177 protein-coding genes and 1 tRNA gene (2 of these 178 cut by a window edge) are annotated in these 230,686 nt (G+C 53.9%); 114 read left to right on the top strand and 64 right to left on the bottom strand.

Annotated elements, in window-relative coordinates; all coding sequences use genetic code 11:
- The 8 genes from HOV93_RS07080 to HOV93_RS07045 form a co-directional block, all read left to right on the top strand.
- Positions 1–652, top strand: the 3' portion of a protein-coding gene (locus tag HOV93_RS07080) for an ABC transporter permease (protein ID WP_207395770.1). Its footprint begins 782 nt before the window's first position; only the last 652 of its 1,434 coding nucleotides appear in the window; its start codon lies off the left edge, out of view; its stop codon occupies positions 650–652.
- 108 nt (positions 653–760) lie between these two features.
- Positions 761–2,272 (top strand): hypothetical protein, encoded by a 1,512-nt coding sequence (locus tag HOV93_RS07075; RefSeq protein WP_207395769.1) that lies wholly within the window; start codon positions 761–763, stop codon positions 2,270–2,272.
- A 53-nt stretch (positions 2,273–2,325) separates the two neighbouring features.
- On the top strand, positions 2,326–3,015 hold the full coding sequence (locus HOV93_RS07070) for a DUF4190 domain-containing protein (protein ID WP_207395768.1): 690 nt from the start codon (positions 2,326–2,328) through the stop codon (positions 3,013–3,015).
- Between the two features lie 86 nt (positions 3,016–3,101).
- A complete protein-coding gene (locus HOV93_RS07065) occupies positions 3,102–3,695 on the top strand; it encodes a DUF3299 domain-containing protein (protein WP_235989918.1) in 594 nt (197 codons plus the stop codon).
- A gap of 31 nt (positions 3,696–3,726) precedes the next feature.
- Positions 3,727–4,989, top strand: a complete 1,263-nt coding sequence (locus HOV93_RS07060; RefSeq protein WP_207395767.1) for an MFS transporter — start codon at positions 3,727–3,729, stop codon at positions 4,987–4,989.
- Between the two features lie 37 nt (positions 4,990–5,026).
- Positions 5,027–6,205, top strand: coding sequence for a metabolite traffic protein EboE (gene eboE, locus HOV93_RS07055; RefSeq protein WP_207395766.1), 1,179 nt, complete (start codon positions 5,027–5,029; stop codon positions 6,203–6,205).
- A gap of 11 nt (positions 6,206–6,216) precedes the next feature.
- A complete protein-coding gene (locus tag HOV93_RS07050) occupies positions 6,217–6,909 on the top strand; it encodes a carboxylesterase family protein (protein ID WP_207395765.1) in 693 nt (230 codons plus the stop codon).
- Complete coding sequence (locus HOV93_RS07045; RefSeq protein ID WP_207395764.1) at positions 6,909–7,691, top strand: DUF4013 domain-containing protein; 783 nt, start codon at positions 6,909–6,911, stop codon at positions 7,689–7,691. Before HOV93_RS07050 ends, HOV93_RS07045 begins: the two co-directional genes overlap by 1 nt.
- 12 nt (positions 7,692–7,703) lie before the next feature.
- On the opposite strand, the gene HOV93_RS07040 is transcribed toward HOV93_RS07045, so the two are convergent.
- Entirely contained in the window at positions 7,704–8,318 is a 615-nt protein-coding gene (locus tag HOV93_RS07040; RefSeq protein WP_207395763.1) for a hypothetical protein, read from the bottom strand.
- 182 nt (positions 8,319–8,500) lie between these two features.
- On the opposite strand from HOV93_RS07040, the gene HOV93_RS07035 reads away from it, so the two are divergent.
- Positions 8,501–9,790 carry a glucuronate isomerase gene (locus HOV93_RS07035; RefSeq protein ID WP_207395762.1) on the top strand — a complete coding sequence of 430 codons (1,290 nt, stop codon included), beginning with the start codon at positions 8,501–8,503 and terminating at the stop codon, positions 9,788–9,790.
- Between the two features lie 933 nt (positions 9,791–10,723).
- Positions 10,724–11,305 carry an RNA polymerase sigma factor gene (locus HOV93_RS07030; protein ID WP_235989916.1) on the top strand — a complete coding sequence of 194 codons (582 nt, stop codon included), beginning with the start codon at positions 10,724–10,726 and terminating at the stop codon, positions 11,303–11,305.
- A 103-nt stretch (positions 11,306–11,408) separates the two neighbouring features.
- On the opposite strand, the gene HOV93_RS07025 is transcribed toward HOV93_RS07030, so the two are convergent.
- Together HOV93_RS07025 and HOV93_RS07020 are read right to left on the bottom strand one after the other, a co-directional pair.
- A complete protein-coding gene (locus tag HOV93_RS07025) occupies positions 11,409–11,969 on the bottom strand; it encodes a hypothetical protein (protein ID WP_207395761.1) in 561 nt (186 codons plus the stop codon).
- A 4-nt stretch (positions 11,970–11,973) separates the two neighbouring features.
- Positions 11,974–12,672, bottom strand: coding sequence for a hypothetical protein (locus HOV93_RS07020; protein WP_207395760.1), 699 nt, complete (start codon positions 12,670–12,672; stop codon positions 11,974–11,976).
- 384 nt (positions 12,673–13,056) lie between these two features.
- Here HOV93_RS07020 and HOV93_RS07015 point away from each other — a divergent pair, with 384 nt between their 5' ends.
- The 4 genes from HOV93_RS07015 (at position 13,057) to rimI (ending at position 24,806) form a co-directional block, all read left to right on the top strand.
- Positions 13,057–13,836 carry an inositol monophosphatase family protein gene (locus tag HOV93_RS07015; protein ID WP_207395759.1) on the top strand — a complete coding sequence of 260 codons (780 nt, stop codon included), beginning with the start codon at positions 13,057–13,059 and terminating at the stop codon, positions 13,834–13,836.
- A gap of 169 nt (positions 13,837–14,005) precedes the next feature.
- Positions 14,006–17,581, top strand: a complete 3,576-nt coding sequence (locus HOV93_RS07010) for a hypothetical protein (protein WP_207395758.1) — start codon at positions 14,006–14,008, stop codon at positions 17,579–17,581.
- The gene (locus tag HOV93_RS07005) at positions 17,578–24,042 is read left to right on the top strand and encodes a hypothetical protein (RefSeq protein ID WP_207395757.1); all 6,465 of its coding nucleotides are present in this window, start codon (positions 17,578–17,580) and stop codon (positions 24,040–24,042) included. The genes HOV93_RS07010 and HOV93_RS07005 overlap by 4 nt, the downstream gene beginning before the upstream one ends.
- A 248-nt stretch (positions 24,043–24,290) precedes the next feature.
- Entirely contained in the window at positions 24,291–24,806 is a 516-nt protein-coding gene (gene rimI, locus HOV93_RS07000; protein WP_235989914.1) for a ribosomal protein S18-alanine N-acetyltransferase, read from the top strand.
- On the opposite strand, the gene HOV93_RS06995 is transcribed toward rimI, so the two are convergent.
- On the bottom strand, positions 24,803–25,285 hold the full coding sequence (locus HOV93_RS06995; RefSeq protein WP_207395756.1) for a YfcE family phosphodiesterase: 483 nt from the start codon (positions 25,283–25,285) through the stop codon (positions 24,803–24,805). The two genes, rimI and HOV93_RS06995, sit on opposite strands and share 4 nt — an antisense overlap.
- Here HOV93_RS06995 and HOV93_RS06990 point away from each other — a divergent pair.
- On the top strand, positions 25,250–26,080 hold the full coding sequence (locus tag HOV93_RS06990) for a lysophospholipid acyltransferase family protein (protein ID WP_315853363.1): 831 nt from the start codon (positions 25,250–25,252) through the stop codon (positions 26,078–26,080). The two genes, HOV93_RS06995 and HOV93_RS06990, sit on opposite strands and share 36 nt — an antisense overlap.
- On the opposite strand, the gene HOV93_RS06985 is transcribed toward HOV93_RS06990, so the two are convergent.
- Positions 26,077–27,225 carry an ATP-grasp domain-containing protein gene (locus HOV93_RS06985; RefSeq protein ID WP_207395754.1) on the bottom strand — a complete coding sequence of 383 codons (1,149 nt, stop codon included), beginning with the start codon at positions 27,223–27,225 and terminating at the stop codon, positions 26,077–26,079. The genes HOV93_RS06990 and HOV93_RS06985 overlap by 4 nt on opposite strands.
- Positions 27,226–27,530: 305 nt before the next feature.
- Here HOV93_RS06985 and HOV93_RS06980 point away from each other — a divergent pair, with 305 nt between their 5' ends.
- The 6 genes from HOV93_RS06980 to HOV93_RS06955 all read left to right on the top strand — a co-directional run bounded on the left by HOV93_RS06980 (position 27,531) and on the right by HOV93_RS06955 (position 32,832).
- On the top strand, positions 27,531–29,261 hold the full coding sequence (locus HOV93_RS06980) for a vWA domain-containing protein (RefSeq protein ID WP_207395753.1): 1,731 nt from the start codon (positions 27,531–27,533) through the stop codon (positions 29,259–29,261).
- A 445-nt stretch (positions 29,262–29,706) separates the two neighbouring features.
- The gene (fae, locus tag HOV93_RS06975; protein ID WP_207395752.1) at positions 29,707–30,204 is read left to right on the top strand and encodes a formaldehyde-activating enzyme; all 498 of its coding nucleotides are present in this window, start codon (positions 29,707–29,709) and stop codon (positions 30,202–30,204) included.
- Positions 30,205–30,518: 314 nt separating this feature from the next.
- Entirely contained in the window at positions 30,519–31,127 is a 609-nt protein-coding gene (locus HOV93_RS06970; RefSeq protein WP_207395751.1) for an HXXEE domain-containing protein, read from the top strand.
- Between the two features lie 28 nt (positions 31,128–31,155).
- Positions 31,156–32,019: a methylene-tetrahydromethanopterin dehydrogenase N-terminal domain-containing protein gene (locus HOV93_RS06965; protein ID WP_207395750.1), complete on the top strand. Its 864-nt coding sequence runs from the start codon at positions 31,156–31,158 to the stop codon at positions 32,017–32,019.
- 36 nt (positions 32,020–32,055) lie between these two features.
- Entirely contained in the window at positions 32,056–32,499 is a 444-nt protein-coding gene (locus tag HOV93_RS06960; RefSeq protein WP_207395749.1) for a hypothetical protein, read from the top strand.
- A gap of 93 nt (positions 32,500–32,592) precedes the next feature.
- Entirely contained in the window at positions 32,593–32,832 is a 240-nt protein-coding gene (locus HOV93_RS06955; RefSeq protein ID WP_207395748.1) for a hypothetical protein, read from the top strand.
- Between the two features lie 4 nt (positions 32,833–32,836).
- Here HOV93_RS06955 and HOV93_RS25685 read toward each other — a convergent pair whose 3' ends face one another.
- The 11 genes from HOV93_RS25685 to HOV93_RS06900 all read right to left on the bottom strand — a co-directional run bounded on the left by HOV93_RS25685 (position 32,837) and on the right by HOV93_RS06900 (position 45,295).
- The gene (locus tag HOV93_RS25685) at positions 32,837–34,462 is read right to left on the bottom strand and encodes a BamA/OMP85 family outer membrane protein (protein ID WP_207395747.1); all 1,626 of its coding nucleotides are present in this window, start codon (positions 34,460–34,462) and stop codon (positions 32,837–32,839) included.
- A gap of 58 nt (positions 34,463–34,520) precedes the next feature.
- Positions 34,521–36,110: a BamA/OMP85 family outer membrane protein gene (locus HOV93_RS06945; RefSeq protein WP_207395746.1), complete on the bottom strand. Its 1,590-nt coding sequence runs from the start codon at positions 36,108–36,110 to the stop codon at positions 34,521–34,523.
- An 872-nt stretch (positions 36,111–36,982) separates the two neighbouring features.
- Positions 36,983–39,052, bottom strand: a complete 2,070-nt coding sequence (locus tag HOV93_RS06940; RefSeq protein WP_207395745.1) for an FAD-dependent oxidoreductase — start codon at positions 39,050–39,052, stop codon at positions 36,983–36,985.
- Positions 39,053–39,170: 118 nt separating this feature from the next.
- Complete coding sequence (locus HOV93_RS06935) at positions 39,171–39,902, bottom strand: hypothetical protein (RefSeq protein WP_207395744.1); 732 nt, start codon at positions 39,900–39,902, stop codon at positions 39,171–39,173.
- Positions 39,903–39,946: 44 nt separating this feature from the next.
- Entirely contained in the window at positions 39,947–40,654 is a 708-nt protein-coding gene (locus HOV93_RS06930) for an arginyltransferase (protein ID WP_207395743.1), read from the bottom strand.
- A gap of 160 nt (positions 40,655–40,814) precedes the next feature.
- Positions 40,815–42,257, bottom strand: coding sequence for a replicative DNA helicase (dnaB, locus tag HOV93_RS06925; RefSeq protein WP_207395742.1), 1,443 nt, complete (start codon positions 42,255–42,257; stop codon positions 40,815–40,817).
- Between the two features lie 423 nt (positions 42,258–42,680).
- Complete coding sequence (gene rplI / locus HOV93_RS06920; RefSeq protein WP_207395741.1) at positions 42,681–43,205, bottom strand: 50S ribosomal protein L9; 525 nt, start codon at positions 43,203–43,205, stop codon at positions 42,681–42,683.
- Positions 43,206–43,292: 87 nt separating this feature from the next.
- The gene (gene ssb / locus HOV93_RS06915; RefSeq protein ID WP_207395740.1) at positions 43,293–43,799 is read right to left on the bottom strand and encodes a single-stranded DNA-binding protein; all 507 of its coding nucleotides are present in this window, start codon (positions 43,797–43,799) and stop codon (positions 43,293–43,295) included.
- Positions 43,800–43,864: 65 nt separating this feature from the next.
- Positions 43,865–44,392, bottom strand: a complete 528-nt coding sequence (gene rpsF, locus HOV93_RS06910; RefSeq protein ID WP_315853362.1) for a 30S ribosomal protein S6 — start codon at positions 44,390–44,392, stop codon at positions 43,865–43,867.
- Between the two features lie 16 nt (positions 44,393–44,408).
- On the bottom strand, positions 44,409–44,969 hold the full coding sequence (pth, locus tag HOV93_RS06905; RefSeq protein ID WP_207395739.1) for an aminoacyl-tRNA hydrolase: 561 nt from the start codon (positions 44,967–44,969) through the stop codon (positions 44,409–44,411).
- Positions 44,970–45,013: 44 nt separating this feature from the next.
- Positions 45,014–45,295, bottom strand: coding sequence for a hypothetical protein (locus tag HOV93_RS06900; protein ID WP_207395738.1), 282 nt, complete (start codon positions 45,293–45,295; stop codon positions 45,014–45,016).
- Positions 45,296–45,769: 474 nt separating this feature from the next.
- On the opposite strand from HOV93_RS06900, the gene HOV93_RS06895 reads away from it, so the two are divergent.
- Positions 45,770–46,111 (top strand): co-chaperone GroES, encoded by a 342-nt coding sequence (locus tag HOV93_RS06895; RefSeq protein WP_207395737.1) that lies wholly within the window; start codon positions 45,770–45,772, stop codon positions 46,109–46,111.
- A gap of 16 nt (positions 46,112–46,127) precedes the next feature.
- On the opposite strand, the gene HOV93_RS06890 is transcribed toward HOV93_RS06895, so the two are convergent.
- Complete coding sequence (locus HOV93_RS06890; RefSeq protein ID WP_207395736.1) at positions 46,128–47,084, bottom strand: ribose-phosphate diphosphokinase; 957 nt, start codon at positions 47,082–47,084, stop codon at positions 46,128–46,130.
- A gap of 86 nt (positions 47,085–47,170) precedes the next feature.
- The gene (locus HOV93_RS06885) at positions 47,171–47,923 is read right to left on the bottom strand and encodes a sugar phosphate nucleotidyltransferase (RefSeq protein ID WP_207395735.1); all 753 of its coding nucleotides are present in this window, start codon (positions 47,921–47,923) and stop codon (positions 47,171–47,173) included.
- Between the two features lie 384 nt (positions 47,924–48,307).
- On the opposite strand from HOV93_RS06885, the gene HOV93_RS06880 reads away from it, so the two are divergent.
- Entirely contained in the window at positions 48,308–49,852 is a 1,545-nt protein-coding gene (locus tag HOV93_RS06880) for a protein kinase domain-containing protein (RefSeq protein ID WP_207395734.1), read from the top strand.
- Positions 49,853–49,866: 14 nt separating this feature from the next.
- On the opposite strand, the gene HOV93_RS06875 is transcribed toward HOV93_RS06880, so the two are convergent.
- Positions 49,867–50,721 (bottom strand): uracil-DNA glycosylase, encoded by an 855-nt coding sequence (locus tag HOV93_RS06875; RefSeq protein ID WP_207395733.1) that lies wholly within the window; start codon positions 50,719–50,721, stop codon positions 49,867–49,869.
- Positions 50,722–50,905: 184 nt separating this feature from the next.
- On the opposite strand from HOV93_RS06875, the gene der reads away from it, so the two are divergent.
- The 3 genes from der to mtnA all read left to right on the top strand — a co-directional run bounded on the left by der (position 50,906) and on the right by mtnA (position 54,727).
- Entirely contained in the window at positions 50,906–52,363 is a 1,458-nt protein-coding gene (der, locus tag HOV93_RS06870) for a ribosome biogenesis GTPase Der (protein WP_207395732.1), read from the top strand.
- A 175-nt stretch (positions 52,364–52,538) separates the two neighbouring features.
- Positions 52,539–53,645 carry an alanine dehydrogenase gene (gene ald, locus HOV93_RS06865; protein ID WP_207395731.1) on the top strand — a complete coding sequence of 369 codons (1,107 nt, stop codon included), beginning with the start codon at positions 52,539–52,541 and terminating at the stop codon, positions 53,643–53,645.
- A 2-nt stretch (positions 53,646–53,647) separates the two neighbouring features.
- Complete coding sequence (gene mtnA / locus HOV93_RS06860) at positions 53,648–54,727, top strand: S-methyl-5-thioribose-1-phosphate isomerase (RefSeq protein ID WP_207395730.1); 1,080 nt, start codon at positions 53,648–53,650, stop codon at positions 54,725–54,727.
- Between the two features lie 117 nt (positions 54,728–54,844).
- Here the strand turns inward: mtnA and glnA are convergent, their stop codons facing one another.
- The 4 genes from glnA to HOV93_RS06840 form a co-directional block, all read right to left on the bottom strand.
- Positions 54,845–56,257, bottom strand: a complete 1,413-nt coding sequence (glnA, locus tag HOV93_RS06855) for a type I glutamate--ammonia ligase (protein WP_207395729.1) — start codon at positions 56,255–56,257, stop codon at positions 54,845–54,847.
- Between the two features lie 163 nt (positions 56,258–56,420).
- Entirely contained in the window at positions 56,421–59,063 is a 2,643-nt protein-coding gene (locus tag HOV93_RS06850) for an MMPL family transporter (RefSeq protein ID WP_207395728.1), read from the bottom strand.
- 152 nt (positions 59,064–59,215) lie between these two features.
- Positions 59,216–60,898, bottom strand: coding sequence for a S41 family peptidase (locus HOV93_RS06845; protein WP_207395727.1), 1,683 nt, complete (start codon positions 60,896–60,898; stop codon positions 59,216–59,218).
- A gap of 458 nt (positions 60,899–61,356) precedes the next feature.
- The gene (locus HOV93_RS06840) at positions 61,357–63,192 is read right to left on the bottom strand and encodes a GntP family permease (protein WP_235989912.1); all 1,836 of its coding nucleotides are present in this window, start codon (positions 63,190–63,192) and stop codon (positions 61,357–61,359) included.
- Positions 63,193–63,362: 170 nt separating this feature from the next.
- On the opposite strand from HOV93_RS06840, the gene HOV93_RS06835 reads away from it, so the two are divergent.
- Both HOV93_RS06835 and HOV93_RS06830 read left to right on the top strand, forming a co-directional pair.
- Positions 63,363–64,109, top strand: a complete 747-nt coding sequence (locus HOV93_RS06835) for an SIR2 family NAD-dependent protein deacylase (RefSeq protein WP_207395726.1) — start codon at positions 63,363–63,365, stop codon at positions 64,107–64,109.
- 395 nt (positions 64,110–64,504) lie between these two features.
- The gene (locus HOV93_RS06830) at positions 64,505–65,368 is read left to right on the top strand and encodes a hypothetical protein (RefSeq protein WP_207395725.1); all 864 of its coding nucleotides are present in this window, start codon (positions 64,505–64,507) and stop codon (positions 65,366–65,368) included.
- Positions 65,369–65,798: 430 nt separating this feature from the next.
- Here the strand turns inward: HOV93_RS06830 and HOV93_RS06825 are convergent, their stop codons facing one another.
- Complete coding sequence (locus HOV93_RS06825; RefSeq protein WP_315853361.1) at positions 65,799–66,548, bottom strand: sugar phosphate isomerase/epimerase family protein; 750 nt, start codon at positions 66,546–66,548, stop codon at positions 65,799–65,801.
- 285 nt (positions 66,549–66,833) lie between these two features.
- Here HOV93_RS06825 and sppA point away from each other — a divergent pair, with 285 nt between their 5' ends.
- A complete protein-coding gene (gene sppA, locus HOV93_RS06820; protein WP_207395724.1) occupies positions 66,834–67,880 on the top strand; it encodes a signal peptide peptidase SppA in 1,047 nt (348 codons plus the stop codon).
- Between the two features lie 61 nt (positions 67,881–67,941).
- Here the strand turns inward: sppA and HOV93_RS06815 are convergent, their stop codons facing one another.
- The 7 genes from HOV93_RS06815 to tkt all read right to left on the bottom strand — a co-directional run bounded on the left by HOV93_RS06815 (position 67,942) and on the right by tkt (position 78,658).
- Positions 67,942–69,447, bottom strand: coding sequence for an SLC13 family permease (locus HOV93_RS06815; RefSeq protein ID WP_207395723.1), 1,506 nt, complete (start codon positions 69,445–69,447; stop codon positions 67,942–67,944).
- A gap of 19 nt (positions 69,448–69,466) precedes the next feature.
- Positions 69,467–70,117 carry a tetratricopeptide repeat protein gene (locus HOV93_RS06810; RefSeq protein WP_207395722.1) on the bottom strand — a complete coding sequence of 217 codons (651 nt, stop codon included), beginning with the start codon at positions 70,115–70,117 and terminating at the stop codon, positions 69,467–69,469.
- 106 nt (positions 70,118–70,223) lie between these two features.
- Positions 70,224–72,134: a TrkH family potassium uptake protein gene (locus HOV93_RS06805; protein WP_235989910.1), complete on the bottom strand. Its 1,911-nt coding sequence runs from the start codon at positions 72,132–72,134 to the stop codon at positions 70,224–70,226.
- Positions 72,135–72,189: 55 nt separating this feature from the next.
- Positions 72,190–73,533, bottom strand: coding sequence for a Trk system potassium transporter TrkA (trkA, locus tag HOV93_RS06800; protein WP_207395721.1), 1,344 nt, complete (start codon positions 73,531–73,533; stop codon positions 72,190–72,192).
- A gap of 12 nt (positions 73,534–73,545) precedes the next feature.
- Positions 73,546–73,926 carry a (2Fe-2S) ferredoxin domain-containing protein gene (locus tag HOV93_RS06795; RefSeq protein WP_207395720.1) on the bottom strand — a complete coding sequence of 127 codons (381 nt, stop codon included), beginning with the start codon at positions 73,924–73,926 and terminating at the stop codon, positions 73,546–73,548.
- A 143-nt stretch (positions 73,927–74,069) separates the two neighbouring features.
- Positions 74,070–76,298, bottom strand: a complete 2,229-nt coding sequence (locus HOV93_RS06790; RefSeq protein ID WP_207395719.1) for a hypothetical protein — start codon at positions 76,296–76,298, stop codon at positions 74,070–74,072.
- Between the two features lie 329 nt (positions 76,299–76,627).
- A complete protein-coding gene (gene tkt, locus HOV93_RS06785) occupies positions 76,628–78,658 on the bottom strand; it encodes a transketolase (protein WP_207395718.1) in 2,031 nt (676 codons plus the stop codon).
- A gap of 341 nt (positions 78,659–78,999) precedes the next feature.
- On the opposite strand from tkt, the gene HOV93_RS06780 reads away from it, so the two are divergent.
- Entirely contained in the window at positions 79,000–79,221 is a 222-nt protein-coding gene (locus HOV93_RS06780; RefSeq protein ID WP_207395717.1) for a SlyX family protein, read from the top strand.
- Positions 79,222–79,270: 49 nt separating this feature from the next.
- Here HOV93_RS06780 and HOV93_RS06775 read toward each other — a convergent pair whose 3' ends face one another.
- Positions 79,271–80,512: a hypothetical protein gene (locus tag HOV93_RS06775; RefSeq protein WP_207395716.1), complete on the bottom strand. Its 1,242-nt coding sequence runs from the start codon at positions 80,510–80,512 to the stop codon at positions 79,271–79,273.
- A 522-nt stretch (positions 80,513–81,034) separates the two neighbouring features.
- On the opposite strand from HOV93_RS06775, the gene bcp reads away from it, so the two are divergent.
- Positions 81,035–81,511 carry a thioredoxin-dependent thiol peroxidase gene (gene bcp / locus HOV93_RS06770; RefSeq protein ID WP_207395715.1) on the top strand — a complete coding sequence of 159 codons (477 nt, stop codon included), beginning with the start codon at positions 81,035–81,037 and terminating at the stop codon, positions 81,509–81,511.
- 65 nt (positions 81,512–81,576) lie between these two features.
- Here bcp and HOV93_RS06765 read toward each other — a convergent pair.
- Positions 81,577–81,650, bottom strand: a tRNA-Val gene (locus HOV93_RS06765).
- Between the two features lie 453 nt (positions 81,651–82,103).
- Between HOV93_RS06765 and thrS the strand changes: the two genes are divergently transcribed.
- From thrS to HOV93_RS06750, 3 genes are all read left to right on the top strand, one after another.
- On the top strand, positions 82,104–84,113 hold the full coding sequence (gene thrS / locus HOV93_RS06760; protein WP_207395714.1) for a threonine--tRNA ligase: 2,010 nt from the start codon (positions 82,104–82,106) through the stop codon (positions 84,111–84,113).
- A gap of 282 nt (positions 84,114–84,395) precedes the next feature.
- A complete protein-coding gene (gene infC / locus HOV93_RS06755) occupies positions 84,396–84,947 on the top strand; it encodes a translation initiation factor IF-3 (protein WP_207395885.1) in 552 nt (183 codons plus the stop codon).
- A 186-nt stretch (positions 84,948–85,133) separates the two neighbouring features.
- On the top strand, positions 85,134–85,979 hold the full coding sequence (locus HOV93_RS06750) for a glycosyltransferase (RefSeq protein WP_207395713.1): 846 nt from the start codon (positions 85,134–85,136) through the stop codon (positions 85,977–85,979).
- A gap of 36 nt (positions 85,980–86,015) precedes the next feature.
- On the opposite strand, the gene HOV93_RS06745 is transcribed toward HOV93_RS06750, so the two are convergent.
- The gene (locus tag HOV93_RS06745) at positions 86,016–87,356 is read right to left on the bottom strand and encodes a glycosyltransferase family 4 protein (RefSeq protein ID WP_207395712.1); all 1,341 of its coding nucleotides are present in this window, start codon (positions 87,354–87,356) and stop codon (positions 86,016–86,018) included.
- Positions 87,357–87,366: 10 nt separating this feature from the next.
- On the bottom strand, positions 87,367–87,897 hold the full coding sequence (locus tag HOV93_RS06740) for a hypothetical protein (RefSeq protein ID WP_207395711.1): 531 nt from the start codon (positions 87,895–87,897) through the stop codon (positions 87,367–87,369).
- Positions 87,898–88,187: 290 nt separating this feature from the next.
- Between HOV93_RS06740 and rpmI the strand changes: the two genes are divergently transcribed.
- The 5 genes from rpmI to HOV93_RS06715 all read left to right on the top strand — a co-directional run bounded on the left by rpmI (position 88,188) and on the right by HOV93_RS06715 (position 93,695).
- Complete coding sequence (gene rpmI / locus HOV93_RS06735) at positions 88,188–88,394, top strand: 50S ribosomal protein L35 (protein ID WP_315853371.1); 207 nt, start codon at positions 88,188–88,190, stop codon at positions 88,392–88,394.
- A 135-nt stretch (positions 88,395–88,529) separates the two neighbouring features.
- Positions 88,530–88,886, top strand: coding sequence for a 50S ribosomal protein L20 (gene rplT, locus HOV93_RS06730; RefSeq protein ID WP_207395709.1), 357 nt, complete (start codon positions 88,530–88,532; stop codon positions 88,884–88,886).
- 107 nt (positions 88,887–88,993) lie between these two features.
- Positions 88,994–90,025, top strand: coding sequence for a phenylalanine--tRNA ligase subunit alpha (gene pheS, locus HOV93_RS06725; protein WP_207395884.1), 1,032 nt, complete (start codon positions 88,994–88,996; stop codon positions 90,023–90,025).
- Positions 90,026–90,100: 75 nt separating this feature from the next.
- Positions 90,101–92,116: a phenylalanine--tRNA ligase subunit beta gene (gene pheT / locus HOV93_RS06720; protein ID WP_207395708.1), complete on the top strand. Its 2,016-nt coding sequence runs from the start codon at positions 90,101–90,103 to the stop codon at positions 92,114–92,116.
- 58 nt (positions 92,117–92,174) lie between these two features.
- Positions 92,175–93,695 carry a carboxypeptidase M32 gene (locus HOV93_RS06715; RefSeq protein WP_207395707.1) on the top strand — a complete coding sequence of 507 codons (1,521 nt, stop codon included), beginning with the start codon at positions 92,175–92,177 and terminating at the stop codon, positions 93,693–93,695.
- Between the two features lie 25 nt (positions 93,696–93,720).
- Here HOV93_RS06715 and HOV93_RS06710 read toward each other — a convergent pair whose 3' ends face one another.
- On the bottom strand, positions 93,721–93,987 hold the full coding sequence (locus tag HOV93_RS06710; protein WP_207395706.1) for a hypothetical protein: 267 nt from the start codon (positions 93,985–93,987) through the stop codon (positions 93,721–93,723).
- A gap of 66 nt (positions 93,988–94,053) precedes the next feature.
- Between HOV93_RS06710 and bshB1 the strand changes: the two genes are divergently transcribed.
- From bshB1 to xerC, 4 genes are all read left to right on the top strand, one after another.
- Positions 94,054–94,773, top strand: coding sequence for a bacillithiol biosynthesis deacetylase BshB1 (bshB1, locus tag HOV93_RS06705; protein ID WP_207395705.1), 720 nt, complete (start codon positions 94,054–94,056; stop codon positions 94,771–94,773).
- Between the two features lie 342 nt (positions 94,774–95,115).
- Positions 95,116–96,036, top strand: a complete 921-nt coding sequence (locus tag HOV93_RS06700) for a hypothetical protein (RefSeq protein ID WP_315853360.1) — start codon at positions 95,116–95,118, stop codon at positions 96,034–96,036.
- Positions 96,037–96,085: 49 nt separating this feature from the next.
- Positions 96,086–96,391: a hypothetical protein gene (locus HOV93_RS06695; protein WP_207395704.1), complete on the top strand. Its 306-nt coding sequence runs from the start codon at positions 96,086–96,088 to the stop codon at positions 96,389–96,391.
- A 51-nt stretch (positions 96,392–96,442) separates the two neighbouring features.
- Complete coding sequence (gene xerC / locus HOV93_RS06690) at positions 96,443–97,345, top strand: tyrosine recombinase XerC (RefSeq protein WP_207395703.1); 903 nt, start codon at positions 96,443–96,445, stop codon at positions 97,343–97,345.
- Here the strand turns inward: xerC and HOV93_RS26345 are convergent.
- Positions 97,342–98,130, bottom strand: a complete 789-nt coding sequence (locus tag HOV93_RS26345; RefSeq protein WP_207395702.1) for a DUF4261 domain-containing protein — start codon at positions 98,128–98,130, stop codon at positions 97,342–97,344. The two genes, xerC and HOV93_RS26345, sit on opposite strands and share 4 nt — an antisense overlap.
- Positions 98,131–98,402: 272 nt before the next feature.
- Between HOV93_RS26345 and HOV93_RS06680 the strand changes: the two genes are divergently transcribed.
- The 4 genes from HOV93_RS06680 (at position 98,403) to HOV93_RS06665 (ending at position 104,460) form a co-directional block, all read left to right on the top strand.
- Entirely contained in the window at positions 98,403–99,377 is a 975-nt protein-coding gene (locus HOV93_RS06680) for an NAD(P)/FAD-dependent oxidoreductase (RefSeq protein WP_207395701.1), read from the top strand.
- Between the two features lie 103 nt (positions 99,378–99,480).
- Positions 99,481–101,706: a glycoside hydrolase family 5 protein gene (locus tag HOV93_RS06675; RefSeq protein ID WP_207395700.1), complete on the top strand. Its 2,226-nt coding sequence runs from the start codon at positions 99,481–99,483 to the stop codon at positions 101,704–101,706.
- Between the two features lie 93 nt (positions 101,707–101,799).
- Positions 101,800–103,287 (top strand): potassium/proton antiporter, encoded by a 1,488-nt coding sequence (locus HOV93_RS06670; RefSeq protein ID WP_207395699.1) that lies wholly within the window; start codon positions 101,800–101,802, stop codon positions 103,285–103,287.
- 285 nt (positions 103,288–103,572) lie between these two features.
- On the top strand, positions 103,573–104,460 hold the full coding sequence (locus tag HOV93_RS06665; protein ID WP_207395698.1) for an aldo/keto reductase: 888 nt from the start codon (positions 103,573–103,575) through the stop codon (positions 104,458–104,460).
- Here HOV93_RS06665 and HOV93_RS26340 read toward each other — a convergent pair.
- From HOV93_RS26340 to HOV93_RS06650, 3 genes are all read right to left on the bottom strand, one after another.
- A complete protein-coding gene (locus HOV93_RS26340; RefSeq protein WP_207395697.1) occupies positions 104,455–104,781 on the bottom strand; it encodes a cupin domain-containing protein in 327 nt (108 codons plus the stop codon). The genes HOV93_RS06665 and HOV93_RS26340 overlap by 6 nt on opposite strands.
- Complete coding sequence (locus HOV93_RS06655; protein WP_207395696.1) at positions 104,772–105,665, bottom strand: metallophosphoesterase family protein; 894 nt, start codon at positions 105,663–105,665, stop codon at positions 104,772–104,774. The genes HOV93_RS26340 and HOV93_RS06655 overlap by 10 nt, the downstream gene beginning before the upstream one ends.
- 180 nt (positions 105,666–105,845) lie before the next feature.
- On the bottom strand, positions 105,846–106,283 hold the full coding sequence (locus HOV93_RS06650) for a hypothetical protein (protein WP_207395695.1): 438 nt from the start codon (positions 106,281–106,283) through the stop codon (positions 105,846–105,848).
- Between the two features lie 280 nt (positions 106,284–106,563).
- On the opposite strand from HOV93_RS06650, the gene HOV93_RS06645 reads away from it, so the two are divergent.
- From HOV93_RS06645 to HOV93_RS06625, 5 genes are all read left to right on the top strand, one after another.
- Positions 106,564–107,040, top strand: a complete 477-nt coding sequence (locus HOV93_RS06645) for a hypothetical protein (RefSeq protein ID WP_235989907.1) — start codon at positions 106,564–106,566, stop codon at positions 107,038–107,040.
- Between the two features lie 161 nt (positions 107,041–107,201).
- A complete protein-coding gene (locus tag HOV93_RS06640) occupies positions 107,202–108,719 on the top strand; it encodes a hypothetical protein (RefSeq protein WP_207395693.1) in 1,518 nt (505 codons plus the stop codon).
- 30 nt (positions 108,720–108,749) lie between these two features.
- The gene (locus HOV93_RS06635) at positions 108,750–110,024 is read left to right on the top strand and encodes an efflux RND transporter periplasmic adaptor subunit (RefSeq protein ID WP_207395692.1); all 1,275 of its coding nucleotides are present in this window, start codon (positions 108,750–108,752) and stop codon (positions 110,022–110,024) included.
- A gap of 29 nt (positions 110,025–110,053) precedes the next feature.
- Positions 110,054–113,380, top strand: coding sequence for an efflux RND transporter permease subunit (locus HOV93_RS06630; protein ID WP_207395691.1), 3,327 nt, complete (start codon positions 110,054–110,056; stop codon positions 113,378–113,380).
- A 74-nt stretch (positions 113,381–113,454) separates the two neighbouring features.
- Positions 113,455–114,165: a potassium channel family protein gene (locus HOV93_RS06625; RefSeq protein ID WP_235989943.1), complete on the top strand. Its 711-nt coding sequence runs from the start codon at positions 113,455–113,457 to the stop codon at positions 114,163–114,165.
- On the opposite strand, the gene HOV93_RS06620 is transcribed toward HOV93_RS06625, so the two are convergent.
- A complete protein-coding gene (locus HOV93_RS06620) occupies positions 114,136–114,915 on the bottom strand; it encodes a class I SAM-dependent methyltransferase (protein ID WP_207395689.1) in 780 nt (259 codons plus the stop codon). The genes HOV93_RS06625 and HOV93_RS06620 overlap by 30 nt on opposite strands.
- A gap of 171 nt (positions 114,916–115,086) precedes the next feature.
- On the opposite strand from HOV93_RS06620, the gene HOV93_RS06615 reads away from it, so the two are divergent.
- Positions 115,087–116,535: a sulfatase family protein gene (locus HOV93_RS06615; protein ID WP_207395688.1), complete on the top strand. Its 1,449-nt coding sequence runs from the start codon at positions 115,087–115,089 to the stop codon at positions 116,533–116,535.
- 84 nt (positions 116,536–116,619) lie between these two features.
- On the opposite strand, the gene HOV93_RS06610 is transcribed toward HOV93_RS06615, so the two are convergent.
- On the bottom strand, positions 116,620–117,630 hold the full coding sequence (locus HOV93_RS06610; RefSeq protein WP_207395687.1) for a hypothetical protein: 1,011 nt from the start codon (positions 117,628–117,630) through the stop codon (positions 116,620–116,622).
- A 229-nt stretch (positions 117,631–117,859) separates the two neighbouring features.
- Here HOV93_RS06610 and HOV93_RS06605 point away from each other — a divergent pair, with 229 nt between their 5' ends.
- On the top strand, positions 117,860–118,234 hold the full coding sequence (locus tag HOV93_RS06605; protein ID WP_207395686.1) for a hypothetical protein: 375 nt from the start codon (positions 117,860–117,862) through the stop codon (positions 118,232–118,234).
- A gap of 105 nt (positions 118,235–118,339) precedes the next feature.
- Here the strand turns inward: HOV93_RS06605 and HOV93_RS06600 are convergent, their stop codons facing one another.
- The gene (locus HOV93_RS06600) at positions 118,340–119,350 is read right to left on the bottom strand and encodes a YybH family protein (protein WP_207395685.1); all 1,011 of its coding nucleotides are present in this window, start codon (positions 119,348–119,350) and stop codon (positions 118,340–118,342) included.
- Positions 119,351–119,629: 279 nt separating this feature from the next.
- Between HOV93_RS06600 and HOV93_RS06595 the strand changes: the two genes are divergently transcribed.
- The 7 genes from HOV93_RS06595 to HOV93_RS06565 all read left to right on the top strand — a co-directional run bounded on the left by HOV93_RS06595 (position 119,630) and on the right by HOV93_RS06565 (position 129,194).
- On the top strand, positions 119,630–120,181 hold the full coding sequence (locus HOV93_RS06595; protein WP_207395684.1) for a sigma-70 family RNA polymerase sigma factor: 552 nt from the start codon (positions 119,630–119,632) through the stop codon (positions 120,179–120,181).
- Positions 120,178–121,515 carry a FecR domain-containing protein gene (locus HOV93_RS06590; RefSeq protein WP_207395683.1) on the top strand — a complete coding sequence of 446 codons (1,338 nt, stop codon included), beginning with the start codon at positions 120,178–120,180 and terminating at the stop codon, positions 121,513–121,515. The genes HOV93_RS06595 and HOV93_RS06590 overlap by 4 nt, the downstream gene beginning before the upstream one ends.
- A gap of 111 nt (positions 121,516–121,626) precedes the next feature.
- Positions 121,627–122,964 (top strand): sulfatase-like hydrolase/transferase, encoded by a 1,338-nt coding sequence (locus HOV93_RS06585; RefSeq protein WP_207395682.1) that lies wholly within the window; start codon positions 121,627–121,629, stop codon positions 122,962–122,964.
- Positions 122,965–123,202: 238 nt separating this feature from the next.
- Entirely contained in the window at positions 123,203–123,739 is a 537-nt protein-coding gene (locus HOV93_RS06580; protein ID WP_261358575.1) for a sigma-70 family RNA polymerase sigma factor, read from the top strand.
- Positions 123,740–123,754: 15 nt separating this feature from the next.
- Complete coding sequence (locus HOV93_RS06575; protein WP_207395680.1) at positions 123,755–125,371, top strand: LamG domain-containing protein; 1,617 nt, start codon at positions 123,755–123,757, stop codon at positions 125,369–125,371.
- 28 nt (positions 125,372–125,399) lie between these two features.
- Complete coding sequence (locus tag HOV93_RS06570; RefSeq protein ID WP_207395679.1) at positions 125,400–127,742, top strand: PSD1 and planctomycete cytochrome C domain-containing protein; 2,343 nt, start codon at positions 125,400–125,402, stop codon at positions 127,740–127,742.
- Between the two features lie 15 nt (positions 127,743–127,757).
- Positions 127,758–129,194: a DUF1501 domain-containing protein gene (locus HOV93_RS06565; RefSeq protein WP_207395678.1), complete on the top strand. Its 1,437-nt coding sequence runs from the start codon at positions 127,758–127,760 to the stop codon at positions 129,192–129,194.
- 45 nt (positions 129,195–129,239) lie between these two features.
- Here the strand turns inward: HOV93_RS06565 and HOV93_RS06560 are convergent, their stop codons facing one another.
- On the bottom strand, positions 129,240–135,185 hold the full coding sequence (locus tag HOV93_RS06560; protein WP_207395677.1) for an ATP-binding protein: 5,946 nt from the start codon (positions 135,183–135,185) through the stop codon (positions 129,240–129,242).
- A 406-nt stretch (positions 135,186–135,591) separates the two neighbouring features.
- Here HOV93_RS06560 and HOV93_RS06555 point away from each other — a divergent pair, with 406 nt between their 5' ends.
- Positions 135,592–136,707 carry a class I SAM-dependent methyltransferase gene (locus HOV93_RS06555; protein ID WP_207395676.1) on the top strand — a complete coding sequence of 372 codons (1,116 nt, stop codon included), beginning with the start codon at positions 135,592–135,594 and terminating at the stop codon, positions 136,705–136,707.
- Here the strand turns inward: HOV93_RS06555 and HOV93_RS06550 are convergent.
- From HOV93_RS06550 to HOV93_RS06540, 3 genes are all read right to left on the bottom strand, one after another.
- Entirely contained in the window at positions 136,704–137,807 is a 1,104-nt protein-coding gene (locus HOV93_RS06550; RefSeq protein ID WP_207395675.1) for an HD domain-containing phosphohydrolase, read from the bottom strand. The two genes, HOV93_RS06555 and HOV93_RS06550, sit on opposite strands and share 4 nt — an antisense overlap.
- A complete protein-coding gene (locus tag HOV93_RS06545; RefSeq protein WP_207395674.1) occupies positions 137,804–138,181 on the bottom strand; it encodes an Hpt domain-containing protein in 378 nt (125 codons plus the stop codon). The genes HOV93_RS06550 and HOV93_RS06545 overlap by 4 nt, the downstream gene beginning before the upstream one ends.
- A 213-nt stretch (positions 138,182–138,394) precedes the next feature.
- The gene (locus HOV93_RS06540) at positions 138,395–139,525 is read right to left on the bottom strand and encodes an OmpP1/FadL family transporter (protein ID WP_207395673.1); all 1,131 of its coding nucleotides are present in this window, start codon (positions 139,523–139,525) and stop codon (positions 138,395–138,397) included.
- A gap of 482 nt (positions 139,526–140,007) precedes the next feature.
- Between HOV93_RS06540 and HOV93_RS06535 the strand changes: the two genes are divergently transcribed.
- The 3 genes from HOV93_RS06535 to HOV93_RS06525 all read left to right on the top strand — a co-directional run bounded on the left by HOV93_RS06535 (position 140,008) and on the right by HOV93_RS06525 (position 143,681).
- Entirely contained in the window at positions 140,008–140,985 is a 978-nt protein-coding gene (locus tag HOV93_RS06535) for a Gfo/Idh/MocA family protein (RefSeq protein WP_315853359.1), read from the top strand.
- A gap of 61 nt (positions 140,986–141,046) precedes the next feature.
- A complete protein-coding gene (locus tag HOV93_RS06530; protein WP_207395672.1) occupies positions 141,047–142,495 on the top strand; it encodes a Gfo/Idh/MocA family protein in 1,449 nt (482 codons plus the stop codon).
- Positions 142,496–142,643: 148 nt separating this feature from the next.
- Entirely contained in the window at positions 142,644–143,681 is a 1,038-nt protein-coding gene (locus tag HOV93_RS06525) for a LacI family DNA-binding transcriptional regulator (RefSeq protein WP_207395671.1), read from the top strand.
- 5 nt (positions 143,682–143,686) lie between these two features.
- Here the strand turns inward: HOV93_RS06525 and HOV93_RS06520 are convergent, their stop codons facing one another.
- The gene (locus HOV93_RS06520; protein WP_235989905.1) at positions 143,687–144,673 is read right to left on the bottom strand and encodes an N-acetylglucosamine-6-phosphate deacetylase; all 987 of its coding nucleotides are present in this window, start codon (positions 144,671–144,673) and stop codon (positions 143,687–143,689) included.
- Between the two features lie 15 nt (positions 144,674–144,688).
- The gene (locus HOV93_RS06515; RefSeq protein ID WP_207395670.1) at positions 144,689–145,441 is read right to left on the bottom strand and encodes a glucosamine-6-phosphate deaminase; all 753 of its coding nucleotides are present in this window, start codon (positions 145,439–145,441) and stop codon (positions 144,689–144,691) included.
- 649 nt (positions 145,442–146,090) lie between these two features.
- Between HOV93_RS06515 and HOV93_RS06510 the strand changes: the two genes are divergently transcribed.
- The 6 genes from HOV93_RS06510 to HOV93_RS06485 all read left to right on the top strand — a co-directional run bounded on the left by HOV93_RS06510 (position 146,091) and on the right by HOV93_RS06485 (position 154,905).
- Positions 146,091–146,999, top strand: coding sequence for a DUF1559 domain-containing protein (locus HOV93_RS06510; protein ID WP_207395669.1), 909 nt, complete (start codon positions 146,091–146,093; stop codon positions 146,997–146,999).
- Positions 147,000–147,094: 95 nt separating this feature from the next.
- Positions 147,095–147,493 (top strand): hypothetical protein, encoded by a 399-nt coding sequence (locus HOV93_RS06505; RefSeq protein ID WP_235989902.1) that lies wholly within the window; start codon positions 147,095–147,097, stop codon positions 147,491–147,493.
- Positions 147,494–147,604: 111 nt separating this feature from the next.
- The gene (locus HOV93_RS06500; protein WP_207395668.1) at positions 147,605–148,885 is read left to right on the top strand and encodes an NRAMP family divalent metal transporter; all 1,281 of its coding nucleotides are present in this window, start codon (positions 147,605–147,607) and stop codon (positions 148,883–148,885) included.
- 259 nt (positions 148,886–149,144) lie between these two features.
- The gene (locus HOV93_RS06495) at positions 149,145–150,488 is read left to right on the top strand and encodes a glycosyltransferase family 4 protein (RefSeq protein WP_207395667.1); all 1,344 of its coding nucleotides are present in this window, start codon (positions 149,145–149,147) and stop codon (positions 150,486–150,488) included.
- Between the two features lie 109 nt (positions 150,489–150,597).
- Positions 150,598–151,599: a GDP-mannose 4,6-dehydratase gene (gene gmd, locus HOV93_RS06490; protein WP_207395666.1), complete on the top strand. Its 1,002-nt coding sequence runs from the start codon at positions 150,598–150,600 to the stop codon at positions 151,597–151,599.
- A 171-nt stretch (positions 151,600–151,770) separates the two neighbouring features.
- Positions 151,771–154,905 carry a DUF6797 domain-containing protein gene (locus HOV93_RS06485; protein WP_207395665.1) on the top strand — a complete coding sequence of 1,045 codons (3,135 nt, stop codon included), beginning with the start codon at positions 151,771–151,773 and terminating at the stop codon, positions 154,903–154,905.
- Positions 154,906–154,907: 2 nt separating this feature from the next.
- On the opposite strand, the gene HOV93_RS06480 is transcribed toward HOV93_RS06485, so the two are convergent.
- The 4 genes from HOV93_RS06480 to HOV93_RS06465 form a co-directional block, all read right to left on the bottom strand.
- Entirely contained in the window at positions 154,908–155,492 is a 585-nt protein-coding gene (locus tag HOV93_RS06480; protein WP_315853358.1) for a DJ-1/PfpI family protein, read from the bottom strand.
- A gap of 1 nt (position 155,493) precedes the next feature.
- Entirely contained in the window at positions 155,494–156,435 is a 942-nt protein-coding gene (locus HOV93_RS06475; RefSeq protein WP_235989900.1) for a sugar phosphate isomerase/epimerase family protein, read from the bottom strand.
- Between the two features lie 34 nt (positions 156,436–156,469).
- Entirely contained in the window at positions 156,470–157,765 is a 1,296-nt protein-coding gene (locus HOV93_RS06470) for a Gfo/Idh/MocA family protein (protein WP_207395663.1), read from the bottom strand.
- A gap of 166 nt (positions 157,766–157,931) precedes the next feature.
- The gene (locus HOV93_RS06465; protein ID WP_207395662.1) at positions 157,932–159,101 is read right to left on the bottom strand and encodes a XylR family transcriptional regulator; all 1,170 of its coding nucleotides are present in this window, start codon (positions 159,099–159,101) and stop codon (positions 157,932–157,934) included.
- A gap of 327 nt (positions 159,102–159,428) precedes the next feature.
- Between HOV93_RS06465 and HOV93_RS06460 the strand changes: the two genes are divergently transcribed.
- The 6 genes from HOV93_RS06460 (at position 159,429) to HOV93_RS06435 (ending at position 165,143) form a co-directional block, all read left to right on the top strand.
- Positions 159,429–159,836 carry a hypothetical protein gene (locus HOV93_RS06460; protein WP_207395661.1) on the top strand — a complete coding sequence of 136 codons (408 nt, stop codon included), beginning with the start codon at positions 159,429–159,431 and terminating at the stop codon, positions 159,834–159,836.
- A 114-nt stretch (positions 159,837–159,950) separates the two neighbouring features.
- Entirely contained in the window at positions 159,951–161,117 is a 1,167-nt protein-coding gene (locus HOV93_RS06455; protein ID WP_235989898.1) for an ABC transporter permease, read from the top strand.
- Between the two features lie 30 nt (positions 161,118–161,147).
- Positions 161,148–161,681 (top strand): hypothetical protein, encoded by a 534-nt coding sequence (locus HOV93_RS06450; RefSeq protein WP_235989897.1) that lies wholly within the window; start codon positions 161,148–161,150, stop codon positions 161,679–161,681.
- Between the two features lie 3 nt (positions 161,682–161,684).
- Positions 161,685–163,307 carry an efflux RND transporter periplasmic adaptor subunit gene (locus tag HOV93_RS06445; RefSeq protein ID WP_207395660.1) on the top strand — a complete coding sequence of 541 codons (1,623 nt, stop codon included), beginning with the start codon at positions 161,685–161,687 and terminating at the stop codon, positions 163,305–163,307.
- Positions 163,308–163,309: 2 nt separating this feature from the next.
- Complete coding sequence (locus tag HOV93_RS06440) at positions 163,310–164,008, top strand: ABC transporter ATP-binding protein (RefSeq protein ID WP_207395659.1); 699 nt, start codon at positions 163,310–163,312, stop codon at positions 164,006–164,008.
- Positions 164,001–165,143, top strand: coding sequence for an ABC transporter permease (locus HOV93_RS06435; protein WP_207395658.1), 1,143 nt, complete (start codon positions 164,001–164,003; stop codon positions 165,141–165,143). Before HOV93_RS06440 ends, HOV93_RS06435 begins: the two co-directional genes overlap by 8 nt.
- On the opposite strand, the gene HOV93_RS06430 is transcribed toward HOV93_RS06435, so the two are convergent.
- Complete coding sequence (locus HOV93_RS06430; protein WP_207395657.1) at positions 165,140–167,158, bottom strand: FAD-dependent oxidoreductase; 2,019 nt, start codon at positions 167,156–167,158, stop codon at positions 165,140–165,142. The two genes, HOV93_RS06435 and HOV93_RS06430, sit on opposite strands and share 4 nt — an antisense overlap.
- Before the next feature lie 398 nt (positions 167,159–167,556).
- On the opposite strand from HOV93_RS06430, the gene HOV93_RS06425 reads away from it, so the two are divergent.
- The 7 genes from HOV93_RS06425 to HOV93_RS06395 all read left to right on the top strand — a co-directional run bounded on the left by HOV93_RS06425 (position 167,557) and on the right by HOV93_RS06395 (position 175,482).
- Entirely contained in the window at positions 167,557–168,180 is a 624-nt protein-coding gene (locus HOV93_RS06425; RefSeq protein WP_207395656.1) for a hypothetical protein, read from the top strand.
- A gap of 203 nt (positions 168,181–168,383) precedes the next feature.
- Positions 168,384–169,316: a TVP38/TMEM64 family protein gene (locus HOV93_RS06420; protein ID WP_207395655.1), complete on the top strand. Its 933-nt coding sequence runs from the start codon at positions 168,384–168,386 to the stop codon at positions 169,314–169,316.
- A gap of 13 nt (positions 169,317–169,329) precedes the next feature.
- Entirely contained in the window at positions 169,330–170,886 is a 1,557-nt protein-coding gene (locus tag HOV93_RS06415; protein ID WP_207395654.1) for a mercuric reductase, read from the top strand.
- A 117-nt stretch (positions 170,887–171,003) separates the two neighbouring features.
- Positions 171,004–172,164 carry a methyltransferase domain-containing protein gene (locus tag HOV93_RS06410; protein ID WP_207395653.1) on the top strand — a complete coding sequence of 387 codons (1,161 nt, stop codon included), beginning with the start codon at positions 171,004–171,006 and terminating at the stop codon, positions 172,162–172,164.
- A gap of 69 nt (positions 172,165–172,233) precedes the next feature.
- Positions 172,234–173,277 carry an arsenosugar biosynthesis radical SAM (seleno)protein ArsS gene (gene arsS, locus HOV93_RS06405; RefSeq protein WP_207395652.1) on the top strand — a complete coding sequence of 348 codons (1,044 nt, stop codon included), beginning with the start codon at positions 172,234–172,236 and terminating at the stop codon, positions 173,275–173,277.
- The gene (locus HOV93_RS06400; protein WP_207395651.1) at positions 173,274–174,614 is read left to right on the top strand and encodes a TIGR04283 family arsenosugar biosynthesis glycosyltransferase; all 1,341 of its coding nucleotides are present in this window, start codon (positions 173,274–173,276) and stop codon (positions 174,612–174,614) included. Before arsS ends, HOV93_RS06400 begins: the two co-directional genes overlap by 4 nt.
- A 16-nt stretch (positions 174,615–174,630) precedes the next feature.
- Positions 174,631–175,482 carry a sterol desaturase family protein gene (locus HOV93_RS06395; RefSeq protein ID WP_235989896.1) on the top strand — a complete coding sequence of 284 codons (852 nt, stop codon included), beginning with the start codon at positions 174,631–174,633 and terminating at the stop codon, positions 175,480–175,482.
- 742 nt (positions 175,483–176,224) lie between these two features.
- Here the strand turns inward: HOV93_RS06395 and HOV93_RS06390 are convergent.
- Entirely contained in the window at positions 176,225–176,644 is a 420-nt protein-coding gene (locus HOV93_RS06390) for an RrF2 family transcriptional regulator (RefSeq protein WP_207395650.1), read from the bottom strand.
- Between the two features lie 143 nt (positions 176,645–176,787).
- On the opposite strand from HOV93_RS06390, the gene hmpA reads away from it, so the two are divergent.
- The 9 genes from hmpA (at position 176,788) to HOV93_RS06345 (ending at position 187,745) form a co-directional block, all read left to right on the top strand.
- The gene (gene hmpA / locus HOV93_RS06385; RefSeq protein WP_207395649.1) at positions 176,788–178,044 is read left to right on the top strand and encodes an NO-inducible flavohemoprotein; all 1,257 of its coding nucleotides are present in this window, start codon (positions 176,788–176,790) and stop codon (positions 178,042–178,044) included.
- A 35-nt stretch (positions 178,045–178,079) separates the two neighbouring features.
- On the top strand, positions 178,080–178,400 hold the full coding sequence (locus HOV93_RS06380) for a cupin domain-containing protein (RefSeq protein ID WP_207395648.1): 321 nt from the start codon (positions 178,080–178,082) through the stop codon (positions 178,398–178,400).
- A 105-nt stretch (positions 178,401–178,505) separates the two neighbouring features.
- Positions 178,506–179,063 carry a c-type heme family protein gene (locus HOV93_RS06375; protein ID WP_207395647.1) on the top strand — a complete coding sequence of 186 codons (558 nt, stop codon included), beginning with the start codon at positions 178,506–178,508 and terminating at the stop codon, positions 179,061–179,063.
- A gap of 236 nt (positions 179,064–179,299) precedes the next feature.
- Positions 179,300–179,935, top strand: a complete 636-nt coding sequence (locus tag HOV93_RS06370; RefSeq protein WP_207395646.1) for a sigma-70 family RNA polymerase sigma factor — start codon at positions 179,300–179,302, stop codon at positions 179,933–179,935.
- Entirely contained in the window at positions 179,932–181,665 is a 1,734-nt protein-coding gene (locus tag HOV93_RS06365; protein ID WP_207395645.1) for a FecR domain-containing protein, read from the top strand. Before HOV93_RS06370 ends, HOV93_RS06365 begins: the two co-directional genes overlap by 4 nt.
- Positions 181,666–181,709: 44 nt before the next feature.
- Positions 181,710–184,763, top strand: coding sequence for a PSD1 and planctomycete cytochrome C domain-containing protein (locus HOV93_RS06360; RefSeq protein ID WP_207395644.1), 3,054 nt, complete (start codon positions 181,710–181,712; stop codon positions 184,761–184,763).
- Between the two features lie 38 nt (positions 184,764–184,801).
- Positions 184,802–186,211 carry a DUF1501 domain-containing protein gene (locus HOV93_RS06355; RefSeq protein ID WP_235989895.1) on the top strand — a complete coding sequence of 470 codons (1,410 nt, stop codon included), beginning with the start codon at positions 184,802–184,804 and terminating at the stop codon, positions 186,209–186,211.
- Between the two features lie 78 nt (positions 186,212–186,289).
- Positions 186,290–187,270 (top strand): DUF1559 domain-containing protein, encoded by a 981-nt coding sequence (locus tag HOV93_RS06350; RefSeq protein WP_207395642.1) that lies wholly within the window; start codon positions 186,290–186,292, stop codon positions 187,268–187,270.
- A 64-nt stretch (positions 187,271–187,334) separates the two neighbouring features.
- The gene (locus HOV93_RS06345) at positions 187,335–187,745 is read left to right on the top strand and encodes a hypothetical protein (RefSeq protein WP_207395641.1); all 411 of its coding nucleotides are present in this window, start codon (positions 187,335–187,337) and stop codon (positions 187,743–187,745) included.
- Positions 187,746–187,871: 126 nt separating this feature from the next.
- On the opposite strand, the gene HOV93_RS06340 is transcribed toward HOV93_RS06345, so the two are convergent.
- The 6 genes from HOV93_RS06340 to HOV93_RS06315 all read right to left on the bottom strand — a co-directional run bounded on the left by HOV93_RS06340 (position 187,872) and on the right by HOV93_RS06315 (position 195,260).
- A complete protein-coding gene (locus tag HOV93_RS06340; protein ID WP_207395640.1) occupies positions 187,872–188,351 on the bottom strand; it encodes a carboxypeptidase-like regulatory domain-containing protein in 480 nt (159 codons plus the stop codon).
- Positions 188,352–188,507: 156 nt separating this feature from the next.
- Positions 188,508–189,521: a DUF1559 domain-containing protein gene (locus HOV93_RS06335; protein WP_207395639.1), complete on the bottom strand. Its 1,014-nt coding sequence runs from the start codon at positions 189,519–189,521 to the stop codon at positions 188,508–188,510.
- Positions 189,522–189,691: 170 nt separating this feature from the next.
- Positions 189,692–190,990: a DUF1552 domain-containing protein gene (locus tag HOV93_RS06330; RefSeq protein ID WP_207395638.1), complete on the bottom strand. Its 1,299-nt coding sequence runs from the start codon at positions 190,988–190,990 to the stop codon at positions 189,692–189,694.
- An 11-nt stretch (positions 190,991–191,001) separates the two neighbouring features.
- Entirely contained in the window at positions 191,002–193,710 is a 2,709-nt protein-coding gene (locus HOV93_RS06325; RefSeq protein WP_207395637.1) for a DUF1592 domain-containing protein, read from the bottom strand.
- A 45-nt stretch (positions 193,711–193,755) separates the two neighbouring features.
- On the bottom strand, positions 193,756–194,748 hold the full coding sequence (locus HOV93_RS06320; protein ID WP_207395636.1) for a hypothetical protein: 993 nt from the start codon (positions 194,746–194,748) through the stop codon (positions 193,756–193,758).
- Positions 194,745–195,260 (bottom strand): sigma-70 family RNA polymerase sigma factor, encoded by a 516-nt coding sequence (locus HOV93_RS06315; RefSeq protein WP_207395635.1) that lies wholly within the window; start codon positions 195,258–195,260, stop codon positions 194,745–194,747. Before HOV93_RS06315 ends, HOV93_RS06320 begins: the two co-directional genes overlap by 4 nt.
- Before the next feature lie 960 nt (positions 195,261–196,220).
- Between HOV93_RS06315 and HOV93_RS06310 the strand changes: the two genes are divergently transcribed.
- The 21 genes from HOV93_RS06310 (at position 196,221) to HOV93_RS06210 (ending at position 226,227) form a co-directional block, all read left to right on the top strand.
- Positions 196,221–199,310, top strand: coding sequence for a response regulator (locus HOV93_RS06310; protein WP_207395634.1), 3,090 nt, complete (start codon positions 196,221–196,223; stop codon positions 199,308–199,310).
- Positions 199,311–199,319: 9 nt separating this feature from the next.
- The gene (locus HOV93_RS06305) at positions 199,320–200,153 is read left to right on the top strand and encodes a CheR family methyltransferase (protein ID WP_235989894.1); all 834 of its coding nucleotides are present in this window, start codon (positions 199,320–199,322) and stop codon (positions 200,151–200,153) included.
- A complete protein-coding gene (locus HOV93_RS06300; protein ID WP_207395633.1) occupies positions 200,150–200,728 on the top strand; it encodes a chemotaxis protein CheB in 579 nt (192 codons plus the stop codon). Before HOV93_RS06305 ends, HOV93_RS06300 begins: the two co-directional genes overlap by 4 nt.
- The gene (locus HOV93_RS06295; RefSeq protein WP_207395632.1) at positions 200,721–202,334 is read left to right on the top strand and encodes a response regulator; all 1,614 of its coding nucleotides are present in this window, start codon (positions 200,721–200,723) and stop codon (positions 202,332–202,334) included. Before HOV93_RS06300 ends, HOV93_RS06295 begins: the two co-directional genes overlap by 8 nt.
- 164 nt (positions 202,335–202,498) lie before the next feature.
- On the top strand, positions 202,499–203,680 hold the full coding sequence (locus HOV93_RS06290; protein WP_207395631.1) for a Gfo/Idh/MocA family protein: 1,182 nt from the start codon (positions 202,499–202,501) through the stop codon (positions 203,678–203,680).
- Between the two features lie 139 nt (positions 203,681–203,819).
- On the top strand, positions 203,820–204,431 hold the full coding sequence (locus tag HOV93_RS06285; RefSeq protein WP_207395630.1) for a hypothetical protein: 612 nt from the start codon (positions 203,820–203,822) through the stop codon (positions 204,429–204,431).
- A 48-nt stretch (positions 204,432–204,479) separates the two neighbouring features.
- On the top strand, positions 204,480–207,290 hold the full coding sequence (locus HOV93_RS06280; RefSeq protein ID WP_207395629.1) for a c-type cytochrome: 2,811 nt from the start codon (positions 204,480–204,482) through the stop codon (positions 207,288–207,290).
- A 7-nt stretch (positions 207,291–207,297) separates the two neighbouring features.
- The gene (locus HOV93_RS06275) at positions 207,298–208,050 is read left to right on the top strand and encodes a 3-keto-disaccharide hydrolase (RefSeq protein WP_207395628.1); all 753 of its coding nucleotides are present in this window, start codon (positions 207,298–207,300) and stop codon (positions 208,048–208,050) included.
- Between the two features lie 265 nt (positions 208,051–208,315).
- On the top strand, positions 208,316–208,732 hold the full coding sequence (locus HOV93_RS06270; RefSeq protein WP_207395627.1) for a hypothetical protein: 417 nt from the start codon (positions 208,316–208,318) through the stop codon (positions 208,730–208,732).
- A 92-nt stretch (positions 208,733–208,824) separates the two neighbouring features.
- Positions 208,825–209,778 carry a DUF1559 domain-containing protein gene (locus HOV93_RS06265; protein WP_207395875.1) on the top strand — a complete coding sequence of 318 codons (954 nt, stop codon included), beginning with the start codon at positions 208,825–208,827 and terminating at the stop codon, positions 209,776–209,778.
- Between the two features lie 364 nt (positions 209,779–210,142).
- Positions 210,143–212,527: a c-type cytochrome gene (locus tag HOV93_RS06260; protein WP_207395626.1), complete on the top strand. Its 2,385-nt coding sequence runs from the start codon at positions 210,143–210,145 to the stop codon at positions 212,525–212,527.
- The gene (locus HOV93_RS06255) at positions 212,521–214,080 is read left to right on the top strand and encodes a DUF7133 domain-containing protein (protein WP_207395625.1); all 1,560 of its coding nucleotides are present in this window, start codon (positions 212,521–212,523) and stop codon (positions 214,078–214,080) included. The genes HOV93_RS06260 and HOV93_RS06255 overlap by 7 nt, the downstream gene beginning before the upstream one ends.
- A gap of 553 nt (positions 214,081–214,633) precedes the next feature.
- Positions 214,634–215,161 (top strand): sigma-70 family RNA polymerase sigma factor, encoded by a 528-nt coding sequence (locus tag HOV93_RS06250; RefSeq protein ID WP_207395624.1) that lies wholly within the window; start codon positions 214,634–214,636, stop codon positions 215,159–215,161.
- A complete protein-coding gene (locus HOV93_RS06245; RefSeq protein ID WP_207395623.1) occupies positions 215,158–216,858 on the top strand; it encodes a FecR domain-containing protein in 1,701 nt (566 codons plus the stop codon). The genes HOV93_RS06250 and HOV93_RS06245 overlap by 4 nt, the downstream gene beginning before the upstream one ends.
- An 88-nt stretch (positions 216,859–216,946) precedes the next feature.
- Complete coding sequence (locus tag HOV93_RS06240) at positions 216,947–217,867, top strand: DUF1559 domain-containing protein (RefSeq protein ID WP_207395622.1); 921 nt, start codon at positions 216,947–216,949, stop codon at positions 217,865–217,867.
- A gap of 122 nt (positions 217,868–217,989) precedes the next feature.
- A complete protein-coding gene (locus HOV93_RS06235; RefSeq protein ID WP_235989891.1) occupies positions 217,990–218,421 on the top strand; it encodes a DUF4198 domain-containing protein in 432 nt (143 codons plus the stop codon).
- A gap of 69 nt (positions 218,422–218,490) precedes the next feature.
- A complete protein-coding gene (locus HOV93_RS06230; protein ID WP_207395621.1) occupies positions 218,491–222,225 on the top strand; it encodes a DUF1553 domain-containing protein in 3,735 nt (1,244 codons plus the stop codon).
- A 56-nt stretch (positions 222,226–222,281) separates the two neighbouring features.
- Complete coding sequence (locus HOV93_RS06225; protein WP_207395620.1) at positions 222,282–223,583, top strand: DUF1501 domain-containing protein; 1,302 nt, start codon at positions 222,282–222,284, stop codon at positions 223,581–223,583.
- 60 nt (positions 223,584–223,643) lie between these two features.
- Positions 223,644–224,585, top strand: coding sequence for a dihydrodipicolinate synthase family protein (locus HOV93_RS06220; protein WP_207395619.1), 942 nt, complete (start codon positions 223,644–223,646; stop codon positions 224,583–224,585).
- A gap of 144 nt (positions 224,586–224,729) precedes the next feature.
- Complete coding sequence (locus HOV93_RS06215) at positions 224,730–225,698, top strand: DUF1559 domain-containing protein (RefSeq protein WP_207395618.1); 969 nt, start codon at positions 224,730–224,732, stop codon at positions 225,696–225,698.
- Between the two features lie 115 nt (positions 225,699–225,813).
- Positions 225,814–226,227, top strand: a complete 414-nt coding sequence (locus HOV93_RS06210) for a hypothetical protein (RefSeq protein WP_235989889.1) — start codon at positions 225,814–225,816, stop codon at positions 226,225–226,227.
- Between the two features lie 91 nt (positions 226,228–226,318).
- Here the strand turns inward: HOV93_RS06210 and HOV93_RS06205 are convergent, their stop codons facing one another.
- The 3 genes in view from HOV93_RS06205 to HOV93_RS06195 are tightly spaced (at most 45 nt apart) and all read right to left on the bottom strand, a layout consistent with a single transcriptional unit that may run on beyond the window.
- Positions 226,319–227,893 (bottom strand): FAD-dependent oxidoreductase, encoded by a 1,575-nt coding sequence (locus HOV93_RS06205; protein ID WP_235989935.1) that lies wholly within the window; start codon positions 227,891–227,893, stop codon positions 226,319–226,321.
- Between the two features lie 20 nt (positions 227,894–227,913).
- The gene (locus HOV93_RS06200; RefSeq protein WP_207395616.1) at positions 227,914–229,479 is read right to left on the bottom strand and encodes a sodium:solute symporter family transporter; all 1,566 of its coding nucleotides are present in this window, start codon (positions 229,477–229,479) and stop codon (positions 227,914–227,916) included.
- Positions 229,480–229,524: 45 nt separating this feature from the next.
- Positions 229,525–230,686: the 3' portion of an exo-alpha-sialidase gene (locus HOV93_RS06195; RefSeq protein WP_207395615.1), read on the bottom strand. The gene runs 452 nt beyond the window's last position; 1,162 of the gene's 1,614 nt are visible here — the last part of the coding sequence; its start codon lies beyond the right edge, outside the window — the gene reads right to left on this strand; its stop codon occupies positions 229,525–229,527.

The following is a 230,686-nucleotide window of genomic DNA, read 5'->3' as shown; positions in this document are numbered from 1 at the left end:
CTCGCGGCGGCAGCCGCTGCCCATTAAACAGCGGGAAGTAACTGCCGTGCTCATAAGAACATCCGATCCTTTTTCCCCCATCATCATTAAAAATCGCGTCAACGAAGGGAATATCGCCCAAATCGTAATGCCGGTGATGGAGATCACCAGTTTGTTCGAGCTGATTGTCAAGCCAATCCAGACGTTGCTACTGGTCATTACGGTGCTCATTTGTATTGTTTCAGGAATCTCAATCCTGGTCAGCATTTACAACTCGATGAACGATCGAAAGCGAGAAATCGCCGTCATGCGAGCTCTGGGAGCCCGACGCCGAACCGTGATGGGCATTGTTTTGTCCGAGTCGATCATCCTATCCGTCGGAGGGGGTGTTCTGGGCTGGTTGGGCGCACATTTCCTATTGTTTGGGGCCAGCCCGATGATCGAGGCACAGACTGGCGTCCAAATTAGGCTGTTCGACCTTGCTCCACTGCCCAGGAAGCTTGAAGTTCTGATACCTTCGGCGATAATAGAGAACGATTGGATCGGCCCCTTATTCAGTTTGGAGTTGGTGATTGTCCCGGCTCTCATTCTGTTGGCAGTACTTGTTGGTTTTTTGCCGGCCTATACGGCCTATCGTACCGACGTGGCAGAAACACTCAGTTCGTCTCCCTAAGAGCGAATCAAGCGGGCCATTCATCCCAAATGACGATCCCTCCCGGCATACACGTTATCTGTATGCCGATCTCGCTTTTTTCGCCTCGAACCTAAGAGATTAGTTCTTATGCTCACGCGGCTCATGATTCTTTGCGGAGCGTTAGTTTCTACGGCAGCTCTGCTGACCAATGCTTTTGCGTGCCCATTCTGCGCGGCCGTATCGCAAACATTCTCGCAAGAGATTGATTCGATGGATGCAGCAGTAATTGCCAAGTTGGTTGAAGCTCCGGAGGTGACCGCCGAAGGCGCCGGTGTGGAAGCGACATTCGAAATCACTCAGATCCTTAAAGGCAAAGAACATCTCGGCGACACCAAAACCATCAAGTCGCTCTACTATGGAGAAGGGCGACAGGGACGGGAATTTCTGATCTTAGGGACAGAGCCTGAGAACATGATGTGGTCGACTCCGACCTTGCTGACCGATCGCGGCGTGAAATACATCAACGAAGTAATCAAATTGCCGGAAACGGGTAACGATCGTTACGCCTTCTTCCAAGAGCACCTGGAAGACAAAGACGAAATGCTTGCACGCGATGCTTATGATGAATTCGCGAATGCCCCCTACAGTGCCTTGCACGACTTGAAGCCAAAAATGAAGCACGACCAATTGGTCGAATGGATCGAAAATCCTGACATCGCCGCCAACCGCCGCCGCTTGTACTTCACGATGTTGGGCGTTTGCGGCACGAAGGCCGATCTACCTTTGCTAGAAAAGATGCTCAACAGCGACGAGCGAGTTAGCAAGTCAGGTCTGGATGCCATGATTGGCTGCTATTTGACGTTGGCCGGAGCAGATGGACTGCCGCTCATTGAAAAGCGGTTTCTTGCTAACCAAGAGGCCGAGTATGCGGATACTTATGCCGCGATCATGGCACTGCGTTTCCATGGAACCGAAACGGATATTATCGAGAAAGACAAGTTGCTGAAATCGTTGCACCTGATGCTCGACCGCCCAGCTCTCGCCGACTTGGTGATTGCCGACTTTGCCCGTTGGGAAGACTGGTCGGTAATCGACAAATTGGTCACGCTGTTCAAGGAAGCGGACGAGGAAACAAGCTGGGTGCGAGTGCCGGTCATTCGCTATCTAATGTCTTGCCCGAAGCCAGAAGCAAAAGACCACCTGGTCGAACTCGAGAAGATTGATCCAGACGCGATGAAGCGGGCACAAACGTTCTTCCCATTCCAATCCCAAGCGGTCCCTACGCGAGCCGATGGGGAAAAGATGCAGGAAGAGAATCTGTTGGCGATGGCGGAAGTCGATGACAACATGCTGCCTCCTGAGCAGGAAGACGACGAGATTCAGCAACCAGAAACCTCGGCTCCCTCCGGTACACCGAAGACCGGAGAACAGACCGCAATGGCCAAGTCTCACATTACACGTGACGAGCTTTCCACCGACGGCGATCGAGCTCTGGCTGCGGCAATTACGGGAACCAATGCACCGAACATCGAGGAAACGTCCACCGTAGGACTATTTCAGCGGATCTTTTCGACGTCGATTCCCATTGTTGTGACTTTTGTGTTAATGCTCGCAATCTCGGGCATCCTTTGGAACCCTGGTAGCAAAACGTCGCTATAAAAGCGGGATAAGATTTATCCCGACACTCCTCCAGTTGCGAATCCGAACAAGTAATGAGCACCTCCACCGAACCCCAACCTGCATTCACTGGCGATGTTGATCCGGCGATGTACGAGCAGTACCGCTCGATTAGTTCGTTGGCGGTGACTTCGCTTCTCATTGGCTTTATCAGCTTGGTCACCATCTTAGCGATCGTGATGGCTCCGATTGCGGTCGTTGGTATTGCTTTGGGGATTTGGGCAGTCATCACGGTACGCAAGAACACGGCTACCCAAACAGGCTTGCCGTTGGCCTACGCAGGGCTCGTTCTTTCTACGATTGCCCTCGTAGCAGGCGGCAGCCGCTACGTTTACGAAGAATACATTAACCTGCCGGAAGGGTATGAAGTCATCGCGTTTGGACTTCTTCAGGAACAACCTGGCCAGCCCCTCGGTCAGCCTGTGCCAGACTCGGCATTAGAGTTAAACGGCAAGCAGGTACTGATTCGCGGCTACGTTTATCCGCACGCCGAGAAATCGGGCCTGACCCGCTTTGTGATGGTTCCCGATTTTGATACCTGCTGTTTCGGGGGCCAACCCAAACTGACCGACATGGTGGAAGTCCGCCTTGTCGACCCCCTTTCGGTTGATTTTTCCTTCAACCGACGCAAGATCGGGGGAACGCTTCGGGTTCATACCGATCTGAAAAAGATCGAAGACCTGACTGGCGTCTTTTATGAATTGGAAGCTGACTACGTCGATTGATGCATCCCACCTGTAAACCGCTCTACCATATCTGCTGTCTGATTTCGTGCCTTGTTGTCGTCTTTGGGTGCCGGCCTACGGAACCTTTGCGGCCAACCAACACGACTCACGATCCGGCTTCGTCGAATCTCACCGTTCAGCCAAACGATGAAGCCGCCAATGCTGCATCGATGGACGAAGAGGAGTCCTCTCCTGAAACGGAAGAGAAAGCCGACGCAGCAGACACGCAGCCTACCTCAGCCGAAAAAGAACCTTCACCGGGCACCGAGGTATTCACTCGGACGCGTCCCATCCCCAAGCCACAGCCAGGCAAGACGCTCGACCTAACCTTCGATGATATCAAGTTTGATATTGAGCCCGACGCCCCCTTCGAGCGCGAGATGCTTCCTCAAGGGATCGAAGACCTGAATGGGCAGAAGATTCGGATCGGCGGTTATATGCTCCCCAGCTTCCAGCAAAGGGACATTAAGCAATTCGTTCTCGTACGAGACAACATGGAGTGTTGCTTTGGGCCTGGGGCTGCGCTATATGATTGTATTCTGATTGAAATGGATGGACGAGGCACCGATTTCACCGTGCGTCCAGTGGTGGTCGAAGGGACCATCACCATCAAAGAATACAAGTCTGCCGACGGGAAGCACTTGGCGATCTATCATATGCAAGGCACCGGCGTTCGCTAGCCAGATTGCCTGATCCGCGGAGACTCGCGACGTGAATCCATCTTCCGCGGAACATGAGCGCACCTCACGCGGAGCGAACGAGAACGCTGGAATTTGGGCGCTCGGTAATGGGCTCGTCTCAACCACGCTTATCTCATTCTTCGCTCAAAGCCTCGGAGCCCAGTCAGGGGCAATCTCTTGGATTATCGCTGCCCCTAAGTTGGTTGGCGTTCTTCGCTGGTTCGCTCCGAGCCTTTTGAAATTTGGTGGAGGCTATCGCATAACCAGCGTCGGGCCATTCCTTTTGTCGACAGTCTTCCTGCTGCTGTTGCCTCTGAGTTCGGTGCCTGGTATCTGGCCATCGCCAAGCGTTGCCATTGCGGCGATCGTTGTTTGCTGGTGCATGTATCATCTGGCCGAATACTGCGGCTACGTGGTCTTCATTGCCTGGCTGATGCAGTTAGTAACACCCGAGATTCGCGGTCGTTTTTTCGGGCTCCGCGAGAGATGGCTGACTGCCGGCAACCTGGCTGGATTCCTATTTGCAGGCATCTTAGGAGCAGCCCTTCGTAACGGCTTCGAGGTCGATCTACGCTGGATCGCCTATCCTCTGCTGGCCATCTTTGGGGCTTTCGCGATCGGTTTCTCGGTCTTGCCGCTGCGACGAATTCCCGAACCAGAAAACGACATTCCGCCCAATCTTTCACTTATCGAAGACTGGAAATATTGGAGTAGACCTCGTGCGCGATGGTTTCTCCTCTATGGAACTTGGTTCTCAGCAGCAAACGGGCTCTTCTCGACCTTACTTTATATTTATCCTTACCGTGCACTCGATTTGTCCCTCTTTCTGCCTCTGACTATGGCTGCGTCGATGCGGCTTGGGCAATCGATAATTAGTCGGCCGGTGGGCGTGACCATCGATCGATTTGGTTGGCGTTCAGTTATGATCTGCGGACAGGTGCTGATCGCCTTGGGGCCGTTTCTTTTTAGTTTTGGTACCGTAGGTTACGTTGCAGGTAATTTGATCTGGATTGCTTACGCGTTGATCAATGTGGCACTTCCTATCGCAATCGTCGATGGCCGTCACGATCGAAGTGCTGCACCACCACTTGCACTCTATTTTGCTTGGACTGGGTTGGTCTACGGACTCACGGCGCTCGCCGGTCAACTGGTTGCCGACTTCTTTGTTTCGACGCAGTATCGCCAAGACTCTGCGTCCTACGACACTTACTTTATTGTGGCAACGTTAGCCCGGCTTTCCGCCGTATTGCCGCTTGTTCTCCTCCCCGCTGATCGCAAACGGCACACCTGTTAGACTTGAGGGAACACCTCTCTCCCTCCAAGGAACGAACATGGCGATCCAATCCTGGACCGGTTACTGCACCAATGTCCATGCCGGGGCCAATCTCGAGCAGACCCAGCAGAACCTCATTACCCACGCTTCGCGCGTCCAGCAAAACCTTGGAAGCGAGAAGCCTCTGGGCGTGGGACTATGGCTCTCGAATTCTACGGCTCAGTCCCTGGTCGAACCGGGCACACTTGACGACTTCGCCAAACTGCTCGATGACAATCAGTGGATACCATACACGTTCAATGGCTTCCCCTTCGGCGATTTCCACAAATCAATCGTGAAGCATGATGTCTATTTACCGACTTGGTGGCAGCCAGAGCGTTTGGCTTATACCAAGAACTTGGTGACAATCCTCGACCGACTGCTTGCTCCGGGGGAAGAAGGAAGTATCTCCACGATGCCCATCGCTTGGGGTACCCCTGAGCCCAGCGATCAGCAGTGGTCGTTCGCCGTTGAGCACATGCTAGATCTTGTACAGCATCTATACGAACTAGAACAATCGACTGGGCGGCTTATCTATGTTTGCATCGAGCCAGAGCCTGGCTGCCTTCTCGACACGACGGAAGATGTCGTCAATTTCTTCCAACAACGACTCTTTCCGGCAGGCGATGCCGAACGAATTCGCCGTTATCTACGCGTCTGTCACGATGTTTGTCACGCAGCGGTCATGTTTGAAGACCAGTTGAGTGTGCTCGCCAAGTACTCTCAGGCCGGTATTCTGATCGGCAAGGTTCAGATCTCATCCGCCATTGAAATTCGCTTTTCCGAGTTGAACGAGCAAGAACGTCACACGGTTCTTGCTGAGGTCGCCGAATTCGCCGAAGACCGATACTTACACCAGACTACCTCTCGCAGTGCTGATGGTTCGCTACGTTACTTCGACGACCTGCCGTTTGCTTTGCAGGAAGCATCGCAAAAGACTCCCCAAGATGAAACGTGGCGGATTCACTTCCATATGCCTATCTATCTTGACCAGTTTGGCTTACTCCGAACGACTCAGTCGCATATCCATGACTTCCTCTCCGAAATAAGAAATCATCCGGAGATTCGCCACTTCGAGGTCGAAACGTATGCCTGGGGCGTACTCCCTCAGGAATTGCAACATAACGAGTTGGCCGAAGGCATCGCCCAAGAGATCCATTGGCTTCGCCAACAACTCACCCACAGTAAGCAAGCCTAAAGGGATCGTTCATGCAAACCGTTTCCAAGCGCCAGGAATCTCACGAGTTCTTTTGGTTCGATAGCCAAGGCAGGAAGCGGGCTTTTCCGTTTCTTTGCTATCAACCGCATGAATTTCAAGCAGAAACCAAGCTTCCACTGCTCATCTTTTTGCACGGGGCAGGGGAGCGGGGAACGGACTTGGAATTGGTCAAGAAGCACGGCCCACCTAAGCTGATCGACCAAGGCGAGGATCTTCCTTTTGTGGTTATTAGTCCGCAGTGTCCCCTGGATCAATGGTGGGCCATGCAGGAGAACGTCGATGGACTGGCTCAGCTAACTCAGTACATTCAAAGCGAATACTCGACCGATGCCGACCGAACTTACCTTACCGGCATGAGCATGGGCGGCTACGGAAGCTGGGCAACTGCCGCCGCTTATCCCAATCTTTTTGCAGCAATTATCCCGGTGTGTGGCGGTGCCGATCTGGCGATCGCCGCCGATCTTAAGCCAACCGCCGCTTGGGCATTTCATGGCCGTGACGACGAAATCGTTCCCGTGATTCGCAGCAAAGAAATTGTTAACGAGGTTTCCAAGATTGGTGGTGACGCGCGGCTGACCATTTATGACAATGTGCAGCACGACAGTTGGTCGGTTACCTATGCCAATCGAGAGATTTACGATTGGCTTCTTTCGCACGAGCTTCGCAACCAGAGGAATGCCTGATGTCGACATCTGGAGACAACCCTTACGCCTCGCCCGAAGGGACTAACTACGAGCCTCAGCAGCCAACAGGCAGTGAGGCAGTCGTCCCGCGTACCTCTGTCGACTATATGGAGACGTTGGGAGATGTCTTCAATAATCCCAATTGGTTCGTCAACATCTTATTAGCTGGTATCGCGATTATCATCCCGATCATCGGCGGCATGGTCGCCCTGGGATATGTGGCGGAAATCATCGGTGCTCGGGCATACGGTCGGATAAAAACCTACCCGGACTTCGATTTCAATCGCTTCGTTGAGTATCTCACACGTGGCTTTTGGATGTTTTTGGTCACATTTCTCACGTCATTGTGCCTGGCTCCACTGGGCATGGTTGCCGGAGGTATCATGGGAGCACTCTCAGCAACAGAAAATGAAGTACTGGTGCTGATTGGCTTTGTCATTTACTTTTTCTCGATCTTTGCGATCAATCTACTCAGCTTTTTTCTGATGTGCCCTTTGGTGATTCGAGCGGGCATGCTGAATGATTTTGCCGGAGCGTTCGACTTTGGGTGGATCATGGACTTCATCAAGAAGATGTGGGTTGAGCAACTCATAGGCGGCATTCTTCTTTACATCTTCGCCATGTTTATCATGCTGGTAGGCTGCATGGCGTTATGCGTCGGATACATCCCTGCCGCAGGCGTTGTGGTGATCATGTCGTCCCTTTTCATCACGCAGCTTTATCAAGTCTATATTCACCGCGGGGGCCAGGGACTGCCGTTCAAAGAAGCGAAGAAGCTTTAATCGGGCAACTGCCTAAGCAAGGTGGCCGTCTTCTGCTAAGACGGTCGCCGGAACTGCCTGGGCAACTGCGTAGCTCTCTGCAAACTGTAGAAATGCGGGACTCGCCCCGCGTACGTGAAACTCTCCCCTTTTGTAGGCTTTGATGGCGAGTGGGCCGTTACCTCGAATGGCAAAAGCGAGCATGGCGACGAACGAAATCAATACGCCAACTAAGAACCAGGGGTTCTCAAAATTGATTAACAACGCAATCATTCCGATGAAAGTCGCCAAGGCTCCCACGCAGTAAACCGTATTCATTCGCTGCTTTGCATTGCAAGCTCGACAGAAAGAATACTCGACGTGGCACTTCTTACGCGTGGCAAGATAGACAATCAGGAAGATCAACAACTGGATCACCAACACAAAGATGGCGGGGTGAACCCAATACAGATCTTTCTTGCGACGAGTGGAGGTATCTTGCTCCGCTTGTTTCTCACCACACTTCACACATGCGTGAGGAAGCACGATTTTGCCGGTTCCCAAAATTCGCTCCCCTTGGATATCGAAGGCGCCGGGAACAACCTTGACGGCCTCTTCGGTCGTCGGAGGCGAAGCAAACGGATTCGTCGCATTTTGGTCACTTGCCATTAGATCCAAAACCACATTGAAGGGGGACACATTGCTACCTATGGGCCAGTTTAGTGACTTTCTAAGCGAGAATCGAAGCCCAATCTCTTTCCCACCGATGAATTTTCAATCGGGATCTGCTATACCAGATGAATTCGACACTCAAAAACTCTGATTCCCTTTCCCCCTAGTGCACCTCCACCATGTCAATCGATCTACGAAATCGCCTCTTTGAACAGCTCGACCAACTCGTCCTGATTGACCCCCATACCCACATCAATGCCCTCGATCCCTCCTCGCACACGCTGGCAGACATCCTGGGATATCACTACTACACCGAGTTGGCCCACTCGGCCGGCATGCCAAAAGGCCAGATTGAAGAAGAGGGGATCTCGCCGAAAGAAAAGGTGGGGCGTCTGATCGAGAACCTCGGTCCGATTTCCAACACGATCCAATACAGTTGGTTCATCGAAATGGCCCAGAAACTGCTGGATTTCGAGGGAGATACCATCGATGCCAGCAATTGGGAAGCGTTCTACGATTCGGCCGCAGAAAAGATGTCGGCCGATAGTTGGACAGACACGGTATTCAATAAAAGTCGGCTGGAAAGTGTCTTCCTGACCAATGATTTCGACGATCCGCTCGAAGGCTTCGACTCAACCAAGTATATCCCCTGCTTAAGAACGGATGACCTGGTTTTTCATCTCACCAACGCGCGAACCAAGATGCGGTTGTATGAAGCGACTAACGTCGAAATCAGCAACGTGGCGTCGGCACGAGAGGCTATCGGCAAGCTATTTGACCACTTTGTCAGCCGCAACGCCAAGGCCTGTGCGATTTCACTTCCGCCTACGTTCGCCCCGACAAAAGTCTCCGATGCCCGAGCAGAGACCGCTTTGTCGCACGTATTCTCTCACGGTCCCAGTGCGGATGAGGACGATCAACGAGCCGTCAGCAACTTCATTTTCTGGACGCTCGCCGAGAATTGCCAGCAGCACAAACTTCCGTTCGACCTGATGATAGGCGTTAATCGCAAAGTCTTTCCCGAAGGCGTCTACCAAGGCCAAGACCTGTACGACAGTCGCGTTTCGCTGATTCAGTACAAAGATCTACTCAACGCGTTCCCCGACGTGACGTTCCCCATTTCGGTCCTCGCTAGCGTGACAAACCAGGAGTTGGTCAGCTATTCGTGGATTTTCCCGAATGTCGTGGCTAATGGGCACTGGTGGTACAGCAACACGCCCACGTTTATTCAGCACGATTGTGCGGCACGCCTCGAAGCCATCCCACGCACTAAGCAAATTGGCTACTACAGCGATATGTACAAAATGGAATTCGCGTTGCCAAAGTTCGCTATGTACAAGCGAATCCTAGCAAAGGTCCTCGCCGAGAACTTCGTCATCGACCGCAGTTGGACGGAAGAATCCGCTGTCGAGTTGGGTACCCAACTCCTGCGAGGCAACGTCGAGTCTATTTTCAACGTCGGAAGCTAAGCCTCACAGAAAAAAATTTCAACCAAAGCCCACGGCAATTCCGTCGTGGGCTTTTTCTATTGGTAATAGCAAAACAGAAAAACTTTCCGACAAGCCCAAACCACACGCAAACACTTCCACTGAAAAGACTTACGGCGATACCCAAGAACTTTTCTCGTTTGATCCAGACTGGTTCTGGACATTTTTTCGACGGTGCAGCGAACCTTTTTCAGCCGGCAGGCATCTACCCGGTATCTCTGCTGACGGCATTTTTGTCGCACGCTGGGAGAATCTTTGTTGTTGCCGAGCTTGATTCGGCGATTTAAGATTCAAGATCCTTGCACCTGGAAGGTGCCGGGATTCCAAACTTCCACTTCATAGTTCTCTCACTGCGCGTAGACGCGTAGGAGGATGAAACAATGCGTATCAACATCATCAACATTAGCGCCAATTTTGCCGCCGTCGTCGCCCGCGTTTTCGTGGTCGCCGTTGATGTTATTCGCACTGCATCCGCCACCTGTCTGCGCCTCTATGGCCATACATGGCAACAGTACGGACCGAATACGTGGGGCAAACAGAGCCCCCCCAAACCGTCCGAATGTGATGTGCCGTGTGATGCTCTGCGATGTCTTGGCGGCAGCCTACTACTAGGCAGTAGCCCGTCAATGTCGCTCTCGATGCGATTGCAAATGGAGCAATCGCTGGGCCTGATACCCAGAAGCTAAAGGACCGAAAAACCCGAGCAACGTTGCAAGGGTTGGTCCCGCAAAATTCGCGAAGCTTCTGAGACGCTAGGCCCCGAGAGCTCGAGTTGTCCTGCTGTGATGCGCTTTATGCCATCCGTTTTCAGGCCATCTCGCCGCTGGGTTCCTTTGTGCCGTGTGCATAGCCGTCGTTTGCCGCCGCATGCACTGATTTCGCCAGAACTGCCCTGAATATATACGTCTGGAAACTATGATGAACGGAAACTTGTACAACGATGAACGGGATCGGATCGTCGATTTGGTCCTTGAAGCTCAGAAGGGTGATCGAGATGCTTTCGGTCAATTGGTCGAGATCTTCCAGCCGGTCGTCTTCGCGATCGCTTTGAAGCGTTTGCGTCACTACTGGGAAGCCCAGGAGTTGGCTCAGGACGTATTCATCCAGGCGATGCAGAAGCTCGACCAGTTGCGTGAACCGGCTGCATTCCCAGGCTGGTTGCGTTCGATCGCGGCCCGGATGGCCATTAACCGGGCCGTTCGTCGGCCGCACGATTTCGCCACCGAACCAGAAGCGTTGGCTGCAGTCTGCGTTGAATACCAGACCCCGCTGCATGCCATTTTGGAAGTCGAACGGCGGGATAACCTGGCCGTCGGCATCAGCCGCCTTCGCGCAATGGACCGGGATACGCTTCAGGCCTTTTACGTCGAAGGACAGTCGTTGCGTGAAATGAGCGATGAATTCGAAGCTCCGATCGGAACGATCAAGCGTCGTCTGCACGTCGCTCGTAAGCGACTGGCCAAGGAGATGGAAGAGTTGGAAGCGGTCGCCGTTTAGGCGACCAACACCAAGCTTTGATCACCCAACAAGATTGAGTTGACCGCGTCCTTGGGTTCACGTGAGCCCAGGGGCGTTTTTATTGCGTTGCGAGGATAACGTATTAAGACTCATTCTTAGATGGCGAGCCTAACTCGGCCGCCATCGAGTCCGAATAAAACCGCAAGGTTTCCCTCAATGGCCCCCATTTTCGCGATCCCATCAAGCTTAAGTCTGCGACAAACTCTTTGCCGTTAACAGCAGAAACCACCATTCGATTCCGTGGCGCAAAGGTGACTTTCGTGATTTCATTCCAAGTGAAATAAAGGCCCGTCCATTTGCTCCCGTCTTCAAACTTCGCACGGATTCCTTCATCGTTGAGTTGCAGTGGAAATCGCTCCCATGCCCGTTTGGCACGGAACGCGTGGTTGATGACTGTCGCGATACAGCTGAATGTCATGAAGGCCAACACGCCATGACCGATTAAGATGCCCGGCATGAAAAAGCCGGCCTGGATGATGAGATTGATCCACATGCCTGCGAATAAGAGGACGAGACCACCAGCGAAAACGGCTTGATACTGTTCCCGCGAAGCGACTTCTCGATCCCAGACGTGAAACTCACGATACTCTTTTGACGATACGCCGGCAGGCGAAGCGAACGGGTTTTCGGGGACCTCGCTCACAGCACTAGGTCGTTAGCGGGATTTCAGAATTGCAGAACGCACGGTACTTAGCGGCCAATTGATCCATGGCGTCTTTGCCTTCGGCACGAACAAACTGAATCCGTGACCTTCGAATGACTCCCTTTTCCAAATGGAGCGAGAAAAGGGGAATCGTCACTTCGACGGTTTCCTCATTGCGACGCTCGGCCTGAATCGACGCGCAGTCGCCTGGATAAGTAAAGACGGCATATTGCACCGCATCGAGACACCCAATGGCCACAATCTGGGGATCGCTTAGATTAGCTTGATTCTCATGCCCCAACCCAGGCGCATTCCATTGGCCGGCCTCGTTCATCGTGATAACGGAGTTCGCATCATCAAAGCGGAACTTGAGTGCCATCTGAGCATCTGAGTCGAGCGTGGATGTCTGTCGAGAGAGAATCAGTTCGACGCCATCTAACTCAGGGAGAATCCGGGAATAGACCTCCGTCGAAAGCTTGTTTTCGTCGGACGTATAACGCTCGACAAGGTCATTCCCGCGAACGTAAAACTCTTCACGCTTGCCGATGCCTTCCAGGTTCCACTCGGCTACCTGCCAGTTTTTTGGCTGCGAGATGAATTTGCCATTCATCTTGTTAGGATAAGCTGCCACGGAAAGCTGGAACGTTTCCGTCTTGCAGCGGTGAATGATTTCGTAGTCGGAGATCCAAATCGAGTTAGTCATGAGCTCGATTTTGTTCGATGCGGCCAGCCGTCGGAAGCCCACCAGCAAGAAATAAAAAACCCCGTCGCTCACAAAAGTAAGTCGACGGGGCCGGAACAGAGAAGAGGCCGAATTTTAGCTTCGTGAAATCTCCCTTCACAAAGCGGGTATGGGCGGTATTTAACCGCTGTCCCGGGAATGATGTAGTTGATGATACCAAAAATCGGATAGGTGTCCACAATAATTTGCAAAGATTCTTACGAAACCCGCAAACGACGCCCGGTTTCGTATTTCCACCCGCAAGACGAGGATCTGGCCAAGTACCCAAATTTCAAAATAAGTGTTAAAACGCAGTTCTCATCTTGGATTTCCCGACCATTCGCACAGCACTAACAGAGGAACGTAATGTCTTCCTATTTAACAAGTTGCGAAAAGGCCGCACGAGCAGCGGGCGATGTGCTGAACCAATGGCGAGGCAAGTTCTCCGTTCGAGAAAAAGGGCGGTTCGACCTCGTTACCGACGCCGACGATGCGGCCCAGAAGGTCATTGAAGAGATTCTTACTGCCGACTTTCCTGATTTCGAGTTTTTGGGAGAAGAAGGGCCATCCGGATTGTCGCGAGAGACCGGTAGTCCCTATTGCTGGATTGTCGATCCGCTGGATGGCACGATGAACTATGTCCATGGGTTACCTAACTATGCGGTTTCCATTGGCCTTACTAACGCCGGAAAGGTAATCGCAGGCGTGATTTACGATCCGGTTTTCGATCGTTGTTTCAAAGCAGAGAAGGGCCAGGGGGCCTATCTGAATGACGAGAAACTCGAGGTAAGCACTGCCCAATCTCTGGAAGAATCCCTGATTGCATTCAGCTTTCCCACGACGGTTGAGAAGGACTCGCCGGTCATCCAAGACTTCATGAATGTCCTTGTAAAGTCGCAGGGAATTCGAAGATTTGGATCCGCTGCATTGAACTTGGCCTATGTGGCAGCCGGACAATTGGATGCCTACTGGGCTGGGTTCAATAAGCCTTGGGATGTGGCGGCTGGCGTGATCTTGGTTGAGGAAGCCGGAGGCGTTGTGCAAGGATTTGCGCATCAACCATTCAACATCGACCAGCCCAAAATCGTGGCGACGGCTACCCCCCAGTTACAGGCAGAGCTTCAAGCCCAAGTTTCAACTTTGTAGAGTTTCGAGCGTCTGCCACCCATCGGGCGGCTCTCTTGATAGTTGCGGGTGGTATAATTGGTGCGACTGGAATTTTTTTCGCAGTTTTCCCAGGCCATTGGCGTTAACCTTTCAGTAAGTACAGTCATGGCTAAATAGACTTAGATAACAACGCCAAGCAGTGGAAATCGTGAATCAGCGGTTATTAGGATCGATCTCCCCTGGCAAGTTCGGGACACGTTCTCCGGGTCAACTTGCTCGTGCTTGGCGATCCCCCAATCAAACGTTGGGGCACCTTATCCGACTCCTCATACCACAGATTTCTCCCGACGCTATGAACACCGCGTGCCGTGAACTTGGTTCCGCACTGCCGGGGCTCAGCTTTTGCTGCTGGTCGCGTGGGATCGGTCTCGCGCTTTTCGCATGTCTCTTGGCGACTTCGAGTGGCTTCGGCTCTCTCCTTTATGCCCAAGCAGGCAGTTCAGGAACAAAAATTGAAGAGCGCGAACCGGAAAACATTTATCTACCAATCAAGGATGGTGCGATCGCCGAAGGGGGGCCGCTCGAGCTCGTCCTCGACTTTCCAGCCGAATCGTTCCGTGCTTGGTACAAAGATGTCTACCTGAATCGAAACCCCAAAGACCTCCCGAAGTACTCCCTTGAGGGAGTCGTAGCTGACATCCACATCCAGGGCCCAAATGCGGTCATCGATGTGACCTACGAAGTCATCCCTTACGCTACCGGATGGATTCGAATTCCGATTGGTTTGCAAAACGCTATTATTCGATCGAGCGTGGAAGTATCACCTGAAATGCCCGTTCGACCGGATCGCCCTAAAAGCGGTACGTCTAGTGATGGATATGCATTGTGGTGCGAAGTCCCTGAATCAGAGAACATTCTCCTTTCTCCGAAGCTGAGTGAACCGATTACGTTTCGTGTGACAGCACTTCTTGCGCTTTCCACTCGGGGAGACGAAACTTCGCTAGAAACCAACTTACCAGTCGATACCAAATGCTTGGTCAAGCTGAATGTGCCTAAGCCTGGTGCAAACATCTCTCACAAAGGCAGCATGGTAGAAAAAGAACCAGCTGATTTGCCGTCTTCCAACCACAGTGTTCAACACCTGGAATACGCTGGTGGAAGTCTCGGATTGAGTTGGCGTTTCGATGATCAGACCATGGAGGAACAGCCGGTCAACCTCAAAGTGAAAGGGGAGCTGGCCGTTTCGGTTGATTTAGACGACACCGTCATGACGATGGCCAAACTGCAGGTCGAGAGCACAACCATTGCTTTTGATTCGTTCATTGTTGAAATTGATGATGATGCGGAATTTATTCCACCGGCCACTCCTTCGGCATTGTACGAGATCCTTCCGCTTGAGCGGCAAGGCCAAGCTTTTGGCAATCGCTTGCTGGTAGAACTGAGCGAAGCGACCAAGGACCCCATTTCTGTAGTCATTAACACCAAACAAACCGACCCGGTCCCAGGTGAAAGAGGCAAGCGTCGTTTTACGGTGGGACAATTCAACGTCTTAGGATGTGATATTCAAGATGGTCGTTTGAGCCTGACCGCAGCCGGAAATGTTCACGTGACCTGGGATACCCCACGTGTTCTGCGCGAGCAATCGTCGCGCGGAAGCGATGGCATGAACTATCGTGCAACGTTTTCCTACGATCAACAGCCTGCTGCGTTGGTCCTGCACACATTGCCTATCCAATCGACCGCTCGAGTCAAAACAGACTACGAACTACACGTAGGCAAGCTCAACTCTCAACTGGTGGGAAAGCTTTCTTATCGCTTGCCGCGGACCTACAACGATGACCTGATCATCGACCTTAATGGTTGGAACATCGACTCCGTTAATACATACGGTGCAGCCCAATGGCAAGTGGATGCAGATCAACTCATTATCCCTCTGGCCGACGAGACAGGGGGCGAAGCCATGACGGTCGCTCCTTATCGCACAATTAAAGTCGACATCAAGGCCCAGCGAGATCATCAGGACGAAGACCCTACCGAGGTCAGCCTGCCGTGGCCAATCCCGCGAGCTGAACCGCTAGGTACAGCAACGGTTACCGCCATTCCCGATAACGACATCGAGATTCGTTTTCAGTCCGAAAAGAGTGAAGGCTTTCAACTCGACCGAAGCCGCAGCCAAGAAGTGGAACTTTCCGGCGAGCGGGGCACGATCGTCTTACGCGCGGCACCTTCCCAAGACTCGCTCTTGCTAGGACTTCGTTTGACCCCGGTGGTCCCTCGCTTGATCGTTGGATCCAATGCCACGGCTCAACTTTCCGAAGGAAAAGATCACGCGACGATAACCCATGAATTCACCCTGGAACCTTTCCACAGTTCGCCTGAACAAGCTGTTTTCAAACTTCCTGAAAGTATCTATTTCTTTGAAGTAACGACCGCGGAAATCAACACCGAAGATGTTGCCGGACAACGTGTTGGTCTGGGGGAAAACCAGACGATGGTGTATTCCCTCTCGAATATTGCCCCACCTTATCGAATTAAGCTGAAGTACAATTCGCCGCTCGAAGAGAGCTCCCCTGGTAGCGGCAATTATCTCCTCCACTTGATGACGCTCGAATCCGGCGGGCTGACAGAACAGGGCATTGACGTCGACTTCAAACCTCTGGAATTGACCTTTGACTCGACCCAAGAAGTAGAAGTCCTCTCTCAAACGGAAGACTGGCGATCATTCACTATGAGCCAGCAGGAGCAAACGGTTCAATTACCTGGCGACCAGTATGCTCAAGTACAGTTTTCTGCACCGTTCCTGGCACCCAATATCGATGATCGTGTGGTGGTTGACTTCCACTGGCTTCAAGTCGCATTAACTTCGGACGAGCGTCGCGATCGTTCAGTTTTCACGCTACGAACCATGGCACCGCAGTTGACCATTCAACTTCCAGAGGGCGCGCGGGAAACCGAAGTGTACTGGAACGGCGTCGAGCAGCCCTTTTCCCTGGATGAAGATCAAATCCAAATGGACATTCCGGAACACCGGAAGACAGGACGAGATCGGTTAGAAATTTGGTATAAGTTTCCGACCGGAGACGGGATGAAGTCGGCTCTTACAATCAATTCTCCTACCATCAAAAACTCTGTCTTAGGTACCAGCCAACCAGGGCGTGAAGGTGGCTATACGTACCTGCAAATCGTTTCGCCAGGAAACTGGCTCGTCCTATCCGCCTCGGGCATGTCCGATGAAATGGATTGGTCCTGGAGTGATGGGCGGAATCGTCGAACGGCTCGCTTGACGCAAAAGCAGTTAGAGACACTAGCGAAGACCAACATTTCGACGGTCTACCCTGAAGGTATGCATCGTTCGCTATACAGTACGATTGGACCGGTCGAGAACGTGCGGGTTTCTGCGGCAAAGACAAGCTCGCTGATGCTCTTGTTTTCGGGGGTCGCCTTGGCAGCACTATTAACGCTTTTCTATCTGCCACAGTCTCGTCACGTCCTGGTATTTGGAGTGGCCGCAATTTTGGCGGTTGGTGTCGCGGTTACCTATCCCGATTTCGCCGTACTGGTAGGAGAAATGTCCACCCTGGGTATCATGCTGGGAATCTTTGGGATCGTCCTTTATCGACTCGCATCGTATCGTGCCCCTGTGAAGTCGGCCGTTCGCGCGAGATCTTCCAGCGACAGTCAAGCCTCGGTTCCTGCGGCCTCTCAGTCCGCTGCGGTTGGAAATTCGGGGATTTCTACGACATCCATGCCTGCCGCGGTTCAATCCAGCGGACAACCTCGATGATCGATTGGTTTTGCAAAACGCTCGGCATATTCCTGGCGGCACTTGTTTTAGCAAGTGCTTTGCCAGTTTACTGCGCAGCGCAAGACACCTCTTCCAGCCAAGTGATCGAGTTTCAACGTGTCTATGTCCCTGAAAATCGTTCGCAAGAGTGGCCGCGGTCAGGCTTCGAGTTCGCTCCTCAGATGAAGTTAGAAGACTTTGAGAAACTGATCTCTCAGTATTCACGAAGTCAAAACGAACTTACCGAGGACCTCTCAATACGCAGCCTCACTTATCATGCCACGCTCGACGGTCGCACGCTTCAGGGAGAGGCCGAATTCGCCGTCGAGATTCCGCAAGCCGAAGCGTCCGGTTTTGTCTCTCTCAAAGGTTCCAACCTTTTTTACTTCGATCAGCATCAACGTTTATCGGCGATGCCCACGCTATGGGTTGGGGGAAATGGTCCGCGAACAGGTGTCTTCTTACAACAGGCCCAACCTACCTTTACCCTCGATTGGAATTATCAAGCGACCGCTCGCAACAGTGACGAGTTGACGTTCGACCTGAGTTTGGCTTTCGCTCCTAAGGTCGATTTCTACTTGGAATTGCCTTCCCAATGGCAAATCGTCATCCAGGAAGGCCTATTGCTTGATGGGCCTGACAGTTCCGAGGCAAGCGGAGAAGAAACCAACCTTTGGCACTTGAGCCCGCAGTGGCAAGGAAAACTCCAGTTTTCGATACTAGCCAACGATCGGCTTTTTCAATCCGAAGCAGCCATTGCCACGCAGTCGACCCGTTATCATGTCCAAGATAACGTCTGCGAGGTCAACACTCAGGTATCACTTCAGTCTCCGCCGCAAGGCACGTTAGATCTTTCGATACCCAAAGATCTCGTCGTAACACGTGCTTCGGTGAACGGTCAGATCATCGACAACCTCGACCTGCGCGAGACCCCAGAAGGTCACCAATCGTTGATCATCCCCCACGCTGTTTTTACGCCGGGAGAAACGGCGGCCATTTCCGTTCAAGGGTTATCGCCTATTACGCTTGGGGATTATTCTCGCATCGACCTGCCGATCATCAGCATCACATCGCAGTCGCCCGAATCACATGTCGTCGCCGTGCAACTGGACGAGGGAATCAATCTTTCGTTCTGCACACTTAAAAACGCTCAACAGGTCGAGTTCGTCCCTCATAATTCCCTAGGCCGATCCAATCTGAAGTTTCGACTCTTTGACGAATCTGCTCAGATCGGCTTGCAACTGTTTCGCCAGCAAAGCAAGCTTCGCACGTCGATGGGGCATAAAGCGACGGTCAACGATTTGATGATTCAATCGGACAGCGTCATTCACCTGCTCGAACGGGATGATCCAACGGATCACCTCGAGCTACCATTATCGCCAGGCTGGCAGATCGAATCGGTCGAGCGTTTTCCCGAAAGCACAGCCGTTCGATGGGGAGAAACGACTCGCGACCGACAGCGACTCCTTCGCATTGAAGACGTCACCGAGATAGGCGATTTCCGAGTCACGCTGCGTCGGACTCGTGAAAATGACTTTGGGAATTTGAAAATCGCGGACTTCCGCCCCTTTGATTTTGCCCCCGGAATTGGACACGTCGAATGGCTCTCGGTGAAGCCTGCTCCAGGATTTGATCTTCAACTTGAACCGGAAGGCCTGGTTGCCCGTCGGTTGATTTCTGAAGCTCCGGTTGATATTCAGCGGATGTTTGGCACCAATTGGCAAATACCCGCGTTTGAGATTCTAGGAAGATCTGATCTACAACACCTGACTCGTGTTACGCGGAAACGAGCGACCTACGATGCTGAAATCGACGTGCAAGTCCGAGCCAGCGAAACGACCACGCGTCGCCAGGCAGCAATCCGATTGAGCGGCACCGGCCTATTGCCCGAGACCATTTTTGTCTGGTCGACGCACGCTTGGTCCCAGGATGTCGCCTGGACAACCCCCGATCTCGCCCCGATTCGCTGGACAGCCATCACGACTTCCGCCGGCGACAGCCCAAATCAGCGCGAGCCATATTACATTTATGAATTACGGCCTCCGTCAGACAGTTCGTTCCCTTTGATACTGCGTGGGAACTTCCCTGAACAAGCCCAACCGTTTACCGATCCGCTCTTGCTTGCCGTTCCTTCCGCCGAAGCTCAGGCCGGCGTGCTTACGCTGACTACACCAGCAACGTGCCGATTGACGGTCGACCCGGTCCTGATGCGAAAGATTTACCTCGATTCCGATATTGATGCGTCGTCAGAAGTGACGCGACTTGAATACCGTCCAGATGAAATCCGGAGACTCGCAGAAAACATCTCGCAACTGGTCTCGTGCCAGTGGCATGGAGTCGAGCCGCTACCAGATGTATTTTCGACAAAAGCAAACCATTGCATCAGCATCGAAAACAATGGTCGGCAACGAATGAATTCGGTCTGGACGATCGTCAGTCAGAGTTATTCCGCAGCCGTATTTACACTGCCTGAGGGCGCCCAAGTCGATCTCATTCAATGGAACGGAGAGCCATGGACTCTCTGGAAGCAAAACGGGCAAACGGTCGAGGTGGAATTACCAGAGACGGTTTCTTCTACCGATCTCGAAATGCACTACCAAATTAACCCAGGCCCAATTTCACTGATTCACTCGGTCTCAGCAAAGTTCGCCGTTTCCGAGTTCCCTACCTCGACCGAAGAACAAACGTTCGCACTGGGTAGCCTGGTCCAGCAAGTTCAATACCCAAGCCCACGCTGGTCTACATTCGGAGATCGAATTCGTCATGGGCTTTGGTCTGGCCTTTTTCAGGCAGATCTGATCTCGAATAAGCAATCCGTTCGAGGCGTCGATGCTGACACGTTGCCCATACCCCCAAGACCGATTTGGGTTGTCCATCGCGTTTCATTGCTGATGGCTAGTCTCGCCTTGTTCATGGTCGCCTTGTTTGTGGGTGCCTATGGATTGCTACGAACACCTCGAGGGTTCGGCGTAACTCTATTGGCAATTATCGTACTGGTACCTTGGCTGCCAGACGTGGCGGCTCCACTAACGTCGGCTTGTTTTTTAGGCCTGATTTTGGGTGGCATAGGATCCTATCTATCCATTCTTCCGGCAACAGCAGACGCGAAGTACTCGGCCGGGTCGACAGTCACCGTGACCAGCTTAGTCTTGGCAATCGCCATGGGGTGGCTTAGCCAAGGGCCGACCCCCACGATGGCGCAAGACCCGATGTCCGATTCCGCAAAACAACCGACCGTCTATCCCGTTCTGATTCCGATGGACGCAAATCGCAAGCCGGTCGGGCAAGCTTACCTTCCACTGCCGCTCTACGAACGACTAAGTGATTTGTCCGACCAACCAGACGACATCATTCCGAGTTGGATCGTGGAGGAAATGCGTTTCGAGTTCTCGCTGGTTGATTCGCTCGAGTTAACTCCTGAGATGACCGTGACGACCAATATCGAACTATTCACAACAAAGACCAATCAGACCATTCGACTCCCTTTTGATTCGCAGTTGGGAACAGGATTGGATACGGCAGTCGACCAGCTCGGAACAAGAGCCGATACCGGTAGTATTCTGCCCAATCCATTTGATGCAACGGAGAACGAACTGGTCCTCCCGCTTAAGGAAATGGGACATCACACAATCGTGATAAAAAGCAGTGTCCCCATGCAGAAGAGCGATAACGGACCTCTCAAGCTGCACGTGGATACGCCTTCTGTCGCCAATACTGCTGTGACCATTGCCGACTCGATGCAGTTTGGTTCGCCTCTGATTCGCTTCAACGGAAGAGAGATTGCAGTAGAAGCTTCGAGTATCCGGCAAACCATTCCTCTGGGGACCGTGCCTGGCTTCGACTTGGAATGGAAGTCGACCGAACTCCAGTCAGCCTTTGAATTTCGCGAATTGGACTTACTTGAGTTCACCGACGAGGATGTTCAGCTTCGCGTTCGGCTCGAACTGACGAGTCGCCCAATGCAGATGGGGCCAATCCTGTTGACCGTTGATTCGCGTCTAACTTTGGATATGCAGCAATCCCTTGGTTGGACGGCGGAAGTCAAATCGACCAGCCTATCCGCTTCAACACGAACGTATGCAATTCATGTGCTAGACGGCGACTCGCTCGTTGAGCAAGTCGACTTACAGTTCTCACTCGAAGGTGCTCAACAGGTTGGCCAACTTCGTTTTCCCAATGTCGAAGTTATCAATGGATCGCTCCAGCGTCGGTGGGTTGCAGTCGCCGCGACAAGTCAATTGCAAGTTCAAAGCCATGCCCAATCACGAGTCAGCATCCTGTCTCAGGAAGAGTTCCTAAGGCAGTGGAACGAGGACGAACCGCAATTTCGCTTTGCCGTAGCCGTGGGCACCCAGGAGCCGTTGGATTGGCTCATTTCGACCCGACCGATCGCAACACGCGGCAACGCGGACCTGCGATATCGATTGAAGTTCGATGAGGATGGCTATGATTTCGAGATCAAAGCACAGATCGAGACCTACTCCGGCAAGCCCAAGCAATACGTCATTGAAATGACGCCTGGCTGCGAAGTGGAATCTGTTCAGTATCTGGTCGATGGCCTCCTTCGCCCGATCCAGTGGCACTACGATCCCAACAGTGGGGAACTAGGAGTATTACTGTTATCGGATGTCAGCGGACTCCAGGAGCTCTCTATCAATGGACGAAACTGGCTTTCGCCGGAACTCCATGACGTGGAGATGGATCCTATCAAGATTCGCGAAGTCCATACCCAGTCGGTCCGTTTACAGATTGCCCGGGATCATTCGGTACTAGTCCGCACTCCTAGCACCATGAACCTGATCCCCGTCCAGGAAGAGATTTCTGAGCCTAACAACGACCAAATCGTTGTCGTCGGTATTTGGCAAATTGTCGATCCGGCACTTCCATTCCAGTGGCAGGTTCATCCCAACAACGAAGTGATATCGAGCGATCTTTTGACGGTCGTCAACCGAGTTGATGGCCTGTGGCGACTTAATTGGATTGGCAAGCTTGACATTCGCAGTGGAAGTGTTGGCTACCTCCAGTGGTTGGTGCCTAAGGAAATCGAACTCGATGTCGCTTCGATCGAAGGATTTAATGTCACTTCGCGACTACTTCCGGACGAGTCTGCTTATGTCTATACCCTCGTCCCACGATCGACGCTGCCAAACTCATTCTCATTTGATTGGACCGGTACTTTAAAAACCACGCCGGGAAAGCGAGTTTCCTTTTCGCCGATTCGATTGATTGGCCAACATCGTGTTAGCCAGTGGGTGGCCGTGCCACGTGAAGTAGACGAGCAGGAGGTCCTTTGGTTATCGCAGGCCTTGCGTCCAACACCGGTTTCTGATCGTTGGCTGATCGCGAACACGCCAGAATCGCATCAGTTGCTCAATGCAACGCGGCCTGACTACTTGTGCCAGATGATGCAGAGAGCCAACCCCACCGGCAATCCAGCGATTAGCAGTCTGGAAACGACTATTCAGATCGATTCTGCAGGACGTGCAATCGGATTGTCACGGATTGCAGTTCTTCCACAAGGCAACAATGCGGTCGAATTTGTCATCCCTCCGATGGTCGAAGTCCTGGGCATCTCCATTGATTTTGAACGCCAACGCCAATTCGAACAACAAGCCGAACGCATCTTTCGAGTTCCCTTGAAATCTAACAGCCTTCCTCAAGTGGTCGAAATCGCTTTCTCGTCGCATTTAGTTCCAAGCCAAGACCACCTTCATCAACTCGAGCGTCCCTCACTGAACTTTCCACTCAAAGTCGAAGAGATGCTGCGGGTTTCCCTGCCTGCTAAATGGATACTCGAAAACGCGCCCCATCTCGACCGGATTGCATGGATTCGTGATCAGGTCACATCAGCGTTTCAGTTGAAAGATGCATCGCGAGATACGCAGTCCGGAGTATCAACGGCAGAGATCAAACGCTGGGATAGACTGCGAATGGAACAGGCCTTTGCGGCTGTCTCTCAATTCCAAGAGATACTCCGCAAACGGGGTGAGACTCCTGACAATACACGAGACATCATCACAACCATGCTGGGAGACAATGCGACCGAAGTAGAGTCCTGGGCTGTGACCTCAGGCAGCGAGAAGCAGCTAACCACCGATACGCTATACACGGCTACGGAAGGGACCGGCGACCGTTTCCTCTACTATCGACTATCGTCTCCTTCCAGCCCGCTTGTAATCCGCGAATCCTCTCGCCGGTCGTATTCCTACTGGCCGCCGGTTGTCACGAGCTTGCTTGCCTTGCTGGGGATAGGACTTTTCATGGCAACTCCCCCGCTTCTGGTCCGTCAGGTTCATCATGCACGAGATTGGATGAGTCGCAATCCACAGATATGTGGCGTTTTAGCCGGCGTTTTCTGGTGGCTTTTTCTTCCGCCCCACTTTATTGGGCTACTACTAATCGGGATAGTCGTTTGGGCTTCGCTTCCCTTCCGAGCTAATACCATGCTGGGACGAAACTAGCGAAACAAAAGGACTATTCTACGTGGTTTAACAGCTAGCGTCCTTGGCCTCAATTCATCGCGCAAAGCGGACCGCTTTCGACTTGGCACGTTTCTTCAATTCTGATAGGTTACCGCTTCCTCAGACAGACAATCCGAGCCGATCGTGAGGAGGATGCTTTTCCAATATTGATGCGAAAGGCAACCAAACGATTGGCATTAAACGCTCTCGGCTAAATACAGCTTTGGCTATTTCGGAAGGAGTCCGGCATGAGTCAAATTAGTCAACGAACTTTGCCTGTTCATATCCGTTGGATGATTCGACGCGATATGCAAGAGGTTCTCGATATTGAAAGCCTCAGCTTCGAATACGCCTGGAGTGAAGAAGACTTCGTCAAATGCCTTCGCGAACGCAACTGCATCGGTATGGTTGCGGAACACGAAGACCGCATCGCCGGTTACATGATCTACGAGATTCTCAATACTCGTTTGCATCTGTTGAATTTGGCCGTCGCTCCGTCCATGCGTCGTTCTGGTGTTGGTCGCCAGATGATCGGCAAATTGGTATCCAAGTTGACCCATCGTCGTCGACGTCAGATCCTTCTAGAAGTTCGGGAAACGAACCTCGAAGCTCAGAAGTTTTTCCGCAATCTCGATTTCAAAGCGATTTCGCTACTGCGTGACTTCTACGAAGACACCACCGAAGACGCCTACCTGATGCAGTACAAACAGCTTGAGTCAGGCGGCTATACTCCGGTCAATCGAATCGCACGTTTGGCCAGCTAAACTTCGACGATCTCGTGATGCATTGTCGTGAGATCGACGATAGCGATCGTGTGGCGGACGGCGCGAAAGAGTGCTCCGGGATTCAGAGCGAGTGTATGCCCGACCTGACGAACATTGACTTGATGGGTATGACCAGAACAAACCAGATCATACTTGTCGCTACGGACCATTCGCATCAATAGTGCCGGGTCGTCTCCGTGGGTCATTCCGATTCGCCGACTGCCAAGGTCAATCTCGGCAACTTGTCCATAGTATTTTCCGCCGCTCGCTTCAATCTCTTCCTGCAGGACACTCCGGCTGTCGTCCGTGTTTCCATAGACGTAATGAGCCGGCCACTTCGAGAAAATCTTGACAACACCCGTACTTCCGATATCGCCACAATGCAAAACTTGCTCTACTGAGAACGTTTCCAGCATATATGCGGCCGACTGGGCGAAGACGCTGTGTCCGTGCGTGTCGCTGACAATTCCAATTTGCACTCTGTACCTCCTAGTCCCGATCAAGAATTGAACGTTTTATTGGTACTCGGCCTGATAGCATCCAGCTTACTGGTCACAATCACCGTGCTTTGGTTGCTCACTCGGCGTACAGAGTACACCATAGTCCAATTTCTTTTAGATCGCACAGCTTTTATCTTACTGCGATTTCTTTGGCGAACTAAGGCCCCCTGCGGACTTCCGCTCTCGCCAGATCAAGGCGCAGTCATCGTGGCAAACCATCGAAGCAGCGTCGACCCCTTCTTTATCCATTTAGCTGCAAAACGGCGAGTCCGCTGGTTCGTTGCCCGCGAGTTCTTCGGTAATATGCTCTTCGGTTGGTTTCTTCACGAGACGGGTGCCATCCCCACCCGCCGCGGCGGAATCGATAATGTCTCGGTTCGCGAGGCAATGAGACTCCTTCACGAGGGAAAATGGGTCGGAGTACTGCCAGAAGGACGAATCAATACTTCCGACCAGTTCATGATGCCCGTTCGCCCCGGTGCCGCTCTTTTGGCTCGCAAAGCAGATGTACCGATCCTTCCGGTTTACATCCAAGGTGCCCCATTCAATGGGACGGTGACCGGCCCGTTTTTCATGCGAGCCAATGTTGTTATCACGGTTGGCGAGTTGATTTATCCGAACGAATTTGCCTCGGATAAAGCGATGATTGTTGCCGCTGTCAAAGCAATTGCTCAATTAGCCGGCCATCCCGACTACGAGCCGACCCTCGCCGGTAAGAATTGGAAGCCTATACCAGAAGAACTGGCTCAAGATAAGCACCGGCGCGAAGGCTAGTTCCTAGCGTAAATGATCGTCTCGAGCAGTCGTTGTTTTTTTTGCAGTTCTGCTTCGGCAGCCTCTTCGCTCTTGCTGTCGACATACAAAGTACAAACTGGGCTTCCGATTTCGATAGTCGTTCTCGGCATAGGAATATCACCTACCATTGGATTAGACAAGTAGCTCGCTTCGGTCAACGAGAATGCGTCTTGAATGTTGCGAAACATCTGATGGGTGAATTCTATTCGCTGCGAGGCATAGACGATCCTCGCTCCACTGGACCAGAGAGCGAACGGATCTCTGAGTTCGAATTCGGATTGAAGACAAGCCTGCACATGGCACGGCATCAATGCGTTCTCGCGCATCCGCTCATGTAATGCCATGGTAGCCGTCCACCGCGGATTGACTTCGAGAAGCGTGGGGTGATCTGATTGTAGAAAATCGATTCCCCAAAGTCCTATCATTCCGGCCTCTTCATCAATGGCACGGACGATGGGCTCTAGTGAGCTTTTCGAGGGTTCACAAAGGGAAACGGCTCCTGCATAGAGATAGGGCAACGGGGCACCGAATTCGGTGCCTACGTGAAGCCGACTGACTCCGACAATTTGGCATCCTTGCGTAGTCGATAACACCACGACCGACATGGGCACCCCAGGCAACTTGCGTTGAAGATAGAAGCGGTGAGCCAACGTGGGCAAGGTGCTCACCCTCTCAATATTTAAGCCACCGGCCGATCGATACGGCTTAAGCAGCCACTGATCGCTGGGCTGGGGATTAATCGGATCGTAGGCAGGATCATGAATGCGATGCGATTCTGGAAATCCAAAACCATGTCGCTTTGCCAAGTCCGCGAGCCAGAACGGATCGCGAACCATTCGTAGCGTCGTTGGCGAGTTCCCCAGCAATCGCTTCTCAGAGGCCAAGTGTTCGATAAACCGGGGGTAGTTCTCCAAGCCTCCGGTATAGCACCAGGCATCGACATTGGTCTTACGAAGCCATCGTCGAGCTGACCAGGGATAGCTACGCAATGATTTGACTTCGCCGATTTGCCCCAGGTCATAGTCGGCAAACATGTCGGCTGCCGAGACAGTAAACCCGCCACGCACCAAAGATGCAGCCATCGCCCGGCAACTAGCCCCGATCAATCCGATTCGCTTTAGCATGCTCTATCTACGCAAGTGTCCACATTCCGCGCAATTTAAAAAATTTCCCCAGCCTCTGGATGAGAAGTAACCTACGTTTTCAATTAGCAAGGACACTCGTCATCTCTCTCCTTCAGAGAGGTTTGCCGCAGAAAGCTGATCACATCCTGTGATGCTAAAAAGCATCACCGATCAGATGGAAGCGAACTCCCTAAATCTCGTTTCAAACCCTTTTGAATAGTTGGGTTGCCCCGAGCACGCCAGCACGAATTCCCATCGGCTCGCCGCGACCAAACAAACTTCTTTCAATTCCCAGGAGAGAGTTTATGCTTCGCCGATCTGCTTCCCCGGACGAGGACATGTCTTACGTAGGTTCACACCGAAAACGCGGAATCATCGTTGTACTGTCCGCAGTACTCATGATTGTCATGCTGGCCATGCTCGCGTTTAGCATCGATGTCGGCTACATGTACACCATGCAATCTCAACTGCAACGTAGCGTCGATGCGGCCACCCTGGCCGGAGCTGGCTCGCTCATCGATGGCGAAGACGTCGCAACCGACGCCGTTCATGAATACCTTGTCCGCAATCCAGTTGGCACTCAGTGGAAAGAATACGATAACCAGGACGTTGGTGATAGTGTCACCCACTTCATGGATAACTACTCTCAAGGGCTGACGATCGATTACGGTGAATGGGACGACACCACCAAAGAAGTCGTCCCCTCGGGGCGACCTGCTTCGACCGTCAAGGTTAGCATGCAATACGACAACATGCCCTTCTTCTTCGGCCACTTGCTCGGTCGTGAAACGTTCAGCATCCGAGCCCAAAGTGCTGCCGCCTATCAGCCACGCGACATCATGGTTGTGCTCGATTTGTCTGGCTCTATGAATGATGACAGCGAATTCAGTGCATTCAACTCTCTGGGTGTCGACCATGTCACCGCAAATCAGTTTCAAATGTACGAGGAACTAGGTTCGCCAATCTACGGAAACCTCGAGTTTGAACCCAAGTGGGCTGTCGCCAGGGGACCTGCACCTCAAACGGATGACCAAGCTCAAGTTACTGTGGAATATCAGTACGATACCGTCGTCGTCAATTCGACTAAGTCTTACGACCGGATTCGTGTTCGTCGCTCCAATAACAACATTGTGACGTACTATCCCAGCGGAACTACAGGCACGTATACGCCAGGTGGTCAGGTTCGCGAAGTCTGGGCATATAGTGGTAAAAATGCAGACGGGTCAGATCAAGTCCATTACTTTAACTTCACCGACCGTGACACATTTATCGATGCCCTCGGACTCGACACGGTTAACTATCCCTACAGTGGCAACTGGGACGGTTATATCAACTACTGCACCTCCAGTGGCGGTCAGAACAAGAACGCCGGGTTCCGCTACAAATTCGGTTACCAGAACTTAATTGTTTACTGGCTGGAACAACGATCGCTTCACAATCAGTCCCCCGATATGTGGAAAGCGAGTGCTCAACCGATCACGGCTTTGAAATCGTCGGTGGCTATGTTCGTCAACTTTATCGAACAGGCCGACTCCGACGACAAAATGGGACTATCGATGTACAACGGTCCCGGCGGTAACGGGATTCTTGAATCGATTCTCTCCGATGACTTCGGCTACATCGTCGCTCAGGCCAATCAACGTCAGGCCGGTTACTACCACAACTACACCAATATCGCCGGTGGCATGACAGTAGCTCGTGAAGAGCTGAACACCAGGGCTCGTGCCGGGGCTTTCAAGATGATCATCCTGATGACTGATGGTGTTGCCAACTGGCACAACGGCGGTGTGAATAACTCGGGGGCTCGCAATGCGGTTCTCAACGAAGCTCATCTGGCTGCCGAACGAGGCTACGTGATCGTTACTATCAGCATGGGAGCCGGTGCGGATACAAACCTCATGCAACAAGTGGCCGACATCACCAACGGCTCTCACTTCAATATTCCCGGTGGTAAAACTGGCGATGAGTATGCGGAAGAACTGACTGAAGTCTTCCAGCAGATCGCCGGATATCGCCCACTGCGACTGGTTCAATAAGACCATCGCAGGGAAATGACTCTTCCCGCCAGAGGCCGTCGTGCACCGCTGCCCGCGCGACGGCCTCTTCTCCTTTCGAAGACGTCATGAAGTTCGGCCTCGAACCGAGCCTTCTTATTTAGTGGCCAGTGAGGTCAAGCATATAGTGCAGACTCGCTCGTAACCGAGAACGCCAACCTTCAACCAGCAGCCGATGAAAGATCTCATCGCACTGATACCAGAAGCCGGCGTGGCCCCACTACTTGCAATTCGGGCATAGTCTGCTATCGTCTTTGCTGTCAGCTGGCTCAAAGTCTTTTCGTACCTCGGCTTGCCCGGGCTTTCGATGGGCCTTCGGCCTCGTTAAATTGGACAAAACCAGAAAGCCTGCGCACTGACATCTGTGAATGAAAGTCAACGTGGGCATCACCCCGTATCTTCTTAGTTCACGCACGGAGAATCCCGGATGTCGATGTATATCGGAGAAGCCCTCGCTGGCGATGGCAACGAAGTCGCGCATATCGATTTGATGATCGGTTCCAAAGATGGCCCTGTTGGCCATGCGTTCGCTTCGGCCCTGGTCAATCAAACCGCCGGTCACTCCAACCTGCTGGCCGTTCTAACCCCAAATCTGGCCGTTAAGCCGGCTACCGTGACCATCACCAAGGTCACCATCAAGAACTCGAAGCAAGCCGTCCAAATGTTCGGCCCAGCCCAAGCCGCTGTCGCCAAGGCCGTCGCTGACGCTGTCGAGCAAGGCGTTATCCCGAAGGATCAGTGCGAAGACCTCGTGATCGTTTGTGGTGTCTTCATTCACTGGGAAGCCCAGGATGACAAGAAGATCTACGAATACAACTACGAAGCGACCTTAGAGTCGATCAAAAGCGCCATGGCTGGCAAGCCGACCATCGACGAAGTCATCGCCGGCAAAGAACAGGCAGCCCACCCGTTCCGCGGCTTCTAATTAAGTGTCTAGTTTCGGCACAACAATTTAAGTCCCGCGCGGCCAATTAAAGACCACGCGGGGCTTTTTTTGTAGCCTGCTTGCCTCAGCAGTACCTGTGTTGGAGCGACCATGGCAGGAACAATAGATCCGATCGTATCGATTGCGCCGTCTAATCGCTTCCACACGCTTTTAGGCGTTTCTTTTCTTGTCTATGAGGTATGGTGGCATATCGAATGGGATTCATAGCACTTGAATTACGCGATGGTCCCGGGTTTTTCGACCACCCGATGCATTCTTGGAATGCACCGCATTTTTCATGGGGACAACTGGCTATGTGGAATTGGCTTGTTCGTGATTGGCAGTGGCCCGCCGCTGCGTTGTTCACTGCTGTATTCCTTCTCGTTTTAACACCGCTAGTGTTTCAAGTAGCGGGACTAGGCTTAACGCTGTTGTTTGTTCAGTTGCCAATCTACATGATTCATCAATGGGAAGAGCACCGCCAGGACCGCTTCCGGCTCTACATCAACCGAACCATTGGTGGCGGTAAAGAGGCTTTGACACCGTCAGCGACCTTCTGGATCAACTCTTTGGGCGTTTGGTGCGTGGATATCGTTGCTCTTTATCTTGCCTGGGCAATTGCGCCTTGGGCAGGACTTGCCGCAGGTTACCTGGCCGTCGTTAACGCGATCCCTCATATCGCGATGTCGATCCGATCGCGTGAGTATAACCCCGGCGTCATCACGGCAGCCCTGCTATTCTTGCCAATAGGTGGTTGGTGCATTGCCGAAATTGGCGTCCAAGCGAGTTGGGAAGCAAACGCTGTGGCTCTGTTGGTCGCCACCGGCGTGCATGTGGCGATTGTCATTCACGTGGCTCGTCGCCTCGCTCGTCTACAACGCAGTGCGGCCCTGACCCCGAACTTAGATTCCATTCACGGTTAGTATCACAAAGAATGAGGAAGGCTCTCACATGAAAAATATCCTCCTGCAACTTGATACCGATACGCAGCCAAGCACCTTCGATTCCGTCGTCGCCGTCGATTCTGGGGCCGAAGTTATGTTCCGTCACGGTGGTGTGACCACCAATCAAGTCGCGGGTCTGGTTCATGGACTCATTTTCACAAGATCCCCCAGCAAGCTGAATCATTCCGCAATCTACGTCGGCGGATCGAATGTTGACCAGGCAGAACAACTACTCAAAGCCGTTACCAAAAGCTTTTTTGGGCCCATGCGTGTCTCGGTCATGATGGATGGCAATGGTGCCAACACAACCGCTGCTGCTGCGGTTATCTGCGGTGCCCGCCATCTCGAACTGGAAGGAACTCAGGCCCTGGTCTTGGGGGGCACCGGTCCCGTTGGCCAGCGTGCCACCCGACTCTTGATTCGGGCAGGTGCGAATGTTCGTCTCGCGTCGCGTTCCATAGAAAAAGCACAAGCGGCCGCCCAACAAATTGCCGACGACGTCCAAATTGGTTCCCCTCAACCGGTCGCCGTAAGCGATGCCACGTCCACCGCTGCGGCACTCGATGGTGTGCAACTGCTGATCTCCGCCGGTGCTGCAGGAGTGACTTTGGTCTCGCATGCCGATCGCGAGAAAGCCAAGGACCTGAAAGTCGCGATCGACCTGAACGCGGTTCCCCCGGTCGGGATCGAAGGGATCGACTCTCAAGACAAAGCCGCAGAAGACCACGGTCAGATCTGCTATGGAGCCATCGGCGTGGGTGGCACAAAAATGGCGATTCACAAAGCGGCCATCGAACGGCTGTTTAGCCGTAACGATTTGGTTTTGAACGCAGAAGAGATCTTCGCACTAGGGCGGGAAATCGAAGGCTAGTCCCCCGCTAATCAAACACGAAATCAAGCAACTGAAATGCTTAGGGATAGAACTCTCCGCAAACTTTCCAAATCGCTGTTCGGGTGGAACTATGTTGTTCACCTTCGACTCTACCGGCCCCCATACATCTCCGAGGCTGATGTCAATCAGTACGTTGCGACTACCTTGGGATCAGAAGCGATCGTCGGCGGCTCACAGCAAGTGACCGCCGATGAAATGATGGACGATATAGAAACGTCGATTCGGCATAGGGGAGATGCGTCCTACGGTCCCAAACAGGGTGCTCTTGAATCGAGAGCATTTAAAGAACTTCTGGACGCCGTGCTATCACATTTCAAAGAAGTCTCAACCAACGCAGACCGCATCGAACTTTTTTGGCTCGAAGAAGGCCATCTCGATTATCCCGTTTTCTGGGACTTCGCATACTTGATCGCCTCGCCATCAGGCTGCGAGATCTTCATCGGATCGAGTAGTGACTAACAGGGAAATGAATTTTTCCTGCGTGCTATCACCCGGATTAGGTCGACACTAAGAAAGTCGATACTATAGATTTTCGTTTCGGGGAGTAATCGCATGCGCTACGCGATGCTGGCACTAACGCTACTAATTGGCTTCGCTGCCGAATCATCCGCCCAGGCAGCTGGGCCCGCTCAATACTGGATTGTCGCTCCCGAATCGACGGCTTCGCCCATTCTGACGCCACGGCCGAAAACTCGCTATTCCTATGGCTGGTTCGGCGTGAGCCAGCCTTATCGAACAGCAGGCTTTCATCACGGTTACCAGAACACATACGTCGATTGGACGTTCCGCTAAACGCTTAGCGAGCCGCACCCACGAAGAAGCTGAAGACCTGCGTCTGGTCGGTATCGGCATGGTTGATTGGGAAAGCGAAGTCCAACGCGATCGGAGCCTGACCCAATGCTGGCACCGAGATGCGAAGACCAAACCCTGGAGCCACGTCGAAGTCGTCCCAAACGATCTTGGTGGATTCCTCAACCGCACCTACGTCGGTGAAGAGCACACCTTTGACCATGTCGTCGGCAGTGATTGGGAACGTATATTCCACCGATCCCAACAAGCGGAACGGACCACCGACAAACACGTCGCCCGATTTCGGACCGACACGTCGGAAGTCGAAACCGCGTAGCGTCGAGAAACCACCTGCGTAAAAGTTCTCGAAGATCGGCGTATCGCTTCCGGAGAAACCAGCTCGTGACGAGAAGCCCAGCGTATGCCGCCCGGAACCGTCGGGACGTTCACCGAGCAGGAAGTACTGCCGGAAATCGACTTCTGCCCGAGAGTAGTTGTAATCGCCGAACGCTTGTTCCAGATTGACTTCAAACAAGTGACCTTCGGTCGGGGCGAATGCCAGGTCACGCGTATCATGCGTAACGCTCCAACTGCCGGTGTAAAGTCCCTGATTACCGAGAACTGCGTCGAGTTCCGGAACGCCTGGGACACGCGGATCACTAATTTCGACGTCTTCCATACGCAAGCTAACCGCAGTCGAAAGGTCAGGCGTCAAACGATAGCCCAGACCCACACGGCCACCCACGCGCTGTTCGTCCCAGTCGCGATAAATACGGTTAAAGAAGTAACCACTCAAGTTCAGGCTAACCCTTGTATTGAGCAGGTAAGGTTCGCTGAAACTGACCATGTAGCGTTGAACTTGGGTACCCGGCATGGCTTCGATACGAAACCCCTGCCCTGCCCCACGCCATGCGCGACCGTTCCAAATATCATCAACGCTGGACGGATATCTCCGCCAGTCGAAGTTCCGTTCGTCGATCACGATATTACCCGTGACACCCGCATCGGAGTTGATACCGACACCAAACTGGAATCGCCCGGTCTGAGCTTCTTCCGCACGAACCGTCAGGTCGGCCGTACGGCCAGGATCGTAGTACGGGTTCGGCGAAATGATGGCATCTGGGCCCAGCGGTGGATCATAGATCCGAGCACCACCCAGTGGTCGACCTGTATGCTGTGGATAACCGTAAGCATTCGGAGGCCCCGTAACCGGTGCCGGAATCGGCGGACTGCCATAGGGATACCCTGAAGGATCCTGGCTATACATACCGGTCTCCGGATTCGATGGCGATGGGTACCCCTGTTGGTACTGAACCGGTTGAACCGGTTGCTGATACTGTTGATAGGGATCGTGGGCGCCTATCGGAGCACCCGAGGCAGGCATTCCATTTCGGTATTGGTTCGGATTGCCGGGCGAAGATTCGTACGCTGTGCGATCGTACGCATCCCAGTTCTGTGCGCTTCCTGGATAACCTTGGTTGTCGCGTCCCTGCACATTCCAGTTGGGAGCCGCTTGTTGCCCGTAGCTTCCGCCAGTCCATTCCTGAGCCGAAACCGAGTTCCATCCGGCACATGTACCAGCGACGAGACTCAGAGCGAGGGTTATCTTCAGCAGTTGTCCGCTTCTGTCCACCTAGGGGTCCTCATTCAGCGTTGGTGCTCGGGGGGGAAATCGAGCTGAACCAGGCTTCTTAGTTGCTGGGCACGGATGAATAAACGGAAGTAGGATATTGCTGCGGCGGTGTGGGCACGGCAGCTTCCCGGTAAATTGGCTGTGAATAGCGACTGACCTGCGGCACGGCCTGTTGCGGAGGCAATTGCTGCGGTGGAGCCTGTTGATAGCCGCCAGGTTGTCCTGCGTATTGATTCGGAGGATAGTACCGCGGCTCGGGGTCCGGGGTGGGGCTCTGACCGCGATAGGTCTGACTTCCACCTCGTTCGGCGACCTGAGTTTCAACATCACTCAATTCAGGCGGAGCGACGGTGATCGAAGGGGCTACGCCACGATGTGGTTCGTTGACGAACAACTGCGATGCTTTGATGCGACGCTCGTCGTCACGGATCTTTGTGATGTCGATGATATCGCCAGGTTGCAGCGACATACGATTCAAGATCACCGCATGCTTGGTGTGCGGAAAGTCGCCGGAGATCTCGATGTTGACGTTGCCAACTCGATACTGGTCCCCTTCCCGGATATCGTAAACCAGGTCCAAAGTACCAGGCGTCTCCAGGAAGCGTGGCTCTGCTTTCACATCGGCGTGGATGTAACCTTGCGAACCGTAAAGATCAGAAATCGAGCGAACATCGGCGGACATCTTCTTTTGGTCGAAGTATTCGCCGCGTTCCATTTTAATCTGCGTGAAAAGCTGTTCGGTATCGAAGCGAGATTGCCCCACGAACGAGATGTTCCTCACTTCGTAACGCGGGCCTTCGTCGACCACAAAGGTAACATAAGCCCACTTACCACTATCGCTGTATTCGATGATGCGATTGATTTGAGCTTTGAAGAAGCCAAGACTTCGATAGTAAGCCGTTAGGCCGTCGACGTCTTGTTCGACCTGAGTCTTATCGAGTTCACCATTAAGGATATAAAACCAGCCAGGCTTGCTTTTGATTTGTGTCTTCAGACGGGCATCGGAAGCAATCGAATTGCCTACGAAGGTCGTGGTGCCAATGCGTGCCAGCGGGCCCTCGTGGATCATAAACGCGACGCCTCGGTCTTCCGGACCCAAGCCTTCCACCACCTGGACGGTCGCTTTACCGTGTCCTCGAGTATGGTAGTAATCTTCCAACTTTAACCGGGCTTCTTCGATGACATATTTGTTGAGGGTGCCTTCGACCTTCATTTCCGACTTTTTCAGCAGCGTTTTATCGCGAACCGATTCGTTGCCGAGAAATTTGATGTATCCAATCCGTGGGCGTTCCTCGAACTGAAAGGTGACATAGATTCCCTCGGCCGACTTATCCGTCAGAATCTGAACATCACGAAACAGACCAGAAGCGGCCAACCGACGAACGTCGGATTGAATTTGTTCTGGATCGAACTCACGCCCAGCACGTGACTTGATCATCGAGCGAATCCGAGTCTCTTCCGTTTGGGCATTCCCCTTTAGGCGAATCCCGGTAATCAACGGTCGAGTCGGAACACTAGGTGTAATCGGTGACGGAGCCGTAAGTTGCGGCACAATGTCTTGTGCTGCGGCCTGGTCTACTGCTAAGCCGAGATTACTTAGCGCGGCCATTACAACGACGCTCGTCAGTCGGTGGTGTATCCACTGCATGCGGTAAATCCCTTTATCAACTTCTCTGGCTGGCTTCCGTGCCTACCATCGCACCCCATTTGCGTAAGGCTTTGGGACGCAATGTGGAGAAATACTGAAACGTCCCACTCCTGACAAGACGAATATCGACGAGGAGTTACGCTGAGCAGGGATACGCATCGGAAAAGTTTATGGTTCAGGCAAATTCTGACGCTAGCGATGCCTGCGACGTCGATATTTCGATGAACCATCAAGCCATCTGGTTTGTCCTGTAACTACCGCCCCATAGGAACCACACTTTATCGAATATGCCTACGATTCCTCTTCCCCTCACGTCCGACGACCATCCCGATTTCATTCAGATCGTGGAATCGTTTGTCGAGCACTACGCAGGTCTCTATCATCCTCCAGGGATCATGGTCTATCACGTCGACAACTGGTTCGGCGAGCGTTGGCTGGGTTTTGTAGGAAAATTTAAGGGAGTGGCAGGAGTTAGAAATCGTTCCGTGAACAACACAACCCTTCCTCTTCCCCCGTTCCGCCCTTCCAGAATCCTATCATGCCGTGATTTCGCTAGCACTCCTGATGATGGCTATCAATTGCTTAACAGCACATCACGTGGCATGCACGAAGAACGCAACGGCGGGGAATTCAGGAATCTTAATCGCCTGAATTTGTATTGTTGGTATTCAGGCAACACGAAGACCAACTCGAATGGCTCGCTGATGATCTACGACGTAACTCACGAAGGCTCAACAGGCTGGTACATCGGATTCAGTAGAATTAAGGATTGGTCCATCGCTCGGACCGTCAATATAACTCGGGAAGAGTGCCAACGGATCTTAACTGACCGCGCACGAGCATCCATAAAGAGTGTATCAGCATCGACACGACTACTCCGTCGCCAGGACCTGAATCGCATCTAGAATGACAAAGCCATCCGTATCCGTATTTCGGATCACAATCGTATTCGTTTTGTCAGCCAAAAGCGTTACTGTGCCGATCTTGCGGAACGCTTGTCCGCTAGGCAGCGGCTTCGTTTGATCGACCGCTAGCTCGAACGTTTTCGAGCCGTTGGTAAGCGTCACAGGGACCCTCTTGGCTCGGGTGGGATGAGCCGAGTAGGCCATGCGGATTTCGTATTCACCACTCTTGGGCACCACAAACTGAAATGTCGCGGTCGACTTGCTATCCCCCCTGGCCTCGTCGTGACGATAACGGCCGTCGATACTGGGTTTAAAGTTGGAAGAGTTCGACCACGCTCCTTCTAACTTGGCTACGGTGTCGTCCAAGACGATCCCTGGCAGGCCTTTCGAGGCGATACTGCTCGCAACCGGCGGATCGGGCAGCTCGGCCAACTTCGGCAAATCTAAGACTTGCCCTTGGGCCAACAATCGCTCGCGGAGATTTGGATAAGACAACGCTTGGACGCTCGTCTCTTCGCTGGCGGCCATCGCAGCAGCAATGCCAGCACTCTGCCCGATGATCATCCAGGTAGGCTCGACACGAATCGAAGAAATCCCGACGTGCGTGCACGACATGGCAACCGGTACCAGCAAGTTATCGCACTCGCTCGGCTGCGGCAAAATCGACCGATAAGGAATGTGATACGCGTATCCGTGCCGCCGACCAGGCATTCGAACCGGAAAGATGGTCCCCTCGTCAGCGACCGTTCCGTCGGCCAGTGCCACACGCTGACAATCGTGAGAATCGATCGGAAAAGATGACACGGCAATCGGATCGTCCTTCTCCGGCGATTCCAAAATATCCTTCTGGCTGACAACAGACATCCCCTGCATGCGTCTTCCTTCACGAACATACAACTGGGGAGAGAAATGACCGGTCGCTTTAAATTCGTCTCGGCACAAACCGAGCCGGGCATACTTAGCTCGCACATCCACCGGCACAGCAGGGTCGGTTGTGAGGAAGTGATAGAACTCGAGTGTGTACTGCTTATGCTGCTCAAAGATTTTGTCACGTCCGGCTTGGTCCGCTTCGCTCCAACCATTACAGGCCCCGACGAGACCTAGCGAGAACTGCCCACCGATGGAATTGTTTCCGTCGAACTTGTTGCCCGGCAGCGGATACAAATCGATACCGTAACTGCGACCGCCGGAAGCTATGTAACGCCGGATCGCTTCAAACCGAGCCGGGTCGTAGTTCTCTGGCTGCGGCATGGGCACGCGATTGTCAGGCTCGGCAGTCAAGCAAAGTCGAAAGCTGTAGACCATCACCAAGTCATCGCCTGCCGCGTCTTCACCCGGCTTAGCCGTCGTGACCAAAGGAAGCAGGTTCCCCTCGGCGTCGAAGCCATCGATGCTCATCTTTCCCTTGGGATAGCGTTTCCCAGCGAGAGACTCTCCGAATTCCGCTTTTCCTTCGCGGCCGATAGTCCAGCTGACATTCGCTGCGGCCATTAGATCGCCTTCATAGGTGGCATCGACAAACGTCTTTGCATGGAAGGCCCCTTGATTAGTCACAAGCTGCTCGATGGTGGTCCCATTCATCTTCGCCGACTGCAGCACATGCTCTGGCAAGACCTGCACGCCTGCTTCATTCAGCATCGCCATGGTGACGCGCATCGCAACGTGTGGTTCGTAGGTCCATTTGGCGTTGTCTTTCACGCTCACATCGTAAGGCAACTCGACACCTCGAGCCTTATAATCCGCTTCAAGCCGACGGTGCCACTGGTCGAACAGCCCCATCACGGTCGAGCGTACGGTCTGGTTCGAGTCGCTGAAACTTAGCCCGCCGGTATTCACTCCACCGACATGCGAGGTCGGTTCTAGAAGAATAACAGACGCGCCTTCTCGTGCCGCAGCGATCGCCGCGCAAAAGCCGCCGGGCGTCGATCCGTAGACGATGACATCGGCCGATTGGGTTTCGGCTTGAAGTTGGCCATCGGTGAGGCAAATGCTTAGAGCGCATAAGAAAGCAACGAACGCAGACTTTAAATACTTCATGAGAGAACCAGGTGGGGTGGTCGAATGATGGGACAATGAGGTGGCATTATTTTATTCTAATTCATGCCTGCGTTACAAATATGTCCGTTTCATTCCCTCTGTAAATTTCAGCACCTGTTCAGAAACCTAGCGAATAGGTCACCCATGGCGAGTAGTGAAGAAGCAGCAAGGCCACTCCCACCCAGTGCAGCCAGTCTCTTGGCTCTTGCCGGATGAGGTCCCAAACGGCCAACAATATGACCAGTACAACAACGCAAACTCTGGCAGTCTGGCTGGACTTACCGATTAGGTCGTAGGAGATCACCTTCCCCATGGGCAGTCGGAAAGGATTGAGCATGACCAAGGTCGACATATTTACGAATAACAACAACCCGAAGATCAATCGCCAGGGTCGAGAGAAATGGACATGCCATAGAAATGTAAGGATCAGCAATACCGTCCCGACATGCTGCACGAGACCTTGTGTTTCATAAATCTTGGAGCGAAATGGGTCGTAAACGAGCGATGAATCGATTGTCGCAACATCAACCCCGACGGCAACAAGTGTGACAAGTTCGTGGAAGCCAATGCACAGCAAAATCACGTGCCCCGGTTGCCATGACCATACAATCCCTTGAGAACGCCAAAATCCCATGAGAGCGATCGCGGTGACTCCGGTTCCCAAACCAATCGCATTGATCCCGTAATATTGAATCCAATGCCAATCAAGATTCCCAGCGGCGTTACCCACCATGATATTCCGCAAGGCCACCCAAAGTCCTAACGAAATGGATAAGAACGTCACCCAGAGAAATAGCGTGGCCAATGAGAATGGCGGAGTGCCGGAAGTAAGCTTCGTAGATTCGGACAAGATCGTTTTTCCTGGTGGGACATCTCCCACTCGCAATGCGGCCCTCACTCGAACCGCTGCCATTTGCCGTCGAATCGCCGTTCGTGTGGCAGATAATTCGCCTTGTATTTCATGTGTGCATTCCCAGCGACATAGAAGCCAAGGTACAGATACTTGAGCCCCCATTCACGGCAAGCTTCAATCTGCTTGAGTACCGAAAAGTTGCCGATCCCCAGGTCGGAAAGCTCGGAATCGAAGTAGCAGTAGACGGCCGACATGGCTTCACGACCAACATCGGCGATGGCGACGCCCACCAATTCGTCGCTGCGATAGTAGCGGAATTCGATACTGTTGCAGCAAGTGGTGCCGATAAACTCTTTCAGACTTTGTAGATCGATTTCACTGCCGGGCTCGCCGAGACCTCTTCCGACTTTGTGCTTGTTGTAGAGATCGACCCGCTGTTCGTCGATCAACGGCTCACCGATTTCGACGCGAAGCTCAGCCTCCGCCCTTTTCAAAACTCGACGATGACGCCGCCGCGGCACGAAATCTTGCACTGGGATACGGATCGGTTCACAGGCATCGCAGCCTGGGCACTGCGTATGGTAAATAAAGATTCCCGACCGTCGGACACCCTCGGATAGCGCCTGATCGAAAGCTTCTGGTTCGGCCCGAAAGTCCGTCAGATAGAACGGGAGCACCGCCAGCCTATCCGGCAGGTAGGGGCACGACTCTTCGACGTCGATAAATTTTGCCCCATAGCGATGACTCATCCAGGCTCTCGGCGCTCTTACTAGAACAAAAGGGGGCCCGAATTAGACGAAGCTCGGACCACCTCTCTTATTATAGCCCTTACCTGCGGGAAAAAAGCTTCTAAATCGCCTCACGAAGCTTGGCATCGATGGCTGAGGATTGCCGCGTGAGCCAGGGAGACTAAAAGCCCCCCTCGCCACCTTGGTTGAACGCCGAAAAGTCGTCAGGCTCGCGATCAAAAGCATTCTCGAACCGCGTAAAGTCTTTGAGCCACGTTAGCTTAATGTCACCAACCGGGCCTGCACGCTGTTTTCCGATGATGATTTCCGCCTGACCAGCAAACTGCTCGCGTTCCTCACCATGGTGGTAATATTCTTCACGGTGAACGAACATCACAACGTCGGCATCTTGTTCGATTGCGCCTGATTCACGCAGGTGACTTAGCTTCGGCTTATTGTCCTTGGAAACTTCGGCCTGACGATTGAGCTGTGCCAGGCAGAGAATTGGCACGTTCATTTCACGCGCTAACCCCTTCAGTCGCCGAGCAATTTTAGCCACTTGTTCCTGTCGAGGATCGTTGGCATTGTCAGGCTCGATGAGCTGCAAATAATCGATTACGACCAAGCCTAGGCGTTTCTCATTGCGAATAATACGTCGCGCTGAAGCAGCGATTTCCGCCACGGTTCGGCTCGGCGAGTCGTCGACAAACAGGGGGGCTTCCCCCACGAGTGATGACTTCTCGATCAAGCGGGCTCGGTCTTCGTTGCTGAGCGTTCCATTCCGCAAACGATGACCATTCACACGAGCAACACTACACAGCAAACGATCGCAAAGTTCGACCGAACCCATTTCCAAGCTGACAAACAGGACGGGAACCTTGTTATGCACGGCGATATTTTCGGCAATATTCATGGCGAACGCCGTTTTGCCCATGGCCGGTCGAGCTGCGAGAATCAATAGCTGACTGCCATGGAAACCACTCGTCATTTCGTCGAGATCGTTGAACCCGGTCAGAACGCCATCTTCATTCGCCTCACCACGCAGACGAGCATCGATGCGTTCCATCGCTTCGGTAACAATCTCGCGCATGCTGGCCATACTGCGACTATCGCGACCGTCGAGAATGCTAAAGATCTTCTGTTCTGCTCGACCGATCAGCTCTTCTGGCTTGCCAGCTTCTTGATAGGCATCTTGCAAGATATCAGTCGCCGCGATGATCAGATTTCGACTTGTCGCTTTCTTTCGCACGATTTCCGCGTAGCTAACCGCGTGGGCAGCATGCGGAACGCTTCGAGCAACCGTTGCCAGGTAGGCGGCACCACCGCAAAACTCCCAGTCTCCGGCATCGCGCAGATGTTCGCTGAGAAGCGTGATGTCGATCTTTCGGCCGCTGTTGTGCAGATCGACCATATGCTCGAAGAGCTTCTTATTCGCTTCGTCGTAGAAGTCCTCGGGACGAAGGACCATGATCACATCGTCCAGAACGTCGGGCAGCAGAATGATACTGCCCAGCACGCATTGTTCCGACTCGATACTGCACGGCGGTTGGTTATCAAGAAGGCTGGTGGTTACCTGTTCTCGATCGTCGTATCGCCGCTTCTTAGATTTGCTGCCGGTGGCCAAGGATGTGCTCCATCCGTAGGTTGAGGATAAGTCTGCCTGACTTCGGCTTCCATGTTACCACGGAGCTAACATCGGGCAACGATGTCCGTAGATTTAGCGATCGTATTTGTGAGCATCACAAAATAGACGCGATGGCACAAAAAAACTCCTCGGGGAGGCCGAGGAGTTTTTTTGTGTGTCCGCTGGGGAAGCTGACATGGCGGGCGTCTTCGGTGAAGGGCCGACCGAGCTTCGTCACCTTTGGAAATAAAGGAAGTGCGACTTACTAAGACCAGCAAACCTCGAGTCTAACGGAACGTGACTCAAGAGGTCGCCGTAGCGTGCTATACTCGCCGTATTTCAGCGTCTATTGCGAGCTGAAATGCAGGATATGAGCACAATCAAACTCAGTGCGAATTACGCACGATGACTGTCCAGGCGGAACTAATCGCCGGTGACAGTCGGAACAACCCAAACCTTCAATTCCGATTCGATTTCGGCATGAAGGTGAATCTTGACCGTATACAAACCGAGTTCCTTCAACGGACCCTGCAGGCGAACCTGGTCTGGGGTCACGGTGAAGTTCTGCTCCTTCAAAGCAGCCACGATTTCAACCTGACCGACGCTACCGTAAAGGTGACCTTCGTCGTTGGCATTGGCTTCGATGGTAACACTTTGACGGTTCAGCAAGTCGGCGATGGCACGCAGACCAGCCAGACGCGACTTTTCAATCTCAGCCAACTTGGCTTTATGCTTATCAACCATCCGCTTGTGGTGGGTGGTTGCAACGGTAGCCAAGCCCTGCGGGATCAGGTAGTTGTTGGCGTAACCGGGACGAACTTCGACGACGTCACCAGGTTTGCCGAGGTGATCCACGGATTGGATCAACAACAATTCGATACCACCGTGCTTGCCTTTAGGCAAACGCTTCCAAGGACGTGCTTTATGCTTATCAGATCGAGTCGGCATGGTCTTACTATTTCCAATAATTGCCAGTGGTTTGGCGATCTCTATATAAATGTCTCGGTGACGTCGACGCAGGTCAACCGCCAGCCACTAAAACGGAATGTCATCGTCGGCTGCCCCTTGGGATCCAGATCCGCCAAAGCTGCCATCGTCGTAGGAATCGTAGTCGTTGGAACCACCCTGGTTGCCACCGCCGCCACCTTGCGGTTGCGATTGACGCTGAGGGGGTCGCGAGCCGCCACGGCTTCCTCCGCCGCCACCGCCTTCACGTCCGCCGAGCATTTGCATCTTCTCGCCGACAACGCGAAGCTTGGATCGCTTCTGTCCATCCGTTTCCCACGAGTCGAGCTTGAGCCGGCCTTCAATTAAAACAGGCGCGCCCTTGCTCAAATATTCGCTGGCGATTTCTGCCGTGCGGCCCCATAAGGTCACATCAACAAAGGTCGTTTCATCGACCCATTCGCCGGTTTGATTCTTTCGTCGATCATTGACCGCCAAGCCCAGCTCGGTGACGGCCAGACCCCCGTTGGAAACGTAACGGACTTCAATGTCCCGTGTCAGGTTCCCGACCAGAATTACTCGGTTGAAACTTGCCATCGTGACGCTCCTTCCAGGAAAATCAAAATCAACTGAAGTCTACTCCGCAAATTACTGACGACGATTTAGTCGGCAGCTTCTACGGTTTCTTCTGCAGTTTCAGTGTCCGACGATTCTTTTTCATCATCGGCGGAATCATCCGAACTGGTTTCAGCCGCTTCGCCATCGCCGTCGCCAGCGAGTTCATGCCCTTCGGCATGCGCGATCAGCATGTCTACCAGACGTGGATCTTGCTTGATGAAGAGGTAACGCAGCATGTCATCGCTGATATTGCATGCGTAGTTCAACTCTTCCATCTTGGTGCTATCCATCCGGAAGTAGGTCAACCAATAGGTTCCGCGGCGATGCCCGTCGATCGGGTATGCCAGGCGTTGCTCCGCCCACATGCGGCTGACCAGGATTTCGCCACCGAGCTTTTCCACCAGGGCGTTGATTTTTCCGGAGACCCCACTGGGATCCTTTCCATAACGATTGGAGTCCAGAATGAACATCCCCTCATACACGTAAGCCGCCAAGGTCTCAACTCCTCGAATATCGACGAAAATGATCGGTGAGTGGCTGGCCGCAACTTGCTGGGCCGATAAGCCAACCACATGATTAAATGATTTTTTATCCGTTGTATTGATTCATTGCAGGCACGAGACCCAGGACAGCCCAGTCTTCGACGACTGAAGCGGCCTGCTCAATGCATACATCCATCTCTGGCTTTTCTGCCTTGGCAAAGTTGCTCAAGACGTATCCAGCCACATCTGCTCCTTCACGGGGAGGCCCAATTCCGACACGCAGTCGGGGTACCTCATCCGAGCCGAGCTTTTGAATGACATCGGCCAGCCCGTTTTGCCCGCCTGCCGATCCCTTTCCCTTCAGCCGAAGTTTGGCCAAGGGAAGATTAAAATCATCGCAGACAATCAAAACGTCTTCCAGCGTCAATTTGTAAAAATCGAACGCCGGTCGAACACTGTCTCCGCTTTTATTCATGAAGGTGTGAGGCCAAAGCAACATCAGCTTCTGGCCGCGAACACCAACTTCAGTCATTTGACCGTTGAACTTCGACTTGGGCTGCGAGGCTGAATGCCGTCGAGACAGCGTATCCAGCACATCGAAGCCGACGTTATGCCGCGTACCTTCGTACTTTTTGCCTGGATTTCCGAGCCCGACGACGAGTTTCATCACATCCAGTCAATCAGCATTACTACGCAAGGCATTTCGCCGTCTTAGTTTCCAGGGCGGAAAAAGTCGACGTGAAGAACTTCATTCCCGAAAGTGTCCCATTGGACCTCTCGCATCACGACGCTCTCGCTCACGTCACCTTCCAAGGTGATGTCCTTAATACCGTGGCGAACAATCACATTGAATTGATCAGCACACAGTTCCAGGTGCACCACTTCCTTGTCGTTACCGTACAAAACGGCGGGAATCTTCCCGTCGCGACGCAGGTTACGATTGGCAATCTTGCCGGTCTTTTCTCGCTTCGTGGCTTTGAGTGTTTCGGCCATGAAAACTTGTTCCGCAGTCTAGTAAGTGTTGTCTAGGGGCGACCGGGCAAAAGGTGCGTTGGTCGATTCTTATGAAATCAAAAGTGATCCGGCGAAGGAACGTGTGTTCCCTGGGGACCAACTTCGTAATTTTGGAAACTGGTTATTTTGCCAAACTATCTGCCGTTGGCAAGTCCAAACCAGGGTCTCGGCGCTGATTTCGTGCCAAGTGAACCCCAACCAACATAAAATCTTCGTCGAAACGATATCCAACCAGGTCAAATCACCCCCGAAAAAAGTGCCGAACCATGCGACCTAAAGTAAGTATTCAATGCAAGTTAGGCATACAATCTAGCCAATCGATCAAATTTACCATGGGTGGTGAGAACACCAGAGAGCCGAATCATCGCGGGGGATTGCTAATCCGTTTTCTTTAAGAACAATTGAACAGAACACCTAATCGTCCCCTGATCGCTACCCTGAAAACGGAAATCCATGGCCAAATCGACCCGCAGTAAAGTCATCGAATACGTCGAACCAATTGGTGCCCGTGTCCTCGTACGCAAGGACGAACCGAAACGGACGACCAAGGGGGGCATCGCGTTGCCGGACCAGGCAGAGATCCCGACGATTACCGGGCGAATCGTGGCCATTTCAACGCAAATCGAGAACAACGAAGACTTTCCGCTTCGCCAATACGACCGAATCCTCTTCCACCCCAAGGATGCGATTCCGGTCGACTTCGAGACCGATAATCAACTGTTTGTCGTGCCGGTTGATGACGTTGTGGCCGTATTCCGCCGCGATACAGGCACTAAGCCGCCGAAGGAAGACTAAGGCCTCCGAAGAGCAATTAGCCAATGTTCTCGCGGAACAAAGCGCTAATCGACTCGTCGTTATGAATCCGCTTGATCGCCTCGCCCAAGAGTGGCGCGACCGATAGCACACGCATGTTGGTCAGCAGATCTTGCGATTTCTGCGGAATTGTATCGGTCAGAATGAGTTCTTTAATGGGCGCGGCTTGCAATCGAGCGACGGCCGGGCCACAAAGAACTCCGTGCGTTGCGGCGATATAAATCTCTCTGGCACCGGCCTTATGAACCACTTTCGCCGCACCACAAATCGAACCTGCCGTGCTGATCATATCGTCGAAAATAACGGCTATCTTCCCTTCGACCGGCCCACCGATGATGTTTTTGGTCGTCGTTTCGTGGGCACTTGTTCGACGCTTGTCGACGATTGCCAATTCGCCGTTGAGTCGGCGATGGTGGTTCACAGCACGTTTGATGCTGCCTGCGTCGGGGCTGACCACACATAGCTCTTCTGTCGGAACGCCTAGGCTCAGAAAGTAATGATTTAATACCGGCGAGGCATTCAAGTGATCGACCGGCACATTGAAAAAACCCTGAATCTGAGCGGCATGCAGATCCATGGTCAGCACGCGATCTGCCCCGGCACTTGTGATTAAATCAGCGACCAGCTTAGCAGTGATCGGAACTCGTCCTTCATCTTTGCGGTCCTGACGAGCGTAACCGTAATAGGGGATGACCGCCGTGATTCGCTCGGCACTGGCACGACGACAACTGTCGATCATGACCAGCAATTCCATCAGATTGTTATTCACCGGCGGACAAGTCGGCTGAACGAGAAAGACGTCGCGACCGCGGACGTCTTCATCGATCTTGCACTGAATTTCTCCGTCTGGGAACTCGCCCAGGGAAACTCGCCCCAGTTTCAGATGCAGGAAGTTGCAGACATCTTCCGCAAGCTTAGGGTTAGCGCGACCGCTAAAGATTTTGATCTCACGCATGACGTAAACTGGGTAACCGGCTGAGAGTTGTCGAAAAAGGTGCTATGAACCAAAAAAAGGGGCCCCTGCCCCTCAAACCACTTTCGTCAGGACTTATTGTAACCAATTTCCGCCATCACACGCTCTACCTCGGCCAATTGCTCGCGTGAGTTGATGCTATACGCTTCACATGCTTTCAGCACCGGGACCGCGTCGACTTTATCTCCAAGCCCTTTCAAGATCTTAGGGCAGTCGGTGAGATAGTATTCCCCTTGGGCATTGTCATTGCTCAGTCGCGAAAGTGCCTCGACCAACCGTGGAGTTTGGAACACATAGGTGCTCATGTTGACTTCGGTGATCGTTCGCTGCTCTGGCGTAGCATCTTTCTCTTCGATGATCCCTTCAAATACGCCTGAGTCGTCACGAACAATTCGGCCCAAACCGGTTGGATCGTTCCGCTTCAACGTTCCTAGTAGGCACGCGTGACCTTCCTCCTCGAAGGTCTCGAAAAGCTTGCTCAGCGACGACGGTTGAACCAGCGGTGAATCCCCTGCCAGTACGACTACCCCACCGTCGGAAGATTTCAGTTGATCGAGACACTGCTGAACTGCATGCCCGGTGCCCAATTGCTCTTTTTGTTCGACGAAAACAACGTCATTACGAGACTCGAGGGCCTTTTGGACGTCGTCGGCGCGATATCCGACCACACACACGACCTTTTCGACTCCGACCGCTCTGAGAGCATCCAAGACGTACTCGATCATCGGACGGCCGAGGACTGGAAACAGTACCTTGGGCATCTCCGACTGCATTCTGGTCCCTTTTCCGGCAGCCAGAACAACTGCAATTCGCTTTCCCATTTTGCCTACTCGCTTAGGCCTCGAAGCATGACATGACCGATAGAGAGGGCACGAATCGGCCCGCGAACGGTCGTATCTTGGCATCTTCTGGCTTGAATTTCCAGTAGCGACAGCAGCCAGGGAAGAAATGGGAACAATCGGAACCTATTTAACCGTTATGACTTAGGGATCTGGCAAGAAAATTTAACGACCATAACGGTTAGAGCAACTTCCACCCACCGGGGTTGCTTGCCAACGAATTTTTTTTGGCCCTCTGGAATTTGCTTTCATGTTAAAAGTCGAATAACATTACGTTCGGAACAGACAACTCTCATCCTCGCAATCTTTCCTAGACGGAAGAGGTGCCCTGATCGCTGCTGGACGGTCGGGGTCCAGGAACATTTTATGGCTGATCTTACCGCTGAAGAATTCGCGCAGCGCGTTATCGATTTTAATCTTCTCGAACATCGCCAGGTCGAACAGGTCTGGAGCGAACTCGGAACTCGGGAAGTTTCGTTGGGTGAATTCCAAAATCTGATGCTTCGCAAAGAGTTGTTGACCAACTACCAGGTCGAACGCGTCATCAAAGGCCTGCGAACCGGCTACTTCTACGGCGATTACAAGGTCCTGTACATGATCGGTACTGGCACCTTCGCACGGGTTTTTCGCACAGTCCATAAAGACACCGGCAAGGTGGTTGCCGCCAAGGTATTGCGTCGGCGATTCAGCGAGGACCCCAAGCGTGCTACGCAGTTTATGACCGAAGGTGAACTCGGTAAGGGGCTGCGACACCCTAATATTTGTCCGATTTACGAGGTGCACTCAGAAACCTCGATGTATCAACAGGGAACCAGCTATTTCCTGATTATTGAATTCATCGAAGGGCAAAACCTGCGAGATTTGTTGCGAATTCGGGGAAAATTCAGCCCGAAAGAAGCGACCCAGTTGATGATCGACATCACCTCTGGCTTGGCCTATGCTGCGGAACGTGGCCTGACGCACCGTGACCTGAAAACCTCCAACGTCCTCATTTCATCGCGTGGCCGTGCCAAACTGGTCGACTTTGGCCTGGCCGCATTTGCCGAGCAAGTCAACGAAGACGGTCAGGCATCTAACCCGCGCACGGTGGACTACGCCGGACTCGAAATCGCTACCAACGCCCCGCGCGATGATCCCCGGAGCGATATTTACTTTGCCGGGGCCACCTATTACCACATGCTCACTGGCGCGATTCCACTTTACGAAACGCGCGACCGACAGAAGCGTCTAGCTGCCACCCGTTACTTAAACGTCGAGCCCATCGCGAAGGTCGCACCAGACCTGCCGCGTTCGGTGGCCTCGGTCGTGTTGAAGGCGATGGAAACGAATCCGGATCGTCGCTACCAGACCAATGGCCAAATGCTAATGGACCTGAAGATGGCGGCCAAACGACTGGAACTTGGCGACGATTCCACCGCTGGCGAAATTCGTGGAAAACTGGCAGCACAAAACGAAGCTCGGATTGCCAAGCAGTTCGAAGGCTACAACAAGACAATCATGATTGTCGAATCCAACATGGACATGCAAAATGTCCTGCGTGATCGTCTAAAGAAGTATGGTTATCGCGTCCTGGTCATCAGCGATCCTCAGCGAGCCCTTAGCCGATTTGTCGATGATTCGAGCCCGGCGGACATCATCGTATTCAGCGCGATCGATATGGGTCAGGCGGCCCTGGAAAGCTTCAATCAATTCGCCCAAGACATCCATACGAAGGACAAACCGGCCGTATTGATCGTCAAAGAACGGCAAACTGCGATTCGAGATGCAGCCGAACTCGGTGAGAACCGCGCCATCATGACGATGCCGGTTAAGGTTCGCGAACTTCGAAAGTTGATTCACGAACTGCTGAAAGATCCGCTCGATCCCGATGAAGCAGATGCTGATGCCGAAGAGGAAGCAGGCACAAAGTAGTTGCCGCCTAGCACTCAGGGCTTGGGAATCGCGATCCCCATATCCTTGAGCATCATCTTCATGTCTTCCCACACGTCCTTTTTGGCCGAGGGATTCCGTAATAAGTAGGCCGGGTGATACGTGACTACCACCTTGCTACCGCGGTACGGATGAAACTGACCGCGGAGTTTGCCGATTGGTGCGGTCGATTGCAGCAAATTCGTAATCGCGAAACGCCCCAGGCAAACGATATACTCTGGCTGGATGATTTCTAACTGTCTCTCAAAATAAGGACGGCAGTTCTCATTTTCTTCCGTGGTCGGATTTCGATTTCCTGGCGGCCGACATTTGAGTGTATTCAGGATATACACGTCGCTGCGCTGGAACGAGCAGGCCTCGATGATCTGCGTCAGGAGTTTTCCGGCTCGTCCGACAAATGGCTCTCCTAGACGATCCTCGTCCGCTCCAGGGGCTTCGCCGAAGAAAGCAATCCGGGCTTTCGCACTACCGACCCCAAAGACCGTTTGCGTTCGTGTTTTCGCCAGTTCAGCACAAAGGGTACACCCGGCAACGGTCGCTTGAAGTTGGTCCAGTTCCTCCTGCCGCTTGGCCGCCGAGAGCTTGGCATAAGCCGCCGGCCACGGCTCATCCGATGAACTGGGAAGCGCTGGCGCTGCTACGGGTTTCGCCGTGGAAATGGTCTCCGTCTTTTTAGGCTTGGGCATCTCGCTTGCTCCTTGCGGTGCGGACATTTCCGGTTCGTTTGGGGGTGGGGCGACAGGCGTACGGGGAAGTTCGAGCCCTGCCTGCTTGGCGATCAACTGCACACCGGACGATTGCCAGGCTTGTGCCTGTTGAAGAAGAACTCTGCGAATTTCAGGCTCGTCCATGCCGGTGCTGTAGAGTGGATTAAATGGCTTGGGTACTGAGAATTCACGCAGGAATGGGAACGCTTAGAAGTTTTCCCTTACTCAGGCGAGACCTAGCACGTAAAATGAAGTTAATCCATATTAGGGTAAGTAATTCATGCTTTCCTGTCATCCATACTCGCACCCCTGATTGAATCCTGCCCCTATGGCGGTCCCCCAAGTAGTTATCATCGGTCGTCCGAACGTCGGTAAATCCAGCATCTTTAATTGGTTAGCCGGTCGCCGGTTAGCCATCGTGGACGATGTCGCAGGCGTCACCCGAGATCGCATGGTCCATTTACAGAAGTGGAATGAACGCTTTTTCGAGATTGTCGATACGGGAGGAATTGGCGTCAACGACGTCGATAATCTCACCGACGAGATCGAGCGGCAGATTCAAATCGCCATCGACTCGGCCGACGTCATCCTGTTCGTCGTCGATGTCCGCAGTGGCATGCTTCCGCTCGATCAGCAAGTCGCGCAGCGTCTGCGAAAGATCGACAAGCCGGTCGTGCTAGTCGCCAACAAATCCGACGCCCCGCACATGGATGTCGAAGCCGATCAGTTTTATCGTCTAGGGCGAGGTAAGCTCGTCGCCGTCAGCACCCTGCAAAATCGCAACAAGAGCGAACTGCTGGATGTCATTGCCGATCGGCTTCCCGATGTCGAAGCCCCGCAAGATCCCGATGACCTGCCGGAAATGAAAGTGGCGATTGTTGGTCGCCGGAACGTCGGCAAAAGCACGTTCGTCAATACGCTCGCGCAAGCCGACCGAATGATCGTCAGTGAAGTGGCCGGGACGACTCGCGACAGTGTCGACGTCCGTTTCGAGATGGACGGCAAGTCGTTCGTTGCAATCGATACGCCGGGGCTTCGCCGCCGTGTAAGCGTGAAGACCGACGTCGATTATTACAGCACCCACCGTGCCGAGCGAAGCATTCGACATGCCGACATGTCGCTGATGTTCTTCGATGCCTCGCAGCAAATCAGCAAAGTTGATAAACAACTTGTTCGCTACATCAGCGATGAGTTCAAGCCGTGCATCTTCGTGGTGAACAAGTGGGATTTGTACAACACCCAGATGCCGACGGAGCGCTGGGCAACGTACCTGCGTGAAACCTTCCCCATGATGTCGCACGTGCCCATTGCGTTTATCACTGGGCAAACCGGTAAAAACGTGAAGACGGTACTCAACCACGCGCAGATGCTCTACAAGCAATCTCTCTCGCGGATTGGCACCGGCGAACTGAACCGGATCTTGAAAGAGATCATCGCGCATCATCCACCACCGCTACATAAGAATCGCAAGCCGAAGGTTTATTATGCCACGCAAGTTGGGGTGCAACCTCCCACATTCGTGCTGATGGTAAACATGCCCAAAGCATTTTCGCAGAGCTATCAACGTTATCTGATTTCCTCGTTCCGCGATGCAGTCCCGTTCCCCGAAGTCCCCATCAAGCTTTACCTGAAAAAGCGAGAGTCTTCGGACAAGCGAGACGATTTTGGTAAGATCGGCAAGCCTAGAGATGGCTCCGAACTCTCCGACGAATTCCTGCCAGATATCGATGAGTCGGCAGATAGTTCGGTCGTCGAAGAGTACGACGACGCCAACGAGGAAGTTTGATCGGCTGCCTATCAATAATCGATACTTTCTATAAAAAAACCGCAGAGCGACATTTCTCGCAATTTCGCTCTGCGTGTGCCATGTCCACATCTGCCTGGACATGTTTCAATATCGAGTGCCCCTCACCCTCATGCGTTTAGCACTCAATTTATTGAAAGAAACGTAGGACTATTCGATGATCGTAGGCATTCCTAAAGAAGTCAAAAGAGACGAGTACCGTATCGCTATCTTGCCGGTAGGTGCCGAGGAATTAGTTCGCGCGGGGCATACCGTTCTCATCGAGAAGGACGCCGGAATCGGCTCTGGCTTGACGAACGAACAGTACGAGGAAGCAGGCGCCACACTCGTTGAATCGGCAGAAGAAGTCTTTGCCCAGGCCGAGATGATCATCAAGGTCAAAGAACCCCAGCCTGAGGAATTCCCCCTGATCCGCAAGGGGCAAGTTGTCTTCACCTACTTCCACTTCGCGGCCAGCCGTGAACTCACGCAAGGCATGATCGATTCCGGTTCCATCTGCCTGGCCTACGAAACGCTCCGCGATCGCCGCGGCACGCTTCCACTCTTAACTCCGATGAGCGAAGTAGCCGGTCGCATGAGTATTCAGGAAGGGGCCAAGTACCTGGAAAAACCGCAGATGGGGCAAGGCATTCTCCTGGGCGGCGTGCCTGGCGTGGCACCGGCTCATATCACGATTCTCGGCGGAGGCATCGTCGGAGCGAACGCCGCGAAAATTGCCGCTGGCTTCAATGCCGACGTCAATATCCTCGATGTCAACATGGACCGCTTGCGTTACCTCGACGACGTGATGCCACCCAACGTCAACGTGCTCTTCAGCGATCGTCACGTGATCCGGCATCAGTTGCAGCTCGCCGACCTGGTGATCGGTGCGGTGTTGATTCCCGGGGCCAAAGCCCCCATGCTGGTATCTCGAGAAGACCTCAAGCTTATGAAGCCGGGAAGCGTCATCATTGATGTCGCCGTCGACCAAGGAGGCTGCATCGAAACCTCGAAACCGACTTCGCACAGCGACCCGACTTACCTGATCGACGACGTCCTGCACTACTGCGTTGCCAACATGCCAGGTGCGGTGGGTCGTACCAGTACCTTTGCCCTTTGCAACGTCACCCTGCCCTGGGCACTGCGTATTGCCAACGAGGGCATCGACAAGTCGCTGGCCAATTCGGCAGAGCTTCTCACGGCCTTAAATATTCACACTGGCAAAGTCACCAACGAGCCCGTTGCCGGTACTTTCGATCTTCCCTACCAACCCCTGACCACTTAGACATGAGCACTTCGCCCCCTCAAACGACTGCCCCGGATCCGATTCGTTTTGTTGGCGAAACGGATGGCCATCTCGTTCTTATCGATCAAACCAAGCTACCAGTCGATTTGGTTCACATCGAATGCCACGATGTTGAAACGGTTTGGGAAGCCATCAAGATGCTGCGAGTCCGTGGCGCACCAGCGATTGGAATCGCGGCCGGGTACGGGGTCGTCGTCGGTCTTCAGACGGCTGCCAATCAAGCGGCCGACCAGTTCGAGGCACGGTTCCACGAAGTGGTCGAGTACCTCGCAGGCAGTCGTCCAACGGCGGTCAACTTGTTCTGGGCGCTCGATCGGCTCAAAGCTACCTATGCGGCCGAAAAGGAAGCAGGCAAATCCCCTGCCGAGATCCATCAGGCACTCCTGGCGGAAGCTCGCTTCATTCATGAAGACGACCGCAAGGTTTGCCGGTCGATTGGGCGTCATGGTGCCGAGTTGATCCAGCCCGGATACGGCATCCTCACCCACTGCAATGCTGGCGGTTTGGCCACAGCCGACTACGGCACGGCCTTGGCCGTGATGTTTACCTGTCACGATGCAGGCAAAAACATCCACGTCTACGTCGACGAGACACGACCGCTCCTGCAAGGCTCGCGGCTCACGGCCTGGGAACTGGTTCAGCGAGATATCCCGGCCACGCTTATCTGCGATAACATGGCCGCCCAGGTGATGAAAGAAGGCCGCGTGAATGCGGTCATTACTGGCGCCGACCGCATCGCCGCCAATGGTGATTCGGCCAACAAGATCGGTACCTACGGAGTGGCCCTGCTGGCCAAAGCCCACGGCATTCCGTTTTACATTGCCGCACCGATCAGCACGTTCGATCTCTCGCTACCCACCGGCGACGGCATCCCCATCGAGCAGCGTGACCCGGTCGAAATCATCCACGGCATGGGCAAGCAAACGGCCCCAGATAACATGCAGGTCTACAACCCTGCCTTCGACGTGACCCCAGCCGAATTGATCGCCGGGATCATCACCGAGAAAGGTGTCATCTCGCCAGTCACGCCTGAGAACATCGCCCAAACTATCGCCGGTTAATTCAAACAACCGCAGGCAAATTCAAGTGATCGCCATTTAATAGCCCCATCCGGTACCCTCTCCCGTCGCAGGGAGAGGGCTAGTGTGAGGGATTTCTTTAATACGGCTGCACGCGTATTAGATATCGTAGTACAAACAAAACTCATACGGATGCGGACGCAAACGAATCGCATCGGCTTCGTTCTTTCGTTTGTAATCGATCCACGTTTCGATCACGTCTTTGGTGAAGACATCACCGCGAAGCAGAAATTCGTGATCGTCTGCCAGTGCGTCCAAAGCCGCGTCGAGCGAGTCTGGCGTCTTGGGCACAGCGGCCGCTTCTTCTGGCGGCAAGTCGTAGATATCCTTGTCCAACGGCTGGCCAGGATCGATCTTGTTTTGAATCCCATCGATCGCGGCCATGGTGATCGCGGCGAACGCCAGGTACGGATTACAGGTCGGATCGGGGCAGCGGAATTCAACCCGCTTCGCCTTCGGGCTAGGGCTGTACATCGGAATGCGGCACGATGCCGAGCGATTCCGCTGCGAGTACGCCAGGTTCACCGGGGCTTCGTAACCCGGAACCAAACGCTTGTAGCTATTGGTCGTTGGGTTGGTAAACGCCAACACCGCCGAAGCATGCTTCAGCAGACCGCCGATCGCATACAAGGCCGTTTCGCTAAGGCCTGCGTAGCCGCTGCCTGCGAACAACGGTTCGTTGTCTTTCCAGAACGAGAAATGCGTGTGCATGCCTGAGCCATTGTCGCTAAAGACAGGCTTAGGCATAAACGTTGCCGTACGGTTGTTCCGTTTGGCGACATTCTTGATCACATACTTGTAGATCAAGAGATCGTCTGCCATCTTCACCATTTCGTTGAACCGCATGTCAATTTCGCACTGACCGGCGGTCGAAACTTCATGGTGCTGGGCTTCCACGTTCAGCCCGCACTCGATCATCGTCTGCATCATCTCGTTCCGCAGATCCATTAACGAATCGGCAGGCGGCACGGGGAAGTAGCCTTCCTTGTGACGCAGCTTGTAACCCAAGTTCGGTCCCTCGTCCCGACCTCGGTTCCACTCTCCTTCTACGCTATCGATGTAATAGAAACCATGCTGCGGGCGTTGGTCGAAGCGGACATCATCGAACACAAAGAATTCCGCTTCCGGGCCAATAAAGCACGTGTCGGCAATGCCAGTGCTCTTCAAGTAGTTGGCCGCTTTGCGACAAACATTGCGTGGGTCGCGAGAATAGTCTTCACGCGTGATGGGATCTTGAATATTGCAAATCAAGACCAACGTCGGCAACTGCGTGAACGGATCGACGAAGGCCGTATCCGGCTGTGGCACGACCAGCATGTCGCTCTCGTTAATGGCCTGCCAGCCACGGATGCTGGAACCGTCGAACCCTAGGCCGTCCTCGAAGGTGTCTTCACTTAAGTGGCTGACCGGAATGGTGAAATGCTGCCAGATTCCGGGGAAATCCATGAAACGGAAATCGACCGCTTTCACGTCGTTTTCACGGCACAGGGCTAAGACTTCTTTCGGCGTCATGCTGGGGCTCCCTTTTCAAATCGGTAGAGACGCTAGGCAGTCAAATTCGGGAACCGAGAAACCACCAGCCGCACCAGGCAACTGAGATGTGCTCGAGAAACTCAAGTGGTGATTCGATTCCTGAGCGAGTTCACAATATGGCGCTTTCCCTGCTGCGATTCAATCAGACGGAAAGATTTTCTTGGGGCGGATCCCCAGCCTGCGAGTGGTTTGTCTCGCTGGAAAATCGATTCATCAATGCCAAAAAGCAAGGAAGCATAATCGTACGGACAATAAACGTATCAAGCAAAACGCCCACCGTCAGGGCAAAACCAATTTCGATCACCCCCAGCAGCGTCCCCATACACATCGAAGCGAACGTACCGGCCATAACCAGGCCGCAGCTGGTAATGATTCCTCCGGTTGTCGTCATTCCTCGTAGTAGACCTTCGCGCAGTCCGAGTCTTTTCTGCTCTTCAAAGACCCGCGTTGCCAGGTAGACGTTATAGTCCTGGCCTATCGCCGCCAGGATGACGAACAGAAACAACGGCACTTTCCAGTCGAGCGCTTGATACGAATCGGCATAGACTGTCCGGAAAAAGATCTCGGTTATTCCCAGGGTCACATAGTAGCTGAACAGCACTGAGAGGATCATGTAGGCACACACCATCGGTCTGCGCAGGATAACCAGCAGCACAAAAAACACCGCCACGATTACCCCCAGCTCAATGCGTTTTTGATCTTGGGTCGTAACCTGCATAAGATCCCGAATCGATGGCGTTGTCCCTTGGATGTAAATCTTTGTTTTGTTCCAAGGTGGCGGAAGCGTGGCAATCTTGTCCCGCAAGTGGAGTTCGATGTTCTCCATCAGCGTGATGGCTTCGTTCGAGAACGGATTGCGATCGGTCAACACGCGAAACATGGCTATCTGCCCACTCCATTTGGGCTCTTGAGCCAGAAAGAACTCCTTCGTTCGTCGATGATTCTTCAGCATCCAGATATGTCGTCCACGCGAGGAAATCGAGAATCCCGCCGGACGATCTCCGAGCGGCTGCTCGCTGGTAAACACGCGTTCGACTTCGGTGTCGGTATCGAAAATGGTCTCGGCCAGCTGGTTCGTAATGGCCTGGCCCTCAGTTTCCATGAACTGCCCTGAGGGATTCACTGCCAAGATCGTCAACGGACCACTTTCCCCTAAGGGAAAGTAATTGCGAATGCGCAGTGCCGTTTGCTTTGCCATCCGGTCGCTGTCCAGATCGCCAAACAAGTCGTAGGAAACCTCAACGGCCCGGCCGGTAGTGATTCGCTTATAGAGACTCGGAAAACCGACAATCCCCAACAGCAGCACCACAACCGTCAACGTGAGACCAGGCCGGTTGCAAACCAACAGGGCAATTCGCTCCCACCATCCGGCCGAAACAGGACGGCTTCTCTCGACGAACTGCCGCGTATCTCCCCACGGCCAAAACAAGATCGCCCCCATAAAACGCATGATAGCCGGGGCCAGCGTCAGGCAGGTCAGCAGCGTGATCAGCAAGCACAGCCCGATGGCCGGGCCACTGTTGCGATACTTCTCGAAATCGGCGAAGAACATCATTCCCAGTCCCACGACCGTCGTCATGGCGCTGGCCGTCAGCGCCTCCCCTACCCCGGCCAATGCCTGGGCGATCGCCCAGTCGTGATCGCGACAACGCACAAGTTCCTCTCGGTAGCGTCCGATCAAAAAGAGACAGAAGTCGGTCCCTGCCCCGAACAAGATCACGACGATAAATATACGCGACGTCTTAAAGACTTTGAAATCGAACCAGTCCATCCCCGGCAGCAGATGCACCTGCGTCAGCAGCGCGACTAGCCACGACGAAATAATGAACGAGACGGCAATCGAAAGCAGTGGCACCGTCAACAGCATGGGCGTGCGATAAATCAGCAGCAAGATCACTACCACCAACACAATGGTATAAAGCTCGGTATTGGCGATGCTCTCTTTGGCCGCCATTAGCATTTCGCCACCGATCGCCGCGTTGCCGGTCACGCCGATCTGTAAGTGGGTTAACCCGGCGGCCTGGGCGCGCTCGCGCCAAACATCGACGTACTGGCTGGCCTCTTGCAGCACCCGGATATTGTCGGTGGCCATGAATTCGTTGCGAGACTCGACCACGATCAACACGGCATGACCATTCTTGCTGGCCAGCATATCACCGCGAACGAGCGTATGCCGTGTGAGAACGTCGAATTGATTCCAGTCCAGCGGATCGACCGGGACCAGTCCTAACGCTTCATTTTCAAGTTCCCCGCGTATTGCAATGGCCTGTTGCCGAAACGTTTGCCCAGCTTCTGCGTCCCCATACTGCTGACTCGCATAGGCCATATTCCACAACGGTTGCCAATTGTTCGCGTCGAGAAGTGCCGACTCTTGCCACGCATCGATGGCGTACTGAACCGGCGTCGGCAACTCTTCCTCTGGCTGCTTTGGCTGCACAATCGCGTCGTCGGTCGCCGCGCGAAACAGGATCACCCCTTGCGTATTTTGCAGAGGCGAGGCCATGTTGTCCGCAAACTTCAGGTCATCCTCGGTCAGGGGCTCGTCCGAGCGGCTGATGGCGAAGACCAACTGGCTTTTTGCCTGACGCTGCGGAAACGCTTCTCGAAAGAGCCGCTCGGCTTCGACGCTGGGCAGTCCGGCAGGCAAAAATGCCAAGTCGCCGTCCAGCGTCACGTCATCCCAATGCGGCGGCAAGACAGCCGCGGCGAGCGTAAACACCGTCCAAAAGCAAAGGATGGCAATGGGATAGCGAACAACGAACTTCCCAAGCTTTTGGAAAAACAAGATACGAGGCCTTCGCCACGAGTCATACGAGTAGAGTGATCAGCCAACGTCTATGTGACTTACCCAACCCCGTTAATCGTAGCGGTTGCCCCAGGCGTCGCCAACCAGACACTGCCACCCCACCGATGGCAGTGAACGAAGATCGTTTGGCGTTATCGCTGATCTTGCATACGGGTCGACAAGCCAGGCACGCCCAGAAGTTGACGTGCGGCAACCAGACCAGCATCCATAACTGGATCGGTCTGCGAGGTGGCCTGTTCGACGGCTGCTTTCACATCAGAAAGATCAGGCTTCCCAGCGATGCGAACATTCACGTCTGGCGAAACACCGTTGCGGCTAATCGCTCGTCCGTTGGGCGAGAAGAACTTGGCCGTTGTCAGACGCAGCCCCGTTCCGGCGGTGGCTAGTGGAAAGATCCCCTGCACCGAGCCTTTGCCGTAGCTACGTTGTCCGACAACCGTACCGCGACGATGATCACGAATCGCACCGGCGAAGATTTCACTGGCACTGGCCGAGTTCGAGTCGATCAGAACGACCAGCGGTACTCGCCATGTACCAGGCATGTGTGCCGTGTAGTCGAAGTCTTCCCGAGCGTTGCGCCCCCGGGTCGAGACGATAGTGCCTTGCTCGACGAACAGGTCGACCATGTCCACCGACGCCGTCAGCAAACCGCCAGGGTTACCGCGAAGGTCAACCACCAAGGCTCGCATCCCATCGCGATGCAGTTTCCACATCGCCTGGCTGAGGTCGGCCGGGGTGTTCTTCTGAAAGCTGGTGATCTTCAGGTAACCGATCTTCGAGTCTTCGTCGATGATGTGAATGTTGTCCACGCTCGGCACTTCAACACGATCGCGCCGCACCATTATATCTCGGGCAGGCTGATTCGGGCTGACCACGGTAACGCGAACACTGGAACCAATCGGGCCTTTCAACAGGTCGGCGGCCTTGTCGGTCGAGACGACTTCAGTCAGGTGACCATCCACCGCGATAATTCGATCGCCCGAGCGAATCCCGGCCTGATGAGCGGGGCTTCCGTCGATCGCATGCACGATCAACAGGTTGCCAGAGTCGGCTTTCAGTTCAACGCCCAGGCCAACGAAGTTACCTTCGATCTGCGAATAGACTTCCGTCAGCTGATCTTGGGTCAGGAAGCTGGTATAGGGGTCGAGCGAAGCAGCTGTTCCGCAGGCGAATTCGAGAATCGTGGCGGTCGGCTTCACGCCCAGATTCTGCCACATCAGTTCGGCTGCGTAGTTGGCCGTATCGACCGCTTGTTGAGGCGTTTTGACGTTCTGCCAGTCGACGTTGTCATTCAGCATACGTCGCACCTGTTCGATGCGATTGCGATCGACGTCTTTCAGATTCTTCTTACCGAAAACATCTTCTTTCAGCGCGACGTCCAGTTGCTTTACGCCTTCGCGGCTGATGTCGCTCCAACGAGGCGAGTCGACGTAGCTGGCCTGAACCTTACGCAACACTTCGTCATACAAACGCAACGCATCGTCACGCGACATCGTATCGACCGAACCGACAAAGCTTTGATCGGTATAGCGGCGACCTACGTCATAGTGCAGTCGAGCGAGGTTCGCTTTTCGCTGCACGCTGGAATCGAAACCGTGCAAACGCAGCGCGTCTTCGTAGAAAGTGAGTGCTTCGCCCCAACGGCCTTGGCGTTCGAGTTGCTCGCCATTGGCGATCACCTCGCGAACGGCCGACTCGTCGATGCGAGCCTCGTCGGGAATCCGGACCTGACCGTAGACAGTCGCCGGAGTGATAAAGAGCAGGGCGATTACCAGGGCGATCGCCAACTTATATGGTTGTTTTACTGTGTGCATAGTCCGTCGCAGCGTCCAGTGTCCGCAGCCACCAGTCACGACGCGATTTCATTCAGCCTCCAATAGAATTTGGAAAGGGCTGACCACGGGTCGAAGTACCGGCAACTTGGGGGGAGTAAATCTCGTGAAGGACGGGCCGTTATTTCGACCCAGTCCACTATAGATCACGAAAATGCCCTGGTCAAAAAATCGACGACTCTTTTTGTCGGGATAAATTCCCTAGAAACGCTACAGCCTGACTTCCGGGTTCCGGTCGATCGGGTTGAGCCTAATTTCGAGTTTTGCGTCGATCGCGCTTCCTGGCGCTGCGGTACTTCCTGAACCGATCCTACATCTGGGCTTCCTATCGCACTGTATTGTATGCAGAAGACCCTCAAAAGGTTCGTTTTCAGGTCAAAAACGCCTGGAAATGGCCAAAAATGCCAGCACTGATGGCGCAATTCAACCGCCTCGGCAAGTTATACCAACGGCATAACGATTGCCATTAGAACGGCACAGACGAAGCTTGTGGCTCCCAGCACCATCAAAAGCGGTGTCCACGTCTTGAGAGCCTCGACTTCGGTCAGACCGCTCATCTTCGCGAAGATCCAGAAACCGCTGTCGTTCATCCACGACCCAAACAAAGAGCCAGCCCCGATGCTGGCCGCGAGATACACCGGGTGGTAGCCGAGAACTTCCGGCGAGGCAAGGCTCACCAGCATGCCGCTCGAGGTGATCATGGCCACGGTGCTCGATCCCTGGGCGATCTTCAATACCGAAGCAATCCCAAATCCCAGCAGCAGAACCAGCAGTTTGGCCGAAGCAGCATCGGAACCAATGGGGAACATGTTCTGAATCGCGTCGCCCACATTGGCCACCGTCAGCATCGCCCCGAACGCCCCGCCTGCCGCAGTAATCAAGATGATCAAACCGCCGCTCATCAGCGAGACTTCGACCGAAGAGGCCAGCTCTTTCAACGAGAGAGACCGCTGCACGGCTAACGTCCACATCGCAATCAGGGCCGAAATCAAAAGGGCAAAGTTCGGATCGCCCAGCATCGACGTCACGTTGGACGCTTTGCGCTTCGCCGTTTCCCAGGTGTACGGCTTCACCACGTCGGCATCATAGGCCGATTCCAACACTTCGCGGTTCATCCGTTCGGCGGTAACCGGTGCCATGCGAGCTGGGTTCGACGCTGCCAACGACATGGCCGTGGCAGAAAGCTTCGTCCCCAAAAAGGCATCCCGATTCTTGGGAAAGCTTTTGTCGAGCAGCACGAATCGGTTTAATCCTTCGCGAAGTTCATTTTGCTCTTCGCCGTTCAAGTCACCATCTTGCAGAAGCAGCTCGGCAATCCGTGCTCGTTCTTCGTCACTGTCGTTGCCATTGATGGTCGCCAACAGGTGCTTCCCGAAGTTGGTCTCGTCGTCAGCGTCTTGGTCCTGCTGAATGCGACTACGAAACGCATTCCAATCCGCAATATCGCCGGGCCGCAGCTGCGCGGCACGTTCGGCGTCGGCCATGGTTGTCAGCACGGTATTGGTCGAGATCAAAAGCACGGGCAACAAAACCGGGGCCAACGAGATCCACAGCGAAGGAAGCTTGTCGTCCGGAATAGCTTCCGGCTCTGGCTCATTGCCCAAGGGACGCATCGGCAGCGGCATCACACGGTTCATCAACGACGAAAACCATAGCCCGGCACACGCGGCAGGAAACGCGATCATCACGCCGATCAGGATCATAAGCCCCTTATCGACGTTCAATTGATCGGCCACAACCAGCGGCCCCGGCGTCGGTGGCACCAACGTATGCGTAATACAGCCCCCGGTGGCGATGGCCATCACGTACAGCAAATAGTTCTTCTGCGTCTTGCGAAACATCGACCGCCCCAGCGGTACGAGCAAGTAAAAGACCGTATCGAAGAACACCGGCACGGCCAGCACGAAACCACTTCCCATCAACGCAATCGGCGAGCGTTTTTCGCCAAAGATAGACATGAACGCCCGAACCACGCGGTCTGCGGCGCCACTATCTAACATGCATTTGCCGATGATCGCGGCCAGCGCAATCACAATGCCGACGCCGCCAGCGGTTCCGCCGAACGCCGAAGCGACACGCGCAAATTTATCCTGAATCGCCCCTCCGGCCATCAGGCTGACGACCATCGCTGCGGTTATCAGTGCCAGAAACGCATTGGCCCGCATGACTATGATCAGGCCTAAGACGGTCACCATTCCCACGAACAAACAGAGCAGGGAATACTGATCAGGCGTAATGGTAGACTGAGCGAGAAAGGAGATATCGAACGGAATCATTCCGGGGATCTCAACTAGCTGGGGCAGGGCAGGGGAGTCGCACGAAAAGCTTTCTTTTCTTCAAGAAAGATTTCGTTGAAGATGCCATAACTCACTGGCAAATACAAGGCTTCCCCCTCTGATCGAAGGTACGATGAGCCAATTGAAGCCACTTTTTTGAGGAAACACGCATGTCTTCAGATATCGAGCTGACCGCCAACTGGCTCCGCCGCGCCAAATCGGCAGTCGTGTTCACCGGCGCTGGGATCAGCACCGAGAGTGGTATCCCTGACTTCCGTTCGCCTGGGGGTGTTTGGACTCGGCACCGAACCGTCTACTTCGACGAATTCTGCCAGTCGGCCGAAGCACGTCATGAATATTGGGTGCAGAAGACCGAAGCGCACGTTGAGTTTGCCGCAGCAAGTCCCAACATCGGCCATCAAACGATTGCCCAATGGGAAGGGCAGGGGAGAATCCGTGGGGTGATTACACAGAACATCGACGGCCTACACCAAATCGCTGGCAGCCGAGATGTATTGCAGCTACATGGCACGGCTCGGGAAGTGACCTGCTTGGACTGCGACTGGCGATCGCCGGTCGACCCGCTGGTGAATCAATTTCGCGAGACCAACGAAGTCCCACTGTGCCCCGAGTGTGGTGACGGTCGTTTGAAACACGCGACGGTCTCCTTCGGCCAAGTTCTCCCAGAGCTAACGCTGAACCGGGCTCACCGCTGGTGCGAGGAAGCCGACTTGATCATCACGATCGGATCGTCCCTGGTCGTCTATCCCGCCGCAGGCCTGCCCGAAGCAGGCAAACGCAACGGAGCCAAACTCGTGATCATCAATCGCGACGAAACAGGCCTCGACGCAATCGCCGACATGCTCATCCCCGGCAGCTGCGGCGAAGCCTTGTCCGCGATCAATGCAGCCCTGTAGCGATGCCTTCTCGGTGCATCGAAGCCAAGGCCACCCGCCACTCTCTTCCTGTGCCGTCGCCCCCGAGGCAAGCCTCCATCTGCAGGGCCTCACGCGAACGCGGGTCGCATGCCTGGTCCCCGCTTCACGCCCCGCGCACTCGAATCTAAAAAAATTTTCATTTGAGCACTATACATATGCTACACTAGGCTGATATATCTAAATCATGCCCAGGGGACGCTTCCCCGGCACCATGCCTATTTTCTTTTTAGGCATACGAAATCCGTACCCAGTTCGCTGCTAGACAAGCAGCAAACCGTAGGGCCCCGCGTGTCGCGGGTCGCGAAGTGGGTACCCGGAATCCGACCCGCGACACGCGGGCCCTACTAAACCCAACACCATATAAGAGCACCGTCATGTCCCATCACCACGAAAAACCTGAAAAACACGAACCGGGCGCCTCCGCGCACGGTTCGCAGGTTGCCGTGATCGATGGCAACCGACTCCTATGCCCTTGCTGCGGAGAAGTCCTGGCTATACTGGCCGACGAGCCTCCCCAAGAGCCACCCGAGGAGCCACCATTCGAAAACCCCATGCACCGGGCCGAGTACGGCAACGATCCGCTAGGCCGCCCGCAAGGGGCAACCTTGAGCGCGATCATTCGAAGGCAAGAAGCCCAAGAGGCGATCACGCGTGAGCCCGAAGAGGTCCCGCAAGAGACCGAGGAAGAATACTTCACGCGAGTAATGGACGAAGCAGGTCCCAGCTACCGGGCAGATCCCTTAGTAGTACCCATCGATCCCGAGATCGAAGCGTACGAATTCCCCAAGGAAGATCCGCCCGAGATCCCAAAACCAAAGAAGAGCCAACCTGCTAAGCTTCCACCACTGGAGCCTAGACCAAAACGCGAGCGTCAGCTTCACCATCGTTACCGCGAACGGGAAATCCATCGCAGCAAACAACCAATTCAAGAACCGTTGTCCTACCAAGAGAAGCGGTTCTTCGCGTGGACCTACTACCGCATGAAGGCGCTCAACCTGCAACTGCAGGGAGAAATATGCGCCAAGCAGGAAGAGATCGACGCGCTAGAGCGTGAGCTCAACCGCCCGCACGAAACGCCCTCCAAAGAACAACCCTCAACCACCCCGCTAACAAAACACAGGCTGCCATGCCCACGTCTTCGTGGGCATGGGAAAAAGGTCGTCCAGAACAGAAGACGTGACCGCGTACGTCAGGCGTTAGAAAGAGCTTCCCAAACCAAAGAACGCGGTCCACCCTAACAACCCGGCCCTTCACCCAAGGTAGGGTGAGAGCAGTGACGCGAAGCGGAACGTATCGCACCAAATGCGGTCTCCATCCCATGGCAACGCGAAAACGTTGTTCATGGTGCGATTCGCTGCGCTACTCAGCACCCTACGGCAGAACTGGCCTCTCTTCTCTTGTCCCCTCGCAGGGATAGGGTGAGGATTTCCTGAACAACATTTGACGAAGATCGCAAGAACAAGTTCCGAATCGTTCGTGAACTTCTGTTCGCGCATGCGCGGCCAACCGAGCGGGATTCCCCCTCACCCTCTCCCCCGGGTACGGGGGCGAGGGGACTAGAGCGTGCTGCGCACTCATGTCTCCGATAGGTGCCACGTCCCAAGTCCGCTTGGGCGTGCGCGCTTCGCTGTGTTATGCGCTACCCCATTCGCGTAGCAGGGTAGGCTTTTAGAGCAAGCTTTCCAGCAGCAGACGGATCTTTCGCATTTCCGCCATCTGGTCGGTATCGGTCAGGGGCGGCATGTGAACGGTGAGGGCCCGTTTGTAGCCGATTTGTTCGAGCTGCTGGATCAGGCGGCCGTACTCGACTTCGCCTTGGCCGACTCGGACGTGCATAGCGTCTTTGCTGGTGTCGCGAAGGTAGACGTGGCGGACGTACTTGAGCACCTTGTCGTAGCTCTTCTCGCCATCTTCGCGGCAGATGAAGTGGCTCGGATCGAGGGTGATGCCGAGGCCTTTTACGTTGTCGCACAGCACTTGAATCGTGTCGCAGTCTTGCGAAAGGCAACCGACATGGGTGTGCATGCTGGTGACGACACCTTCGGTAGCGGAAATCGCGACCAATTCACGCAGGTGCTCGACTTCTTCGTTGAAGGGGGTGCCGAACTGTCCGCTGGGAACGGTAATCGAAGCGACTTTGACCGCTTTGGCCAACTTGCAGATCGCTTCGTATTCGACGTAGCGATCATTGCCTTGGGTGCTCGATAGCAGGCGAAAGTTGGAAATTACCAATCGCTGCGTATCGTGGCAAATGTCGATGGCTCGCTGCAAATTGGCAGCCACCTCAGAGGGGCGCAAATGCTCGCTATTTTCATCCAGCGTCATGTCGACGGCGCTGAACTCCAAATCGACCAGCTTTTCCATGCACTCTCGCATGGGTAACTCGGGAAAACACTCGGTCGACGCGGAAACGAACACGGCTCGACTCCTTCACTTGCCTGGGGCTGTACAGGTAGGGGTAAACGCAGATCTGCTACAATCCGGCGTAGCTTACCGGGATTAGGGGCAATTTGACAACACCAGACTCGATATCGGACCCAATTTGCCCCAATTGGTTGAGGATTTCACCCCTCAAATTGCCCCAAAGCCATCGCGGCGTAGAATATCATTGCCTGTCGCCCCCTTGGGCCCAGGCCTATCCAGTCGATTCCTCATTCAGCAAGTCAGGGCCTGCGAAATATGGCTAATCAAGATTCTCCTAACATGGTCCCACCAAGTCCCAACCAACCTCAGCAGATTGTCATCCAGAACCGCCACTCCGGAGGCCTCTTCTGGCGAATTCTCGCAGCAATAGGCTGGCTCGGGCTTTTCTTTTGCGTGGCGATCATCCTCGGCCAGGCCATCAGCTCGGCCAACTACTACAACACAACCGAAGGGGTTTCGGAAAAGTACTTCTCCGGCAGTAAGACCGCCAGCGACAAGATCGCCGTGATCAATGTCACCGGCGTCATCATGGAAGGGCAAGGCTACGTCCGCAAGCAGATTGACCTGGTCCGCGAAGACAAAGATGTCAAAGCGATTGTTGTCCGCGTCGATTCTCCCGGCGGCACCGTGACCGGTTCCGACTACATCTTGCACCACCTGAAGAAGCTCAAGGAAGAACGCGACATTCCATTGGTCGTGAGCATGGGAGCGATGGCGACCTCAGGCGGCTATTACGTGGCCATGGCGGTCGAGGACGAAGAGAACTCGATTTACGCCGAACCAACGACCACCACCGGCTCGATCGGCGTGATCATTCCTCACTACAACGTCTCCGGCTTGATGGAAGAGTACCATATCGAAGACGACTCGATCATGAGCCACCCCCGCAAGCAGATGCTGACCATGACCCGCGAGATGTCGGAAGAACACCGTGGAATCTTACAAGAGTACGTGAATCAGGCATTCACCCGTTTTAAAGACATTGTGAAAGAAGGTCGGCCTGCGTTTGAGAAAGACCCCGAAAAACTCGACGTCCTAGCCACCGGAGAAATCTTCACGGCGAATCAAGCGTTGGCAAATGGCCTGGTCGACCAGATCGGTTTCATCGAAGAAGCCATCGACCGTGCGGCTGAGCTGGCCGACATCGATCCGAAGAAATCACGCGTGGTTACCTACGAAGAGCCTGTGGCACTGTTCGACTTGGGATTCGCCCAAAGCCAGGCAATGAGCTTCGACAAGATGCTGGAGATGACTGCTCCTAAGGCCTATTACATGTCCAGTTATCTGCCACCGATCGTGAGTTCGTTTCCTTTCGGATCGCGATAACCGGTAGCAATCGTCGTTCAGAGAAAGGAAGACCACCAGGTGGTCTTCCTTTTGCCGCCCACTATATCAGTAGACGTCCGAGCACCAGCACGGTGATCGAAACCAGAATGATCGAGAGGATGTTCAAGACGATCCCAGCCTTGACCATACTACCGATCGGCACCCGGCCCGAGCCGTAGACAATTGCGTTGGGGGGCGTCGCGACGGGCATCATAAACGCACAACTGGCCGCCATGGTCGCCGGGACCAACAACAGCAGCGGCGGGACCCCCAGTTCCTGCGAGGCACTGCCGAGCACCGGATTGAACGTCTGAACGCTGGCCAGGTTCGAGGTGAACTCGGTCAACCAAACCATTCCGGTTGCCGTCACAATCACCATTGCCGACTCCGACATGTTGCTCATGACGTTGGCCATGTGCGAGCCCAGATAAAGGTCAAACTTCGAGGCGTTCACCGCCTGGGCCAAGGCAATACCGCCGCCGAAGAGCAACAAAACGCCCCACGGCACTTTGACGGTCGTTTCCCAGGTAAGCAGTGGCCCGCTCTCTTTCCCACCGCGGGGAATCACAAAGCAGAGGATCGCCATGGCCATGGCAGTGGTGGCGTCGCTGACGAAAGTCTTTCCATTTTCATCGAGAAAGAAAACTCCCCAGCCCCAGTCTTCGACCGGTTCTCGCAAAATCCATAGCAAGGCCGTCGCAAAGAAGATAATGCCCGACCGCCACTCGGCGGCCTGAATGGGGCCTAGATTTCGCAGTTCGTCGGCAATCACGTTACGACCACCCAGCGAATCGGCGCTTTTAACCGGAAACATCATGTAGGCCAAAACGCCCCAAGTAATCAACATGAAAACGAGCGAGAAGGGGAGGGCCATCAACATCCAAGCCAGGAACGAAACCTGCGGCAACTCCGGAAAGTTATCGCTATAGTAAGACGAGAACGCGATATTCGGTGGCGTACCTACCAACGTTGCTACGCCGCCGATACTTGCCGCGTAGGCAATCCCTAGCATCAAACCGACACCCAGATTTCGCCGGGCCGTATCGTCGGTCAAACGCAAATCGGCCACCGACAGAATGCTTCCGGCGATTGGCAACATCAGCAGCGTCGTGGCCGTATTCGAGATCCACATCGACATCAGACCCGTCGCCACCATAAACCCCAAGAGGAGTTTCGCCGGGTTATCCCCCATGACATACACAATCGATAACGCCACGCGACGATGGAGCCCTGATCGTTCGATGGCGAGCGCCACCAAAAAGCCGCCGAGAAACAGAAACACGTTCTGATCGCCGTAGCTCGATGCCACGTCTTTGACCGACTGAATTTCCAATAGCGGAAACAAGACCAGCGGCAAAAGGGAGGTCGCTGCCAACGGGACGGCTTCCGTGAGCCACCACACGCCCATCCAAATAAATGCCCCGGCAATGGCATTCAATTGCGGTTGCTGGGGATCGAGATAAAAGCCCAAGCTGGGCGACACCCACAGCGTGAGCGCGAATGCTGGCCCTAACCACGATCCGATCCTGGCTGCCAAGGTCGGAGGTGGCGTTGTATCTTCCGGCAATGGACGTCCTTTTGGCTGACTAGAAGTTGCCCGTGATCTCGACGCGAACCTGACCGCGATTGTCTTCGTTGTTCAGGTCGTGCATCTTGAGAAGCAAACGTCCCGTTTGAGGAACGGTCATTTGCCTTTGGGTACCGATGGTGAAAGGAACCGTATCTTTATCAGGCGTGGCCGATTTAGCAACAACCCCAATCAGCGATCCTAACTTGTAATCCCGGATTTCCCGAGGTATCTCAAGCCCATTGGCATCACTTAAATGAACCAACATCCATTCACCTTCCACGCGAAAGATCAACGGGCTCCCTTCGGTGACATCGATACCGGTGTCTTGCCAGCCATCTTTTGCTTCGACAGTCACGACCTTTTTGTTCGCGTTTGAAAGCTCTCCGTTGATCACTTTCAGTTTTTCGACGGCCGGTTTGTAGTTTGGTACCAGCTTGAGGACTTCCCCGAAAACAACGCGGGCCTTTTCCCAGTCTTTCTTACGAGCATATTCGTCCCCGAGCTTCTCGGCTTTGGTGACGAACTCTCGATGAATTTCCACGAGACGCGCATCAGTCGGAAGCACCAATGGGTCTTCCTTGGGCGTCTGCTGAGAGCGTCGCTGGGCAAAGGCATCGGTCGGGAAGAGACCGATGGTCACGAATAACAAAAAGAGGGCAAGTCGCATGGGGGGAAATCCTCAGTAGAAGCGCGCGGTAGCTAGACACTATTTAAATTCTAGCTTGTGTCACTTGCAAGTAATTGACGAAGAAGGCCCGTTTGGCGTGCGATTTTTATCGAGAACGCCAGAATCGCGGGATAAACAGTACCAAAACGGCAAAGATTTCGAGCCGTCCGATCATCATCAGCGCGGTAAACAACAACTTCGTCCACCAGGTGAAATTCGCGTAGTTCTGCGTGGCCCCAATAATCCCCAGGCCGGGGCCCACATTGTTGAGCGTGGCAGCGACGGCGGTCGCGCTATCGATCAGCTTGTGTTCGATGTGTTCTTCCGAAGCTCCCCAAGTCGAATCAGGCTCCAAGGTCACGACCGACAACCAGCCGAAGACAAACAGCACCAGGATCAGCGAGAAGTAGATCAAGATATTCGTTTGCAGTTCAGGATCGTCGACCGGCTTACCTCCCAGACGCAGCGGACGCACGACGGTTGGATGATACGACTTTTCGAGTTGGAGAAAGAGAATCTTATGGAACAAGATATGGCGAATCACTTTCAATCCGCCCCCCGTACTTCCGGCACATCCCCCCACAAACATCAACAGAAAGAGCACACCACGGCCAAAACTATTCCATTGATCAAAGTCATGCGTTCCATAGCCTGTTGTCGTAATGATCGAGACAACCTGAAACAAACCGTAACGCAAAGCATAAAGGAACTCGGTCACTACCGATGTTTCGGGGTCGATGATAAAGTCGTCGTAGACCATGCCAAAGGTCATCACGGTGATCGTGACTACCACAATAATACCGATGTAATAACGCCACTCGATATCGTCGAGCAAACGCAGTCCTTGCCCGATCATCATGAAATAAAGGAGCGTGAAGTTTGTGCCTGCCAACGCCATGAAGACGATGACCACGTATTCAATCCAGGCTCCACTGACAGGATCGGCCTGAACGAAGTGCCCGAGGCTGGTGTTGTAGGTGCTAAAGCCTCCGGTGGCGAGCGTTCCGAATGCGTGGCAAACGGCATCGAAGAAATTCATGCCCAACAGCCACAGCAAGATCGTCAGCACCAGGTTCAAGCCACAGTACAGCCCAGCAAACATCCAGGCCGTATGCTGCATGCGCGAATGCGATCCATCCTTACTGGGGCCCGGCATCTCGTTCCGCATCAAGGCCTTACCTGCGGAGCCTTGGCCGAGGATCACCACGAAGAGCACGATAATACCCAAGCCACCGAGAAAGTGCGTACTGCTTCGCCAAAACAAGACACAGTGTGGTATGCAGACAGGGTCTTCCAAGTCGGCGATCACCGTGGCTCCGGTAGTGCTGAAGCCAGATTGCGATTCGAAGATGGCGTCGGCGATGTTCATCGGAACCGCACGTATCCGATAGTTGCTGCGGCGGTCCTTGGGCGCGTCTTCCTCTTCGTCAGGCTCGATTAAAGCGCCTCGCCAGTGCGGAAGCTCTCGTAGCTCGTCAAAGACCTGATCGAAGGGATATTCGGGGCCTTCACCTTTGGTCAGCATCAAGACTTTGGCGTTATACTGCTCAGACAGATTCTCTTTGGAAAGACCCCGTGCCCCTGCACCGACCAGCGACTGGACCAGCGCGTACTGGTCGTCTGAAAGGGGCGATACCTGATCGCCATAGACCTGAGGAGCATGCTCTTGGGAATCAAACAGTCGCACGGAAAGCTGGTTGCACGACCCCGATAACAGATACGGCATCGCCCCAAGTATGGTAGCGATAAGCCAACTCAGCCCCACGATCGCCATCGCTTCGCGGCGGTAGAGATCACCCTTGGCCTTACGACCAATTCGCCAGAGAACGGCCCAACAGATAATGCTCAATAAGATCGAATAGATAAGCCCCAGAAATCCGTGCGTTTCGAATTGCTGAAAGTTCTCGTCGGTACGATGCCCGATCGCAGACCAGGCCCACGGCAGGCTGAAGACCATCGTCACCCCGATAATCAGGCAGACGATCGATAGAAGTCGGCACACCAGACGATAATTCATATTGCTGCTAGTAAGGTGTTGCCAGGGCTAATTCGTTGAAAGGAAACGCCGTTCACTACGATTGTTCTTCGAACAATTTGACCACCGAATCTAAAGTCGACTCTTCCACGAGCACGACCACCGTATCGCCAGGTGTCAGGCGATCGTCCGCCGACGCGACACGGACATAATCGGAACTCATGATCGCCGTGATCAAACATTGCGGTGGCAGTTTAAGGTTGGCAATCACGTGTTCGGTCGCCACAACATTCGGCATGACCTCGAACTCGACGATTGCAGTTCCGCCGCCAGGCAAGTTCTTCTTGGAAATGATCGGACCGCTGTTCAGCAAACCAAGCACTTGCCGAGCGACCACATTTCGCGGGCTTACGGCCAGGTTAATTCCCAGCTTCTCTACGACGTTGGCATAGTCAGGCCGCTGGACGATGGCCATGCACTCTTTAGCACCGATTTCACGTGCTTCGACACAAGCCATAATATTGTTTTCGTCGTCACCAGTACACGCCACAAAGACGTCCATGTTGCCGACGCGTTCTTCTTCCAAGATTGCCCGGCGCGTGGCATCGGCATGAACCACCGTTGTAAACTCCAGCAGGCGGGCCAGGAATTCGCAGCGTTCCATGTTCTCTTCCATGAGCGTGACATGATACCGCTGGCCTTCTAACATGCGAGCCAATGCCAGGCCTGTTTCACCCCCACCGGCAATCACGACCGAGCGGACAGGCGTCTCTTTGACCTGGAACTTGGATTTGACGGAGTCGATTTCTTCACGCGTTCCGATCAAGGTGATGTGATCGCTGACTTCAATCGAATCGCCTGCACCGGCGATCCAGGTTTTCCCTTGCCGCTGAATGGTTCCCACGCGAACCCCTTTAGGAAGCTTCACTTCCTTGAGCGGCTTGCCAATCGCTGGGGCCGGGTCGTCGCAAATGACTTCCTGAACCTCTAATTCACCCCGCGCGAAGTTCTCGAGCACGGCGCTGCCTGGCGAGCGAATCGCGCGAACAAATTCGACCGCCGAGAGATGCTCGAGACTGAGAAAGCGATCAATCCGAAAGTGCCGCTGGTAGTCGAACGTACTAAGATCACGAAACACGCGACCGTAAACACGAGCAACGCATCGCCGGGCACCCATCGCTTTGGCCATGCTGGCAGCGACGATGTTCACTTCGTCATCACCGGTCACGGCCAGGCACAGATCACAGCCGATGATCCCGGCTTGAAACAGAATCGCCGATTCCGAAGCCGATCCATGAATGGCGCGGATGTCGAGTTCCGCGTTGATCGTACGTACCGTGTCGACGTTCGATTCGACGACGGTCACGCTGTGGTTATTTCGACACAGCAAGTCCGCAATCCACGTACCGACCGTTCCCGAACCCAGAATTACGATTCGCATAAATGATCGCCTCTAGCTTGAAGGGGAAGGGGCAGAAGAAGACTCGGATTCCATTTTCTTGGTAACCTTGCCACATCCCAGTCTTTCGCTGGGAATCTGCAAATCTTCCAAAACCTTTCCCGCGAGGATGGTTTCGTGGATGATTCGCTCGGCATCTCCCTCGGTAACGCCACCATACCAGATGGCCTGGGGATAGATCACAACGACCTGACCGTCATCGCATTGGTCGAGACACCCCGAGTCGTTGGCACGCACCTGAGCTTTCAGGCCCAGGCGTTTGATCTCTTTCTTGAGAGCTGCTCGTAGCTTGGCCGAATCATGCTTCCCGTCCCGAAGATGCTTGGGAGGCTTGCATTTATTGCAGACAAAAATGTGATGCGTAAACTTTGACATACAGCACGAGGTGAAACGACTTGGAAGTTGCTTCCCTAGGAAAACAACGGAAAGCTTACCATCGTACGATTTCAGGGCGTGCTTACTAGCCCATTTCGGAAACCCCTACCCGCTGCTTGGGGGCCAATTGGCCGGAAACTCGACTAAGAGTCCCCCTCTTTGAGGCCTAATCGTGATAGCCAATTTCCTTTAGCCCCTTTTTCATTGCTCGGTTTTGCGGAGCCCGCCTTGGACATCTTGGCCTTTTCGTTCTCAAGCTGGTTGATCTTTTCTTCCAGCTCAGCTCGATCGCGGGCAATTTTTGCTCGCTCGACCGAGATGTCGACTTCGGACTTCCGGAGCTTTTCTTTCCACTGCTCTTGAAGCGTTTTCAGGTTTTCACGCTCTTGAGCGATCAGCTCGTCCTGGTCCAGCATCAGAGCGATGGCGTTGGCTCCGTGGGCAACTCCGGCATCCTTGCTACTCGATTCCAGTTGCTCGAGCTGTTCACGAAGTTCTTCGATTTCACGCTCTTTGGCTTGGACTGCCGCATTGCCGTTGTCGATGGCCTCTTGAATGGAAAGTCGCTCAGCGGCATCATCCTCGTCGCTGTCACTGTACTCCGCTTCCAACTGGGCCAGCATACGCCGCTTGGTTGCTTCCCAATCGTTGCCCGTATCGTCGACAACCGTTCCGCCCGACTTCTTTGCGTTCTCGAGATCTTTGGCCAGCTTCGCGTTTTCTCGCTTGATGTCTTTCAAGTCATCTAGCGTCAGCTGCAGGCGACTTTCCAGCGATTGCACGCGTTCGTCATTCGGCATTTCGCCCGATTCGATTTGATGCTGGAGATCACTGATTCGTTCCAGCAGCGATTCGCGTTCCTGACGAAGCTGAGCAACGGCCCCGTCGTCGGCACCACCACTTTCGGCTTTAAGCGACTCATTGTCTTGGCGAAGATTCGAAGCCTCTTCTTGAAGCGTTTCGACCTGACGTCGCAAGCTGCTTACTTGTTCGCGGCTTGACTCGTGATCGGAACGAGCTTGTGTCAAAGCAACCTGCGAGGCAGCCAACTGACTTTCCAGCTCGCCCTGGGCGTCGTCGATCTGCGATTTGAGTGACCTGTTCTCGACACGCAATTGCTCTTGCGAATCGCTCAGCTGGCCATGTTCGGCCTGTCGTTTTTCCAGCTTTTGAGCCAGCTCGTCACGCTCTTGCTTGAGGTGTTCAAGCTGTTGTTCCAAGTGAGCGAGTGCTTCGTGCGACTCGTGTGAATTTTCGAGCTCACTTCGGGCCTGATCGCGTTCGCCCTCGATTGACTTGAGCTGCTCTCGGAGCGATGCCAGGTCTTGTTCTTTGGCATCCAGCGATTTTTTAAATTCGGCCTGTTGAGCTTCGAGCTCGGACTTATCCACCGAGGCCGCTTTGAGCGATTCAAGCTGGCTGACCTGCTCAGCAAGTTTTTGCCGCTCAGCTTCTAGCCCACTGACCGACGATTGGGCGGTCTGTAATTGCGTTTGCAGTTGGGCAATTTGCTGCCCCTGTTCCGAGCCGCTTTGCGAGAGCTGGGTGGTGGCTTCATCACGCTGCTGTTCGGCTAATTGCAGCTTGCCGGACAACTCGTCGGCCCGCAGCTTCTCGACTTGCAGACGACCTTCCAAGTCGGCGTTTTGCGATCGCACCGTGCTGAGGTCTCGCGCCAGCTGCGATTTTTCACCGCTGGTCGTATCGAGCTGGCTTTGTAGCTGCTCGGCGCGATTCTGCTCGCGGGTAAGCTCCGCTTCCAACTCGGTGACTTGTTCGCTGGTCCCTTGAGTCGCGTGCCGAGTGCCTTCGAGTTCTGTGCGTGCCTGGTCCCGTTCTCCGGATACTTGAGCGAGCTGATTCTCGAGTTCGGCAATGCGGGAATTGAGCTGGCTTTGTATCTCTTGGGCGGCCTGGCCATTTTGTTGAGCGGCCTGAAGATTCTGGAGCGCTTCGCTGTGCTTGGCCTGTTGATTAAGAATATCTTGTTGCAGCGAAGACTTGGCTTCGTTAGCAGCACGAAGCTCGGTCTGAAGTCGATCGCGTACCGATACAAGCTCGTTGCGTTCTGCGTCCCACTCTTGGTGTTTTCCCTTTTGCTCTTCGAATCGGCGCAGTTCCGCTTCGAACGCTTCTTTCTCTGCTTGCAGCGCATCAATGGATGCGGCCAGTTCGGTCGACTGGTTTTCTAAATGCGAAGTGGATGACTCAACGTCCGAAGTCCGGCTATTGAGATGACTCTCTTTCTCGACGAGTCCTTGCGAGATCTGCTTCAACTGCTGCGAGATATTCTTCTCGATTTCGCTGATTCCCTGGCGGTGACGCTCCAGGAATTCACGCGCACGCTCCCGCTGCAAGGAGGCTTTGCTCACAATCTCTTCCAAGTTCGCGATTTCGTGAGGGTGGGAATTTACGCCTTCCATGTCCTAATTCATTTTCATTAAATGAGACGTGTCCACAACTTCATGCGTTTCTCATGGCCCCCCGCACTGCTGCCAATCGGTTGCGCGGAACGGCCTACTGTTCTATAGGTTAGTACGGGCGACGGGTCAAAAACATGAAGCACTCTGCGGCAAAGTGCAGTCCTTCCGTAGCGACGACCGTACGTTCTGTGCAGGCTGTAAGGATTGTAAGAGCGCACGAAAAAACCCCTCCGAAATCAGAGGGGTTTTTCTGGGTGAATGATCGGAAGCGATAGCAATTATTTGCCAATCGACTTCTTCGCGGCTTCGACCACGTTATCGGTCGTGATTCCAAAGTAAGGGAACAACTCGTCAGCCGGAGCACTGGCACCGAAGCTCTTCATACCGACGAATTCGCCCTGCAAGCCTAGCAGGCGGTCCCAGCACTGGCGAATCCCCGCTTCCACCGCGACACGAGCAGGCACGTCGCAAGGCATGACCTGCTTTTGGTATTCCGCGTCTTGCTCATAGAACAGCTCCAGGCAAGGGACACTAATTGCACGGGCCTTGACCCCATCGGCGGTCAGTTTCTCGTAGGCATCGACCACCAACGAAAGTTCACTACCGGTTCCCATCAACAGAACCTCTGGAGTGCCTTCGCAATCGGCAAGGATGTATGCCCCCTTGGAAGACCCGCTCGGGCAAGCGTACTTTTCGCGATCCAAAGTCGGCAAGTTCTGACGGGTTAGAACAAGCACCGAAGGACGGTCGGTCAATTGCATTGCCGTCTTATAACACTCGCCCACTTCGTTGGAATCGCCAGGACGGAACACGGCGACATTCGGAATCGCACGAATGGCTGCAAGGTGTTCGACCGGCTGATGCGTCGGGCCGTCTTCTCCCACGCCGATCGAATCGTGCGTGAAGATGTACAGAACCGGAGCACCCATGATCGCCGACAAGCGGAGCGATGGTCGCAGGTAGTCGCTAAAGACAAAGAAGGTCGACACGTACGGTCGTAACCCGCACAGGGCCATTCCGTTGCCGATCGCGGCCATCGCGTGTTCACGAATACCGAAGTGGAAGTTGCGACCGCAGTAGGTGTCAGGCTGAAAAGAGCCAGCACCTTCAAAGGTCAGTCCCGTCTTGGTCGAAGGTTCCAAGTCGGCCGAACCCCCGAGCATACCTGGCACCTTGGCCGCGATGGCATTCAAGACCTTACCGCTGGAAGCACGGGTAGCCACGCCTTTGGCATCGGCTGGGAAGCTAGGGATATCGGCGTCCCAACCAGCAGGCAGTTCGCCCGACATGATCGACGACCACGTGGCGGCCTTGTCGGCGTTCTCTTTGCTGAATTTTTCGAAGTCGGCGTCCCACTTGGCTTTCGCTTCCGCGCCCCGGGCACCCAAGTTGGCATTGAAGTGTTCGTACACTTCAGCAGGGACTTCAAACTTATCGCAGGTCCAACCGTAGGCTGCCTTGGTGGCCGCGATTTCGTCGTCGCCCAGCGGAGCACCGTGAGCGCCATGCGTGTTGGCTTTGGTCGGAGCTCCCCAGGCAATGATGCTGTGCACCACGATCAAGGTTGGCTTGTCGGTCGTTTGCTTGAACTCGGTGAAAGCCTTGTCGAGTGCGGCCACGTCGTTGGCGTCTTCGATATCGATTACGTGCCAACCCATCGCCCGGAACTTGCCAGCGATGTCTTCGCTGAACGCCAGGTCGGTGTCCCCTTCGATGGTGATTTTGTTGTCGTCGTAAACCCAGCACAGATTCGACAGCTTCAAGTGACCGGCAGTGGAAGCGGCTTCCGTGGAAATGCCTTCCATGAGGTCGCCATCGCTGCACAGAGCGTAGACGTCGTAGCCGAAGATGTCGTCGAAGCGAGCAGCTTGCCACTTGCCAGCAATTGCCATCCCGACACTGTTGGCAACACCTTGGCCTAGGGGACCGGTGGTGGTTTCGATGCCGGCCGCTTCGTGAACTTCCGGGTGACCAGCACATGGGCTATGCAGCTGACGGAAATTCTTGATGTCTTCCAGCGTGATCGAAGGTTCGCTCGAACCGTCGGCCTTCTTCACTCCGGCAACGTTCAGCGTGCTGTAAAGCAGCATCGAAGCGTGCCCGCAGGAAAGCACGAAACGATCGCGAGCGTGCCAGTGCGGGTTAGCCGGATCGTATTTCAGGTGCTTGTTCCAAATCGTGTAGGCGATCGGCGCCAAAGCCATCGGCGTGCCTGGGTGTCCGCTGTTGGCTTGCTGAACGGCATCCATGGACAAGGTACGGATGGCGTTGATCGACAATTGCTCAATACTGGTCGTGGAGATAGACATATTTCGTTCGAGACTCTCTAGCCAACATAGAAACGGAAATCGCAGACCCTACAGACGCCAGAGCACAACCGGACTTCTTCGTGCGAAGAAGTAAGATTTACCCTGGAGATCCCGCTGCGAGTCGGACACACAAGTCAAGCATTTTAAGTCCAAAAGAACCTAGAAGTCAACGCAACGATTGCCGCCCTATGGGTTTGCGTAGCACCGCGACACCTATCAAATCAGGCTAAAATTGATTTGAATGAAGTTATGGAGAAGCGTCTCCCCACAAACAGGACTCGAAGGTCCCTAAAAGGGAGTTAAAGACGGAAATCTCCCCCCATCTTGAAAGAACGATCCGGATGATAGAAGAAAACGTTGTCAAAAGAATTACAACACTTGAGGAAAAACACGTCCACCAAGAGCGCATCCTTGCGGATCTGAACGAGGTCATTTTGGACCAACAGAAACGAATTACGCGATTGGAAGCCCTGCTGACCCGAGCAGATGACCGCATCGAGCGGTTAAGTGTGGCAATTGAACAGCCAAGATCGGCCACGGACGAACGTCCTCCGCACTATTAACGAAGGACGCCGATAACAAGAGAGCCGCCCGCCGCCGGCGAGCGCGAGACTACTGACCGTCTAACGCTTCGCCCAACAAGCCTTTGAGCGAGTTCATGACCTCGGAAACGTAGGCGGTGATCACGAGCGAGTATTCGTTGAGCTCCTCAAGAGTATCGATCAACTCGCCATCGAAAATCAGCTCGATTTCCGTTTCAAAGAGCTCTTCATCTTCGAGAACGATGGATAGCACGACGTCGCCATCCTCGAGTTCTCCCTCATCGCTCAGAGAAGCGGCTCCGGTCAATCGATCGACCTGGACTCCGTCCCAATTGATTCCACCAATCATCAATTGAAAGACTTCGTTCGCCCCCGGCAAGACAATGCCGCCCTGGAACTGAGCCAATTGGAACACCGGCAGGGGAGGAGGAGGATCCCCATCGTTGCCTGGATCATCCGGATCATCGATAACACCCCCGCCACCATCACCATCGTCAGGCCCCTCTGGCTCGATCCATGCGTCGGGGTAGTTGGCCGGGAACGAGATGTTCTCGTCGAAATAAGACTTGCCGTAGTTGGCAATAAACATGCTGAAGTCAGAAAGTCCCACTGCGTAAGACTTGTCGAAATCAGCAAACCACTTAGTTCCGTCGGTGGCCGATTCTGAAGTGTCGCCGTAAACCTGGATGAACTCAGCGAAATCAGCTAATCCCACCTTTTGATCTTCATTGAGATCGTAAATCACAGGAAAGATGCCCATCTCAGGCATCGCATCGTGCACCGCAGTGACCTGCTGCCCGGCAGACATGGCCGTAATATTTTGGGTTGCCAGTTCGAGCGAGTGTGGTCCCACTCTGCCGGTCTCGAAGTCCATTCGGACATTGTCGCCCCACTGAGGGACGGCCTGAAAATGAATGCGAGCGAAGAGAACGCGATCTGCGTCGCTGAGCGAAACCCCTGCCGAAGTGCCGTGAATGTCGCGAACTTGGCCTGTTTGGTCGTCTAACTCGAACGAGCCTGGACCTTCAAACGAGCGACCGAACTCAACCCCAACGGCGGACGTCAGGTCGGTGCGATAGCCCAGGTCTAACTTTAAATCTTGAATATCAACCGCTTCTTGCCCATCGCCACGTAACCAAACCTCGACGACGAATTGATCCCATTCGTGCGTCCGGTGCATTGCTTCGGGCAATACGTGTGTGCGATCTGCGACCAAGTCATCGGGGCGCGAATCGTTTGAGAATACCGCGAACTCTACCATGACAGCAGAATCGCCGGCCAGAAGATCTTTACGTTCCAATTTTTGGAACATCGACCTTTGCCGAGAGAGAGCATTCGACCTGATTTGCCGAGAATTCATCCGCCTCTTCTCGAAATCACACATGCTTTGATCACAAACGGCTCTGCCTGGGCCAGGAGAAGCGATGCAATCAAGGATGGGGTTTTGAATGGGATAGGTGTGGTTTGAACACGGGCAATCAAACCACGGAGGGATTGGACATGTTCCGGTAGTGGGGAAACCAATCGAGCAAGCACCAACCAATCCACCCTTGGCCGCTTGCTGGCAGTCAGCTGTTCGTGAGTTGCCCCTTCAACGAACAACCTGCCAATTCGCCACAGCATTTGTTATATACAACGAATGACCCTAAAAAAACCAATAAGTGGCAGAATCACTCAAGATTTCCGATGGATTCCCCGACATCTGATTTGACTTTTTGATAAGGTCAGTTGCGCAAAAACAGTTGGCGGTCCATGACTTAGGTCGATTATTGATTACGCCAATCCCCACACTTCGAGGCATTCCGCCTCGCTATAGCCCTTAGGAGTGAGTTTAATGGCAGAATGGGTTGAAGCCGGCTCTAAAGCCCCCAGTTTCACATTGACAGCAGACGACGGCTCGAAAGTGAAGCTTTCGGACCTCCAGGGCTCGATCGTCGTCCTGTACTTCTACCCGAAAGACGACACCCCAGGCTGCACAAAAGAGGCTTGCGCTTTCCGCGATCGCCAGAGCGAACTAGTAAAGCACGGCGTCACGGTGCTTGGGGTAAGCCCCGACGACAAGGACAGCCACCTCAAGTTCAAAGAAAAGTATCAGCTCAACTTTCCCCTGCTGGTCGACAAAGACCACAAGCTGGCGGAAAAATACGGTGCTTGGCGCGAGAAGAACATGTACGGCAAAGTAAGCATGGGCATTCAGCGCAGCACGTTCCTAATCGATCCCGATGGCAAAGTGGCAAAAGTATGGAAACGCGTTCAGGTCGACGGGCACGACGCAAAGGTGCTTGAAGAAGTGAGCAAGCTGCAGGGCTAGGTCGCACTTAGCTAAGCCCATAAAAAAACGGAACCCGATAGAAGGGTTCCGTTTCGTGCTTTAAGTGGGCGATACAGGATTCGAACCTGTGACCCCTACCATGTCAAGGTAGTGCTCTAACCAACTGAGCCAATCGCCCTTTTACGCTTCTCACAAACAAGCGATCACCGCTTATCTGATGCAAGCATTTATCAGTGATTCACCCCCGCAGAGGTTAACCAAACGCGTAGTTTGCCATTAAGTCTGTCATTACGTCAAGGGGCTGGAGCGAAAATTGCGATTATGCCCCCACTCAAGCTGGCTGGTTGCTCAACAGATGGGAGCAATTCTCTCGTCGAATGAGAACCTGGACTTTTCCTAGAACGTAACTTCAGGCAATCTATACGCTTCTTGCGGTGAACCTGTTTCGTTGAAGGGCCGTCTCTGACCGTAAATGCAGAGAGCCCTGCAGCCGGCAGAAGGTTCACCACAGTGGGCAATCGCAACGACGACATTGCCTGCCTGATCCATCCTCGCGGTTTTAGCGACATCCTTTGTTTCGATGTCCACGTGAGCCTGGAAATCGCCTTTAGGATAAGAAATCGAACATAACATGCTCGAAGTCATTCTTCCCGACGGATCTAAGAAAGAATTCGATCACGCCGTGACCCCGATGGAGGTTGCCGCCGATATTGGGCCTGGCTTGGCCAAGGCTACCTTGGCGGGCGAGATCGACGGCAACGTCGTTGGCTTTGATACCAAGCTGCCGGACGAAGGTAGCGTCAATCTTCGCCTGTTGACCAAGAAGGACGAAGAGGCCTTGGGGGTCATGCGGCATAGCTGTGCCCACATCATGGCCCGGGCTGTCATGCGGCTGTACGACGGAGTGCAACTGGCGTTCGGCCCGACCATCGAGGGGGGCTTCTATTACGACTTCGATCTCGAGCACAAGCTTTCCGAAGAAGACTTCCCGGCAATCGAAGCCGAGATGAAGAAGATCATCAAGCAAGACGAACCGTTCGAGCGCATCGAACGCGATCGAGATGAATCGCTGCAGGTCGTCAAAGACCTGGGCCAGGTGTACAAGATCGAACACATCGAGACCGGGCTCAAAGACCACGCGTCGATGTCGTTCTACCAGCAAGGCGAATTCGTCGACCTTTGCCGCGGCCCCCATATTCCTCGGCCTAAAGCGATCGGCGCGTACAAAATCCTCTCGGTCGCCGGCGCTTACTGGAAAGGGGATTCCGACAATCGCCAGTTGCAGCGGCTATATGCGACTGCTTTCTTTAACAAGGACGACCTGGAAGCCCACCTGACCAAGATCGAAGAAGCCAAACGCCGCGACCACCGCGTGCTGGGTCGGCAGTTGGATTTGTTCTCGATCAATCCGCTGGTAGGGCAGGGGCTTATCCTCTGGTCGCCCAAAGGAACCATCATTCGCAACTTGCTGACCGAGTTCGTGGGAGAACAGCTCAAGAAATTCGAGTACCTTCCGGTCGTCACCCCCAACATCGGCAAGGTCGACCTGTACAAGATCTCGGGGCACTATCCTTTCTACAAGGACAGCCAGTTCGCCCCCATTCATCAGGCCGACGACGAGGAATACCTCCTCAAGCCGATGAATTGCCCGCATCACATCATGATCTATAAGTCACGGCCACGCAGTTATCGTGAATTGCCGTATCGCTTGTCCGAATTCGGAACCGTCTACCGCTACGAGCAATCGGGCGAATTGAACGGCATGACTCGCGTGCGTGGGTTTACCCAAGACGATGCGCACATCTTCTGCACCGACGAGCAAGTCGAAGACGAGTTCCGTAAGTGCATCCAGATGACTCAGTACGTGCTGAGCAGCTTGGGGCTGACCGACTACCGCGTACGACTGGGCTTTCGCGACCCAGACAGCGGCAAGTACGTCGGCAAGGAAGCAGTCTGGGATCAGGCCGAAGAAGCGTTGGTGCGGGTCTGTAAAAACATGGGCATCACCGCAACTGCCGAAGCGGGCGAAGCCGCGTTTTACGGTCCCAAGGCCGACTTCGTGGTTAACGACTGTCTAGGCCGAGAATGGCAACTGGGGACCGTTCAGCTCGACTACAATCTTCCCAGTGCGGAACGATTCGACCTGGAATACATCGGAAAAGACAACCAGCCACACCGACCGGTCATGATCCACCGCGCCCCGTTTGGGTCGTTGGAACGCTTCATGGGCGTGCTGATCGAACACTTCGCCGGAGCATTTCCGCTATGGCTGGCTCCGGAACAAATTCGTATCTTGACCGTCAGTCAGAAGTTCGACGAGTACGCGTTGAAGGTCGAAAAAGAGCTTCAAACCGCCGGCTTCCGCGTCAGTGGCGACTACCGACCTGAAAAGATCGGTGCCAAGATCCGCGCCGCCCAGTTGGAATTGATCCCTTACATGTTCATCATCGGGGGTCGCGAGATGGATGAAGAAGCCGTCTCGGTACGCGACCGCATCGACGGCGACCTGGGGTCGATGAAGATCCAGCAAGCGATCGACAAGCTTAAGGAAGAAGTCGCTAATCGCGTGGTTCGCCAAGTCTTCAAAGGCTCGGCCGGCCTGGGCACTTCCGGCACTGCTACCACCAGCGAAGGCTATTAACAGCAATAATAAACCGACCACGCACCCCCTGAACAGGGGTGCGTGGATCTATGGCAGGCCGAAAGAGTCCAGCCTGCCGGTAGGTTCTTACCGCAACAAAGGGAACAAGAACCGCCATTACCACCCGGAAAGGTGGCAAAATTCACCGATTCCTATTTTCGTGCGTTAACGCAGCGGAAACTTGACGATAGAATGTTTTCAATGTGGTACGATTTTACGGGTTGTCCACAAAGTCGATAATATTAGCTCTACCCGTTTCCTAGTTTAAAAGGATCACTAGCCATCGCCCTGCGAAATTCGTCTCGCGATCGAGACCGCGATCAGAATCGCGACCAGACTCGAATCAACGATCGCATTAGAATCTCACCAATTCGAGTCATTTCTGCTGACGGGGAACAGTTAGGCGTTCTGCCTACTGACGAAGCCTTGTCCATTGCTCGAGAAGGTGGTTTGGACCTTGTCGAAGTTGCCCCTGGCGCAAAACCGCCAGTGTGTCGCATCATGGATTACGGCAAGTTCAAGTATCAGCAAAGCAAGAAGCAGCACAAAAACCAGTCGCACCATACCAAGACGAAAGAAATCCGTCTGCGTCCCAAGACTGGTGACCATGATATCGAATTCAAGGTCAAGCAAGCGATTACCTTTTTGCAGCACAAAGACAAAGTCCAGGTCTCGATCCAGTTCAAGGGTCGCGAAATGGCCCACGTTGAAGAGGGGCATCGCGTGATGGCCCAAGTTATCGAACTTCTCGTCGCAGAAGCCGGTAAGCTTGAGTCACCTCCCAAACAAATGGGACGCCGGATCATGGCAACCGTTTCCCCTAAAGCGGGCTAGCAGGCTATTTAATCGACGCAAAGGCTACTTCGGACGCGAAGTAGCCTTTTTTTATGCGCCGAGACTTTCTCGCCTTGCTGCTGCCGAAGCGGCTAAATGCTCTTGCTGATTTTGTTTTCCCCCTGGTAATGTTCTGCGTCGCTGCTCGCAAGGATGCTGCGCTGCGCCACCCCGGAAGGCAAACCCATGAAATCGTCGATCATCGTCACCACCCACAATCGGTCGTCCTACCTGGATAAGGTTCTGCACGGCTACCTCCATCAAACCGTCAAGCCTCACCAGGTCGTCATTGCCGACGATGGCTCTACGGATGATACGCCGGATGTGATCCGAAAGTACCAGCAAGAGGCCGACTTCCCGATCGTGCATGCCTGGCACCCCTTTGGCGGAATGCCGCAGCTCTGCAAGGCCCGCAATGCGGCAACGCGGCTATGCACCGGCGAATACCTGATCTATACCGATGGAGATTGCATCCCTGGCCCGATGTTTGTGGCCGACCATCAAAAGCTGGCCAAGCCGGGCTACTTCACTCAAGGCCGCCGAAACTTCCTCACTTACCAAGCGTTCGATACCTTTCAAGGGAACGAGAATAGCTGGCAGCTTTTCAAGTATTGGCTCAGCGGTGGGCTCACCAAGCTTCACCTGCTAGTCCACATCCCAGGATTGGCCGTTCGCAGCCACGGCATGCGAGGAATCCGCGGTTGTAACATCGCCACCTGGCGAAAAGATGTCGATGCGATCAATGGCTGGAACGAAGAGTTCGTTGGCTTCTGGCGTGAAGACAGCGAGTTTATAACCCGTCTGATGAGAACCGGCGTGAAGCGTCAAAACGCGCTCTATTCTGCGGTCCTATTCCATATGGAGCACGAGAAGTTCTTCAACCAGGAAGACTTCGACCGTAACAACGCACTGTGGGAAAAGTCGCAGACCGGCTCGATTTACGTCGAAAAGGGAATGATGCCCCCGCCGCGACTACTACCGATATCAGTCGACGACGTGACCTCCGAAACGCTCCACAAAAAGGCTGCCTGACAAACGCTCGACCGCAGCCTGGCAGGCTAGGTGATCTCAGCGAGACTTGCGTGCAAGCATCGAGCGATAAACCTCAACCGTCTCGGACGCGGCGACGTGGGCGGCGAATTTTGTGCGGACCATTTCCGATGCGGCCTTTCCCAACGCCCGGGAAGATTCTCGACTGACAAGCACCTCGGCGAGTTTTTCCGCGAGTGCGATAGGGTCTTCAGGCGGAACCAAGTGACCACCTCCGGTTGCGGCAATCAATTCGGGAAACGCTCCATGCTCTGGCTGCACCACCGGCACGCCAGCCGACCAGGCCTCGAGCACGAAAAGCCCCTTCGGCTCGCGGTACACCGTCGGCACTGATAAGACGTCGATCGAATGCAAAAAGGCCAGCTTGCCGGCCCGATCTACCGTTCCCAGGTACTCGCATCCATCAAAGTGCCCCGCACTACGCAGCTTGGCGAACTGCTGGTCCAGGTAAGGCTGCTGCTGCTTGCCGGCCCAGCCAGCGATCTTGAGCCGCGCGTCTTCCATCCCAGGGATTGCCCGTAAATGCATGAACGCATCGACCAGCACGTGTAAGCCTTTCTCGGGAGCCATCCGCGCAAGGTAGCCGATCGTGGGTGGACGCTCGACGTCAGTTTGCCGGTCAAGCTTCTCAGGGAAATCGCTTAAATCGATTCCCAGCGGCACCAGGTGAAATTTCGCTCGCGGAACGCCGAAATACTCGGCCATATAGTCCGCATAGTAGTTGCTGAAAACGATGAAACCGTCGACGTGGGTTGCCAACTCGCGGATCTGGGCAAAGCACTTCGATCGGTACGGCTCGGGCAAGTCATCCATGAAGATGTCGTCCCCTTGCAGGGTCACGAGTATCGGGCAATCGATTTTCTCTTTCAACAGCGGCGCCGTGCCAGCGATCATCATATTGCTGAAATTGACCACCTGCGGGCGAAGTTCTTCGGCGACCCACTTTGCCAGACGCTGTGCTTCCTTGCGCTGGTTGCCGTCCTTCCCTTTGAGCACCGACAAGGTTAGCCCGCCTAGCTGCTTCGCGCTTGTCTCGATTCCGCGGGACGTGGCCCAACGAATGATCCACTCTTGGTCGAGCCATCGTGTCACCATGTCCGGCAGAAACCGATACCCAGGCACGTTCTGTTCCATATACACATTGATGCCGCCATAGAAGAGTGTCTTTTCGCTGACGTCCTCTTCGTCGACACGAATGGGCGTATACATCGGCAGCAAATGAACATCGTGCCCTAAATGATGCATAGCCCTGGCGACGGTGTTGTCGCGCATGCAGCTACCGCAAAACATGCCAGCCCCCCCGGCGGTGAGGTAAGCAATGGTGAGCGGGTCGGAAGTTGATTGATCGGCTTGCTGCATTCGTTCGCGATTAATCTGGGGACTCGGCCAGTTTGGCCCTTGGTGCGGGAAGTACAGTTACGAGTAGCCAGATGAGTCCCAAAACGGAAAACCCAATCAGTCCGGCGATACGCAGGGGCCCCTCCTTGAACACAATCAAGCCATTGAAGGCGATAAACAGGAGAAACCCAATCAACCACTGCTCCCAGCGAGGGCTCCGCCCGGCGTAGCTTTTCGGAGCGATCCACCACCACACAACGTCCATACTCCACAAGATGGCCATCAAGTGATTCACGTAGATCCCTCCACCAAACCGCACGCCTAACTTGTCAAACGTTTGTTGAGCCGTGTCGGCGTAGGCCTGGGCGTTACTCCAGTCATGATAATAATGCATGCCGGCGGCGATATGGGCCAGAAACAAACCACATGCGGTGGTCCAAATTGCCCTTTGCCACCCAACGGTCACTGCCACCCAGGGACGAACCATTCGCAGCACGATACTCGCCGTAAGCGCAAGCAAGGCGAGACGTATCGTCCAGGCAGTAATCTGGGGACCATCCATTAACGTATGCTGGCCGTTTGCGAAGGAATCGTTCAGTGGGTAATGACTATTTTAAGTACGCCGGAGCCTATTTTCGAGCTTGCAGTCGTCGATTCGAGCTGAAAACCGTATAGGTAAGACCAATTGCGACAATAAGTTGCGTCGATGGCATTACGAGCCGAGCGGTTTTCCAAATTCCTGTTGGTCCCCCTACCGCTGACGAGGTGAAAGCTCTAGAATATTGGGTTTCCACGTATCAGAAGAATGTCCATTAAAGGACATGACGTCCCAGATATTCATTGGGGATTGGCATCATGCCTAAGATGAAGACCCATAAGGGTACCAAAAAGCGTTTCCGCATTACCGGAAACGGCAAGATCAAGCACCGTCAGTGCGGTACGAGCCACTTGGCAAACCGTATGAGCCACAAGCGGAAGCGAAACCTCCGCGGTACTACTGTTTTGGCTGAAGCCGAATCGGTGGCTCTACGCTTAGCATTAGGCAAGTACAGCTACTAGACCTTTAATTCAGGCGACACCTTGAACTGATTCACAGCGTGTGAACAACCCTCAAGTGTCATTTTTCAGTACGCGGGCAACAAACATCCATTTTTACGGAAATGGAGGCCCAGTGGACGAAAGTCAGGTAATACGATGAGAACAACTTACGGCAAGGCACGCCATAAGTCGAAGAAACGCCTCTTTAAGAAGGCCCGGGGTAATCGTGGTGGTCGTGGCAATCTGCTGCGTAGCGTCAAGGAAACCCTCGTCCGCGCTGGCGTTTATGCCTATCGCGACCGTAAGGTCCGCAAGCGTGAATTTCGCAAGCTCTGGATCATCCGCCTTAACGCGGCTGCTCGCGAACGTGGCATTCGTTACAGCGAATTCATTCACGGCCTGAAGAAAGCCGGTATCAACTTGGATCGAAAGGTATTGTCGGAAATGGCAATCCACGACCCAGGTGCATTCGATGCCATCGCTGAAGAAGTCAAGGCTGCCCTGGCCGCCTAAGTGCCAGCCCATTGTGGATGGGCAGCAACCAACTCAGATGCAATAATACAAGCCGCCGAGGATGACTCGGCGGCTTGTTTCATGAACGCACCAAACTCACAGGCATCATGTCACTCAACGATTTCATCAAACAGTTGGACGATCTGGTCGAAACCGCATCGACACGCTTCGAGGACGCCATCAACGCGGTTGACCAAGAGATCTTGGAAGAGACCCGTGTCGAATACCTGGGCGCCAAAAGTGGCAAGCTCAAGGAAGTCCAAAAGGGGCTCGGCAAGGTCTCGAAAGAGGACAAGCCAGTCGCTGGAAAGCGTTTCAACGAGGTGAAGAACCGCCTGGAAGAACTTTTCCAATCGGCGGCCGACGTCATTACCGGTGGCAGTGGCAAGAAGGGCAAGGCCGAAGCCCTGGATGTAACCTTACCAGGCAATCGTCCGCGACTGGGCCACATGCACCCGATTACCCAGACCATTGATGAACTGAAAGATATCATGGGTCGGCTCGGCTTTTCGGCCGTCGAAGGCCCGGAGATCGAAGACGACTGGCATAACTTCGAGGCCCTCAACATTCCGTTGGAACACCCGGCTCGCGATCCTCTCGATAACTTCTATTTGAATGTCGCTTCCACCGGCACCGGCGGCGGCAATCAATTGATGCGCAGCCAGACGTCGACGGTTCAGATCCGAGTGATGGAAAACGAGAAGCCGCCCATCCGGATTGTTTCGCTTGGCCGCGTGTATCGTCCCGATGAGATCGACGCGACCCACTACGCGATGTTCCATCAGATTGAAGGATTGCTCGTCGACACGAACGTCACCATGGCTGACCTCAAGTACGTGCTGCGGCTGTTCGCGTCGAGCTACCTTGGGCAAGACGTAGAAATCCGTTTCCGTCCCTCCTTCTTCCCGTTCACCGAACCGAGTGTGGAAGTCGACATGCGTTGGCAAGATACCTGGCTCGAGTTCGGCGGAGCTGGCATGGTCGATCCCAACGTGCTCAAAGCCGTCGGCTACGACCCGGACGAGGTGACCGGCTTTGCATTTGGCCTAGGTGTCGAACGCCTATGCATGCGACGTCACGGCATCAACGACATCCGCTATTTGTACGACAGCAACACGAAGTTCCTGGCCCAGTTCTAGGCCTGGCCTCAATCGCGTTTGCTGGAAATCGCTACGAAACCTCGAACACACGACCTTGTAGAGAAAACTCTGACCATGCTCGTTTCCTGGGATTGGCTGAAGCAGTACCTCGATTTAAACATCAGCGAAGCGGAAGTCTGCGATCGTTTGACCTTGGCGGGATTGAATTTCGACGGGTCCTCGACAGTCGACAACGACCGCTGTCTGGACTTGGAAGTCACCAGCAACCGCCCCGATTGGCTCGGCCATATCGGGATTGCCCGAGAAGTCGGCGTGCTGTTCGATCTTGATCTGAAGATCCCCAGCGCGGATATCTCGAAAGGCTCAAGCGGAGGCGCCTGTCCTAAGATTGTTCAGCTTGAGGACGAACAGTTCTGCCCGCGGTACATTGCGCGAAGTATCAGCGGAGTGACTATTGGCGATAGCCCTGCCTGGATGGTGAACCGTCTGCGCACGATCGGCATCCAAACGGTCAACAATGTGGTCGATGCCAGCAACTACGTTCTGATGGAAATCGGCCAGCCCCTGCATGCGTTCGACATGAACAAACTGCAAGGCGACACGATCCGCGTTCGCAAGGCCGTGCACGACGAGAAGTTCCTCGCGATCGATCATCGCGAATACCAGTTGAGCACCGACGACTACGTCATTGCCGACAACAGCGGCGTTGTTGCCCTGGCCGGCGTTATGGGGGGCAAAGAGACGGAAGTCAACGAGATGACAACCGATCTATTGATCGAAGCCGCCCAGTTCGCGGCCTTGCCGGTCCGGACCACCTCGCGCCGGCTTAAGCTGAAGAGCGATTCTTCGTATCGCTTCGAGCGGGGAGTCGACCCCGAGATGATCGATTGGGCCAGTCGCCGCTGCTGCGAATTGATTGTCGAAACGGCAGGCGGAGAAGTATGTGAAGGACACGTCTATGCCGGTTCCGAGCCAAGTGGTCGCGGCAGTGTTACCTTGCGTCTAGCGCAGATCCCGCGAGTCTTGGGAATCGATGTTTCCGAGACCGAAGTACGTCGCATTCTAGAGCGGCTCGACAACGAAGTCACCCAGCAAAACGAGAAAGCTATCACGATCATTCCCGCCAGTTGGCGGCGAGATCTGGATCGCGAAGTCGATCTGATCGAAGAGGTGGCACGTATCCATGGCTACGACAAGATACCGGAACACGCCGGCGTTTCCCTCAGCGCGTCGCATCAAAGCGATTTAGATCGGGTACGCAACAAAATCCGCATGGGCATGCTAGGGATGGGATTCGATGAAACCTTGACCCGTAGCATCGTAAATGACGTCTGGTCGAAGGCCTTCCAAGGCTGGTCCCTCGCCGAGCCGTTGACGACGAGCATGCCTATGGTCAAGGGTGAAGATCGCCTGCGTGTGAGCCTGATCCCCAGCTTGCTGGGTGCTCGCCGCAACAACGAGAAGTTCAGCTACACCGACATCGACCTGTACGAAATCGCCAAGGTATACCTTCCCCAGACCAAGGCTTTGCCGGATGAGCGGTACATGGTTGGCATCACCAGCGGACGCGATTTCTTCGCGTTGAAAGGGGTCATCGAGGGGCTCGTCGGAATGCTCAACCCCAACGTGATGATCTCCACGATACCTTTTACCGACCCAATCTTCGAAGAAGGGCAGGGGGCCCACCTGACCATCGGCGGCACCACGCTCGGTTACCTTGGTGTCGTGTGCGACAAAGCACGTAAGGCCTTCGGACTTCAGCAGCCTGCCACCGTCGCGGAAATTGACTTGGGGGCACTGATGAAGTTGGCCGTTCTCGTGCCGCAGCACCAAGACTTCAGCACGCACCCGGCGATGAATCGCGATTTAAACTTGATCGTCGACGAAGACGTCAGCTGGTCGAAGCTGCAAGAGATTAGCTACTCGGCCGGTGGTGAACTGGTAGAAGTGGTCAAGTTTCAAGAGATCTTCCGCGATCCCAAGAAAGACGGTCCCGGCAAGAAGCGGGTTCTCTTTACGGTGACGCTACAAGCCTACGATCGTACGTTAACTGGCGAAGAAGCCGACACGACCATCGCCCAGATTCTTGCCGTCTGCGACAAGCAGACCGGCGCGAAGCTGTTAGCCTAGTCCCTTCGACGTCATTCCACAGCAAACCGACTCACTCTTCTAGCTTAGGCAAAAAACAATGGCCGATCATCAACAAATCTTCGACCAACTGTGCGACCACTATCGCGAAACGGCCAAGCTCGAGAACGTCAATTCACTGCTGGGCTGGGACGAACGTGTCCAGTTGCCCGAGAGTGCCGGTGCATATCGTGCCGATCAAATCACGCTGCTTTCCGGGATCATTCACGACCGAAATACAGATCCGAAGATTGGCGGCTGGCTCGAAGAGCTTCACGACTCTCCATTGACCGAGCAGTCCAATAGCCCAGCCGAAGCGACCATTCGCCGCATCAAAAGCGACTACCTGAAGCAGGTCAAGCTACCCAAACGCCTGGTCGAAGAATTCAGCCACGCCCGAATCATTGGCCAGCAGACGTGGGTGAAAGCTCGCGGCGAAAACAAGTTCGGCACGTTCGAGCCAATCCTCGACAAGCTGATCAGCCTAAGCCGCGAGATGGCCGAAGCGATCGGCTACGAGGGCGAGCAGTACGATGCGTTGCTCGACTTCTACGAGCCGGAAGCCAAGACCTCCCAAGTTCGCGGCGTGCTTGAGACTCTTAAGGAGCAACTCGTTCCGTTGGTGGCTGAGATTAAAGACAGCGGTCGAACGCCCAATATGGATATCTTGAAGCGGCACTATCCCAACGCCCAGCAGGAAATCCTCGGGAAGTCGGCGGCCTCACAAATTGGGTTCGACTTTTCGGCAGGCCGGCTCGATGTAACGCATCACCCTTTCTGCACGACGATCGGTCCTTACGATATTCGTATCACGACGCGTTACGACGAAAACTTCTTCCCCTCGGCATTCTTCTCGACCCTGCACGAGGCGGGGCATGGACTGTACGAACAAGGCCTGCCCAAAGATTGGTTCGGGCTTCCGCCTGGCAATGCAGCTTCGCTGGGAATTCACGAGTCGCAATCGCGACTTTGGGAAAACATCGTCGGCCGCAGCTATGCGTTCTGGAGTCACTTCTATGGCGATGCCAAGAAGATGTTCCCCGACGCCTTGTCGAATGTCCCCATCGGTGATTTCCATTTCGCGATCAATGAGGTCACACCGTCGCTGATTCGTGTCGAAGCAGACGAGGCGACCTATAACCTGCACATTATCATTCGCTTCGAGCTGGAACAGGCACTACTTTCCGGCGACTTGCCGGTGAAGGACTTGCCGGGTGCCTGGAATGAGAAGTACACCCAACAGTTGGGCATTACTCCTACTAGCGACGCCGACGGCTGTCTGCAAGATGTTCATTGGGGTGCCGGCCTGATGGGTTATTTCCCCACCTACAGTCTCGGCAACATTTACTCGGCTCAATTACTAGAACAGGCTCGTGAAGATCTGGGCGACCTGGACGGCATGTTTGCCGCGGGTGAATTCATGCCGCTGCTAGACTGGCTGCGAGAAAACGTTCACCAACACGGAGAGTGCTACCCCGGCGCCGAGTTAGTCGAACGCGTTTGCGGGGATCCCATCGATTCGACACCGCTGATTCGCTACCTTCGCGCGAAACTCGGCCCGCTCTACGGCATCCAACACTAAACCGGTACTGCTTCGCATGCGCGAACTACTTATACCCTAGGCTCCGTTCAATTTGTCGAGAACGGTCGGACAATCCTGTTCCAGGATCTTCGGTCCGGCCATTCTTCTTGGCATAGGTTGTGGAGTCGACGAAGTCGTCTTCCTTGTCTTCATCCGACTCTGATTTTGAATCGGTGAAGTTATCGACCAGATGACTATCCTGCTTTGGCTGCTTCACTCCCCAGCCCCACGTGCGGCAACCAGAGACGAGGGTAACAAGAGTCAGCATGACAGCGAGCGTTCGGATGGTCATGGGCGCAAAATCAGCAGGGGCCAAAAAATGAAAACACGTGCTGTGGTAAATAACGGATAACGAGTCATGGTTCCAGATCAAATGAAAACGCCCACACCACTGGATGTGCTTGTCATTGCCCCCCATCCTGACGATGCCGAGCTTGGCATGGCGGGTGCAATTCTTAAATTCAAAGCCGAAGGTAAGAAGGTCGGCATCCTCGATCTGACCTCCGGCGAGCCAACACCCCACGGCAGCTTGGAGAAACGAGCCGCAGAGACAGCCGCCGCAACGGAGATTCTCGGGGTCGATTGGCGCGACAATCTGGGGCTTCCTAACCGTAGCCTGGAAGCAACGCTAGCGGCTCGCGAGAAGCTTGCTTCGGTCATCCGACTGCTTCGGCCGAACTGGCTGTTTGCTCCCTACTGGGATGATGCACACCCTGACCACATCGCCGCAACGCAGCTTGTCGACGCGGCGCGGTTCTGGTCGAAGCTCAGCAAAACCGACATGCCTGGCGAGCCCTTTCATCCGCAGCGGATCTACAATTACTACTGTGTGCACCTGAAGATGGCACCGCAGCCGGCGTTCGTCCTCGATATCAGTGAGTATTGGGAACAAAAGCTGGCTTCCATTGGTTGCTATCATAGCCAGTTCATCGAAGGGCGACCGACCGAGTACCCCACGTTTCTGGATAAGCTTCACGACGAAGCATCGTACTGGGGAAAAGTCATCGGTACCCGGTATGGTGAACCATTCACGTCGCGCGAGCCAATCGGGATGACGAGCATGAGCACGCTGGTTTAATACCGAAGCGTGCGCCGGACCCAAGTCTTACCGAGGGATCAACGAAGTAAGTGGACAGAAGCTGTTGAGAATAGAGATGTGCCTGTGCGTTTCTGCGTGGCGCATGGGCTGATTGTGGACTTTAGCCACGCATAATCAGGGGCTTCACTTGTTTTCGTCAGCATGCCATCACCGCTAGCGGCGTTAAACTTTCTCCAAGTTGCGAAATCGGATTGATTCGCATGAAGTGCACAGGCCTACCTCGTCGATGACAGACCCATCGGACCATGCGCGGCGAGTCTATCGCAATCGCGCATGGAGCAAGACAGGGGGGCTACCTGAATTGCTACGATTGTCATACTCGTGCGTACTTGGTTCGCCATCACCTGCTTGACTCTGCTGTGCAGTGGCTGCGCCGCCTTTCCCGAGGTGCGCGATAAGCCGATCTATCACAATCCGTTTCCACAGCTGGCACGAGTCGCGATCATCCCCTTCAACAATCAAAGCGACGTTCCGACGCTTGATATGGACGAGGTGACGCTAGCCTATTACGGCGAGCTTCAATCGATTCGCGGTTTTGAAGTGGTGCCGGTAGGCGTAGTCATGCGAGCGATGCAAGCAAGTGGCAATAACGGAAGCGACATTCAGCAACTGCGCGCACTCGGAAAAATGCTGGGCGCCGACGCGGTCGTCGTAGGTTCCGTAACGGACTACACACCTTATTATCCGAAACGTTTATCCCTTGCCATCAACTGGTACTCCACCAATCCTGGCTTTCATGCAATTCCACCAGGCTATGGACTGCCGTGGGGTACCGCCGGCGAAGAATTCATTCCCGAGTCGCATGTCTGGGAAGCGGAATTTGCGCTCGCACGTGAACAGCTTGCCACGCAATCTCCGACCGAACCCGATCTCGACGATCGCATTGAAAACCCTGAGAAAAACGATCAAATCCCGATTGAAGGCCTACCACCGAATTGGCCTGACCCGAGCGGATTTATTCCGGATGCCCCGAGGACTCAACCACCTCCGATGCTACAGCAAGATGGCCCCATCATCTCGCAGATTCGGAGCTATAGCGAAAATGACTCCAACTTAACAGAACGCGCCGAACAGTATTACTTTTTTCTGGACGATGCGCGTAATGGGGGTTGGCAGGGTTTTCTTGATCGTAGCAACGATTTCATTCGTTTCTGTTGCTACTCTCATATCACAGAAATGCTCTCTCTTCGTGGTGGTGCTGGGGAATCTCAACTGGCGATCCGATGGGGCGAAAGCCGATAACCTTCTTTACCACGGATGAGTTTACGAATTGTCTGGGAGGCTGCCACACGTGACGGAAGAGATCAACGTACTAGCACTGGTCAAGGGTGAAGAGCGCTACGTATTCCTGTTCAGCGATCAGCGCAGGGCCGAAGCCCTTCGCACGCTCGGACGTTATGCGAGCAATCCGGAATTAAGTTTTACCTGGTACGACGCCGCAGTGCTGAGCCAGAAGATCCGCGCTCAAGCCGCCGATCAAGACGAACCGGTTGCCAGCGAATCCTCGGTCAAGCCGCGATTCGAGTTCCCAGCCAATGGGCCAATCGACATTGGTAGCCTCGACTCAGACCATCTCGACTTCGACGAGTTCAGCTAAAGCGGAGCCACCAAGGTGATTGATAGCGTCGCAAATTCCTCGACACAGGGCTTGCGCACTGTCATTGATAGCTACCTCCGCTATCTACAGGTCGAACGAAATGCGTCCGACCTGACGATCAAAAGCTACGGCGAAGACCTGGACGCATTGGCAGAATATCTCGAAGAGAGTTTTGCCTTAGAACCTTCCCCCGGCGAAGTCACTACGCTCGATCTCCGTGGGTATGTCTCAGCGGTTTCTGAAGCAGGCTATTCCAGCAGTACCGTCGCTCGGCGACTGGCTTCGATGCGCAGTTTCTTTAAGTTTGCTCAGCGGCAGCAGATTGTCGAAAAGAATCCGGCCAAGCCACTTCGTAATCCGCGAAAAAGCCAGAAGCTTCCTCACTTCCTGACCTCCGATGAAATCGGCAAGCTTCTAAACGCTCCACCGCGATCTTCGTCCGCCGGAATTCGCGACCGAGCCATGCTCGAAACCACCTATAGCGCCGGCCTGCGTGTGAGCGAACTGGTGGGTATCAACGAGAACGATCTCGATTTACACGATGGGCTAGTTCGTGTTCGCGGAAAGGGCCGCAAAGAGCGACTCGCTCCCCTCGGTTCGTACGCGCTGGTTGCCCTCGAAAAGTGGCTCGACATTCGTCAACTTAGCCCAAAGAGCGAACAACTGAAGCAGCGTCCGGTATTTCTCAATAAGTTTGGCAATCGCATCACCACACGAAGTGTCGGGCGAATGCTAGAGAAATACCTGAAAGAGTCGGGACTCGATTTGAGGACCAGTCCGCATACGCTACGACATAGTTTTGCCACGCATCTACTGGATGCTGGCGCCGATATTCGCAGCGTGCAGGAACTTCTCGGCCATAAGAGCCTGGTCACTACGCAGATCTATACCCACTTGAGCACGGCAAATCTCAAGGGCGTTTACGAACTTGCTCATCCGCGAGCCAAGGCCTAAGAACGCAGGCCGAAATGCGAATGCCCGGTCTGGGGCGTAAACTTCAACCGCATGATCGGACATTCGTGACCAAACGGGGACTGCTCGAACGAGATGCGAATTCTCTCTTGGGCGTCATCCCCAATCGTGTGGCCATCTTCAATCACCGGGCCGTTTTCCAGAAGGTAATCTGCCAGACCATAGAAGCGTTCGCAAAGGTCGGCTGGCTCATCGGTGGCATCTTCAGTGACAAAGTCCATCACATCGAGCGATTGCAGGCCGCGCGTGAAACCGACCGTTGTTCCGTCGTCATTCTTCCCCAGAAAGACGGCCACCCAGATGCACAGCGGCAGTTCGCCCGGCAAGGCCTCTAGAGCAATCCCACGAAACACTTCCGGCGAAACCATCAGACCGGCTTCCCCCCACAGAATGCCAGCAGGCTGACCACAGGCGACCACTAGAGAAGCAGTCACCATGGTGAGAAGTTGCGATTGTTCCAGTGGCGTGGCATCCCCTACTGCGGTAACAATAAGGTGAGTTTTGTGTTCTTGCAGCTCTTCAACCGCATCGGGCCAAATCCAAGTCTGCCGCTGAGGCTCGGCCCAGTTATCCTCTGGAATAGGACCTGGCATCATGCCCATGGCAATACTGAGATGGCCAATGTCGAAGGAGAGCGTGTTCTCTTCCCTTTTTACACCCTTGGGGGATGGCAACGTCGGCCATGACGAGGCGAGATCTTCCTCCAGCGATTTCCAAGATACTTTGGAACCGCGATTCAAGGCGATCATCGAAAGCGAGACTCCCACGACTTTTTTTCCTCTCGGATAAGACCGCGAATCGTGAATTCACAGAGTGTTACGCTACTGATGGATTTTAGACCTTCAGTCTGCAGAAGCCAATGAAATTCCGAAAGCGTCTCTTCAAATAGATGGCAACGCGAACATTCCCTAACTTAGGTTCTTGACAAATCAATTCCCTTTTCACAAGGCCTCCGTATATCCCTGCCTCTTGGAAATGACTCCTCGACACTTATTCAATACTTACGATCTTTTTCCTAACATGCAATGCAGGAAATCTTATGCCTACCGTCGCAATTATCGGAGCTGGTATCTCAGGGCTTGTTTGTGCGCGCAGCTTGGCATCTCGCTGCGACGTCCGCCTATTTGAAAAGTCCCGCGGCGTTTCAGGCCGTATGGCAACACGTCGAGTCGGCCCGGCGGAAGCATCCTTCGACCATGGTGCGCAGTACTTCACGATACGTAATAAACGAGTCAAGCCAATGCTTGAGACGTGGATCGACGACGGTATCGTTGCGCTGTGGCGCGGCAACGTTTGTGTCCTTCGTCCGGACTTGAAAATTCAACGTGACCCGACTCCTCGTTATGTGGCCATGCCGGGGATGAATTGTTTAGGCAAACACCTGGCGAGATATCTTAATATCGAGACGAACACGCGAATCGAGAAAGCACAACACGGGGCCAACGGCTGGAGCTTAACCACGACCGATGGTGTTATGCACGGTCCCTTTGAGGTCTTAGTAATTACGGCTCCGCCTGAGCAATCCTTAGACATTCTGGGAGATCAATCACCGTTGGCCCCGACGCTTGCCGGCCAGCAGTTCGATCCGTGTTGGGCAACGCTGATTCACTTTAAAAAACCGGTTCCCGTGACGTACGATGCGGCCTTCGTTCATGAAAGCCCGTTACGCTGGATCTGTCGAAATAATAGCAAACCAGGGCGAGACCAGGACCAGGAATGTTGGGTTCTTCACGCTTCGCCGGAGTGGTCGAAAGAACACCTGGAGCAGTCGCCTGAGGAAGTCACCCCACAGCTATTAGAAGCGTTTTCTAACGCCACCGAGCGACCACTCGGCGAGACCAATTATGTTGCCAGCCATCGGTGGCGTTATAGTGCACCGACGCGTCCGCTCGAGCAAGGCCATCTCTGGGACGCATCCATAAAACTGGGGGTTGCTGGTGACTGGTGCTCTGGAGCAAGAGTCGAAGGAGCGATCCTCAGTGGCCTTACTCTCGCAGAGAAAATAGCCGGATAACACAGGACATCTTGTAACCTTTTCTCCGTGAAGAGACATAACGGAGTAGGAACAACACCTATCATCTTTCGCCCCCCCCCCCCGCAGAGAATCTCGAGGCATCATGTTCGCAACGCGTCTGCTCAGAAAACTCCTATTCTCGCTTGCCATCATGGTGCCCTTCTCTGGTTCAGTACTCGCAGAGAACGCAATCGAACTGGCACCCAACGGCGACTTCGAGAAGCCCAATGGCGATTCCAGTTGGCCGGCCAACTGGGGGGGTGTCTCATCAGGTGGAACCTGGGAAGAGGAAAAGGGAAATCGATTCCTGCGCCTAAAAAGTCCTCAGCCCGGCGAAATGGTGATGCTGTACCAGGAGATCAAGATCCCTGTCGATGTGGGTGCTTTGAAGCTGACATGGAAGCAGCGTGTGAGCGATCTCAAGAAAGGGAAGAAAGCGTGGTTCGATGCCCGGATCATGCTCGAGCTCATCGATGATCAGCATCAAAAGGTGTCACCGACTCCCAGTGCTGCGGCTTCCGGTAAGAATACCGCTGGCTGGGTTCAACGTGAAACGGAATTTCTGGTTCCTGAGGGCGCCTACTGGCTGAAGTTCATGCCGGCATTATTTCAGGTTGAATCCGGAACGTTCGACTTGGATGACATCTCGCTGCAACCGATCGATCCCGGCCCCCTTCGTGAACAAATGCAGCGGAAAACTCAAGAGCGTCTTGCGAAACTCGAGCTTGATGCAATTAAGCGACGCCAGAAAGCCCAGAGTACGCTTCAGCAGTGGGGTTCGATTATTCCCAATGGCAATTTCTCGGATCTGACCAACGGATTTCCTACTGCCTGGGGCAAGATGTCCGGCGACGTTTCCTGGCAGTCCGAAGAGGGGAATACGTTTCTCCGCATTCACAGTCGCCAGCCGGGCAAGCTCGCGATGTTGTATCGTACATTCGATATTCCTCCCGAGACCGAAGCGCTGCAGCTAACCTGGAAGCAGCGTATCTCGCAGCTGAAGACAGGCAAAATGCCCTGGCACGATGCTCGGATCATGATCGAGTTTCAAGGCATCGATGGCAAGAAGCTCGCCTCGAAGCCTTCGCCTGTCTACACCCAAAAGAATACCGACGGATGGATCGCTAAGAGCAAGTCCTTCCTGGTTCCGGAAGATGCCCTGACGGTGATCGTGATGCCCAGCTTGTTTCAAGTCGAATCCGGCACGTTGGACCTTGACGATCTTCAACTTCAACCGACCAGCTCCGAGCCTCTTCTCGCGGCGGCCAAACTCCGCGAAGAAGAAGCCAAGTTCCGCCATGTCCCGCGGGAAGAGCCGAACCCAGCTAAATGGCCCAAGATGCTAAAAGTTGTCGGCAATCGCGTCGTCGATACCGATGGCCAGGATGTGTGGCTGCAAGGGGTAAATGCCGGCGGACTTGAAACGCTGCCTCAGGACAAACAACAAATTAAGTCGACGGTCGTTGCCATCGACCAGTGGAAAGCCAACTGCGTTCGTGTCCCCATTAAGGATGCGTTCTGGTACGGCAATAGTGTTTATCAAAAGGATGGCGGCAAGGAGTACCGCGAAACCATTGCCCGGATCGTCAACTTGGCGGCAAATCGAGGTGCCTACGTGGTGCTCGATTTACATCGATATCGCGCAGCAAAGCAGGAGCACGCCGACTTCTGGAAGGACTGTGCAGCCGTCTACAAAAACCACCCCGCCGTGCTGTTTGACTTATTGAATGAACCTCATGGCATCTCTTGGGAAATCTGGCGAAATGGTGGTTTCGTGGGGACTAAAACCGGCAGCGATGAGTCTGCATTTTTGAACGAAGAAGACCAGAAGAAAAACCAAGGCTTTCAGTCCGTCGGTATGCAAGCCATGGTCAATGCCGTCCGCTCGACTGGGGCCAAAAACATCGTAATCGCTGGCGGCCTGGCGTGGGGCAATGATCTTTCTGGGATCGCCGAAGGGTACGCTCTGGAAGATCCTACCGGCAATGGAATTATGTACTCGTGGCACACCTACAACTGGCACACCGACTGGGAACGGAAAGTACTACCGACGGCGGAGAAGTACCCCATCTTTCTCGGAGAAGTGGGAGCCGACATAAACAAGATGGACTTCATCCCGGCCGAAGACCAGGAGGATCCTTATACCTGGGTACCGGACATGCTCGGCTTCGTTCAGAAGCATCATATTCACTGGACCGGTTGGTGCTTTCATCCTAAGGCAACCCCCGTCATGATTTCCGATTGGAAATACACCCCCACGCCATTTTGGGGCGAGTTTGCTAAGGATGCACTGCATGGAAAGCAATTCGAGTTAAAAAGAACTCGTTAGAAGTCGTCATTCTTGCTGAATCCCCTTTCCATTGCTCGCTCAACCTAGGTAAGTTGAAGCGTTGCTATGGGACCTACAAGGTAAAGAGGATTCATGTTCTGGATTGACGACGCGATGCTGGTGGCAGGGACGCTGCTTTTACTCGGTGTAATTACCAGTAAAATCTCGGCCCGCTATGGGGTTCCGATGCTAGTGCTCTTCTTGGGGCTGGGCATGTTAGCCGGCTCGGAAGGGTTTGGTGGAATCGAGTTCGATGACTACGAACTGGCGCACGCCGTAGGATCGCTCGCTTTGGCGATCATCTTATTCGACGGTGGGTTGGGCACCACCTTGGCGTCGATTTCAATGGCCTGGAAGCCTTCAATCGTGCTTGCAACGTTGGGCGTCCTGATCACCTCCGTCGTGACGGGGCTGGCCGCTTGTTGGATCCTCGGGCTTCCCCTGCTCAACGGACTGCTGCTGGGCAGTATTGTCGGCTCGACCGATGCGGCAGCCGTGTTTTCGGTCTTAAGAACAGGCGGTTTTGCGCTTCCTGCCAAGTTGGGTTCCACGCTTGAAATTGAAAGCGGATCGAACGATCCGATGGCCATCTTTCTGACGGTAGGGATCATCGAGCTTCTTACCAAAGAAGTGGGCTGGGGCGGTAGCTTGATTCTACTATTCGTCAAGCAAATGGTCTTAGGGGGCGTGATCGGAATTGGATTGGGCTATATCACGGTTTGGGTTACCAATCGTTTGAACCTGAATACAGCAGGCCTCTATCCACTGCTGATGACCGGAATGGCCCTGATTACCTTTGGCCTCGCTTCTTACTTCGGAGGAAGTGGCTTTCTCGCCGTTTATCTGGCAGGTATTGTGATCGGCAACAGTCGTGTTGTCTTCAAAAAGGGAACCCTTCTGTTTCACAATGCGTTGGCTTGGCTCGCTCAGATCGCCATGTTTATCGTGCTGGGGCTGCTGAGCTTTCCGAGCAATTTGGTGGCCGTCGGCTGGCAGGCCCTCGGTATCGCTGTCGTTCTGATGCTCATTGCTCGTCCAATTGCCGTGGCGGCGTGCATGCTCCCGTTTCGTTTCCGCTGGAACGAAATGGCGCTGGCAAGTTGGGGTGGCTTGAAGGGGGCTGTTCCTATCACGTTGGCTACGTTTCCGCTTTTGTTCCATCTGGAAGAGGCCCAACTGATTTTTGATGTCGTCTTCTTTGTTGTTGTTCTATCGGCGTTGGTTCAGGGATGGTCACTTCCCTGGGTAGCGAAAAAGTTAGATCTCGATGAACCGATGCCGAATAACCCGCCGGTTCAGTTGGAAATACATTCCTTGCGGCATGTCGACGGTGAGATTCTGGACTACACGATCGAGCCAGGTTCGCCTGCCGATGGCAGGAAGGTAAGCGAATTGAACCTTCCCGATGGGGTTACCATTGCCCTGATTGCCCGGGACGATGCATTTATTCCACCACGAGGAACGTCCACGATTTCTGCGGGCGATCATGTCATTGTGGTGGTGAAAAGCGGGGCAGGGGAGGGACTTATCCCGATCTTTTGCGAAGAAATATCTCCAGAGAACTGCCTGAAAAATGGATGAGGCAATCGCGAACTGAACTGGTGTTAGCCAATGGCTTGCCAGCACCCGCTTCGACTCTAGATCCATGCCCTACAACGAAGAAATTTTCGCGTCGGCATCAACGCCTATCCCAAGTTATTACAAACGCCTTACATTCGTGAATTCGCCCCCCATGAAAGACTCATGCGAGACGGGTTCGTGGTTGATCCGGAAGGATTCGAAAGCGAAGATAACCTGCGTCGAATGGTCACTCAGGCAATCGATTTCACCCTTTCTCTTCCTCCCGTAGACATGGCATAAAGCGGCATGATCAAACGCAAATTGGGAAACACAGGGATACACGTCACCCAACTTGGCTACGGCACCATGGGTCTTCGTGGCCCCAACACCTGGGGCGTGCGCGTTGTCGAAGATGCCGCGGCCCAGCGGTTTTTAAACCGGGTGATCGACGCTGGCATCAATTTTCTAGATACGGCCCCCGACTATGGACAAGCAGAAGAGCGAATCGGCCGGGCACTGCATGGACGCCGAAAAGAACTCTATCTGGCAACCAAGTGCGGGTGCGCCTACATCCAACACGCCGATCACCTCGAGATCAAGCACGTTTGGGACAAAGACGTCATTCAGCGCAATCTTGAGACAAGTTTGAAACGGCTTGAAACGGACTATGTCGATCTCATGCAGTTTCACGGCGGGGATGCGACCACCCTGGAAGAAAATGGCTTGATTGAACAATTGCTCGACTTCAAAAAGCAGGGCTTGGTACGGCACATCGGCGTATCGAGCAAGCTCCCCGATCTTCCGGGGCTGATTGAATTAGGGGTCTTTGAAACATTTCAGATTCCCTATTCCTGCTTAGCTCCGGAACATCACGAACTCATCACGACCGCGAGCCAGACTGGCGCGGGGATTATCATCCGAGGCGGGATCGCGCAGGGGGGGCCAGATGCCGAGATTCAACGGCCGAATTTAAACGATGTTTGGACGGCCGCCAATTTAAATGAACTTCTGTCTGATGACATGACCCGGGCCGAGTTCATTTTGCGTTTTACTCTCTCGCATCCGCACTGCGATACGACCATAGTGGGCACTTGCAGCGAGGACCATCTGGAAGAGAACATCGCCGCCGCCAACAAAGGCCCACTGAGCAACGACTTGGTGGAAGAGATTCAACGGCGGGTGGCGGCACTATAAACCGTAGTGAATTGCCAGCCAAATCGTTTTCATATGGGGATCGGTCGATTCGACGCGATGCTTTTGATGGGCAGGCAAGTTGACGAAGTCACCTGGTTCGAGGACTCGCGGCTGACCCTCTCCCTCGATTTGCAACGTGGCAGATCCTTGAAGTAAGACAACAAACTCGCTATGCGGTTGGTCGTACCAAAACGACGGCGGCGAGACATGCCCCTGCGACACAATACGCTCGATACGGACAGTCCCGCTTTCGGCGATCGTTTGGAACGCTTCCTCTGATAGACCTTCCGGAAGGTCGCGAAAGAGGTTGGTTATGTCCACTGGTAGCTGACCTGCTTCTGAAAGCCTTCGATCTTCAATCCACCACGGGTGTCGATTTCAAGAATCGCAAAACCGCTATTGGCCAGCCCCGAGTCTTCGATCATAGCGCGCAGGGTGCAGTAGTGAACCCCGTTTACCTGGCGATAATCATTGGCGTGGCTATGGCCTTGAAAGACGGTGGTAACGTTGCCTGATTCCTCAAAGATTTTACGTACGGCGGGTGAATTGTTGACAGCATGATTCCCTTCATAATCAAGTCGCTGGTGAGCGAAGACAATCGTACTTTTGTTACTTTGCTTGAGGTCGTCGGCCAGCCATTCCAACTCGTCCGGAGGAATATTGGCGTCAGTCCACTTCGAGTTATTGCGACCGTAAGGCTTACCATCGGAACGAAAACAAGCATCGAGAACCACAAAGTGATAGCCGCCCCGATCAAACGAATAATAGGATTTCTCTTGCTCGACCGTCCCCAGAAACTCTTCTTTGGTTAGCGTATCGACGCAGTGATTGCCCAACACATGGTGACGTTCGTGGCAGATCTCGGCGAAGGGCTTGGCGATCGTTTTCAGATATCGGAGTTCCACGTCCACGGCGTCGGCAGCATCGATGAAGTCGCCTAACTCCACGAGAAAATCGAGGCGTGCCTTGGCAAGTTGACCGGACGCCTCCGCAATCTTTGCTAACGTCTCCCGATAATACCTCGATCCTGCTGGCTTCTTATCTGCGTAATGCAAATCTGTCATCAAGCCGATCCGGAGCATCGGTTCTTCTCCCTGCGTCTGGGCCTGGGCTGTTCCAGCACCAGCGATTAAAAGGGCCCCGGTTTGTAGAAACCGGCGACGGCTCCGTTCAGACGCGAAAGATAGATCTGAGTATTTCGACATCGAGCACCTCACAAGAGCTTCGGGAAGTATGCAAGGTAGTCCAGCGGCAGGCCCGTTGGCAAGACGGTCGGGCAAATGCTCTCTGGCAATAGGATTGCGAAGCCAAGCGAGTACCAATATCAGCTAGATGCTTTCGCGATTCCGTTAGAAATCCAGCTCCCGCGAGCCAGGATGCCTGGATTAGGCGGTTACCTCATAGGTGGCGAACGCCGCTTCAATGGCTTCGATATCGAGGTAGTCGGCACCCGACTCGGATGAGTTTCCGGCGGACATAGCCGTGCGAAATTGCTGCAGCTCGGTTTGCATCTGATACGGCTCGATGGCACCGATATCGACCAGAACCTGAGCCAGTGGCGTGGTGCGTTCAATCTGAAGCGAAAGAAGATCATGAATATCTACTTCCGTAAGAATTCCTAATTGGATCGCGAGTTGACCGAACGGTTCGTTTGATACGCTTTGGAGACTTAAAAGTCGCAACACATCACGCATCGTCAGACGACGCGTTTCAATGGCCAACGAACCTATTTGCGGACGCGTTTCCAGCTGTCGCGATACAGCCTGAATGAATTGAGGACCGGTGATATATTCCTTCCGGAGCAGATAGAGTCCGAAATGCATAGCGTTAATCCTTGGCTTGGTGTCGCCTGGCACTGAGTGCGATGAGTTGAGCGACGAGGGGGCGTACTTCAAACCTGGGGTAACTTCCCCCCTCTGGCAACGTAAAGCAAAACAGAATTCTACGAACAGCAGCGACTGCTGTACGTTTGCGTGTGGTTATTAACGGTTATCTGTCCTTTTCGGGCCTGTTCTCGAATGCACCGGATACCTTCCGAAAAAGTTGGGCCGGTAGGCTCACGTTGCCTACAGCGACCGAGCGGAAGTCTTACAATTGGCATTCATGGAAGAGATCAATGCTTACCACGAAGCCGGACACGCGTTGCTTGCCATCCTTGTGGGGGCTCGTGTTCGTCACGTCTCCTTAATCCCAGAGTGGGGTGAGGGGCCAGACCGATTCGCCGAGATTCAAGTCGAGTGGCCGATCGACCAGTTCACCTCACGAGAGTTGCACCAAAAAATGGTGATGGTCGCACTGGCAGGTCCCGTGGCGGAAATGATTCATACCGGTGCCCCTTATCATCCCGGACTGGTCGGCGAGTGGGCCTCGGACTGGCAAGCCGCCTGGCATTCGGTAGCCCGATTCATTTCGGATCGACAGCAACGGATGATCTTTCTCGAACGAGCCACTAAGGAACTATACACGCTCGTTTCACAAGACCACCACTGGGCGGCGCTAGCCGCAATAGTCGACGAACTTGTCGCCCACGAAACGCTCGACGGAGATCAGGTTGAGCACATCGTGCAGACGTGGCTTTGATTCCAGCGAGATAAGCGATCCGGGACGCTCTTCATCGATTCTTCTCTGATACCTTCTCGGAAAGTCGTAGTTCCCAGCATTCGGAGATGGTAAAGTGGTCTAGTGACGACTTTTATAGAAATTGTGAGTTCGCCCAGTGCGACTACCGAGGAGCAACATCAATGATCCGGGCACTTCTCTGCGGATGTTTTGGTTTTATCATCCTGACATCCCATCCAAGCTCAAGCTTCGCCCAATTCCGCGAACTCACCAAACGCATTCCGGATGGGGCCAATGCGATCTTATTCGTCGACGTGAACAAGCTACAGAATAGCCCACTCGGAAAAGCTCACAACTGGCGAGAAAAGCAGGAAGATGCCTTCGAAGCAGGCGTTGAATCGATTCCACCGCAAGCCAATACTTTTGTTGCCGCGGCCAAGTTCGATATTAGAACCAAGCACCCCGAATGGCAGGTTGGCTTGATGGAGTTGAAGTACGACCCTTCATTGCCCAAGATAGCCGTCCGATATCAGGGGACAACCGACTACATCTCTGAGCGGCCTGTTGCGATTCTGCCGGGCGACATTTACTTGGTCAAGTTCATGGAAAACGTCGTCGGTTACGGCATGCCCGCCAAGCGGCAGGACGTAGCAAAATGGATCACACGCTACTACGACAATTCCCTTCTTGGGTTGAGTGATTATCTTGCAGAAGCTCAAACGTTTGCCGATGCAGGTTCCCCCATCATCGTGGCCCTTGATTTAACGCACGCATTGTCTCCTCAATTGGTGCGTACTCGCCTAGACTCGATGGAAACGCTCAAGGGAAAACAAGTTGACTTAGACCAAGTCGCCAAGGTGCTGGCGAGTCTTCGCGGTATTTCTCTAGGCGTGACCGTTCAAGATTCGATGGTCGGAGCCGTGAAAGTTGACTTTGCTGAAGACGTAACGATTCTGAAAGATTTCGCTAAACCACTGCTGCTCGAAATTCTAGGCAACCAAGGAATGATGATCGACGAGATCGAATCTTGGGAAGAAACCGTCAGTGGCAATCGCATTCAGTTGACAGGGCCTCTTTACGCCAGTGGACTGCGTCGTATTTTAAGCCTGGTCGATACGCCACCATCCCTCCAAGAAGCCAAACAGAAAACGGCTCAAAAAGGTGAAGGCTCTGAAGCGAATGAAAAGAAAGACTTAACCATCGCCTCATCGCAAATCTACTACAAGTCAGTTGTTACGATGCTAGATGAGTTACGAGTTAAAAAGAAAGGTCGCCAGACCATGGGCCAAATCAGCGTTTGGTTTGACAAGTATGCCCGTAAGATCGATCGCTTGCCGATTGCAAACGTCGATCCAGACCTTTTGGACTATGGTAGCTACGTCTCGCAAAGTCTTCGGACAGGCCAATCGCAAGTGACCGATGCTGCTGCACGCAGCCGTATTCGCCAAAATGACGTTCCTGAGCAATACGACGTGACATCTTATTCCACGCCGATTGGTGCCAACTGGTCGGGACAGTACAGTTGGAACGGGTGGGTGTCGACGCCAGATTGGCAACGTACCGGCTCTAAGATGTCAAACGTTCGGATGGAAGAACAGATCCGCGGCGCGAAATCTGCCAACGACGTGATGCGTGACATTGAAAATGCGACTGCGTCCATACGTCGTCACATGACAGAAAAGTACGGCGTGGAATTTTAGTTGGCACCCAATACATTACCAGGAAGACTTATGATCGAGCGACAAGCTCTAGCGTGCCCTCAACTAGCTGGCGGTAGTTTATATTTCGCCGTCCTACTTTTGACTCTGTCAGGTTGCTCGTCACCCAACGAATATCAGCCGCCTCCTCCGGCTGAGGTCAACGTCGCGTATCCTTTGGTGCGCGACGTGACGATCTACATGGAGGAAACGGGTACCACCGAGGCGGTCGAACGGGTCGAGATCAACGCCCGCGTCGAAGGAATCATTGAGGAGGTTCTTTTCGAACCGAACGATGAAGTAGAAAAGGGCCAGGTTCTTTTCCAACTCGAGCGGCGCCGCTATCTGGCAGCCCGAGACATGGCGCAAGCAGAGCTCGAAGCGAAGAAAGTAGCACGCGAGAAAGCCAAGATCGAATTTAATCGCCAAAAGGAGCTATTCGAGAAAAAGGCGACCCCGGAAACGAATCTGGTTGCCGCCAAAGCTGAAATGGATGGCGCTGCCGCAGACGTATTGGCAGCCGAGGCGCGACTCGATAACGCTCAGCTAGATCTCGATTACACGGAAGTACGTTCTCCCATCAAAGGGCGCGCCGGCAAGGCAATGGTCAAGAAAGGCAACCTTGTTGTCGGCCAGCCATCGACTCATCTTACGACGGTCATCTCGTACGATCAGATCTACGCAAATTTCTCGATCAGCGAACGTTCCTACTTGGAATTCATCGATCAGGACAATCCCCAAGAACGGGACAGTCGCGCCGCGCAGGTTCCTCTCTTCCTGGCCAGGGCGACGGACTCCACGTATCCGTTTCAAGGCAATTTCAATTTTGCCGATCTGGCCGTCGACGAGAGTACTGGAACGTTTGCCGTTCGCGGGATTTTCCCCAACCCAGACCTGAGAATTGTTCCCGGGTTGTTCGTTCGAATCCGTGCTCCCATCGAGCAAAAGAAGGATGCCTTGCTCGTTCCGGAGAGTGCAACGGGATTTGATCAAGCTGGCAGTTATTTACTCACCGTCAATGCAGATAATGTGGTCGAGCGTCGTGATGTCACTCTGGGCAATAAGTTCGGCCCAATGGTGGTTGTTACATCAGGACTGAAAGCGGACGAAAAAGTTGTCGTGGATGGAGTCCAACGCTCGCGTCCTGGAGCCACCGTCAAGCCCGTCGAAGCGACGATATCCATGGATGAATCTCTCTTGAATCCGTTGACTGATCAATCCGATACGGAAGATGAAAAGGCCCAGCCATTAGAAGAGCCAGCCCCGCAGGCGGTTGATCCTGAGGCAGCCAGTCCTTCGTCCAATTAGTTAATCTTTATCATCCGATCGGTCTACGCATGTCACGCTTTTTTATCTATCGCCCGATATTCGCCACCGTAATTTCGATCGTGATTGCTTTGGCTGGCGCTGTCGCTCAAACGACGCTACCGGTTGCCAAGTTTCCGCAAATCACTCCGCCAACGGTTCAGGTGACAGCCTACTATCCAGGGGCAAACCCTCAAGTCATCGCAGAAACAGTTGCGGCTCCGATCGAACAGGAAGTCAACGGCGTCGAAGACATGCTTTATATGTCATCGACCTGCGCCGACGATGGTTCGTATACTCTGAACGTAACCTTTCAAACGGGAACCGATATGGACATGGCGACCGTGTTGGTGCAAAACCGCGTCGCCATCGCCGATCCCAAACTGCCGGAAGACGTGAGACGCCAAGGGATCACGACCAAGAAACAGTCAACCCAAATCGTGCAATTCATCACGCTGACGTCAGACAACCGTGCGCATGACAGTTTGTATCTCAGCAACTATGCCACCATCAATCTTCGTGATCAGTTGGGACGGATCGACGGGGTCGGATCACTCAATATTTTTGGGGCGGCTGACTATAGCATGCGTGTTTGGCTGGACCCCACGCGTTTAGAAGCTCGCAATCTAACAACCGAAGATGTTATAGCCGCGATTCGCGAGCAGAATGTTCAGGTGGCCGCAGGCCGGGTCGGCGAACCACCGACCTCGGATAATACGGCGTTCCAAATGGTAATCAACACCAAGGGTCGCCTAGAGGATGCTGCGCAATTTGAAGACCTCATTCTCAAGACCGGCGAAGGTCCTGGGATTACCCGTCTGCGGGATATTGCGACGGTTGAACTCGGCGCGAAAAGTTACAATTTCCAGGCCTTTGCCAATGGAAAGCCTTGTGCGGCGATTGCCGTCTATCAATTGCCGGGCGCGAATGCGTTAGACCTTGCCGCCGCAGTCAAGTCAAAGATGGACGAGTTGTCGATCAACTTCCCCAATGGGATGAGCTACGCGATCCCTTTTGATACGACACGGTTTGTCGAAGCCTCGATTTCAGAAGTTTATTCCACGCTTTTTGTTGCCGTGCTGCTGGTCGTGCTTGTGATCTTCATCTTTCTGCAAGATTGGCGGGCAACTCTCGTTCCCACCGCTTCCATTCCGGTTGCCTTGATCGGCACGTTTGCCATGATGGCCGGATTAGGGTTTTCGATCAATATGCTGACCCTATTCGGAATTGTCTTGGCGATTGGTATTGTGGTGGACGATGCGATTGTCGTCGTCGAAAACACGGCCCGTCATATCGATAACGGACTGTCGTCCAAAGATGCTGCGGTCAAAGCGATGGATGAAATCACAGGGCCGGTCATTGCGACGACCTTGGTCTTGTTGGCCGTGTTTGTTCCGACGGCATTCATGGGAGGAATCGTCGGCCAAATGTATCAGCAATTTGCCCTCACGATTTCCGCCGCAGTGGCGCTCAGCACGGTGAATGCTCTTTCCTTAAGCCCAGCTTTGTGTGGGCTGTTACTCCGGCCGACCGAAGAGACCAAGCAGAAGGGTGAATTCGTCCCACGCACGGTCATCGCACTCTTGCTTGCAATCCTGGCCTGTTGGTTGGCGTTTCGATTCCTGTCTGGCATGGGAATGACAACTTGGGCGGTTGCCATTGGTGCCCCGATTGTCGCCGCTCTGGCTGGTTGGTTTTGTGCCGCGATTTTCAATCGAATGTTGCGAGGCTTCTTTAACGGCTTTAACTACCTCTTTGACTATACCACCGGCGGCTACCAGGCAATCGTCGGAGGCCTGGTCCGAAGAATTGCCATCGTACTGATCCTTTTCGTCATACTTTTGGGAATCACTGGCTATGGCCTTCAGTCAATCCCGACCGGGTTCGTGCCTCTGGAAGATCAAGGGTACGCGTTCGCCAATATCCAACTGCCGGATGCCTCGGCACTTTCACGAACCGAGGATGTTCTCAAGCAGATCGACACCATTATGGACGACACCCCAGGCGTCGAGAGCTGGGTGTCTATTGCGGGTTACTCCATCCTAAGTGGCACGGCGGGATCCAATAGCGGGCTGGTGGCCATCGTGTTTGAACCTTGGGACGAACGGCGGTCTCCGGCACTCAGCCAAATGGCCATTCTCGGAGGACTTCAAAAGCGGCTTTCGCAGCTGAACCAAGCCAATGTGATCGTCTTTCCTCCACCTCCGATTGACGGCCTGGGCAATGCAAGCGGTTTCCAAATGCAGATCCAGGATGTCGGTGGAGCAGGCCTGACGACCTTACAAACCATCGCCGACGAAATGGTTGCCGACGGGAACGCCCAGTCAGGGCTAACTCGTGTAAACACAACCTTCCGCGCGGATGTGCCGCAATTGTATGCCGACATCGACCGAACCAAGGTCAAGAGCCTTGGTATCCCTTTGAATTCAGTCTTCGATACGATGCAAGCGTTCATGGGATCGGCCTATGTAAACGACTTCAACAAGTTCGGACGCACCTGGCAAGTCCGTGTGCAAGCCGATCAGAGTTTTCGAATCGAGGCCGAAGACCTGTTGCGTCTTGAGGTCCGCAATCCTAATGGCGAGATGATTCCACTGGGAACATTTACCACCGTCGAGCGAACCGTCGGACCGCAAGTGATCCAACGTTATAACCTTTATCCTTCTGCTCAAATCAACGGTGAACCTGCACCAGGCTACAGTTCGGGGCAAGCGATTAACTTGATGGAACAGATGGCCACCAATAAGTTCCCGCGTTCTATCTCGTATGAATGGACAGGCATGTCCTATCAAGAGAAACTCTTGAGTGATTCCGACTCGCTAACCGAGAACCCGACGTTTATCCTGATCCTTTCAATCTGCTTGGTCTTCTTGGTTCTCGCGGCCCAGTATGAAAGCTGGACGAGTCCTATGGCCGTGATTGCGGTAGTTCCCCTGGCAGCATTAGGAGTCGTCATCGCTCTCATATCCCGAGGCGCCGACAACAACGTGTATACGCAGATCGGGCTGGTGCTTCTGGTAGCTCTGGCAAGCAAGAATGCCATTCTCATTGTCGAGTTCGCCGCCGAGCAACGACGCGATGGAAAAGGCTTGCTCGAGTCCGCAATCGAAGCCGCGACCCTTCGATTTCGAGCGATTCTCATGACAGCTTTCTCGTCGATCTTGGGTTTTTTACCACTCTTGATCGCTTCGGGGGCAGGAGCCGCAAGCCGTCAAGCCGTCGGCAATGCGGTCGTGGGTGGCATGATCGCGGCAACGATCTTCTCGCTCGTTTTTGTGCCTTCCTTCTTTGTTATCTTCCGAGGACTTGGCGAATGGCTTGCCAACTCGCGGAAATCTTCGACCAACTCTGCTTCCTAGGTATCAACGTTACGCTAAAATCGTCGCGGGCGACCGGATCGCGTTTATAATCTTGCACCTCGTGGAGATTGGACATGTCTGTGATCAGAACACCTGCTGAAAGGGGAAGCGAGATTCGCTTCTCTATTCTGCTGGCTTCGCTGATTATCGCCGTAGTGTTGGCTCCCCTTTTAGAAGCGACCCGTTTGGGAGACCTGATTCAACTCAGTTGCCTTACGCTGGTTTTTGCTTCCGCCGTGCTTATCAACTGGCAGCATCGAGCCAAGCTTTCGCTGTTCGCAGCGGCTGCGATTCTCTCTCTTGCGCTTCACTGGTGGGCGTTTTTCTTTCCCAACGATAATGTTTCTATCCTGCGCTATGTCGCAAGTTTCCTGTTTCTCGGAGTCACGGCCGCATTACTGCTCAAATCGATAATTTACAGCGAAGAAATTACCCCTAACGCTATTCTTGGTTCGATCTGCGTCTATCTTCTTCTAGGCCTGATGTGGGCTCTCGGATATTCCGCACTTATGATACTGGAAGCTCATCCGTTCGGCCTTCTGGAATCGCAGTCGAGTGATCCAGCTACCGACCATCTAAGCTTAGCAACCTTGCTTTATTTCAGCTTCGTTACTATGTCGACCCTGGGCTACGGAGACATCACGCCGCAGACCGACCTCGCGCGAACACTGGCCTGGACGCAGTCCGTTACGGGGCAATTTTATCTTGCCGTATTAGTTGCGCGCCTTGTCAGCGCAATGCCAAAGCATGATCGTTCAGAGGTGACCAAAGTCGTAGAGCAATAATTGCCCCATTCTCCGTAAGGGGGCGATACGACGACTCATACGAAACGCCGTTCGCGTCCAGAACCCGGCCCTCTGCACGAACTCAGGGATTCCGTTGGTGTTCTCCACACGTAATCTCATCTGCGGCACGTCCGTTTCGAGTCGCCTTGGATCATCGACGGCCCAGTGCAACTTTTCATGCGTTTGCCGCATGATCGGCAGCTGATTCAACCACCTTACGCCCCAACAATTGTAAGCGTCGAATGCGATCTGTCCGGCATTGAAGTGCGATACGATATACGCAAGAAACATGGTGGCAGCCTCCTCGGTAAAGTAGGGCAAGACACCTTCGGCCACCACCATAGTGGGCACATCTGGCCGTATTTCCTTTAACCAGTCTTCTCCTAAGATATTGGTCCCTAGTTGCCGGTATCCTGGCCGCTGTTGGTAAATCTTCTCGCGGAGCGAAATGACTTCTGGATAATCCACTTCCCACCAGGCAACCTCTGCCGAAGGATTCAAACGAAAGTATCGACTATCCAGCCCACATCCAATGTGAACAACATTCGCTTGCTTGTATCGACCTAGAAATTGTTCTGTCCACTGGTCAAGTACCTTTGCACGAATCGCTAGGGCGATGACTGCGTTACGAGAAAGTCTAAATCGCGAAAAGTCGAAGTCGATCTGCTGTATGGCTTGGGCAGCATAGTGATCGTTCAAAATAGAGTTCTGGCGTTCACTCTCTAACGCCTTGCCATGCAGTGTGAGCAAAAGCGTCTTCTGCAGATTCGTAAGCGAAATCGTAAGCTTGGGCTTCAAGACGAACCAGTTGGGAAACGGTTTGGTTTTTAGTACGATTATTCCTACCCTACCTTAGCGTATTTGCTTACGCCGGCGACCTATACCTCGCCAGAATTCACCCCTTGTCCTTAAAGGTCTGTCATGAATTTTATCACGAAGGCGCTTATTGTTTTCTGCGCCGTTCCCCTTGGTTGCCTGGTCGGTTCGCAATCGCAAGCCGCCGAGCAATCGCGTCCGAACATCCTGTTCCTTTTCACCGATGATCAAGCCCCGTGGGCCCTAGAGGCCTCGGGACATCCCCACGCGGTTTCTCCGAACATGGATTCGTTGGTCAAGCAAGGGGCTTACTTGACCAACGCATTTACGGTGACGCCGGTTTGCAGTCCGTCTCGGGCATCACTAATCTCTGGGCGATATGGCTCTGAATTAGGAATCACCGATTGGATTCACCCCAAGAGCGAACCGGAGCTGGGACTTCCACCCGATACCACGACCTGGGTCCAGTTATTGCAAAAGGCCGGTTATCATACGGGCCTGGTAGGCAAATGGCACTTAGGGACGCCTGACACGATGCACCCGACCAAGTTTGGCTACAACCATTTCATGGGCTTCCGCACCGGGGGCGCCGCAACCAAGAACCCCACACTGGAAAAGAACGGCACAAACGAGAAAATTGTAGGATTAACAACCGATATTCTGACCGATCACGCACTCGAATTCCTAAACAACGCACCTACCGACAAACCGTTTTGCCTATCGCTTCACTACCGGGCACCCCATACGGCTTGGCTTCCAGTAGCCGACGAAGACTGGGCTCCTTTCGCCGATCTTGACCCAGAGATTCCTAATCCAGACTATCCAAACCTGAATGTACCACGCGTTAAAAAAATGACCCGCGAATACCTGGCAAGCGTTGCCGGCGTCGATCGAAACATCGGGCGAGTCCTGCAATGGCTCGAAGATAAGGGTCTCGACGAAAAAACGGTCGTGATTTTTTCCAGCGATCATGGCTATAACATGGGACATAACGGAATTTGGCATAAAGGGAATGGACACTGGGTTCTCACGAAAAATCCACCCGCAACTGAAAATATCCCCAACGGCCAGCGGCCCAACATGTATGACAATTCCATCCGTATTCCCACAATCATTCGCTGGCCAGGCACGGTTGAGCCCGGCACTACCATTGAACAAACGGTGTCCAATCTCGATTGGTTTCCAACCTTGTTAGAAATGGCTGGAGTCGAGACACCTTCTGATCTCAAGATCCACGGCAAGAGCATCGTCCCGATTTTAAAAGGTAACGATGTCCCTTGGGCCAATGACTTTTATGCCGAGTACAGCACCAAGCATCAGTCGCACACCCATATGCGAATGGTTCGTACACCCCAGTGGAAATTGATTCGCGATTTTCTGAATGAAGGACGCGACGAGCTTTACCACCTGGCCGATGACCCTGCTGAGTCGAACAACCTGATCGATACGGATTCCCCCGAGGTAAAAGCAATCATAAAGCAGTTGGATGCGAAGATTCTCGCCAAGATGAAATCAATCAACGATCCCGTCTTGAGTTCGGTTTCTGCCAACTAAGATGTTACCCAATCACCACGCAAGTTCATAAAAAAGGCGACCCAAGTGGGTCGCCTTTTTTTTGTTTATCAGGATTAATCGTGCCTATTGTGCCGGCTGACTTTTGTCCTCTTCCGGCTCAGGCAATCGGACCATTAGCCAGGTCTGGGTATCTTTTTCGCCGAAATGGATCAGAGCGGTTGCTTCGTCCTTCGTCAAATTGTAGATCCCCGTCTCCATGACGACATCTTGGTTTTTCCCATCGGCAAACTGCCAGGCAGCTCGCTGGGTCTTCTGATCGACCATCCCCTGTAGGGGTCGATCTTCGCCAGTGATATCGTTATAGAACGTGCCAGCGATGATGCCTTCCTTACTGACGGCCAACTGCACCATCATTCCCGTGTCGGTTGCCGATTCTTCTGCAATGGCGAAGACCCCTAGTGGCATCCAATCCACCTTTTCGTCATCAACATCTTCCGGAACACTTTCGGCAATGTTGACCGCCTGATCGTAGTACTGATCGGCCGAGGCATATTGCTGATCGTTCACATAGACGTTGTTGTCACGATAGACAACCGTTGTACCGTAATCATACGTGTACGGCTGAGGCCACGCTGCCCAGGTAAACCAAGTGCCAACCGCCGCCCAGGTTGCAGGCCGCCAGCACCAATGATTTGGATACCGATTCCAGTCGTTGTGCCAATGCCAGCCATGATCGTGCCCATGATGTCCACCATCCCACCAATTGCGATCAAACGGGCGGCGATCATGGTCGACGTTGGTCCACTTGTTGCGAATGCTGTTGGCATTGTTTTGACGATTGCCAATATTAACGTTGATGTTATTGCGATCGCCTCCTCCGATGTTGGTGCGATCACCATTGCCGATATTGACCCGATCTCCATCGCCATTGCCAGGACGATTCGGGAAACGATCGCCATCTCCGGGCCGGTCGCCTGATCCAGGACGATTGGGGAAGCGGTCTCCCGCGTTCGGTCCGTCTCCATTGCCAGGACGATTACCCGGGTTCGGCCGATCTCCTGTGCCAGGCCGATCTCCTGTACCTGGCCGATTTGGGAATCGATCGCCACTGTTACCACCCGGTTTTCCAGGCAAGTCGAGAAAATCTTTAAGATCGTTGTTGCTTGGCCGTGAGAAACCTGAATCGCCGCCGCCGGGACGGCTAAAGCTGGGACGACCACTGTCACCACTTCCTGGTCGAGTAATTCCCGGACGGCTACTGTCACCACCTCCTGGGCGCGTAATTCCAGGTCGGTTGCCGTCACCACTACCCGGCCGCGTGACTCCAGGTCGGCTACCACTATCTCCGCTGCCGGGACGCGTGATGCCTGGGCGATTGCTGCTGGAGCCGCTTCCAGGAGTCGTAATGCTGGGACGCGACGGGCTAGGACGTGTGCTCCCACCGGTCGAAGGGCGTGAAAAGCTCGGATTGCTTCCCGTAGATGGCCGACTAATCGTTGGCCGACTCGACGTCGGTCGATTCATGGACGGGGAACTAATCGATGGCCGGCTTGTTGAAGGGCGACTCGTCGACGGACGGCTCATCGAGGGAGACGGGCGACTAACCGACGAGGGTCTGCTCATTGAAGGGGTGCGAGACCCACCGCTGGGGCGAGATATCGAGCGACCTCCTCCACCACCGCCACCTCCCATTGACCTTCCTCCTCCGCCGCCGCCACCACGGCCACCGCGAGCGTAGGCGTCGCCAACGACCAGCGAACCAATCATGGCCGCTACAACGAATGTCGTTACTTTCATTTTCATGGGACTATCCTTGCGCGTAGAATTATGTGTTTTGAGTAGTTTATTCGGTCGCTCGAACAATCGTGAGCGTGTCGATACTGGGAAGTAGCTCGCCGTCGACTTGACGACCGATCGACTTAAATTCGATGGTATTTTCATCCAGGAGATCAAAGATATTGGTCGACGATCCACGACGGCCATCAGGAAGCACATTCAGCGACTGGACGGTCCACCGACTTCCTTGAGTGGCCCAGCGGCCGACGCCAAACCCGCCATCGGAATCGAAGGTCCACGAGCGGATCGCACCGGCACTGGCGTCCCAGCCAATAACCTGGGTGCCTTCAAAGTCAACTCGGTCCTGAATGAACACACGGAATGTGCGGACGATAAAGTTGTTGTTCGTCGTCCAACGACCGGTCGTTTCGATGGTCATTCCCTCGTCCGCATTGTCGACCCAGGTACCAATCATCCACGCTAGCGGCTGAAGTTGCTCGTGGTGCGATGGAGCGGCCTGGGGTGCAGCATCTTCCTTGACACTATCAATTCGCCATCCGTCGGCTGTCTTTACGTGGACAGCCTCGTAGGTTGTCTCACTCGGTTCTTCTCCTTCGACAATCACCCTGGCAAGGCCTGTTTCGGAAGCCACATGGGGTGAAAGTAGTTTGATCTGCGTATCTAACAGCTCTAACTTCGCCCCTGAGTTCTCTTGAAAATAGGAGGCGAAATCGTCCTCCAATGCCTTGCGTCCCTTCAGGACCGCACCCGCTGGCGTGACGAACTCGCCATTTTCGGTCCAATGCGCCGCTAAAGCTTTGGCATCTCCCTTGTTGAACGTCGCCGCGTACGAATCAATCGCCGCCAGGATTGCCGCTTCATCCTCGGTTAACACCAACTCGATCTCGACGATCGCCCCTCCTACATCCGGTGCATCCTCGCCAGATTCCGGTGATGCATCTGCCTGGGTCTCCTTTCCTTTTTCCACGTCAGACCGAGCGGAGGATCCAGCTTCCTGTGACCAACTTGGCCCGCATAGTAGCAGAGCCACCAGAAGACCCGAAAATAATCGTTTCATGACGTACCTAGCCAATGCAAAGAGAGAGCAATGCTGTCAAAATCACGGCAAAGAGATATTGAAGCGACTCAGAACAGCCGCTTCTTTGTCCTCACCTATCAGGATAACGGTCCCACAGCGAGAAAACCACAACACGCTGACTATTCGCGAACTTTTCACCCCATCAACAGCAGATGATGGACGACTCCTGACACGAATGCGGATTTTCGGGTTTACGATCTCAGACAATGTCTGTTTTCTAGCGTCAGATGGGACAGTTCTCGGCTGAAAATGATAGTCATGGAACCAACTCCACCAACAAACTCGGAATCTTCGGGGATTTCCCCCGACTTTGCTCAACACCTGATTGGCAGTCAGAGTGCGCTCTACGCGTTTATCGCTTCCTTAATGGGGGGCGTTTCCGAGGCCAACGACGTGCTGCAAGAAACCAATCTGAAACTTTGCAACAAAGCGAATGACTACGATCCAACGCAGCCTTTTCTCCGCTGGGCGTATGTCTTCGCCAGATTCGAGGTCATGGCTTGGCGAAAGAAACAATCTCGGTCCCGTATTGTCTTGGACGACGACCTGGTCGCTCTCATCGCTTCAGACTGGGACAGCACCTCCAGCGACTCGACGCAGCAAATCGCTGCCCTTGAAGGCTGTCTCGATAAATTGCCTCAACAACAGCGAGACTTACTCGATGCCCGATATGGGCGCGGAGAAGCGGTTCAAGATATCGCCGCTCGTCAATGCCGAACCGAGAACGCGATGTCTGCCCTGTTTTATCGTGTCCGAAAGACTCTGGCAGACTGCATCGAGTTGTCTCTCCGCCGCGAGGTCTACGAATGAACGATAAGCGCAAGTTCGTCACGCTTTGCCATGCGGTCCTGGAAGGCCAAGCGACCGAATCTCAGGTTGCCGAGTTTCAAAAGACATTACGCGAAGATCCCCTGTGTCGTCAGGCCTATCGAGAGCAGATGAAAATTCATGCCTACCTGACCTGGCAACATGGACGAGCAGCGGTCGATGAATCGCTAGTTATCTCTGCGAAACCAGAATCGCCTGACGCAACACCAAGCTGGAACGCTTTGCACTTAGGCTTGGCTCTCTCGATTCTCATGCTTGCGACAGGCCTCACCACTTGGTGGCTATCCTCATCAAGCGGAGTTCCCCTGGTGGTCATTTCGGCTACCGATTCAGAACTTTCCAAGGGAAACCGAGTCTATCGAAAGCAGATCGACTTTACCGAGGGATCCTTGAAGTTTCGTCTTGATTCCGGAGCAGAAATCGAGGCGATCGGTCCCGTCCAATTCGAACTGGTGAGCGACATGCTTTTGCGTGTCACACGTGGCAGCGTCACAGTCGATGTGGGAGATGACGCAGTCGGCTTTCAAGTAGAAACTGCCGAGACCAAGATTGTGGACTTGGGGACACGATTTGGCGTTTCTGTTCGCGACTCTGGTCAGACCGATGTGGTTGTCTTCGAAGGTGCTGTCGATGTCCACTCGCCCCTTAAGCAATCGAAACCCTCCCGTCCGATTGCCAACTTAAAGGAAGGGGAAGCGATTCGAGTCGATAAGGCAGGCAGTTCCCAACGCCTAACGAGCGTTGTCGTCCGAGGGGATCGCAACGAAATTCTGGCCGGTAATACGGAACCAACTCCCGTGATCGTGGATATCACCGATAACGGAAGACACAAACGCAAAAATCGCTGTTATAGCGTGCGTGCAGGGGCACTAGGACCACCAACCAGAAGTTATGTGGGACTGGGCCTCCCCAAATGGCGTTCTTTGAAGGGAGAGCGATTTCCCGAAGCTTTGCGTGGCTCTGATGTCGTTCTGATGTATTCCCAAGATCGATATTATCCAAAGCTCGAATATTATCTGAACTTATCCGTACCCAGCCGCCTGTTTGTTTGGCACGATTCACGACTGGCCCCGCCTAATTGGCTGACCACCGACTTTCAAAAGACGGAGATGAAGTTGAGGAGCGGCCCTTGGTCGACATCGAATGATATCATCGCCGATCTTGAGGTGCCGGAGGGAGAAGACATCTACGTTGAATATGAAGTCTGGCAACGCGATGTCCCTGCAGGCATCGTCACCCTCGGTGGCAATCACGATAATTCACGTAGTTGGCGTTATGCGATGTACGGGGTCGCCGCCAAAGCCTTGCAACAGTAATTTCCTCAAAGACTACGTCAGATCCCTTAACCCATGGCTGAAGATCGATAAGCCCTGCAGATTAGCTATCCATATTCATCCCCCAATCATTCGGCAATGAGAATCCTCCCAATGAAAACTTCTATCGGAATTTATCTCGTTGCCGCTATGTTCGCGGCCATGTGCCTAATCACCAGCGACGCTTGGGCCGCGAGCAAAGATCCCGCGAAACCGAACGTCATTATCCTCTTCTCGGACGATGCCGGTTACAACGAGTTCTCCCTGCATGGGGCCGAACTGTTTCCAACGCCGCGCATCAACTCGATTGCGGCCAATGGCGTTCGCTTTACCAACGGGTATGTCTCAGGTACCGTCTGCAGTCCTTCCCGAGCAGGCCTTCTCACCGGACGTTATCAAAATCGTTTCGGACATGAGTTCAACATCCCTCCGGCCTACAGCGAGACCAATGGCCTACCGCTGGAAGAAACCACCATCGCCGACGTAATGAAGCAAGCAGGCTATCAGACGATTGCTCTTGGAAAATGGCATCTGGGTTATGCTGACAAATTCCATCCCATGGAACGAGGTTTCACCGACTTCTATGGTTTTCTGCAAGGAGCCCGAAGTTACTTCCCACTCAATAAGCCGACTCGCCTGAATCAACTACTGCGTGATCGCAAGCCGGTACGCCCCGAACGCTTCGAGTATATGACCGATGAACTAGCACACGCCGCGACCGAATATATCGCCAATAGCGACGACAAACCTCTCTTCATGTATGTTGCTTTCAACGCCATTCACACACCGAACCATGTCCTTCAATCCGATCTCGATTCTCTAGGGGAAGACACTCGGCAAGCCAAGCACCGCGCGATGACAATCGCCCTCGATCGAGCCGTGGGAACCATTCTGGACGCGATCGATCAACAAGGCATCCAAGACAATACCATCGTCATCTTTCTGAACGACAACGGCGGCGCGATAGGGCATGACAACACTCCCCTGCGAGGCAGAAAAGGATCGACCTGGGAAGGTGGCATTCGCGTTCCATTTGTCATGCAGTGGCCGGGTAAGATTGCTCGAGGGAAAGTCGTCAACCAACCGGTGATCGCGTTGGATATCTTTCCCACGGTGATGAAAGCCGCAGGCATTTCCGAATCGCCTGGCCTTCCCTTGGATGGCGTCGACTTGATTCCATTTCTAACGGGAGAAACGAACTCGCTGCTTCACCAAACGCTGTATTGGAAGAGTGGCCAGAACTGGGCCGTCCGCGAGGGCGACCTAAAATTGATCGTCGCTAAAGGTGGCTCAGGAAAACCGGAGCTTTACGATCTGCACAAAGACCCCGAAGAGCAAGTCAATATTGCAGCACAGCATCCAGAAGACGTAGTGAAGCTGAAATCGAAGTACACTGAGTGGAAGAAGGATTTCCCCACCCCTACATGGGGAGGTGGTCGACCGAATAAGTGAGTGCGATGTGTCATGTCGGTTCTCGATCTCCATCTCACACACAGGTCCTAAACTCTTATTCAAACTGGACTTTTCGCGACTTGACTATGAGTTTCGAGCCTATATCACGGCTTCTTTTCCGTTCCATAAATTTGGCAGTTCTTAACGGTCCACTGATTTCCAGAGGGGAATTTGAGTCGTCACGGTAGAATACTTAGTGTGACACCACCTTCCTAAATCGATCCTCTTCCTGCACGTCATGGCCGAGCCTACCGCCTCGCATCGAGATCCAACCCCTTTTGTTGAATTGATCGTGAAATTCGAGCGGCCTTTGATGCGCTATATTCGCTCGTTGGTCCCCAGGCTGGATGACGCAGAAGAAGTGTGGCAAGCCACGGCGATTGTGCTGTGGGAAAAGTTCGACGAATTTGATCACCAGCGAAAGTTCCTTCCTTGGGCTCAGAAGTTCGCCTATTTCGAGTCTCTGAAGCAAAGACGCAAGATTGCCCGTGACCGGATGGTTTTCTCGGAAATCGCGATGCAGGCAATTGCCGATACGCATCAAGCCTCCCAAGAACATCTTGATCGACGAAGTCGCGCCCTACAGATTTGTTTGGAGACGCTCGCCAGCAATGACCTGGCATTGCTGCGATCTCGATATGATTCTGAGATCACCGTCGGGAAACTTGCCAGCCAGATGAAAACAACTGCCAAGACCTTGTACCGCCGCTTGGACCGGATCCGTGACAAGCTTGCTCAATGCGTTCGTCGGCGTGTCGCCTTGGCAGAGGAATAAATACGAGAAGGCCCTATGTCTCTACAGACGCCCACCCAACTCGAACGTGAAGCTCGCTTGGCGATTGACCAAATGGTCGATGGTCAAATGTCGGACGAAGACTTTGCGAACTTAGAGCGTCGGCTGATATCAGACCAGCAATTTTGCTTGGCGTACGTCGAACAGTCCGACATGCAGTCGGAACTGGAACATCACCTACGCTCGTATCCATCGCTGACGTTCAGAACGGGTCATTCCTTCTCGCGATCGTGGGGCATTTCGATTGCCATCGCACTATCACTCTTGATGCTACTTGGCTTCGCCAATCTGTTTTTTATCGACTCTTGGAAGCTTGCCTTGCTGGGCGATCCGATGCTCGATTTTACCGAAACCCAGCTTATCGGTCAGGGTCCGATTGCAATCGTCATCAGTCGCAGCGAGGAAGCAGATGCCGATGCACCTCTGCAAGTTGGAGATCGCGTAAAACCGGGTGCACTTCGCTTGAATCGAGGAGGCCTGCAACTTGAATTTCTCTCGGGAGTACGCGTGCAGCTAACCGGTCCGGCTGAGATCCACCTACTTAGCGAGCACGAAGCTACCCTTCTCAATGGCCATGCAGGGGTGATTACGCCTCCCGATTCCGATTCGTTTTCGCTTAACGGACCGGTTTCTGCCGTGGCGATCGGATCGAGTGAGTTCGCATTTCGCGTCGAAGACAAAGACCATAGTGAAATCGATGTCTTTCAAGGTGAGGTCATGGCTTCGCTACTAGGTCCCTCCGGCGATACGTTGTTAAACGAACTGGTTTCCTTGAACCACTCCGCATCGTTCGCCAATGGAGAACTTGCAGTCTCCGTGAAGAACTTTGACGAAGTCGATCGCGTAGGCACGGTGCCGGTTGACAACCTTTTTTTGAACTCCACCGATCAATACGCAGAAGCCGTTATGTCTGATCGGCCGATCGTCTATTGGCGTTTTGAAGATGGCGATGTACGTGGCAACCAAGTCATGAACCACATGGGCGATCATCACCATGGCGAGATTCATTCAGGCAACGATGGCTCCTTAGAGATCAGCGGCGGGCGCATTCGTTTCTCCAAAAGCAATCACGGACGATATTTGGGCTTAAGTGAGCCCCTCGAAGGGATTAATCGCCGCGATTTTTCGATTGAGTTCTGGGTGCGAACCGATAGGATGCACTGGGGAACCTTTTTCGGGCTGCTTCCGGTGACCCAAGCCGACCCTGAAAAGGAAAGTCACCTATGCGTGATCGAGTATGCCAATCAGACCAACGTGGTTCACCGCCCTGCCACGATTCGGATGCTTTACCGTTACCCGCCAACCACCTACGACGGCGGCATGAATGTATTTAGCCCTAATTCCTGTACGCCAGGCATTTGGACGCACATCGTTGTCGTGAAAACCACCAACGCGATTCGCTTGTATTGCAACGGTCAACTTCAGGTGAATCTGGATGATCTCGACTTCGACGACTCCTCGCCGTATACGGCTGTTTTAGGACAACTTGATTCCGTTCGCGCAATGCGACAACTCGAAGGGCTGCTAGATGAAGTTGCCATCTATGAGAAAGCCCTAGATGAAGACCAAATCCGTCGCCATTACGAAGTCATCGCCGGCCCACCTAAGACCTAATCGCTTTCTTGTTAGTAGACCACCCGCCATGAAGCTCATCCTTTACCGCACGTTCGCGTTTCTCTCTGCCTTGTTCCTCGTGATGCCTGGTCACGTAGCGAAGGCCGAAAAACCGCTCGACTACAATCGCGACGTTCGGCCGATACTTTCTGAAAACTGCTTCTATTGCCATGGTCCTGATCCAGAGCATCGCAAAGCAGATCTTCGCTTTGATGAAGAAGTGGCGGCCAAAGACTACGCTATCGTCCCCGGTGACGTGGAGTCGAGTGAATTTTTTCAGCGTATCATTGCCGAACCTGACTCCCTAATGCCGCCAGTTGATTCCGGGAAGAAGCTTTCACCCCAAGATGTTGCCACGTTGAAACGCTGGATCGAAGAGGGAGCCCGATACGAAAAGCACTGGGCGTACGTTCCTCCGCAATCGCATCCTCTTCCCGAGGTCCAAGCCAAAGACTGGCCGGAAAGTAAGATTGACCATTTTCTATTGGCCAAGCTCGAAGCCGAAGGGCTTAAACCGTCACCGGAAGCAGACAACGTTACGCTGCTACGCCGCCTTACGTTCGACCTCACGGGGCTTCCACCAACAACGGCCGAAGTAAACGCCTTCCGTGATGACCCATCGCCTGACGCGTACGAGAAAGTCGTCGATCGCCTACTCTCTTCAGATCGCTACGGTGAACGCATGGCCGTCTATTGGCTGGACCTGGTTCGCTTTGCCGATACCGTCGGCTATCACGGAGATCAGGATCACAACATTTCTCCCTATCGCGACTATGTCTTGGACGCGTTCAACGACAACGTGCCGTTCGATCAATTCACACGAGAACAGCTTGCCGGAGACCTGTTACCCGGCAGTACGATCGACCAGAAGATAGCCTCAGGCTACAACCGTCTTCTGCAAACAACGCATGAAGGGGGACTTCAGGAACAAGAATACCTGGCAATTTACGCGGCAGATCGCGTTCGCAATGTGTCGCAAGTTTGGATGGGTGCTACGGTCGGCTGTGCGCAGTGTCATACGCACAAATACGATCCCTATACAATCACCGACTTCTATAGCTTGGCAGCGTTTTTCGCCGATGTTAATGAAGCTCAACACTTCAAGAAAGGGACGAATTCGCTTCCTACGAAACGTCCTCCTGAAATCAAGGTCCTTACCCAACGAGAACGTGCCCAGGTAGCAAAGCTTCAGGCACAACTAGCCGAAGTACCCAGCGACGACCAAACCCAATCAGAGCGATTGCTAAAGCAGATCGACAAACTCAATAAGTCGGCTCGCTTGACCATGGTCACCGAGGCAATTGAACCACGTCCGATGCGCGTCTTGCCACGAGGTAACTGGCTCGACGACAGTGGCGAAATGGTCACGTCGGCGATCCCCACTTTTATGGGCAATATCGAGACGGAACAAGATCGAGCCAATCGGCTTGATCTGGCAAATTGGTTAACCGATCCGAAGGAAGGCTCTGGTGGACTAACCGCTCGAGTGTTTGTGAATCGAATTTGGTACTTGCTATACGGAGTGGGGCTGTCCGCTAGCCTCGGCGATTTTGGCGGCCAAGGCGAGCCCCCAGTTCATCCCGAGTTGCTAGACCACCTTGCCATCGACTTTTATCAAAACGGTTGGGACATTAAGCGTCTGGTCAAAAAGATGGTCATGACGGCAGCCTATAAGCAGTCATCCTTCGCTAGTGCTGAGATTCGTGAACGTGATCCTTACAACCGGTTCTATAGCCATCAAACAAGACAGCGTTTGCCCGCGGAGATGGTTCGCGACAATGCTCTGGCCGTAAGTGGACTGCTGAACCTGGAATATGGCGGTCCCAGCGTTAAACCTTATCAGCCAGATGGTTACTACCGACATCTGAACTTCCCGCAACGGAAGTATCAAGAGGACAAAAATCAACAGCAATGGCGGCGTGGCGTTTATGTCCATTGGCAGCGTCAATTTCTTCATCCCAGCTTGAAGGCCTTTGATGCCCCGAGCCGCGAGGAATGCACCGTCGAGCGGCCTCGTTCCAATACCCCCTTGGCCGCTTTAGCACTACTGAACGACCCCACTTACATCGAAGCCGCCCGAGAGTTCGCGACGCGCATCCTTTCAAGCGAAGCCGACGACGACGAAGCTCGCCTGAATCGAGCCTACATGCTGGCACTTTCACGGACACCTGATTCTGACGAGAAACAAGTTCTCAGTCAGATCCTGAAAGAGAACCGAGAGATTTATCGCCTCGACACCGATGCAGCAGCCAAACTGCTGGAAGTTGGCCTGAAGCCATCGGACGATGCCATTGAAGTCGCTGAATTGGCGGCCTGGACTCAGGTCGCTCGTGTGATCTTCAATCTCGATGAATTCATTACCCGCAACTAAGATACTGAGTTTGCCATGTCTGAATTTCACCCGATGCAACTCAATCGCCGTACATTCCTTTCCCAATCCGGCGTTGGCCTCGGCTCAGCCGCCCTGGGTTCACTTCTCGCGCGCGATGGCTTCTCAGCTACCAATAGTAGCGGTGGCGTTGCCGGGCAGCCTGGACTGCCCAATCTTCCGCAAAAAGTAAAGCGTGTTATTTTTCTTTGCATGTCCGGCGGCCCTTCTCACCTGGAAACATTTGACAACAAGCCGAAGTTGACAGCGATGAATGGCCAGCCATTTCCAGCTTCCTATACCGCAGGTCAGCCGATCGCACAGCTGCAAGGCAAGGAACTGAAATGTCTGGGCTCGATCGCCAAGTTTCATCAGCACGGCGCCAATGGGCAGGAGATCAGTGAATACCTGCCATGGCATTCCAAGATGGCCGACGACATCTGTATCGTGCGGTCGATGGTGACTGAACAAATCAACCACGATCCGGCCCATACTTTCATGAACACGGGAACCGTAATCAGTGGGCGTCCCTCGATGGGGGCCTGGGTCAATTATGGTATCGGTTGCGAAACGGACGAACTGCCTGGATTTGTTGTCCTTAGTAGTGTTGGTGGGCGAAATCCTCAGCCGATTGCCTCTCGACAGTGGGCGAGCGGTTTCTTACCGAGCCGGTATCAGGGAGTGGAATTTAGCTCAACGGGTGACCCCGTCTATTACGTTCGCAATCCTAACGGGGTAAGCACTTCCCAGCAGCGTAATCTCGTGGATGCAATTGGCCAGTTGAATCGACAGAATCAGGCCACTGCCGGGGATCCTGAAATTTCCAGTCGGATCGCGGCGTACGAAATGGCCTTCCGTATGCAGATGTCGGTCCCTGAATTGACAGACATGTCCGACGAGCCGCAGCACGTTTTAGACATGTACGGAGCGAAACCTGGTGATGGATCGTTCGCCTCGAACTGTTTACTGGCCCGCCGACTTGCTGAACGTGGAGTTCGGTTTATCCATCTCTATCACCGTGGATGGGATCATCATGGTGGCTTGAGTAAATACATGGACATTTGCTCTGGCCTAACCGACAAACCTACGTACGCCTTGCTGACCGATCTCAAACAGCGTGGCATGCTGGAAGATACGCTGATCGTCTGGGGTGGCGAGTTCGGTCGCACGCCCATGTCGCAAACCGGTAAGGGAGACGTCGGCCGAGACCATCACATCAAAGGCTTCAGCATGTGGCTGGCCGGCGGACCGATCAAAGGTGGGACAACCTACGGGGCAACCGACGACCTGGGCTACCATGCCGTCGAGAATGTGGTGCATGTGCGCGATCTACACGCGACCATGCTTCACTTACTGGGCATCGATCACGAGCACTTTAGTGTCAAATTCCAAGGGCTCGACATGCGTCTAACTGGCGTCGAACCAGCACGTGTCGTTCGGGGAATTATCGCTTAGCGGCAAGCTGCACGAGCCTTTTATGTTTCGCCATCTGAATATTTACTACGCCGAGGAGACATCCCCTGACACGGCAATTTCATCTAGCAATTGTTTGAGTCGTTCTGGCTGGATAGGCTTAGACAGATAGTCGTCCATCCCAGCGGCAAGACAGTTCTCTCGTGCGCCATCGAGCGCATGTGCCGTCATCGCGATGATCGGCGTACGTTGCCCCTTTTCCTGTTCCCATTGGCGGATAGCGTCGGTCGCTTGAGCTCCATCCATCTCAGGCATCTCTAGATCCATGAGCACCAAGTCAAACTTGCCGCGTTGGTAACATTCAAACGCCTGACGTCCGGTGTTGGCCATCTCGCAAGTATGGCCAAACACGTCGAGAATGCCTGAGGCAACCTCCTGATTGACGGGGGCATCGTCAGCAAGCAGGATGTGCAGCGAACGTCCTCCTGATGCCGGGACTGGCGTTTCAAAACAATGAGAATCAAGACAGGCATTCTTTGCCGTTCGAACCGCTTCAATCAGGTCACCGGCCGAAATCGGTTTAGCAACTGTCGCCAAGGAACAATGGTCTATTTCTGGTATGAGCCCTGTGGGCGGAATGAGCACCATGTGCGGTATGTTCAATAAATCCATCGAATCCGGTGTCAGAAACCATTGTTCTAATTTGTCGGATCCCGTCTCCCAATCGAGTATCAATATAGGGCAATCGAAGGTTCCAGAGTCAACGGATTCGCGGCCCCTCCGGAGGGCTTCTTCAATTGTCACTTGGACACAATGGGCGCCTGCATGCTCAAGAATTTCTTGATAAAGGTTCTGGGAAGCAGGATGCTGCGAAACGAGAAGGACCTGTTCGTTGGACAGTGGCAGAACCGATTTGTCTGTCTCATTCGGGATCGAATTCAGTGGAATGGAAACATGGAACTTACTTCCCTGTCCGAATTTACTTTCCACCCATAGCTTTCCATTCATGAGTGCCACGATCTGCGTTGAGATGGACAGTCCAAGCCCAGTTCCTCCATAACGTCGCGTCGTCGAACTGTCGCTTTGCTCGAAAGATTCAAAGATAGTCGCCAGCTTGTCTTCCGGAATCCCTGGCCCAGTATCTTGCACGGAAATGTGAAGTTGCTGACTTTCCTTATCCGAATCCACCGTACAATCGATGAACACTTCCCCCTCATCGGTGAACTTAATCGCATTCCCGATCAAATTCATGAGGACCTGACGAAGTCTGCACGGATCACCCTCGATCGACTCAGGAACGTTCGGATCAATGCGATAGAGCAGTTCCAGCCCTTTCTTAGCGGCGTTCACAGCTAAGGGTCGCACGGCCGAAGTTACCACGCCTTGTGGCTGGATCGGAATCGATTCCAACTGCATCTTTCCGGCTTCGATCTTCGACACGTCAAGGATATCGTTGAGCAGGCTGAGCAACGCATCGCCAGATTGATTGATCACCGTCAAGCAGTTTCTCTGCTGCGAAGTGAGCTGGGTCCGCAGAGCCAACTCGGTCATGCCAAGTATGCCGTTGAGCGGCGTGCGTATTTCGTGACTCATAGTGGCCAGAAATCGACTCTTGGCATCGTTGGCCGTCTCGGCCGAAACCTTCGCCACGCGTAGCTCTTCTTCGGTCAGACGCAACTCCTTGGCGGTTCGCTCCAATTGCAGGTTCGATCGTGCCAACTCAGCGGCTCTCGTTTCGGCGGCAGCCGTTCGTTCGGCAACGCGAACTTCTAGCGTGGTGTTCAGCTTTGTCAGCTCCATGAAGCCTTGAGCGTTTTCTAACGCCGCTCCAGCGATGGTTCCCACAAAGTCGGCCAGACGTTCTTCATCAGTTCCAAACAGGCCAACAACTTGAGAATGTGTGACACAAACACACGCGGAAAGTCGATTCCGAACGAATATAGGTATATAAATCGCCGAACGCGGATTGGTTGTATCACGAGGCAACTCCCCTTCATTGCTCGTTTCGATAAACGTCATCGCCCGACCGGCTTCGGTCGCTCGCTGCAGGTTTGTTCTATCAAACGGCACATCGGTGGCCCCAAGCACCAAGGCCGGTTCCGCCATGGGATCATCACGATCGAATTCCAGCAACAAGCTATTTTCTCCACGCAGTAGACGTGTCGCTCCGAGCGAGGCCTCTTCATAGATCTTGTCCGTCGAGAGCGCCGAAGCGATTCGGCGACCAACGTGCAGCACCGTATCGAATCGATCGACCAGCGACAGTGTTCCTAATTGACAGTCACGAGTGCTTTCAGTTTCCTGCTCTATGGTCAACTCATCGAATAGTCTCTGAGACTCGCGTTCATCATCAATTGCATCCTTCCATCTGGCCGACTGTCCCACCTGACTTCGGTGCTGCAACGTGAGTGCTTGTTCGTAGATTGCTCCTAATTGCTTTGCTTTTTCGAAAGCCTTGTCGAAAAGGTGACGAGACTTGCGATAGTTCCCACGCATAGCCGCAATTAACGCGCGTTCCCGAATGGCTCGTGATAGATCATTCGGACACACTTTGGCAGCCGCAATCGCGCGCAGCGCGATCTGCTCTGCTTCAGCGAGTCGTTCATTCCGCAGTCCAGGCGCATGAGGGAGGGTTGATTCCGCTTGCATTCGAATGGCCGTGGCCAGCCAGGGCAAAGCAGGGGTGGTGTAGGCATTCTGGATTCCCGCTGAGGCAGCCGTTTCAACCGCTTGTTCCAGCGAGGAAATCGCCGAATCGATCTTACCTTGAAATAAATCGCGAATGCCCACCGCAATATAAAGCTGAGTCCTTCCCTGGGCATCGTGACGCGACCTGGCGAGTTCGGCCTCGAAGAGCGAATCGGGGATATTACCAAGAGTTGTTCGCGCCCAAACATCGAGAATGATTCCAGATGCTTGCTCGTCTCCTAACTCTACGCCAGAGCGATGATTGTTCTTTGCTTCAGCAATCGCTTCTCGGAAGTTGCCCAGGTGATATAGCGACGCGGCCACTTGATACCTGGCGATGTGAACTTGCCAGTAGTCCCCGGTGCGTTCCAACAGCTGGATCGCTTCTCGTCCTTTCTCGATACATTCTCGATATCGGCCAGCCGCGTAGAGAGAGCAACTGTAATAGTTGAGCGACTGCCCTTGCCCCCAGACATCGTCGAATTCCTTCCGCAGAGCAAGCGATCGTTGAGCGTATGTAATTGCTCGCTTGAACATCGGAATCAAACACGCCACAGGGGCATGCAGCGAATAGGCGCTCGCTAACTCTGGACTAGGTAAGAACTCTTCTGCGTAGTTCAGTCCACGCAGGTGAGCCGACAAACACTCTAACTTGCTTCGACAGTACCAACATCCGTGTGCCAGCAAGGCAAATAACTGAATCGCCAGGCGTTCCGAGTCATTGGGCGGCCGTCGCTTTCTTTGTAACATCAGCTTCGGAATGCAGGAATGCAAGATCTGCTTGAGAGCTTCCCACATCAAGATGCTCATTCCCAGAACACGATTACGTGGAACGATGCATCCCAGGCTACGGAGTGCCGTTTCGAAGCCTTTGGTCGCGGCTTCCATGTCCCCACGCTTGAACGACAATTCGGCCAACTTGCTCTGTATCTTGGCGCGATCGAGATCCCCTTCGGCGAGTTCGGCCGCGAGCTCGAATTGAGGTGCCGCTTCGGGATACTGCCCCCGAAGCATCAACGAATCGCCGAGTCCCTGAGCAATCCGAAAGCGGATCGATTTCGGTTGGTTTTCGGCTCCCTTTTGAGCAATCCGATACTGCCGTTCCGCGACTTCCAGCGAGAATTGGCTGCGTGCCTGTTCAGCAGCTTGCAGGGCGTAGCCGAGAGCCGTTTCCGAGGCGCCTGCTTCGTCCAGATGGTACGCTATCTCGGAAACGCGTGATGGACTATGTTCCTGTAAGTGCAATGCGGCTCGAAGATGCAATTGCTTCTGTTCGCTTGGGTCGAGTCGATCCAGCAATGAACTGCGAATCTTATCGTGCACAAAAACGAATTGACCACCATCGGCGCGTTCCCAGATTAGGTTGCGATCTTTGGCATGAAGCAATGCGGCCACAGCGTCTGGCAGCGTCAGCCTGGCCAATGCCGCAGCCGTATCCAGGCTGAATTCTTTGCCGACCAATGCTCCCACGGAGAGCAAATCTCTCGTTTCATCAGGAAGCATCTCGATTCGATGCGTCAGAAAGGAGGCTGCCTCTTGCGAAGATTGAATATCGCGGATGGCTCTCTGATCGACTTGCCAGGAACCGTCTTCTGCGACCAATGCCCCCGATTCGACCAAGCCACGCAATACGGCAGAGGCCATAAACGGACTACCGCTGGCCAATCGGGTCACGACTTCGACAGCTTCCGGCGGCAATGATCCGGCCATCGACTCGGCCAGCTGCTGGATCTCGTCCTTGCGCAAGGTCAACAAACTAATATGATGACATCTCGGGATGGCACGCAAGGCATGATCATCCCCCACTTCTTCGCTTCGAAACGAGCAGATCAGAGCGCTTTGCCGTTCCGCTTGTCGCGACTGGGTGTGCCAGCGTCGAATCAAGCTATAGGTCAACGCATCGGCCCACTGGCAATCGTCTAAAATGATAACGGCTGGACGATCTCGACTTCCTAACGCTCCGAGAAATCGGATTAATGAGTCGATCGTTCTGTTTTCGCCAAAAGCGGCGGGCGATTGTTCGGTAATCCGGTTCGTTGGGCGAAGAACGGCTCCTAGCGATGGCAAAGCGGCGACCAGCGCATCCGCCATATCTCCGACGTGCTCCTGCACTCGGTCTACGAGGTCTTTATCTTTCTGGGCCACCGATAAAAAGCCATCAACAATGCCTTCAAGCGTCCGATAAGGACGCTGGCCAACATTCGTTGTCGCTTGTCCACGCAGTACCCAATTATTGTTGCGCCGAGCCACTCGCACGGCTTCTACCATCAAGCGACTTTTCCCCAGGCCAGACTCCCCTTCGACCAACATCACAGAGGATTTCCCCTGCCGTGTTTCGCGGATGAAATTATTGAGTCGTTTTAGTTCTTCTTCTCTTCCAACAAACGTCGGCTCGGTCAACGTGCAGCGGCGATCGCTAGATCCGATCGCGACGTGTGCGCCCGAATCACCGGCAGCAAGCGATTCCTCAATCGCTAGTAAGTCGGCCACCACGGCGCTGGCCAGTTGGTAACGATCGTGTGGATCTTTCCTAAGCAGCCTCTGGACCAATTCGTCCAAATCTCGCGGAACTTCCGGATTGATGGTGGGCAAATCAGGAACCGGTGCCGTCAGATGCTCAAAGAGGATTGCTCCGGCACCTTGTCCCTGAAACGGAAGCCGTCCCGCAAGACAACGGAACAGCAGAATCCCCGCCGCATACAAATCGGACGGGGGCCCAACGTCCTTATCAATCGAGCCTGCCTCTTCGGGCGACATGTAAGAAACGGTCTCACATTCACGTTCGCCAAAGATTTGATCAGGATGAAATCGTTTGACAGTGCCAAATCCTCCTAAATACACACCGCTAATCGATTTCGTCGACCCACTTTGTGTGCGCACAGTCATGCTTGAAGGAGTCACATCACGATGAAGTGAACCGCGTCGATGAAGTGAATCTAGTGCAGTGAAGAGGTCCTTGCCAAGCTGAATGGTCTCTTCAACGGAAATCGGGGTGGAAGCCAGCTTTTGACTGAGTGACACCTCATCGTTCCAGGGCATTACCACGTAGAATTCCGTGTTCGTCCGAACGAAATCAAGCACCGGAACGAGGTGGTCATTAGGATGTTCCCGGCGGATAGATGCTTCGAACTCGATGCGCGCACGGGTACCTGAGGTCACGGACTTCAGTTCGATGACTTTGATTTTGACGCCGTCACCCGTCTCGCGATCATTTCCCCAATAAGTTCGCACCAAGGGAGAATCACCGCTGGATGCGTTGATTTCATAACGCGCGAGAATCTCTTCCGGCGCTTCCCATCTAACTTCCGCAGGGGAAACTTTTGTTCCCGCTTCTCGTTCCACCATGGTTTTCTATTGTTCTCATCTATGGAATCGTTCCAGCTTTTGACGGTTTGGAAACCCCATCTCCACCAATGCCATTTCGATCCCTGCTATCCAGAGAGAATGCTGCACCCTTCAAGGTCAGATCCGCGCACAAATTTTGCGCACGAAATCAGCTAAACCATAGCTTTCTTTAAAGCCACTAGACGGACCGAAGCTCTTAAAGCGCTTATTGCGCAATGCGTATGGGTCATAAGGGGCATATAATTGATGGATCTTACGCAAGCACACCCCCCCTTATGTCTAAATAGCAACTTTCTTGGTTGATTTTCCGCGCCTTACTTATTCTGATGTAGTCCCAAGTCATGCCGCATTCATTTTGTTGCGGCGAAATATGCAAATTTCAGGACCTGAGTTTTAGGATATAGCCATGATACAATCGAATGATTCGATAAATTCAAGACTACCAAGTGTGATCGAATTCTTCTCAAAGGACGTGGCGGAATTCAAGCGTCAGCTAACTCAACTTGAAAGCGAGATCGACAAGGACGCCATCCCGCAACACAACGATGAGTTTCATCAACGGACGCTCGCCGCCTTCAAGCAATCTCAAGAGTCCTGTCGCGCATTTGAACGCGCCCACGAGAGTGAGCCAGACCTGATCAAAGAAGTTCAGGCGCGCTTCCGCGAGGAGACCTCGCCCTGGTTTTCTCAAAGCTGGATCGGAAATCGTGCAAGAACCAAGCCCAGCGGCTTTGCTGGGGATTACGAAATGCTCGTCAAGCTGTACGAGGAAGAAACGCCTGCCCGCGGTATAGGGGCCTATATCGACCTATGTATCTCGGAATTGCCACTTGCCAATGCCGTTCGCGGACGCAAGGACATGGTTCGCGAGTATCTTCTCAACGAGATTACCTCGCGCGAGGGGGACCTTAGAATCATGGATATCGCGTGTGGTCCGTGTCGCGAGTTTTTGGATTGGCCTGAGTTTGAGGGTCGCAACATAGAAGTGGTTGCGATGGATAATGATCCAGTCGCTTTAGAGTACATTGAAGCTAAGGTCGCTTCGCAGCTTCCACCTTCGACCACCCTCAAGCCAGTTCGCTTTAATGCCATGCGAGCGCGCAACGCCGAGGCAACCAAGTCGAAATATGGAACGTTTGATATTATCTATAGTGTTGGTTTGGCAGACTATCTTACCGACGAGCATCTAGTAGGCATCTTTAGTGGGCTTGGCGAGACCTTATCGGATGGTGGTGCTCTTGTAATTGCCTTTAAGGACACAGATCAGTACGACGAAACCCCCTATCAATGGCATTTAGACTGGTTCTTCTATCAAAGAACGGTAGAGGACGTGTTAAATATTTACGAAATGGCAGGCTTTAACACGGCCAAGATGGAACTAACTCGAGATCGCACAGAGATCATTGTCAATTACGCAAGTCATCGTGCACCGGACTGTATTCGACGTCTGGATCCTGCCGAAGTATCGCGTCCATCTCGCTCTGGGCGGATTGCCAAAAATGGCAAAGTCGTCGAAAACTAATTGGCGGCTGGAACCTGCCCGTTGGGATACAAAACGCCAGGCGACATCTGGGGGAGCTCTGGATAAACCAAGGCGTCATTTAATCGCTGATTAATGTCGACGATCTCTTCTTCATGGCGGAAGAAGGCGTCGACAATGTCAGGATCAAAGTGGGCCCCGCGCCCCTCGAGAATGATTTGGCAAGCTTTTTCGTGACTGAAAGCTTCCTTGTACACGCGTGCGGTTGTCAGGGCATCATACACATCGGCAACGGCGACGATACGGCCACACAGAGGAATTTCTTCTCCTTTGAGACCGTAAGGATAGCCACTGCCGTCGTATTTTTCGTGATGTGAACAGGCAATATCACGCGCGAAACGCAAGTAGGCTGCCTCAGGCTGTTCTCGCACGGCGGCATCCAACGTGTGGAAACCCACCAATGAATGCTGCTTCATAATCTCGAATTCTTCCTTTGTCAGCTTGCCCGGTTTAAGCAGCACATGATCCGGGATTCCGACTTTTCCGATATCGTGCAAAGGACTCGTAAGGTAAATCGTCCTTACATAGTCGGCATCGACGATATCGGCGTACTTCGCCTGATGCGAGAGATCCTCGGCCAGAAGACGCGAGTATTCTCGCATTCTTTCAAGGTGTGCCCCTGTTTCGGGATCGCGTGACTCGGCTAATTTGGCCAGCGCGAAGATGATAACATTCCGGCTTTCCAGAGACACAATTCGATTTGCCGCACGAAGCCGAATGTGAAGCTCTTCAGGGTCAAATGGCTTTGTAATAAAGTCGTCTGCACCGGCCCGTAATCCGCTTACCAGGTTGTGCTGCCGATCAAGCGATGTCAGCAGAATGAAGTAAACATATCCGCTCAGCGGTCGTTGACGAACTCGACGACATAGTTCGACGCCAGACATCCCAGGCATTTGCCAATCGGAAAGAACAATCCGAAAATCCCCCTGATAGATCATCTCCAGGGCTTCGTTCCCATCTCGGGCTGTTTCTACAGGGATTCCTAACGCGCCCAGAACATCGCTTAACATGCCCAGGCACGACGGATCATCATCGACCAATAAAATAGGTGCCTGGCTGGTATCGCGGTCGTGAACGATCATTGACTTCCCCCGGACCTTTGCTGCGAGATGAGCTGGCTCAGTCGGCAACATTCGTCACGAATATCAGCAAGAGATTCTTCGTCGTAGCTTGAGTCTTCTTCCGCCTGTCTCTCTAAGTTCATTGCGAACCCTGCCAGACGATCAGCAGAAACGGTCAAGGATGTTCCCTTAATGCGATGTGCAATCCGAGCAACTTCTTCTGAATCGAGCGTTTCTATGGCTTCTTCCAACGATTGTAGATCGTCCGCCAGGGAACCTTGAAAGCGATGTAGCGCCTTCTCGACCAGATCGAGACGACCAATACAGCGTGTTTTCAATGTTTCCCAATTGATCGACTGTTCGTCAGTCGGCGCGTGCGACTGTGGCAAGCTCATCAACTGTCTCTCCGGGACGTAACCTATATGCAGCGAGAAAGGGTTCAGCATGCAAAAATGGGATTATCTTACGAAAGATAGGTTACATTTCCCCGAAGGTCAAAACGTTCGGTCATTGGCGGGCGAATTGTCGTTACTTTTAGGAGAACCCGCAAACCTGCTTCGGTTACTACGAAAACCGAACTCGCAATATGAGGATTTCCCTGTCGTTTGCTAATACCGAATCTGGACACCCATCACTAATGAGTGTGCGCTGATGTTATGCGAGATGGTATCGTTGGCACCGAACGGCGGCGATGGAGCAGGCCCAGAGACCGCTGAATCGACAAGATACACATAAGCAAGATTCAATTCGACGCCATCGGTCAGCAAACACCCTGCTCCTAGTGCGATGTTGTGCGTTTGAATCAGCGGGCTAGAGATATTCGTATAAACATCTTCCGAGCCAATCGGGTTCTGGTTGAAGTTATAGCCAGCCCGCAACTTCCAAAGGTCGTTGAGTTGGTATTGCGTTCCGATCGCACCGGCAAACACATTTTGCCATCCAAGATCGCTAAAACCCTGAGTATTGGCATAATCGAAATACCGTGCGTCTGCGGCGAAGACCCAGCGATCCCAGCCGTAATAGGCCAAACCACTGGAAAGAATCATCGGATAATCGAGATCAAACCGGACGACCCCCGACGGCGTAAAGAAACGGAACTGCTCAAACCATTGCGTGCTCTTAATCGTGAAACCGGCTCGCCAGCAACTGGGACTGGCATAGTAGATCCCACCTTGGATACCTCCACCCCAATGAACCCGATTGCCCGAACCTACCGTGCTTGTGGGTGTAATTGCCGAAGGCCCGAGAGGATCGAACTGCATGCGGGCAGCGGTAATCGTTGGAGCGACACCGATCGACCAGCATTCACCCAAACGAAGTGACATCGTGGGAGCGATCTGCATGATTTCAGCATCGGCAAATATTGGACTCGACGCCAAAAGAGGATTGCTCGCATCGACCGGCATATTATTCCGGAAACCACCAATCCCATAGACGCCCATTCCAATGGTTAATGGAGTCCCCTCTAGATGATCAACCCAGCCAACTGCAGGAATAATCGCGACGCCTGCCTCTCCATTAGTTGTCTGGGTATTGCCACCCACCGTCGATGAAAGCCCGATGTCCGCCAGCAAACCTTCCATGCCGAACGAGACCTCGGACTGCTCGAGATAGCTGATCGACGCAGGGTTCCAATGGAGTGCACCGATCGCATCCAGCGGTGCGGCCGTACCAGCCCCCCCCATCGACCGATTCACTGGACCAACCCCTGTCACGGCAATACCTTGCCCGTGCACCATGGCGCCAGATGCCAGAACTCCAATTACTACCAGTACAATTCGAATAGGATGAGAGAGAATAGACACTGCCCTGCCTTGTCAAAGAAGATTCCGTCAGAAGAATCACTAAAGCCTGTACAAGAGTTGCCATCGGCGCGTCCGATCGCGGTTCGGTAGCGATTTCATCTGTGTTCCCCCAGAATATCGGGTGCATGCGAAAAGATTTTCCGATTCCTACGACCAGAACAGCCTTTCTTACGAGTTTAAGTCCTTACTGTGCTGGCACTCCCAGTAGCTACGGGGGAAGCGTATCTACCGCCTCTTTTCACTTGCAGGGCCAACGCAACCCATAAGAGCGGCACCCTGCTGATCCAAGGACCTTGGCAAGAAAAAGCTTTACTCACATGATGTCACGTGGTATCTTAGCAGGATAGATTTGATGTATTCGACGCTTGGTTTTCTAGCCAAGCGTTCCTGCCTCCCTCCTATCAAAGGCTTTGCCCGTGAGAATTTCGCTCGTTATCACCACGGTCGTTTGCTTAATGGCTAGTTTGTTTGCACACAATTCAGCAAATGCGGCCGAGACAATACGGATCGGGTTGATCGGACTCGACAGTTCGCACGCCGTTGCTTTCGCCAAGACGATCAACGCCAAGGATTCTTCCCCCGAATTGCAGAAAGCCACTGTTGTAGCTGCGTTTCCGGGTGGAAGTCCCGACCTGCCTACCAGTGCCGATCGAATCGAAGGGTTCACCAAACAGATCCAAGACATGGGGATCGAGATCGTTCCTTCTATCGATGCTTTGCTCAAGAAGGTCGATGCAGTGATTATGAACAGCGTCGACGGGCGAGTGCACCTGGCACAAGCCACGCCTGTCCTTGAAGCCGGCATTCCGATTTTCGTCGACAAGCCGATCACGGCTTCTCTTGAAGAAGCCAAGCAGCTAATTGCATTGTCGGAAAAGACAGGCACTCCATTCTTCTCTTCTTCGACCCTCCGGTACTGCCAGGAAGTGATCGACCTGAAGAAAGAGGACGTCGTTGGCTGCGTTGCCTATAGCCCATGCAAATTGGATCCAACCCACCCCGACCTGTTCTGGTATGGCATCCATGGGGTGGAAACCCTCTTTACCGTCATGGGACCTGGATGCAAAAGCGTGCAGCGCACGCAAGCCGAAGGGGTCGAGATCGTCACGGGCGTTTGGGAAGATGGCCGTGTCGGAACATTCCGTGGTATTCGAGATGGTTCGTACGGATACGGCGTGGTTGTCTTCGGAAAAAAGAATATTGAGCTCACCAAGATTCGCGCCAACTACAATTTACTGGTTGTCGAGATCGTAAAGTTCTTTCAGACAAAAGAGCCTCCTATTTCGCCAGCAGAGACGTTGGAAATTGTCGCCTTTATGACGGCTGCGGACATGAGCCGCGATGCCGATGGAGAAGCCATTTCTTTGGATCGCCTTTTAAGCGACAAGAAATAGCACGCACGCGACTCTGCACTTCCTTCCCTCACAATTCAAGCTTTGCCCAATAGGTACTCATATGCTTTCCTTGAATCGACGCCAGTTCCTTGCTGCTGCATCTGCAACTGCCGTGACCTCGATGTCCACACCTTCCGCGTTCGCCTCGGCCAACGACGAGCTACGTGTCGTCGTGATTGGCCTGAACGGAATTGGCCGAACTCACCTGAACGGCTTTCCTGAGGTCTCTGGGGTTCGTGTCGTGGGTGCTTGCGATGTCGATAGTGCGGTCCTGGGCAAGCGAGCGGAGGAATTCCAAAAGAAGTTCAACCGCAAGCTAAAGACGTATAACGACATGCGTCAGGTATTTGACGATCCAGATGTTGATGCGGTTGTTTTGGCAGTTCCCAATCACTGGCATGGACTCGGTACCGTTTGGGGCTGTCAGGCCGGCAAAGACGTTTACACCGAGAAGCCTTGTTCCCACAACATCTGGGAAGCTGGGCAGATGGAAAAGGCAGCCAAGAAGTATGATCGGATTGTGCAAGTCGGAATTCAACGCCGAAGCTTTACCCACTTGAAAGACTTCTTCCAAGAAATCCAGCAAGGCGTGTTGGGAAAAGTCAAACAGGTCAAGGGAGTTTACTTAACGCGTCGCAATTCGATTGGACGTCCTGACGCCGCTCTTCAACCACCAGCTACTGTCGACCACAATCAGTGGTGCGGCCCTGCCCCGACGAAACTGGAACGTGCCAATTATCACTACGATTGGCATTGGTTCTGGGAATACGGCAATGCGGAATTGGGCAACAACGGACCACACATTCTCGATCTGTGTCGCTGGTCGATCGGTGCCGAAGAATTCCCGACTGCCGTCACCAGTGTCGGCGGACGCTATGTGTGGGATGACAACGGCCAAACGCCGAACACGCATCTTCTACGGTACGAATACGCCCAAGCTCCGATCACCTTCGAGATCCGTGATCTGCCCACAGCGACCGGAAAGAAGGACACCTGCAAGCACATGGGACTCAGTTACGGAATCGTCGTCGAAGGGGAAGAAGCGACCTACGTTGGTTTCGACACGGGAAAGGTCATTGACCCTCAAGGCAAGACGATTCGAGAAATCAAAGGAACCACAGGGCCTGACGGCGGGCGACAGCTTCATCGAGAAAACTTCGTGAAAGCTGTTCGGTCGCGGAAGACATCTGACCTGAACTGCGACGTCCGTACGGGACATCTCTCAACCGCGCTTTGCCACCTCGGAAACATCTCGCATAAGGTTAGTGACACGATTTCCCTGAAATCTCTTCCGGAACGTACTCAAGAGCAACCACTTGTTAACGAGGCCGTCGGTCGCATGCAATCGCACTTGGCCGCCAACGGGGTCGATGTCGCCTCGGCCCACGTTCAACTCGGAAAAACGCTGCAAATTGACCCGAAAACCGAGACGTTCCCTCAAGACGAAAAGGCCAACGGACTACTTAAACGTGAGTACCGTGCCCCGTTTATCGTGCCTGAGAACGTTTAAAGCTCCTGGCATCGTTCAATCTGCAGGACTTGATTCAGTGCCGTTGTTTTCCGTATTCTGGAAAGCTTGACAAATTGCCAAGTCCTTAGTGGCGGTCGCTCTGTCCTTCACAAGACCGATCGACCGTCCTTGCAGATGAACGAAAACCATGGCCCAAGAACCACGGAAAGTCCGCCTCCTCGACATCGCCAACAAAGCTGGGGTCTCCCGAGCGGCGGTGGGGCACATCTTAAATAACTCAGGAGCGGATTGCGTTCGTGTCTCTGAAGCTACCCGCGAGAAGGTTCTCAAGATCGCGGCCGAACTCGAATACCGTCCCAACCGAGCCGCGCAGCGACTACGCGGCATGCCCACCAAGATCATCGGCGTCGTCTTAGATACGGTGAATATGGCGGTCTTCTCCGCGCGTCTGGCCGCCATTGAAGCTGAAGCACATACACGCGGCTATCGATTGATGATCGGCCAGGCACATCATGATCCCGATGAAATCAAAACCTACCTAGATGACTTCACCGATCATGGTATGGATGCGATTCTATGCATGTTTGACGTCATGCATGACTTCCGCCCCAAGCTGAAGAAAGTCTTTCGCGGCCGCGACAACATTATTCTGCACTCGTCTCCCATTCTCAAATCACAGCCCTGCGTTCGTGTTGAGACATCCTCCGCGATATCGCAACTGGTCGATCACCTGGCTGACCGCGGACGCAAGAAGATCGCGATTCAACTCTGGTCCCCTTCCGATCAACTGATGTCGATCCGAAGCGAGGCCTGGAAAGATAATATCAAACGTCGCAAACTTTCTGCGACGAATTCGCTTATCTGGACAAACCCCGAAGCGACTCAAAAACCGTCTCGTGAGGCGATTGACGACTGCATCCAGAAACTAGTCGTTACCAATCATGCCGACGCCATTATTGCCTCGAATGACGAATGGGCCGTTCGCCTTATCCAAGGACTTGAACGGCACGGGTACACAGTCCCTAAAGACGTAGCGGTCACCGGCTACGATAATCTAGATATCGCCGATGTGATTGAACCGGGACTGACGACTATCGACCAGTGTCACAAAGAGTATGCCAAGCAGGCATTGAATTTGGTCGAAGAAACCATCGCCGGCACCATTTCTCCATCGAAACGCCTACGGGTCATTCGACCACAGTTGATCGTCCGCGAGTCGACCTAGCCAAGCTAAGTCGTTGTCGCTTGGTGCCCATTGCTCTTCGACGGAGTACTGACACGCTGCGGGACCACCTTTTCACAGGTTCCTAGCTGCTTCAACGGGTTGGTATAAGTAAGACGCCGTACCTCGGTCGCGGTCAGCCCCAATCGGCGTTGAAGGTTTTCGGCCATCTGCTGCATGGTAGTAGCCGAGCCAACCAGGTGGCTATCATCCTCGGCACGAGGGACCCCGTCGGCACCAACGGTCACCTCTTGATCGCCCAACGGATAGACACCGGGGCCGCAGCCAGCAGCAGAAATCGCATCAGAAACCACGAATGCCCGATCGATACCAATGATGTCGAGGTAGTTCTTCAAAGCAAAAAATGGAACATGAGCCCCATCCGCAATAAGTCCAATCTGAAGGTTTTCAGATCGACTTAAAACCCGCTGAATGATGTTGTCGTGCCGATCCATCATCCGCGGGCAGCCATTTCCCAAATGCGTGAACATGGAAAGCCCTGCGTCGATCGCAGCGTCGAGATCATTCAGCGAAGCGTTCGTGTGCCCAGCAGAAACGATGATCCCTTGGTCAGCAAGACGCCGCGTAACCTCTTGCGTCGGATCTTGCTCAGGTGCCAGCGTAACAATTCGCACAAGACCATCGGCCGCCTCGAGAAGCGTATCCATTTCCGACCAGACGGTCTGCTTGGCTGCATAAACCGGATGCGCCCCCACATAGCCGGCTTCCGTACTGATAAATGGCCCTTCGACATGAATCCCTGCGATCATGCGTCGAATGAGCGGATCCTCGCTGCGAAGTTCGACAAGTCGACGAATTCGAGAAGCCATCTTCACGATATCTTCCGTGATGACGGTTACCAGTACTTGCTCGACACCATCCACTTCTAGCGCGGCACAAGCAGATTGAAGATCCTCTACTGAGATGTCGTCTTGATTAAAATCGACACCAAAGTAGCCATTGATCTGCAGATCGACGTATTTCGGAATAGACATGAGGCTCCTGGCGTTCTAGTCAGATAAAGTCGATGAGGTAAGTAGCGAGGCGGCAGACTTGTCAACAAACAAAGTCGTATCCTCATGTGTCTGTAATATCGAGGCGGGCACTTCCGGAGTAACGATTCCCTCTAAGCTGCTTTGCACAGCTTTCGCTTTGCGCTGGTCGGGAACACTACAAATGATTGTCTTTGATTTCAGTATCTGACGACAAGACATGCTGATCGCTTGCGTCGGCACATCGTTGATCGAGGCAAACCAGCCTTCACCGGCTTGCTGCTTTCGACAAGCTTCGTCTAGATCGACCACCAAATAAGGATTATTGGTCTCGAAGTCTGCCGGCGGATCATTAAATGCCAGGTGCCCGTTCTCTCCAATCCCCACAAACGCAACATCGATAGGATGTGTTTGGATCAATTGGCCTAGCTGCTGACAGACCTGATGCGGAACACTACTGATCCCATTCACATAGTGAAACTGCTTCAGTGGAACTTGGTCGACGAAACGCTCTCGTAAGTAACGGCAAAACGAAGCGGGATGCTGATCATCAAGTCCAAGGTACTCGTCCAGATGAAATCCCGTGACACGGCTCCAGTCAATGTTCGGCTCGGCAATCAAGGCCGACAACGTCTCGAATTGGGAAGCCCCGGTCGCGACGATAATGTTTGCCTGACCATTTTCGGCAAGTGCTTTTCGCAGCGATTCTGCACCACGCCGAGCAGCCGCAACACCTAAATGCTTTGCATCTTCTAAGACTTCGAGTTTCATGGGTATGTTTGCGCTTCCTAACTACGACTATCTTGAGCCACCATGGACGAGGCCGGGCGATTGACTTTCGACAATGATGCCTCGTGACATCATCTTGACACCATTTCCGGTGAAGTCAACCTAACAAAATAAACGTACAACTCGCTTATCATGCTGGTCAATCTTTACGGTGATGCTACTGGCCATTGAACCGAGCTTCTTCCCTTTGAAGTTTCTGTCAGAAAATGTATCGCAACAGAATTTTTCTCTTGGCTAACATGATGTCAGCTGATATCATTTTGACGGGTGGAATCGACGATAGCAAGCTTTTCCCGCTCAATTTTTGAGCGATTTACAGCATGCCTCGTTGAAATCATGGGCATGGTCCCAAGCCCCCAAATAGTACCTCGTCTCCTTTTTTTTGAACCGTTTCTCGCCAAATTCATCTGTTTAGGGTGAAAGTCGCGTTGGTTTGTTTGATTCGCACGTTTGTGGCGCACCCTTTGCGTTAAGGGTTCAGGCATACAGTATGAATGAATCGAGAACACGGTCACGACTGCCCTTTTCAAATTTCTTCATGCTTTTTTTTGGACAGTGTGATATCAGCTGACATCATGTGCCTTTTGTACTGCAAAGTCAGCTCTCTTCCTTCCCTATTTAAGGTTTCACTATGAATCGAAAACGCGGATTCACGCTTGTAGAGCTTCTGGTGGTTATCGCTATTATTGGCGTGCTGATTGCTTTGCTTTTGCCGGCCGTTCAACAGGCTCGCGAGGCTGCCCGACGCATGCAATGCAGCAATAACTTAAAGCAGTTGGGCTTGGCATTTCATAACTACCACGACACCTACGGGCGATTCATGACCGGCGGAGATACTTCGTGGCAGTTCTACGCCGTGGGTTGGGTCCCTCGGATTTTCCCCTTCATCGAGCAAGGTACTCGTTACGAAGCAATGGAAGCGATCAGTAAGGACTACATGATGACGCGTAGTCCTTACCGCAGTCATAATCAAGACAATCCGATTTTTGGCGCCGTACCGGGAATTACCTGTCCGTCGTCACCACTGGGTGAACTTTCTTCCGACCAGTCCGTTACGACGAATTTTCCATACCAAGATATCCAAGGCGGTCTGCATTATCGGGGTAACTCAGGCTCAGTAGATACTGATTTCGTCGCTGCCATCACATCTGGGGATGGTTATTCAAAGTCAGGCATTATCTATCCTCAAAGCCGAACTCGGTTTGGCGATATTACTGACGGAACGACCAACACGTTCCTCCTGGGCGAAACTTCTAAGATCAGCAACACTGGGTTTGGCGGCCTGAAGCCATGGACGTGGGGTTCGACTACCTATTCTAATACCGATCGACTGTTGATTGATCACAAGATGGTTCGTTACCCGATTAATTACCCAGGTTCCTATGGAACCAATGTGACGCCGTTCTCGAGTCATCATCCTGGCGGGGCCATGTTTGTCATGTGCGATGGAAGCGTCAAGTTCCTGACGGAAACGATGCCTCTGGATACCCTTAAAGCGACCGCCACCCGTAGCAACGGAGAGGTTGTTTCAGAACTGTAACGCTCGATTATCAACGATCGTCGTCTAACCTTGCTTGGACGACGATCTCTTTTCTTCTCTTCTGTTTGTTCTTCCTACGGTGAAGTGATTACGTCATGAAAAGGTTTATCTGGACAACAATTCCCTATCTCTTTTTGGTGGCACTTCTAACCGGTTGTGGTCAGGCAGGGCCTGAAACGGGGCAGGTCTCAGGAACAGTTACCTACAACGGTAAGACCCTGCCAGCGGGAACCATCGTATTTATTCCGGAGAAAGAAGGCTCGCTTACGGCCTACGCAGAAATTCAAGAAGATGGAACATACGTCGCCGGAACCGAGGCGTTCGGTCCTGGTGTACCTCTTGGAAAACATCGCGTTATGATCTCTGCTTTTATCGATCACGGCCCTGAAAAGCCGGTCGAGGCAATCCTGCCTGAGAAATTCAGCAGCGATCGCAAGTCGGGTCTTACTGTGGACGTCGAACCCGGGGACAATGTCGTTGACTTTCCCCTTTGAAACTTTCGTCCTCGATCAGCCATAATAACACCCCCTCCCTGAATCCAACTTTAGGTCGGCGATGAATACTGCTTCACCGCCGATCTATTCGCATGAAAGCTAGTTAGTCCTATGTCAGAAGCGGCGGCCGAGAGCCAGAAGCAACTTTCCTTCCTGAGAATTGTCAAAGCAATTGGTCCGGCAATTGTTGTCGCCTCGGTGGTCCTTGGGCCAGGTAGCATCTTATCGAACTCGAAGGTGGGTGCGGTCTACGGTTACAGCATGATCTGGGTCCTAGCATTGGCCTCGGTATTCATGGCGCTCACCGTTTTTCTGGCAGCGATCATCGGTACAAGCTTCGAGCGGACGCCGTTCTCGGAAATCGCCAACCGACTAGGTCGGCCCGTTTCTGTAGTGATTGGTATCGTCTTCTTCCTGATCACTAGCTGTTTTCAATTTACGAACAACTTGGCCATCATCGATGTGATTAACATCGCGACCGAGAGTGCCGGAACGGGTGCTTCGGCCTGGTGGATTTCGCTGCTCGCCATCGTTTTGGTTAATGCTGGCTTGGTGTGGGCACTGTATGGCAGTAGCACTCCCTACCGATTTATTGAAAAGATGATGATGGTTATGGTCGGGATCATGCTGCTGGGGTTCGTGGTGAATCTGGCGGTCGTTCAGCCGTCGATCTCCAAGATCCTCGGTGGCCTTATCCCTTCATTACCAGGTGGCGAGGACTCTTCCGATAACATTGTGATGCTGCTGGGAATGTTTGGCACCACGTTTTCCATCGCCGGAGCGTTCTATCAAATCTATGGTGTGCGTGAAAAAAACTGGTCGCGGGATAACCTGGCCAATGGCATCGTCGACGCAATCGTTGGTATCGCCGTACTCGGGGGAATCAGCTTCATGATCATGGTGACTTCCGCTGCAGTCCTGCAAGGAGCCCAACTGACCAGCATCACCGACGTTGCCAAACAACTGGAGCCGCTGATCGGACCGAGAGCCAAGTTCATGTTCTGCATTGGGATCTCTGCCGGTGCGTTTAGTTCGCTATTGGTCAATGCGTTGATCGGCGGAACGGCCTTGAGCGATAGCCTAGGGATGTCCGCTAGTGTGAAAGATCAGCCTGTGAAGGCCCTGACGGTGGTCGGCCTGAGCGTGGGCATGCTGTTTGCCATCGCGATCAATTGGCTAGGGCTTTCCAGCGTCTCCCTGATCGTCTTCGCTCAGGCGCTCACCGTAATCGGTGTCCCGCTGCTCGCTTTTGCGATGCTCTTCCTGGCGATGAAGCTTCCGCCCACCAAGCTGAAAGTCCCGGCATGCACTATCGCGACCTGCTCGCTGATTATCGCAGTCCTGCTTTCAGGGCGGATGGTATTCTCGCTGGTCGAGCGGTTTAGCAGCTAACCAAGACCGACACTCGCGGAACAGCCCTTGCCACCAAACCTAAACAGTTTGCCTGCAAGGGCTTAAGCCACGACCTGCATGTCTGAACATGTCTGGCGGAATCTTTCGAGCTCACCTGCCGCAGAGCATTTCTAACTCGCTTGCAGGGAAAAGGTTTGGTCTTTTTCCCTAATCCTCGGTCTGCTAAGTTCACCTTTGCCGTTTCTCGGACAGAAACTTGTGTGGCAAAAACGGATTGAGTTTACGGATGAACACTTCGATGCGTCGGCTACTTATCGACATTACCCATACCGCTTCGCAAGATTATCACACCGGGATTCAGCGTGTTGTTCGCAGCCTGGCTCGAGAGTCGTTAGCGTATTCTGCGAATCCGGAATCCAAAGTCGAATGCCTTCCGGTTGTCAATCTTAACGGGCAGTTCGTACACGTTGATCGGTGGTGTGCGGCACGCGGATACCGCAAATCAAGAACAGACTGGACTACTTTCTGCCAGAACCTTGTCCCCGATATGCTCGGTACTTCTTCGCGACTGGCATTGAACAAATTAGGCACGAGAATCCGAAAGCTTCTTTACCCACGGACGATCGATCGTGCGGCAAGAAATATGCTTCGGAAGATGCGTCCTAAACCCGTAGCTGTGAACCCAGGCCCTGGGGACGTGATCTTGATGCCGGATTCCTGGTGGGATTTGCCAGAGATGTTCGATACGATTCACGACGCTCGACTGAACGGGGCTCTTGTCGGAGCGATGGTCCATGACCTCATCCCGATTCGGTATCCCGAGTTTTTTGACGAAGGGCTACGCAATACATTCACCAACTGGGCCGAACGGCTTGTGCATTCGATTGATTTCTTTCTAGGAGATGCTCAAGCTGCCGAAGACGATTTATGGCTTTTCGCTCAGGAACAGAACGCCGCGCTCGACAAATCACATGTCGGCCATGTTCGCTTGGGTTGTGATATTCGTCCGATCAATCCAATTACTTATTCGCGCGTTCCTGCTAACGTCCGTAAGCTCTTTTCTGATCGTGCGAAAGCTCCGTATTTGATGGTCTCGACAATCGAGATTCGCAAAAACCATCACTACCTCCTCGATGCCTTCGAGCTTCTCTGGAATGAAGGCCAAGATGTCTCGCTAGCACTTGTTGGTCGCGTCGGCTGGAAATGCGACGACTTGATCGAGCGAATTGCCAATCATCCTGAAGCTGGCAAACGTCTCCATTTGCTAAACAATATCAACGACGATGCTCTGAATTACATCTATCAGAAAAGCAAGGCCTTCCTCTTCTCTTCCAAAGCTGAAGGTTTTGGCCTGCCGATCGTCGAGGCACAACACCATGGCTTGCATGTATTTGCGAGCGATATACCGATATTTCGCGAAGTTGCTGGCAGTGGAGCCAACTTCTTTTCGCTCGACAATCCATCCGATCTCCAACAGCAGATCGTGGACTTCGAAAATGATCGTGGCTGGGAGTCTGAACCGAATATCACCGTAAAAAATGAGCCCTGGAAAGCCGTCTTTCCCAAACTTGTCAACACGGTGAATCAGTTGGCAAGCAACGTACAGGACTCCCGCTTGGCCAATGCTTCTCAAGCTGCCTAAGTTCGAAGTATTTTAGATACCAATTGGCATTTTATCTAACGGCGACTTCCGCTATCTTTGCCTTTCCACGGATGGTCTCCTATCACGCAAAGAAGGCGTAGAAATTGTCATGTCGAATATCGCTCTGATTACCGGAATCACGGGCCAGGATGGTTCGTATCTTGCTGAATTTCTTCTCGAAAAGGGCTACCAGGTACACGGCTGTTTTCGCCGAAGCAGTACCAATGCCTTCGAACGCATCGAACACCTCCAAGATAAGATCGAGCTGCACTGCACCGACCTGCTCGATCAAGCATCGCTAGAACGCTTGGTTGCGAAGGTCAAGCCGACCGAAGTTTACAATCTGGCGGCCCAAAGCTTCGTTGGCAGTAGCTGGGATCAGCCAATCTTGACCGCCGAAGTCACCGGCCTGGGCGTGACTCGCCTCTTAGAAGCGATCCGCATGGTCGATACGTCGATTCGCTTCTATCAGGCCAGTAGCAGTGAAATGTTCGGCAAAGTCCACGAGACACCGCAACGAGAAACGACCCCGCTGCATCCTCGCAGCCCCTATGGTGTCGCCAAGGCCTACGGTCACTGGATGACGATCAATTACCGCGAAAGCTACGACATGTATGCCTGCGGTGGGATATTATTCAATCATGAGTCGCCCCGACGCGGCCTCGAGTTTGTCACGCGTAAGATCAGCGATGCCGTCGCACGTATCAAGCTGGGTCTCGCCACCGAGGTTCGCTTAGGCAATCTCGACGCTCGGCGTGACTGGGGATTCGCTGGCGACTACGTAGAAGCAATGTGGCTGATGCTGCAGCAAGACCAACCGGTCGACTACGTAATTGGAACCGGCGAAACGTACCGCGTCGGCGACTTTGTTCAAATCGCGTTCGACCGCGTAGGCCTGAACTGGGAAAATCACGTGGTAATCGATCCCAAGTTCTACCGCCCAGCGGAAGTCGATCTCTTGCTGGCCGATCCTAAGAAGGCACAAGAGGAATTGAACTGGACGCCTCAGATGCCTTTCCAAGAACTCGTCGAGCGAATGGTCGACCACGACCTGCAGCGACTATCGGCTCAGGCAAGCACCAGCCTGAACGTTCTGCGCAAGTCTGCCTAGAGCACGAATTTCAGCCAACGAGCATCCGATCCATTAAGCCGGGTTACGCAGAGCTTTGCGTTTCCCGGCTTTTTTTGTGTGTCGCTAATACGAGTGGTTATACTGCACGTTCTCGCATTTTCCCGCCACTTTGCTCCCCTCCCTCGAAACTGGCAACTTATGGTGCCCACGATGCTTATCCGCTGGAAACGAGTCACCCTCATACTTCTTTTCATCCTCACATGGTCACTTGGACAACCGTATCTGCTGGGCCAAGTCCCGGATGAGTTCTGCGGCGATCCAGGCGTTGCGATATCGAAACCGCTGCCTGAAACTTTTGATGATCAATATTGCCGCGATCTCACGAAGCTGGCTAAGTCCGACGGCAATGCCACACGCGGAATGAGCGTGTTTCGCTCTGCGAAGTACGCCTGCCTGTCGTGCCACCAGGTCGGTCAAATGGGAGGAAACGTTGGGCCTTCTCTGAACGATGTGAATAAACGTCTAACGCCGGATCAAATCGCCGAGGCCGTCTTGTGGCCCAATCAAACCGTCAAGCCAGAATATACGTCGTGGCTCTTTCAATTGACCGACGGTCAGATCGTCCAAGGGTACAAACGAGGCGAAACCGACAAGGCACTCGAAGCCTTCGATCCGGCAACGCAGAAAACGATCTCGCTCACGAAAGAGGATATCGAGCAGTCCCGCGCGATGGGCTCTCTCATGCCGGCGGGGATGGCCACTGCGATGAGCCCTTCGCAGCGTCGCGACCTCCTTCGCTTTCTCCTTGATCTCGATCAGGACAAAGAACTATCTACGTTGGTCCACCAGGCTGACCACCCCGCCGCGTTTGCGTTTGATCGAGATCCACTCACGCCCGCTCTTTGGAATTTGTGGCAAGAGAACGTCAATCGAAATCGCATCTATGATTTCTATCGCAAACAGGCAATACACTTCACTTCCGAGAGTCGGCATTGGCACCTGTTGCCAGCGTTTCCGGGGCTCGACGGTGGGAAGTTCGGACACTGGGGCAACCAAAACGAAGCACTCTGGAAAGATGCTCGCTGGAGCCAGCGAAATAAGTCGCCGGTACTCGCCGGTGTCACTCACCTTCCTGGAAAAGCCATCACCAAGGGTATCTGTGTTCAGCTCGGGGACGAGGGAGAGTTGTCGGCTTGTTTCGATCCTGAGACCTTGACGTACGAGGCCGTTTGGCGAGATGGTTTCGTTCGGTTTTCTGACGTCCGACACGGTTTCATGGACGGCCTTCGCCCCGCAGGACCGATCGTCGACCATCCCAAGCAGAAGCAGCCTGCTCAGCCATTTCAATATCATGGCTACTATCGCGTTGGACCTCGGATTGTCTTTTCGTATCGAATTGGCGACACCGAAATGCTCGACGCGCCTTGGGTGAAAGATGGCAAGTTCTCGCGCACCATTTCGCCTGCGAGCGAGCATCCATTGGCCAGCGAAATCAAGACGCCCCCAACCCAGTGGCCCCAGAATCTGGTTACCCAAGGCAGGCTCGGTAACGACGACTTGCCCTACGCGATCGACACCATCGAGTTGCCGCAGGACAATCCTTGTGGAACGTTGATGTTCGTCGGTGACCACGACTTCCTGCAAGATGGGACAGCCGTCCTGGCGACGATGACCGGAGATGTTTGGCTTGCCTCAGGCCTGGACGCCGATCTGGATGAAATCCACTGGAAACGCTTCGCCACCGGGCTTCATCAACCACTGGGCGTTGCCGTACGAGACAACGAAATTTATGTCTTAGGGCGGGATCAAATCACACGGTTGGTCGATCACAACGATGACCAAGAGGCGGACTTCTACGAGTGTTTCTCGAACCTCTTCGCGACGTCCCCCGGCGGGCACGATTACACATGCGGGCTAGAAATCGATGCACAAGGACGCTTCTACACCGCCTCTGGCAAGGATGGACTGCTTCGCATTTCCGCAGATGGCCAACAGGTCGAAGTTCTCGCCACCGGTTTTCGAAACCCGGACGGCTTGGCGATCACGTTAGACGGCAAGGTGACGGTTCCTTGCAGCGAAGGAGCATGGACGCCTGCTTCGATGGTCTGTCTAGTGGATCCGAGCCAGAAGGAAGTCGCTCACTTTGGCTATCGCGGACCTAAAAACGGCCAAGTCCCCTCGCTCCCGCTGATTTACATGCCGCGTGGTCTTGATAACAGCAGTGGAGGTCAGGCGATCAATTCCGATCCGAGATTTGGCCCACTGAAGGATCACCTCATCCATACTTCGTTTGGGATGGGAACGCATTTCCTGGTTCTTCGCGATGAAGTCGATGGTCAAGATCAAGGCGCGGTAATGCCACTTGCCGGTGAGTTTCGTTCTGGAGCACATCGCGCGGCGACCAATCCGGCCGACGGGCAACTTTATATCAGCGGAATGGCCGGCTGGGGATCGTACACGCCTGACGATGGCTGCCTGCACCGGGTGAGATACACCAGCAAACCAATGCAGATGCCGGTCCGCTTTCACGTGCACGAGAATGGCGTTTTGATCGAGTACCAAGAGCCCATCGACCACAAAATCGTGCAAAGTTCGAAGCATCATTTCGCCCAGGCCTGGAACTATCGGTATGGACCGGGATACGGTTCGCCTGAACTAGCTCCGAGCCATCCCAATGTCGTCGGTCACGAAGCAGTCGAAATCGCGTGCGTTCACCCGATCAACGAAAAGACAATCTTCGTCGAGATGCCTGACTTGCAACCGGTAAACCAGTTGCATCTCTTACTCAAAGTCGACTCAGGCAGCCCGCAGGAATTATTCGTCACGGTTCACAAACTAGATCACCCCTTCGATGGCATTCCCTATGATCAGTCGAGCGAGAAAGTAATTGCGGCCCACCCATTGCTGCGCGATCTGGCACTTCTGGGAAATCGCAAACCCAACCCTTGGCAGAAGAAACCAGCAACCGAACCAGTCCGCAAACTTCAAATCGAAGCCGGAAAGAACTTGACCTATTCGACGTCGGAACTCGAAGCCAACGCTGGTGAACTGATTCAGCTAACGTTCGTTAACCCAGACGTCGTGCCGCACAACTGGGTGCTTCTCGAGCCTGGTACGTTGGCCACGGTAGGTGATTTGGCCAATAAACTGGTAGCCGATCCTGAAGCGGCCCTAAATCAGTACGTGCCTGATTCCGAGGCCGTACTGGCATATACCGACATCGTCGACCCGCAGAAGCAGTTTACCATCTACTTCCAAGCCCCTGAGAAGCCGGGACGCTATCCCTACTTCTGTAGCTTCCCAGGGCACTGGATGGTAATGAACGGCGTGCTGGTCGTGCAGTAGAATTACGCGCCGACCCCGTTGGTCGCTGCGGTACGTGACTTTTCTAGCAAGTCCATAAATGCTCCGAAGTAGCGGCCGTTGTCATGGAAGGTGCGACCGCTGACGAGGTTTCCATCGACCACGCAAGGTTCGTCGACGAAGATACCGCCGCACACTTCCAAGTCGAACTTACATTTTGGAACCGTGGCCATCCGGCGGTCACGTACCCGATCGGCGTAGGCCAGCACCTCGACCCCATGGCATACTGACGCAACTGGCTTCTCGTGATCCATAAACCAGCAAGTGGCTTCGATCAGGTGTTCGTCGTAGCGAATGTATTCCGGGGCACGACCTCCGCTGATCATAATTCCGGCGTAGTCTTCCGGAACGATTTCGGAAAAAGCGATCTGGGCTTCAATCGTGTAGCCTTCCCACTCTTTGGTGATCGTCCAGCCTGGTTTGACCTCGTGCATCACCATCTGAAACGTTCCCCGCTGAGGCCCCGCGACTACCGGATCGAATCCGCCCTCTTGAAGCCGATAGTAGGGATACATCGTGTCGAGCGTCTCGGAAGCGTCACCCACAATAATTAATACTTTGTCCGACACGTTAGCTTCCTTCATTCAGGCTGGAAATACATTGATTTAGGTAATCTCGCCCCCGCACGATCTCGGCGGTCGTTTCTGCAACGGTAGGCAAGATGGGAATCCCACGAGGAAACGGGTGCATGAACACCTCGGTCCATCCTTGATACTTTACATCCGCCAGGGCTGCCAGGAGTGGTTGAAAATCGAGCGGGCCACGACCAGGCATCTGTAGCAATTGCTGCTCGACAGGCATGGGCTTGTGCGAGCCTGCTCCATGCTGCCAGGCATAGAACATCTGTATGCCTTCGGCCAGTTCACCAATGAGGCCAGCCTGTTGCTTTTCATCCTGCGGGAGATGATAGGGGGCATACGCAATCGCCAGACTTTTTGATGGACGAAGCTCTAGCAACCATCGTAGCGAGTCAGGCGAATCGATCAAATTGTTTGCATGGTTCTCGATCGCAATCGTGACTCCATGTTCCTCGGCAACTTCCAGATGGGGCTTCATCTTTTCAATAAATGTCGCCACCGCCTTCTTTAATTCAGGGCCTTTGACATCCTTGGGCCCTGCGCCGCCGGCAATCATCAAGGGACAACCGAATCGCTTGGCCAGCGGCATCTCGCTTTGCAAACCGAAAGGGCCAAGCTTGTACTGCGTGATACAGCCAAGCTTCACGTTGTTCGCTTCCAGCAGCGATGCGAAACGGTCCTCACCCATCGCTTCGATTTGCTCGCGTTGATCCCCGTGGACCTTGGGCCAAATATCGATGTGCGTAGCCCCGATCTTCTTGGCCTCAGGAAGAATCTCTTCCAACTTGCTGTAGCCGTACATGCAGGAAGGAAGCATGTAATTCAGTTGAAACTTGCTGGCCGCTGCCAGCAAGGAGGAGGTCCAAGCCGTACCCACAAAGCCGGCGGCAAGCTTTTGGAAGGTACGACGGTTCATCGTAGGCTTAGTATTCATGGTTATGTCTTCAGTTGGCAGGCAATGGAAGGTTTTAAACGGTCTCGTAACCGGCACGCTGAACGCGGCTCAGGTGCTGGTTCGCTTCCTCGTCGTGATCAAATGTCTCACTCTTGGCATTCCAAGCCAGCTTTCGCCCTAGTCGCATCGAGATGTTCCCCAGGTGGCATGTACTGACGCTACGATGCTGGCCTTCGATATCGGAAATAGGCGTCTTTCGCGATGCGACGCAATCGAAGAAGTTCCCCATATGATTGATAATCGCATCAAGCTTCCCGGCCCGCTCAGGACGCTCGAGGTTATCGAAATCATAGAGCACGAAGTCCTCACGCGACAGCTTTCGCTTAGTCGGGGCACCATCAAGTGTCCCCCGATTCACGAAGATACGTCCCTGGTCGCCGGTGAACATCACACCGTTGCGTCCCTCGTCCGAGACCGTCATTACAACGCCGTTGTCGAGCTTATATTTGACATGATAATCGATTGCCACGTTGTAGCCATTTTCGACCGACGGCATCTTCGCCGTCCCTTCGATTTCAACCGGAAGGCCTCCGGCTCCCCACTGGCCGATATCAATATGGTGAGCACCCCAGTCGGTCATCTGTCCCCCACTGTATTCATACCACCAGCGAAAAGTGTAGTGGGAACGTTCCGAGATGTACGGCACGTCCGGGGTCTGGCCTTGCCACAGATCCCAGTTGAACGTCTTAGGAACCGGCTCTGTCTCGAAGGGGCCACCCGTCTTGTTTTTGCCTAAGACGATGTCCACTTTTTCGAGCTTGCCCACCCAGCCTTGCTGGACCATTTCGACTGCGGTGCGAAAACGAATGTCGCTCCGCTGCCACGAGCCCACTTGCACAACACGGCCCGTTTCTTGGACGATTTCGCGTAGCTTTTTGCCTTCATCGATGGTTAGCGTGAGCGGCTTCTCGCAGTAGACATCTTTACCGGCGCGACAAGCATCGATCACCATTTTCGTGTGCCAGTGATCGGGAGTGCCGATCATGACGACGTCCACATCATCGCGAGCGAGCAGGTCGCGGTAGTCCTCCATCAACGCAGACTTTCCGCCAAAGTCAGAGTTGGCCTTCTCTAAGATGTCGCGATCCACATCGGCCAAAGCAACCACATTGCCATAGGCGGCGGCTTTCTCGGTGATGACCGAACCTTGATATCGCAGGCCAATCGCCCCAATATTCAGTCGACTGTTGACATCTCGCGGCTTATCGGCCGCCCTCAGCGTCGCAGCGGCCCCAAAGACCATCGAGGCAGAAGCGGCTGCCGCGGTTTGAGTAATCCATTGACGGCGATCAAGTGTCGAGTGGGGCATAACACAACTCCAGGCAGGCGTAGGAATGAGGCAAAGCAAGACAAGCGACCCATGACGAACCGGTTCCGTTCGTTTCCGTGGTGCTTCTATCGTGATGCCTGCGATCTTCCGACACAATCCGCAAATGCGTCTACATGCACCGTTATTTTGTCACGGTGCCTATGCGTTAGCGTGCCTTACGGCGGTCTTGGCGATATTGCCCCGGTGGCGTCCCGTATAGCTCGCGGAATGTTTCGGCCAGATGTTGCGTTCGTCGAAACCCGCAGCGTTCGGCAATGACTGAAAGCGTTAGATCGGTATGGGTGAGCATTTCTTCAGCTCGCAAGAGCTTCAATCGAATTAGTTCCTGGTTCGGCGAGCGGCCCAAGAGCTTTCGCAGGCCACGCTCTAACGAACTTCGAGAAATGGCGACCGCCTTCAGCACATCCGAGACCCCAATACCTTCGCACGCATATTGCCGCATGAAGAGCAACGCATTGGCCAGGTCCTTATCGTCCAGGGCCACGATATCGGACGAGAGCCTAGTCACGATTCCTAACGGTTCTACCAAGATCGGTTTCTTCGGAGGCTCGCCCCCATCCATCAAATGCTCTAAGAGTTCGGCAGCCCGGTAACCAATCGCCGTGCCGTTCAGCTCGACACTCGACAGAGGCGTGGTTCCCATTGTGCAAAGTGAAGCGTCGTTTTCGACCCCGACCACCGCGACCTCCTCCGGTACAATCGCCGCGCATCGTCGGCAGGCATCCAACAGCCAGAAACCCAGTTGATCGGTACAGGCCATCACGCCGACCGGCTTGGGGAGCCGATGAATCCACTCCGCAAGTTCCTTCTGAGCTTGCTCCCATTCGGTCGGCTGCTCGCGACGGTTCAGGGGATTATACCGAGAGGCTTCGTAGCCATTTTCGGCGACAGTCTGCACGAAGTTCTCGCAGCGCTGCTGAAAATATTCCTCGGCCCCCAGTTGATATACAGCGAAGTGGCGGAAGCCGCGTTCCAAGAAGTGCTCGGCTACCAGCTTGCCCAACGAACAGTTGTTCACGCCCACAAAGGGAAAGGAATGCTTCAAGCGGGTCGAACGTAATTCAACCGTCGGAACCTTGGCTCGTTTCACGCAGTCGACCATCGCTTGCGATCCGCTGCGGGTCAATATCCCGTTTCCGCTCCAGACCGGCAGCCAGGGCGGGGCAGGGGACTCAAGCGAACGAGACTCTACCAACAGCGACCAAGGACCATGCTCGGCGACATACTTTCGCACACCGTCTAATAGCTCTCGACCATAGGTCCGAGACGTTTCGATGAGCAAAGCGACATGTGGCGAAGCTGTCTTAGCAGGCATGAGATGCGTCAGAGATGGTGCAAAATCTGCTCCCAAGATTCTGGGAACGTTCCGGCACAAAGTGTTTGTTGCGCGTTAACGGTATCTATCGTGCGTACTCGTTCAAGTAAACACAATATCCCTGACGTTCGACGCTTCAGCTGTTGCAGCTCTCGGGGGGCAGACCTACTTTACCACGTGGAAGTTGCTCCCTACAGGCGGTAAAAGTACGACAATCCATTAACGTTTTCGCGGTGGTTGTGAACCAAAGAACGTCTCATGGGCAGTAAGTGAGCTTGCCTTACACCCACTCGATGCGCACAATGATAGAGAGAAGGAACCCTGTTTGTGCGAAGTATTTCATTACTCACCATCCTGGCACTACTTTACTGCCCGCTCTCATGCGTGGTTGGTCTGGGGTATGGTGTAAGCTCGCAACTGACCAACGGACAGGAAGCCATTACGCCTATTTGCTGCTGCTGTCCGGCCAGTACTACGAAATCGGGTGCTGACGAGTCCGGCAGTTCCGACACGCATCAAAAAGACTGCCAAGGCATCTGCAACGGTGCCGTTCACGAACGTCACAACGTCAGCATCGATTTGCCAGAGCTGGCATTCTTGGCCATTTATCCTGCGTTTCCGCATGTTACTTTCGATCTGTCGACGACATTGCGAAAATACGATGCTTCTCTCCACGATCAGCACGTTCGCTCAGGCCGCGAGCTGCGTATGCTGTTCCTGACACTAACCTGCTAAATCGACCGATGCTCTCTCGCATCGTGAGGTCTTAACTTGCCGCCTGGTATTCGTCTGCGCGGATGATCTCGTTAGGCCTCGTTTGCTCGATTGACCCCTGCGTTGGGTATCGTCATGTGGTTTCGCCCCCTTGCCTGGGATTACGCGATTCGAAATCTGTTCCGTCGACCGATGCGCACCTTGCTTACCTTGGGCGCGTTGACGGTGGTGATTTTACTGGTTTTTATCGTCGTCGGCTTCATCCGCGGTTTGGAGAAAAACCTGCAAGTCAGTGGAGACTCGGACACCGTGTTAATCTTCTCTCTGGGTATGGGAGAGAACATGGAATACTCGTCGATTCCGATGCGATCGAGCGACTTGATCGCGGCAAGTATTCCCGGCATCCGCGAACGCCAAGGCAAGAAATACGTTTCGCCAGAGCTTTATCTGGGCACCGAAGTATCGACCCCGTCGATGGACCAACCGGCAATGGGCTTGGTGCGCGGCGTGACGCCGGAGGTTCTGCTGGTTCGCAGCCGCATTCAGCTTGAGAGTGGTACCTGGCCAGGCCCCGGCGAAGTGCTGGTCGGGCGGATGGCCGCAGTCAAACTGGGGCTCGACATGGACGCGATTACCCCTGGCGATGAAGTTTATTTTGAAGGACGTTCCTGGAAAGTGGCTGGCACTTTTTCCGCAACCGGTGGGGCCTTTGAATCGGAGGTTTGGTGCCGACTCGATGAACTTCAGCAATCGATGAAGCGGCAAGATTTAAGCCTGGTGGCGTTGCGACTTAGCTCTTCAGGCGATTACAGCGAGATCGATTTCTTTTGCAAAGAGCGACTCGACCTGGAGCTTCAAGCCGCACGCGAAACGGAATATTACGCAGGGCTGCAGCGAGACTATGGCCCCATCCGCTGGCTTGCGTGGCTGGTTGTGTTCTTGATCTCAGGAGCCGGAATTTTGGCCGGGTTGAACACCATGTACGGGGCCGTCGTAGGGCGTATCCCTGAACTCGCTATGTTGCAAACCCTGGGCTTTGTACGCCGGGCCATCCTGCTCAGCTTAATCCAGGAAGGCCTCCTCTTGGCGGCCTCGGCCAGTTTACTGGCAACGCTGATCGCACTGACGGTCTTCAATGGAACTTCAGTGCGTTTCACCATGGGGGCGTTTGCTCTCAGGATTGATAATGTGTGCATTCTTGTCGGATGCACGGTAGGTTTTTTATTGGGATTTCTAGGGTCGCTTCCCCCTGCTTTCCGTGCCTTACGGATGCCGGTGGTCGACGGCTTGAAATCGGTTTAAGTACGACTTCACAACTTTGAAAGGTTGAACATGAAAACGACTCTCTCTTTGGTACTCGTCACGGCACTGTCGCTCTTTGCTGTCGGCTGCACCAGTTCTAACGATGCTTCTAAGACCGCCGACAGCGATGCGCCACCCTCGGCGGAAATGGCAAAGTACTTACTCGCTTCCGAGCCTGAGGGCGCGCAGGAAGTCATTGCGGTTCGTGAGTCCGCCAAAGATGACGAAGAAGTGACCGTCGTCGGTCGCATCGGCGGGTCGGCCAATCCGTGGATCGATGGCCGCGTCGCGTTCTCTATCGTCGACCCTTCCCTTAAGGCCTGTAGCGATATCCCTGGTGATGCGTGCGAAAAGCCTTGGGACTATTGCTGCGCGACCGACAAGCTTCCCGGTGCCACGGCGTTGATCAAGGTTGTTGACGAAAACGGCGAAGTCCTCCAAGCAGACGCTCGTGAGTCGTTGAAACTGGACGAACTGCAAACCGTCGTCGTGCGTGGCAAAGCGCAACGCGACGAAGAAGGCAACTTGACCGTTCTGGCCGATAGTCTCTACGTGAGGAAATAACCCATGGCAGAAGTCGATCTGAAACAACTCGCGATCGACCGAGGCGCAACGACGGCAGATCAGCGCAGTTCTGATCTGCCTACCCGGCGGCATTTCGTTTCGCGTGTTCTGATTCCTGGCATGCTGGTCACCGGATTTGCAGCCCTGATTGTGTGGGCTGCCTGGGATCTCATATTCCCAGCCACTCCGGTGAAGGTTGTCCCGGTGGTTGCCTCGAGAGCGAAAATCCAGTCGGCCGGAACACCCCTGTTCCAGGCCGCCGGCTGGGTCGAGCCGCGCCCGACGCCGATTCGCGTTGCCGCACTTGCGCCCGGCGTGATTGAAGAATTGCTTGTGGTAGAAGACCAGGCCGTCAGCAAAGGCGATCCTGTCGCCCACCTGGTGCGGGAAGACAATCAGCTATCCTACGATCGCGCCGTCGCGGATCGTGATTTACGTCAGGCTGAAGTCGAGCAGTCCCAGGCGGCACTCAATGCGGCGAACGTGCGTGTGGAACAACCGGTTCACCTGGAAGCGCAACTGGCCGAAGCCCAGGCCCAGGTTTCGCGGATCGATACGCAGCTGCAAAACCTACCGTTCGAGGTTCGTCGAGCTGAAGCGATGCGCGAGTATGCCCACATCGATCATCAGCGCAAAGTCGATGCAGGCGTCGCCGTTTCCAAGTCGAGCGTCGATCAGGCCATCTCACGACTAACCACAGCCGAGGCTTCGCTAGAGGAACTCGTCCAACGTAAGGGTACGCTTCAAGCGGAAAAGGTTGCCTGGAGCAAGCGGCAAGAGGCCCTCCAAACACGACTCGATCTGCTAGTCGACGAATTAGAAGCAAAAGCCACCGCCCAAGCTGAACTTCAAGCCGCCAAGGCACGTTTGCGTCAAACCGAAGTGTCGCTCGCCCAAGCCAAACTGGCTCTCGACCGAATGGTGGTGAGGGCACCGGTTGCCGGTCGAATCTATCGCTTGCTGAGCCCGCCGGGATCGCACCTCGGTACGATGCCCACCGGCAGTACCGAATCGGATAGCAGCACCGTCGTGACCATGTATCGGCCGGACAGTCTTCAGGTACGCGTCGATGTGCGTTTCGAGAACATTCCTCAGGTGTCGCTCGACCAACAGGTAACCATCAACAATCCGGCCCTCGAAAATCCGATCGTCGGCCGTGTGCTGTTCATCAGTTCGGAAGCGGACATTCAAAAGAATACGCTGCAAGTCAAAGTCGCTTTGCCGAATCCACCGAACTATTTCAAGCCCGAGATGCTTGTGGACGTCACATTTCTGGCCCCTGAAGTAGAGCAGAAAGCAGGCACCTACCAAGAGGAGATGCGAATCTATATCCCCACGGAAATGGTGCTCCGAGAGAACGATCAAACGTTTGCATGGGTGGCCGATCAAGCCGCCGGCAAGGCCCGCAAGAAATCGATAACCGTGGCCGCTAACCCTTCCGGCTCTATGACCGAGGTCGTGTCAGGATTGAATCTGGGAGATCGCCTGATCTTCAATCCAGCGTCTGACCTTCAAGAGAACGCCGCGATTGAAGTGGTGGACGAAGTAGAAGAGTCAACCGCTGGGGCGATGCAGGACCGTGTTGTTCGATCAACGCTTAACCGACTTCCCCCGCAAGGAGAATAGCAATGCCACTGATTGAAGTCTGCAACGTGACCAAGCAGTACCACAAAGGCGAAGAAACAATCACGCCGCTGGACGACGTATCGCTGGAAATCGAACGTGGCGAGTTTCTGTCGTTGATGGGTGCCAGCGGAACCGGCAAGAGCACGCTCTTGAACCTGATCGCCACGATCGACCGCCCAAACTCCGGTCGCATTTTGGTCGATGGAACCGATCTCACACGGCTCTCCCGCACTAAACTGGCCAAGTGGCGTGCCGCGAACCTAGGTTATGTGTTTCAAACGCACAACCTTGTCCCCGTGCTGACCGCCTACGAGAACATCGAACTTCCCCTGCTACTACTGCCCATGTCAAGAGCCGAGCGGAGACAGCGAGTTACCATCGCTTTGGAAGCAGTTGACCTGATCGATCGGGCGGGTCATTATCCACGGCAACTCTCTGGTGGCCAGGAACAACGTGTCGGTATTGCTCGGGCAATTGTAAATCACCCCCTGGTTGTTGTGGCTGACGAACCTACCGGCGACCTCGACCCGGAAACGTCCGAACAAATCTTGCATCTGCTCGGTCGCTTGAACCGGGAACTTGGTGTCACACTTCTGATGGTCACGCATGATCGGTCGGCAGCCATGGTCGCGCATCGGCAGTTTCAACTCGACCGCGGCAAGCTGGTCGAAACTACCAACCGCGAGGTGGAACATGCTTAAGTTCTTTCCGCTGATCTTCAAAACATTGTGGAGACACCGCTCTCGGACGGCGCTAACCTGTATCGGTGCCGCGATCGCTTTGTATGTGTTCTGCTTCGTCGGGGCAGTTCAAGAAGGGATGGCCGACATGCAGGCCAGGCAAGCGGCCAAGGGCTCGCTGATTGTCTTTCAAGGGAACAAGTTCTGTCCGGCGACCAGCCATTTACCGCAAGACTATCAACAACAAATCAAGAAGATCCCAGGCGTCGACGATGTGATACCGATTCAGGTCTTTACTAACAACTGTCGCGCCAGTTTAGACGTGATTGTCTTTTATGGGCTTCCGCCAGATAAGATCCGCAAAGCACGCGACTTTCAATTGAAAGCGGGAAGCTGGAGCGAATTTGAAGAACACCAAGACGCCGCCGTCATTGGCACCGCCGTGGCATCACGCCGCGAAATTGGTGTGGGCGATAAGTTCTCGATTGGCGATCTGACCGTTCAGGTTGCCGGCATCTTCACTTCGTCCGATCCAGCCGAAGAAAACTATATCTACTCTCATCTCGAGTTTCTACAGCGTGGCAAAGGGATGAACCTGGTCGGGACCGTTACCCAGCACGAGGTTCTTCTCAAACCAGGCACCGATCAACTAGCGATCTGCGAGGCCATCGACGACAAGTTTCGCGGAGGCTCCGTCGAAACGGATACGCGTCCCAAAGGTGTCTTCCAAGCCAAGAGCCTGGGCGACTTGACGCAGCTAGTCGAGATGTCGAAGTACCTTGGCTATGCCTGCGTGGTGATTGTGCTGTCGCTTGTCTCGACCACGACCGTGATGTCGGTTCAAGATCGCATCAAGGAACACGCGGTCTTTCAGACGCTTGGGTTCACCGGACGAACGGTCTTTGCCCTGGTCCTTTCCGAGAGCATCATCCTGAGCTTGATCGGTGGAGCACTGGGCATTGCGTTGGCGGTTGTGACGCTAGAGTTCAGCAGTCTATCCGTCTCGGCCGAGGCCGTCAGCGTGGCGTTCTTGCCGTCGGTTCGCTTGATACTCGTTTCGCTGGCCGTCGCCATCGTAACGGGCCTGGCCGCCGGCATATGGCCTGCATGGCAAGCGGCTCGTGTTGATATCCTCGGAGCACTTCGCGCTTCTTAACTTTCGTCGACAGGCACAAACACGACTGCGTCGATAATCACGTGGCCGTTGGTTCCGGCGTTGCTGACAACTACTTCCCCTTGATCCTCAAAGCGAAATGTTCCCAGCGAAACGAAAATCTGATCGAGGCTTGGTTTCTCGCGTTGGTTGACGGCCAGTTCATGCTTTCCATCGGCATGCTGAATCGTCACCGGCAAGTTACTGGCACGATTGCTGTTGGCGGAATAAGCCAGGCGAACTTCGTACTGGCCCGGCTTGAGCTTCGTGGCGAACGTTGCGGTCCGTTTACCTTTGGCTTGATCGGCATCATGACGATAGCCACGACCGACGAAGGGTCGAATGTGGCTCGACTCTACCCACTCGCCTGAAAGTTTGGCGTCGCGATCGTCCACGACGACTCCCTTCAAGCCCTTCGGGCTAATTGAGATAGCGGACCCGCCTTGATGCTCGACAATCTGACCGTCGGCCAGAAGCTGCTTGACCAACGGTTCGTACTTCACGTTCTGCACGGTTACCTTGTCGTCGATTGCCTGCGAGGCCGCCGTCGCCGCGCTTTGACCGAGAATCATGAACACCGGCTCCATGCGAATCGAGCCAAACGCAATGTGGCTGGAAGACAACGCGACAGGAACCAACAGGTTCGTGCATTCAGAAGCTTTGGGGGTGATCGCTCGATAGGCGATCGGGTAAGGGGAAACACGAATCTCGACATTGCCTTCGTTGCGAATCGCACCATCGACCGCCACCATCTGGCAATGATGCGAATCCATGTTGTAGGACGCCAGCCCGATGGAATCTTCCGGAACTTCGTGACCCTGGCAGTTGTCCTGGGTCATCACGTAATCACTCAGCATGCGGCGGCCTTCGCGGATATAAAGCTCATGCGTCCAACCGCTGGTGTCTTGATACTCGTCAGTGGGCAACCCATAGGTCGCAAATCGCTTGCGCCACTGCTGAGGCACGCGCGGCGAATTCGTCAGGAAGTGCATCACTCCAATTTGGTAGTTGGCGTGGTCTTGAAACACCTTCTCACGCGTCACCCAATCTCCCTCCGGCCAATCGGTATTTCCTCCGACGAAGTCAATGAAGTAAGCACCGCTGAACAGATGATGATTATTGGTATCGATCGACCAACCCATGCGAGGATCGGCCCCGGCCTCGAATAGCCGAGCCAGCACTTCATACTGCTGCGTGTCGTAAACATTGGGCTTGGGAAACGGTCGGCGGTTCTCTCCTTTGACCAGTCGCATTCGGAAGCAATAGGCCTGAATCGCTTTATCACCCTCGCCGGGGACGCCTCCATCGGCGACAATGCGCGGCAACAATCCACTCGCCGGATCGCCTGGCTTCACGTAAGGGTCAATGTCCTTCGAGAAATTGTGTCCGCCGGTACCAGGCTGACGAATGCCGTCGTACGTTTCGTCATAGACGCTGTTAGCTTCACGACCAACCGCGTACGAGACGCCTGCCCTGGCCAAGAGGTCTCCTTCGTACGTCGCGTCGATGAACTGCTTTGCCTTGACGACCAGACCATCTTCCATCGCGATCGAAGTGATCTGCGTCCCCTCTTTGGTGACCTTATCAAGATGTGCCAGGTAATGCACATCGACCCCGGCATCGCTGAGCATCTTCTTGTATACGTCTTCTGCTGCCGACGGCTTGAAATGACTTTGGCCAATCTGGCTGTAGAACTCGCGAGCAAGCCCGCCACATACATCGGGGCCGCCCCCATCGGTATGGCTCAACCCTCCGGTTGTTAAACCACCCACATGCTTGCCGAACGAAAGCAGTACTGCCGATTTACCCATCCGTCGCGCTTGGATCGCCGCAATCACGCCACCGCTAGTTCCACCGTAGACACAAATGTCAGTTTCAATTTCACGAGGCTCGACCTTCGCCGGTGGGTAATAGTAACGCAGACCTGCAATTGCTGGCTCCGGGAGTGATTGAGCTAAGCCGTGGCTGGCGAACACCAAAACCAATAGTACGAACGCTGGCAGAAAAGTCTTATGCATGATGCGTGGCCATGAGGGGGGAAACGGGCGAATGCAGATTCTCTATTACACTCTCTCGCCGTCGAACATTCAAACCCCGACCTGCGCCTCACGGACTCTTTGCCGAAGATCGACGTGAACTCGCAGCGTACGAAATCACGCACTATTCCTTAGAACCTTTAAATGATTGTGCTATCGCGTCATTCCTCTTTGGAGCAACGAGCTTTTATCGGTCCCCAAACACACCCTTTCTCGGGAGTTTAAGTCTTGATCGGAAGAACGTTTGCTGAGATTATCCTGGCCTCAAATTCGATTCAACTGGCACAATCCTAAGAGTCGATACCCTTGTTGGGGCAAGACGTTTCGACCAAACGCTTCCGCAACAACCTGCGGAACTGATTTGGCCAAGGAAGTAAAGAATGCAGCGACGACAATTTCTGAAAACTCTCACGACCCCGGTGGCCCTGGCGCCGGTAGCCTTGTTCTCGAGCGGCTGCGGTTCCATTATGTATTCCGATCGAGTTGGGCAACCGCATACCCATCAAATCGACTGGAAGGTCGCCGCGTTCAACGGACTAGGGATGCTGTTCTTTTTTGTCCCCGGCGTCGTCGCATTTGCCGTCGACTTTTACACCGGTGCAATCTACCTTCCGTATGACGAGGCGTATCCTGCTCATCAGGTACCCACCCCTGCGGCAAGCCCAACGCCGGATTGGAGCCCGAACCCATCGCCTGGCACAACGCCAGAAGGCCTACCAACACCCCCACCGGTCCTGGCACCACCCATGCAACAAACGTCCAACGGTGGCTCGGGTTCCGATTTTCGTCAGGTGCACATTCCTCGTAACCAGCTCAATAGCCAAACGCTCGAGCACATCGTATCGAACCACACCGGTCAACCGATCTGCCTGGAAGATCAGCATACCCGCCTGAGTGTCCTGCATGAGCTCGATAGTTTTCAGCAGCAACACGAACGTCACGAGGCCGATCACCACTTTGGATCGACCGTGCGTGGTTTCTTCGACCGCCTGCGGAATGTTTAGTTAGCTAATGGGCCATTAAACACGCGGCCGACTTGTGTCATTCCGCTAGATTCTTGCTACCGTCCGGCGTGAAGTGTTCGAGATTTCACGCTGTGCAAGACCGCCGTTCAGGTAGACTTTAGGGTTGTCCCTTTGATCAACCATCCCAGAGTGCATTCGCCAAGATAACCAATGGTTGCCGATGCACTCCGTCTAAGTCACGAATGAGCGTCCAACTCGACCGCGAATCAAATTCCGATGCTTCGAACAACGATCTAGCAGACCCCGTAGCAAAATGGCTGCGCGGTATTCGCTGGATCGCGATTCTCGTTGGGGCGATCTGCCTGATTCTTTTATTTCGCAGCTTACCCACGCAAGACCTGCTGAAGTCACTCGAGAACTGGATCTCGTCCCTGGGCATCTGGGGGCCGGTGGTGCTGACGTTGACCTATATTGTGGCCACCGTATTTTTCGTTCCCGGCACCATCCTTACTTTACTCGCAGGGGCCATTTTTGGGCTTGGCATCGGTACGGTGGTTGTTTCGATCGGTGCCACCATCGGCGCGGCGCTCTGCTTTCTTATCGCGAGGTATGCTGCACGCGACAGAGTTGCTCATTGGGCAGAACGCTACCCCTTTTTCGCCGCGATCGACAGTGCCATCGGCGAAGGGGGCTGGAAGATCGTCGCCTTGTTGCGATTGTCACCAGCGATCCCCTTTAACGTGCAGAACTATCTCTACGGACTGACCTCTGTTCGATTTTGGCCCTATGTGATCGCAAGCTGGCTGGCCATGTTGCCGGGCACCTTTCTTTACGTCTACCTTGGGCACATCACGCGGGCGGCGCTCGGAGAGCAGCGCGAACGCACGCTGGCCGAATGGGTTTTACTGGGCATCGGTTTGGCGGCGACGCTCGTGGTAAGTGTCTATATTGCCCGCCTGGCCAGCTCGAAAATTAAAAGTCAGGTCTCCGATTCGAAAGAGACCGAGTCGAAATCGACCGACGCCCCGGAACAACCCGAAACCAAAGAGCCAATGCCCAGGTATGTAGGACGTACCATCCTACTGGTTAGTTTCGTATTGTTTCTGGTATTGCTGGTAGCAAACTCTCACCAGATCGAGGCCTGGCTCAACACGCATCCCCGCGAAGCATTGTGAACAGGAAAACCTTATGCCTCACCAGGACAGGCCGCACTTCTTTCAAGACGCCGTCATTCCCAGGCTCCCTCAAACAAGCCCGGACGACCCGGCCAATCGCAAGCTCGTCGAGAATGTGCACCCGGCAAACTGGAAGCCCCCGCAACCTTCCGGGCGATATAACCTGGTAGTAATTGGGGCAGGCACGGCAGGCCTGGTCACCGCCGCAGGAGCCGCAGGCCTCGGCGCTAAAGTCGCCCTGATCGAACGCGACCTGATGGGGGGCGATTGCCTGAACGTCGGCTGCGTGCCTTCCAAAGGAATCGTGAGCGCCGCGCGCATGGTTTTGCATCAACGCCGCAGCGGGCAATTCGGCGTCAACTCATCTCAGCAAGGATCTGTCGATTTCGGCGAAGTCTTGCAGCGGATGAGGACCCTGCGAGCCGATATTAGCAAGAACGATTCCGCCGACCGATTTCAAAAGCTTGGCGTCGATGTCTATTTTGGCCAGGCGCAGTTCATAGACTCGCAAACCATTGAAGTCGACGGCACACGTCTCAGCTTTAAGAAGGCCGTGATCGCGACCGGGGCTCGGGCAGCCGTTCCGGCCATCCCAGGGCTCGATCAAGTCAACTACCTGACCAACGAAAGTGTCTTCTCACTGACCGAGTTACCACCCCGATTGGGCGTCGTTGGCTCAGGCCCCATTGGGTGCGAACTGGCACAAGCGTTTTCGCTATTGGGCTCTCAGGTCACCCTGCTTGGACGCTCATTGCACCTGCTGCCGAAAGAAGACGAAGACGCCGGTTCACTGATCGCTCAGGCGATGCAGCGTGACGGCGTCGATATTCAAAACGGCATGACCGACCTGAAAGTCGAATCAGGCGAACCCATCCACCTCAGTTGGAAAGCCAACGGGGAAAGCCGTCAGGCGACGGTGGATCAGCTTCTCCTCGCGACTGGTCGTCAGCCAAATGTCGAGAACCTAAACCTTGAAGCGGTTGGCGTAGACTATAGCGACAAGGGGGTCCAGGTGAACGACCGCCTGCAAACCACCAACAACAACATCTTCGCCGCCGGTGATATCTGCTCTCCTTACCAGTTCACCCATGCGGCCGATTTCATGGCCCGGGCAGTGATCCAGAATGCCCTCTTTTTCGGCCGTAAACGCTGGACCGATCTCGTGATTCCTTGGTGTACCTATACAACCCCGGAAGTCGCCCACGTCGGACTCAGCGAACATCAAGCGAAAGAAAAGGGAGTGGCCATCGACACCTACTTGCAACATTTCGCCGACATCGATCGAGCGATCCTCGAAGGTGAAACCGAAGGCTTTGTCAAAGTTCACGTGAAAAAAGGGACCGACAAAATCGTGGGTGCCACCATCGTAGCCCCCAGTGCCGGTGAGATGATTTCCGAGATCACTCTCGCCATGACCCACGGGCTGGGACTCAGCAAAGTCGGCAGCACAATCCACCCCTATCCCACGCAAACCGAGGCTATTCGCAAGCTAGGCGATCAGTACAGCCGCACACGACTAACCCCTTGGGTGAAAACACTTTTTCAACGTTGGTTAAGCTGGTCACGGTAATCTCGGTCGCAATTGAGTAGAACTTAGGTAATGGTAAGCCAGTCGCATGGCTCATCGTTCGATCGAGCTACCGTTGATCAGACGCCTCTATACTCCCTGGGACCTTGAAACTCGACCATGTCCACTACCCCAATCATTGATAGCGACCAGGCCGTTTCCCAGCGATATGCGGGTGCCGCTCAACAGCGCGAAGCGGCACTCTGTTGTCCCGTCCAATACGATACCAAGCTCTTAGAAGTCATCCCCGACGAGGTCATCGAGCGCGACTACGGTTGCGGCGATCCCACCCCGTTTGTTCGCATAGGCGATACGGTACTTGATCTGGGTAGTGGAGGGGGGAAGCTCTGTTTCATCTCGGCACAGATGGTGGGCCCGGAAGGGCGCGTTATTGGCGTCGACTGCAATCCCGAGATGCTCCATCTCGCCCGGAAGCATGCTCCGACCGTCGCCGAGCGTATTGGCTATGCAAACGTCGAGTTTCGCAACGGCATGATTCAAGATTTGCAACTCGACCTGGACCAACTTGCGACAATCCTGGCCGCGCAGCCAGCAAGTGACCTGCACAGTTACCATGCATTACGGCATGCGACTGAAAGAATTCGTAGCGAGCACCCGCTGCTCGAGAATGATTCGGTGGACTGCATTCTTTCCAACTGCGTCTTGAATCTGGTGCGACTTAGCGACCGACGCCCGTTGTTTGCCGAAATGTTTCGCGTCCTTCGTCCAGGCGGCCGCGTGGCGATTAGCGACATCGTCAGTGACGAAAGTGTACCAGAGTCGCTCAAAAAGGATCCGAACCTTTGGTCCGGCTGCATCAGTGGTGCGTTTCGGGAAGACGAATTTCTTAACGCATTTGCCGACGCAGGCTTCCACGGGATCGAGATCGTCAAACGCCAAGCCGAGCCTTGGCAGACTGTCGAAGGAATCGAGTTTCGCTCCTTGACGGTCATGGCCTATAAAGGAAAGCAAGGTCCCTGCCTGGAACGCAATCAGGCCGTCATCTACCGGGGGCCTTTCTCGAAAGTCAACGATGACGATGGACACACCTACCATCGCGGCGAGCGGATGGCGGTGTGCGACAAGACGTTTCGTTTACTTCAATCCGAGCCCTACGCCGAGATGTTTGACGCCGTCGAGCCCAGGGAAACAATTCCCTTGGACGATGCCGAGCCTTTTGCCTGTCGGGGGAATGCCCGCCGTCATCCTCGCCAAAGCAAAGGCCTGGACTACGATGCCACCACCGAAGCACCTAGCGACTGCGGAGATGATTGCTGCTAAGCACCGGCGCCGACCGCTTGCTTTAAAAGATAGCGCAACATCTTCCACCGCCGAGAAAGCCACCAATCGATGCAACTATCACTCGTCAGACGCCAAAGTACTCTTGCCCAGGCCCAGGCGCAACGTGAAATCCTGCAAGGTAGCCAAGTCCCAGACGCCCCTCACTTTGACGATGCACTCACGCAGCACAAACTACCGCTGCTCAAGGCCGCTGGCGTGCAGGTTCTCCAAATCAACGTCGGCAAGCTTTGCAACCAAACGTGCACGCATTGCCATGTCGATGCGGGCCCCGACCGACGTGAAAGCATGTCCCGCGAGACCGCCGAAGCGATCATCTCGGCTTTGAAACGGTTCGACATTCCCACGCTCGACATCACCGGCGGTGCCCCGGAGATGAACCCCAACTTCCGCTGGCTCGTCGAGCAAGCCCATGCGTTAGATCGAAGAATCATCGATCGCTGCAACTTGACCATTCTGGTCGCCAACGGCTATCGCGACCTGCCCCAGTTTTTGGCCGACCACCGCGTCGAGGTCGTCGCTTCGCTTCCTTGTTACCTGGAAGACAACTGCGACAGCCAACGCGGCGATGGTGTCTTTCAGCGGTCGGTCGATGCGCTGCGTATTCTTAACACGCTGGGCTATGGCCAGGCCGATAGCGGCTTGCAGCTCACCTTGGTTTACAACCCGGTCGGTCCTTCGCTGCCGCCCAATCAAGCGGAACTCGAAGTCGCCTATCGCCGAGAACTGAAGTCTCGCTACGACATTGTCTTCAACCAGCTGCACACCATTACCAACCTGCCCATCAGCCGCTTTCTAGACGACCTGCTTCAGTCTGACCAATACGAAACCTACATGCGGAAGCTCGTCGAGAGCTTCAATCCGCAGACCGTTTCCCACGTCATGTGTCGCACCATGCTCTCGGTCGACTGGCTGGGCAATCTCTACGATTGCGACTTCAATCAGATGCTCGAACTACCCGTTGCCGCCCCGAGTCGCCGGATTGAAAACCTGGACTGGGATGCCCTGGCCCACCGCACCATCGCCACCGGCAGACACTGCTTCGGATGCACGGCCGGAAATGGTTCCAGCTGCCAAGGCGCGGTCGTCTCATGAAAACGCAGCTCGTAGTCTTCACTCGTTATCCCGAGCCAGGCAACACCAAAACACGGTTGATTTCCGCGTTGGGTGCTGAAGGGGCCGCGCTGCTTCAACAACGACTCACCACGCAGACGCTCAATACCTCGCGCACGTTTCGAAAGCGTGTGCCAAGCGTCGTCCAAGTGCAGTTCGCCGGCAGGGACGCCACCGCCATGCAGGCCATGTTCGGCGACGGCATCGACTACATGCCTCAGCAAGGACAAGGCCTGGGAGAACGTCTTCAGCATGCAATCGACGCGGCATTTCAAACCGACGCGGATCGCGTGATCGTGATCGGTGCGGATTGTCCCCAACTCGATGCGGCGACCTTGGAAGAAGCAGCCTATCAGCTAGAGCACCACGACGTGGTTGTGGGTCCGGCCGAGGATGGCGGCTACTACTTGATCGGCATGAAGAAGCCTCAGCCGAGTCTTTTCCAAGAGATCCCCTGGGGAACGTCCGAGGTTTTCTTGAAGACGCTGACGAAGATAGACACCCTTCGCTTAAAGCGAAAACTGCTGGCCCCTCTTTCCGATATCGACACCCCAGAAGACCTCGTCCGATGTCGCGCAACACCACAATTGATCGACGGCATTTTGCCCAGCGAGGTAGCCAATCGTCTTTCGATCGTGATTCCGACGCTCAACGAAGCAGAACGCCTGGCCGACACACTGCAATTCGTGCGTAGCCGCTGCGTCAGTGAGTCGGACCTGGAAGTGATTGTCGCCGATGGCGGAAGCACCGACGACACTGCCGAAATCGCCAGCGAGAACCAAGCCAAGGTGGTCGTATGCAATCGTGGTCGGGGTATTCAGATGAACGCCGGCGCGGCGATCGCGAGCGGCGAAACGCTGCTGTTTTTACATGCCGACGCCCAACTGCCGGTCCGCTACGACGACATCATTCAGAACATGCTACGCGGCAAGGCCGTCGCAGGGGCGTTTCGTCTGCAGATCGACCACGATACGCCAGGGCTGCGGATGGTGGCTCGTCTGGCCAATCTTCGCTCGCGCATGCTTCAACGCCCCTACGGAGATCAGGGCCTGTTCCTCCGTTCGCAGACTTTTTACGAGCTAGGCGGTTTTCGTAACTGGCCGTTGATGGAAGATTTTGAATTTGTGCAGCGGCTTCGCAAGCGTGGCCCGATCGGGCTGGCCAATGATGCAATGACCGTCTCGGCACGGCGTTGGCAAAAACGAGGCGTCGTGCAGACAACCTGCTTGAATCAAGCCATCGTGTTGGCCTGGCGGATCGGAATTTCGCCCCAGCGATTGGCAACGTGGTACCGCGGCAAACCGGCGTCATCCTCCTAAGGTGCTGCAAGAGAGTATGTCTCCCAACGTCGAGATGATCGTCCGGCTTACCTGCTTTCTGAGCGTATTAATCGCGATGGCAGCATGGGAACTCTTCGCACCACGCCGCGCGTTGAAGGTGGCCAAAACGTCTCGCTGGTTTAGTAATCTAGCGTTGATCGTCATCAACACGATTGCCGCCCGGATCGTCCTGCCGATCACCGCCGTGGCCGCGGCCCTGTTTGCCGAGTCGCGAGAATGGGGTGTTCTCTACCTGATCGACTGGCCACTGTGGGTCGAAATCTTCTTGGCCGTTCTGGTGTTTGATCTGGCCATTTACTTGCAACATGTCATGTTCCATGCGGTCCCGCTCTTTTGGCGACTTCACAAGGTGCACCATGCCGACCTCGATTTTGATGTCACGACAGGGCTGCGATTCCATACGCTGGAAATCTTACTATCGGCCCTCATCAAACTAGCGGTCGTTGTTGTGTTGGGGCCGCCGGCGATCGCGGTCGTCGTTTTCGAGGTACTGTTAAACGCCACGTCGATGTTCAACCACAGCAACGTGTCGCTTCCCGTTTGGCTCGACCGCATCGTACGGTGCGTGGTGGTAACGCCGGACATGCATCGCGTTCACCATTCCGTTATACGCCGCGAAACGAACAGCAACTTCGGATTCAACCTGCCGTGGTGGGACTTCCTGCTCGGCACCTACCGCGACCAGCCGGAACTAGGTCACGACAAAATGGACATCGGGCTCAACGAATACCGCGACCAGTCTCAGGTGGAACAACTGCCAGGCATGCTGCTGCTACCGTTTCACAAGACCCCCGATTCAACCGCGATCGGCCGCGACGATGCCCCCCAAGCTGATTCGGATAGTTAACCGCAATCTCGCATTGCTGAAAAAATTTTCATTTGAGCACTATACATATGCTACACCAGGCTGGTATATCTAAATCATGCCTAGGGAACGCTTCCCCGGCACCATGCCTATTTTCTTTGTAGGCATACGAAATCCGTACCCGTTCGCTGCTGTACAAGCAGCAAAACGTAGGGCCCGCGTGTCGCGGGTCGGACGCTTGGTACCCGCTTCGCGACCCGCGGCACGCGGGCCCTACTAACCCAACACCATATAAGAGCACCATTATGTCCCATCACCACGAAAAACCTGAAAAACACGAACCGAGCGCCTCCACCGCTGTTAAACCGAACCAGGATCAAGCCAAAGAGCGCGGGCCACCCTGACAACCCGGCCCCTCAACCTCGGGTAGGGTGTGAGCAGAGACGCGAAGCGGAACGTATCGCACCGAATGCGGTCTCCATCAAATAACAACGCGACAACGTTGTGCCTGGTGCGATTCGCTGCGCTGCTCAGCACCCTACATCAAAATAGGGCTCTCTTCTCTTATCCCCTCTCCCTCGAACGGAGAGGGCTAGGGCGAGGTATTCCTGAACAACATCTGACAAAGACCACAAGAACACGTTCTGAATCGTTCGGGAACTTCGTTCGCGCATGCGCTGTCACCAGGCGGGATCCCCCCTCACCCTAACCCTCTCTGTGCGAATACGGGGGCGAGGGGACCAAAGACTGGGATGGCAATACGACAACGTTACGCTTCATCGCCTTAGTTGATGTCGCATAGCGGAATGATCGGGCTGGTCGATTCGAGTAGTTGCTTGATCGTTACGTTTCGAAAGGCCTCTTCGGTTGCTGCATAGGCCTTGTCGAGTTCCGCATGTAGTGGGCATAGCTCGGTGTGAGAAACCAAGCCCAGTGGACATTCGCGAATTCGTTCCAACGGTGAGACAGCGTTGACGACATCAAGAATGGTGATTTCGTCAACGTTCCGGATAATTTCATAGCCGCCCCCTGGTCCCCGCCGTGAAGTGAGCAGACCAGCGGCGGCTAAGTCTTGCAAGACGCGATGCAAATATCGTCGCGGAACTTTCGTTTTCTCGGCCAACAGATCGGCCGAAGCTGGCTCCCCTTCGGCGGCCAGACAGGCAACCGCCCGAAGAGCATATTCGGCTGTCTTAGAAATCATCGAGCGGCCCTTCAAAATTTATCTCTATCACAAAATCTACACCTTGACGTGTACTATTAAGAACTATACCTTTAGATGTAGTTATTCAAGTTTACCTCGTGCGTCTGCTGGCGACAACGGCGGCCACCCCAGGAGTTCAAATCATGCTTAGTGCAAAAACAATCGAAATCGTTAAAACCATCACGCCTGCTGTCGCCGCCAATGCCGAAGCGATCACGCGGAATTTCTACTTGCGGATGTTTAAGGAGGACCCTGAAGTCAAAGCCTTCTTCAATCAGGCTCACCAACACTCTGGCGGGCAGCAAAAGGCCCTGGCAGGTGCTATCTGTGCCTATTTTACGCACATCGATAACCTGGCAGCGTTGGGGCCAGCCGTCGAGTTGATCGCCCAGAAGCACTGCTCGCTGGGGATCGCTCCAGAGCATTACCCGATTGTTGGCAAGCATTTGCTCGCCGCGATTCAGGACGTGATGGGGGATGCGGCCACCGATGAAATCATTGACGCCGTCGCTGAGGCATACCAATTGCTGGCCACCGTTTGCATCGACCGGGAAAAACAAATCTACGCCCAGCAGCGGCAAACCCCAGGCGGCTGGAACGGCTACCGCGAGTTCATTGTGGACAAGAAGGTTCGTGAAAGCGACGTGGTTACTTCGCTTTACCTGCGTCCTGCCGACCAGGGAGAGATTGCCACGTACCGGCCGGGGCAATACATCACGGTGAAAGTCGACGACCCACAATGCCCCACCTCGCCACGTAACTATAGCCTTTCCGATCGTCCCGATTGTGGACACTACCGCATCAGCGTTAAACGAGAAGTCGCTCCTCACGATAAGGCTCCGGCGGGAATAATCTCGAACTACCTCCACGACCAAATCGCACCGGGGGCAACCCTTAAGCTAGGCCCTCCGTGCGGCGAGTTCGTTCTCGATCCGGAACTCATCGGAGATCGACCCATCGTGCTTCTCGCAGGCGGGATTGGTGTCACTCCGTTGATGGCCATGGCGAAATGGCTGCACAAGAACCAGAGCGATAACCGGCTCTACTTCTTGCAAGCGGCCCGCAATAGTCAGGTACATGCCTTGCGAGACGATCTGCTTAGCTTGGCAGAAAATGATCGGGCGAGAACGCTTGTGATTTACGACCAACCGCTAGACGATGACTTGGCCACCGGAAAATGCGATCGCGTGGGCATCGTCGACGAGACACTACTTCGCCAGTGGTTGCCCAAGGAGGATGCCGAGTTTTTCTTCTGCGGCCCCAAGGTCTTCATGCAGACCGTGTATAGCCAACTGAAGAACTTAGGAGTCGATGAATCGCGACTACACTTTGAATTCTTCGGCCCGCGTCAAGAAATTTCGTTGCCCTATGCCGACGATCCGATGGTCGCCAGCGTTTGATTCCTTTCCCTTCTGATAACCTGGCAGGTGACATCATGGAACCAGCATCAACACAAACCACGATGATTCGTTCATTAAAGGAAGACTTCGGCCCCGTCCGGTCGACTGTCCTTTTCCTTTCCGACCGCATGAAAGTCGTTCGCCTTTCGCTTCAAGCCGAAGAGGCACTCAAAGAACATCGTGCCCCTGGGCCGCTGGTGGTACAATGCCTGGAAGGTAAAGTGGACTTTTCCGTCGAAGGCCATCCGCGGCAACTGCAACCAGGAGATCTACTTCACCTGGCCAGTCGTGAAACGCATGCGGTGCACGCCCTAGAAGACTCGGTCCTCTTACTGACCATCGCCCCCGACAAGTAACCCTTCTTTCTCAGACTCACCTACCCCACCCCCTTGCTCGATCCGTTGGCGCCCCAAGCCTGCGAGAGGTTCGGGCATGCCCCATCTTCCTAAGCGAGATAGAACATGCCGAGTCGTTTTCACGGGCTCATGTCGTGCTTACTACTGTTATTCATGACATCGCTGAGCCAGGCCGAACCTCCCCAGGTTCCGAAAATCGCAAGTCCCACAACCCTTGCCCAGGCCAGGGCAAGAGCCATTCTTTTGCATGAGACCCTGCATGGCACGCTGCAAGTTGTGCATCGCGATTTCTTTCTCGAAGACGAATCGCGGGTCATTCCATCTGCCTCGCTGGAAGATGTCTTTCATGCGCTCGAAGAGAGTTTTCAGGTGCAACTGAAGTGGCTGGTGGTTGAAACCGATGTGGTGAATGTCGATCACAAACCCGAGAGCCCTTTTGAACACGCCGCCGTCAAAGCCCTGGCGCAGCGAAAACCGTATTGGGACGGAGTAGAGGGAGATAAGTACCGTTTTGCAGGGCCCATACGCTTAGCTTCTCAATGTCTTAAATGCCACGTCCGCAATCGGAAAGACACCGAAGATCGCACCGCCGGACTGGTTATTTCAATGCCCATCGCGGAAACGTTTGATAAGACCGAGCCTGCTGCAGATCTTAAAGAGTAACACTCCCACAGCAGCGCCACCAGGCCATAACCCCTTGTCCTGTAATGATATATGCGAAACGCCACTCAGCCGATGGGCAAAGATTTGGCGCTACCAGGGTAGGTAGAGGGGACGAAGCGACCATCATTTACAAAAAATCCGATTTTTTTGGTTGCCTCGCGTTATAAAGCCTGAAGGGAGGATAAGTACTGGTAGGCATTTACATTTCACGATGTGTTTCTGCCTGAGTCCAGCGAATGCGTGGCTCGATTCCATCGCTAATCCCGGGGGGATTCATCATTTCCGACCTCAGCGACCAACCGTTCACGGATTTCGCAGCGAAATGTTCGCCGGATCTCCCATCAGCAAACTGTGAGATCGATGAGCGTTTCGTCTCGCTGATCGCACGGCATCAATTGTCGCTGACCGCATTCCTGAGGACGATTGTTCGGGCTCCGGCTGACGTGGACGATGTCTTGCAGGAAGCCAATTTGGTCTTATGGAGGAAGCGGCACGAATACGACCCCAATCGCCCGTTCGCCAGCTGGGCTTGTCGGATTGCTCACTTTCAGGCGCTCTCCTTTCTGAAAACGCGCGGTCGTAAACCGCACATCTCGCTCAGCGAGGAATTGATCGAAGATCTGGCCAAGCGTGCCTCGATGCAGTTAGAGCAGATCGACGAGCGTGCCGAAGAGCTTCGTCGGTGCGTTGCGAAATTGCCATCGAACCAAAGGTCGATCCTTCAATCGCGTTATCAACACAATGTTTCCGTCAATGAGTTAGCCAAACGCCTGGGCCGCCAACCCCAAGCCATGGCGATGACACTCTACCGACTACGCAAGTCGCTGAAGGAATGTGTCGAGAGGGCACTTAGCACGGAGGTGCCCCAGTGAACGACCAAGTGCCTTCAGAGGTTCGCCTCGAATTCGAACGACTGATCACTAGCCTGCTCAGCCGAAACCTAAGTGAAGTCGAAGACGCGAGACTAACGGAAATCCTCGAGAGTTCGACTGAGCTGCGTCAGGCGTACGTCGATCAGATTCTGTCGGACACCCTCCTCGAATGGACGCACATCGACTACTCGGCAGCAGCTTCAAATCCGAAGCTCGACGCCATCCAACACTCGCCCATAGAAGCTGTCGCAGAGCCAACGCTTGTTTCACCTCCCAGAAAACAGACAACTTGGCAACGTGCAGGCTTGCTGATAGCCGGGCTTGCGGCAACGGTTCTTGTCGCGTTGTTTCTCTGGCCCGAGAGGGAAGGGGACCTGTCAAACGACTCGGCAATCGATGTCGCGAGCCAACCAAACGTTGCGGCAATTCTCATTGATAGTGAAGATGCCATTCTGACGGAATCAACCGGCAGCTTGGAATATGGAATGCCGTTTCGAGAAGGCGAACACCTCAAGTTGGAATCGGGTTTGATTCGTCTTGCCTTCGAGTGTGGCAGTGGCGTGACCTTACAGGGCCCGGCTCAACTCGAGTTTCATTCAGCTTGGAAAGCCGTGCTCCATCGAGGCAAACTGGCTGCGGTGGTTCCGGAAGAAGCCCGTGGCTTCACGATCTTTACGCCTGATATGAAGATCGTGGATCTGGGAACCAAGTTCGGTGCCGAGGTCGACGCTTCGGGACAAGCCAGCGTTCAGGTATACGAAGGGGAAGTCACCGTACAATCTCGCAAAGCTCCCAAGTCCGACAAGGCCTTGCTGCTTAGCTCGAACGCTACCTCGCGTTACTCGCAATCTCGGTCAGACTTTACCGAGATTTCCTTAGCAAGTGTTGATTCCAGCGACCGTGTCTCGTTGCCATCGCTAGAACAAATTCAATTGGCTCGCAATGGCAATTACCCTCCGGCCATGCACACGATGCCTCTTTCGGAAGCCCTTTCGCGATTGGGAAGCCACCCTGCCTCCATCCGTCAGGCAGTCCCCATGGAGGCCTGGTTGGTCGAAGACTTTTCGCCCTTCCAGCAAGATGAAGCCAGCAAGGGTGTGTTTCACCCCTGGATTGCGGACGGAAAGTTCGCCCGCGTTACCTTGCTAGACACTCCCTTGCAGTGGCAAGGAATTTCGGGAGATCCCTATGTGATCGAGATGGATGGTCGTGACCCGGCTTTTCCGTCCATCTGCAATCGGCTGGAAACACGATTGCCGAAGCCCTTGAAACGAGACTTTTATTTCAGCTTCTTAGGTAGATATCAGGGACTCGACCCCGATGACTTTTTCGCACTCTGGTTCGATAACGCCTTAGGAACAGGTATCAGTCATTCCACCAGACCGAATGCAGGCATTCGCTTTGGCGAGTACTTCGCTCGTCTCAAAATCGACCATCAGGCCAACCGGCCCGTAACAGGAGACGACGTTCAGTTCTTCCTTGTGGGGCGCATTAGCAAGTCCGACAAGTTGAAGTTCAACAAAATCGAATTGTGGATCAATCCTGACGTGGAATCGATGGGTCCGCCTGATCTCGTGTATCAGCTTCCGCCAGAGTACGGAGAGGCGGCCCTCTCCACACTTGGCTTTCGCATAGGTAAGAACACCGAGCCGCAAGACAAGCTTTGGATTGATCGCCTACTGATCGATTTCGACCTGTCCAAGGTATTGCAGTCCCCATCCCTCCCATGAGCAACTTTCGAGTTTCTCTCCTCCATTGAAAAGGCTTTAAATTGATGAAGTTGATAGGTTCACTACCTAAAACACTTATCACGTGCTGCCTGGGAATCTGCGGCTTGACGATGACGGTGTCCGAATCGTACGCAGACCCCTTTCCGGTTGTTTCCGATCGGTTGGATGCGTCCACCGAACTCTCCCTCAGAAACTCCACAACCAACAGCATGGACGGCTGGCGAGGTGGTTGGAAGCTCTCACAAATATCTCCCGCAATGATCGATCCTGCGGAAGAGGCCCGTTGGCCATCGGTGTTGATACGAGGAACCGGCGGTCGCAACAATCCGCTGCGTCGACAGCTCGAGCGTGTGTACACGGATGACGAAGTCTATATCGGGTTTCGCTTCGTCTACGAACCTGATCGCGTTGTTGGAAAACCGGACCCCGAATTCTTCGTGCTGTGGCTCGATCGTACCCAAGGGAGCGATCGAGCCGTCCATAACTCTGGGATTCCCAATATCGGCGTCCACCTTGCCGATCGTGGTCCGAGCAAAGGGCAGAACGTTTTCATGCTTCGCTTTGGCAACGGCCAAACCGCTTGGAGCCAAAGTAAATTAGAGCCCGGAAAGACCTATCGGCTGATTACACGGTTGTCGAAAGAAAAGTCAGGCGAACGCAATGACTACACCAAGATGGAATTGTGGATCAACCCCGAGCCGGAATCCCACGACAACCCCAACCTAAACATCAGCCGCCAAACCGGAATACATCAGTTTAATTGGGTCGGTTTTTCGACCGGCGTAAAGACCGAACGCGAAGATCGTATCCGCGTCGGAGACTTGGTCTTTTCTTCAAGCTGGAATGAAGCCTACGACTTTCTGCATGCCAGCGGCCCGGACGCTCATGGCAAACCATCCAAGCCCAGAGTTGTGTGGAAAGAGACCGTCGACTTCAAACGCGACATCTACCCATTACTCGAGAATCGATGCTTTGAATGCCATGCCGGAGAGTTCCCCGACTCTGGCTATCGGCTCGATGTTCGTAGCGAACTGCTAGGTCACAGTACGGGGCACGCGTTGGTTGTCCCCGGCAATAGCCGCAATAACCCTCTTCTGAAAGCATTGACCTCCAGTTCTGATACCCAGCGGATGCCGCCCGACGGAGAACCGTTATCAGAAAAACAGATCGCCCTGGTCACCGCTTGGATTGAACAAGGCCTCGCCTGGGACGACAAACTACTTCCGGAACCGAAAGTCGAATCCGAGCACTGGGCCTTTCAGCAAGTCGTACGACCGGAGGTTCCACAAACCGAAGACCGCAAACAGGACAATCCGATCGATGCGTTCTTGGCAGCTCAAAGAGAAGACTTAGGGCTCATTGCCTCTTCGGAAGCCGACCGGCGCACGCAAATTCGTCGTGTGTATCTCAACGCCCTCGGATTGCCCCCCACCGAAGAAGAGACCGAAGCATTTTTGCAGGACCGTTCTCCGAACGCTTACGCTAAACTCGTCGATAAGCTACTCGCCTCTCCTCATGCTGGCGAACGAACAGCACGCATGTGGCTCGACTTGGTTCGCTGGGGCGAAAGTGAAGGGCATCAACACGACATCCCGCGTCCCTTCGCGTGGCGATATCGCGACTATGTCATCGATAGTTTCAACAACAACAAGCCCTACGATCAATTCTTAAAAGAGCAGCTTGCCGGCGATGAGCTGACCTCAGAAAAAGACCAGTCCGTGATTGCGACCGGGTTTCTCGCGTCGGCCCGCATCAGTGGCAATCAAATGGACAAGGGGCTGCAGCGCACCGATATCATGTTCGACATCGTCGACAACACGGCCAGCGCGCTGCTAGGGCTGACGATGGAGTGCGCTCAGTGTCACAACCACAAGTTCGAGCCCATCTCGCAAAGAGACTACTACCGGTTCCTGGCCTTTTTCTCGCGCGGACAGTTGGGAAACATCCGTCTTCAAGACTCTAAGAATCCTCCGGCCAAAGAGATTAGTCAGTGGTTCTCTCAAGGCTCTTACAACTTCTATCTACGTGAGGCGAAGAAGCTCAGAATTGATCCCGCAGAGTACCCTGCGCATACCTGGGGCTACTACTCGCCGGCGACAGGACGGGAAGACCTTGAATACTTGCCGGTAGTGAATCGCTCTCCACTGCCTTACCTTCCAGATCTCCTCAAGCAAACCGACACGCATATCTTGGTTCGCGGCGACGTGAATAGCCCCGGACTGCGTGTCGAGTCGGGCTGGCCGGCCGTTCTCGGGACGACTCCTTCCGAGCTTACTCCCACACCCCGCCAGGCCCTTTCCAAGTGGCTGGGCAGCCGCGAGAACCCTTTGGTCGCTCGCGTTTGGGTTAATCGACTGTGGCAAATGTATTTCGGGCAGGGCATCGTCGCGACCTCCAGCGATTTCGGAACGCATGGATCGCAGCCGAGTCACCCCGAACTGCTCGATTGGTTAGCCGCAGAACTCATGGAGAACTCCTGGAATACGCGACACATTCAACGGTTGATCTTAACTTCGGATGCCTATCGGCAAAGTGCCCAATACAACGCCCACAACCATGAGATAGACCCTGAGAACGTCCACTTGTGGCGTTGGCCGCAACGTCGCCTTCAGGCCGAAGCGATTCGCGATTCTCTCTTGGTCGTCACGGGAGAGCTTAACCGGCAAGTCGGCGGACCGAGTGTCGCGCCTCATCGTGACGAGCAGGAACTTCGTCGAACCATTTACCTTTCGCAAAGACGAAGCGAGCTTCCAGATGTGATGCAGATGTTCGATGCACCGGAAGCGATCCGGAGTTGCCCGAGCCGCGAAACATCGACGGTGGCTCTGCAGCCACTTTACCTGCTCAACAATCCGTTTGTCGTGAAAAGGGCCCAGACTCTCGCGGATCAAATTCGAGAAGCGGCAGGAGAAGATCGTTCGCTTCAGATCGAACTTGCCTTTTCGCGAATCCTTGGCCGGGCACCTACCCAGCGAGAAGCCGAACGCTGCCTGACGATGCTTCAAATGCCAGAGAAAGACCAAGCTGTCGAGCAGCGAAAGCTCACGCAGTTGCTGCACTCGTTGATGAACTTGAATGAATTTGTTTACCTGCCGTAATGCCCCCATCGAAAGCCTTGCCAGTGTTTGATCTTTCCATGAATCGTCGTGTTCTGTTTCAGAATGCCGGCCTGGGAATCGCGACCATCGCACTGAATTCCCTTCTGCAAGATAATTTGGCTGGGGGATCTCCGTCCGTTTCTCAACACAAGCAGATGCCCCACTTCCAGCCGACCGCCAAGTCGGTGATCTTTCTCTTTATGTCCGGAGGCCCAGGCCATACCGACACGTGGGACCCGAAGCCGCAACTCTCGAAGATGGACGATCAGTACGTGCCGGCCAGCATTGTCGCCAACGTGCCCAATATTCCACGATCGGGGGTGAACTCGAAACTGATGGCATCGCCGTTCCGTTTCAAACCGTACGGGCAAAGCGGCATCGAGGTCTCGGAACTGCTACCGCATACGGCTCAGCATGTCGATGACATTTGCGTATTCCGTTCGCTCAATCATCGTATACCCGTCCATGGCCCAGGCGAATGCATTACCTTGACAGGCTCCGGGCTCGGCGATCGCCCCAGCATGGGAGCCTGGGTTACGTATGGCCTGGGAAGTCCGGCTCAAAATCTGCCTGGCTTTGTGATGCTTTCATCTAACGAGAATGGCCCTGCCGCCCAACGCCCCGGTTGGGCATCCGGCTTCCTGCCGGCCCGTTACCAGGGAACCGTCCTAGATGCTCGGCAAGGTATTCCCTTCTCTGAAATGCCTCAGCTTTATTCGGAACGAGATCGACGTCAGCAACTTGAATTCATCCACTGGATGAACGAGCAGCATCTGACTCAACAAGCTCAGAACTCAGAACTTCAGGCTCGTATCGAGTCGTACGAACTTGGCTTCCGCATGCAGATGGAAGCCCCAGATGTGCTCGATCTTTCTACCGAATCGGCCGAGACTCAAAAGGCCTATGGGATCCACGAAAAAGCAACTTCGGCCTTTGGACGCCAGTGCTTGCTTGCCCGGCGTTTGGTGGAACAGGGAGTCCGCTTCATCCAGCTACGCAACGGAGGCTGGGATGCCCACGGCTCGCTCAAATCGAATCACATTGCCCGCTGCAGGGCCACCGATCAACCTGTCGCCGCCCTGTTAGCCGACCTGAAACGCAAAGGCATGCTCGATGAAACTCTCGTGGTCTGGGGTGGCGAGTTCGGTCGCACGCCAACCACCGAAGGGACACGCAAGGGGGATAGCCGGGGCCGCGATCATTCGCCAGCGGGCTATACCATGTGGATGGCCGGAGGCGGAATCCGAGGTGGCCAGGTGATCGGTGCGACCGACGAACTGGGCTTCGTTCCGGTCGATCGTCCTCTGTCGCCACACGACCTTCACGCCACGATCCTGCACACGCTAGGCATCGACCAACATCAACTCATCTACCCTCACAACAACCGTCAAGAAATCCCCACGGTCCTGGGCGGCGAAGTGGTTCAAGAGGCTCTGAAGTCGGGGTAAGCCTCTGACTTATTACCTATTCCGTTTTGGCCATCCGGCCTGCTATTGACCATTCATTCTTTTCAAAGGTCATTCATTATGTCAAAAGGCAGCGTACGAAAGAAAAGAGACGCCGGTTTCACTTTGATTGAACTGCTGGTCGTGATCGCGATTATCGGGATTCTTGTGGCGCTGCTGCTTCCGGCAGTGCAGCAAGCCCGTGAGGCGGCTCGACGCATGAGCTGCAAAGCGAATCTCAAACAGATTGGCATCGCTCTGCACAACTATCACGACACGTTCAACTCGTTCCCGCCGGGCGGCTTTCGGCACATGGGGCAAGCACCTTCGAGCAACAACGAAAACACCGCATTCGGCGCGACGTCCCATAGTTTTCTAGTCTCCATCTTGCCGCAAGTCGAGTTCTCGGCCATGGCCGATCAGTTTAATCATATCCAAGGGTGGCGAGGACGACCGAACCGCAGAGTGGTCACGACGGTTCCTCCTGTGTACCAATGCCCCAGTGCGACGCTAACCCATTCAGACCATACCGATGAAACGATAATCGACGCCAATGATGTGGTGCTCGGACCAATGTTCGCCGGGCACTACGTGGGAAATATGGGGCCGGTGGGAACCGGTTACAACTTGGCTTGCAAGAAGTCTTCGGGAAGCGGTTCTGCTCCGAACTGCCAATCCTTTAATGAGGTTTCCGACCAAGGCATCCTTGGCGCGAACAGCAAACTTGGTTTTCGCGATGTCACCGACGGCACCTCTAATACCATCATGGTGGGCGAGCTTTCCACCAACGCCTACCCGACCGGTGCGCCTGCCCCTCGGGCATGGTCACGCGGCTGTGCCGATCACTCTTGCGGCATGAGCAAGAACGTCAAGTTCGGCATCAATATCCAGGGCTTTGTCTCCGGCAACTTCAACAACATGAGCTTCAGCAGTTTGCACCCAGGCGGTACCCAGGTTTTGCTGGCCGATAGCAGCGTAACGTTTGTTTCCGAGAACATCGACATGGACGTGTATTTGGCCACTGCCAGCCGGAACGGAAGTGAAGTGAGAACTCTCGATTAAGTGGCAATCCTATTTACCCGAGAAATCTTTGCATTCGCTTTCCTACGAACTCAGGGAGTTTTTAATGCTTCAAAATACGAGCTACCCTCTCCAAGCTTTGTCCCTTGCCGTCGCCCTATCTCTGTTGGCATGCGGTTGCCAAAAAGAGGAAGGCCCAACCCGTTACCAAGTTTCCGGAACGGTGACGTTTGACGGAGACCCTGTCCCAGGCGGTTCGATCGTGTTCACGCCTGACAGCCAAAAAGGAAATACAGGCCCGCAAGGAACGGCGCGCATTGTCGAAGGTCATTACGACACGGCCATGGAAGGACGCGGAACCGTTGGCGGCCCCCATCACGTGCATGTGATTGCCACCGAAGCGACGACAACGCAAGAGGCCGAACTATTGGGACCACTCGCCGAGCACACCTTCGAGCTTGATCTTCCCTTAGATGCCGCAACCGAAGATCTAGAAATTCCTAAACGATCAAGATAGCAGCCTTCTCCCGGTGACGATGCCGAGCAGAGAAGCAGTGAGCGGCCAGCTGCGGCTTGGCCGTCGACTGAAGCACGATCGTATCGCCAAGCGGCGAACAATGTTCGCCGCTGTTCTTGCTTGGGTCTAGTCTGCTTTTGAATCTAAGTCGAAGTCAAACGTGTTGGGTCCGTCTGGACTCACCATTGCTGTGAGCCCTGACTTCTCCAATTGGGAATAGACCTTGGGCGTTTGACGCACTTCTTTTAAGGGGCGTCGATAGTTGCCGCCGTCCGCGCTCTCGGCTTTCTCTGGTCCGACGGGGATCCAGTCGATTTTCTCGACACTCACTTGAAACTCACCTTCGGTCACGCCGTCGTGATCTTCAAAGGTTGTCATTTGGTAGTGGCCCGCCTCGTCGGTGATGGCCGTACCAGAGACTTTACCTCCAACAGGACTGAAGACCACGATTGCTTCCGGCAACGGCTTCCCGTCCATGCGCACTACGCCATTTGTCTTGTAGACTTTTGGACGCATGGCCGTCCATTTGTCTTGCGAGCTATAACATCCGGCCATGGCAATCACCCATGACAGGCAGAGAAGAGTACTGAATCGTCGAGTCCACATGAGGCTATCCTTTGTGCTACGTAGTCATTCATCAACATGGGTGCCAGAAAGGCAGAGGAGAGTTCGCTGCAGGAACGGATGCCGTCCCGTCCGCGATTCTCTCCATCGCCCTTCACGCCAACTTGGAAGTCACCGAGGCAGGTGACCTCCATGTTGTTAGAATTCGCCGAGGACTTCGCCTTGAGCGCGTGTGCCTAACGCACCCCACACACCGAATCGGCTCGGGCCAGTTCGACCTTGCGTGCCGATGTTGCCAGCGTCGATGTTCTCGCTGATGAATCGCGACGATCCATCACCTCGCAAGAGATTGACTCCGCCTGGATGCATCGACCTCGGTGGCAAGACCCCATTCTTTCCCGAGAAGTCAGAGCACACGGCCGAATTCGGTCCCAAGGTGGTGTTGAAGCTAATGATTGCCATCATGCCGTCGCTCCAGCGACCACCAGGAGCCCGATCTCGGTTGGTGGCGGTGCTTGAGGTGTAGCTGGTGTCGATGAATTTGTTATTGATCCACTTCGCACGACACCCGACGGGACTTTGCGTGTCGGTTCGTAGGACGGCTCCGAACCCGTTGGCCGGTCGTCCCGTTCCGTCGTCGTACCATTGAACGGTTTCCGACATTAACGCCGTGTTGGTAAGACCGTCGGTCACGTCACGAAAGGCGAACACAGCCGAGCCGCCGAAGACGCCGCGAATGCTATCTTCCTGGTCTAAGCTCCACGTCACGTCGCCCAGGTTGAGCACGTAATTTGTGTATGGCAGGTTCGTAATCGGATACGGCACCGCAGGAGCCGAAGGGCACTGCAAACCGGCGACAACGACACTGTTTCCGCCTGACGATGACCAGGGAGACGTCGGATTGGCGGCGATGTTGTCGTAGGCAGCCGATTGTTCAAGGAACGGCAGCAAGCGAACAAATGCGCTATAGCGGCCTGAAGCTGCGTCCGGCCCCATCATGGCTGGCGGCAAGACACCATAGGTATCGTGATAATTGTGCACCGCCAAGCCGAGCTGCTTCAGGTGGTTACTGCACTGCATACGGCGGGCGGCTTCACGCGCTTGCTGCACCGCTGGCAACAGCAAGGCGATCAATACGCCAATAATTGCGATCACGACAAGCAGTTCTACGAGCGTAAAACCATTTCGCATTTTTGAAGGTGGGTTCATCATGATTTGATACTCAGACTATAGAAGGATGATAAGAGAAACGCGTTTGGGGTGAGCTATCCCGCGAGGACTGCTGTTTGCGAGGGAACCATGCTCCTTTCTCAAAAAATCGCAAACACGAAAGCTCAAGGATTTGAATATACGGATATAGAATTTGGACGCTGAGTGATTACTCAGCTAATAAGTTCATCGATGACGCCGGTACTATCGCCGTGCCGCTGGGCGGGAACACCGACCCCTTGAAGCATGGTTAACCAGGCGTTGCACAGTGGCGTATCTTCTTCCACGACAATGTTCTGGCCGAGCTTGATGCCAGAGCCACCGCCGGTAATGATCGTGGGACAATTCGTTAAATTATGTCCGGTACGGATGTTACTTCCGTAGGCAAGAGCCACGTTGTCGAACAGGCGGCTTCCGTCGGCTTCCTGGGTCGATTTAAGCTTGTCGATTAGGCCAGCCAGAAGTTTGCTTTGTGTCTGATCGCGCTGCTGCGAACAAACCAGCTTGTCTCCACGTGTCGAGTGATAGTGGCTCATGTCGTGGGGGGCCACGCTGTTGCCAATGCTGGTCAACAACGATGCGACCGGTTGGCGATAGGTAATGACGCGAGTGCTGTCGGTTTTGAATGCCGCGATCAACAGGTCGTACATCACCTCGATCTCGCTACGGCCTGCGAGCGTAGAGCTGGGCTCGCCGAAGGGCGCTTCCGGACGCGGACGGTCCATCCACTGTTCGTCCTTACTCAGGCGAGTTTCGATATTGCGAACGCTCTCGAAGTACTCGGTGAGTTTTTCGTTGTCGTTCTGCCCTAAGCCGCGTCGTAAGCTTCGCGCGTTTTCGAGAACCGTATCGAGCACGCTTCGCTTCTGAGCGATCAGCTGACGCCGTTGTTCGATGGGTGTAGAGTCTTTCGAGAACATCCGGTGAAACGCGGCGAGCGGACCGTTTTCACCACCCACCGGCTTCCCACTGGCATCCCAAGCCAACGACAGGCCTGGTCCATGCCCCGATTGATCGTTGCCTTCGCTGTGGTTGAATTGCAGCGAAGAGAATCGCGTGAAACGTCCGAATTCATTCGCCGCGACTTGGTCCGCCGAGATCGTGTTGCAAAAGCTCTGACCGGCGACGGCATAAGGATTCGCCCCGGTTAGCCACCACGTACTCCCGGCGTGACCTTCCACCGAGAACTTGTTGCGAAGTCCTTGTATCACGGAAAAATCAGATTGGTGGCGTTCCAGGGCCTTCAGGCCGGCCGGCAATTGGTAGTCGGTGCCTGGGGTCGACTTGTCGGGATACCACGATTCTTCTGTAACTCCCCAGCCAAACCCGAGGAAGACCAAGCGTTTAGGTGGAGCTGTCGGCGCGGCCGCGCTTGCGTAGCGGCGAAAGCCAAACGATTCGAGGAACGGCAAGGCAACCACAGCCGTGGCGGAGCGAAGAACTTGGCGTCGCGTGGGTAGGGATCGGGACATATTTCACCTTGCTATTTCGAATGGAATTCTTTGCTTTGAACAAGTGCGTGAACGAAGGCTCTTACGGTGTAATCTTTGCTCCGAGCTTCGTTCTGGATATCTTCGATAAGGGTCTCGTCGGTAAAGCCAACTGGCCTTCCCAGTGCATACTGAATCAACGCTTCGGTGAATCCGCGAGCAAACGCGTCTTCCTTCGCAGCGATGGCATCACGCAGTTCCAGGAAGTTCTGGAAAGCGGGGCCATTGTGTAACTTTCCGGCCGGATCGATTTCCCAGGTCACCTTGCCGTCTTTCACCGGCTTGCCGTTGTCGTCCATGGCCTGGTAGCTATCTTCGGTTCTCCAGATTCCGACCGCATCGAAGTTCTCGAGACCGAATCCAATGGGATCGATTTGCCGATGGCAACTGGCACACTGCGGTTCTTCCTGGTGAGCCGTCAGACGCTGTTTGGTCGTCAAAGGCTTTCCGGCCAGGCGGGCCAGTTGTGGGATATTCGCCGGGGCTGGCGGGGGAGGGTCGTGTAATAGCTTTCGCAAAACCCATGCTCCTCGTTCCACCGGGCTGGTCGTGTCTCCGTTGCTCCCCATCAGGTGCACTGCAGCCATCCCCAGCAAGCCGCCACGCGGAGTGCCGTCGGGCAGCGGAACGGGGCGGAAACGATCCCCCGTGACGTCATCGATTCCGTAGTAATTCGCCAGAACGCCGTTGATGACGGCATAGTCGCTTTGCAGCAAGTCTGGCAGTTGTCCATTGTTCTGGACGAGATAACCGAAGGTTTCATAGATCTCGCGACAGGCGTTCATTCGAGTGCTATTGTCAAACCGCGGATGATGCTCCTGGTTGACTTGAAAGAAGTCGAGCCGTTCTAGCGTTAGCCATTGATAGGTAAACGCATCGACGAACTCTTCCGAGCGGGGGTCATCTAGAAGCCGTGTGACTTGCTGCTCCAGAATCTCAGGTTCCTGCAACTTGCCGGCTTCGGCGAGCTGCTGAAGTTCTTTGTCTGGGGGTGAACTCCAGAGGAAATACGAGAGCCGATTGGCAAACTCGCGATCGGTCAACGTGCGCGGCGCGTCGGTGTCGCGTGGCTCGAAGTGGTAGAGAAACATGGGGGACGAAATAATGATCGCCAAGGTGTTCTTCAACGCGTCGCTGTGTTTATCGCCCAGCTTTCGATACGTCTGATAGACCTGCACAAGGTCGTCAATGTACTTTGGTGATGGCTCTTGACCACGAAATGCTTCCAGGGCGAACTGCTGAAACGCCGCATGTAGCTCTGCCAGATTCGGTTCGCCTGATTTGTCGTCGAAGGGAATGTTCTGCAATACAGCAATGCCTGGTGGCTTGGGCTGGTCCGCCATTGGAAGTCGTTCGATTTCCATCCAGTCGATCCAAAGGGCGAATTTGCGTCCAATGCCGTCATTCTCGTCACGTCCTTCACGCGCGATGCGAGTCGCTTGAACCCAGTCGTCGCGACTACCTTTCTCGCGTAGAAAGAGCGAACGGTTGGCGCGTTCCTTGTTGGAACGTGTCATCGTCAGCGGGACTTCAATGACCTGAGGGTCGTCCATCGTGCCGGTGATATGATGGACACTAATGGCCTGCTGAGCCCGGGGATTGATGCCGAACTCTAGAAAGCTACGATCAGGCGTCGCATGTTCGGTCGCGGCCACGCGGAAACGCACTACGTACTCGCCCACTGGCCAACTGAAGGGGACCAAAAGGTTGATGGTCGCATTGTCGAGCTTAGAGGGATGCTCGTTAGGTGCGGCCAAGTACGCCCCGGTTTCGATCGCAGGCTGCTCCATGTAATAGCGATGATAGGGCAGGTGGAAAGGACGTGAACCTGCGAGCGCCTTATCGGCGTTATCTTCTTCCGTTTGAAATCCAAACGATTCCGGAGCAGGCGCGCCTTCCAGCTTCTTCCAATTTCGATAGAGGATATCGCGATGATTGCCCAGCGGACCTGCTTTAATTTCCTCGATGATTGCCGCGTTATCAGGATTGGCAACCGCCTTATCGACCTGCTCGATCCAACGCTCGGCACGCTGCCGCGCGTCGAGTTGATACTCGATGAACTTCGAGACTTTGGGGGTAATTTCCTCGGTCTCGAACCGCAGCTTCTTTTCAACGCCGGAGGCTGCTTCCCATTCGAAAGCTTCGTCGAGGGCCTCTCTGCCCAGGGCCATATACTGCTCGAACTGAGTGCTCGACATATATAGGTTCGAGCCCACGGTATCGAACGAACCTGTATTTTTATCCGATGGCAGATCGTTGACATTGATGTCGACGCCCAAGAGCTCTCGGAGCGTGTTGCCATACTCGCGACGGTTGAGCCGCCGCATGATGATCTCGCCCTTTTGATCAGACAGCTTGCGACGGGCATCGACCATGGTGTTGGCCAAGTGCTCTAAGAAATTTGCCTTGGCTGCTTTGTCGATTTCCGGTTCACCCTCCGGAGGCATCTCTCCGGAGTTCAACGCATTCAATACTTTCTGCCAGCGCGCAGCCGTTTCGATGTCGTTGATGTCGAGGGATAAGTCGTCGATGCGAAAGGCCGCCTCGGCGTCTTCCCCACTGTGGCAGAGAATACAGTGCTTTTGCAGGACAGCGTACTGCGTATTCTCGACGGCGACCTTAGGTAGCTCGGCTGCCAAGAGCGACGCACACGGCAGGCCGATCACAGCAAAAACAAGCGTGGCAAAAAGCGATTTATTCATTAGTCTCTGAGGGGGCTCAGGCAGGAAGGGGGGCGAACGACGGGGCTATTCGGGATTGCTGCTGAGGGTTATCTGAATGTCATCAACAAACTGACCAGGGAATGTAATTCGTCGGATGGAGTCTTCTGAATGTCCGTACGTAATGCCAATATGAATCAACACGAAATCTGTGTCGGCAGGCAATCGAAGCTCACAATCGCCCAACTCCCAGGTCTGTGGGTCGTTGTCGAGCTTGAGGTTTTGACGTGCCATCGCCGACGCGTATTCCTCAACCATCAGCGCATCGAACTGAACGGGGTTAGAGATGACATCCGACGTGAGTGCCATCAATCGAATTGAATGCCGAAATTCTTCACGACTCGGCTGAGGGCTCATGTTGAACAGGGCAGAAGCATGGATGAACGTACCGTCTTTCGTAAATTTGTGCCGCATCGAACGCAAATCAACCAGTCGATAGAGATCCCCACAATAGCTTGCATCGGGCTCAGGCTTCCCAAAGTAATCTGCTCGCAGAATTTGAAGCATTTGCTTACCATCGGCAGGCTCAACCTCTTGCTGGGCAGCGGTGATTTCACTGAAGTCACCTCCCCATACGTCAGACCGATTCGTCAATCCAACAACTTCCGGCGGAGAAGAAGTAGACTCGAAACTCTCCATCGCGATGTTGGTCACGACAGGCTTTTGAGGCATACCGCGCACCGGCCAGGTGAAAACGGAAATAAGAACGCCCAGAACGAGCCCTGACAAAAGAGCGAAACTCGATTGTCGACCAAGATAGTAAGTTGCCGATGATTCGACAGGCTTTGACTTGTCACGTAGCGTGACAAGTTCGTCCTGATTGCAAAACGCGTTAAGGCCTGAATGGACGAGGGAATCGGTCGCTTGCGATGCAAGGCCGTGGATTTCGGCGATGGCCCAGAAACGCAATCTGGCGGCTTCCGATTCCAGCATGATTTCGCTGAAACGAGCCTGCTCTTCTGGGGTAAGGCAATTGTCTAAGTAAGACTGAATCAGGTGATCTACGTACTTGTCATTCATTGCGAGCTCCCCGGCTGTAGCTGTCGATCTATACACTCACGTAAGGACAGGCGTGCCTTGGAGAGGGCCACATTGATGGAATTTACGGTTCGAGAAAGTAGTTCTGCGATTTGTGCTGGGGAATGCTCTCGTTGATAACGAAGCAACACGATCTCGCGTGCCTTCGGGGCTAAACCCTCAATGCAGTGCGTGAGGGATTCGAGGCGATCGTTATTGGCCCAATCTTCAGGGCAACTCATGGCGAGTGAATCCAGGAAGTCGACCGTCTGTATTCCTGAGGCCCGTCGTGATTCCAATAGCTTGAAACGCAAAATGGCCCGGCTCCATGCCAGGAAATTGCTGTTCAAATCGAATTCGTGAGCCTTCTTGGTAACGGTCAAAAATGTCTCCTGAATCAGATCGTCTGCCTGGACGAAGTCGGTGGTCAAAACCAGCGCGAAAGCTTTCAACTGCGATTGGTATTGCACAAACAGTTGCTGTACTTTCAGGGTGTGCTCGGTTATTTCATTCATGGGGTTTCATTATCAATGACTTACGGGCCTTCAAACTTACCCAATAAAATATTATTTGGTCGAAAATTTCACTTAACTCCTGTGTGCGTAATTCCTTTTTAAACATGCGGTGGAGAACCAAGTAATCAAAACAACGTCTGCCATGCCCGCAAAAGCAGCTGTAATCAGCGGCCACGCCCCCCTCACAAGGAGTGGCATATTCGGGTTCAATGTGGACAGCTTCGACGACATCCTGGCAGCATAGGAATCAGGTTGAATCATGGTCGTCCAGCAAGACTTAAGGGGGGAGAATCTTTTCTACGCATAGGAGGGCCACAAACGACTTTCGCTGGCAAAAACTTACCGATTCCATGCGTTTGGCACGGAATCTGCGTGGTGATTCCAAGTTACCGATGAATTCCGGAAGTTCGCCGTCAGGCAATGTCGTTATCACAGGTCACGCGTCGGAAGCCCCCACTAGTCGCATCCGCCCGCAGGATGAGTACGACGTGGACCATCCCTTCATGCGACACGCTTACGCCTACCGAACGCACGGTTCATACTAAATATCGATATCTGGCTACCATTTTTGGATCGTTTTGATTTACTGCTGACAGATTCCCGGGTGATCGCGAAGAGTGCCAGAAAGGAAATTAGGCGCCCTCGCTAAACTGGCCATATCGGACAACAATTAGCTAGGCCCCCTAATAAACTGTTAGCTGTGCCGCTCTTCGTCGCAAAGTGGCGATTATTGGTTAATCCGGCGGCAGGTATGGAATCGATAGAGGTCACATCGCCGCTCTGAACCGGGGAGAGACTTGTTCCCCATGGTCAGCGTTAGATTTATCGCGGAGCGGTCTGAATTTCACCTCGGTTGATTATTCTCCTATATCTATAACCTTACCTAAGTACCCATTTCTAACGATGCCCAATTTGGATCCGTCAACGCTTGCAAGCCGCCGATCCCAAAAGTCTGCGCCCATGCCCATCTATGGGGCAATTTTCTTTTCGATTGCAGGCGTATTCCTGATCGATTTGTTTACCCCTTTGGGCATCGCTGTCTGGATTTTTTACCTGGTACCGGTGGTGCTGACCTTACTGGTATGGCGTCCGCAAATACCTTTGTATGTCGCAAGTGTGCTTACCCTCTTAATGGTGATTACCTTTTTCACCGATAGTAGCGGCGTCGACCTAATAATCGTTCAGATCAATCGCGGTTTCGGGGCTCTTACGGTTTGGTGCATCGCGATAGTGGCATTCTTCTTCCTGAAGAATAAGAATGCCATCGAATTTGAGCGTTGGTTGCAGAAAGGCCAGACAGGCCTCAGCAAGACTCTTAGTGGAGATCAGCGCATCGAGCAACTCGGGAACAACTTACTTCGCTATCTTGCAGAATACTTCGAGGCGCCGGTTGCCGCCTGCTTTGCCATTGAAGGGGAGCACTACCGCCGAATCGCGACCTACGGAGTGCCCGCCGAGAGTGGCCTGCCAGAGCAAATTGAAGTCGGTGATGGACTGCTTGGTCAGGCCATTGAAGATCAACGTCCCTTCGTACTCACCGATGTTCCTGAGGGTCACCTGTTGTTCGGGACCGGCCTCACGCGGGGAACGCCTTCTCAGATGATCATCTCGCCGGCGATCGCGGATGACGAGGTTCAGGCCGTTGTCGAATTAGGATTCTTTCGGCCCATCGACCATGGCGATCAAGTGCTGCTTAGCCGAATCAGCGAAGCCGTGGGGCAAGCGATTCGCTCTGCGAATTATCGGGCAAAACTGCAAAAGCTATTGCACGAGACCCAGCAGCAATCAGAAGAACTTCAGACGCAAAGCGAAGAGTTGCGGGTCTCGAATGAAGAACTGGAAGAACAAGGCCGTGCGTTAAAAGAGACAGCAGCTCGACTGGAACTCCAACAGACAGAATTAGAGCAGACAAACAGCCAGCTCGAAGAGCAGACGCAACTGCTAGAGGCTCAACGCGATGAACTTGCGGTGACCAAGCTTTCGCTCCAGCAACAGGCCAAAGACCTGGAGCGGGCCAGCCAGTATAAGTCGGACTTTTTGGCCAACATGTCTCACGAGCTGCGAACGCCGCTCAATTCGACTTTGATCCTGGCTAAATTGCTTGCCGACAATGCCAGCGGCAATTTAACCGAGGAACAGATTAAATTCGCGAAGACGATCCTGAGTTCCGGCAACGACCTTTTGAATCTCATCAGCGACATCTTGGATTTGAGTAAGATCGAAGCCGGTCAAATGGATGTCCGTCCCGAAGAGGTCAAAATGGGCCACCTATTGGACGAATTGTCTAACGGACTTCGCCCATTGGCCGAACAGAAACAGCTCAAGTTTTCAATCGAGGTGAAATCGAACGCACCCTCTGTGCTTTGGACCGATCGCCGCCGTCTCGAACAGATCCTCAAAAACCTCGCTTCCAACGCCATCAAGTTCACTAACGATGGGTCGGTAACGATCCATGTTTCTAAGCTGCCTGAGAGAAAAGTGGCATTCGCGGTCCAAGATACAGGGATCGGAATTCCGTTAGAGCAACAGCCCACGGTGTTCGAGGCGTTTCGACAAGTGGATGGTACCGCCCACCGGAAACACGGGGGAACAGGTTTGGGACTGTCGATCTCTCAGGAACTGGCCAATCTGCTGGGAGGAGAAATTGCTTTAGAGAGCGAGGTGGGCAAGGGAAGCTTGTTTACGCTAACCGTTCCCGCCACATTCGAACCAAGCCAGATCGAAACTTCCCCTGTGCGAAAGGTCTTGGCGGCTTCGTTGCCGTCGCATGATACGCCGTCGCCTGACACGCTGCCGACGAAAAGCGATCCGCCGTTTCCCAAGGTGGAAGTTAAGGATGACCGTCGGCAGTTATCAGGCGATCGCCGATTGCTGCTGGTGGTCGAAGACGATCTTAATTTTGGCGAAGTGCTGTACGGCCTGGCTCGCGAACAGAAATTCGATTGCCTGCTGGCGACCACCGCCGAGGAAGGCGTTACGCTCGCCAAACAATATCAGCCCAACGCCATCATCTTGGACGTTGGCCTGCCGGATGACTCAGGGCTTGCCGTTTTAGATAGCTTCAAGGGTGATGCGCGTCTGCGTCATATTCCGGTTCATGTTATATCCGGTAACGACTATACAGAATCGGCGTTGTCGCTCGGCGCTGTGGGCTTCAAGCTCAAACCGGTCCGGCGCGAAGAATTCATCGAACTGCTACAAGGACTCGAATCGAGATTCTCTCAGCGTATGCGACGCGTGCTGGTAGTCGAAGACGATCCGGTGCAGCGTGAAAGCGTTCAATCACTGCTGGGATCTCTGGATGTCGAGACCGTCGGTTCGGCTAATGCGGCTGAGTGCCTGGAACAACTCAAAGAAGGAACGTTTGATTGCATGGTGCTCGACCTGGCTCTGCCAGACTCGACCGGCTATGCACTACTCGAGACGCTTAGCAAGGAAGACCATTACTCGTTCCCGCCGGTGATCGTTTATACAGGCCGAGACCTCTCGGCCGACCAAGAGCAACTTCTTCGCCAGTACTCTCAGTCGATCATCATCAAAGGGGCCAAGTCGCCGGAACGATTGATGGATGAGGTCACCTTATTCCTGCACAAGGTCGTTGCCGAACTTCCTCTTGAGCAGCAAAGGATGATTGAAAAGGCAAGACGTCGTGATGAAATCCTCGAGGGACGCCGGATCCTGGTTGTGGAGGATGACGTCAGAAATGTCTTTGCGTTGACGAGCGTACTTGAACCTCGTGGTGCAGTCATCGAGATTGCCCGAAACGGACGCGAGGCGGTCGACGTGATCGAAAAGTCGATCGCAGATCCGACCAAAAAGTTCGATCTGGTGTTGATGGATGTGATGATGCCAGAAATGGACGGAATTACGGCGACGCAGGAGATCCGAAAACATGCCCAATGCAAGCGTCTTGCGATTATTATGCTAACCGCGAAGGCCATGGAAAACGACCAAAAGGCCTGCCTTGAAGCAGGAGCGAATGATTACCTGACAAAGCCGCTTGATGTCGATAAACTCTTGTCGCTCATTCGTGTCTGGCTACCCCGGTAAGGAGACACAATGATGGCAGACGCGATTGAAGACATTGAGTTGCACCTCTTACTCGAGGCCATCTACCGACGATACTACTTTGATTTTCGTGGCTACTCCATGGCCTCGATCAAACGTCGTATCACGCAGGCACTTGTGAGATTCGAGATACCAACCATCTCTCGCTTGCAGGACATGGTTCTGCGAGACGAGCGGCTGTTTACTGAACTTCTTTCGTATCTCACGGTCCAAGTGAGCGAGCTGTTTCGAGATCCGCTGTACTTTCGAACCTTCCGAGAGCAAGTGGTACCACACCTGCGAACGTATCCATCCCTAAAATTTTGGGTCGCCGGTTGTGGCGATGGCGAAGAAGTCTATTCTCTGGCCATTCTTCTGAGAGAAGAGGGCCTCGATGATCGCACCATGATTTACGGAACGGACGTCAATCCTCGCGCTTTGGAAAGGGCGGAAGCCGGCGTTTACGATCTCGACCGGATCCCTCTGTTCACCAAGAACCATCAGCTTTCTGGTGGTAAATCTTCGCTATCCGATTACTACCTGGCGAAGTATGGGGCTGCCGTCTTCGATAAGTCTCTTCGGCAAAATATTGTATTCTCGGACCACAGTCTTGTTTCGGACCATGTTTTTGCCGAAGTCCATTTCGTTTCCTGCCGGAACGTATTAATTTACTTTGATCGTGAACTTCAGGATCGAGCCATTGGCGTCATGACAGACGCGCTCGTTCGCCGTGGATTCTTAGGATTGGGATCGAAAGAGACACTCAAGTTTACTCACCATGCCGATGCGTACACCGACTTCGCCTCTGAGGTTCGTCTCTATCAAAAGAAGGGTGACCTGGTATGACCACCCGGCCTGAAGCTATCGTGATAGGTGCCTCGAGCGGTGCCATCGAAGCATTAAAAGTGATCGTCGGTAGCCTGCCGGCCAGTTTTCCGATTCCTATTCTCATTGTCGTCCATATTCCCCCAGATCGTCCCAGCGCGCTGGTAGAAGTCCTTCGTCGTGGCACCCTCGTTTGCGTCTCTGAGGCGGAAGACAAAGAGCCCGTTTGCACGAATCGAATTTACATCGCCCCTCCCGATTATCACTTGATGGTCGAAAAACACTTTCATTTATCTCTGATTTACGATGAAGCAGAGAATTTTTCCCGTCCGGCAATCGATGTCTTGTTTGAAACGGCGGCCGATGCGTACGGTTCAGATCTGCTCGGAATTATCTTGACGGGTGCCAATGGTGACGGAAGTCGTGGACTTCAGAAAATCGTCGAAGCTGGCGGCAGGGCAGTCGTCCAGTGTCCCGAGTCGGCCCTCTCTCCGGACATGCCCAAGGCGGCCATCAAAAAGTGCCCCACCGCGGAAGTGTTACGACTGGAAGAAATTGCCGACTATCTATTGCAATGGGGCAGCATCAATGACTGAATTGCCAACTTCCCCGGTTTACTTCCTGCTTGTCGACGATCGCGAAGAGAATCTCGTCGCGTTGGAAGCCGTGCTGCAACGCGAGAACCTGCACTTGCTCAAAGCACGTTCTGGATCGGAAGCACTCGAGAAGTTACTGGAATACGATGTTGCTTTGGCCTTGGTCGACGTTCAAATGCCATCGATGGATGGATTTGAACTGGCCGAGCTGATGCGGGGTACACAACGCACGAAGCGAATTCCCATCATCTTCCTTACTGCCGGTAGCGCCGATGAACAGCGTTACTTCCGCGGCTACGAAGCAGGCGCAGTCGATTTTCTGCACAAGCCGATTGAAGCAGCCGTGCTTCGCAGTAAAAGTGATGTGTTTTTCGAACTCTATCAGCAGCGACAAGAAGTCGCTCGACAGCGAGATGAACTTCAGGCCATTCTCGAAGAAAATGCTTCACTGCTTCGCAAGAGCCAAGAGTTTGCCGAGGCGTTGCAAGACGCCGACCGACGCAAGGACGAATTCCTGGCAACGCTTGCTCATGAACTGCGAAATCCGCTTGCCCCGATTCTGCATGCCGTTCAAATCCTTCGCTTAGGCGGTGTTTCTCCCGAAGAGCTTTTCGAGCTAAACGAAATCGTGGAGCGACAGGTCAAGCACATGGTACGGCTGATCGACGATCTACTGGATGTCAGCCGCATTACGCGTGGAAAAATCCAACTACGTCGAGAACGTGTATGGGTCGCGGATATCGTCAAGTCGGCCGTAGAGACCAGCAAGACGTGGATAACCGACGCCAGTCATCGCTTGGAGGTCAAGCTTCCCGAGCAACCCATCGCGGTGTCGGGAGACGCAGTCCGCCTTTCCCAGGTCTTGGCGAACCTGCTGAATAACGCGGCCAAGTACACACCGGCGGACGGCCACATCATCATCACGGCAGATCGTGTTGACGATCACGTTCGCATACGCGTGGAAGACAATGGTGTCGGAATTCCGTTAGAGGCCCAAGGTGAAATCTTCGACATGTTCATCCAGGTCAAGCAGCACTTCCAACAGGCACGCGGCGGCCTGGGAATCGGCCTGACGTTGGTCAAACGCCTGGTCGAATTGCATGGAGGTACGGCCAGCATCTTCAGCGAAGGGGAAGGGCAGGGGACCTCCGTCACCATTGAGCTACCTCTTGATGAAACGACCGATACAAGGGAGTCCACGGCAGATGACGGGAGTCAGGTCGTAGCGTCACCTTTCCGAATTTTGGTGGTCGACGACAACCAAGACGCCGCGAGAAGCCTGGCAAAACTACTTGATCTCGATGGGCACGATACGGTGGTGGCCAATGATGGTAAAAGTGGAATTGAAGTGGCCCGGACGTATCAGCCGGACGTGGTGTTTCTCGATCTAGGCATGCCCAATTTCGATGGGTTTCAGACTTTGGCCGCCATGCGAGCTTTGCCAGATCTGGGAGACGTTCGTATTGTGGCAGTAACCGGATGGGGACAGGAAGCAGATCGCCAACGCACCAAGGAGGCCGGCTTCCGCTTCCACCTTGTTAAGCCTGTCGAAATTGCCGACTTGCGTCATGTCTTATTGCAAATCGAAGCGACAACCTCGATTTAACCTGTAAGCTTGATTTCCAGCACCTCATCGCTTTGGCAGGTGCAATAGAAATGGAATCACAGGTAATTCCTGGCTTTTATTCTTGCACCCTGTTAGACTAAGACACCCCTAAGTTTCCTGCCCATTCCCTATGCCACTCGGCAGCACCCCTCAAAATGCCTTTCATGCGTCGTCGTACCTTTCTTGCTGCTTCTTCAGCCGCGTTGCTGCTTAACTCCACACTCCGAGCCGATGATTCGGCGAAACGCACAGTTGCCGTGATCGGGCACACCGGTCGGGGCAGCTACGGCCACGGGCTGGATACGGTCTGGCACCAAATTCCCGAGACCGAAATTGTCGCCGTCGCCGATGCGAATGAGCCTGGCCTGGCACGGGAAGTGGCGAAACTGAAACTCGAGCGGGGCTATTCCGACTACCGTAAGATGCTGCAGGAAACGCGTCCCGAGTTTGTCGCGGTCGGTCCACGGCATCCTGACCAGCATCAAGACATGATCCTCGCGGCCATCGAGTCTGGCGCGAAAGGCATCTACTGCGAGAAACCCTTTTGCCGCACGCCGGCCGAGGCCGACACGTTGATTGCCGCAGCCGCCAAGCAAGGCACCAAAGTGGCGGTCGCCCATCGCAATCGTTATCAGCCAGCATTGGCTAAAATCACCGAGTTACTTGACTCCGGAGAGATGGGGCGTCTGCTGGAAATCCGCGGCAAAGGCAAAGGTGATCGTCGCGGTGGCGGGGAAGACCTATGGGTGCTCGGGTCGCACGTGCTGAACCTGTTCACCTATTTCTCGGGTGCCCCAAAGACAGTTTCCGCCCTACTTCGCAAAGAAGGACGCCCTGTGACAGCGGATGATGTCATTTCGGGCGCGGAAGGGTTAGGCCCCTTAGCCGCCGACGAAGTCCGGGCTCGCTATGAAATGGAAGACGGTACGATCGCCTATTACGATTCTGTAGCCAACGACGGCACCGCTCCCAATGGCTATTGCCTGGAACTGATCGGTAGCAAAGGTGTCGTCACACTGCACATCGACCGCACGCCGATCGCACATTTCACGCGGGGCAATCCTTTCCAGGCCTCGCCAAATGGACAGTCTTGGATTCCCATCACGTCGGCTGGTGTCGGCGAAAAAGAGCCTGACCCAGAGTTGATTCGTTCCGTCCATAACCATGTGCTGCCTGTTCGCGATTTGATCGCAGCCGTGGACGAAGACCGTGCCCCCATTTGCGATATCCACGAAGGCGCTGCGACCGTGGAAATGATCTGCGGCGTGTTCCAGTCGCATCGAGAAAATGGACGCAGCGTCTCGTTCCCCCTTTCACAGCGGGACAATGCTCTGGCCGATTGGTAAGTGCAGGCAACTGCGCCGTCATCGAGCAGATTGACGGCGTAAGCGTGTCCTCGCCAATTTCTTTTTTCTATTCCTTCATCCCTGCGGCTGGCATACCCAGTTCATCTTCTAGATCGCATCGCCTTCTTTGGACAACACCATGAAACGCTTCCTAGTTTCCCTACTCCTAGGCGTCGCCTGTTCGCTTGTCGCGCAGGCAGAAGAGGCGAGTCAACCGGAGTTGCCGTTCGATCGAGCGTTGATAAACCGCTATAGCCTGGACCATTTACCCAGGTCGATCTCGATTCGGCAGGCGAATGACTTCTGGCTGGGTTACGACCTCGAGCGAGCCACACTCTACAAGGCCTGGCGGGCACCTGAAAACAAATCGGGGCTCAAGGGGTCCGGATTCGTGATGCGGTCCGTTGGGCAGACGCTTTACGAGGATAAGTCCAACGAGACTTGGCGATTTCAACACAACGGCAACACCATGCCGCTGGACATCCGCTATCTAGGGTGCTCTCAACGCGAAGGATACTTCGAATTGCAATGGGAGCTAAAGTACGACAAGGGCATTTTGACGCTACACGAACGCGTGCCGATGTCCCCAAAAAATCCAATCGCGAGAGAGATTCACGTCGACTCCCTGCCATCCGACGGACAGTTGCTCCTGCCGGCTCCGATGCAAAAGGCATGGAAACTAGCGACCGCTAAAGGCGATTCTGCCTCGAGTCTGTCTGATGCCCAATGGTATCAACTCACCACGCGTTGATCTGTCTTGCCAGAAGCACTCGCTGATCTCCCACAAAGGCTTGCCTCTATGAATCGATACCCGATGATCTTCTGCCTGGTCTTGTTACTTATGGCCAGCGGCGTGTGCACGGCCGCCGAGACGAGCAGCTCGCTCGATTTGCCTGCCAAGGCAATTTTCTCTAAAGGGCCGAACAAGTGGAATGGCGATGTCCTGGAGATCACCCGCGGGCGTGGGGCGATCATTGGCTGGTACATCCAGGCAGAAAAAGAGGAAGAGGTTACCGTCTCGATCGAGTACGCCGCTGCCCAGAAACTGAATCAGGCCTACCAGCTTTCGTTCGACGGAAAGGATCGATTCTGGAACGTTGAGCCAACGCCGGACGATACTTGGGCGCAAGCCGAACTGGGCAAGTTCCGAGTCCGGGCCGGTTTGCCGATCCTGGTTCTGCTCGTTCCCCCGTCGGGCACTACCTATCCGCATCCAGTGAAATTTCGCAAGTTGATTGTGACAGGAAAAACGTCCGGGAACCTCTCGCTTGTAACCAACCTGGACGAACCGACGGTCCCGGATGCTTCGCCTGGGTTTGGTCGCAAGTTGAACGATCGCCACCCGGCATTGGATTCGATCGACCTGCGAAGTGAGGACACTCCCATGCGAATCACCGGCATGGCGATGCGTGGGCCGAACGAGCTTCTGTGGACGACCTGGGAAGGGGATCTGTTTGCTCTCGAACTCGATTCCATCTCTCAGAGTAAAATCCCACAGTTTCGGCGCATCGCTCAGGGCCTGTCCGAGCCGCTGGGGCTGACCATCTTCGAGGGACGTATCTTTGTCACCGAAAAGAATCAAGCGACCGAATTGATCGATGAGGACGGCGACGGCAAGTTCGAGACCTACCGCTGCTTATCACACGACTGGCCAAGCAGCCTCGACTATCACGAGTACCTGTTCGGCGCTGTCATCCGTGATTCGAAACTCTACTTTTCTAGCAGCGTGGGCATGGCCCGGCGAGGCAAAGATAATTACCAGGCACCACTGCGTGGCAGTCTCCTGGAGGTGGATATCAACACGGGCAATACCGAAATCGTAGCGGCCGGGCTACGGACGCCTGACGGAATTGGGCTGGGCCCTCAAGACTCGCTGTTGATCACCGACAACCAAGGAGAATGGCTGCCCGCCAACAAACTTATTCACGTCGAGCAAGATGCTTTCTATCAATTCCGAAGCGTGCCTCCCTGGCACCCGCTCGATCGCCCCGAGGCGGACCCACCGGCGGTTTGGCTGCCTCAAGGGGAAATCGCGTCGTCGCCTACGCAACCGATTACGCTACCGGAAAGTTGGGGGCCCTATGCCGGACAAGTTCTCTTTGGCGACGCAACTTTTGGCGGACTGCAACGTGCGGTTTTAGAAGAGTCCGACGGCGTCATGCAGGGAGCCGTGTTCCCGTTCTCGCAGGGGTTCCAACATCTATTTCATCGTTTCGTACTGACTCCCCAGGGGGAACTCTACGCTGGCGGAATTGCTCGTGGCAAGGATTGGGAGTTTATCGAGCGGGTAAGTGGGCTCACGCAGATTCGGTACAACCAGCAGAACGTCTTCGAGCCACTGGCCGCACGAATTCGATCGAACGGCTTAGAGATTGAGTTCACTCAGCCGCTCGCCGAGGCAGTCGGCTGGGACCCTGAAAGCTACTACGTTTCGCAGTGGGGTTACCAGGCGACGCAGACCTATGGTGGAACGAAGGTTCGTTATCGCCAGAGCGAAGTCGCATCGGCAACGGTCTCTTCAGATCGACGGAAAGTCTTTCTGGAACTACCGGATTTGGTCGAAGGAGAGGTCGTGCATGTGCGGCTCTCTGAATTACTGTCCTCTGAGAGTGGCCAACCTCTGTGGACCGGTGACCTGTGGTATACCGTCAATCGAATCCCCAAAGATAAGCCGGGCGAAGTACGCAAGCCATCGCCGGACACTCTGATGGCGGAAAACCCTTTCTTTCAGTTCTCGCCCGACAACGGCGGCCGGGTGTCATACCAGAATTTTTGTGCGTCTTGCCATAGTCTCGACGGATCGCGACGCGTAGGTCCCACTTTCCAGAATCTGGTGGGCTCTAAACGCAAGGTTCGCGAACGTGAAACAGGAAAGACTCGCGAGGTGCTTGCCGATTCAGACTATCTAAAGCATTCGATCCAAGACCCCAACGCTCTTTTAGTCGAGGGCTACCCGAAGAATCTAATGCCGCCGGTCAGTGGTGTCCTGACGGACAAGCAGATTAACGAACTGATCGGCTACCTCAATAAGCTATCCGACCCCGAATTTGCCAGGCTTGAAGCGGCTCGTACGCCAACGGTACACCATGAATGGACGATGCAAGACTTCCCCAACGTTGGGCACAAAGCCAGTCCGGAAATGGTCAATCCGCCCGCCATCACACGGGGTCGACTGGCATTTATAAAGGCGCAGTGCCTGCAGTGCCACTCGGTCTCAGGCTATGGTGCCAACCTAGGGCCAGACTTGGTCGAATCGGTGAAGAAGTTCCAAGGTGAGAAGCTACTACGTCATATCATCGAACCGGCACTGGAAATCCACCCCAAGCACCAAACATCCCAGTTCTTGCTGGACAGCGGCAAAGTTGTCGTTGGTAACATTGTCAAGGAAGATGATGAGACGATCTACGTCGCCACCAACCTACTTGAGCCGCAGAATTTGACGACCATCAACCGGTCCGAAATAGAGGAGCAGCAAGTCTCGCGAAGCTCGGCCATGCCGGCGGGGCTGCTTAATGGCCTTAGCAAAGAAGAGATTGTTGACCTGCTTCAATTCCTAGAAGCAGGCCCGGCTCCGATTAGCGTTTCGGATCCTCCTACCACTTCAAAGTGAATCTACCATGAAATCATTATCGTTGCTTGCTGTAGTCACCCTACTGCTACCTACGTTCCCGCTTGCCGCCGTAGCAAGCGAGCCGGAAGAAAAAGACCTCGGGTTTGTCGAGCTATCCGACGGGAAAAGCTTTGAAGGGTGGCAACACAACGGCAACTGGGAAATTCAAAACGGTGTATTCGCCCGGGTGCGTAAAGGGGGCAACCTGACTTACACCGCAGGGCTCGTCCCCGACGATTTTGAATTGCGGTTCGACTGGAAGGTCTCGAAGGGATGCAATAGCGGAGTCTACTACCGTCCCGGACAAGTGGAATACCAGGTGCTCGACGACGAGAACAGCCACTATGGCGAGAACCCACGGCAATCGGCGGCTTCTCTCTTTTTCTGCATGGCCCCCAGTAAATCGGCTGCACGGCCTCATGGCCAATGGAACACGGCCCGGATTATCTGCAAAGACACAGTGATCGAGCATTGGCTCAACGACGAGCGGGTCCTTTCATTCGACTACACCGACCCGAAGTGGGCTGACGAGGTCAAGTTACTGGATATCCGTGGTGGCGACCTGACCGGCCGCGGCGGCAAGCTCTATTTGCAAGACCATGGCCAAGATGTCTGGTTTCGCAACTTACGGATGCGAAAATTTCCGGAGAATGAAAAATTAATTCCAGATCCCGACTTTAAACCAATGCCGGTTCCCGCCGCCGCACTCAAGAAGGAAGAGGCCCGTGTCCAGGCCATGCTGAAGCGTGCTAAGTCGTAGCTTGGGCATCGCCCGGGGGCAAAAAGGGAACAAACAAGATGCAAAAAGCACACTTGCAATTTGGGCACCGCAAGGCACATTGGGCGCCACACGGAAAAAATCTCGCCTTTACCAGTTTTCGTGTGGTGCCATATTTTATATTATAACAATAATGAATTTGACGTATCCTGGGCATTGATGTAGAAATGGGGTGGCAGTTAGGCGACTAACTTTTACGCGCTGAGCGAAAACCCATCTGCCTCTCCTCGCATACAAAAAAGCTCCAATGATCACACACTCTTCTCATTTCACTTCGTTTCCTTACGTAGTACTTTTGGTCGGTTCCGTTTTCATCGCTGGTTGCGGCGAGGCCGGAACCGCGACCACCACGGTAACTGGCAAAGTAACCCACAAAGACAAGCTTCTGGAGCGAGGGGTTGTGCTCTTCAGCCCGGTCGACGCCAACTCTTCCCCGAGTCGAACGAACATCGATGCCGATGGCACCTATCAAATTGAAGTCATGCCAGGCCAGCACAAGGTAATCGTAAAGCTCTTTACCGAGACCGACCCCAACCTCGAACCAGGTGAGCCTGGTTATGTTGCGCCCAAATCTCTTCTGCCGATCCAATACTCTAGTTTGGCTCGGACTCCACTCGAATTCACTGTCGGCGATGAGCCCGTTGAGATCAATTTAGAATTGTAGAGGTTCCTGAATCACGAGAACTTCCTGGATTTAAGTTTCTCTCACTCATCGAACACATTTGTCGCTCTTCGTTTCTCTATTAGGTTAATTCCATGCAATCCATCAATTGTCCCCGGAAGTCGATGCGCGGCTTCACACTGGTTGAACTGTTAGTGGTCATCGCCATTATTGGTGTTCTTATCGCCCTGCTTTTGCCGGCCGTTCAACAGGCTCGCGAGGCTGCCCGGCGCATGCAGTGCACCAATCAGATGAAACAGTTTGGTTTAGCCATTCACAATTTCCACGACACGTACGGGGTTATTCCTGCAAATAGCTATCCTTCCCGTCCTTCAGGCACTCCCGATGTTTGGCTGTATGCCAACTTTAGCGGCTGGGCCCGACTTTTACCCGGACTGGAACAACAGGCCCTACACGATGAATATGATATCGAAAAAGCTTTCGGAGACAGCTTTAATGCCCAGGTAAACGAAGACCACGACCCTGTGGGGATCTTCTTCTGTCCATCGCGACGCGGTCCTGAGAAAGATTCTAATTTCCAGCACCGTGGTGACTATGCTTTCTGTGGCGGTGGCGAACTGCCCGACGGTAGCCAAAGTCATGTGCATGCGTCTGATCCCAGTGATGCCAATGGAATGTTCATGATGCCACGCGTTGAGGGTAGCAACCGCATGTGGAAGAAACCGGGACAGCTTACATTCGCCAGTGTTACCGATGGCCTAAGCAACACCTTAGCCGTGGGCGAAAAACGCGTCGAAGAATTTCGCGATGATAGCAACGCTCTGATCGATGGCGTCACCGTCGGAAATGCTGATGGCCCGCATTATCGGTGGGGCTGGCACTCGTCTCGAAATACGACTTCGCCGATGAACGGCCCAATCGTCGGCGCCTGGAGTAATCTCGACGCCAATTTCGCCAGCCTGCATCCCGGGGGTTGTAACTTCCTCTTCGGCGATGGCTCGGTCCACTTCATCCCGGAAACGGTCAACTTCGAAGTCTATAACCTTCTCGCCGCCCGGAATAGTGGCAAGCCGGTCACCCTCCCCTAACGAGGCCTCGAAAACTCTGGCGGATTCTTTTCCAGAAACATTGAATCTGCCGAGATGTCGTCTTCAAGGGCGGAGATGCTAAATTGCTTTCCCCGCCCTTTTTTACGTCAATCAGGAAGTTACCTCGCCCTATCATTCCCGCCGGGGCTCTGGTGAGAGGTGAGCAGCTTCAAGTCGTTATTTGTTTTAGATACGCCTGTTTGACCGGTAGATTCTCGGTCAGGCAGTAATTAGTTTAAGTCGGCATCATCGTCTTGATGCCCGTATGCCTACCACCGCGAGAAACCTCCCTCCTCTCGCTGACGATTCCTTCCTACCGGAGAATGAAGTGACTGGACCAAGAATGGTCAGAGTGGTTTCGCTCTTGCTACTAGCCTCTTTCGGATCAATAGCGTGGGGGCAAGACCGCGAAGCACCTTTTGTCGCAGGCTTCGAACGCTTTGCCCGACACGGTGTCGTTGAGTCGAATATGGGTGGGCAACTACTACTTTCCGAGCTTAGCTGTACCGCTTGTCATACAACCGACTCGTTGGCCCTGATACCTAAGCGGGGCCCTCACCTGACCGGAACCGGAAACCGGATCCAGGCCGATTGGATCCGAGCGTTCCTCAACTCGCCCCACCAGGTCAAACCGGGAACGACGATGCCCGACGTCTTGGCCCCTCTACCAGAGGACGAACGCGAGGAAGCGGTCGAGGCCCTCGTTGCTTTTCTCTCGACGCAGCACAGACCTTTTCCTGAAGCCAGGGCAAGCGGCGCGAACCCTTTGCCTCACGAGTTCTGGAACAATGGGAACGCGGCACGGGGTGAGAAACTCTTTCATCTGGTTGGTTGTGTCGCATGCCACGCGCCGGACCCAAACTACCAGGGTGGGCATTCACAGCCATCGGCCATGTCGGCCCTGCTTTCCACGCTGGATCCTGAAGATATCGAAGAAATGGGACTCACCGAATCGGCGCGGCCAGTGCCATCGGTTCCGCTACCCGACCTGTCAGCCAAATACACGACAAAGGCGCTGACCTTCTTTTTGACTTCGCCAGAAACGGTCCGTCCTGGTGTCCGGATGCCGAATCTAAAATTAGATTTAGTCGAGGCGGCCGATCTTGCGGCCTACCTTACCCAAGACGCGGCTCCCAAATCGGACCAAGATGCGCTTCCAGAGAACAGCCCGCTTGTCGAAAATGGGAAGCGACTCTTTACCTCGCTATCGTGCGTAAATTGTCACAACGTCGAAGGCCTGACTCCCACGACGCAAGCGAAGTCACTCGCTGACCTCAATGTGAACGACGAGATCGGCTGTCTAGGCGATCCGGCTCTTGGTTTGCCCCACTACGGCTTGGACGAAGTCCAGGTGGATTCGATCACTTCCGCACTCACCCAATTGGGATCGCAGGAACGCGAGCCCTCCAAGGATGTCTCCTTGAAACTTTCGCTCTTGCAGCAAAACTGCTATGCCTGCCATCAGCGGGACGAACTCGGTGGCATCGGTCCCGATCGTGAGAAGTTCTTTGAAACGGTTTCTCATGTCGACCTGGGTGACGAAGGTCGGTTGCCTCCACCGCTGACTCATGTGGGCAGAAAACTGAAGTCGTCGTGGTTTACCAAGGTCCTCGCTGGCTCAGGCGACATTCGGCCTCATATGCTGGTCCGCATGCCCAAGTTTCCCAAGCATTTGGCAGAGCGATTACCGGACGCTTTTGCCGAGGCCGATCAATCCGCTCCCGTGCCAGAGGCGGACGTGTTTCCCAAACTCACTAAGCTGGAAGACCCGGGACGTAGGTTGCTTAACAACGGTTGCGTCCAGTGTCATCCCGTCCGCGGAGAATCAGTCCCAGGTGCCGTAGGCGTTGACCTGGCTTCTGTGACCCAGCGTGTGCGGCCAGAGTGGTTCTTAGAGTTCCTGAGAAATCCCGCGGAGCTTAAAGACCGAACGCGCATGCCGTCATTCTTTCCTGGTGGAAAGAGTGCGATTCCCGAAATCCTCGATGGCGACATGGACCATCAAATCGCGGCCATGTGGAGCTACCTGAAAGATGTAAAGTCGCAAAAACTGCCTGAGAAGATCGAAGAAGCGAGGGCGCAGGAGTTCGAGCTCATTCCCAAAGAGCGTCCGATCCTGATCCGGACCTTTATGGAATCGGCTGGACCTCATGCGATTGCCGTCGGTTTTCCTCAACGTGTTCATTACGCGTTCGATGCCGAGCAGATGCAACTTACCCAAGCATGGCGTGGGCGGTTCCTTGATGCATACGGAACGTGGTTTGTCCGTTCGGCCCCTCCGGCCTCACCTTTAGAATCGGAAGTTGTCTCGCTACCGGCTGATTCGGCGTTTGCCCAATTGCCGCGTGCCAATGACCGTTGGCCCGCAGGAACCGAAAACACGACTCACTACCGGTTCTTGGGTTACGGCTTGGACCCCCAAGGCGTCCCCACACTTCGCTACCGCTATCGGGGATTCGAGATTGAAGATCGCATTGAACCGACGGACGAAGGAGGTTTGAAACGCTCCCTGAGCATCACCTCTCCGGACGAAGAATCCTCGGAAGGCAAGCTTTGGTTCCGAGCCCATCGTGGCACGAACTTGAAGCTTCAGGACAACTCCTGCACTGAGCCTGACGGCGTGACGGTCACGCTGGAAGTCCCGAACGATGATGCCGTTTTATGGCAAGACCCGGACAACCCCCAAACCATGGAATGGCGGGTGCCTGTCCGTACCGATCGCAAGCTGGAGGTAACGTATCAATGGTAAGTCGGCTGACGCTTCTCATCACGATCATAACCAGTTTGGCAATCGCCGAGACAGGGTTCGCCCAAAGGCCTTCCGAGAGCGACTTCTACAAGCTCATTTCGGTCCATACCTCCAAGTCGTCACAAAACTCGCGTGCCGCCAACTGGAAACCTGCGCCGGAGGATCTGGCCCTGGAGGTCAGCGGCTTGGCGGTCCTAGACGAGGACCGCGTCGCCGTGGCCATTCGCAAAGGGGAGATTTGGATTCTCAGTGGCGTCTTCGACGATCCACCGAAAGATGTCGAGTACCATCAATTCGCATCCGGTCTGCACGAGCCTTTAGGGCTGCTGTGGCATGACGATGCCTTTTACACCGTTCAGCGAAGTGAACTTACCCGCATTGAAGACTCAAGCGGAGATGGCATCGCCGATCAGTACCAAACGGTTGCCAAAGGCTGGGGAGTAACAGGCCACTATCATGAATACGCTTACGGCCCCAAGCTCGACGGCGACGGCAACCTTTGGCTCACATTAAACATTGGACTGGGTCTTCGCGGAGACCAGTTGAAACGAGCCATCCACGAGCCAACCCTTAACGTGACGCAGGGCCCTTGGCGTGGCTGGGGCATGAAAATTTCGCCCGAGGGGGACCTCATCCCCATATGCGCTGGCATGCGGTCACCTTCCGGACTTGGTGCGAACCAAGACGGCGACATGTTCTATACCGATCAGCAAGGCAACTGGGTCGCCACCAACAGTCTGCATCACATGCGAGAGGGCGCCTTTTTTCACCATCCCGATTCGCTGGCTTCGATGAACTTGCCTGGGTCGCCTATCGCTCCGATCTCAGCCATTCCTCAGGGAATCCCCTACCCGGAAGCTGTCAAACGTCTACCACAAATGCGTCCTCCCGCAGTCTGGTTTCCCTATAAGAAGGCGGGACAGTCTCCAACTGACATTCTGCTCGATACCAGCAATGGCAAATTTGGGCCGTTCAATGGGCAATTTTTCGTAGGAGAGTTCACACTCTCGTCGATTCATCGTGTTTTTCTGGAGAAAGTCGACGGAGAATACCAAGGAGCCGTGTTTCCGTTTCGCTCCGGACTCGCCTCGGCCGTGCTGCGATTAGGGCAGGCCGCAGATGGAAGCGTGCTGGCCGGATTGAGCAATCGCGGCTGGAGCAGTTTAGGTACTGCGTCGTACGGATTGCAACGGCTGGTATGGACTGGGCAAACGCCCTTCGAGATCCAAGAGATGAAGGCCATGCCGGACGGTTTTGAATTAACATTTACCCAGCCAGTCGATCCGCAGATCGCCAGCGACACGGCTTCCTATACGATGACAAGCCACACCTATCTTTATCACGGTGCTTACGGCAGCAATGAGATTAAAAAGAAAACACTGCCCATCACAAAGGCGCACGTTTCCGAAGACGGATTACGCGTCCGCCTCCAAGTCTCTGGCCTGCGGAAACTGTACGTTCACGAGCTTCGAGCGGACGGCCTTCGCAGCGACGACGGGCAACCGCTTCTACACCCCGACGCGTACTATACGCTGAATCGAATCCCTCAGTAGCCGACACGGCAGATGCAATAACCCCATCGGTCACGACAAACGGCATGGCCGGTCACCGTCCTTTCGTTTACCAAGCACTGTCGGCCGAAGTGCGCGCGAAATGAAGCCTCTCCGGCCGCGCTATGCTAGTGGACGAGTTGCTTGCCTCATGGCCGCAAGATCTCAGGGACGCTTTGTGGTAAGCGCGTTCTTCGCGTAGACAGCCTCTGATGCTGACCATTGCCACCTCCGACTTCGGTCGACTGGCATGTACGTTCTTACGTATTCCAGGTTCTGTCGGCAACTAATTGTGAGCCAATTTGCGGGAGCTCAAATTCTCTTCCCAACGAAATCCACTCACAATTCACCGAACAGAAGAAGACAGCGGAACCTGTGTTTTCCTCGGTACTTGCAGGCTATTAATATGCCGGTTAAAGGGCTCAACCTCGGATCCCATACGGCGACATCTGCACGTCCCGAACTGACCCTGGAAGAAATATTCATTTTATGTTGAGATTTTTGCGAGAATAGCTCGATTCCGGGTGAACTACTTATGAGGACCAAGAGGAATCCTGTGACGATAGACGACAAGAATGAAGAGTTTGGACGATTGTTTGCCGGGGTCGAAGGGCGCTTAAGGCGATATGTCGAAGCCATGGTACCCAAGGCAGGTGACGTCGATGACGTGATGCAAGAAACGGCCATTTCACTTATGAGAAAGTACGATCAGTACGATCCTGAACTCCCATTCTTTAACTGGGCGTGCAGATTCGCTCAGTTTGCGGTGAAGAGACACCGCAGTCGTGCGATGGCAAATCGGTACCAGTTTTCAGAGGCCGCTATCGATGCCATTGCCGCCGAGTATCCGCACCACCAACAACGATCGGAAGAACGCCGAAGAGCCCTGAGCGATTGCCTGGCGTCACTCCACGATAAAGACCGTCGACTCGTTGAATTACGATACTTTAGCGATGAAACAGTGGACAGCTTGTCTCAGAAGATCGAAGAACCGGTAGCTCGACTTTATCGATCCTTGTCTCGAATTCGCAAAGCACTCGCCAGCTGCGTTCGCAAGAAATTGGCCACGGAGGAAATGGTATGAGCTCCTTCCAAAATCCTGTCAACCAAGACGAAGTATGTCAACTTATCGATGCCTTGCTGGACGGCACTCTCTCGGGCGATGACTTTGAGAAATTAGATCATTGGATCACCACCAATGATGAGGCTCGTCAGTTGTACTTGGATTACCTTCAGATTCATCAGGAGCTTCCGGAACTGATCTTCCGCCAAGGCCAAGCAATGCCGACAGATCTTCTAGTGGTTTCTTCCAGTCGTCGCCAAGAGAAAACAGAACGATCAGAGCAGCAGCCGAGTTCTTCGAATAATTCTAGAATGGCCGTTATTCTCGCTATTGCGCTACTCATCCCCATTGCTCTGATTGTTGGGATTTATGTCGGCTTCTCCTCATCGAGGCCGATAGCTGGTCAAGACGGAACCGCGAATCCCGGTAAGCCCAATGAATTGCAGAGCGAAGCTTACTTTGCCAATCTGGCTCATGCCCGCTTCTTTGGAGAGTTGCCACCGCAAATTGGTGCGTCGCCAATCCTGCAACGCGACTATGTCCTGATTCAGGGGATGGTAGAGCTTGGTTTTCCTAACGGTGCTACAGCCGTCATTCAGGGACCGGCTTCGTTTCGAGTCGAAGGGAATGACCTTTTGGCTCTCGATATCGGGCAATGTAGCGTGCATGCTCCCCCAGGGGCTGAGGGCTTTCGGGTTGAGACGCCTGAGATCAGCATCGTCGACCGGGGAACTCGATTTTCGGTGAATGTCTCTCAGAATAGCGAAACGGACGTCCAAGTTGTTGAAGGTGCGGCCGATGTCTATCGCAAGCCCTCTGCTGAAAATGTTCAAGTTGAAGTGGCTTCCTCTCCGCTACGCTTGCAGGAAAAAGAAGCGATGCGTTTTGCGTTTTCCAATGTTTGGGATGCTGCTCATGTTCCTTTCGATCGTAAACGCTATCAGTTTGGACTTCCCGATCGAATCATTTCTTACGATGTCACCAAAAGCGAAGAGGGTCTCGCGCGGGCCTTGACGAGTGTTACCGTGCAGCGAGGGAATCAAATTGAATCCATCCCGATGGAGAAACTCATTCCCTCGAAATTAGTTTGGTTTCATGCGATGGACAATCATGGCTATTTGGCAGGCGATAGAGATCTTCCGACACCACGCGTTGCTTTCGCTTCTGATGAATTTCTACATACGGGCGTCATCAACATTGGTGGCAGCAAGGAACCACTGACAAGCGATCCCGTCATGACAATCGACCAGTCGCAGGATGATTTCGGGACTCCCGGTATTGCCATTGAATTCGATCGCCCTGTGCGGAATGGGCCAGGCCCCGATGTCGTGTTATTTGAGCTGCAGTTGATCATGAATCCCTTGGAGGGTGACGCCTTTCACGTGAGCCCGCTTAAGTTTGAGGACGGTCTGCATTCCCACACAGTCACGTCGTTCGACTTAACCATGGAGTCGCCTGAATCGCTGCTTTTGGATGAAGTCTACTTGTATCGGTTTGATCGTATTCCACGCTCTTTAGAACAGTTGGAAACGATTCCCTGTTCGCCACATTTCCAAGCATTCAAAAAGCAAGCAATTGCCGTCGGCATTGATCTATCGGACCTCGGCTACCCCGAAGGAGCCTTGGTGGACGGCTTATTTCTGCAAGACAACCTTGCAGATGACGACTATCTCGATCCTGTTTTTATCGCCGGGTTGCCCGATCTTGCCGAGTCATAATGAAATGACTATCTCCGTCTAAGAATACTCTTATGCCTGATACTTCCCGCCGTTTTCTCTTTTCCTTTCATTGAGGGAGCCTGACAGAATGAGCTTTCACTCCTCTCGTATTCGACTCCGAGCATTTACTTTGGTCGAGTTGCTCGTGGTGATTGCAATCATCGGTATTTTGATTGCCTTATTGCTGCCAGCTGTGCAGCAAGCGCGCGAGGCCGCTCGGCGCATGCAATGCACGAATAACCTCAAGCAGATGGGGCTGGCATGCCACAATTACATGGATATCCACCAAGAGAACTTGCCATCCGGTGCGTTCAAAAAAGACGACAGTCACGGTTGGGCTTTGTCTATTCTGCCCTTTTTAGAACAAACGACGCTTTATGACCAATATGACTTCTCTAAGGGCCCCACAGCCAACGAAAACCAAGCGATTCGACGGACTGTGGTTAACGCATTTATCTGCCCAAGCTTCGACGGAAAACCAAGCAATACCGCAACCGCGAAGTATTCCGACGGCGCCTTGCTGACCTATCAAGGTGTTCACGGAGTGTATTACAACGACGCCACGAAGGATTCGAACTTATCGGGAATCGTCTCAGCAGGACTCATACCCAGCAATGGAATTTTTCGCATTAACGGCACTCGCAAGGCTTCCGAAATTACCGATGGGCTGACTAATACGATCATGATTGGCGATTTCATCCATCGGGATCGATCTGGCACCAATGGCGGGTTTCCCGGCAATGTCCGCGTTTGGCTTGTCGGTGCCTACTTAACGGTCGACGGCATTTACAACTCTAAGGCCATCTACGAAGACACGATCAATTCTCGCCGGGATCGAGCCAACGACGGCGTGGCATTCAATCATATTCCCTTTTCAAGCCGCCACCCTGGTGGTGTGAACTTTGCGATTGCCGATGGCAGTGTTCGCTTCGTCCCGGAAACGATAAATTTCGACGCCTATTGTGCCGCCGCCACCATCAATGGCAGCGAAACCTTTCCCCTGCCATAACCTTTACGGTTCCTGCCGAGTTTACCTTCCCTCCCATCGCAATGCAGCGATCGCGTGCACGCAAGCGGTACGCGTCAAAGAGCCGTAGACCTGCCCCCTAAGCATATCGAGGAATATCACGCATGCAGATCATCCATTGTTCAATCGGAATGCTGTGCTTGATCTTTTTGATCGCCGGATGCTCTTCGGAAAGCCCCTTTGATATGGCTCCGGTTACTGGAACAGTCCTGTACCAGGGCAAGCCTTTGCCCTACGGAAATATTAACTTCCGCCCTTTGTCAGGCTCACCAGCATTCAGCCGAATTGATAGTAACGGGACATTCACATTGAGCACCTATGGAGACCGCGATGGTGCCATCGTCGGCAAACATGAGGTTCTGATCAAAGCTACCGACATCGATGCGGGAAAACCGCCCCGCAACAATTCAGGAATCGAGATGCCCGTGCTCCAATCCGTTATTCCCAAGAAGTACACCAGTTTTGCTACCAGTGAACTTACCGTGGAAGTCGTCGCTGGAAACGACAACCACTTTGTCTTCGAGTTGGAAGAATAAACCGACTTCAGACTTTTGTTGTCGTTGTTTTTTGCCTGTGTCACCCTGCCAATACCAAGACCTTTGATCATGAAATTGACTCGTTACTTATTGTTTGGAATCGCAATCTCAGCAATCGCCTGTAGCTTGCTCTCGAGCACGGTCTTCGCGGATGAAAACACGGCTGCTTTCTGGGAATTCGGCCAGGAGGAAGCGACTCTGCTTCATCCCATCGGGGGAATTCATCGAGATGTCCCTGGTCCTCGCCCTCCGAAGTTTCCTGATTTCCCGGTGAACAACACGGCCGTAAACTTCGATGGCCAAGGCTCGCGTTTTGTTTTTGATGACCCCGGAGATAGCAGTCCATTCGATTTCTTAAACGGAGACGAAATCACCTTAGAAGCGTGGGTCAATATTCGGGAACTGAATGAAGGGGATCATACCTACATCATCGGGAAAGGGCGCACAGGCAGGCCTGGCTTTCCTTTAGACAACCAGAACTGGGCTTTGCGTGTTCGTGGAATGCAAGGCGAAGCTCGCGTTAGCTTTCTTTTCGCCACCGAACCGAGCAAGCCCAACGACCAGAATTGGCATCGTTATACAAGCGTCAAAGGGTTTCGACCGCGAACAGGCTGGCATCATATTGCCGTTACGTATCGCTATGGGGAGCCACAAACCATGCAAACGTGGATTGATGGCAAAAAGGTTAGCGGCCAATGGGATGTGGGGGGCCCTACTACCGAAAGACCAGCGACCGATAACGATCAGATTTGGATTGGATCGGCCTTGGGAGGCTCCCCTTCTAACAGCTTCCGAGGTGGCTTGGATTCGATTGCCATACACCGGGTAATGCTTGACGAGAAAACACTCGCAAATCGATTTCGGCGCGTCGGCAAAGAAGATAATCAAGACGCCATTTCAAACTCAATGCCCAAGCTTGGGCCCCTCAAGCCCAATGAAGTAAGCGTTACCTTTCATGAAGGAATGCGGGCGCACGATCGCTGGCTATTCCCGGATGAACCGGTTCCACCAATCGCTGCTAAATGGTCCGGGCATGCGTTTCTCTTAGATCAAATCCCTGTGAAATATGACAACTGGGGCATCCGTGCAGACTGGGAAGCACCAGTGCTGGTTCGCATGGCGGCAGACGTATCTTTGCCGAAAGGAAAGCATACCGTTCTTATGCGTTCGCGAGGATTGGCAAGAGCATGGTTCGACGGAGAACAGGTAACTCAGTCAAGACCTTTGACCGGGGCGCCACATGGGGAAGAGCCTATCACCCCCGTTTCTGTTCCTCCTGGGCCGGGGCACCGTCCCGCCTGGCATCGATGCCAGGAAGTTATTGGCCAATTCGAGATTGTTGATGCTGAACCCGTTCGTGTTGTCTTTGAGGCAATTGCGGGAGGGAAACGGTTTCGAGCTGAACCAGGAGAACTGACGCTTGCCGTTCGGCTAGAAGGTAGTGAGTCCTTTAAGGTGTTGCGGCCGATCGAACTCGCTCAAGATTCTTTACCCCTGACAGATCAAGCTGTCGAAAAAGAACTACGCCAGATCGAAGAATCAATCACGGAACTGAACGACAAAAGGCGCGTGGTTGCCGCAAGCAGCCAAGACGGGTACTGGAAGAAACGCCGTCAGGCAGCTCAAAACTGGCTTGCAACGCATCCTGCTCCAGAGGTTCCCAGTTCCGAATCGAACACGACCAATCCGATTGATGCGTTTCTACTCGCTCGCATTAACGATGCCGATTCTCAAACAAGCGGAGCGTCTATATCACAAGAACAGATCCATTCTAGAAACGTGCTGGCGATCCTGAAGAGTGAGTGCTTTCGATGTCACGGCGAAAAAGACAAAGGGGGGCTTTCTCTTCAATCACGAGAATTAGCAGTCTTGGGTGGTTTTTCGGGTGAGCCTGCCATTGCTCCTGGCGATCCTCACGCGAGCGCACTGATCGCGCGACTTCGCACCGACGACGCCGATACAAGAATGCCCCCGTCAGGTGCACCCCTATCGGAAGAGAAGATTAAGATCCTTGAGAAATGGATTGCTGAGGGGGCCAAATGGCCAGAACAGCAACCAACGACGATGCCTTCCCAACATGCTCCGTTGGTCAATGACACCGCGTTTATCCGACGCGCCTACCTCGATACCGTAGGGGTCGTTCCTACCGAGAACGAGGTAAGGCAATTCCTAGCCGACTCAAACCCAGATAAACGATCGCAGCTAATCGATCGTTTACTGGAGGATCCTCGGTGGGCAGACAACTGGATGGGGTATTGGCTCGATATGCTTGCCGAAAACCCAACGTTGATCAACGCGAGTCTCAACAGTACGGGGCCTTTCCGTTGGTATCTTTACGACTCGCTTCGAGACAACAAACCAATCGATCGGATGGTGTACGAACTGTTGATGATGCGTGGTAGCGTCTATGAAGGAGGAAGTGCAGGCTTTGCACTTGCCGCCCAAAATGATTCTCCTTTCGCAGCCAAAGGGCACATTGTCGGGACGGCTTTCCTGGGAATTGAAATGCAGTGTGCTCGCTGTCATGACTCACCCTACCATTCGACCACTCAGGAAGATCTTTATTCGCTGGCAGCCATGTTTGCTCGCAAGTCGGTTAGCGTTCCGAAGTCCAGTACAGTTCCCGCTGGTTTCTTCGAGAAAAAAGAACGTGAATCATTAATTGCTGTCACCTTGAAACCAGGTCAAAAAGTCGTGCCTACCTGGCCCTTTGCTAAGGTTACCGGCGCCGAAGATAACGAGACCCTGCGGGAGCTGATGCAAAACACCGACGATCCACGCGAAAGGTTGGCCACGTTAATCACAACTCCACAGAATACGCGATTCGCGCGAGTGATTGCCAATCGTATCTGGCGACGACTAATCGGAGCCGGCATTGTCGAGCCACCACACGACTGGGAGGGCAATTCCCCCAGTCATCCAGAGCTGTTGGATTGGCTTGGTAAGGAGCTAGTCGCCTCTCGCTACAACATCAAAGCGTTGACGCGCACCATCATGACTTCGCAACTCTATCAACGCGAAGCCATCGGAAAGAACCGCGATGCCGAGCCCCAGCAACGGCTGTTCACGGCTCCGGATCGTCGCCGGCTGACTGCCGAACAGGTAGTCGATTCGTTCTTTCAGGCTACCGGCTATGAAATGGACGTGGAGCCCATGACGCTCGATCCCGATGGTCGCGCTGCAGCTAAAACCCGCAACACGTATGGAGAGCCTCACCGCAGTTGGATGTTCGTCAGTATTTCCAACGAAAGAGATCGGCCAAGCTTGAATCTCCCACGAGCCGCGGCAGTGGCCGAGGTGCTCACTGCTTTCGGCTGGACGGCCGACCGTCAGGCACCCAAGACCGATCGGGAAACGGCCCCCAATGTTCTGCAGCCTGCTGTTATGGCCAATAGCACTTTGACCATTTCTCTGACAAAAGTGGCCTACAAAAGCGCCTTAGCAGATCTTGCGTTGCAGGCACAATCGCCTGAGGCATTACTGGAATCTCTCTTTCTGCGTTTGGTCAACCGGCTACCGCACCAGGCAGAGAAAGAGCTCTTTCTCAATCGCCTACAGGAAGGCTTTACTGATCGCAAAGTTCCAGAAGGTCAGGTCGTTCTTCCGGAAGAACTGGAAAGACTTCCCCAAGTAACTTGGTGGAATCACGTCCGTAACGAGGCGAACACCATCCAGCAAGAACATGCCGAGAGAGTTCGCCAAGGACCTCAAGCAGATCCACGACTGGATCACCAGTGGCGACTTAGGTACGAGGATGTTATTTGGAGCATTGTCAATTTGCCTGAGTTTGTCTGGTGTCCTTGATGCAATGCTTTTCCTCCTCGTGATTCTCTCTCCCTTCAAACAATGGAATACCTACCATGAACCAGTCACTTAATTCCCTTGTGGGGCGTCGTCAATTTTTATCGGCTGGGGCGACAACCATTGCCGGTTTAGCCTCTCTTCCTGCCTGGGCAGCACCTGAAGCGTCTCCCCAAGTTCAAGGTAAAGCGGAACATGTGATTTCGATTTGGCTTGGCGGTGGGATGGGCCAGATCGACACCTTCGACACCAAGAGAAAAGGGAATCCTGATAAGCAGACACCAGGCTCTTACTACAATGCGATTCCAACCGCCGTGAAAGATGTCACCGTATGTGAACATCTTCCCAAAGTGGCTTCGATCATGGATCGCATTACCGCAGTGCGGACGGTTCACCATTCCGTCATCGACGAACATGCGGCCGCGACGAACTGGATGCATGTAGGACGTCCGGTAAGTGGTACCGTCGTTTATCCGTCGTTGGGGTCAATCGTCTCCCACGAGCGAGGAGCCCTGTCTGATTCGGCACCACCTTACGTCGTGATAGGCTACCCCAATAATTCACGAGGCCCGGGCTTTCTAGGAGCAGAGCATAGTTACTTGTATCTCACGGAGACTGGGCGTGGGCCGACGGGCTTGGCACGGCACTTGACAATTTCCCGCGAACGTCAGACCGAAAGAGAACAATTACTTAAGCAAGCCCGCCGCGTTCAGCCTGAAGTGCGGGAAAAGGTCTTGGAAGACTACGCCGCCGCAGCGGATCTCAGCCTACGCCTTAGCGGTCCCAGTTTCATGCGAAGCTTTCAACTCGAAAGTGAAGCTTCGGCGTTGCGTCAAAGCTATGGCGGCGAGTTCGGACAGCGATGCCTTCTGGCTCGTCGACTCGTCGAAAGAGGAGTTCGCTTCATTGAGGTCTCGCACAATCTAAACTTTCTCAATGGCGCCGGATGGGATGTGCATAACCGAGGCATACTCGATCAGCACAAGTTGATTCACGAATTGGACGATGCACTTTCCACGCTTATTCTAGACCTTGAAGAGCGTAAGCTCTTGGATAAGACACTTGTCGTGGTGAGTACTGAGTTCGGAAGACCACCTCAATTCGATGGTGGAGGAGGCCGGGGACATCAGGGCTCGGCGTTTACTTGTGTCCTTGCCGGCGGGGGTCTGAAGCACCAAGGTGCATTTGGTGAAACGGACGAACTCTCCCAAACGATTGTCTCGGATCCTGTTTCCGTCCCTGACTTGTTCGCGACTATCCATGCCGCTATGGGAATAGATTACGCAAAATCTCTCTACGATGGCGATCGGCCTGTCCCCATTACCGACCGAGGTCAGCCCATCACCAAGCTATTTGGTTGAATGAGATCAAGCCCACGATAAACGACAAGCGACATCTCCCATATGCATTGGAAATCGACTTTGACACCATCTCACAAACCGACCGACTTGCCATCTTTTCAAGGGATAATCCCACCAATCGTCACGCCGCTGGCCGACAATGACCATCTTGACATCTCCGGTTGTGAACGCCTGGTCGAATTTCTTATTGAAGGCGGAGTTGACGGCCTGTTTATTCTGGGATCGTCTGGGGAAATCGCGAGCTTAAGCCACAATCTTCGCGCCAAATTTGTTCGCGAAATATGTCGCATGGTGAATCGCCGCATCCCAGTACTCGTCGGCATCACCGATAACTCCGTTGTCGAAACGGTTCAACTTGCTCGTGCGGCGGAAGAAGCAGGAGCGGACGGAGTTGTTCTCACGACACCGTTTTACTACCCCGTAAACCAAGCGGAGCTTAAGACCTTTGTTCAGTCGGTGCTTTCCGAGACCAAGCTTCCCCTGCTTCTTTACAACATGCCGGCGATGACCAAGCTTTCGTTCGCGGTAGAGACCGTCGCGGAACTTGCACAGATCGACCAAATTGTCGGCATTAAAGACAGTAGTCAAGATATCGAGTACTTTCGTCGCCTGACCAAACTCAAGTCGGTACGGCCCGATTGGACTTTTTTAATTGGACATGAAACGCTTTTGGCAGAGTCTCTAGCGGCAGGAGGCACAGGGGGAGTCAACCTGGGAACCAATCTGTTCCCGAAGTTGTTCTCGGATTTGATGATTGCCCATCGAAATCGAGACGAAGCCCTGATGAAAGATTACCAAGGCAAGATCGACCAATTAGAGGCGATCTACAACATCGCAGATCGATCGCTTCCCCTGTTACCGCTCATTGGAGTGACGAAGACGGCCTTGTCGATTCTGGGAGTATGCGAGGATCGGATGGCCTTGCCTCACCAAGGTTGTACGCACGAACAACGTCATCGGCTGACAGAAGAACTCGAACGCTTGAAAACCACACTATTTTAATAGCCTTTTGCGATACACTTTTTTTCATTATTCCCGCTTTTCTCTCTAGAACATCGCGCGAATTTTGCTCAATCGCTCGAATAACTTACAGCATTCTTTTCATTTACTGCTTGTCACTGTCTCATTATTTCGAGGATTTCCCCTATGCCGTCTATTCAACTCTTGAAGCGATCGGGGTTTACGCTAGTCGAGCTATTGGTCGTTATCGCTATCATTGGGATTTTAATCGCCTTACTATTGCCAGCCGTTCAACAGGCCCGAGAAGCCGCCAGGCGAATGCAATGCACGAACAATCAGAAACAGTTGGGCATTGCGATGCACAACTACCACGATACGTTCGGCACTTTTTCCCCCGGCATCGTTGGCCGTGCTAACTTCGATCCGCCTAGCAGTGGCCCGCAGTTCGAAAAATGCCCTCCCACATGGATGCAAATGGTTCTTCCGTTTATCGAACAGGGGAACCTATACGAAGGAATGAAGGAGCATTTTGGCAATGGAGAAATGGCCGCAACTGCTCCGGGACGTTTCACGATAATCGACGCACTGATGTGCCCTAGTGACCCTGGTTCTCCTAAGTTGGTCGATTCAGGGGCGTCGTCTCCGTGGTACGAAAGGTGGGGCTTTAATGGAAACTATGTCACCTGCAGCGGGTCCGACTATTTCACACCATCGACCGATCCCCATATGCAGGATCGCAATGGAATCTTTTATGCCAAGTCACGGACTCAGTTTCGAGATATTGTTGATGGCAGCACGAATACAGCTTTCCTAAGTGAAATCTTGCTAGTTCCCTACTCAAACTCATCTGGTTCCACGATTGATCTTCGTGGAGGTTACTACTTTGGTCGCCGAGGTCCCGTTTGCTTCAGTACACGCGAGGGCCCCAACACGTTTACGGGCGACCGGCTAAGTACTTGCATCAGCAAACCTAAGATGCCTTGCAACGGGCAAGGCACAGACAACATGATCATGTATGCTCGCAGTCAACATCCTGGAGGAGCCGTTCTCACTCTGGCAGATGCATCCGTTCGATTTATCCCCGAAACTGTAAATCAGGCGACTTTTCAGGCCTACGGTACCCGCGCGAACGGCGAAGTCATTGATGAACCGTAGTTTCTAATGCGAGTGTACTTCGCATCATGACGCACATCGGCCGATTGTCCGTCATGATGAATCTCGATCTTACATAACTTTGCCATACGTCACGGTGAGAAGAAAGATTATACGCATGTCGTTCCTCAGGTTCCGATGCACAATTACCTTTGCCAGCGTAATGCTCTTCGGAAGCTTGCTTGGCTGTGGCAACTCTGGCCCTCAACTGCCTCCCACGGTACCGGTGACCGCAAAAGTCATCTTGAATGGCAAGCCATTAATGGAGGCGGAGATAACCTTCAGTCCTGTCTCTTCAGGGCCTTCCTCAAACGGTCAGGTCATACAAGGTGAAGTCGTTAATCTCCAGACCAATGCTCAGAAACCTGGCGTCGCACTTGGTGAATACAAGGTGACTATTTACGATCAGCCTGTCGAATTTGGCGGCCGCGAACTAGTGCCCGACAAATATGGACGCCTCAACGATGGTTTCGTCGCGACTGTCACAGAGGATGGTCCTAACGAATTTACATTTGCATTAACAGGACATTAGTAGGTTGCCCAGCACAACCAAAAGTGTGCTGGCGCGAGAGAGGAATTGCGTTGCACGTAGCATTCAATGGCAATCCGTTGATCTGCAAGGTTCAACGAGAAACAGCTTCGCGGTAGCTTAGTACCTGTCCTTCGGCCTGCAGCATCCCACGCAACTGATCGATGGAAACGTCCCGAAGATTTGTTTCGTTCTCGATACTCAAGTGCGCGGCCAAGCCTGCGGCGTGCCCTAGGGCCATCCATGTTGGCTCCATACGTATCGAGGAAAAGGCCACATGGGTTGCAGAAACGGCGACCGGAACAATAAGCCCTTCTACCTCACGAGGAATCGTAACACGATAAGGAATTTGGTAGGGACGCGTAATATGTGCGAGCATGCCTAGATAACCCTCAAGCACCACATCGTCGCCCGGTTGCTTCTTGCGAACTGGGAAACTATCGATCGGGAACTCGCCCACCGCGATCGTATCTTTATACTCTGGCGTAACCGGAGATTCTTCCGTCACCGTCACATCGCGCTCAGTCAACGTTACTTCGCCTATTAGGCGACGCCCTTCACGGACGTAAAGCTGCCAGGGGAAATGACCATTGTCGGTGAACTCATCGGCCGGCAATTGATACTTTCGAGCCATTTCGCGCTGCCGAGCAGGGACCGCTTCATCATTTTGCAAAAACCATAACAGCCCCAACGTCAAGTGGCGATGTCGCAGAGCGATCTCGTCGCGTTGCGGCCAATCAGCTTGGATATACTTCGCGTTTTCCTCGCCGAATGGAAACGCAAGTGGCCGCGGATTAATATTCGCGTCGACCTTGCCGTTGGGAAGATCGGTGACAGAAAGAGCCCGGACTAACGTATCGAAATGCTCGGGATAGTAACCCCATCCATCCTTGAACACTTTCGGCGCGCTCAAACGGCCTTCTTCCAAGTCGGTCAGGTAGCCAAGATAAACGTTCCGATCATAGCCCGCCGGGGGCTCCTTCAGCGGGACACCATTACTAGAATCACTGGACAGACATAGCCGATAGGTATAGGCCGGTAGAGAATCGTCTGCCTCTCCTGTGCTGCGGGGAAGGATCTTTCCGTTCTGATAGTCAAAGTAAATAGCACCGGCATGAGGCTCGCCGAACTCACTTCGTCCTTCGCGTCCGAGTCGATAATCAGCCCCCGCAGCAGCCAGAAGATCGCCCTCGTATGTAGCATCGACGAAAGCACTTGCAGAAATGACAAACTCCTCGCCAGTCTCGCGAGCCAACAGCTGCACGCTCTGCACCCGTTGGTTTTCTGCCGTGGCACTTTGAAGTTGGTGCTGCGTCAGGATTGTAATGCTCGGTAACTCACTCAAAATCTCAAGGAAGACTTGCTCTGCCAAATACGGTTCAAAGTAATAACCTTCGCGGCAGAGGGTGTACGCTTCGGAGTCTTCGCCAAGCTGATCAACGTAGTGATCGCGGATGCGTCCGATGAACTCCAGGAACAACCCGCCGATCACTTCACGATGCTCGATGTCGCTTTTTCCCAAGCCACTGGTCGACATGCCTCCTAGATGCGCGTTGCGTTCTACCAGGGCGATCGATCGTCCATGACGCGCCGCTGCGATGGCTGCCGCGATGCCTCCGGGTGTTCCCCCGATCACGACGACATCGTATGTCTGCTTGCTTTCGACCATTTCGCTCACTCTCTCTTCCATTAATCCTGGGTGCTCACCGACGAGGTCAATTGGGCCGCATCTTCGGTTCGGCCACGTGATTTCTGCAATGTCCACACGGTCAGTCCGGTTAGGTCGCGTGTGGATGTTCCGATTACGAAACTCATTAGATAGGCCGTGACGGCGAACACTAGGTTCACAAGTGCCCCGATCCAGTAACTATGCACGCTAAAAGTCCACGCATTGGGAAGCCACTTCAGAAGGCCAAATCCAAGATAGGCGTTGAACATTATGGCCAGCAACATGGCAATGGTTGCAGCGGTTCCATTCACACGACGCGTGAAGAAACCCATCATGAACAGTCCCATCAAACAGCCCCCGAACAAGCTGGTGACGATCAAACTGATGTCATTCATGCTTTCTTTCTCGATCCGGCTAAACAAGATTCCGCCAGAAACGACCAGCACGCTTACCAGCGCCGCGACGGTGCGCGCCACGCGGAGGTAGAACCGATCTGAATACTCCTTGCCAAGATAGGGACGTAATAAGTCGACCACCGTAACCGTCGATATCGAGTTAATACCGGAGTCGAGCGAACTCATCGCTGCGGCCATTACTGCGGCAATAATCAGTCCAGCCAAACCAGCAGGAATTCGGGTCAAAATAAAGTAGGGCAAGACCTGGTCGGTTTCAAGTCCGGCGATGGCCGAGTCGGGAAATGCCTGGTAATAGACGAAAAGAGCCGTACCAATGAAGAAGAACATCGTCCACATCGGCAAGGCGATCGCAGAGTAGATGATCGTCGCCTTTCGAGCCTCACGCGTTGATCGCGCGGCTAGGTATCGCTGCACCATATTCTGATCGCCAGAGTAAATCGCCAACCAGTTGATGATGCCTAAAATAACAACGGTCCAGAACGTGCGTTCGTTCAAGTTCCACTCGAAGCTCCCAAGACTGAACTTATTCTCCGCCGCGCCGGCTTCGACAATCTGCGTTACCCCTCCGGGTAAATCGATCACTATATAGGTGAAGCATAGTAGGCAACCTGCCATCAAGACCAAGGCTTGGACGACATCGGTCCATACAACCGCTTCAATCCCGCCGGCAATGGTGTAAAAGGCAATGAAGATTCCCGCGACAACGACCACAACCTCAATCGGTAACCCCGTGAGAAACTGCACCGGAATGGAAACGAGAAATAATATCTGCGACATGCGGATCAGTTGTAGAAAAATGAAGCTGAGCGTACCGTAGATCCGCGGTAGAGTGCCGTATCGCATGCCGAGATATTCAAACGCCGAGGTCAACTTACCGCGTCGAAAGAACGGAATGAAGATTAGCACCGCCAATACAGCGATGAACGGTAGCACAAGATTGACTGCTAACTGACGCCAGTCCAGCACATAGGCCGCGGCCGGAAGGGCCAAGAACGTGGCCGAACTGACGATCGTCCCGAGCATCGACAGGCCAATCACCCAGCCAGAGAACGATCGGTTCCCGACAAAGTATTCTTCGGTCGTGTTGTTCCGCCGCGAAAAATAGATGCCGATCCCAATCATCGCGGCCAGGTAAGCCACGATGGCGGCAATATCGAGCGGGCGTAGCATGAGTTCCATTGAATTCCAATCAAACAAAGCAAGTCACGGAAAAGGCTACGGTCGGGGTGTCACCAAAATGGCATCCACCACCGTAAAGTTGCTTGCTTTATCAATCGAGACTTCTACGGATGCATTCCCAGGGGAGAGTTGGTAAGTACCCAAGCTATTCCAGATACCGCTGTCACTATTCTGGTTAATAAGAACCTTCTTCGTCCCATCGGTATGCGAGATTGTGAACGGAACATCGGTCGCACGACGCCCGCGAGCATTCCACAATGTGAAGATCTCGTAGTTACCCTTGGCAGGCACATTAATGTTGAAACGGACCGTGCCGCTATCCGATGGATTCAGGAAAAGATAATCATCACCGTAACGCTCGGAATCCTTATCACTCGACTTCCAAGGTCCAGTGATCGTGACTTGCTCACTGTTGCCGGCATCGAGAATCGTATCGCCCTTCTTCGGCTCATACGGTGGCGGCTTGACCAGCGGCTTTTCCGGCATAGTCAACGCGTCAAGTTCTTCCAACCTGATCTTTAGGACTTCCACCGTTTGCTTTTGTGTGGCAAAGGCAACCAAGAGATAGCCGTCATGCTCGATTACATGTGGATAGTCGACATGCCTCCCTCCAGCCAAGTAGCCCATCTTCGTAAAGACGACCCCATCGTCACTGATCGAAAGAGCCAACGGATTGCGCCGTTTCGGATGCGGGTTAGATACTAACACGTATCGCCCATCAGTCAGCTGAACGCCGCTGAACTTCGATCGAGCATCTGGAAAGTCGGTACGATGCGGTCGACTCCATGTGCGGCCGTTATCTTCCGAAAACGATCGGTACAGATAGCCACTCTGGCGATTATCGCGGAAAAGTGCCGTCAACCGGCCATCGGGTAGAACCCACCAATATGGCTCCTCCGCGGCGAGTTCTTGGCTGGATCCTAGCACAGGAAACGAATCCCAGGAGTCGATCGCTTCGACGCCACCAGTAAGGAATTCAACACCATGCTTGGAGTAGTCGTGCGTCCGCCGCGACATCATCCATTCGCCGCTGGGAATCTTTTTAGGTGGGAAGTTGTTAATAGCGTTCTTATGCACTAGGCCGTGGTCGACCCAAGCATTGTCCTTTTTGTCCCAGCGAAATGCTCTGAGTTCAAGACTTTTGCCGAAGAAGCCTGCACCTTCATCGAGCGAACATAACGCAAGCAGTTCACCGTCT

The sequence above is a fragment of the Bremerella alba genome, from assembly GCF_013618625.1.
Taxonomy (GTDB): Bacteria; Planctomycetota; Planctomycetia; order Pirellulales; family Pirellulaceae; genus Bremerella; species Bremerella alba.
This window is presented reverse-complemented; position numbering and strand designations above follow the sequence as displayed.

Excerpts from the sequence above, each read along its gene's own strand:
- HOV93_RS06945 (WP_207395746.1), bottom strand. The coding sequence starts at position 36,110 with ATGCAGTGGATACACCACCGACTGACGAGCGTCGTTGTAATGGCCGCG.
- HOV93_RS06810 (WP_207395722.1), bottom strand. The coding sequence starts at position 70,117 with ATGCGACTTGCCCTCTTTTTGTTATTCGTGACCATCGGTCTCTTCCCG.
- HOV93_RS06340 (WP_207395640.1), bottom strand. The coding sequence starts at position 188,351 with ATGTGGACTCGACGATTCAGTACTCTTCTCTGCCTGTCATGGGTGATT.
- HOV93_RS06965 (WP_207395750.1), top strand. The coding sequence starts at position 31,156 with ATGAAAAATATCCTCCTGCAACTTGATACCGATACGCAGCCAAGCACC.
- HOV93_RS06750 (WP_207395713.1), top strand. The coding sequence starts at position 85,134 with ATGAAATCGTCGATCATCGTCACCACCCACAATCGGTCGTCCTACCTG.
- HOV93_RS06745 (WP_207395712.1), bottom strand. The coding sequence starts at position 87,356 with ATGCAGCAAGCCGATCAATCAACTTCCGACCCGCTCACCATTGCTTAC.
- HOV93_RS06230 (WP_207395621.1), top strand. The coding sequence starts at position 218,491 with ATGAAATTGACTCGTTACTTATTGTTTGGAATCGCAATCTCAGCAATC.
- HOV93_RS06600 (WP_207395685.1), bottom strand. The coding sequence starts at position 119,350 with ATGAAACGATTATTTTCGGGTCTTCTGGTGGCTCTGCTACTATGCGGG.
- HOV93_RS06370 (WP_207395646.1), top strand. The coding sequence starts at position 179,300 with ATGCGTGGCTCGATTCCATCGCTAATCCCGGGGGGATTCATCATTTCC.
- HOV93_RS06215 (WP_207395618.1), top strand. The coding sequence starts at position 224,730 with ATGCCGTCTATTCAACTCTTGAAGCGATCGGGGTTTACGCTAGTCGAG.
- mtnA (WP_207395730.1), top strand. The coding sequence starts at position 53,648 with ATGAGCACTTCGCCCCCTCAAACGACTGCCCCGGATCCGATTCGTTTT.
- HOV93_RS06450 (WP_235989897.1), top strand. The coding sequence starts at position 161,148 with ATGAAAACGACTCTCTCTTTGGTACTCGTCACGGCACTGTCGCTCTTT.
- HOV93_RS06540 (WP_207395673.1), bottom strand. The coding sequence starts at position 139,525 with ATGGTGCACGGGCAAGGTATTGCCGTGACAGGGGTTGGTCCAGTGAAT.
- HOV93_RS06235 (WP_235989891.1), top strand. The coding sequence starts at position 217,990 with ATGCAGATCATCCATTGTTCAATCGGAATGCTGTGCTTGATCTTTTTG.
- HOV93_RS06255 (WP_207395625.1), top strand. The coding sequence starts at position 212,521 with ATGGTAAGTCGGCTGACGCTTCTCATCACGATCATAACCAGTTTGGCA.
- HOV93_RS06475 (WP_235989900.1), bottom strand. The coding sequence starts at position 156,435 with ATGAATACTAAGCCTACGATGAACCGTCGTACCTTCCAAAAGCTTGCC.
- HOV93_RS06375 (WP_207395647.1), top strand. The coding sequence starts at position 178,506 with ATGCCGAGTCGTTTTCACGGGCTCATGTCGTGCTTACTACTGTTATTC.
- gmd (WP_207395666.1), top strand. The coding sequence starts at position 150,598 with ATGTCGAATATCGCTCTGATTACCGGAATCACGGGCCAGGATGGTTCG.
- HOV93_RS06740 (WP_207395711.1), bottom strand. The coding sequence starts at position 87,897 with ATGGATGGTCCCCAGATTACTGCCTGGACGATACGTCTCGCCTTGCTT.
- trkA (WP_207395721.1), bottom strand. The coding sequence starts at position 73,533 with ATGCGAATCGTAATTCTGGGTTCGGGAACGGTCGGTACGTGGATTGCG.
- HOV93_RS06670 (WP_207395699.1), top strand. The coding sequence starts at position 101,800 with ATGTTCTGGATTGACGACGCGATGCTGGTGGCAGGGACGCTGCTTTTA.
- HOV93_RS06500 (WP_207395668.1), top strand. The coding sequence starts at position 147,605 with ATGTCAGAAGCGGCGGCCGAGAGCCAGAAGCAACTTTCCTTCCTGAGA.
- HOV93_RS06650 (WP_207395695.1), bottom strand. The coding sequence starts at position 106,283 with ATGCATTTCGGACTCTATCTGCTCCGGAAGGAATATATCACCGGTCCT.
- HOV93_RS06315 (WP_207395635.1), bottom strand. The coding sequence starts at position 195,260 with ATGAATGAAATAACCGAGCACACCCTGAAAGTACAGCAACTGTTTGTG.
- HOV93_RS06830 (WP_207395725.1), top strand. The coding sequence starts at position 64,505 with ATGTCCCATCACCACGAAAAACCTGAAAAACACGAACCGGGCGCCTCC.
- HOV93_RS06345 (WP_207395641.1), top strand. The coding sequence starts at position 187,335 with ATGCTTCAAAATACGAGCTACCCTCTCCAAGCTTTGTCCCTTGCCGTC.
- HOV93_RS06580 (WP_261358575.1), top strand. The coding sequence starts at position 123,203 with ATGGCCGAGCCTACCGCCTCGCATCGAGATCCAACCCCTTTTGTTGAA.
- pheS (WP_207395884.1), top strand. The coding sequence starts at position 88,994 with ATGTCACTCAACGATTTCATCAAACAGTTGGACGATCTGGTCGAAACC.
- HOV93_RS06875 (WP_207395733.1), bottom strand. The coding sequence starts at position 50,721 with ATGGACGAGCCTGAAATTCGCAGAGTTCTTCTTCAACAGGCACAAGCC.
- HOV93_RS06410 (WP_207395653.1), top strand. The coding sequence starts at position 171,004 with ATGTCCACTACCCCAATCATTGATAGCGACCAGGCCGTTTCCCAGCGA.
- HOV93_RS06420 (WP_207395655.1), top strand. The coding sequence starts at position 168,384 with ATGAGCGTCCAACTCGACCGCGAATCAAATTCCGATGCTTCGAACAAC.
- HOV93_RS06280 (WP_207395629.1), top strand. The coding sequence starts at position 204,480 with ATGAATCGATACCCGATGATCTTCTGCCTGGTCTTGTTACTTATGGCC.
- rplI (WP_207395741.1), bottom strand. The coding sequence starts at position 43,205 with ATGCCGACTCGATCTGATAAGCATAAAGCACGTCCTTGGAAGCGTTTG.
- HOV93_RS06200 (WP_207395616.1), bottom strand. The coding sequence starts at position 229,479 with ATGCTACGCCCGCTCGATATTGCCGCCATCGTGGCTTACCTGGCCGCG.
- hmpA (WP_207395649.1), top strand. The coding sequence starts at position 176,788 with ATGCTTAGTGCAAAAACAATCGAAATCGTTAAAACCATCACGCCTGCT.
- HOV93_RS06955 (WP_207395748.1), top strand. The coding sequence starts at position 32,593 with ATGCGCTACGCGATGCTGGCACTAACGCTACTAATTGGCTTCGCTGCC.
- HOV93_RS06880 (WP_207395734.1), top strand. The coding sequence starts at position 48,308 with ATGGCTGATCTTACCGCTGAAGAATTCGCGCAGCGCGTTATCGATTTT.
- HOV93_RS06795 (WP_207395720.1), bottom strand. The coding sequence starts at position 73,926 with ATGTCAAAGTTTACGCATCACATTTTTGTCTGCAATAAATGCAAGCCT.
- HOV93_RS06550 (WP_207395675.1), bottom strand. The coding sequence starts at position 137,807 with ATGATCGTTCACGACCGCGATACCAGCCAGGCACCTATTTTATTGGTC.
- HOV93_RS06335 (WP_207395639.1), bottom strand. The coding sequence starts at position 189,521 with ATGATGAACCCACCTTCAAAAATGCGAAATGGTTTTACGCTCGTAGAA.
- HOV93_RS06495 (WP_207395667.1), top strand. The coding sequence starts at position 149,145 with ATGCGTCGGCTACTTATCGACATTACCCATACCGCTTCGCAAGATTAT.
- bshB1 (WP_207395705.1), top strand. The coding sequence starts at position 94,054 with ATGGTTCCAGATCAAATGAAAACGCCCACACCACTGGATGTGCTTGTC.
- HOV93_RS06225 (WP_207395620.1), top strand. The coding sequence starts at position 222,282 with ATGAACCAGTCACTTAATTCCCTTGTGGGGCGTCGTCAATTTTTATCG.
- HOV93_RS06835 (WP_207395726.1), top strand. The coding sequence starts at position 63,363 with ATGTCTTCAGATATCGAGCTGACCGCCAACTGGCTCCGCCGCGCCAAA.
- HOV93_RS06210 (WP_235989889.1), top strand. The coding sequence starts at position 225,814 with ATGTCGTTCCTCAGGTTCCGATGCACAATTACCTTTGCCAGCGTAATG.
- HOV93_RS07035 (WP_207395762.1), top strand. The coding sequence starts at position 8,501 with ATGTCAATCGATCTACGAAATCGCCTCTTTGAACAGCTCGACCAACTC.
- HOV93_RS06350 (WP_207395642.1), top strand. The coding sequence starts at position 186,290 with ATGTCAAAAGGCAGCGTACGAAAGAAAAGAGACGCCGGTTTCACTTTG.
- tkt (WP_207395718.1), bottom strand. The coding sequence starts at position 78,658 with ATGTCTATCTCCACGACCAGTATTGAGCAATTGTCGATCAACGCCATC.
- HOV93_RS06445 (WP_207395660.1), top strand. The coding sequence starts at position 161,685 with ATGGCAGAAGTCGATCTGAAACAACTCGCGATCGACCGAGGCGCAACG.
- HOV93_RS06575 (WP_207395680.1), top strand. The coding sequence starts at position 123,755 with ATGTCTCTACAGACGCCCACCCAACTCGAACGTGAAGCTCGCTTGGCG.
- HOV93_RS06440 (WP_207395659.1), top strand. The coding sequence starts at position 163,310 with ATGCCACTGATTGAAGTCTGCAACGTGACCAAGCAGTACCACAAAGGC.
- HOV93_RS06640 (WP_207395693.1), top strand. The coding sequence starts at position 107,202 with ATGATCCGGGCACTTCTCTGCGGATGTTTTGGTTTTATCATCCTGACA.
- HOV93_RS06845 (WP_207395727.1), bottom strand. The coding sequence starts at position 60,898 with ATGCACACAGTAAAACAACCATATAAGTTGGCGATCGCCCTGGTAATC.
- HOV93_RS06615 (WP_207395688.1), top strand. The coding sequence starts at position 115,087 with ATGAATTTTATCACGAAGGCGCTTATTGTTTTCTGCGCCGTTCCCCTT.
- HOV93_RS06985 (WP_207395754.1), bottom strand. The coding sequence starts at position 27,225 with ATGCTAAAGCGAATCGGATTGATCGGGGCTAGTTGCCGGGCGATGGCT.
- thrS (WP_207395714.1), top strand. The coding sequence starts at position 82,104 with ATGCTCGAAGTCATTCTTCCCGACGGATCTAAGAAAGAATTCGATCAC.
- HOV93_RS06560 (WP_207395677.1), bottom strand. The coding sequence starts at position 135,185 with ATGGTGGAACGAGAAGCGGGAACAAAAGTTTCCCCTGCGGAAGTTAGA.
- HOV93_RS06585 (WP_207395682.1), top strand. The coding sequence starts at position 121,627 with ATGAAAACTTCTATCGGAATTTATCTCGTTGCCGCTATGTTCGCGGCC.
- HOV93_RS06430 (WP_207395657.1), bottom strand. The coding sequence starts at position 167,158 with ATGCATAAGACTTTTCTGCCAGCGTTCGTACTATTGGTTTTGGTGTTC.
- HOV93_RS06295 (WP_207395632.1), top strand. The coding sequence starts at position 200,721 with ATGACTGAATTGCCAACTTCCCCGGTTTACTTCCTGCTTGTCGACGAT.
- HOV93_RS06895 (WP_207395737.1), top strand. The coding sequence starts at position 45,770 with ATGGCCAAATCGACCCGCAGTAAAGTCATCGAATACGTCGAACCAATT.
- glnA (WP_207395729.1), bottom strand. The coding sequence starts at position 56,257 with ATGACGCCGAAAGAAGTCTTAGCCCTGTGCCGTGAAAACGACGTGAAA.
- HOV93_RS06400 (WP_207395651.1), top strand. The coding sequence starts at position 173,274 with ATGAAAACGCAGCTCGTAGTCTTCACTCGTTATCCCGAGCCAGGCAAC.
- fae (WP_207395752.1), top strand. The coding sequence starts at position 29,707 with ATGTCGATGTATATCGGAGAAGCCCTCGCTGGCGATGGCAACGAAGTC.
- HOV93_RS06455 (WP_235989898.1), top strand. The coding sequence starts at position 159,951 with ATGTGGTTTCGCCCCCTTGCCTGGGATTACGCGATTCGAAATCTGTTC.
- HOV93_RS06325 (WP_207395637.1), bottom strand. The coding sequence starts at position 193,710 with ATGAATAAATCGCTTTTTGCCACGCTTGTTTTTGCTGTGATCGGCCTG.
- HOV93_RS06605 (WP_207395686.1), top strand. The coding sequence starts at position 117,860 with ATGCCTGGGCGATTGCTGCTGGAGCCGCTTCCAGGAGTCGTAATGCTG.
- HOV93_RS06265 (WP_207395875.1), top strand. The coding sequence starts at position 208,825 with ATGCAATCCATCAATTGTCCCCGGAAGTCGATGCGCGGCTTCACACTG.
- HOV93_RS06395 (WP_235989896.1), top strand. The coding sequence starts at position 174,631 with ATGTCTCCCAACGTCGAGATGATCGTCCGGCTTACCTGCTTTCTGAGC.
- HOV93_RS06290 (WP_207395631.1), top strand. The coding sequence starts at position 202,499 with ATGCGTCGTCGTACCTTTCTTGCTGCTTCTTCAGCCGCGTTGCTGCTT.
- HOV93_RS06525 (WP_207395671.1), top strand. The coding sequence starts at position 142,644 with ATGGCCCAAGAACCACGGAAAGTCCGCCTCCTCGACATCGCCAACAAA.
- HOV93_RS06940 (WP_207395745.1), bottom strand. The coding sequence starts at position 39,052 with ATGAAGTATTTAAAGTCTGCGTTCGTTGCTTTCTTATGCGCTCTAAGC.
- HOV93_RS07030 (WP_235989916.1), top strand. The coding sequence starts at position 10,724 with ATGATGAACGGAAACTTGTACAACGATGAACGGGATCGGATCGTCGAT.
- HOV93_RS06470 (WP_207395663.1), bottom strand. The coding sequence starts at position 157,765 with ATGCCCCACTCGACACTTGATCGCCGTCAATGGATTACTCAAACCGCG.
- HOV93_RS06465 (WP_207395662.1), bottom strand. The coding sequence starts at position 159,101 with ATGCCTGCTAAGACAGCTTCGCCACATGTCGCTTTGCTCATCGAAACG.
- ssb (WP_207395740.1), bottom strand. The coding sequence starts at position 43,799 with ATGGCAAGTTTCAACCGAGTAATTCTGGTCGGGAACCTGACACGGGAC.
- HOV93_RS06930 (WP_207395743.1), bottom strand. The coding sequence starts at position 40,654 with ATGAGTCATCGCTATGGGGCAAAATTTATCGACGTCGAAGAGTCGTGC.
- pth (WP_207395739.1), bottom strand. The coding sequence starts at position 44,969 with ATGAAACTCGTCGTCGGGCTCGGAAATCCAGGCAAAAAGTACGAAGGT.
- HOV93_RS06590 (WP_207395683.1), top strand. The coding sequence starts at position 120,178 with ATGAACGATAAGCGCAAGTTCGTCACGCTTTGCCATGCGGTCCTGGAA.
- HOV93_RS06900 (WP_207395738.1), bottom strand. The coding sequence starts at position 45,295 with ATGGCCGAAACACTCAAAGCCACGAAGCGAGAAAAGACCGGCAAGATT.
- HOV93_RS06960 (WP_207395749.1), top strand. The coding sequence starts at position 32,056 with ATGCTTAGGGATAGAACTCTCCGCAAACTTTCCAAATCGCTGTTCGGG.
- HOV93_RS06890 (WP_207395736.1), bottom strand. The coding sequence starts at position 47,084 with ATGCGTGAGATCAAAATCTTTAGCGGTCGCGCTAACCCTAAGCTTGCG.
- HOV93_RS07015 (WP_207395759.1), top strand. The coding sequence starts at position 13,057 with ATGTCTTCCTATTTAACAAGTTGCGAAAAGGCCGCACGAGCAGCGGGC.
- HOV93_RS06555 (WP_207395676.1), top strand. The coding sequence starts at position 135,592 with ATGATACAATCGAATGATTCGATAAATTCAAGACTACCAAGTGTGATC.
- HOV93_RS06380 (WP_207395648.1), top strand. The coding sequence starts at position 178,080 with ATGGAACCAGCATCAACACAAACCACGATGATTCGTTCATTAAAGGAA.
- HOV93_RS06310 (WP_207395634.1), top strand. The coding sequence starts at position 196,221 with ATGCCCATCTATGGGGCAATTTTCTTTTCGATTGCAGGCGTATTCCTG.
- HOV93_RS07040 (WP_207395763.1), bottom strand. The coding sequence starts at position 8,318 with ATGGCAAGTGACCAAAATGCGACGAATCCGTTTGCTTCGCCTCCGACG.
- HOV93_RS06710 (WP_207395706.1), bottom strand. The coding sequence starts at position 93,987 with ATGACCATCCGAACGCTCGCTGTCATGCTGACTCTTGTTACCCTCGTC.
- HOV93_RS06780 (WP_207395717.1), top strand. The coding sequence starts at position 79,000 with ATGATAGAAGAAAACGTTGTCAAAAGAATTACAACACTTGAGGAAAAA.
- HOV93_RS06715 (WP_207395707.1), top strand. The coding sequence starts at position 92,175 with ATGGCCGATCATCAACAAATCTTCGACCAACTGTGCGACCACTATCGC.
- HOV93_RS06680 (WP_207395701.1), top strand. The coding sequence starts at position 98,403 with ATGCCTACCGTCGCAATTATCGGAGCTGGTATCTCAGGGCTTGTTTGT.
- HOV93_RS07050 (WP_207395765.1), top strand. The coding sequence starts at position 6,217 with ATGCAAACCGTTTCCAAGCGCCAGGAATCTCACGAGTTCTTTTGGTTC.
- HOV93_RS07005 (WP_207395757.1), top strand. The coding sequence starts at position 17,578 with ATGATCGATTGGTTTTGCAAAACGCTCGGCATATTCCTGGCGGCACTT.
- HOV93_RS06565 (WP_207395678.1), top strand. The coding sequence starts at position 127,758 with ATGTCTGAATTTCACCCGATGCAACTCAATCGCCGTACATTCCTTTCC.
- HOV93_RS06300 (WP_207395633.1), top strand. The coding sequence starts at position 200,150 with ATGACCACCCGGCCTGAAGCTATCGTGATAGGTGCCTCGAGCGGTGCC.
- HOV93_RS06885 (WP_207395735.1), bottom strand. The coding sequence starts at position 47,923 with ATGGGAAAGCGAATTGCAGTTGTTCTGGCTGCCGGAAAAGGGACCAGA.
- HOV93_RS06285 (WP_207395630.1), top strand. The coding sequence starts at position 203,820 with ATGAAACGCTTCCTAGTTTCCCTACTCCTAGGCGTCGCCTGTTCGCTT.
- HOV93_RS06505 (WP_235989902.1), top strand. The coding sequence starts at position 147,095 with ATGAAAAGGTTTATCTGGACAACAATTCCCTATCTCTTTTTGGTGGCA.
- HOV93_RS06970 (WP_207395751.1), top strand. The coding sequence starts at position 30,519 with ATGTGGAATTGGCTTGTTCGTGATTGGCAGTGGCCCGCCGCTGCGTTG.
- HOV93_RS06425 (WP_207395656.1), top strand. The coding sequence starts at position 167,557 with ATGCAGCGACGACAATTTCTGAAAACTCTCACGACCCCGGTGGCCCTG.
- HOV93_RS06515 (WP_207395670.1), bottom strand. The coding sequence starts at position 145,441 with ATGAAACTCGAAGTCTTAGAAGATGCAAAGCATTTAGGTGTTGCGGCT.
- ald (WP_207395731.1), top strand. The coding sequence starts at position 52,539 with ATGATCGTAGGCATTCCTAAAGAAGTCAAAAGAGACGAGTACCGTATC.
- HOV93_RS06805 (WP_235989910.1), bottom strand. The coding sequence starts at position 72,134 with ATGAATTATCGTCTGGTGTGCCGACTTCTATCGATCGTCTGCCTGATT.
- HOV93_RS06645 (WP_235989907.1), top strand. The coding sequence starts at position 106,564 with ATGGAAGAGATCAATGCTTACCACGAAGCCGGACACGCGTTGCTTGCC.
- HOV93_RS06980 (WP_207395753.1), top strand. The coding sequence starts at position 27,531 with ATGCTTCGCCGATCTGCTTCCCCGGACGAGGACATGTCTTACGTAGGT.
- HOV93_RS06415 (WP_207395654.1), top strand. The coding sequence starts at position 169,330 with ATGCCTCACCAGGACAGGCCGCACTTCTTTCAAGACGCCGTCATTCCC.
- eboE (WP_207395766.1), top strand. The coding sequence starts at position 5,027 with ATGGCGATCCAATCCTGGACCGGTTACTGCACCAATGTCCATGCCGGG.
- HOV93_RS06360 (WP_207395644.1), top strand. The coding sequence starts at position 181,710 with ATGAAGTTGATAGGTTCACTACCTAAAACACTTATCACGTGCTGCCTG.
- HOV93_RS07020 (WP_207395760.1), bottom strand. The coding sequence starts at position 12,672 with ATGACTAACTCGATTTGGATCTCCGACTACGAAATCATTCACCGCTGC.
- HOV93_RS06245 (WP_207395623.1), top strand. The coding sequence starts at position 215,158 with ATGAGCTCCTTCCAAAATCCTGTCAACCAAGACGAAGTATGTCAACTT.
- HOV93_RS06270 (WP_207395627.1), top strand. The coding sequence starts at position 208,316 with ATGATCACACACTCTTCTCATTTCACTTCGTTTCCTTACGTAGTACTT.
- HOV93_RS06205 (WP_235989935.1), bottom strand. The coding sequence starts at position 227,893 with ATGGTCGAAAGCAAGCAGACATACGATGTCGTCGTGATCGGGGGAACA.
- HOV93_RS06275 (WP_207395628.1), top strand. The coding sequence starts at position 207,298 with ATGAAATCATTATCGTTGCTTGCTGTAGTCACCCTACTGCTACCTACG.
- HOV93_RS06625 (WP_235989943.1), top strand. The coding sequence starts at position 113,455 with ATGTCTGTGATCAGAACACCTGCTGAAAGGGGAAGCGAGATTCGCTTC.
- HOV93_RS07045 (WP_207395764.1), top strand. The coding sequence starts at position 6,909 with ATGTCGACATCTGGAGACAACCCTTACGCCTCGCCCGAAGGGACTAAC.
- HOV93_RS06635 (WP_207395692.1), top strand. The coding sequence starts at position 108,750 with ATGATCGAGCGACAAGCTCTAGCGTGCCCTCAACTAGCTGGCGGTAGT.
- HOV93_RS06305 (WP_235989894.1), top strand. The coding sequence starts at position 199,320 with ATGATGGCAGACGCGATTGAAGACATTGAGTTGCACCTCTTACTCGAG.
- HOV93_RS06435 (WP_207395658.1), top strand. The coding sequence starts at position 164,001 with ATGCTTAAGTTCTTTCCGCTGATCTTCAAAACATTGTGGAGACACCGC.
- HOV93_RS06530 (WP_207395672.1), top strand. The coding sequence starts at position 141,047 with ATGCTTTCCTTGAATCGACGCCAGTTCCTTGCTGCTGCATCTGCAACT.
- HOV93_RS06675 (WP_207395700.1), top strand. The coding sequence starts at position 99,481 with ATGTTCGCAACGCGTCTGCTCAGAAAACTCCTATTCTCGCTTGCCATC.
- HOV93_RS06545 (WP_207395674.1), bottom strand. The coding sequence starts at position 138,181 with ATGAGCTTGCCACAGTCGCACGCGCCGACTGACGAACAGTCGATCAAT.
- sppA (WP_207395724.1), top strand. The coding sequence starts at position 66,834 with ATGGTCCCACCAAGTCCCAACCAACCTCAGCAGATTGTCATCCAGAAC.
- HOV93_RS06840 (WP_235989912.1), bottom strand. The coding sequence starts at position 63,192 with ATGATTCCGTTCGATATCTCCTTTCTCGCTCAGTCTACCATTACGCCT.
- HOV93_RS07075 (WP_207395769.1), top strand. The coding sequence starts at position 761 with ATGCTCACGCGGCTCATGATTCTTTGCGGAGCGTTAGTTTCTACGGCA.
- pheT (WP_207395708.1), top strand. The coding sequence starts at position 90,101 with ATGCTCGTTTCCTGGGATTGGCTGAAGCAGTACCTCGATTTAAACATC.
- HOV93_RS06630 (WP_207395691.1), top strand. The coding sequence starts at position 110,054 with ATGTCACGCTTTTTTATCTATCGCCCGATATTCGCCACCGTAATTTCG.
- bcp (WP_207395715.1), top strand. The coding sequence starts at position 81,035 with ATGGCAGAATGGGTTGAAGCCGGCTCTAAAGCCCCCAGTTTCACATTG.
- HOV93_RS06775 (WP_207395716.1), bottom strand. The coding sequence starts at position 80,512 with ATGTTCCAAAAATTGGAACGTAAAGATCTTCTGGCCGGCGATTCTGCT.
- HOV93_RS06485 (WP_207395665.1), top strand. The coding sequence starts at position 151,771 with ATGCTTATCCGCTGGAAACGAGTCACCCTCATACTTCTTTTCATCCTC.
- HOV93_RS06570 (WP_207395679.1), top strand. The coding sequence starts at position 125,400 with ATGAAGCTCATCCTTTACCGCACGTTCGCGTTTCTCTCTGCCTTGTTC.
- HOV93_RS07070 (WP_207395768.1), top strand. The coding sequence starts at position 2,326 with ATGAGCACCTCCACCGAACCCCAACCTGCATTCACTGGCGATGTTGAT.
- HOV93_RS06390 (WP_207395650.1), bottom strand. The coding sequence starts at position 176,644 with ATGATTTCTAAGACAGCCGAATATGCTCTTCGGGCGGTTGCCTGTCTG.
- rimI (WP_235989914.1), top strand. The coding sequence starts at position 24,291 with ATGAGTCAAATTAGTCAACGAACTTTGCCTGTTCATATCCGTTGGATG.
- HOV93_RS06330 (WP_207395638.1), bottom strand. The coding sequence starts at position 190,990 with ATGTCCCGATCCCTACCCACGCGACGCCAAGTTCTTCGCTCCGCCACG.
- HOV93_RS06240 (WP_207395622.1), top strand. The coding sequence starts at position 216,947 with ATGAGCTTTCACTCCTCTCGTATTCGACTCCGAGCATTTACTTTGGTC.
- der (WP_207395732.1), top strand. The coding sequence starts at position 50,906 with ATGGCGGTCCCCCAAGTAGTTATCATCGGTCGTCCGAACGTCGGTAAA.
- HOV93_RS06595 (WP_207395684.1), top strand. The coding sequence starts at position 119,630 with ATGGAACCAACTCCACCAACAAACTCGGAATCTTCGGGGATTTCCCCC.
- HOV93_RS06655 (WP_207395696.1), bottom strand. The coding sequence starts at position 105,665 with ATGTCGAAATACTCAGATCTATCTTTCGCGTCTGAACGGAGCCGTCGC.
- HOV93_RS06355 (WP_235989895.1), top strand. The coding sequence starts at position 184,802 with ATGAATCGTCGTGTTCTGTTTCAGAATGCCGGCCTGGGAATCGCGACC.
- HOV93_RS06510 (WP_207395669.1), top strand. The coding sequence starts at position 146,091 with ATGAATCGAAAACGCGGATTCACGCTTGTAGAGCTTCTGGTGGTTATC.
- HOV93_RS06320 (WP_207395636.1), bottom strand. The coding sequence starts at position 194,748 with ATGAATGACAAGTACGTAGATCACCTGATTCAGTCTTACTTAGACAAT.
- arsS (WP_207395652.1), top strand. The coding sequence starts at position 172,234 with ATGCAACTATCACTCGTCAGACGCCAAAGTACTCTTGCCCAGGCCCAG.
- HOV93_RS06520 (WP_235989905.1), bottom strand. The coding sequence starts at position 144,673 with ATGTCTATTCCGAAATACGTCGATCTGCAGATCAATGGCTACTTTGGT.
- rplT (WP_207395709.1), top strand. The coding sequence starts at position 88,530 with ATGAGAACAACTTACGGCAAGGCACGCCATAAGTCGAAGAAACGCCTC.
- HOV93_RS06665 (WP_207395698.1), top strand. The coding sequence starts at position 103,573 with ATGATCAAACGCAAATTGGGAAACACAGGGATACACGTCACCCAACTT.